This is a genomic window from Streptomyces sp. NPDC059169, assembly GCF_042755225.1.
GTDB lineage: Bacteria > Actinomycetota > Actinomycetes > Streptomycetales > Streptomycetaceae > Streptomyces.
The window spans coordinates 1-230,686 of the sequence record NZ_JBHZCF010000009.1; the positions used below are offsets into that span (position 1 = coordinate 1).

195 protein-coding genes, 4 tRNA genes, 6 pseudogenes, 1 CRISPR repeat array and 1 riboswitch (1 of these 207 cut by a window edge) are annotated in these 230,686 nt (G+C 70.7%); of the genes and pseudogenes, 109 read left to right on the forward strand and 96 right to left on the reverse strand.

Translation table 11 applies throughout. The features are described from left to right. Positions 1–85: 85 nt before the first annotated feature. Both ACFXOM_RS18045 and ACFXOM_RS18050 read right to left on the reverse strand, forming a co-directional pair. Entirely contained in the window at positions 86–346 is a 261-nt protein-coding gene (locus ACFXOM_RS18045) for a DUF2277 domain-containing protein (protein WP_384937059.1), read from the reverse strand. A 131-nt stretch (positions 347–477) separates the two neighbouring features. Beyond that, positions 478–669, reverse strand: coding sequence for a hypothetical protein (locus ACFXOM_RS18050; RefSeq protein WP_384937061.1), 192 nt, complete (start codon positions 667–669; stop codon positions 478–480). Between the two features lie 438 nt (positions 670–1,107). Here ACFXOM_RS18050 and ACFXOM_RS18055 point away from each other — a divergent pair, with 438 nt between their 5' ends. The 10 genes from ACFXOM_RS18055 (at position 1,108) to ACFXOM_RS18100 (ending at position 9,550) form a co-directional block, all read left to right on the forward strand. Further along, positions 1,108–1,308 (forward strand): hypothetical protein, encoded by a 201-nt coding sequence (locus ACFXOM_RS18055; RefSeq protein WP_384937064.1) that lies wholly within the window; start codon positions 1,108–1,110, stop codon positions 1,306–1,308. After that, entirely contained in the window at positions 1,305–1,916 is a 612-nt protein-coding gene (locus ACFXOM_RS18060) for an RNA polymerase sigma factor (RefSeq protein ID WP_384937067.1), read from the forward strand. Before ACFXOM_RS18055 ends, ACFXOM_RS18060 begins: the two co-directional genes overlap by 4 nt. A gap of 7 nt (positions 1,917–1,923) precedes the next feature. Next, positions 1,924–2,634: a hypothetical protein gene (locus ACFXOM_RS18065; RefSeq protein ID WP_384937070.1), complete on the forward strand. Its 711-nt coding sequence runs from the start codon at positions 1,924–1,926 to the stop codon at positions 2,632–2,634. A 174-nt stretch (positions 2,635–2,808) separates the two neighbouring features. Then, complete coding sequence (locus ACFXOM_RS18070) at positions 2,809–3,033, forward strand: hypothetical protein (RefSeq protein WP_384937073.1); 225 nt, start codon at positions 2,809–2,811, stop codon at positions 3,031–3,033. After that, the gene (locus ACFXOM_RS18075) at positions 3,030–3,500 is read left to right on the forward strand and encodes a protein-tyrosine phosphatase family protein (RefSeq protein ID WP_384937076.1); all 471 of its coding nucleotides are present in this window, start codon (positions 3,030–3,032) and stop codon (positions 3,498–3,500) included. Before ACFXOM_RS18070 ends, ACFXOM_RS18075 begins: the two co-directional genes overlap by 4 nt. 1,062 nt (positions 3,501–4,562) lie before the next feature. After that, complete coding sequence (locus ACFXOM_RS18080) at positions 4,563–4,877, forward strand: hypothetical protein (protein WP_384937079.1); 315 nt, start codon at positions 4,563–4,565, stop codon at positions 4,875–4,877. A gap of 626 nt (positions 4,878–5,503) precedes the next feature. Next, positions 5,504–6,244 carry a class I SAM-dependent DNA methyltransferase gene (locus ACFXOM_RS18085; protein WP_385038434.1) on the forward strand — a complete coding sequence of 247 codons (741 nt, stop codon included), beginning with the start codon at positions 5,504–5,506 and terminating at the stop codon, positions 6,242–6,244. 914 nt (positions 6,245–7,158) lie between these two features. Beyond that, entirely contained in the window at positions 7,159–7,605 is a 447-nt protein-coding gene (locus ACFXOM_RS18090; RefSeq protein ID WP_384948978.1) for a hypothetical protein, read from the forward strand. Positions 7,606–8,136: 531 nt separating this feature from the next. Further along, positions 8,137–8,862 (forward strand): dienelactone hydrolase family protein, encoded by a 726-nt coding sequence (locus ACFXOM_RS18095; RefSeq protein ID WP_384937085.1) that lies wholly within the window; start codon positions 8,137–8,139, stop codon positions 8,860–8,862. A 76-nt stretch (positions 8,863–8,938) separates the two neighbouring features. After that, positions 8,939–9,550, forward strand: a complete 612-nt coding sequence (locus ACFXOM_RS18100; RefSeq protein ID WP_384948983.1) for a tyrosine-type recombinase/integrase — start codon at positions 8,939–8,941, stop codon at positions 9,548–9,550. A 216-nt stretch (positions 9,551–9,766) separates the two neighbouring features. Here ACFXOM_RS18100 and ACFXOM_RS18105 read toward each other — a convergent pair whose 3' ends face one another. Continuing rightward, the gene (locus tag ACFXOM_RS18105) at positions 9,767–10,831 is read right to left on the reverse strand and encodes an HNH endonuclease (RefSeq protein WP_385038437.1); all 1,065 of its coding nucleotides are present in this window, start codon (positions 10,829–10,831) and stop codon (positions 9,767–9,769) included. A gap of 548 nt (positions 10,832–11,379) precedes the next feature. Here ACFXOM_RS18105 and ACFXOM_RS18110 point away from each other — a divergent pair. Beyond that, positions 11,380–11,814, forward strand: coding sequence for a hypothetical protein (locus ACFXOM_RS18110; RefSeq protein ID WP_384948988.1), 435 nt, complete (start codon positions 11,380–11,382; stop codon positions 11,812–11,814). A gap of 164 nt (positions 11,815–11,978) precedes the next feature. On the opposite strand, the gene ACFXOM_RS18115 is transcribed toward ACFXOM_RS18110, so the two are convergent. From ACFXOM_RS18115 to ACFXOM_RS18125, 3 genes are all read right to left on the reverse strand, one after another. Beyond that, positions 11,979–13,244 carry an IS701 family transposase gene (locus ACFXOM_RS18115; RefSeq protein ID WP_385038439.1) on the reverse strand — a complete coding sequence of 422 codons (1,266 nt, stop codon included), beginning with the start codon at positions 13,242–13,244 and terminating at the stop codon, positions 11,979–11,981. Positions 13,245–13,424: 180 nt separating this feature from the next. Further along, positions 13,425–14,687, reverse strand: a complete 1,263-nt coding sequence (locus tag ACFXOM_RS18120) for an IS701 family transposase (protein WP_385038442.1) — start codon at positions 14,685–14,687, stop codon at positions 13,425–13,427. A 159-nt stretch (positions 14,688–14,846) separates the two neighbouring features. Further along, on the reverse strand, positions 14,847–15,299 hold the full coding sequence (locus ACFXOM_RS18125; protein ID WP_385038445.1) for an Imm10 family immunity protein: 453 nt from the start codon (positions 15,297–15,299) through the stop codon (positions 14,847–14,849). A gap of 210 nt (positions 15,300–15,509) precedes the next feature. On the opposite strand from ACFXOM_RS18125, the pseudogene ACFXOM_RS18130 reads away from it, so the two are divergent. The 6 genes and pseudogenes from ACFXOM_RS18130 to ACFXOM_RS18155 form a co-directional block, all read left to right on the forward strand. Next, positions 15,510–15,734: pseudogene (locus tag ACFXOM_RS18130) on the forward strand (ATP-binding protein); the annotation flags it as partial. Positions 15,735–15,939: 205 nt separating this feature from the next. Beyond that, complete coding sequence (locus tag ACFXOM_RS18135; RefSeq protein ID WP_384937088.1) at positions 15,940–16,398, forward strand: hypothetical protein; 459 nt, start codon at positions 15,940–15,942, stop codon at positions 16,396–16,398. A gap of 21 nt (positions 16,399–16,419) precedes the next feature. Next, positions 16,420–18,534, forward strand: coding sequence for a hypothetical protein (locus ACFXOM_RS18140; protein ID WP_384937090.1), 2,115 nt, complete (start codon positions 16,420–16,422; stop codon positions 18,532–18,534). After that, the gene (locus ACFXOM_RS18145) at positions 18,531–19,076 is read left to right on the forward strand and encodes a hypothetical protein (RefSeq protein WP_385038447.1); all 546 of its coding nucleotides are present in this window, start codon (positions 18,531–18,533) and stop codon (positions 19,074–19,076) included. The genes ACFXOM_RS18140 and ACFXOM_RS18145 overlap by 4 nt, the downstream gene beginning before the upstream one ends. Positions 19,077–19,395: 319 nt before the next feature. Continuing rightward, positions 19,396–20,646: a multiprotein-bridging factor 1 family protein gene (locus ACFXOM_RS18150; protein ID WP_384937096.1), complete on the forward strand. Its 1,251-nt coding sequence runs from the start codon at positions 19,396–19,398 to the stop codon at positions 20,644–20,646. Between the two features lie 88 nt (positions 20,647–20,734). After that, on the forward strand, positions 20,735–21,115 hold the full coding sequence (locus ACFXOM_RS18155; RefSeq protein ID WP_384948993.1) for a DUF6415 family natural product biosynthesis protein: 381 nt from the start codon (positions 20,735–20,737) through the stop codon (positions 21,113–21,115). A gap of 536 nt (positions 21,116–21,651) precedes the next feature. On the opposite strand, the gene ACFXOM_RS18160 is transcribed toward ACFXOM_RS18155, so the two are convergent. Further along, positions 21,652–21,723 (reverse strand) — tRNA-Val (locus tag ACFXOM_RS18160). A 190-nt stretch (positions 21,724–21,913) separates the two neighbouring features. On the opposite strand from ACFXOM_RS18160, the gene ACFXOM_RS18165 reads away from it, so the two are divergent. From ACFXOM_RS18165 to ACFXOM_RS18180, 4 genes are all read left to right on the forward strand, one after another. Continuing rightward, entirely contained in the window at positions 21,914–22,690 is a 777-nt protein-coding gene (locus tag ACFXOM_RS18165) for a DUF4097 family beta strand repeat-containing protein (protein WP_385038450.1), read from the forward strand. A gap of 71 nt (positions 22,691–22,761) precedes the next feature. After that, positions 22,762–24,147 (forward strand): hypothetical protein, encoded by a 1,386-nt coding sequence (locus ACFXOM_RS18170; RefSeq protein WP_384937422.1) that lies wholly within the window; start codon positions 22,762–22,764, stop codon positions 24,145–24,147. Positions 24,148–24,843: 696 nt separating this feature from the next. Next, entirely contained in the window at positions 24,844–25,380 is a 537-nt protein-coding gene (locus ACFXOM_RS18175) for a DUF4383 domain-containing protein (protein WP_384937425.1), read from the forward strand. Between the two features lie 46 nt (positions 25,381–25,426). Continuing rightward, positions 25,427–25,642, forward strand: a complete 216-nt coding sequence (locus ACFXOM_RS18180) for a zinc ribbon domain-containing protein (protein WP_384937428.1) — start codon at positions 25,427–25,429, stop codon at positions 25,640–25,642. Positions 25,643–25,907: 265 nt separating this feature from the next. On the opposite strand, the gene ACFXOM_RS18185 is transcribed toward ACFXOM_RS18180, so the two are convergent. From ACFXOM_RS18185 to ACFXOM_RS18195, 3 genes are all read right to left on the reverse strand, one after another. Further along, positions 25,908–26,876, reverse strand: coding sequence for an HAD family hydrolase (locus tag ACFXOM_RS18185; RefSeq protein ID WP_385038590.1), 969 nt, complete (start codon positions 26,874–26,876; stop codon positions 25,908–25,910). A gap of 77 nt (positions 26,877–26,953) precedes the next feature. Continuing rightward, positions 26,954–30,130, reverse strand: coding sequence for a phosphoribosyltransferase domain-containing protein (locus ACFXOM_RS18190; RefSeq protein ID WP_385038453.1), 3,177 nt, complete (start codon positions 30,128–30,130; stop codon positions 26,954–26,956). Beyond that, on the reverse strand, positions 30,130–31,293 hold the full coding sequence (locus ACFXOM_RS18195) for an HpcH/HpaI aldolase/citrate lyase family protein (protein WP_384937433.1): 1,164 nt from the start codon (positions 31,291–31,293) through the stop codon (positions 30,130–30,132). The genes ACFXOM_RS18190 and ACFXOM_RS18195 overlap by 1 nt, the downstream gene beginning before the upstream one ends. A 208-nt stretch (positions 31,294–31,501) precedes the next feature. Here ACFXOM_RS18195 and ACFXOM_RS18200 point away from each other — a divergent pair, with 208 nt between their 5' ends. Further along, positions 31,502–32,401: a TerD family protein gene (locus ACFXOM_RS18200; protein WP_384937436.1), complete on the forward strand. Its 900-nt coding sequence runs from the start codon at positions 31,502–31,504 to the stop codon at positions 32,399–32,401. A gap of 60 nt (positions 32,402–32,461) precedes the next feature. On the opposite strand, the gene ACFXOM_RS18205 is transcribed toward ACFXOM_RS18200, so the two are convergent. The 6 genes from ACFXOM_RS18205 to ACFXOM_RS18230 all read right to left on the reverse strand — a co-directional run bounded on the left by ACFXOM_RS18205 (position 32,462) and on the right by ACFXOM_RS18230 (position 37,174). Further along, entirely contained in the window at positions 32,462–33,199 is a 738-nt protein-coding gene (locus ACFXOM_RS18205) for a Tellurium resistance (protein WP_384937439.1), read from the reverse strand. 123 nt (positions 33,200–33,322) lie between these two features. Then, positions 33,323–34,456, reverse strand: a complete 1,134-nt coding sequence (locus tag ACFXOM_RS18210; RefSeq protein ID WP_384937442.1) for a DUF475 domain-containing protein — start codon at positions 34,454–34,456, stop codon at positions 33,323–33,325. A 298-nt stretch (positions 34,457–34,754) separates the two neighbouring features. Next, complete coding sequence (locus tag ACFXOM_RS18215; protein ID WP_384937445.1) at positions 34,755–35,330, reverse strand: TerD family protein; 576 nt, start codon at positions 35,328–35,330, stop codon at positions 34,755–34,757. 91 nt (positions 35,331–35,421) lie between these two features. Continuing rightward, positions 35,422–35,997, reverse strand: a complete 576-nt coding sequence (locus ACFXOM_RS18220; RefSeq protein ID WP_384937448.1) for a TerD family protein — start codon at positions 35,995–35,997, stop codon at positions 35,422–35,424. A 172-nt stretch (positions 35,998–36,169) separates the two neighbouring features. Then, positions 36,170–36,628, reverse strand: a complete 459-nt coding sequence (locus ACFXOM_RS18225; protein ID WP_384937449.1) for a peroxiredoxin — start codon at positions 36,626–36,628, stop codon at positions 36,170–36,172. Between the two features lie 117 nt (positions 36,629–36,745). Continuing rightward, positions 36,746–37,174: a DUF3052 domain-containing protein gene (locus ACFXOM_RS18230; RefSeq protein WP_384937452.1), complete on the reverse strand. Its 429-nt coding sequence runs from the start codon at positions 37,172–37,174 to the stop codon at positions 36,746–36,748. A 340-nt stretch (positions 37,175–37,514) separates the two neighbouring features. On the opposite strand from ACFXOM_RS18230, the gene aceE reads away from it, so the two are divergent. Then, positions 37,515–40,262, forward strand: a complete 2,748-nt coding sequence (aceE, locus tag ACFXOM_RS18235; RefSeq protein ID WP_384937455.1) for a pyruvate dehydrogenase (acetyl-transferring), homodimeric type — start codon at positions 37,515–37,517, stop codon at positions 40,260–40,262. A 74-nt stretch (positions 40,263–40,336) separates the two neighbouring features. After that, complete coding sequence (locus tag ACFXOM_RS18240; RefSeq protein ID WP_384937457.1) at positions 40,337–41,113, forward strand: potassium channel family protein; 777 nt, start codon at positions 40,337–40,339, stop codon at positions 41,111–41,113. Here ACFXOM_RS18240 and ACFXOM_RS18245 read toward each other — a convergent pair. The 3 genes from ACFXOM_RS18245 to ACFXOM_RS18255 form a co-directional block, all read right to left on the reverse strand. Beyond that, positions 41,110–41,358 (reverse strand): small hydrophobic protein, encoded by a 249-nt coding sequence (locus tag ACFXOM_RS18245; protein ID WP_384937460.1) that lies wholly within the window; start codon positions 41,356–41,358, stop codon positions 41,110–41,112. The two genes, ACFXOM_RS18240 and ACFXOM_RS18245, sit on opposite strands and share 4 nt — an antisense overlap. Before the next feature lie 63 nt (positions 41,359–41,421). Further along, positions 41,422–41,826, reverse strand: a complete 405-nt coding sequence (locus ACFXOM_RS18250) for a peptidase inhibitor family I36 protein (protein ID WP_384937463.1) — start codon at positions 41,824–41,826, stop codon at positions 41,422–41,424. Between the two features lie 181 nt (positions 41,827–42,007). Next, positions 42,008–43,612, reverse strand: coding sequence for an MFS transporter (locus ACFXOM_RS18255; protein WP_384937466.1), 1,605 nt, complete (start codon positions 43,610–43,612; stop codon positions 42,008–42,010). A 161-nt stretch (positions 43,613–43,773) separates the two neighbouring features. Between ACFXOM_RS18255 and ACFXOM_RS18260 the strand changes: the two genes are divergently transcribed. From ACFXOM_RS18260 to ACFXOM_RS18280, 5 genes are all read left to right on the forward strand, one after another. Next, positions 43,774–44,463 (forward strand): TetR family transcriptional regulator, encoded by a 690-nt coding sequence (locus tag ACFXOM_RS18260; RefSeq protein WP_385038456.1) that lies wholly within the window; start codon positions 43,774–43,776, stop codon positions 44,461–44,463. A gap of 87 nt (positions 44,464–44,550) precedes the next feature. Continuing rightward, positions 44,551–45,762 carry an alpha/beta hydrolase gene (locus ACFXOM_RS18265; protein ID WP_384946252.1) on the forward strand — a complete coding sequence of 404 codons (1,212 nt, stop codon included), beginning with the start codon at positions 44,551–44,553 and terminating at the stop codon, positions 45,760–45,762. A gap of 86 nt (positions 45,763–45,848) precedes the next feature. Then, positions 45,849–46,715, forward strand: a complete 867-nt coding sequence (locus ACFXOM_RS18270; RefSeq protein ID WP_384937475.1) for a DUF4429 domain-containing protein — start codon at positions 45,849–45,851, stop codon at positions 46,713–46,715. Between the two features lie 143 nt (positions 46,716–46,858). Then, on the forward strand, positions 46,859–48,163 hold the full coding sequence (locus ACFXOM_RS18275; protein ID WP_384937478.1) for a sensor histidine kinase: 1,305 nt from the start codon (positions 46,859–46,861) through the stop codon (positions 48,161–48,163). Then, positions 48,160–48,840: a response regulator gene (locus tag ACFXOM_RS18280; protein WP_384937481.1), complete on the forward strand. Its 681-nt coding sequence runs from the start codon at positions 48,160–48,162 to the stop codon at positions 48,838–48,840. The genes ACFXOM_RS18275 and ACFXOM_RS18280 overlap by 4 nt, the downstream gene beginning before the upstream one ends. Before the next feature lie 86 nt (positions 48,841–48,926). On the opposite strand, the gene ACFXOM_RS18285 is transcribed toward ACFXOM_RS18280, so the two are convergent. Together ACFXOM_RS18285 and ACFXOM_RS18290 are read right to left on the reverse strand one after the other, a co-directional pair. Then, the gene (locus tag ACFXOM_RS18285) at positions 48,927–49,940 is read right to left on the reverse strand and encodes an aldo/keto reductase (RefSeq protein WP_384937483.1); all 1,014 of its coding nucleotides are present in this window, start codon (positions 49,938–49,940) and stop codon (positions 48,927–48,929) included. Positions 49,941–49,945: 5 nt separating this feature from the next. Next, the gene (locus ACFXOM_RS18290; protein ID WP_384937486.1) at positions 49,946–50,398 is read right to left on the reverse strand and encodes a MerR family transcriptional regulator; all 453 of its coding nucleotides are present in this window, start codon (positions 50,396–50,398) and stop codon (positions 49,946–49,948) included. A 206-nt stretch (positions 50,399–50,604) separates the two neighbouring features. On the opposite strand from ACFXOM_RS18290, the gene ACFXOM_RS18295 reads away from it, so the two are divergent. Beyond that, on the forward strand, positions 50,605–51,420 hold the full coding sequence (locus tag ACFXOM_RS18295; RefSeq protein WP_384946275.1) for a serine hydrolase domain-containing protein: 816 nt from the start codon (positions 50,605–50,607) through the stop codon (positions 51,418–51,420). Positions 51,421–51,513: 93 nt separating this feature from the next. Here the strand turns inward: ACFXOM_RS18295 and ACFXOM_RS18300 are convergent, their stop codons facing one another. From ACFXOM_RS18300 to ACFXOM_RS18320, 5 genes are all read right to left on the reverse strand, one after another. Further along, positions 51,514–52,146, reverse strand: coding sequence for a hypothetical protein (locus ACFXOM_RS18300; protein WP_384937491.1), 633 nt, complete (start codon positions 52,144–52,146; stop codon positions 51,514–51,516). Next, complete coding sequence (locus ACFXOM_RS18305) at positions 52,143–53,666, reverse strand: sensor histidine kinase (protein WP_385038458.1); 1,524 nt, start codon at positions 53,664–53,666, stop codon at positions 52,143–52,145. The genes ACFXOM_RS18300 and ACFXOM_RS18305 overlap by 4 nt, the downstream gene beginning before the upstream one ends. Next, on the reverse strand, positions 53,663–54,343 hold the full coding sequence (locus tag ACFXOM_RS18310) for a response regulator (protein ID WP_384937497.1): 681 nt from the start codon (positions 54,341–54,343) through the stop codon (positions 53,663–53,665). The genes ACFXOM_RS18305 and ACFXOM_RS18310 overlap by 4 nt, the downstream gene beginning before the upstream one ends. 20 nt (positions 54,344–54,363) lie before the next feature. After that, positions 54,364–55,929, reverse strand: coding sequence for a murein biosynthesis integral membrane protein MurJ (gene murJ, locus ACFXOM_RS18315; RefSeq protein ID WP_384937525.1), 1,566 nt, complete (start codon positions 55,927–55,929; stop codon positions 54,364–54,366). Between the two features lie 395 nt (positions 55,930–56,324). Beyond that, positions 56,325–57,461: a lipid II:glycine glycyltransferase FemX gene (locus ACFXOM_RS18320; protein WP_384937528.1), complete on the reverse strand. Its 1,137-nt coding sequence runs from the start codon at positions 57,459–57,461 to the stop codon at positions 56,325–56,327. 354 nt (positions 57,462–57,815) lie between these two features. On the opposite strand from ACFXOM_RS18320, the gene ACFXOM_RS18325 reads away from it, so the two are divergent. Further along, positions 57,816–59,003, forward strand: a complete 1,188-nt coding sequence (locus ACFXOM_RS18325) for an Ig-like domain-containing protein (RefSeq protein WP_384937499.1) — start codon at positions 57,816–57,818, stop codon at positions 59,001–59,003. Positions 59,004–59,252: 249 nt separating this feature from the next. Here ACFXOM_RS18325 and ACFXOM_RS18330 read toward each other — a convergent pair whose 3' ends face one another. Next, entirely contained in the window at positions 59,253–59,909 is a 657-nt protein-coding gene (locus tag ACFXOM_RS18330; RefSeq protein ID WP_384937502.1) for a pirin family protein, read from the reverse strand. A gap of 115 nt (positions 59,910–60,024) precedes the next feature. Between ACFXOM_RS18330 and fasR the strand changes: the two genes are divergently transcribed. The 5 genes from fasR to fabF all read left to right on the forward strand — a co-directional run bounded on the left by fasR (position 60,025) and on the right by fabF (position 64,875). Continuing rightward, positions 60,025–61,206: a fatty acid biosynthesis transcriptional regulator FasR gene (fasR, locus tag ACFXOM_RS18335; RefSeq protein WP_384937505.1), complete on the forward strand. Its 1,182-nt coding sequence runs from the start codon at positions 60,025–60,027 to the stop codon at positions 61,204–61,206. 89 nt (positions 61,207–61,295) lie between these two features. Beyond that, positions 61,296–62,210: an ACP S-malonyltransferase gene (locus ACFXOM_RS18340; RefSeq protein WP_384937508.1), complete on the forward strand. Its 915-nt coding sequence runs from the start codon at positions 61,296–61,298 to the stop codon at positions 62,208–62,210. Positions 62,211–62,227: 17 nt separating this feature from the next. After that, on the forward strand, positions 62,228–63,229 hold the full coding sequence (locus tag ACFXOM_RS18345; RefSeq protein WP_384937511.1) for a ketoacyl-ACP synthase III: 1,002 nt from the start codon (positions 62,228–62,230) through the stop codon (positions 63,227–63,229). Between the two features lie 66 nt (positions 63,230–63,295). After that, the gene (locus ACFXOM_RS18350) at positions 63,296–63,544 is read left to right on the forward strand and encodes an acyl carrier protein (protein WP_384235120.1); all 249 of its coding nucleotides are present in this window, start codon (positions 63,296–63,298) and stop codon (positions 63,542–63,544) included. 68 nt (positions 63,545–63,612) lie between these two features. Then, positions 63,613–64,875: a beta-ketoacyl-ACP synthase II gene (gene fabF, locus ACFXOM_RS18355; RefSeq protein WP_384937514.1), complete on the forward strand. Its 1,263-nt coding sequence runs from the start codon at positions 63,613–63,615 to the stop codon at positions 64,873–64,875. A 424-nt stretch (positions 64,876–65,299) separates the two neighbouring features. Here the strand turns inward: fabF and ACFXOM_RS18360 are convergent, their stop codons facing one another. Further along, positions 65,300–65,794 carry a DUF3145 domain-containing protein gene (locus ACFXOM_RS18360; RefSeq protein ID WP_384932108.1) on the reverse strand — a complete coding sequence of 165 codons (495 nt, stop codon included), beginning with the start codon at positions 65,792–65,794 and terminating at the stop codon, positions 65,300–65,302. A gap of 243 nt (positions 65,795–66,037) precedes the next feature. Between ACFXOM_RS18360 and ACFXOM_RS18365 the strand changes: the two genes are divergently transcribed. Next, on the forward strand, positions 66,038–66,967 hold the full coding sequence (locus tag ACFXOM_RS18365; RefSeq protein WP_384932111.1) for a GDSL-type esterase/lipase family protein: 930 nt from the start codon (positions 66,038–66,040) through the stop codon (positions 66,965–66,967). 200 nt (positions 66,968–67,167) lie between these two features. Further along, positions 67,168–68,415, forward strand: a complete 1,248-nt coding sequence (locus ACFXOM_RS18370) for a pyroglutamyl peptidase (protein ID WP_385038461.1) — start codon at positions 67,168–67,170, stop codon at positions 68,413–68,415. A gap of 101 nt (positions 68,416–68,516) precedes the next feature. Here ACFXOM_RS18370 and ACFXOM_RS18375 read toward each other — a convergent pair whose 3' ends face one another. After that, positions 68,517–69,323, reverse strand: a complete 807-nt coding sequence (locus ACFXOM_RS18375) for an EI24 domain-containing protein (protein WP_384932117.1) — start codon at positions 69,321–69,323, stop codon at positions 68,517–68,519. Between the two features lie 184 nt (positions 69,324–69,507). Between ACFXOM_RS18375 and ACFXOM_RS18380 the strand changes: the two genes are divergently transcribed. Then, positions 69,508–72,069, forward strand: a complete 2,562-nt coding sequence (locus tag ACFXOM_RS18380; RefSeq protein ID WP_384946242.1) for a M14 family zinc carboxypeptidase — start codon at positions 69,508–69,510, stop codon at positions 72,067–72,069. Between the two features lie 156 nt (positions 72,070–72,225). Here ACFXOM_RS18380 and ACFXOM_RS18385 read toward each other — a convergent pair whose 3' ends face one another. Then, positions 72,226–72,648, reverse strand: coding sequence for an organic hydroperoxide resistance protein (locus tag ACFXOM_RS18385; RefSeq protein ID WP_384932123.1), 423 nt, complete (start codon positions 72,646–72,648; stop codon positions 72,226–72,228). 61 nt (positions 72,649–72,709) lie between these two features. After that, the gene (locus ACFXOM_RS18390) at positions 72,710–73,729 is read right to left on the reverse strand and encodes an NADP-dependent oxidoreductase (RefSeq protein WP_384932126.1); all 1,020 of its coding nucleotides are present in this window, start codon (positions 73,727–73,729) and stop codon (positions 72,710–72,712) included. A gap of 91 nt (positions 73,730–73,820) precedes the next feature. Between ACFXOM_RS18390 and ACFXOM_RS18395 the strand changes: the two genes are divergently transcribed. Continuing rightward, complete coding sequence (locus ACFXOM_RS18395; RefSeq protein ID WP_384932129.1) at positions 73,821–74,255, forward strand: MarR family winged helix-turn-helix transcriptional regulator; 435 nt, start codon at positions 73,821–73,823, stop codon at positions 74,253–74,255. A gap of 168 nt (positions 74,256–74,423) precedes the next feature. Here ACFXOM_RS18395 and ACFXOM_RS18400 read toward each other — a convergent pair whose 3' ends face one another. Then, positions 74,424–75,146 (reverse strand): hypothetical protein, encoded by a 723-nt coding sequence (locus tag ACFXOM_RS18400; protein ID WP_384932132.1) that lies wholly within the window; start codon positions 75,144–75,146, stop codon positions 74,424–74,426. A gap of 226 nt (positions 75,147–75,372) precedes the next feature. On the opposite strand from ACFXOM_RS18400, the gene ACFXOM_RS18405 reads away from it, so the two are divergent. Further along, entirely contained in the window at positions 75,373–75,921 is a 549-nt protein-coding gene (locus ACFXOM_RS18405) for a hypothetical protein (protein WP_385038464.1), read from the forward strand. Positions 75,922–76,031: 110 nt separating this feature from the next. Next, positions 76,032–77,069 carry a rod shape-determining protein gene (locus ACFXOM_RS18410; protein WP_384932138.1) on the forward strand — a complete coding sequence of 346 codons (1,038 nt, stop codon included), beginning with the start codon at positions 76,032–76,034 and terminating at the stop codon, positions 77,067–77,069. 145 nt (positions 77,070–77,214) lie between these two features. On the opposite strand, the gene ACFXOM_RS18415 is transcribed toward ACFXOM_RS18410, so the two are convergent. Further along, positions 77,215–77,640, reverse strand: a complete 426-nt coding sequence (locus tag ACFXOM_RS18415) for an Lrp/AsnC family transcriptional regulator (RefSeq protein ID WP_384932141.1) — start codon at positions 77,638–77,640, stop codon at positions 77,215–77,217. Positions 77,641–77,710: 70 nt separating this feature from the next. Here ACFXOM_RS18415 and ACFXOM_RS18420 point away from each other — a divergent pair, with 70 nt between their 5' ends. From ACFXOM_RS18420 to ACFXOM_RS18460, 9 genes are all read left to right on the forward strand, one after another. Further along, positions 77,711–78,337: a lysine transporter LysE gene (locus tag ACFXOM_RS18420; protein ID WP_384932144.1), complete on the forward strand. Its 627-nt coding sequence runs from the start codon at positions 77,711–77,713 to the stop codon at positions 78,335–78,337. Between the two features lie 166 nt (positions 78,338–78,503). After that, positions 78,504–79,949: an acyl-CoA synthetase gene (locus ACFXOM_RS18425; RefSeq protein WP_384932146.1), complete on the forward strand. Its 1,446-nt coding sequence runs from the start codon at positions 78,504–78,506 to the stop codon at positions 79,947–79,949. 4 nt (positions 79,950–79,953) lie between these two features. Beyond that, a complete protein-coding gene (locus ACFXOM_RS18430; protein WP_384932149.1) occupies positions 79,954–81,465 on the forward strand; it encodes a carboxyl transferase domain-containing protein in 1,512 nt (503 codons plus the stop codon). Between the two features lie 306 nt (positions 81,466–81,771). Continuing rightward, on the forward strand, positions 81,772–82,023 hold the full coding sequence (locus ACFXOM_RS18435; protein WP_384932152.1) for a DUF6400 family protein: 252 nt from the start codon (positions 81,772–81,774) through the stop codon (positions 82,021–82,023). Continuing rightward, on the forward strand, positions 82,007–82,246 hold the full coding sequence (locus ACFXOM_RS18440; RefSeq protein ID WP_384932154.1) for a hypothetical protein: 240 nt from the start codon (positions 82,007–82,009) through the stop codon (positions 82,244–82,246). The genes ACFXOM_RS18435 and ACFXOM_RS18440 overlap by 17 nt, the downstream gene beginning before the upstream one ends. A 237-nt stretch (positions 82,247–82,483) precedes the next feature. Then, complete coding sequence (locus tag ACFXOM_RS18445) at positions 82,484–82,795, forward strand: low affinity iron permease family protein (RefSeq protein WP_384932607.1); 312 nt, start codon at positions 82,484–82,486, stop codon at positions 82,793–82,795. A gap of 139 nt (positions 82,796–82,934) precedes the next feature. Further along, positions 82,935–83,303 carry a UBP-type zinc finger domain-containing protein gene (locus ACFXOM_RS18450; RefSeq protein WP_384932156.1) on the forward strand — a complete coding sequence of 123 codons (369 nt, stop codon included), beginning with the start codon at positions 82,935–82,937 and terminating at the stop codon, positions 83,301–83,303. 596 nt (positions 83,304–83,899) lie between these two features. Then, positions 83,900–85,180: a S8 family peptidase gene (locus ACFXOM_RS18455; protein WP_384932159.1), complete on the forward strand. Its 1,281-nt coding sequence runs from the start codon at positions 83,900–83,902 to the stop codon at positions 85,178–85,180. Between the two features lie 272 nt (positions 85,181–85,452). Beyond that, positions 85,453–85,686, forward strand: a complete 234-nt coding sequence (locus ACFXOM_RS18460) for a hypothetical protein (protein ID WP_384932162.1) — start codon at positions 85,453–85,455, stop codon at positions 85,684–85,686. A 243-nt stretch (positions 85,687–85,929) separates the two neighbouring features. Here the strand turns inward: ACFXOM_RS18460 and ACFXOM_RS18465 are convergent, their stop codons facing one another. After that, the gene (locus tag ACFXOM_RS18465) at positions 85,930–86,790 is read right to left on the reverse strand and encodes a helix-turn-helix transcriptional regulator (RefSeq protein WP_384932610.1); all 861 of its coding nucleotides are present in this window, start codon (positions 86,788–86,790) and stop codon (positions 85,930–85,932) included. A 381-nt stretch (positions 86,791–87,171) separates the two neighbouring features. On the opposite strand from ACFXOM_RS18465, the gene ACFXOM_RS18470 reads away from it, so the two are divergent. Beyond that, positions 87,172–88,611: an MFS transporter gene (locus ACFXOM_RS18470; protein WP_384932613.1), complete on the forward strand. Its 1,440-nt coding sequence runs from the start codon at positions 87,172–87,174 to the stop codon at positions 88,609–88,611. A 74-nt stretch (positions 88,612–88,685) separates the two neighbouring features. Here the strand turns inward: ACFXOM_RS18470 and ACFXOM_RS18475 are convergent, their stop codons facing one another. Both ACFXOM_RS18475 and ACFXOM_RS18480 read right to left on the reverse strand, forming a co-directional pair. Continuing rightward, positions 88,686–88,895, reverse strand: a complete 210-nt coding sequence (locus ACFXOM_RS18475; protein ID WP_384932165.1) for a three-helix bundle dimerization domain-containing protein — start codon at positions 88,893–88,895, stop codon at positions 88,686–88,688. A 405-nt stretch (positions 88,896–89,300) separates the two neighbouring features. After that, entirely contained in the window at positions 89,301–90,029 is a 729-nt protein-coding gene (locus tag ACFXOM_RS18480) for a hypothetical protein (RefSeq protein WP_385038467.1), read from the reverse strand. Positions 90,030–90,289: 260 nt separating this feature from the next. Here ACFXOM_RS18480 and ACFXOM_RS18485 point away from each other — a divergent pair, with 260 nt between their 5' ends. The 6 genes from ACFXOM_RS18485 (at position 90,290) to ACFXOM_RS18510 (ending at position 95,731) form a co-directional block, all read left to right on the forward strand. Further along, on the forward strand, positions 90,290–91,753 hold the full coding sequence (locus ACFXOM_RS18485; protein ID WP_384932171.1) for a phytoene desaturase family protein: 1,464 nt from the start codon (positions 90,290–90,292) through the stop codon (positions 91,751–91,753). Positions 91,754–92,229: 476 nt separating this feature from the next. After that, positions 92,230–92,574 (forward strand): hypothetical protein, encoded by a 345-nt coding sequence (locus tag ACFXOM_RS18490; RefSeq protein WP_385038470.1) that lies wholly within the window; start codon positions 92,230–92,232, stop codon positions 92,572–92,574. Positions 92,575–92,600: 26 nt separating this feature from the next. Continuing rightward, the gene (locus tag ACFXOM_RS18495; RefSeq protein ID WP_384932177.1) at positions 92,601–93,215 is read left to right on the forward strand and encodes a DUF5819 family protein; all 615 of its coding nucleotides are present in this window, start codon (positions 92,601–92,603) and stop codon (positions 93,213–93,215) included. Further along, on the forward strand, positions 93,212–94,294 hold the full coding sequence (locus tag ACFXOM_RS18500) for a hypothetical protein (RefSeq protein ID WP_384932180.1): 1,083 nt from the start codon (positions 93,212–93,214) through the stop codon (positions 94,292–94,294). Before ACFXOM_RS18495 ends, ACFXOM_RS18500 begins: the two co-directional genes overlap by 4 nt. Positions 94,295–94,322: 28 nt before the next feature. Beyond that, on the forward strand, positions 94,323–94,859 hold the full coding sequence (locus tag ACFXOM_RS18505) for a hypothetical protein (protein WP_384932183.1): 537 nt from the start codon (positions 94,323–94,325) through the stop codon (positions 94,857–94,859). Beyond that, positions 94,856–95,731 carry a serine hydrolase domain-containing protein gene (locus tag ACFXOM_RS18510; protein ID WP_384932185.1) on the forward strand — a complete coding sequence of 292 codons (876 nt, stop codon included), beginning with the start codon at positions 94,856–94,858 and terminating at the stop codon, positions 95,729–95,731. Before ACFXOM_RS18505 ends, ACFXOM_RS18510 begins: the two co-directional genes overlap by 4 nt. A gap of 89 nt (positions 95,732–95,820) precedes the next feature. On the opposite strand, the gene ACFXOM_RS18515 is transcribed toward ACFXOM_RS18510, so the two are convergent. After that, a complete protein-coding gene (locus tag ACFXOM_RS18515) occupies positions 95,821–96,795 on the reverse strand; it encodes a helix-turn-helix transcriptional regulator (protein WP_384932188.1) in 975 nt (324 codons plus the stop codon). Positions 96,796–97,594: 799 nt separating this feature from the next. Between ACFXOM_RS18515 and ACFXOM_RS18520 the strand changes: the two genes are divergently transcribed. Together ACFXOM_RS18520 and metG are read left to right on the forward strand one after the other, a co-directional pair. Then, positions 97,595–98,314, forward strand: coding sequence for an alpha/beta fold hydrolase (locus ACFXOM_RS18520; protein ID WP_384932192.1), 720 nt, complete (start codon positions 97,595–97,597; stop codon positions 98,312–98,314). 219 nt (positions 98,315–98,533) lie between these two features. Further along, on the forward strand, positions 98,534–100,258 hold the full coding sequence (gene metG, locus ACFXOM_RS18525; protein WP_385038473.1) for a methionine--tRNA ligase: 1,725 nt from the start codon (positions 98,534–98,536) through the stop codon (positions 100,256–100,258). A 405-nt stretch (positions 100,259–100,663) separates the two neighbouring features. Here the strand turns inward: metG and ACFXOM_RS18530 are convergent, their stop codons facing one another. The 7 genes from ACFXOM_RS18530 to ACFXOM_RS18560 all read right to left on the reverse strand — a co-directional run bounded on the left by ACFXOM_RS18530 (position 100,664) and on the right by ACFXOM_RS18560 (position 113,635). Beyond that, entirely contained in the window at positions 100,664–101,485 is an 822-nt protein-coding gene (locus ACFXOM_RS18530) for a hypothetical protein (protein ID WP_384932198.1), read from the reverse strand. A gap of 621 nt (positions 101,486–102,106) precedes the next feature. Further along, positions 102,107–103,411 carry a M48 family metalloprotease gene (locus tag ACFXOM_RS18535; RefSeq protein WP_385038476.1) on the reverse strand — a complete coding sequence of 435 codons (1,305 nt, stop codon included), beginning with the start codon at positions 103,409–103,411 and terminating at the stop codon, positions 102,107–102,109. A gap of 697 nt (positions 103,412–104,108) precedes the next feature. Then, on the reverse strand, positions 104,109–105,371 hold the full coding sequence (locus ACFXOM_RS18540; RefSeq protein WP_384932204.1) for a TIGR02679 family protein: 1,263 nt from the start codon (positions 105,369–105,371) through the stop codon (positions 104,109–104,111). Then, complete coding sequence (locus tag ACFXOM_RS18545; RefSeq protein ID WP_385038479.1) at positions 105,368–109,474, reverse strand: TIGR02680 family protein; 4,107 nt, start codon at positions 109,472–109,474, stop codon at positions 105,368–105,370. The genes ACFXOM_RS18540 and ACFXOM_RS18545 overlap by 4 nt, the downstream gene beginning before the upstream one ends. Further along, complete coding sequence (locus tag ACFXOM_RS18550; RefSeq protein WP_385038482.1) at positions 109,471–110,700, reverse strand: TIGR02678 family protein; 1,230 nt, start codon at positions 110,698–110,700, stop codon at positions 109,471–109,473. The genes ACFXOM_RS18545 and ACFXOM_RS18550 overlap by 4 nt, the downstream gene beginning before the upstream one ends. Continuing rightward, positions 110,697–112,307 (reverse strand): TIGR02677 family protein, encoded by a 1,611-nt coding sequence (locus tag ACFXOM_RS18555; protein WP_384932212.1) that lies wholly within the window; start codon positions 112,305–112,307, stop codon positions 110,697–110,699. The genes ACFXOM_RS18550 and ACFXOM_RS18555 overlap by 4 nt, the downstream gene beginning before the upstream one ends. Positions 112,308–112,618: 311 nt before the next feature. After that, complete coding sequence (locus tag ACFXOM_RS18560) at positions 112,619–113,635, reverse strand: amidohydrolase family protein (RefSeq protein WP_384932215.1); 1,017 nt, start codon at positions 113,633–113,635, stop codon at positions 112,619–112,621. 91 nt (positions 113,636–113,726) lie between these two features. Between ACFXOM_RS18560 and ACFXOM_RS18565 the strand changes: the two genes are divergently transcribed. Next, positions 113,727–114,497, forward strand: a complete 771-nt coding sequence (locus ACFXOM_RS18565; RefSeq protein WP_384932218.1) for a TetR/AcrR family transcriptional regulator — start codon at positions 113,727–113,729, stop codon at positions 114,495–114,497. A gap of 428 nt (positions 114,498–114,925) precedes the next feature. Here the strand turns inward: ACFXOM_RS18565 and ACFXOM_RS18570 are convergent, their stop codons facing one another. The 3 genes from ACFXOM_RS18570 to ACFXOM_RS18580 are packed head-to-tail and all read right to left on the reverse strand — an operon-like array spanning position 114,926 to position 116,271. Continuing rightward, positions 114,926–115,135 carry a 4-oxalocrotonate tautomerase family protein gene (locus tag ACFXOM_RS18570; protein WP_384932221.1) on the reverse strand — a complete coding sequence of 70 codons (210 nt, stop codon included), beginning with the start codon at positions 115,133–115,135 and terminating at the stop codon, positions 114,926–114,928. 6 nt (positions 115,136–115,141) lie between these two features. Next, the gene (locus ACFXOM_RS18575; RefSeq protein WP_384932224.1) at positions 115,142–115,534 is read right to left on the reverse strand and encodes a nuclear transport factor 2 family protein; all 393 of its coding nucleotides are present in this window, start codon (positions 115,532–115,534) and stop codon (positions 115,142–115,144) included. Next, on the reverse strand, positions 115,534–116,271 hold the full coding sequence (locus tag ACFXOM_RS18580; protein ID WP_384946207.1) for an SDR family NAD(P)-dependent oxidoreductase: 738 nt from the start codon (positions 116,269–116,271) through the stop codon (positions 115,534–115,536). The genes ACFXOM_RS18575 and ACFXOM_RS18580 overlap by 1 nt, the downstream gene beginning before the upstream one ends. 121 nt (positions 116,272–116,392) lie before the next feature. Here ACFXOM_RS18580 and ACFXOM_RS18585 point away from each other — a divergent pair, with 121 nt between their 5' ends. From ACFXOM_RS18585 to ACFXOM_RS18600, 4 genes are all read left to right on the forward strand, one after another. Beyond that, complete coding sequence (locus ACFXOM_RS18585) at positions 116,393–117,292, forward strand: LysR family transcriptional regulator (protein ID WP_384932229.1); 900 nt, start codon at positions 116,393–116,395, stop codon at positions 117,290–117,292. A gap of 382 nt (positions 117,293–117,674) precedes the next feature. Then, entirely contained in the window at positions 117,675–118,601 is a 927-nt protein-coding gene (locus tag ACFXOM_RS18590; protein WP_384932232.1) for an NADP-dependent oxidoreductase, read from the forward strand. A 27-nt stretch (positions 118,602–118,628) separates the two neighbouring features. Next, positions 118,629–119,567, forward strand: coding sequence for a cupin domain-containing protein (locus tag ACFXOM_RS18595; RefSeq protein WP_384932234.1), 939 nt, complete (start codon positions 118,629–118,631; stop codon positions 119,565–119,567). Positions 119,568–119,912: 345 nt separating this feature from the next. Then, a complete protein-coding gene (locus ACFXOM_RS18600) occupies positions 119,913–120,557 on the forward strand; it encodes a CBS domain-containing protein (protein WP_384932237.1) in 645 nt (214 codons plus the stop codon). A 255-nt stretch (positions 120,558–120,812) separates the two neighbouring features. Here ACFXOM_RS18600 and ACFXOM_RS18605 read toward each other — a convergent pair whose 3' ends face one another. Further along, positions 120,813–121,073 (reverse strand): SHOCT domain-containing protein, encoded by a 261-nt coding sequence (locus ACFXOM_RS18605; RefSeq protein ID WP_384932240.1) that lies wholly within the window; start codon positions 121,071–121,073, stop codon positions 120,813–120,815. Between the two features lie 375 nt (positions 121,074–121,448). Between ACFXOM_RS18605 and ACFXOM_RS18610 the strand changes: the two genes are divergently transcribed. The 3 genes from ACFXOM_RS18610 to ACFXOM_RS18620 all read left to right on the forward strand — a co-directional run bounded on the left by ACFXOM_RS18610 (position 121,449) and on the right by ACFXOM_RS18620 (position 126,918). Further along, positions 121,449–124,082, forward strand: a complete 2,634-nt coding sequence (locus ACFXOM_RS18610) for a heavy metal translocating P-type ATPase (protein WP_385038485.1) — start codon at positions 121,449–121,451, stop codon at positions 124,080–124,082. Between the two features lie 629 nt (positions 124,083–124,711). Then, complete coding sequence (locus ACFXOM_RS18615; protein ID WP_384932244.1) at positions 124,712–125,203, forward strand: hypothetical protein; 492 nt, start codon at positions 124,712–124,714, stop codon at positions 125,201–125,203. A 92-nt stretch (positions 125,204–125,295) separates the two neighbouring features. Continuing rightward, positions 125,296–126,918: a multicopper oxidase family protein gene (locus tag ACFXOM_RS18620; RefSeq protein WP_384932247.1), complete on the forward strand. Its 1,623-nt coding sequence runs from the start codon at positions 125,296–125,298 to the stop codon at positions 126,916–126,918. 383 nt (positions 126,919–127,301) lie between these two features. Here the strand turns inward: ACFXOM_RS18620 and ACFXOM_RS18625 are convergent, their stop codons facing one another. After that, positions 127,302–128,894: a hypothetical protein gene (locus tag ACFXOM_RS18625; RefSeq protein ID WP_384932249.1), complete on the reverse strand. Its 1,593-nt coding sequence runs from the start codon at positions 128,892–128,894 to the stop codon at positions 127,302–127,304. A 531-nt stretch (positions 128,895–129,425) separates the two neighbouring features. Here ACFXOM_RS18625 and ACFXOM_RS18630 point away from each other — a divergent pair. The 9 genes and pseudogenes from ACFXOM_RS18630 to ACFXOM_RS18670 all read left to right on the forward strand — a co-directional run. After that, positions 129,426–129,622 (forward strand): annotated as a pseudogene (locus tag ACFXOM_RS18630) (IS5/IS1182 family transposase); the annotation flags it as partial. A 610-nt stretch (positions 129,623–130,232) separates the two neighbouring features. Further along, positions 130,233–130,433: riboswitch (cyclic di-AMP (ydaO/yuaA leader) on the forward strand. Between the two features lie 160 nt (positions 130,434–130,593). Then, the gene (locus ACFXOM_RS18635) at positions 130,594–130,905 is read left to right on the forward strand and encodes a WhiB family transcriptional regulator (RefSeq protein ID WP_384932615.1); all 312 of its coding nucleotides are present in this window, start codon (positions 130,594–130,596) and stop codon (positions 130,903–130,905) included. A 733-nt stretch (positions 130,906–131,638) separates the two neighbouring features. Further along, entirely contained in the window at positions 131,639–133,975 is a 2,337-nt protein-coding gene (locus ACFXOM_RS18640) for a SpoIIE family protein phosphatase (protein ID WP_385038593.1), read from the forward strand. 195 nt (positions 133,976–134,170) lie between these two features. Beyond that, the gene (locus ACFXOM_RS18645; RefSeq protein ID WP_385038488.1) at positions 134,171–134,737 is read left to right on the forward strand and encodes a molybdopterin dinucleotide binding domain-containing protein; all 567 of its coding nucleotides are present in this window, start codon (positions 134,171–134,173) and stop codon (positions 134,735–134,737) included. Between the two features lie 25 nt (positions 134,738–134,762). Then, positions 134,763–137,582, forward strand: coding sequence for a cation-translocating P-type ATPase (locus tag ACFXOM_RS18650; protein WP_384946188.1), 2,820 nt, complete (start codon positions 134,763–134,765; stop codon positions 137,580–137,582). Beyond that, positions 137,579–138,238, forward strand: coding sequence for a potassium channel family protein (locus tag ACFXOM_RS18655; RefSeq protein ID WP_384946185.1), 660 nt, complete (start codon positions 137,579–137,581; stop codon positions 138,236–138,238). Before ACFXOM_RS18650 ends, ACFXOM_RS18655 begins: the two co-directional genes overlap by 4 nt. Then, the gene (locus tag ACFXOM_RS18660; protein ID WP_384946182.1) at positions 138,235–138,891 is read left to right on the forward strand and encodes a potassium channel family protein; all 657 of its coding nucleotides are present in this window, start codon (positions 138,235–138,237) and stop codon (positions 138,889–138,891) included. The genes ACFXOM_RS18655 and ACFXOM_RS18660 overlap by 4 nt, the downstream gene beginning before the upstream one ends. Positions 138,892–139,293: 402 nt before the next feature. Next, the gene (locus tag ACFXOM_RS18665; RefSeq protein ID WP_384946179.1) at positions 139,294–139,551 is read left to right on the forward strand and encodes an SHOCT domain-containing protein; all 258 of its coding nucleotides are present in this window, start codon (positions 139,294–139,296) and stop codon (positions 139,549–139,551) included. Then, the gene (locus tag ACFXOM_RS18670) at positions 139,548–140,174 is read left to right on the forward strand and encodes a hypothetical protein (protein WP_384932267.1); all 627 of its coding nucleotides are present in this window, start codon (positions 139,548–139,550) and stop codon (positions 140,172–140,174) included. The genes ACFXOM_RS18665 and ACFXOM_RS18670 overlap by 4 nt, the downstream gene beginning before the upstream one ends. Before the next feature lie 93 nt (positions 140,175–140,267). Here ACFXOM_RS18670 and ACFXOM_RS18675 read toward each other — a convergent pair whose 3' ends face one another. After that, positions 140,268–141,137, reverse strand: a complete 870-nt coding sequence (locus ACFXOM_RS18675; protein WP_385038491.1) for a universal stress protein — start codon at positions 141,135–141,137, stop codon at positions 140,268–140,270. Positions 141,138–141,382: 245 nt separating this feature from the next. Between ACFXOM_RS18675 and ACFXOM_RS18680 the strand changes: the two genes are divergently transcribed. Then, positions 141,383–142,039, forward strand: coding sequence for a CBS domain-containing protein (locus tag ACFXOM_RS18680; protein ID WP_384932272.1), 657 nt, complete (start codon positions 141,383–141,385; stop codon positions 142,037–142,039). A 154-nt stretch (positions 142,040–142,193) separates the two neighbouring features. Here the strand turns inward: ACFXOM_RS18680 and ACFXOM_RS18685 are convergent, their stop codons facing one another. Continuing rightward, complete coding sequence (locus tag ACFXOM_RS18685; RefSeq protein WP_384932275.1) at positions 142,194–142,838, reverse strand: hypothetical protein; 645 nt, start codon at positions 142,836–142,838, stop codon at positions 142,194–142,196. A 154-nt stretch (positions 142,839–142,992) separates the two neighbouring features. After that, a pseudogene (locus ACFXOM_RS18690) lies at positions 142,993–143,094 on the reverse strand (universal stress protein); the annotation flags it as partial. A gap of 231 nt (positions 143,095–143,325) precedes the next feature. Here ACFXOM_RS18690 and ACFXOM_RS18695 point away from each other — a divergent pair. Next, complete coding sequence (locus ACFXOM_RS18695; RefSeq protein WP_385038494.1) at positions 143,326–144,201, forward strand: universal stress protein; 876 nt, start codon at positions 143,326–143,328, stop codon at positions 144,199–144,201. A 124-nt stretch (positions 144,202–144,325) separates the two neighbouring features. Next, positions 144,326–145,801, forward strand: a complete 1,476-nt coding sequence (locus ACFXOM_RS18700) for an AAA family ATPase (RefSeq protein ID WP_384946261.1) — start codon at positions 144,326–144,328, stop codon at positions 145,799–145,801. A gap of 119 nt (positions 145,802–145,920) precedes the next feature. Here ACFXOM_RS18700 and ACFXOM_RS18705 read toward each other — a convergent pair whose 3' ends face one another. Further along, positions 145,921–146,112, reverse strand: a complete 192-nt coding sequence (locus ACFXOM_RS18705) for a hypothetical protein (protein WP_384946168.1) — start codon at positions 146,110–146,112, stop codon at positions 145,921–145,923. A gap of 244 nt (positions 146,113–146,356) precedes the next feature. On the opposite strand from ACFXOM_RS18705, the gene ACFXOM_RS18710 reads away from it, so the two are divergent. Beyond that, positions 146,357–146,767 carry an OsmC family protein gene (locus ACFXOM_RS18710; protein WP_385038497.1) on the forward strand — a complete coding sequence of 137 codons (411 nt, stop codon included), beginning with the start codon at positions 146,357–146,359 and terminating at the stop codon, positions 146,765–146,767. Here the strand turns inward: ACFXOM_RS18710 and ACFXOM_RS18715 are convergent. The 5 genes from ACFXOM_RS18715 to ACFXOM_RS18735 all read right to left on the reverse strand — a co-directional run bounded on the left by ACFXOM_RS18715 (position 146,720) and on the right by ACFXOM_RS18735 (position 150,377). Beyond that, entirely contained in the window at positions 146,720–147,097 is a 378-nt protein-coding gene (locus ACFXOM_RS18715; RefSeq protein ID WP_385038500.1) for an IS3 family transposase, read from the reverse strand. The genes ACFXOM_RS18710 and ACFXOM_RS18715 overlap by 48 nt on opposite strands. Before the next feature lie 266 nt (positions 147,098–147,363). Further along, positions 147,364–148,383 (reverse strand): NADPH:quinone reductase, encoded by a 1,020-nt coding sequence (locus tag ACFXOM_RS18720; RefSeq protein WP_385038502.1) that lies wholly within the window; start codon positions 148,381–148,383, stop codon positions 147,364–147,366. A gap of 57 nt (positions 148,384–148,440) precedes the next feature. Further along, positions 148,441–149,334 carry an aldo/keto reductase gene (locus ACFXOM_RS18725; protein ID WP_385038505.1) on the reverse strand — a complete coding sequence of 298 codons (894 nt, stop codon included), beginning with the start codon at positions 149,332–149,334 and terminating at the stop codon, positions 148,441–148,443. Continuing rightward, positions 149,331–149,891, reverse strand: a complete 561-nt coding sequence (locus ACFXOM_RS18730; RefSeq protein ID WP_384932294.1) for a TetR/AcrR family transcriptional regulator — start codon at positions 149,889–149,891, stop codon at positions 149,331–149,333. The genes ACFXOM_RS18725 and ACFXOM_RS18730 overlap by 4 nt, the downstream gene beginning before the upstream one ends. 291 nt (positions 149,892–150,182) lie before the next feature. Continuing rightward, a complete protein-coding gene (locus ACFXOM_RS18735; RefSeq protein WP_385038508.1) occupies positions 150,183–150,377 on the reverse strand; it encodes a hypothetical protein in 195 nt (64 codons plus the stop codon). Between the two features lie 1,032 nt (positions 150,378–151,409). On the opposite strand from ACFXOM_RS18735, the gene ACFXOM_RS18740 reads away from it, so the two are divergent. From ACFXOM_RS18740 to ACFXOM_RS18750, 3 genes are read left to right on the forward strand one after another with little or no spacing between them, the layout of a single operon-like run. Next, a complete protein-coding gene (locus ACFXOM_RS18740; RefSeq protein WP_384932300.1) occupies positions 151,410–151,871 on the forward strand; it encodes a hypothetical protein in 462 nt (153 codons plus the stop codon). A gap of 10 nt (positions 151,872–151,881) precedes the next feature. After that, positions 151,882–154,125: a DUF6571 family protein gene (locus ACFXOM_RS18745; protein WP_384932303.1), complete on the forward strand. Its 2,244-nt coding sequence runs from the start codon at positions 151,882–151,884 to the stop codon at positions 154,123–154,125. 2 nt (positions 154,126–154,127) lie between these two features. After that, positions 154,128–154,715: a hypothetical protein gene (locus tag ACFXOM_RS18750; protein ID WP_385038511.1), complete on the forward strand. Its 588-nt coding sequence runs from the start codon at positions 154,128–154,130 to the stop codon at positions 154,713–154,715. 429 nt (positions 154,716–155,144) lie between these two features. On the opposite strand, the gene ACFXOM_RS18755 is transcribed toward ACFXOM_RS18750, so the two are convergent. The 4 genes from ACFXOM_RS18755 to ACFXOM_RS18770 form a co-directional block, all read right to left on the reverse strand. Next, positions 155,145–155,594, reverse strand: a complete 450-nt coding sequence (locus ACFXOM_RS18755; protein ID WP_384932308.1) for a hypothetical protein — start codon at positions 155,592–155,594, stop codon at positions 155,145–155,147. Further along, positions 155,591–155,854, reverse strand: a complete 264-nt coding sequence (locus tag ACFXOM_RS18760; RefSeq protein ID WP_385038514.1) for a hypothetical protein — start codon at positions 155,852–155,854, stop codon at positions 155,591–155,593. The genes ACFXOM_RS18755 and ACFXOM_RS18760 overlap by 4 nt, the downstream gene beginning before the upstream one ends. Positions 155,855–156,502: 648 nt before the next feature. Further along, entirely contained in the window at positions 156,503–157,279 is a 777-nt protein-coding gene (locus ACFXOM_RS18765; RefSeq protein WP_384932313.1) for a hypothetical protein, read from the reverse strand. 227 nt (positions 157,280–157,506) lie between these two features. Beyond that, a complete protein-coding gene (locus ACFXOM_RS18770; RefSeq protein WP_384932316.1) occupies positions 157,507–157,947 on the reverse strand; it encodes an ALF repeat-containing protein in 441 nt (146 codons plus the stop codon). Positions 157,948–158,367: 420 nt separating this feature from the next. Between ACFXOM_RS18770 and ACFXOM_RS18775 the strand changes: the two genes are divergently transcribed. Further along, positions 158,368–158,625 (forward strand): type II toxin-antitoxin system VapB family antitoxin, encoded by a 258-nt coding sequence (locus tag ACFXOM_RS18775; RefSeq protein WP_356252029.1) that lies wholly within the window; start codon positions 158,368–158,370, stop codon positions 158,623–158,625. After that, positions 158,622–159,035, forward strand: coding sequence for a PIN domain nuclease (locus ACFXOM_RS18780; RefSeq protein WP_384932319.1), 414 nt, complete (start codon positions 158,622–158,624; stop codon positions 159,033–159,035). The genes ACFXOM_RS18775 and ACFXOM_RS18780 overlap by 4 nt, the downstream gene beginning before the upstream one ends. A 904-nt stretch (positions 159,036–159,939) precedes the next feature. On the opposite strand, the pseudogene ACFXOM_RS18785 reads toward ACFXOM_RS18780, so the two are convergent. The 9 genes and pseudogenes from ACFXOM_RS18785 to cas3 form a co-directional block, all read right to left on the reverse strand. Then, positions 159,940–160,674 (reverse strand): annotated as a pseudogene (locus tag ACFXOM_RS18785) (transposase family protein). A gap of 31 nt (positions 160,675–160,705) precedes the next feature. After that, positions 160,706–164,213: direct repeats of the CRISPR family, unit length 29 nt; unit sequence CGGACGATCCCCGCGAGCGCGGGGTCCAC. Positions 164,214–164,231: 18 nt separating this feature from the next. Next, positions 164,232–164,540 (reverse strand): type I-E CRISPR-associated endoribonuclease Cas2e, encoded by a 309-nt coding sequence (gene cas2e / locus ACFXOM_RS18790; protein WP_384946126.1) that lies wholly within the window; start codon positions 164,538–164,540, stop codon positions 164,232–164,234. Beyond that, positions 164,537–165,544, reverse strand: coding sequence for a type I-E CRISPR-associated endonuclease Cas1e (gene cas1e / locus ACFXOM_RS18795; protein WP_385038517.1), 1,008 nt, complete (start codon positions 165,542–165,544; stop codon positions 164,537–164,539). Before cas1e ends, cas2e begins: the two co-directional genes overlap by 4 nt. Positions 165,545–165,550: 6 nt before the next feature. After that, positions 165,551–166,306, reverse strand: a complete 756-nt coding sequence (gene cas6e, locus ACFXOM_RS18800) for a type I-E CRISPR-associated protein Cas6/Cse3/CasE (RefSeq protein WP_385038596.1) — start codon at positions 166,304–166,306, stop codon at positions 165,551–165,553. A 5-nt stretch (positions 166,307–166,311) separates the two neighbouring features. Continuing rightward, complete coding sequence (cas5e, locus tag ACFXOM_RS18805) at positions 166,312–167,109, reverse strand: type I-E CRISPR-associated protein Cas5/CasD (RefSeq protein ID WP_385038520.1); 798 nt, start codon at positions 167,107–167,109, stop codon at positions 166,312–166,314. Then, positions 167,106–168,260 (reverse strand): type I-E CRISPR-associated protein Cas7/Cse4/CasC, encoded by a 1,155-nt coding sequence (gene cas7e / locus ACFXOM_RS18810; RefSeq protein ID WP_385038523.1) that lies wholly within the window; start codon positions 168,258–168,260, stop codon positions 167,106–167,108. The genes cas5e and cas7e overlap by 4 nt, the downstream gene beginning before the upstream one ends. Positions 168,261–168,365: 105 nt before the next feature. Beyond that, complete coding sequence (gene casB / locus ACFXOM_RS18815; protein ID WP_385038526.1) at positions 168,366–168,971, reverse strand: type I-E CRISPR-associated protein Cse2/CasB; 606 nt, start codon at positions 168,969–168,971, stop codon at positions 168,366–168,368. A gap of 125 nt (positions 168,972–169,096) precedes the next feature. Beyond that, positions 169,097–170,803: a type I-E CRISPR-associated protein Cse1/CasA gene (gene casA / locus ACFXOM_RS18820; protein ID WP_385038529.1), complete on the reverse strand. Its 1,707-nt coding sequence runs from the start codon at positions 170,801–170,803 to the stop codon at positions 169,097–169,099. A 272-nt stretch (positions 170,804–171,075) separates the two neighbouring features. Next, positions 171,076–173,853 (reverse strand): CRISPR-associated helicase Cas3', encoded by a 2,778-nt coding sequence (cas3, locus tag ACFXOM_RS18825; RefSeq protein WP_385038532.1) that lies wholly within the window; start codon positions 173,851–173,853, stop codon positions 171,076–171,078. 992 nt (positions 173,854–174,845) lie between these two features. Here cas3 and ACFXOM_RS18830 point away from each other — a divergent pair. Next, positions 174,846–175,447 (forward strand): annotated as a pseudogene (locus ACFXOM_RS18830) (IS5 family transposase); the annotation flags it as partial. A gap of 332 nt (positions 175,448–175,779) precedes the next feature. Here ACFXOM_RS18830 and ACFXOM_RS18835 read toward each other — a convergent pair. From ACFXOM_RS18835 to ACFXOM_RS18845, 3 genes are all read right to left on the reverse strand, one after another. Further along, positions 175,780–175,856, reverse strand: a tRNA-Ile gene (locus tag ACFXOM_RS18835). A 178-nt stretch (positions 175,857–176,034) separates the two neighbouring features. Then, positions 176,035–176,107: transfer RNA gene (locus ACFXOM_RS18840), tRNA-Asn, on the reverse strand. Positions 176,108–176,112: 5 nt separating this feature from the next. Continuing rightward, positions 176,113–176,185: transfer RNA gene (locus tag ACFXOM_RS18845), tRNA-Asn, on the reverse strand. Between the two features lie 238 nt (positions 176,186–176,423). On the opposite strand from ACFXOM_RS18845, the gene ACFXOM_RS18850 reads away from it, so the two are divergent. The 4 genes from ACFXOM_RS18850 to ACFXOM_RS18865 all read left to right on the forward strand — a co-directional run bounded on the left by ACFXOM_RS18850 (position 176,424) and on the right by ACFXOM_RS18865 (position 182,199). After that, positions 176,424–176,723, forward strand: coding sequence for a YtxH domain-containing protein (locus tag ACFXOM_RS18850; protein WP_384932322.1), 300 nt, complete (start codon positions 176,424–176,426; stop codon positions 176,721–176,723). Positions 176,724–176,981: 258 nt separating this feature from the next. Beyond that, positions 176,982–178,421 (forward strand): FGGY-family carbohydrate kinase, encoded by a 1,440-nt coding sequence (locus ACFXOM_RS18855; RefSeq protein ID WP_384932325.1) that lies wholly within the window; start codon positions 176,982–176,984, stop codon positions 178,419–178,421. 119 nt (positions 178,422–178,540) lie between these two features. Beyond that, positions 178,541–180,274 carry an ABC transporter ATP-binding protein gene (locus ACFXOM_RS18860; protein ID WP_384932328.1) on the forward strand — a complete coding sequence of 578 codons (1,734 nt, stop codon included), beginning with the start codon at positions 178,541–178,543 and terminating at the stop codon, positions 180,272–180,274. Continuing rightward, on the forward strand, positions 180,274–182,199 hold the full coding sequence (locus ACFXOM_RS18865) for an ABC transporter ATP-binding protein (RefSeq protein ID WP_384945367.1): 1,926 nt from the start codon (positions 180,274–180,276) through the stop codon (positions 182,197–182,199). Before ACFXOM_RS18860 ends, ACFXOM_RS18865 begins: the two co-directional genes overlap by 1 nt. A gap of 99 nt (positions 182,200–182,298) precedes the next feature. On the opposite strand, the gene ACFXOM_RS18870 is transcribed toward ACFXOM_RS18865, so the two are convergent. The 6 genes from ACFXOM_RS18870 to ACFXOM_RS18895 form a co-directional block, all read right to left on the reverse strand. Further along, positions 182,299–183,672 carry a sigma-70 family RNA polymerase sigma factor gene (locus ACFXOM_RS18870; RefSeq protein ID WP_384932333.1) on the reverse strand — a complete coding sequence of 458 codons (1,374 nt, stop codon included), beginning with the start codon at positions 183,670–183,672 and terminating at the stop codon, positions 182,299–182,301. Between the two features lie 346 nt (positions 183,673–184,018). Continuing rightward, positions 184,019–185,944, reverse strand: a complete 1,926-nt coding sequence (dnaG, locus tag ACFXOM_RS18875; protein WP_384932336.1) for a DNA primase — start codon at positions 185,942–185,944, stop codon at positions 184,019–184,021. A gap of 9 nt (positions 185,945–185,953) precedes the next feature. Continuing rightward, entirely contained in the window at positions 185,954–187,222 is a 1,269-nt protein-coding gene (locus ACFXOM_RS18880; RefSeq protein ID WP_384945361.1) for an NAD(P)/FAD-dependent oxidoreductase, read from the reverse strand. A 180-nt stretch (positions 187,223–187,402) separates the two neighbouring features. Beyond that, positions 187,403–188,707 carry a deoxyguanosinetriphosphate triphosphohydrolase gene (locus ACFXOM_RS18885; protein ID WP_384932341.1) on the reverse strand — a complete coding sequence of 435 codons (1,305 nt, stop codon included), beginning with the start codon at positions 188,705–188,707 and terminating at the stop codon, positions 187,403–187,405. Positions 188,708–188,743: 36 nt separating this feature from the next. After that, positions 188,744–189,724 (reverse strand): sirohydrochlorin chelatase, encoded by a 981-nt coding sequence (locus ACFXOM_RS18890; RefSeq protein ID WP_384932344.1) that lies wholly within the window; start codon positions 189,722–189,724, stop codon positions 188,744–188,746. Positions 189,725–190,522: 798 nt separating this feature from the next. Beyond that, entirely contained in the window at positions 190,523–191,224 is a 702-nt protein-coding gene (locus tag ACFXOM_RS18895) for a hypothetical protein (RefSeq protein ID WP_385038535.1), read from the reverse strand. Between the two features lie 591 nt (positions 191,225–191,815). Between ACFXOM_RS18895 and ACFXOM_RS18900 the strand changes: the two genes are divergently transcribed. Together ACFXOM_RS18900 and ACFXOM_RS18905 are read left to right on the forward strand one after the other, a co-directional pair. Then, on the forward strand, positions 191,816–192,562 hold the full coding sequence (locus tag ACFXOM_RS18900) for a vancomycin high temperature exclusion protein (protein ID WP_384932624.1): 747 nt from the start codon (positions 191,816–191,818) through the stop codon (positions 192,560–192,562). A gap of 247 nt (positions 192,563–192,809) precedes the next feature. Continuing rightward, positions 192,810–195,005 carry a molybdopterin oxidoreductase family protein gene (locus tag ACFXOM_RS18905; protein ID WP_385038538.1) on the forward strand — a complete coding sequence of 732 codons (2,196 nt, stop codon included), beginning with the start codon at positions 192,810–192,812 and terminating at the stop codon, positions 195,003–195,005. A 199-nt stretch (positions 195,006–195,204) separates the two neighbouring features. Here ACFXOM_RS18905 and ACFXOM_RS18910 read toward each other — a convergent pair whose 3' ends face one another. From ACFXOM_RS18910 to ACFXOM_RS18920, 3 genes are all read right to left on the reverse strand, one after another. After that, the gene (locus ACFXOM_RS18910; RefSeq protein WP_384945357.1) at positions 195,205–195,627 is read right to left on the reverse strand and encodes a gamma-glutamylcyclotransferase; all 423 of its coding nucleotides are present in this window, start codon (positions 195,625–195,627) and stop codon (positions 195,205–195,207) included. Continuing rightward, positions 195,624–195,968, reverse strand: a complete 345-nt coding sequence (cutA, locus tag ACFXOM_RS18915; RefSeq protein WP_384932354.1) for a divalent-cation tolerance protein CutA — start codon at positions 195,966–195,968, stop codon at positions 195,624–195,626. The genes ACFXOM_RS18910 and cutA overlap by 4 nt, the downstream gene beginning before the upstream one ends. A 329-nt stretch (positions 195,969–196,297) precedes the next feature. Further along, positions 196,298–196,951, reverse strand: a complete 654-nt coding sequence (locus tag ACFXOM_RS18920) for an NADPH-dependent FMN reductase (RefSeq protein WP_384932627.1) — start codon at positions 196,949–196,951, stop codon at positions 196,298–196,300. A gap of 450 nt (positions 196,952–197,401) precedes the next feature. Here ACFXOM_RS18920 and ACFXOM_RS18925 point away from each other — a divergent pair, with 450 nt between their 5' ends. After that, the gene (locus ACFXOM_RS18925) at positions 197,402–197,965 is read left to right on the forward strand and encodes a hypothetical protein (RefSeq protein ID WP_384932357.1); all 564 of its coding nucleotides are present in this window, start codon (positions 197,402–197,404) and stop codon (positions 197,963–197,965) included. 105 nt (positions 197,966–198,070) lie between these two features. Further along, a complete protein-coding gene (locus ACFXOM_RS18930) occupies positions 198,071–198,691 on the forward strand; it encodes a class F sortase (RefSeq protein ID WP_384945352.1) in 621 nt (206 codons plus the stop codon). Between the two features lie 7 nt (positions 198,692–198,698). Here the strand turns inward: ACFXOM_RS18930 and ACFXOM_RS18935 are convergent, their stop codons facing one another. Beyond that, the gene (locus ACFXOM_RS18935) at positions 198,699–199,478 is read right to left on the reverse strand and encodes a sulfite exporter TauE/SafE family protein (protein WP_385038540.1); all 780 of its coding nucleotides are present in this window, start codon (positions 199,476–199,478) and stop codon (positions 198,699–198,701) included. A 205-nt stretch (positions 199,479–199,683) separates the two neighbouring features. Here ACFXOM_RS18935 and ACFXOM_RS18940 point away from each other — a divergent pair, with 205 nt between their 5' ends. The 4 genes from ACFXOM_RS18940 (at position 199,684) to ACFXOM_RS18955 (ending at position 205,053) form a co-directional block, all read left to right on the forward strand. Then, on the forward strand, positions 199,684–201,081 hold the full coding sequence (locus ACFXOM_RS18940; RefSeq protein WP_385038543.1) for an NAD(P)/FAD-dependent oxidoreductase: 1,398 nt from the start codon (positions 199,684–199,686) through the stop codon (positions 201,079–201,081). 1 nt (position 201,082) lies between these two features. Next, complete coding sequence (nirB, locus tag ACFXOM_RS18945) at positions 201,083–203,617, forward strand: nitrite reductase large subunit NirB (RefSeq protein ID WP_385038546.1); 2,535 nt, start codon at positions 201,083–201,085, stop codon at positions 203,615–203,617. Next, the gene (gene nirD, locus ACFXOM_RS18950) at positions 203,614–203,958 is read left to right on the forward strand and encodes a nitrite reductase small subunit NirD (RefSeq protein WP_384932372.1); all 345 of its coding nucleotides are present in this window, start codon (positions 203,614–203,616) and stop codon (positions 203,956–203,958) included. Before nirB ends, nirD begins: the two co-directional genes overlap by 4 nt. Before the next feature lie 159 nt (positions 203,959–204,117). Then, the gene (locus ACFXOM_RS18955; RefSeq protein WP_384932374.1) at positions 204,118–205,053 is read left to right on the forward strand and encodes an oxidoreductase; all 936 of its coding nucleotides are present in this window, start codon (positions 204,118–204,120) and stop codon (positions 205,051–205,053) included. 159 nt (positions 205,054–205,212) lie between these two features. Here the strand turns inward: ACFXOM_RS18955 and ACFXOM_RS18960 are convergent, their stop codons facing one another. Beyond that, complete coding sequence (locus ACFXOM_RS18960) at positions 205,213–205,731, reverse strand: hypothetical protein (protein WP_384932375.1); 519 nt, start codon at positions 205,729–205,731, stop codon at positions 205,213–205,215. A gap of 270 nt (positions 205,732–206,001) precedes the next feature. Between ACFXOM_RS18960 and ACFXOM_RS18965 the strand changes: the two genes are divergently transcribed. Further along, the gene (locus ACFXOM_RS18965; protein ID WP_385038549.1) at positions 206,002–207,159 is read left to right on the forward strand and encodes an alkaline phosphatase PhoX; all 1,158 of its coding nucleotides are present in this window, start codon (positions 206,002–206,004) and stop codon (positions 207,157–207,159) included. Here the strand turns inward: ACFXOM_RS18965 and ACFXOM_RS18970 are convergent. The 3 genes from ACFXOM_RS18970 to dusB all read right to left on the reverse strand — a co-directional run bounded on the left by ACFXOM_RS18970 (position 207,129) and on the right by dusB (position 213,035). Then, complete coding sequence (locus ACFXOM_RS18970; RefSeq protein WP_384932380.1) at positions 207,129–208,157, reverse strand: ArsR/SmtB family transcription factor; 1,029 nt, start codon at positions 208,155–208,157, stop codon at positions 207,129–207,131. The genes ACFXOM_RS18965 and ACFXOM_RS18970 overlap by 31 nt on opposite strands. Before the next feature lie 550 nt (positions 208,158–208,707). Next, complete coding sequence (gene ppdK / locus ACFXOM_RS18975) at positions 208,708–211,428, reverse strand: pyruvate, phosphate dikinase (RefSeq protein ID WP_384932382.1); 2,721 nt, start codon at positions 211,426–211,428, stop codon at positions 208,708–208,710. A gap of 401 nt (positions 211,429–211,829) precedes the next feature. After that, the gene (gene dusB / locus ACFXOM_RS18980) at positions 211,830–213,035 is read right to left on the reverse strand and encodes a tRNA dihydrouridine synthase DusB (RefSeq protein ID WP_384945340.1); all 1,206 of its coding nucleotides are present in this window, start codon (positions 213,033–213,035) and stop codon (positions 211,830–211,832) included. Between the two features lie 52 nt (positions 213,036–213,087). Between dusB and ACFXOM_RS18985 the strand changes: the two genes are divergently transcribed. Then, a complete protein-coding gene (locus ACFXOM_RS18985) occupies positions 213,088–214,548 on the forward strand; it encodes an MFS transporter (protein WP_384932388.1) in 1,461 nt (486 codons plus the stop codon). Between the two features lie 149 nt (positions 214,549–214,697). Here ACFXOM_RS18985 and ACFXOM_RS18990 read toward each other — a convergent pair whose 3' ends face one another. Continuing rightward, complete coding sequence (locus tag ACFXOM_RS18990) at positions 214,698–214,925, reverse strand: DUF6243 family protein (protein ID WP_384932391.1); 228 nt, start codon at positions 214,923–214,925, stop codon at positions 214,698–214,700. 418 nt (positions 214,926–215,343) lie between these two features. Here ACFXOM_RS18990 and ACFXOM_RS18995 point away from each other — a divergent pair, with 418 nt between their 5' ends. From ACFXOM_RS18995 to ACFXOM_RS19005, 3 genes are all read left to right on the forward strand, one after another. Continuing rightward, positions 215,344–216,342 (forward strand): aldo/keto reductase, encoded by a 999-nt coding sequence (locus tag ACFXOM_RS18995; protein WP_384932393.1) that lies wholly within the window; start codon positions 215,344–215,346, stop codon positions 216,340–216,342. A gap of 38 nt (positions 216,343–216,380) precedes the next feature. Beyond that, complete coding sequence (locus tag ACFXOM_RS19000; RefSeq protein ID WP_384932394.1) at positions 216,381–216,968, forward strand: TetR family transcriptional regulator; 588 nt, start codon at positions 216,381–216,383, stop codon at positions 216,966–216,968. 218 nt (positions 216,969–217,186) lie between these two features. Further along, the gene (locus tag ACFXOM_RS19005) at positions 217,187–218,512 is read left to right on the forward strand and encodes an IS4 family transposase (protein ID WP_385038599.1); all 1,326 of its coding nucleotides are present in this window, start codon (positions 217,187–217,189) and stop codon (positions 218,510–218,512) included. A gap of 36 nt (positions 218,513–218,548) precedes the next feature. On the opposite strand, the gene ACFXOM_RS19010 is transcribed toward ACFXOM_RS19005, so the two are convergent. The 3 genes and pseudogenes from ACFXOM_RS19010 to ACFXOM_RS19020 form a co-directional block, all read right to left on the reverse strand. Further along, positions 218,549–218,770, reverse strand: coding sequence for a hypothetical protein (locus tag ACFXOM_RS19010; protein WP_384932396.1), 222 nt, complete (start codon positions 218,768–218,770; stop codon positions 218,549–218,551). A 175-nt stretch (positions 218,771–218,945) separates the two neighbouring features. After that, a pseudogene (locus tag ACFXOM_RS19015) lies at positions 218,946–219,212 on the reverse strand (response regulator transcription factor); the annotation flags it as partial. A gap of 338 nt (positions 219,213–219,550) precedes the next feature. Next, entirely contained in the window at positions 219,551–220,933 is a 1,383-nt protein-coding gene (locus ACFXOM_RS19020) for a glycine--tRNA ligase (protein ID WP_384932399.1), read from the reverse strand. Between the two features lie 175 nt (positions 220,934–221,108). Here ACFXOM_RS19020 and ACFXOM_RS19025 point away from each other — a divergent pair, with 175 nt between their 5' ends. From ACFXOM_RS19025 to ACFXOM_RS19045, 5 genes are all read left to right on the forward strand, one after another. After that, on the forward strand, positions 221,109–222,083 hold the full coding sequence (locus ACFXOM_RS19025; RefSeq protein ID WP_385038552.1) for a metal ABC transporter substrate-binding protein: 975 nt from the start codon (positions 221,109–221,111) through the stop codon (positions 222,081–222,083). A 59-nt stretch (positions 222,084–222,142) separates the two neighbouring features. After that, positions 222,143–222,916 (forward strand): metal ABC transporter ATP-binding protein, encoded by a 774-nt coding sequence (locus tag ACFXOM_RS19030; RefSeq protein ID WP_384932405.1) that lies wholly within the window; start codon positions 222,143–222,145, stop codon positions 222,914–222,916. Between the two features lie 2 nt (positions 222,917–222,918). Then, positions 222,919–223,812, forward strand: a complete 894-nt coding sequence (locus tag ACFXOM_RS19035; protein WP_385038555.1) for a metal ABC transporter permease — start codon at positions 222,919–222,921, stop codon at positions 223,810–223,812. 76 nt (positions 223,813–223,888) lie between these two features. Continuing rightward, positions 223,889–224,302, forward strand: a complete 414-nt coding sequence (locus ACFXOM_RS19040) for a Fur family transcriptional regulator (protein ID WP_384932412.1) — start codon at positions 223,889–223,891, stop codon at positions 224,300–224,302. Between the two features lie 243 nt (positions 224,303–224,545). Further along, positions 224,546–225,721, forward strand: coding sequence for a PP2C family protein-serine/threonine phosphatase (locus ACFXOM_RS19045; RefSeq protein WP_384932415.1), 1,176 nt, complete (start codon positions 224,546–224,548; stop codon positions 225,719–225,721). Positions 225,722–226,042: 321 nt separating this feature from the next. Here the strand turns inward: ACFXOM_RS19045 and ACFXOM_RS19050 are convergent, their stop codons facing one another. The 4 genes from ACFXOM_RS19050 to ACFXOM_RS19065 all read right to left on the reverse strand — a co-directional run. Next, positions 226,043–226,870 carry an isoprenyl transferase gene (locus tag ACFXOM_RS19050; protein WP_384932418.1) on the reverse strand — a complete coding sequence of 276 codons (828 nt, stop codon included), beginning with the start codon at positions 226,868–226,870 and terminating at the stop codon, positions 226,043–226,045. Between the two features lie 11 nt (positions 226,871–226,881). Next, positions 226,882–227,643: a DNA repair protein RecO gene (gene recO, locus ACFXOM_RS19055; RefSeq protein WP_384932420.1), complete on the reverse strand. Its 762-nt coding sequence runs from the start codon at positions 227,641–227,643 to the stop codon at positions 226,882–226,884. Between the two features lie 457 nt (positions 227,644–228,100). After that, positions 228,101–229,534, reverse strand: a complete 1,434-nt coding sequence (locus tag ACFXOM_RS19060; protein ID WP_384932422.1) for a hypothetical protein — start codon at positions 229,532–229,534, stop codon at positions 228,101–228,103. Positions 229,535–229,705: 171 nt separating this feature from the next. Further along, a protein-coding gene (locus tag ACFXOM_RS19065) for a tetratricopeptide repeat protein (RefSeq protein ID WP_384932425.1) crosses the window boundary here: on the reverse strand, positions 229,706–230,686 show its final stretch. Its footprint extends 1,281 nt past the window's final position; only the last 981 of its 2,262 coding nucleotides appear in the window; its start codon lies beyond the right edge, outside the window — the gene reads right to left on this strand; its stop codon occupies positions 229,706–229,708.

Below are 230,686 nucleotides of genomic sequence, written 5' to 3' on the forward strand. Positions count from 1 at the left end.
AGATCAACGTTCTCTACGCCATCCTGCGCGACCAACGCCCCTACGAGGCCCGGCCACCTCTTCGTCTCGTAGCTTGACAACAGCATTAGGCAGCGTCCGGCGCCGGGACCCGCGTAGCCCTCCGCCCGGCGCCTGCCGCGCCGCGCACCTCCAGCCCGTCGAGGAGCCGTCGGGTGGCGTCCGCTATCTCGTCCACGGCGCGCTCGAACACCTCCCGGTTGTGGGCAGCGGGCGCACGGAACCCGGACACCTTGCGCACGAACTGCAGGGCTGCGGCCCTGATGTCCTCCTCAGTGGCTTCTTCGGGGAGGACGGGCGGTCGGAGGGTCTTGATGCTGCGGCACATGCCTCCAGTGTGAACCACACCACTGACAACCCCCGCGAACCGGCGCCAGGCGGGCGCAGAACCGAACGGGACCGGGCAGGACCGGGCGGGACCCGGTGCCGGACGGGGAGACGCCCCCGGACCTTCGTACGTCAGGCGGCGTCGGCGACGGACCCCGCCCCACCGGACCCGACGGCCGCCGCCCACTCCACCAGCAACTGCTGGTAGCGGGCTTCGTCCCCGGCGGACAGCCGCTTCCCCGACCGCTCCCAGAGCGCACGAATCTCCGCATTCACCACGGCAGCGGACCGCACGGAACCAAGCTCGCGAACGTTGGGGGACATACCCATAAGGCTACGGGGCAGGACCGACATTCGTGACCGGTACGGCGGCTCGGTGACGGATACCACTCCCGCGAATGCCAGGTTCATATGCCGAATATGGCGTCGGTCACACGGGGCGAACCTCCCATCACTGCCCAGAGTTTGCGCAAAGAGTGACGCCACCCGACCCCTCCGGGACGGCTTGCAGGTGACCCGACGTGACTCGCCAGTACGTACGACGCGATGACACTCGGAGATCAAAGATTGCAAACATCTCGAGGGAATTCCTGTAACCGCCTGGTCGCTGTCCGCCAGATATTCATCGTCAGGCGCCTCCACGTTTCGCGGTACGGAACCGCTTTGCTGTCCGCACGAGCAATGAAGCTCCCGGCGCCCGGGCGTGTGTCAACCGCGGGGATCCGAGCGCCGACCGACCGCCGACGATGGGACTGCACCGAAGTGAAGTTCGACGAAGCCGCCCTCGTGCTGGCCTCAGCGGCCGCCGCGAGGGCGTACGCGCCCGATGTCCGGGCGCTCATGCGGCGCCTGCTCGGCGCGGGCGTACGCGTGGGAACCGCCACCCTGATCGACCAGCACCACCCCGCACTTCCGACGGCACTCCCCGATGCCGGCGGGCCCGACGACGGAGGCCGCGCGTGAGCAGCCAGCAGTCCGACGACGGGAACAGGCGCGCGATGCTGGGGCTCGTCAACTCCATGCCACCGCCCTTCCGGGCGTTCCACACCCAGTACCACCGGCCGTACTTCGAATACGCGCGCATCCAACTGGGCGACTGGAAGGCGGCCGACGAACTCGTCCACGGCACGTTCCTCTATCTGGCCTTCAACTGGCAGCACTTCACCCGACAGGGAAACGTCGAGGCCGACGCCTGGGCCCTGCACAAAGAGCGGGTGGCCACCGAACTGACCGTCACGGGACGCCCGTCCGCCGGCCCCGAGACACTGGCGTTCGCCCGAGCGATACGTGCTGCCACGGACGCCGTCATGGGCACCTTCCGCGAACACTTCCGTGCACAGGTCGACGAACTGGAGCACAGCATCGGTCTCTACCGGGCGATGACCCGTCTCCCGGAGCGACAGTTCGACGTGGTCCTCCTGCGCTACGCGTTGGGCTACACCACGAAGCACACGGCAGCGGTCATGGGCATCACCCCGGCCACCGTGCGGACGTTGCGCTGCAACGCGAAACGTCGGCTGGCGGCCGAGCTGTCCCTGGACGTGGAAGTGGACATCGACGATGAGGAGTGACATCCCTATGCCACGCGGCCCCCGCGACGTCGAGGAGGCCCTCGCCAGAGCCCGGGTCTTCGAGGGCGACTACTCGCGCGAACAACTCGAGGCCTCACGCCGACGGTTGGCGCAGGACCTCGCCGACGCGCGCTGGGTGCAGCTCCTCTCCGGCGGCGCGTCCCCGTGGGCGCGCCCCGGCGTGGGGCTCCACGAACAGGCCAGGAACCGCTTGTGGTCGCTCTCCCAGAACGTCATCACCAACCGGGAGGCCGCCGGGTACATCGCCCGCTTCGAGGACGACCGCGATCCCGGCGGAGCACTCGCCTTCGCCTGCCTGCTCGACCTGGCCGACGCGGAGGAAGGCGCCCAGTTCTGGTGGCAGTTCGCAGCCGGCGCGGGCAACGCCACCAGCGCGCTCTGCCTCCACCTGCTGCACCTGCGCCGCGGCGAGATGCGGGATGCGCAGAACTGGGCCGCCCAGATCGCCGCGCTGGAGACGGACGCCCGTGACCAGTTCAGGCCCGTGCCGCACGCAGCCCTCGATCCGGGAGCCGCACGGGGCGGCGTCACGGCGCGCTTCGGGGCGGCGGACGACGACGCCTTCGTGCCGGAGGACGCCGTCCGGGCCACGGTCGACCACCTGGACGCGGACGAACTCGACGGCTTCGGCACCATCCCCCGGCCGAGCGCCGCGCTCGCTGGTCAGGTGAAGGACCTGGTCACGGTGGCGCGTTGAGAAACCCGTGGCACCGGCCAGCCCGGGCCACGGGGCACCGCGATCAACGGGCCACCGGTCGCTCCGGGACGGCGGAGCGCCCGGTAACCCGTCGCCCCACTCAGCAGCGAGGGTCCGGACACGCCGCGGGAGGGGCAAACGGGCCACTGGCGGCCCGGACTACGGGACGCCGCCGTGGACCGACCGCCACCCGGCGGCCGGCTCCGAGCAGTCGGCTGCCGCGGCCCCGCGGGTGGTCGCGGCGACACCGCCCCGTCCTTCCTCGACGACCTCGACGACCTCGACGACGGCCTGCGCGGCGACCCCACGGGACTGGACACCGCCGTCCGTCGCACACCCCGGCAGCCCGCCGAGAACCCGACCTCCCGTACCACCCCCTCGGCTACGTTGGGGGCATGACGCACACCCTCCGCCCGGACGCCCCCTGGCAGCCGGGCGCTCCCGGAGTGCTCCGTCTGCCCTCTGGCCGCCTGGTCCGCGGCCGCGCCCTGCGCCGCCCCCTCCCGTCCGGTCCCACACCCACGTACGCGGTCCATCTGCTGGGCAAACGGCCTCCCGAGGTCCCGTGGGAGTCGCACTGGCTCCGCTGGCACGACTTCCACCTGCCGCATGACCCCGCCCAGGCCCACGAGGTCCTGCGGGAGGCGTGGACGCGTGCGGGCACCGGCCGCGTCGAGGTCGCCTGCGGTGGCGGTCGGGGGCGCACCGGCACGGCACTGGCCTGCCTCGCCGTCCTGGACGGTGTGGCTCCCGACACGGCGGTGTCGTTCGTGCGGAGGCATTACCACCCGCGGGCCGTCGAGGTGCCGTGGCAGAAGCGGTACGTCCGCCGGTTCGACCGCGGGCCCGAGGACCGGGCACCCTGAACGCCCCCGGCGGCACCGGGTGTCCGCCCCGCGGCCCCGTTGCCGCACGACGATCCCCGTGGCCCGGGCGCGCGGCACCGGTCGGCCACGTGCAGCGGTGCTCGCGAACCTTCAGCCGGACGTGACCGAAGTGCCGCGGCCGTACCCACGGGAGGTGAGCCGGTGCGGGAAGTGCACCGGAAGCCGATTCCGGAGAGCGTTGTGGTCGGATCACGTTGCACGTGCGGTTGCGGTACCTCCTCCTTCGAGATCGACACGAGCCGGGGTGGAGACGGCGCCGAACAGTACGGGGACGGTCGAGGCGGTCGCGGCGCGGCCCGTGACCGAGCCCGGGAGCGCCCGGGAGGGATCCTGCTCTTCACCGAGGGCGACGACCTGTCGTGCGGGAGATCTGCTCGTGGAGCGACGACACCGAGGTGACCCTGGCCGCCGCAGGACGCCGACTCCCGCACTCGTGATCCCCGGTGCACCCGGCCTCGGTCCGGAGGCGGTCGGTGGTCGAACGGGGCACCGCACGGACGCCGATCTCCTTCGCGGTGGCGGCTCGCCGGGAAACGGCTCCGACGGTGCTGCGTCCCGTCGCGGTGGCTGAGGAATCGGGCGCGGGCCCGCGCCCGTCGATGCGCTGTACGGGCGGGACGTACCCCGGTTCCGGCGGTCCCTGTCGGTCACCGTGCTGCTGCCGAATCGACGACTTCCCGTCCGCGGAGGGCCCGTGCTGCTGGCGCTTCCCCGCACGTGCCGGACCGGGGTTTGCAGAACGCGCGGCACGAGTGGCGCGGGAGTCGCCGCCGGTTGAGGTGCTCGCGAAGAGGTGGGTGCCCAGGAGGCGCGTTCGGCAAGCTCGTGCGGTACCGGTTCACCCTGACGGACGAGGCGGGCCCCCGGCACATGTGCGCGCGTGACGCCGACACGCCGGATGCCAGTTCCCGACCAAACGATTTTTCCCTACATGAGGTGCCTTTGGTGATGGCTCGGACTTTCCAGAGCATTTCGGATGTCAACATCAACGAGTCCGACCCAGGCAGGCGCATCAGGCACCTGCCGTGAAAGGAGTACGGAATGCGCGTTTCCCGTCTTGCCGCCGCGCTGGGCGTCGCCGCCACCGTCCTGCTGTGCGGAGCCACCGGCGCGAGCGCCGCCACCCTGCCCTCGGTGGTGTCTCACGCCGTGCACGACCGCGGTCACGGCCACAACGACGACCGCGGGGGCCGTTGGGACCACCACCGCGGGAACCACCGGCACGACGGCCGCTGGGGCCACCACCGCCGGGACCACCGGCACGACGGCCGCTGGGGCCACCACCGCCGGGACCACCGGCACGACGGCCGCTGGGGCCACCACCGCTGGGACCGCTGGGGTCACAACCACCGCTGACCTTCTCGGGAGTGCCCTTCCGCCCTGCGGGAGGGCACCCCTCCCGGCGTCTTCCGTGCGCCCTCGGCCACATGACTGAAGAGTCGGGTACTTCCGTGGCTGGTTCCGCTCCGATCCGGCCGCCTCTCACGGCAGTGAGTCCGCCAGCCACTGCACCACCCGCAGCACCAACCATGGGGCCCAGGCCTCCGGTTCAGCACCGGCGGCCTGGGCCTTCGGCGTGCCTCGTGCCGGTGGGCGCGGGCAGTGGCGAAGCCGACATCCGCTGACGAGTCGGCCTGGCCCGCCGCCTCCCCTGCTGGGAGCGCCCGGCGTCATCGGCCCCTTACGACTGGCCCGCACCGCTGCCCGGAGGCGCCCGCCGATCCTTCGAAAGCCCCCGGCCTCCGCCAACACCGCATGAACCACTTCCGGTTGGTCCACACAGCTCGGACGTCGCGGCCGAGCCGTGGGCAGTGCACGCTGCGCCGAGGAGAACGACCGCACGACTGCCGTGAACGCTCGCTCCCCGAGCCGGACGGCGCCCTGAGGGGTCCGTACGTCCCCGCCCCGAACCGTGCAAACGGAGCCGGTGGAAGGCAAAATGCGTCGACGGCACCCCTCCGCACCCGGCACAGTGGTCGCCCATGACGAGCAGTGAGCTGTGGACCCGTGCGACGGCGGACCGCTACGACACCGAGGAGACCGAGATGTCCTCGGCCGCCGTTCTCGGACCGACTCTCGCCTTCCTCACCGAGCTCGCCGGAGACGGCCCGGCACTGGAGTTCGCCATCGGAACCGGACGCGTGGGCGTTCCCCTCCGAGAACGCGGCGTGCCGGTAGTGGGCATCGAACTGTCCGAACACATGGCAGCGGTCCTGCGGCGCAAGATCGACGAGGGCACGCTCCCGGTCGCTATCGGGGACATGGCGACGACCGTCGTCCCCGGCGAATTCACCCTGGTCTACCTCGTGTACAACACCATCACGAACCTGCTCACGCAGGACGAACAGGTCGAGTGCTTCCGCAACGCCGCACGTCATCTGGGGCCCGGCGGCCGGTTCGTCATCGAGGTGGGCGTGCCCCCGCTGCGGTTCCTGCCGCCCGGCCAGGTCGCAGTGCCGTTCGACGTCTCCGAGCAGCATCTCGGCTTCGACACCTTCGACCTGGTCGAGCAGGTTCTCGTCTCGCACCACTTCACCCGCGACGGTGACGACGGCCACTACCGCCGCGGCAACTCCCGGCACCGGTACGCCTGGCCGGCGGAGCTCGACCTGATGGCCAGGCTCGCCGGGCTCGAGCTGGAACGGCGCGTCGCGGACTGGGAAGGGACGCCGTTCACCCAGGATTCCGCGAAGCACATCTCCGTGTGGCGCAAGCCGACCTGAGGCCGGGTGGCTAGCCTCTCGATCTGGCACGCCTCGGGCACGGAAGGGGAGAGCGCGACACGCTCTCCCCCAACGTCGTCGACTTGCTCTCCGCCCCCGGCACGACGTGTGCCGGGCCGAACGGAACGGGGGTGCTACTCCGGCTGCGTCACCGTCAGCGCCCATCGAATCGTCTGCGCCGAAGCGTCGACTGCCACGGAGAAGGAGCCGGGGCGGACTACTCCGGCTTCCATGGTCAGGGAGCCGACCCCGGCAGCCGCGATGGGGCAATCAACCGTAAACGCTGCTACCTCTACCTGCTGCGACTCCATCGTCACCCGTACGCTACCGCCGCCTTCGCATGCCACCGTAAGAACGGTCGGCAGCCCCTGGTGCGCACCACCCGACACGACGCCGCCGTCTCCCGTTCGTTCCTCTACCCACACCAGGCCGTCGGGTCCAGGATGTGGCAGCAGGACATCCCCCTCCGCGGCAGCGGTCCCCGCGCCTGCGACCGCTAACCCGAAAGTTGCCAGCGTTGTCATAGCCAGAGCCACTTTGGTAGGCCTCACTCAAGCTCCCCTGTCGGTCCTTCGTGGAGCCCACAGCATGCTCGACGAGAGGCTCGGGGGCATGAGTACCCGTACTCATGCCCCGGCCGACGAGGACGGCTTGCCGCGCCATGTCGGTGGAATCCCGACGGCCCGCAAGCGCCACCGAGTAGGTCCTGGGGAAGCGGAAGCTCCACCTGCCGGTGCACGCTCCACCCCCATGGCGTTGATGCACCGTCTCTCCACATATGTCGAGCTCACCTTTGCAGCACCGACTCCGAAGTGCCCGACTTGGGTCACGCTTCCTTTCAGCCCGATGCGTCGTTGTCCGTCCGGATCGCTACGATGCTGCGCCGCCACCTCGGCAGCACAGGAAGCACCACGATGGAACCGGAAGAAATCGCTGAACTCCGCACCATGTACGTCTTCACCCCGCCGAGTGAGCAGAGTTGGGGCCTGACATACGAGAGCCTGGCAGCCAAACTGCGTGCGCGGAATCCCGAGGAGTTCATCCGCATCGACGACGGCTCCGACGGACCTGTCAGCGGATCGTCGATGCACTTCGGCATCACCCTGGACGACGAGCAGATGAAGGGCATGGCACTGCTGTCACCCGAGGGCGTGTCTGTCAAGGACTGCACTGTGCACTCGGCGGCCAGGTTTGCCGTCTGGCTCAGGAACAACGTGGTACCGGCCGGCATGACCGTCATGTTCAACACGGAGTGGGGCCTCGAGGCCGAACTTCCGGACACGCCCGTCCCGGATGCCACCCGCCCGCGCATCGCCGCTGCCTTCGCGTCGCACCTAGAGGAGACCGGGGACCTCGACTGAACCTCGCAGATCTGCGAGCCCGCTCGCCAGCACGCCGCCCTATACCCGTTCCTCAGCAGCTCGGCCGCGAACGCCGCCACGTCCTCCGCGGAATTCTCTGTCGGCCGAAACGAATTCAGCCGCCGCATGCAAGCCCTCGAAACGGCCGGCGAGATCGTCGACCCAAGAGCCGCACAGATCGATCGACTCAAAGCCAACGTGGGCGAACTCAAGGCACGGGTCGTCGAACGCAACATGCAAAACCCCGAGTTGACCGAGTTCAAGCAGCGAGCACTCTTTCGCATCGCCGCACAACGTCAGGAGATCGAGCGCCTACGTGCTCGGATCGGAGCAGAAAACAAGGTCACTCCGCTACCGAGGCAACCAGCGCTAGGCACGATCGGCTCCTGCAGTCGACGTCCCACGGACACGGCAGCCGAGAAACATCCGTATCTTCAGCGGTTTCTGGCGCGGCCAGAGGGGCACTCGCGCTGTTCTGCCAGCGGTGAACCTCGGCTCGACCGGGCTCGACGATCACTACTGTCCAGTCTCATGACGACGGTTACAACGCGCACGGTCGAGTACATGGCCGACGGTCTGACGATGATCGGGCACCTCGCACTCCCGGCCGGTATCGACCGCAGGCCCGCGGTGCTGCTTGGACCCGAGGGCCCGGGGCTCAGCGACGTCGAGCGCCGCCGGGCCGATGCCCTCGCCGAATTGGGGTACGTGACGCTGGCCTTCGACCTCCACGGCGGGCGCTATGTGGGCGACCCCGAGGAGATGCTGGCCCGTTGCATGCCGTTGCTCGCCGACCCCGACCGGATGCGGGGCATCGGCCACGCGGCGCTCGACGAGCTGCGCGCCGAACCGCGGATCGACCCCGACCGGATCGCCGCCGTCGGCTACGGCACCGGCGGCGCGATCGCGCTGGAACTCGGGCGCGACGGCGTCAACCTGCGCGCGATCGGGACCGTCAACGGGCTGACCACGGGCCGGCCGGGCGAGGCGGCGCGCATCCGCTGCCCGGTGTGGGCCGGGGTCGGGTCGGAAGACCCGATCATGCCGCCCGCGCAACGGGACGCATTCACAGCCGAGATGCAGGCCGCGGGCGTCGACTGGCGCCTCGTGGTCTACGGCGGAGCCCTGCACGCCTTCCACCATCCGCCGGTCGACCACACCGTACTCCCTGGCGTCGCATACCACCCACGGCATGCGCAGCGAGCCTGGCACGACGTCGTCGACCTGCTCGCCGAGTGCCTGCCCGTGACGGAGTGATCTGGTCAGTCCAAACTCGGGCATCCGCTGACCAGCGCTTACCGGTCAGCAGAAGCTTCGTCTGACCGACCGAAGGATGCGCAACGGATGTTCCTCGAGCCCCGACACCACGAGGGACCGACGAGCAGCCGGCAGCCGGCAGCCGGCCGTGGCCCTCGGGCTGCGCCGTGGGGAGGTTCTGGGGCTGCGCTGGTCGGACATCAACCTGGAGCGACGCACGCTCACCGTGCGGAACCAGACCCAGCGAGTACGGAACAAGCTGTACGCGGACTCCACGAAGAACCGCCGGCCCCGCGTCCTCCCGCTCCCCCTCATGTGCGTGCCGCCGCTGCGCTGGCAGCACCTCCGGCAGGCCGCACAGCGGGACACACCGGGGCAGGGCTGGCAGGACGGTGACTACGTCTTTACGACCCGTACCGGCTACACGGTCGAGCCGATGAACCTCAGCCGCTCGTTCCAGCGCATCACGGAGGCGGCGGGGCTCCCCCGGATCCGGCTGCACGACGCCCGGCACGGGTGCGCCACCCTCCTGTTCGCCGTAGGAGTGCCGGCGCGGGTGGTGATGGAGATCCTGGGGCACTCGCAGATCGCCGTCACGATGAAGGTCCACACTCACGTCTCCGACGAGCGCCGGAGGGAGGCGATGGGGCACATGGACCGGCTGCTCCGTCGGCGCCGTCGCGAGTGAGACTGCCGTCAATCATTACCGTTAAAGGCCCCCGCAGCGAGCCGCTGCCGGGGCCTTTGCACTGGTGGGCGCGGACGGTTTCGAACCGCCGACATCTGCTTTGTAAGTTCGCCCGATGGCGGCTGAGTACCCTGGCGGCCCCGGCGACGGCTGCCGCCCACAGCCCTCCGAGACTGCCTCTGTGCGCCGATGTTGATGTCAGCAATGGATGTCAGATCACGGGTTCAGCATCTGCTCGCCAGCCGCCCTGCGTGGTCGTGCAATGACTTCCGCGGCACGCCTGTCAGCTGCATGCTTTTGCTCGATGGAGTCCCGCAGCTCCGCAGGGGTCGGCCATGGTGCACGCCGGTGGATCATTCGATGGCAGTTGGCACATATGAGGGCGAGATCGCTGAGCTTGGTCCGCCCTTCGCCTGCTTCGTGCAACGGCACGACGTGATGGCACTCAATGTACCCAGCACCGCGGTCACCGTAGACTTCCTCGAAGTCGAACCCGCACGCCTCGCATGCCAGCCGTCCACCACGCTGAATCACGGAAGCAATCTTCTTCTTCCGCAGGCTCTTGTTCCGCTCGCGAGCCTGATGCCGTCGCATCAGCAACCGCCCCTCAGGGGCGCTGTAGTCGTCGTCGAACTCCTCGTCCTCAGTCGGCGCAAGGCTCTGCAGTTCGCCGGCCGCGATGCCCTGCCGGATGAGCCGAGCGACCTCTGTCATCTCGTGAGGCCGGGCAAGAAACTCCATCAGCACCGCAACGTCGAGGGCGCCGCCGTTGGTGGGCTTACCCTGGTACTCCGGATGCCGCGTGGCGATGTCGAACGTCTTGCGCGCCACTCCGTTGGGGTTGCGGAACTTCTCGTTGCGCTCTGCCTCGGCGTGGAGGGGAAGCAACTGGAGCAGGCCTGACAGCTCGACCACCCTGCCATCCTGAGCGTCCAGCCCCTTCCAACCGTTCTCCATCACGAGCTGACAGGCGAGGATGACTTCGTCCCGAGCCCAGTCGGGGTTCTTCACGGTCTTGACCTGGAAACCAGCCCGCTTCAGCCACGCCGCGGCGTGCTCCTTGCCGCCACTGAACTCGTCAGGCTTGAGGACTCGCCCCTGATCCCACAGGTGCGCCACGCCTGCTATGGCCTTGGAGTCGTACTCCCGCCCGTCGTGCGCCATGACGTACGAGCGAGCCTCGCCGAAGCCATACTTCGCCAGGAATGCATCCCGTCCCAACTCGTCGTACTCCGCGATGGCCTTGAGCACGGATCCCCGTGTAATTGCTCCTCTGCGCATGTCGGCAGCGTACGGCCCCCCGCTGACGGTCACTTGCCATCCGGCGCAACCAATGCTGGGCACTGTGCACCCGGTCATGCGCCGGATGCTCTCTTGCGCGGCTCACACCCCAGCCTGCACGGTTTCGTTGAATGCTGCTCGGCACTCAGGTGCCACATGGGGGAAGGGCGGTGCCATGGCAACCGTGACAGGGTGGCCCGAGGGGGCCTTCGGCGACGCAGCAGGCCCGTTGGTCGGCCTGATCCCCGCCAGCTTGGTTCGAGCTCATGCCCGAGCGCGTAGCGGCCACGAGGGAGTACAAACCCAGACGCTCGAGGCATACGGACACGGCTTGTACGCCGCGCAGTATGAGGAACTGGAAGTGGGCCTCGCCTCACTTCCCGCGGCTACGCCTGTGCGCTTACAGGGACGAACGCTCATGGTCCTTGGCGACCACGTGATCTATCCGCTCCGCTACCGCGAAGAAGGACGTCCCCGTCACGGCGGCACGACTGCGCCGCGCCACAGGCTTCCGAGCCGACCTCATACGCCGGCACGGCCCCGAGCCGATGCAACAAGCCTTCGAACTGGGCCTCGACGAGCTGGACGAACAAGAACCCCACCCCGACCTCTTCCTTTTGTCAGAGGACGTCAAGCTCGTGCTCATCGCCTATGCCTGCTCCATGACTCAGGGCGTCATGCGCATCGAGTGGGGCTCCGCCGAACTGCGCCGCGAGGACCGCTACCTCATTTGGCACCGCCCTGGGGTCGTACTGGAGCGGGCGGAACCAGCTTGTCCGCCCATGAACAACCAGACGACGCGGATACGCCGTCCTGGCCCGCTTAAGGCGATGGGCGACGCCGGCCGACGAGAGGGACGGAGCCTGTACGAGGCCAAGGCTTTGAGGTCTGTGCTCATCCTTGTCGGGTCGGTCAGGGGCATGATCCACCTCAATCGCTCCGGCATACTCGCGGATGAACGGTTCGCTGAGGTCCACCTCTGATCGCCTCGGTACGTTGCTGTTGGTGTCGGCCACTGATGTCATCTCGGCCCTAGTAGTGCTTGGTCGGGTTGGTGCGCGGGTGGGTATGTCGCGGCGGCAGGTGGGGCAGGCGCCGGTCCAGGTTGCGAGGAGTGTCTGCGGCTCGCGGACGACCTGGTACAGGCTCAGGCCGGCGCCGTGTCTTTTGGGGCCCGGGTCAGTCGTTGCAGGGTGCAGAAGGCGTGCGCGACGGAGACGAGGGTGACGTGGTGGTGCCAGCCGCCCCAGGTGCGGCCCTCGAAGTGGGCCAGGCCCAGGGCCTGCTTCATCTCCCGGTAGTCGTGCTCGATGCGCCAGCGGAGCTTGGCCAGGCGGACCAGTGTGGTCAGCGGGGTGTCGGAGGGCAGGTCGGACAGCCAGAACTGGATGGGCTCGGCCTCGACGGCGGGCCACTGGGCCAGCAGCCAGCACTCGGGCAGTTCCGGGCCGTCGGCGGCTTGGCGGATCTCGCGTCCGGCGGGCCGGACCCGTAAGGCCACGAAGCGGGAGTACATGCGCTTGACCCCGCGGCGGCCGGTGCCCGGCCGGGATCCCTCCCGCCACTGCACCGGCCGTGCGGCCTTCCTGCCCGCCTCGATGACCAGATCTTTCACTGGCCGGGCAGGGTCGGGGTACTTCGCCACCGGTGGGCGTCCGGTCCCGGAGTACGGCTCGCATACCGGGCCTGCGTCGGCGGGTTGTGCCGACATGGTGGTGGAGATCCCCACCACGTAATTCAGGCCGCGGGCCTGCAGTCCGTGCCGGAAGGCCGCGCAGTCGCCGTATCCGGCGTCCGCGACGGCCAGCGGCACATCGATCCCCCAGGAGCGGGTCTCATCGAGCATGTCCAGGGCCAGCTGCCACTTCTCGACATGACCGACGTCGTCGGGGATGCCGCAGGCAGCGCGACGGGCCACCTTGCCGGGGTCGGCTTTCGGTGAGGTGGGGTCCCAGGTCTGAGGCAGGAACAGCCGCCAGTTGACCGCCGTCGAGGCGTGGTCGGACGCGAGGTGGAGCGAGACGCCGACCTGGCAGTTGGTGACCTTGCCCGCGGTGCCGGTGTACTGCTGCGACACGCACGCCGAGGCCGTCCCGTCCTTCAGGAAGCCGGTGTCGTCGAAGACCACGGCCTTCGGCCTGATCGCCACCTCCATCCGCCAGGCCAGCTGGGCCCGGATATGCGCCGGGTCCCAGGGACTGGTGGTGATGAAATTGGCCAGGGCCTGACGGTTGCCGTCAGCCCCGAGCCGGGCGGCCATCGGCTCGATGGACTTGCGCCGCCCGTCGGTCAGCAATCCCCGCAGGTAGACCTGCCCCCACCGGCGCTGGTCCTTGCGCGCGAACGGCTCGAACACCTCCGCCGCAAACGCCTCCAACTCGCCACGCAACAAACCAATCTCGTCCGGAGTCACACACTCCCAACGTCACACCCAGCCCAAAGGACACGCACCACCACAACCGACCTGACCAAGCACTACTAGTAGTGCTTGGTCAGGTCGGTATCGGTTCTGGCATGTTGCGGTGACAGGTGGGGCAGGCGCCGGTCCAGACCGCGAGGAGTAGCTGCAGTTCGCGGGCGACCTGGTAGAGGCTCAGGCCGGCGCCGTCTCTTTTGGGGACCGGGTGATGCGCTGAAGGGTGCAAAAGGCGTGGGCGACGGAGACGAGGGTGACGTGGTGGTGCCAGCCTCTCCAGGTGCGGCCTTCGAAGTGGGCCAGGCCCAGGGCCTGCTTCATCTCGCGGTAGTCGTGCTCGATGCGCCAGCGTAGTTTCGCGGTGCGCACGAGTGTGGCCAGCGCCGTGTCGGCGGGCAGGTTGGACAGCCAGAACTGGACGGGTTCGGGCTGGTCGGCGGGCCATTCGGCCAGCAGCCAGCAGACGGGCAGTTCCGGGCCGTCGCAGGCTTTGCGGATCTCGCGTCCGGCGGGCCGCACGCGCAGGGCCACGAAGCGGGAGTACATGCGCTTGACGCCGCTGCGGCCGCTGCCCGGGCGGGAGCCTTCCCGCCACTGCACCGGCCGGGCTGTCTGCTTGCCGGCCTCGAGGACCAGCTTCTTCACCGTCCTGGCCGCCTCGGGATAAACCGGCTGGGGCCGAGGGCCGCGACCGCCGTAGGGCGGGGTATGCGGCCGTGCCGATTCCGGGTGGGCGGTGGTCGTGGTGGAGATGCCGACCGCGTAGCCGAGCCCGCGTTCTTCCAGGCCCAGCCGGAAGGCTGCGGTATCGCCGTAACCGCCGTCGGCGACGACGATCGGGACGTCGATGCCCCACGACCTGGTCTCGTCGATCATGTCCAGGGCCAGCTGCCACTTCTCGACGTGTCCGACGTCGGTGGGGATGCCGCACGTGGTGCGGCGGGCCACCTTGCCCGGATCGGCCTTGGACGAGGCGGGATCCCAGCTCTCGGGCAGGAACAGACGCCAGTCGACAGCAGCCGACGCGTCGTCGGAGGCCAGGTGCAGGGACACCCCGGCCTGACAGTTGGTGACCTTGCCCGCGGTGCCGGTGTACTGCCGGGCCACACACGCCGAGGCGTCCCCGTCCTTGAGGAAGCCTGTGTCATCCACGATCAGCGCGGTCGGCTTGACCACCTGCTGCATCCGCCAGGCCAGGCGGGCGCGGACATGCGCCGCGTCCCACGGACTGGTGGTGATGAAGTTCGCCAGGGCCTGCCGGTTGCCGTCCTCGCCCAGGCGGGCGGCCATCGGTTCCACCGACTTGCGCCGCCCGTCCAGCAGCAGGCCCCGCAGATAGACCGTTCCCCACCGGCGTTGATCCGCCCGCGCGAACGGCTCGAACATCTCTGCCGCGAAGTCCTCCAGATCACACCGGACCGCGGCAAGCTCCCCACTCATCACAACAGGTCAACGGAACAAGCGATCAAACGGACACGCCACCGGCGAGTGAACCTGACCAAGCACTACTAGGGGCTTGACAGGAGAGAAGGGGGGATCCGCTTTCCAGTGGATCGCCTTCGGCCTTATGCCCGCGCCAGCGGTGCTCTACGTCACTGTTCACGAGTGGCGAGCATGAGGCCACGCCCCAGTAGTTCTGATCCCGATCACAATCGGGAGCGCGTCCGGCCGGCCGTAAGTGAGGATGCGGGTGAGTGCCTCCATCATGCGCGCTGTGTCTGCGGCCGGTGCACGTAGGACTGCCTCGACCACCGGGTCCTCCAGGAATAGGGCTTCCAGGGAATCGGGGTTGAACGTGACCCGCAGGACGTCCCCTTCCAGCTCGACCGTGCGCACACATCCATACGCGGTGCCCTGGTCGGGGGTGACAACGCAGTACGAGTCGCAGCCGTTGCGAATGTTCTGCGCATCGGGTTCCTCGAAGCCGCACTGGAACTCAAGCGCGAAGCTCTCTCCACCTTCTGACTCGGCAACCCCGGCAGTCAGGGCATAGATGTCTGGCCCCGGCTCGTGCCACCCATAGGCGATGTCCGCAGTAAATCTGTAGGTCACACGTGTGTTCTACCAGGGTCTGCAACGGCCGATACCATGAGGTCGGTGGAGCGGCTTTGGGCGGGAGCTGCCATGGGGCGAGAGATCATGACCCCACCCGCAGCCCTGGCTGCATAACCCCGCTGTCACCCGATCATGCAGCAGTCCCGTCGGCTTCGATCGGCTTCGGGTGACACTGGAGCGTGTGGGCGCGGGACGCCACCGTGATCGGCATGTACGCCCCTTCGCCACGGTGTCCCGCCCGGCCGCGGCTACCGGCTGCACCTCTTCCTGGAGCGCCTCGGCCCGCTTCGCGTCGAGGTCCCCGACAGCGGCGACGGCACCCCCGCCCTCCACACCCCGGACGGCGAATCCGGCCGGGGTCTCCTCCTCGTCGAGGCCCTGGCCGACCACTGGGGCGTCAGCGAACGCAGACCGGGCGAGACCGTCTGGTGAGATTTCGGCTGACAACTCCCGGCGAACGAACGGAATGCGCTGGCCACAGCTGCACATACCGTACGTCTCGCACCGGAGTTGACTGGATGCAGGTGCCTCGTGACAGAGTTGCTGGCGTGAATTGATCAGCTTGTGGCCCATGTGCCGCCGCCACAACCACTGAAATCCACACACACCACCAGAACCGGTCGAACGGGGGAACGGGATGTCCTGGAACGAGTGGGAAGAGCTCAAGGCCGAAGCCGTTCAGCGGAACTCGACGCAGATGCAGCTCAACCGGCTTCCCGACGACCCCGGCACCGGTAAAGGCCCTTCGTCCGCGGACCTGGTGGTGCACGACGACGCGCTGGGCGCGCTCGGCAACCTCGCCTACGACCTGCGGGAACAGTTCCGCGTCGCGGCGGACCACGCCCGGCCGGCCACCTTCAAGGCCTCCGTGGACCTCTTCAACGGTGGCCTGGATCTCGGCGCGGCGCTCACCGAGATGCACGACGCCTGGAACACCCAGCAGCAGGCGCTCAAGGAGGCCTGCGCCCACATCTCCAACCACCTGGACTTCACCAAGGCGCAGCACGCGAAGGACGAGGTGCACATCGCCACCGCCATGCGCGACGCGACGGGCGAACTGATGACCGTGTCACGGCTGAACGACCTGCTGAAGTAGAACGAACGGGGACGGACACTCATGGCTGCGCACACGATGACCGTGGACGAACTGCGGGACCTGCGCCTGGGCACGCTCGACAGCGCCATCACCGACTGGCGGACCATGTCCGGGAAGCTGGAGCGGCTGGCCACCGGCGGCGACGACGGGGCCAGTGCCTCGGACCTGGCGACGAAGGCCAACGCGGCCGACTGGAAGGGCGACAACGCCACGGTGACGCGGAGCTTCGTCACCAAGACCGCCCGGCAGTTCTCGGACGCGGCAGCCGAGGCCAAGAGCGTCCTGGCGATCCTGAGCGGCGCCCACACCGCGTTCACCCAGCACAAGGCGGACCTGCAGACCGCTGTCGACGACCTGGCCAAGCGCAACATCTACGTCAACGGCAAGGGCGGCGTGGTCGCCTCCGTCCCGCCTCCGATGGTCGCGGGCGACGCCGACATCCACGAGCCGACGGACACGGAACTCGAGGTCGCCCAGGCCAGGATCGACAAGATCCTGGGCGAGGCGAGCGAGACCGACCGCATCGCCGCCCGGGCGCTGCGCCAACTCGCGTCGAACAAGTACGACTTCGCCGGCGAGGGCTCCGAAAGCCTGAAGAACGCCGACGCCGAGCAGGGCAGGGCCGACGCCGAGTACTGGCGCCGGGAGATCGCCAAGGGCCACGTCGACGAGTGGAGCCAGGAGAAGCTGGCCCGCTTCAACGAGGTCCTCGAGTACCAGAAGGACAACCCGGCCTTCACCGAGACCCTGGCCGTCGGTCTGGGCGCCGACGGCACCCTGCAGTTCTGGCGCGACCTCGCCGATCCGGGCCAGGGACACACCCCGGACGGCGCCCGCGCCAAGCTCCTCGGCGACGTCCAGGAAAACCTCAGCATGTCCCTGGCCAACGCCTCGCACAGCAACTCGCCGGAGATGGAGGCCTGGAAGAAGGACGTCATCGCGGCTGGCAGCAAGCAGTTCGGCCACGAGGGCATCCTGGTGAAGCCGTACGGCTTCCAGATCATGAGCAACCTCATGGTCAAGGGCAAGTTCGACAGCGACTTCCTCGACGACTACGGCAAGGCGCTGTACGACTTCGAGAAGGGGAAGCACTACGACCCCGCCTCCATCTGGGGCAACCCGCTCATCGCCTCCCAGCTCGACTACACCGCGCAGGACGCGGACGGCGAGCACGGCGGCCCGGGCAGCGACCCGATGGCCGGCTACCTCAAGGCCGTCTCCCACAACCCGGAGTTCGCCACCGAGCTGTTCAACCGCGAGGAGATGGCCGACTACCTCCTCACCGAGCGCGAGTACTACGACGAGGACGACCCGTACGGCAAGGGCGACGGGACCGTCCAGTCCCGCGACGCCCTGGGCAAGGCGATGCTGGCGGCCGGCACCGGCCTGAACCCCGACGAGCCGCACGTCCTGGAGTCCTACGAGCACACCGACGCCCAGCGGGACGCCTTCACCGGCGCGATGAGCCGCCTGGCCGCGCAGCGCGATGACTTCCCGCCCGAGCTGCGGGACGACATGGCGCTGCTCCTCGGCAACTACGGCGAGGACGTGCACATGACGGCGAGCTCGGGCGACCCCAGCGAAGGCCCGCTGAGGTACAAGGAGCTCCTCGAGGTGTCCAAGCAGGTGTCACGGGACCAGAACAGCTACGGCCTGCTCATGGAGGGCGTGAACCAGGCGATCGTCACCGACATCCATGCCGAGCACAAGGGCGATCCCATGGAGGAACTGGTCCGGGCGGGCCAGACCGTCGGATTCATGGAGACGGTGCGAAGCCAGGCGATCGACACCGACAAGGGGGACGCCTCCTGGCCTGCCAAGTGGGGCTATCACGTGATCGGCGGTGCAGCCAACTTCATCCCTGTGGTGGGCGACGCGGTGCAGCGCGGGGTGGACGCCGGTGCCTATGCCTGGCAGCTGGAGGAGCAGAAGCGCATCGACGGCGAGATCTCCGACGCGAAGGGCAATAACTTCGCCCTCCGGCAGACGTATCTGAAGGCGCTTGCCCAGGAGTGGATGGATGCCAATCCCGACCACAAGTGGTCGAACGAAGACGACGAATACCTCGTGCGAAAGGAGTTGGGGGCGGCTGCCTTCGACGGCAACGACACCGCCAACGGGACTGTAGGGGCGTGACGGTAGTGATGAGAAGGATGCATGCTCGCAGGTACCGGTGGGCTGGGCTGTTGCTGGTCTCGCTCCTCGGAGTTTCCAGCTGCGCTGGATCATCTTCGTACGAGATCCCCGAGACGCTGTGCGGTCGGTCGGTTGATGCGGCCTCGCTGAGGCCGCTCCTGCCGGATGGTAAGGAAATCAAGGGGCAGGTGCAGGAAAGTGAAGAAAAGAGCGCGATGTGCGTCGTCGTCATTGACGGGCGCGGTGTTCTCTTCATCGAGGAGTTCCGGGACCAGGGAAAGTTCGACGTGCTCGAACACATGAAGGAAAGCCAACTCTCGAAGAAGCCGGCGAAGTCCTACGTTCCGGGAGATTCCGTCATTGCCGACGGAAATTTCGTCTCCATGAACCCTTGTCCGGCTCGTGGTGACAAGAGCAACTACATCCTCGACGTCTTCCTGGAAGGCGACGCTGCGGACACCAAGAAGCTCCGCAAGGAGCTTGAGACGTTCGCCGCTTCCTACCTCCCGGAGGGCCTCAAGAAGATGGGGTGCGTCACGTAGACCTGATGGTGCCTCGCTCCTGGTGCGGCGGCATGCTGCGGGGATGAGGGAATCGGTGACGGCGACGTCGATGTTGCGGGATGGTGGGAAGACGAGCGGGATGAGTGCGGATTCCGTCTCCGTCCCCGGAGTGGCGTGGGCTTTAGTCGGCAGGGCTGGACCCGCAGCGACGTGAGTACGTGTGAGAGTGCCCCCTGTGTGGCCTTCGGGCCGGGCAGGGGGCACTTTCGTCAAGCTCAGGAGCGTGAACCCGCTCACATGGAAAGGGCCCTGCCCCATACCCTGACAGTGACGAGCTGCAAGGAGAGGGGGCAAGGCCATGCCATCCGATGCTACCCCGGACCCGTACGCCGACCCGATCGCGTTCGGGCAAAGGGCCAAGATTCTTCGGTCCCGGCGCGGCATGACCCGCGACCAGTTCGGCGGACTCATGGGCAAGTCCGCCTCGTGGGTCCGGGCCATCGAGGAGGGCCGCCTGAAGGTGCCGCGACTCGAAATCGTGCTGCGCATGGCCGAGGCACTCCGCGTCCGGGACCTCGCCGACCTCACAGGGGACCAGTCCGTGCACCTTGATCTTTTCACCGGCCCCGGACATCCGCGGCTCGCTGCCGTACAGGCCGCGGTGAACGCCTTTCCGCTGACCGGGCACCGTGAGGCGCCGTCGGCGGAGCATCTGCGGGCGCGCCTGGCTCGGGCATGGTCGGCTCGGCACTCCGCCCCGAATCACCGCGAGGTCATCGGGGCCCTGCTGCCCGATCTCATCCGGGACGCCCAACTGGCCGTGCGTCAGTCCGACACCGCCACGGACCGCCGCACCGCGCAGGCCGCGCTTGCCGAGGTGTATTCCCTGTCGCAGTTCTTCGTGGCCTACCAGCCCGACGCGGCGCTGCTGTGGCGCGTCGCCGAGCGCGGGATGGTCGCCGCGCAGGAGTCCGAGGATCCGCACGCGATCGGCATTGCTGCGTGGCTGATGACGCAGGCGCACCGGGACAGCGGACCTGGACACTTCGATGCCGCCGACGCGGTGAACCTGGAAACCCTGGCCTACCTCGGGCCGCTGCTCGCCGACGCGAGCGACGACGTCCGGGCCATCGCTGGGGCGCTCACCTTCGAAGCCGGGTACACGGCCGCACGCCGCGGCGACACGGGAGCCGCGTGGCGGCATTGGGACACTGCCCGGGCGATGGCTGAGCAGTTGCCCGCGGACTACTACCACCCGGTGACGTCGTTCTCCCGCGCGGTCATGGGCGCCCACGCGGTGACTGTGGCCGTCGAGTTGCACTCCGGCGGCGAGTCCGTGCGACAGGCTGCGCGCGCGGACGCGGCTACCATCCCGTCCCGGCCCCGGCGGGCCCGCCATCGGATCGAGGAGGCCCGCGGCTATCAGTTGGATAGGCAACCGGATGCGGCTCTGGCGACGCTGGCGCAGGCTCACGAGGCCGCCCCCGAGACGATCAAGTACAACGGGTACGCGAAGCGGATCGTGCTGGAGGAGACGCAGGCGAAGAGTCCCGCGCGTCGTCGTCGTGCGTCTGAACTGGCCTTGAGGCTTGGTCTCTTGGCCGCCTGAACAAGGGCGCACAGTTTGTGCGCCTGTTGTCCTCGGTACGCCCCTACGGTCGTTGCTGTCACTGAACGCGACACCTCGGGGGCGATCCGTGTTGAACCGGGATGCTGCACCGAACACCACGGCGGGCCCAGCCCTGGCCGCTGATCCGCTCGACTTCGTCACGATGCGGGTGACCGCCCGCCGTGTACTGGAAATGAGCGAGCCCCGGCCGCAGCTCGACGAACTGACCGTCGCGATGCGCGGGATGGTCCACCTCCTGGTCCCGGAACTCAGCACGCTCGTCGCCAGCCAGCCGCCCGGCGACGGGCCCGCGCGGGTCGCCCAGATCGGCATGGAGGAGGCGTGGCGCCGGTTGACCACGCCTCCCGGGTTCGGGCCGGACGCCGCGTACCGGCAGGCCCAGAAGCTGGCCCGGTCGGTGCTGTCCCTGTGCGACCACGTCGAGAACCTCGCCGGGGCCGAGTCGTGAGCACCGCTACGCAGCCCCCGAAGCCGGCGACCGCTCGGCCGACGCCGGCCACGACCGGGCCGCTTCGCACGGACGTCATCGTCGATGAGCTCACCGACCTCATGTGGCTTCAGGCCACCCGCGCGGAGCGGTTGAAGAGCGCACTTCGGTAACCCTCAGACTCCCGCCCGCCGGACTGCGGCGGACCGTGCGGACGGGGCACACTGCACCACATCCGCTGCTCCGTGCCAGAAGGCCCCCTGAACCCAAGAAGCCGACAATCCCGACGAGGGGCCTTCCTCCCGTGGAGTGGGCCTCCCCGCCACACGTCCGCAGATCACGAGAGGCGCGTCTCAGGCTCGCGTGGGGAGACGGCCTGCCCCTCTCATGCGGGCAACCTTACGTGCCGGAGGGAAACATTCCGTCCCTCGAACGAGTGAGGATTCTGGGCCGACTCGTGGGGATGTGGCATCCATGTGGCATCCGGACGCGAAACGGCCCCCCGTCCGATCGTGAACGAGGGGCCGAAACAGGCTCTCACCTGCTACTTACCACCGTGGGCGCGGACGGTTTCGAACCGCCGACATCTGCTTTGTAAGAGCAGCGCTCTACCCCTGAGCTACGCACCCTGGAATGAGGCAACAGGTTACATGGCCCATGGGTGGGTGCGGCAAACCAGATGTGGGGTGCGGCTGCGGGTGGGCGGGTGAACGGGGGAAAACCCCACCACGCACCGGTGGGGGGCAGGATCGCCAGCCCGGGCCCGCGCTCCTTAGGATCGGGGGACATCGCAGGTCAGAGCTCTGGGGGAATGATCACGTGGATACTCGTCGCACCGCTACGCGCACCCGTACGGCGCTGGGTGTCGCTGCGGCCGTCCTCGCAGCGTCCACGCTCGCCGGGTGCGGTTCCACGGATCTGGACGGTGCGCCCGTCGAGCGGAAGTCGTTCGGGCTGGACAGCAAGACCCTGACCATCGAGGCCGAGAACTCCGACGTCGAGCTGGTCCCCGCCGACGTACGGGACGTCCTGGTGGAGCGACAGTTCGACGGGTGGGTGTTCATGGGGAACGGCCCCGATCCGACGTGGGAGATGCGGGACGGGACCCTGGAGCTCGGAGTGTCGTGCGACGGCTTCTCCGCCCACTGCGAGGCGCGCCACGTGGTCAAGGTGCCGCGCGGAACCGCCGTGACCGTGCTCGGGGACAACGGCAGCGTGCTCGCGACCGGCTTCGACACCTCCTTGACGCTCCAGTCCCACAACGGCGAGGTGACCGTGCGGGAGGCCACCGGCCCCCTGAAGCTGACCAGCCACAACGGTGACGTCGTCGGCGAGCGGATCTCCTCGCGGAAGGTGTCCGCGGACTCGTCCAACGGTGCGGTCCGGCTCGGCTTCGCCCGGGAGCCGGACGCGGTGGACAGTGTGAGCCGCAATGGCGAGATCACCATTGAAGTGCCGGGCTCGCAGGCCTACGACGTGACGGCGTCGTCAGCAAACGGGGACACCTCGGTCGATGTGAAGCAGGACAAGAACAGCCCGCGCCACATCCAGGCCGAGAGCCACAACGGCGAGATCACCGTGCGGAAGGCGAACTAAACGGCCCGTGTGTTCGTCCCTACCAGGTGGAAGAATTGTCTGGCAGGGCGGACACGGCACGGGAGAGGGATGTGACGGCGAGACACGCGCGGGCGCACGCCGGAGCGAAGGCGCATCTGGGTCTCGCGCGAGACGTATTCGCTCTGGTGGTGCTACCGCTGCCACTGCTCGCCGTGGCAGCCGCCGCTCTGCCGGGCGCGTTCGCCGGGGGTGGTACGCGGCGCTGGTTCGGAGGGCGCGGGGAGAGCCAGCGCGCCGACGCGCAGGCCGCGAAGGACGCGGCCGCCGCGGCGTTCTACGAGTTGGACACGGCGCAGCGTGACCTGCGGATCTCGATCGAGACGATCACCGCGGTGGACGGTTCGCCGGAGGCGCGACGGGCGGCTGACGGGTTCGCCGCGCTGGGGCAGCGGATCGACGAGGTGAGCCACGCCTACATCACCGCGGTCGACGCCCACGACCTCGATCGTGACGACCTCGAGCCGGCCGTGGCAGCCCGCGCCCGTGCGGAGCTGACCAAGGCCAAGGACGAGTTGGTCCGGGTCAAGGGCGAGCTCGAGCGGTTCGCGCAGCAGCTCGGGCCACTGCTCGAGAAGGCCGAAACCCAGCTGGCCCAGCTGGCCCCGGCGGTCGAGCGGGCACGTCAGGCGCTCCTTTCTGCGAGCAATGCTCTTGATTCGGTGCGGGGCTCCGGGATGCGAGCGGATGATCTCGCTGCGCGGCTCGCCGCCCTCGCCCCCGAGCTGACCAAGCTCAACGAGGGAGCCGGCCGCCACGGGGTGGCCGAGACACTGCAGCGTGCGGATCGCGTGGTGCGCGACGCCGAGGCCGTACGGACCGAAGCGGAGCGGCTCCCCGAACGCGCTGCCGAGATCGACAAACGACTGGTCTCCCTGCGCACCCGCGCCCAGGCCCTGAACACCCGGGCCGAAGGCGTGGAACCGATCCTCAGCGAGCTGCGCAGGCGCTTCACCGCCGGCTGCTGGCAGGACCTGCAGCCCGTACCCGCCCAGGCCACGGAGAACATCCGCAGAGCCGAGGAGAAGCTCAAGGAGGCCGTGAAGGCGCGCGACGAGCAGCGCTGGGCCGATGCGACCTCCCTGCTCGGCACCGTCCGCGCGCTGTTGAACAGCACGGACGACGGGATCTCGACCGCGGGCGAGCGGCTGCGGAGGCTCGATGCCGTCGCGGAGGACCCGCAGCAGGAGGTCGAGCGCACCCGCTTCTCCATCCGGGACGCGCAGCGCCTGGCCATGGCCGGTCGCACCACCCCTGACCCGCGGCACGCCCGCCCACTGGACGACTCCGTGGCCCGGCTGGAGCGCGCGGTCGAGGGTCTCACCGGGCGTCACCCCGACTACTGGCACTTCCTCACGGAGACCGACGCGGTCCGGGAGGCCGTGACCCGGGTGGTCGAGCAGATCCGCAGCGAGCGCGGCGGCCCCACCCGCGGCTGACCCGGCGAAGGCTCCGCCCCACCCGCGTCCCGGTCGGCACCGACCAGGCCCGATCGGCTCCCTGGTCCGCTCAGACCCCGGACCTAAACCGCTCAGACCCCAGATCCGTTTCGGATCCCAGATCCGTTCGGTTCCCTGAGCCACTCGGGGCCTGAGCCGCTCGCCCCCCTGGACCGCTCGCCCCCTGGACGGCTCGGACCAGCGGTCGGCTGCGAGGCTGCGGGGGGACGCTGGCCGTCCCACCGATGCGTGCGGCCAGCGCGGTCACCCGCCGACGGTCCGGGGCGGCGCGCGCCACGGCCGCGGACGATCGGGGCGGCCCGCCTCGTCGGCCACGGGTGCGGCCAGCGCCACCACGTCGGCCTCCGTTGCGCCCGCACGACCAGGGCCACGAGTGCGGGCGCGGGGCAGACTCCCTTCCGCCACCGCGGACACGAGCCGGCCACAGGGCGATCAGGCACCCGTGGGACCGGCCCCACAGACGCCGGGGTCCCACAGACACGCCGGCCCCACAGACGGGGACTCCGCAGACGGGGACTCCGCAGACGGGGACTCCGCAGACGGCCTGCTCCACAGCGGTGGTCCCGCGCCGGCCGACCCGCGCCGGCCAACGGGGGAGAATTGACCCGGTGGATTTGTCGGTGCCCGCTCCCGGGCGGATGCTGTAGGGAAGCACGCACGCTGAAGGAGGCCGAGATGGCATCCACGCACGCACCGCGCGCAACCGACGAGAAGGGCTTCCGTCTCGACGAACACCTACCCGTTGACCACCGCCTGAGCCAGGTCTACCGCATCGGCGCGGGCATCGTGGGGCTGATTCTGCTCGCCTTCGGCGTCCTCGGCCTGACCGGCAACGTCGGCTTCTTCGACACCGGAAACGCCACGGTCGGCGGGCTCAGCACCAACGGGGCGCTCAGTGTCCTGTCCATCTGCGTCGGAGTGCTGCTCTTCGTGGGCATGGTCATCGGCGGCAACTTCGCCTCGACCCTCAACATGGTGCTCGGCATCCTGTTCATCTTCAGCGGCTTCGTGAACCTCGGTCTGCTGGACTCCGGTGCCAACTTCCTCAACTTCCGCATCCAGAACGTGCTCTTCAGCTTCGTCGTCGGGGTGATGCTGATGTGGTTCGGGATGTACGGGAGGGTGGGCAGTGCGCTCCCCCACGACAATCCGTACTGGAAGGCCCGCCACCCCGACGAGGCGGCGAACGAGGAGCGCGCCCGCCAGGGCTGAGCACGAGCGTCCACCGGAGTCGGCACGGCGCAGCTAATCTGAGCGCATGCCCCGTTACGAGTACCGCTGCCGCACCTGCGACGACACCTTCGAGCTGAGCCGGCCGATGGCCGAATCCTCAGCGCCCGCAACCTGCCCCGCGGGGCACGGCGACACGGTGAAGCTGCTCTCGGCAGTCGCCGTCGGCGGTACGAGCACCGCCCCTGCCGGCAATGGGGGCGGGGGCGGCGGCGGTTGCTGCGGAGGCGGTTGCTGCGGCTGACCGTCGAGGGCACCGGCCGGCTCAAGCCGCGGATCGCAGTGCCGCGACACCGGTCGACGGCCCCTGGAGCCCAGCCGTGGCACCTCATCGGGCCACGGGCCCGGCTGTGGCACCTCATCGGGCCGGGCCTTCCACCCCGTCGCAGTTCACCGCCCCGCCTGCGTCCCGGCCGGCACGCCCCGGGCCGGACGGAGCCGTGGGACCAGACGGAGCCGTGGGACCAGACGGAGCCGTGGGCCGGCCCGGGTGGCAGGCGTCCGTCCCCTCAGTCGGCCGGGGCGAAGGGGTCCTCCGCCGTGCCGTCCGGCGACGCCGCTGACACCCCTGCGGCCTGCGGCCTGGTCGTCGTGGCCACGGGAACGGCCCCGGATGCCGATGCGGACGCGGGCACGGACGCGGGCACAGGTACGGACGCGGACGCGGACGCCGTCGTCATCGACGTCGTCGCCGTGAACCGGCGCAGGATCTCCTCGCCCGCCAGGACCCCCCGTTCGGCGAGCGCGGTGACGTGCTGCGCCGTCCAGCCCTCGTCGGCGAGTTCACCGTGCCCCGGGCGCCAGGCATGGCCGGCCGCCATCAGCAGGTCGGCGTCGAGGAGCGAGTCGCCCGCCGCCAGCACCTGCTCGGCTCCGGTGCGTCGGACGACCTCCCGGAGCGCGGCGCTCTTGGTCAGCGGCTTCGGAACGGCGTAGACCTTCCTGCCCTGCAGGGAAACCGTCCAGCCCTTCGGTCCGGCCCAGGCGGCGAGCTCCTCCGTCCAACCCGCCGGCAGGAGCGATCGCTCGACGACGACGTAGGCGAAGAGGTCCTCGGCGACCCTTTCCTTCAGCAGCCATGCCGGGTCGGCCACCGCAAGCACGTGCGAACGGACCTCGGCGAGCGAGGCGCACTCCCGGGCCAGTCGCGCCGACACCGTCCGCTGCCAGTCGCGGTCGGAGACACCGTCGACCAGCAGGTGCCCGCCGTTCGCGCAGATCGCGAAGCGCGGTGCCGGCCCGGGCAGGTGGATCCGGCGGTACTGCTTGCGGGTCCGTGTCGTCGCGGGGACGAAGAGGGCGGTGCGGCCGAGTGCCGCGAGCATCCCGGCAGCCGCCTCCGTCATGAAGGACAGCGGTTTGCCCTCGTGTACCTCGACGCAGAGCAGCCGGGGTGCCTGGGCGTCGGGCATCTGCAGTTGGAGCGCCGCGGGGGAGTAGATGAGCGTGCGGTCGAGATCGCTGGCGACGAGCGGAATCGTCGAGGTTGCGGACGCCCCGCCGGCCCCGGACTCCTCGGGGCCGTCCGACGCGGCGACGGGAGGGGTGAAGGCACTCACTGCGCGGCCACCGCCTTGCCGTCGACCCCGGTCGCGCCGCGCGTGTACCGGGGGTGGATCAGTCCCACACACGTGTACGGGAGGTCGTCGACCTCCTCCACGGGAACGCCCCGCTGCTCGGCCAGCATGCGTACGTGGTCCAGGTCCGCGCCCGCGCCCCGCTTGGCGAGGATCTTCCACGGGACGCGGCGCAGCAGCACCCTGGTGGTCTCGCCGACCCCTGGCTTGACCAGGTTGACGTCGTGGATCCCGTACTCCTCGCTGATCCGCTCGACCGCCGCCCAGCCCGCCCAGGTGGGCGTCCGGTCGGCGGACAGCAGCTCCTTGAGGTCGGCGTCGACTGCATCGGCGACGTCGTCGAAGCGGGCGGTGACGGTGTCCAGGAAATGGCCGGAGACGTCCGCCGGAGCCAGCTCGCGGTAGTACTTCGCACCGTGGAAGTCGTCGCGCCCGACGAGGTCGGCACGCAGGACCGTGCGGGAAACCAGCCCGGACACCGTCGAGTTGAGGCAGGCCGAGGGGATGAGGAAGTCCTCGCGGGTGCCGTGGGTGCGCACGCAGCCGCCCGGGTCGGCGAGGACCGCGATCTCCGGGTCGAAGCCGTCGAACCGGGCCAGGGCGGCGGCCAGTTCGCGGGTGATGGCGCCCTTGCCCGTCCAGCCGTCGACGAACACGACGTCGGCCGGGTCGTGGTGGGCGGCCAGCCAGCGCAGCGCGTTGGCGTCGATGCCGCGGCCGCGCACGATCGACACGGCGTAGTGCGGCAGGTCCAGGCCGTGGCGGTGCTGCGCCCAACGGCGCATCAGCACACCGACGGGGGTGCCGGCACGGGCCAGTGACACGAGTACGGGGTGCGGTGATCTCTCGGCGAGCACGGTCTCGGTGACGCTTCCGACCGCTCGTGCGATGCGGGTGGCCGACGCGTCCAGTGCCGTGCGGAACAGCTCCTGGTACTGAGCGGTCGGCTGGTACTCGACGGGCAGCGATTCGGCGTAGTGCGCGCCACCGCTCTGTATCGCCTCCTCGCGCTCCTCGGTGGGGGCTTCGAGTTCGACGTCCGAGAGGTCCTGGAGCAGCCAGCCCACCTCCTCGGGCGCGTAGGAGGAGAAATCGGGTCCGCGGAGCGGCTCGGGCAGCATGGAGGCCCTTTCGGCTGCTTCGGTCGGTACGGGTGCGTAGCGCGGTACGGGTGCGTAGCGCGGTACCGGCTCGTAGCTCGGTACCGGCTCGTAGCTGGGGACGGGCTCGTAGCTGGGGACGACGGCGAGGACCACGTGCGGGACGTGCGAGGCGAGCTGGGCCAGCAGCCCGTCCGGGGCGTGCAGCAGGTCGGTGTCGGCGGTGGTGTCGACGACGGCGACGACGGCGTCGAAGCCCCCTCCGGCGACGTTGTAGGCGTAACGCTCGCCCGGGCCGTCGGCGGGATGGTCGTGGGCCGGGAAGACCAACCGGCTGCGTATGGCGTAGCCGGGGTCGTCCAGGGCGAGCACCGGGGACCGGGTCGTCGTCGAGTAGCGGACCTCGGCCACGGCCCCGGTGTCCTCCAGGGCCTGCGCGAGCCGCAGCGGCGCGTACATCAGCTCCTCGAACCCGAGCACGAGGACCCGCTGCGGGCACCGTGCGGGGGTGGCACCGGTCCGCGCCGGGGCGGCGGTGACGCGCGCTCCCTCGCCGCCGGCAGCTCGGGCGGCCGTGCCACGGTCGGCGCCCGGTTCCGCCGGGGCCCCCTCCGGGCGGGGTTCCGTCGGGGTCCGGGGGTCGGGCACGGTGACGCCGAGCGCCCCCGCGAGCCGAGCAGCCATGGAGGGCAGGGCGGCTTCCAGTGCGACGCGGTGCTCCGGGGTGAAGCCGTGCCGTCCACCGTCGGGGACACCCCCGGGCCAGCCGAGGTCCACCCGTACCACAGCGGCGCCACGCGACGCGCCCTCTCTCGGTGCACCGAGGGAGGCCGGTACACCGGGAGAGGCCGGTACACCGGGGGAAGCCGTGTCGCGGGAGTCCACGCCCAGGGCATCCCTTCCGGAGGGATCCTTTCCGGTCGGGGGCGCGCCGGTGGCAACGGGCGTGCCTCCTCCCGGGCAGGCCGCCCCGGCGGCACGGGCACCTACGACGCCGGGTGCGGGCCGGGCGGCCGGAGAGGAGGGGGTGTGCCGGGGGGTCGGCCCGGGAGCGGGGGCCACCGCCGCGAGGGTGCCGGTGTCCTGGGGCAGGTCATCGGGAGCGTGTCTCACGCGACCCGCGACCTCGGGCGCGTCGCCCCCGGCTTCGTGCTCCGCTACCAGGCGGCGCCCCTTCTCCAGCACATCGGCCGGGAGTCGCACCGCGCCCACTGCGGTGGCGACCAGGTCGATCCGCGCGCCGATCTCGCGAGCGAACGCCTCCAACCGGTCGAGGTCGGCCGCCGAACGCATGTCGACCAGGGCCACCACCACGTACCGCTCGCGCGGATAGCGCTCGTGCAGGTCCCGGATGGTGTTCAGCACGGTGTTGCCGGTGGAGAACTCGTCGTCGACCAGCACGAGCGGACCCTCACCCGCCAGTAGTTTCGGGTCTTCCGGCAGCAGCAGGTGCGAGGTGGCGTGCGAGTGGGACTCCTCGAAGCCGCCCGCCTGCGCGACGCCGTCAACCGGACGCCGCGTCGAGTGCAGGTAGTGCACGGGACCCAGCCCGTCGGCGACCGAGTGTCCGAGGCCCGTGGCGGTCTCGGCGTAGCCGAGGACGACGGCACGGGCGGTCTGCTCCTCCCCGAGGAGCTCGCGCACGCGCCGGCCCAGCGCCCGCCCGTGGCCGTACACGACCCCCGGGCTCTGCGGCACGTGCTTGCCGAGGACGTGCGACACCAACAGGTGCGCCCGCTTCGGGTTGCGCCGCAGGGCCAGGCCGAGCAGGTCCTTCAGCCCGTCGTCGCCGACGAGCTCCACTCCCAGCCGCCGAGCGACCCAGCTACCCGACCACACCACCGGTCCGTCGTCCTCCACCGTTCCCGTGCTTCCCGTGCTGTCCGTGCTCTCTGTGCTTCCCGTGCTCTCCGTGATCCGCCTGTGTGCGGTGATCGCCATGACCTCCGTGATCTCAGCGCCCTTGGTGATCGCGCTCCCCACCTTCTCTGCCTTCTCCGCCTTCTCCGCGTTCTCCGCGTTCTCCGCGTTCGCGTTCGCCGGGGTCGCCGCCATCAGCCTGCGAGTCCCGCGGTCAGCAGATCCACGAAGCCGACGTCCTCCCGTGCGACCCCGAACACCTCGGCCCGTTGCAGCGTGCGCTCCGCCCAGGCGCGGTGCGGCTTCACCTCGTTCATCTTGTTCGTGTACGCCGACCGCAGCACCCCGCCCCCTCCCCGCTCCGGGTGCAGGATGTCCTGCGCGTCGCTGAACTCCTCGTGGCTGACCACTGACAGCGCGTGGACGGGCAGGACGTGGGACGGGTGGATGCAGGTCTTGCCGAGCAGTCCGTTCGCGCGGTCCAGTTCGATCTCCCGCAGGAGACCGTCGAGGTCGTGCTCGATCAGCGCCGTACGGAGCTCCTCGGCACGCACTTCGAGGAAGGGGCTGCGACGGAGCTGCGGCTTGAACATGCGCTCCTGCAGTCGGAAGTACTCCCAGACGGGCCCGGTGATCGTGAACCCCGTACCGTCGGCGCGACCGAGCACGTTGACGACGTCCGCGATGACGTGCGCGACGATCTTGACGTCGTAGGCCGTCATGTCGGGCGAACGACGCAACCCGTACGCCGAGCAGAAGTCGGTGACCCCGAGCCGCAGGGCGAGGATCCGGTCCCGGTGCGCACCGACGGACCGGGCGATGCCGGCCAGCGTCTCGTGCCTGCTCTCCAGGTGGAGCAGCTCGGGCGATTCCAGTACGGGCATCGCATAGAGTGCGCGGCCGATCCCGGTCTCCGCAGCGGCGAGGGCGTCGAGAAAGCTGCCCCCGCGCTCCTCGGTGAACTTCGGTAGGACGAATCCGGTCAACAGCCGGATCGAGCTGCCGAGGCGCCGGACGAGGTCCGGGATCTGGCCCGCCTCGCGTACCCGTACGAACAGCAGCGGCACATCGGCGTCGCGCGTGTCGAGCTCGGCGAACTGGCGAACGAGGTTCTCCTCGGCGTCGCGCACCTCCGCGTCGTCGATGGAATCCTCCAGGCAGAGGACCATCGAGACGACGCCCCGGGCGGCCTGCTTGAGCACGTCGTCCGCGAGGCGCGGCCGGGTCGCCGGACTGTACAGCGTGGCCCCGAGCGCAACGGAGAGCATGCCGGCGGGAGAACCCGGACCGAACTCCGCCGGCTCCTGGTGGAACAGCTCCTTGCGGGCAGCGGCCGGGATATGCCCGAAATGACGCATCTAGATCCCCCGTACTGCCTATGCGGCCCTGTCGTCTGGGTGGCCGGTAATAGTACGTAAGGGCGGGTGTCAACAGTTCCCCAGGTGGATGAACTCCCGGTAACGCGTCCGCCCCGGTCCCCGAACCAGGCTGCCCCGGTCCGGCCCCCTGCATGCCCTGGCGCCCCCGCGTTGTGGGCGCACACCGGAGGAAGGCAGGATTGCGGGCATGACCCACGCGATGCTGAAGGGCTCCAACGTCCCGCTCGGAGCGACCGCCGTCCGGGCCGTCCTGCGCTGGACCCCCGGCGCGGGGGTACCGGACGTCGACGCCTCCGCCCTGCTGCTCGGCTCCGACGCACGCGTGCGCTCCGACGAGGACTTCGTCTTCTACAACCAGCCCCGCCACCCTTCCGGACTGGTGCGGCTGCTTCCGAAGCAGCGGACCTCCGAAGGACTCAACGACACGGTCCAGGCCGATGTCGGTTCGCTCGACGCGTCGGTCGAAAGCGTCGTGCTCGCGGCCTCCTCCGACGGCGGGACGTTCGCCGGGGTACCTGACCTCCGGATCATGCTGTTCGACGCGGCCTCCTCGACCGACGACGAGCCCCTGGCCGCGTTCGACGTGCGGGCGGAGACCGGCGAGGAGACCGCGATCATCTGTGGCGAGCTGTACCGGCGCGGTGACGGATGGAAGTTCCGAGCGGTCGGCCAGGGCTACCCGAGCGGGCTGATCGGCCTGGCCACGGCCTTCGGCATCTCCGTGGACGACTCCGACGCATCGGCGGAGCCCGCCGAGCCGCAGACACCCCCGACGACCAGCGCGCCCCAGGCCCAGACCCCGTCTCAGCCGCAGGCCCCGCCGGCGTCCCAGACGCCCACCCAGCCGCGTCCCCAGCCCGGCTACGGCTACCCGCAGCCCGCAACGGCGGCGAACCGTCCGGCCTACGGATACCCGCAGCCGGCACCCCCGACGGCGCAGCCCGGGTACGGCTACCCCCAGCCCGCGGCGGCCCCGGCCGGTGACGCCGCCCAGCCCGCCTACGGCTACCCGCAGCCCGCGGCGGCTCCCGCAGCCGACCCGAGCTTCCAGCTGCCGCCCATGGGTCCCCAGTTCATCCGGCACTAGCGGCCCGCCCGCAGCGGCCCGTTCCCGAGCGGTGCCGGCCGTGCAGTCGTGCCGGAGCGCTCAGGCCTTGGTCTTGTAGCCGCGGCCCCACTGCAGCCCCCAGCCGTACAGCCGGTCCAGTTCGGCCTGGAAGCCGTACACGAACTTCACCTCGCGGCGTACGACCAGCTCGCCCTTGACGTTCTCGAGCATGAACACCGCGCACGAGCGGGCCTGCGGCGCGCGCTCGTCCAACTCGATCTCCACCCGCGGCCCGTTGCTCGGGTAGAGCGTCACCTTCGCGTGCGTCCGGTCGAAGGCCGGCGTCTGGTCGTAGATGTACACGAAGAACAGCAGCCGCTTGATCGACTCGTGGTGGTCGAGGTTGACGAAGAGCGTCTCCCCGGACGGGGCACCGAAGCGGTCGTCGCCGCTGAGCCGGACGAAGGGGGGCTCGTTCAGGCTGCCGAAGAAGCCGCCCAGCGGCTGCACGACGCCCTTGCTCCCGTCCGTCATCTCGTAGAGGCAGCCGAGGTCGAGGTCCACGTTGACGACGCCCTGCGTGTGCGCCTGGACGACATCGGGCTGGAAGAGCTTGAAGGGATGCCGCAGCAGCCTGCCGCTCTGCTTCGACCGGCCCTCGATGTCGGACGTCCGCATCCGCCAGGACAGGTTGACCCGTAGGTTCCCCGTGGCGGCGCTCTGCTTGCTGAGCGACACCTGGGCGTGCCTGCGGGTGAGTTGGATGGAGTTGGTGGAGGCACTGCCCGAGTCGAACTGTGCTGCCCTGCCGCGCCACAAACCGTCCCAGAAGCCCATGTCCCACCCCTGACTGCGCCGACCGTTCCCCCGGCCGGTCCCGGATACACAGCGGGGCGGCCCGGAGGCCGTGTTCGTGCCTCCTGGCCGCCCCGCTGAGAGCGTTCCTCAAACCGCGCGCCGTCACACGTCCTGCGTCGCGGGCTCCTTCTCCTCCTGGGTGTCCGCCACTTCGAGCGTCTTGTTCCGGCGCACGGAGGAGAGGAAGGACCAGGCGATCAGGACGACACCGACGAGGCCGGTGATGATCTCGCTGATCTGGTGCTCGATGGTGACGAGCAGGATCACGGCGAGCGCGCCGATCGCGTAGTGGGCGCCGTGCTCCAGGTAGACGTAGTCGTCGAGGGTGCCCTGGCGGACCAGGTAGACCGTCAGCGACCGCACGTACATCGCTCCGATGCCGAGACCGAGCGCCATCCAGAAGATGTGGTTGGTGATGGCGAAGGCGCCGATGACGCCGTCGAAGGAGAACGACGCGTCCAGCACCTCGAGGTAGAGGAACAGGAAGAACGCCGCCTTGCCGGCCAGGCCGACCGCCGAGATCTGCTTGCCCTCGGCCTTGGCCTTCTCCTCCTCCTCGTGCTCGCGCTCCTCCTCTTCCTCCAGCTTGTCCTCGAAGTACCCGGAGAGGCCGCCGACGACCAGGTACGTGATCAAGCCGGCGATGCCCGCGAGGAGCACGGTGGCGGACTTGTCCACGTACCCGGTGCTGGTGTGGGCGTGGGTGGCGAAGGTCATCGCCGTGACCAGCAGGACGATCAACGCGATGCAGACCGACAGCATGTCGACCTTGCCCAGCTTGGCCAGCGGACGCTCCAGCCAGGCGAGCCACTTGATCTCCCGCTCCTCGAAGATGAAGTCGAGGAAGATCATCAGCAGGAACATCCCGCCGAAGGCGGCGATGGCGGGGTGGGCGTCGGTGACGAGCGCCTCGTACTTCTCCGGCGAGTCGAGCGCGAGCTCGACGGCCTCGATCGGCCCGACCTTGGCGCTGATGGCCACGATGGCGACGGGGAAGACCAGCCGCATGCCGAACACCGCGATCAAGACGCCGACCGTGAGGAAGATCTTCTGCCAGAAGGCGTTCATCTTCTTCAGGATTCCGGCGTTGACGACCGCGTTGTCGAACGACAGCGAGATCTCGAGGACCGAAAGGATCAGTACGATCCCGAACGCCTCCCACCCCCACTGCCAGGCGGCGAATGCAAGGCCGAGCGCCGTTACGGCAAACGACCAGCCGAAAGTTCTCAGGACCACTGCCTACCCCATCGGTTGTACGGGTCTCCCGTTTGCACGGGCCGCCCCCGCGCCGCACGCGGCTTTACGAAACGTTGACCCCGAGTGTAGATCTGGCGGCTCCCGGGCGGCCCCTCGCCCCCGGGATGCCCGAAAACCGCAGATCCGAGCGGGGAACCCCCGTCGCACCCGCACTCCCTCGACGGCGACGGGAAGGGGCGATGCGTCCGTACGCCTCGGCGGGACCACCCGGCCTGCGACCACCGGAGCCGCTCCCGCTCCGTGCACGGACCGTTACCGCGCCGGGGTCCACGACCCGCTACGAGACGTTGACCCCGAAGTCCAGGGCGATGCCCCGCAGGCCCGACGCATACCCCTGACCGACCGCCCGGAACTTCCACTCGCCCCCGTAGCGGTAGAGCTCACCGAAGATCATCGCCGTCTCGGTGGAGGCGTCCTCGCTCAGGTCGTACCGAGCGAGCTCTTGCCCGTCCGCCTGGTTGACGACGCGGATGAACGCATTGCTGACCTGGCCGAACGCCTGACCTCTGGAGTCCGCCTCATGGATGGAGACAGGAAAGATGATCTTGTCGCAGTGAACGGGGACCTTGGCGAGGTCCACGATGAGCGACTCGTCGTCCCCGTCGCCCTCACCGGTGAGGTTGTCGCCCGTGTGCTGGACCGAACCGTCCGGGCTGGTCAGGTTGTTGTAGAAGACGAACCACTCGTCGCCGAGCACCCGGCCCGCCTGGCAAAGCAGCGCACTGGCGTCGAGGTCGAAGGGTGCTCCGGTGGTGGAGCGTGCGTCCCAGCCGAGCCCGACGAGGACCTGGGTGAGGTTCGGTGCGGCCTTGGAGAGGGAGACGTTGCCTCCCTTGGCGAGCGTGACGCCCATGACGGTGAGTCCTCCCCTGGATGTACGGAATGACAGGTGCGTCCGGCGCCGCACGGATGGTGTGCGGCGCCGGACGACGGGCGGTGCCGGCTCAGACGTTGACGCCGAAGTCCTGCGCGATGCCGCGCAGGCCGGACGCGTAACCCTGGCCGATGGCGCGGAACTTCCACTCCGCGCCGTTGCGGTACAGCTCGCCGAAGACCATGGCGGTCTCGGTCGAAGCGTCCTCGCTCAGGTCGTACCGGGCGAGCTCCTCGCCGTTGGCCTGGTTCACGACGCGGATGAACGCGTTGCGTACCTGGCCGAAGGACTGCTGGCGGGTCTCGGCGTCGTAGATCGAGACGGGGAAAACGATCTTCTCGACGTCGACGGGAACGGTGGACAGGTTCACCTTGATCTGCTCGTCGTCGCCCTCGCCCTCACCGGTGAGGTTGTCACCGGTGTGCTCGACGGAGCCGTCGGGGCTCTTCAGGTTGTTGAAGAAGACGAAGTTCCCGTCACTGGCGACCTTGCCCTCGGCGTTGGTCAGCAGGGCGCTGGCGTCGAGGTCGAAGTCGGTACCGGTGGTGGTACGGACGTCCCAACCCAGACCCACGGTGACCGCGGTCAGGTTGGGGGCGGCCTTGGTCAGCGAGACGTTGCCGCCCTTGCTGAGGCTGACTCCCACGAGTCCTCCCATGTGGTTGCAGGGGCAGCGCCCCCATCGTGCGTTGGCATCGGATCAACGAGTGGATCCTAGTGACCGGTTCCCGGGCGAAACAGCCCTTTCGACACCCGCCCGGGTCCGTGGCGCGGCTCCCGCCGGAACGGACTCCCCCGCAGGAGCGCCGCGCGGCGCGTCACAGGGTGTCGAGGGCCTTCACGTAGTCGTTCAGGTCGCGGGCGTCGGGCAGCCCGTTGACGATCGTCCAGCGCACCACGCCCTCCTTGTCGATGATGAACGTGCCGCGCACCGCGCAGCCCTTCTCCTCGTCGAAGACGCCGTACGCGCGCGAGGTCTCGCCGTGCGGCCAGAAGTCCGACAGCAGCGGGTACTCCAGGCCCTCCTGCTCGGCGAAGACCCGCAGAGTGTGGATGGAGTCGCAGGAGACCGCGAGCAGCTGGACGTCGTCGTTGACGAACGTCGGCAGCTCGTCGCGGAGCGCGCAGAGCTCGCCGGTGCAGACCCCGGTGAAGGCGAAGGGGTAGAAGAGCAGGACGACGTTCTTCTCCCCGCGGAACTCGGCGAGGGTCACCGTCCGTCCGTGGTTGTCCTTGAGCTCGAAGTCCGGGGCCTTGGTGCCGACCTCGATCGCCATGGCGTGTGCATCCCTTCGCTAGCCGCTCGGCCGCAGGCCGATCTGGTGGCGCCCAGCCTACGCACAGGGCCCCCGCCGACGGTCATCGGCGGGGGCCCTGGATCGCGCTCGGGTCGTTCAGCGCTTGGCCTTGGGCGTGACCAGCCTGCTGCCGGTCCAGTCCTTGCCCGCGTTGATGCTCTTCGTCTGCGAGAGGCCCGCCGTCTGGGAGGCCTCGTTGATGTCGCTGGGTTCGACGTAGCCGTCACGGCCGGTCTTCGGCGTCATCAGCCACACCGTGCCGCCGTCATCGATCAGACCGATGGCGTCCACCAGAGCGTCCGTAAGGTCGCCGTCCTCGTCGCGGAACCACAGCAGGACGACGTCCGCCACGTCGTCGTAGTCCTCGTCGACGAGTTCCTGGCCGATCACAGCCTCAATGCCCTCACGGAGCTCGTGCTCGACATCATCGTCGTAGCCGATCTCCTGGACCACCTGTCCGGGCTCGAACCCCAGCCTCGCTGCCGGGTTGGTCCGCTCCTCCGCGTGGTCCGCGGTCGCGCTCACGGCTTGCCTCCTGATCTTGTTACGGAAAATGCTTCAGCCGCGCGCGTACGCGAGGCATTGGCCGTAGTCCACACGGGCGGGACGGATCGCGCAAGTACCCGGCCGTTGAGACCGCCGAAACGGTGACGTTTACGGCCGTCTCGCCGCAACTCCAGACATCGGCTCCGTCCGCCCGGGCGAGTTGCCATTCGGCCCTTCGCCACCTTTGTACGCTTCCGCACCCTCGGTTCGCCAATCGGGACAGCTTGGTTACCGATGAGTAGAGATGACGTTTTGCTCCCCGGGGGTACACGATGGGGAACGGCGTTAACAACACACCACCGACCAGCGAAGGAACAGCGTGGCTTCCGGATCCGATCGCAACCCGATCATCATTGGCGGCCTGCCGAGCCAGGTCCCGGATTTCGATCCGGAGGAGACCCAGGAGTGGCTCGACTCCCTCGACGCCGCCGTCGACGAGCGGGGCCGGGAGCGGGCCCGCTACCTCATGCTGCGCCTGATCGAGCGCGCGCGGGAGAAGCGCGTGGCCGTGCCCGAGATGCGCAGCACGGACTACGTGAACACGATCGCGACCAAGGACGAGCCGTTCTTCCCCGGCAACGAGGAGATCGAACGCAAGATCCTGAACGCGACCCGCTGGAACGCGGCGGTGATGGTGTCCCGGGCGCAGCGCCCGGGCATCGGAGTGGGCGGCCACATCGCCACCTTCGCCTCCTCCGCCTCGCTCTACGACGTGGGCTTCAACCACTTCTTCCGGGGCAAGGACGAGGGTGACGGCGGCGACCAGATCTTCTTCCAGGGCCACGCCTCACCGGGCATCTACGCGCGCGCCTTCCTCCTGGACCGGCTGAACGAGGCACAGCTCGACGCCTTCCGGCAGGAGAAGTCGAAGTACCCCAACGGGCTGTCCTCGTACCCCCACCCCCGGCTGATGCCGGACTTCTGGGAGTTCCCGACCGTGTCGATGGGCCTCGGCCCGCTCGGCGCGATCTACCAGGCACGGATGAACCGCTACATGGAGGCGCGCGGGATCGCGGACACCTCCAAGTCCCACGTGTGGGCCTTCCTCGGCGACGGCGAGATGGACGAGCCCGAGTCCCTGGGGCAGCTCTCCATCGCCGCCCGCGAGGGCCTGGACAACCTGACCTTCGTCGTCAACTGCAACCTGCAGCGCCTCGACGGTCCGGTCCGCGGCAACGGGAAGATCATCCAGGAGCTGGAGTCGATCTTCCGCGGCGCCGGATGGAACGTGATCAAGCTGATCTGGGACCGCACCTGGGACCCGCTGCTGGCCCAGGACCGCGACGGCCTCCTCGTCAACAAGCTGAACACCACTCCCGACGGCCAGTTCCAGACCTACGCGACGGAGACGGGCGACTACATCCGCCGGCACTTCTTCGGCGACGACCAGCGGCTGCGCGCGATGGTCGAGAACATGACCGACGCCCAGATCCTGCACCTCGGCCGCGGTGGCCACGACCACAAGAAGATCTTCGCGGCCTATTCGGCGGCCCGCGCCCACAAGGGCCAGCCGACCGTGATCCTCGCCCAGACCGTCAAGGGCTGGACGCTCGGCCCGAACTTCGAGGGCCGCAACGCGACCCACCAGATGAAGAAGCTGACGGTCGACGATCTCAAGGGCTTCCGCGACCGGCTGCACCTGCCGATCACCGACGCCCAGCTGGAAGGCGGCCTGCCGCCGTACTACCACCCGGGCCGCGACTCGGAGGAGATCCAGTACATGCACGACCGCAGGCACAGCCTGGGCGGGTACGTCCCGACCCGGGTCGTGCGGTCGCAACCACTGGCTCTGCCGGAGGACAAGACGTACGCGGCCGTGAAGAAGGGCTCCGGTCAGCAGTCGATCGCCACCACCATGGCGTTTGTGCGGCTACTGAAGGACCTCATGCGGGACAAGGAGATCGGCAAGCGGTTCGTGCTGATCGCGCCGGACGAGTACCGCACCTTCGGCATGGATTCCTTCTTCCCGAGCGCGAAGATCTACAACCCGCTCGGTCAACAGTACGAGGCCGTGGACCGTGAGCTGCTGCTCGCCTACAAGGAGTCGCCGACCGGGCAGATGCTGCACGACGGCATCTCCGAGGCGGGCTGCACGGCGTCGCTGATCGCCGCGGGCTCCGCGTACGCCACGCACGGCGAACCGTTGATCCCGGTCTACGTCTTCTACTCGATGTTCGGTTTCCAGCGGACCGGCGACCAGTTCTGGCAGATGGCCGACCAGCTGGCGCGCGGATTCGTCCTGGGTGCGACCGCGGGTCGTACGACCCTGACCGGTGAGGGTCTGCAGCACGCGGACGGCCACTCCCAGCTGCTGGCGTCCACCAACCCGGCGTGCGTCGCCTACGACCCGGCCTTCGGCTTCGAGATCGCCCACATCGTCCAGGACGGTCTGCGCCGGATGTACGGTTCCGACGCCGAGCACCCGCACGGCGAGGACGTCTTCTACTACCTGACCGTCTACAACGAGCCGATCCAGCACCCCAGCGAGCCGACGGACGTGGACGTCGAGGGCATCCTCAAGGGCGTCCACCGCTTCAAGGCCGGCGAGTCGGGCGAGATCCCGGCACAGATCCTGGCCTCCGGCGTCGCCGTGCCCTGGGCGGTGGAGGCCCAGCGGATCCTCGCCGAGGAGTGGAACGTCCGCGCCGACGTCTGGTCGGCGACCTCCTGGAACGAGCTGCGGCGCGAGGCGGTGGAGGTGGAGCAGCACAACCTGCTCCACCCCGAGGAGGAGCAGCGCGTCCCGTACGTGACGCAGAAGCTCAGCGGCGTCGAAGGGCCGTTCGTTGCCGTCTCCGACTGGATGCGCTCGGTGCCGGACCAGATCTCCCGCTGGGTGCCGGGGCGCTACACCTCGCTGGGTGCGGACGGCTTCGGCTTCGCCGACACGCGCGGCGCGGCCCGCAGGTACTTCCACATCGACGCCCAGTCGATCGTGCTGGCGGTGCTCACCGAACTCGCCGCGGAGGGCAAGGCCGACCGCTCGGTGCTGAAGCAGGCGGTGGACCGCTACCAGCTGCTCGACGTGGCGGCGGCCGACCCGGGCGCGGCGGGAGGCGACGCGTAGCCGTACGGGACTGAAGCGTGGGCGTGGGGGCTCGGGTGGAAGACGGGCCCCCACGCCCCCTTACGATGCGCCCCATGAAGGAACGAACGGCACAGGTGCGCTGGGAGGCGCACAGCCAGGGACCGTTGCTGGTGCTCGCCGTGGCGTTCGGTGTCGCGTACGCCGTGCCGATCGTGGCTCCGGACGCCGAGAGCTGGGTCCACGAGGTCTGCACGATCGTGGAGTGGGTGGTGTGGGCGGCGTTCGCCTGCGACTACCTGGTCCGCCTCACACTGGCGCCGGCCAAGGTGCCGTTCGTCCGCGGGCACCTGCTCGACCTGCTGGCGGTGCTGCTACCGCTGGTGCAGCCGCTGCGGTTGCTCCGGGTCGTCTCCACGCTGCTGCTCGTGGGACGGCGAGCGAGGATGGCCAAGCAGATCACTCTCACCACGTACGTGGCGGGGGCGGTCGCGGGGCTGATGATGTTCGGCTCGCTGGCGGTGCTGCACGTGGAACGGGATGCGCCGCACGGCAACATCAAGACCCTCGGGGACGCCGTCTGGTGGTCGTTCACCACGATGACGACCGTCGGCTACGGCGACCTCGCACCGACGACCGGCCTCGGCCGGGTGCTCGCGGTCGGGCTGATGCTGTCCGGCATCGCCCTGCTCGGTGTGGTGACCGCGAACATCGCGGCGTGGTTCATCTCCCGCTTCGAACGCGACAACGCGGAGGAACGCCACCAGACGGAGCTGTTGGAAGCGCTGACCGCTGAGGTCAGGGAGCTGCGCGCGGAGGTGGCACGGCTGTCGGGGCCGACAACCGTGCCCGGCAGGCCGCGGGTTCCCGAGGATGCATCCGGGAACCCCTAGAGACCGTTGCCCAGCCCGGCGGCACCGGCGAGCCAGACGGCGGCCAGCACGGTGTCGATCGTCCCGAGGACGACGGCGACCACGGCGGGGATGCCGTCGCTGCGCCAGCGTCGACCCATCGCCGGCCAGCCGCAGACGACCGCAGCCGGGTCGAGGACGATCCCCAACTCGAAGAATCCGGCAATCGCGCAGACGAGCCCGATGATGCCGAGCGTCGCGCTGTCCGGCCCGCTCCGCGACCACATCCGGCCGTTTGAACGGGGGGTTCTGCGCGTGGAATCCGTTCATGTGACCCGGGTACCCCAGCCTCAGTTCTCCCAGACCTTGAAGGCCCGTACCCGGTAGGGCGATTGGGGCACCCAGGTGCCGCCGCCCGGATAGGTCTCGAATTCGGCGGTCTCCGCGCACTCGGCCGACTGGTAGGTGGTGACGGGCCGTCCGGTCCGGTTGGCGACGGCCTGCGCGGTGGTCCCCGCCGGGAGGGGGACGCAGGACTCGATGTCGAGGCCGGTCAGGTCGTGCACCTGCCGGGGGCCCTTGAAGTCCGGTCGGGACCAGAGGCACAGCTCGCCCGCTGCGCAGGGGCCGAGGTGCGGCCGCGACCCGGCCGGGGCGGCGGGCGGCGGGAAGGAGCCCGCCGGCTCCGCGGAGGCGGTGGGCGCGGCCAGGGCCGTGGTCAGGGCCAGGGCTGCGGTGAGGACGGTCGTGCGCATCTGTGTCGACCCCCGTGTCGGTGCGGTGCTTCGCTCCTTCGCACCCTGACCGGGTGGGGCGGTCGGACGGAAGGGGCACCGGCGCAGTCCACCCGGACGGGTGACGCCCCGACCGGTCCCGGACGGTCGGAGCGTCACCCGTCACCCGTCTCCGGATGGGCGTCCGGGGAGGGCGCAGCCGTCAGATGTGGGCCGCGCCCGTACCCGCCTCGGCGTTCTCACCGCGCTTGGTGAACAGCGCGACGCCGGCCGCCAGCACGGCGACGATGCCCGCGACGCTGAACGCCAGGCTCATCCCCGACATGAACGTGTCGTGCGCGACGTCCGCGATCTTCGTCGCGAACGGCTCGGGCGTGTGCGGGGGAACCGGTGCGATACCGACGGCGACCGCTTCCTCCGCCTTGGCGAGCTGACCGGGGTTGAGCGGCGGGAGACCCGCGTCCGTCCAGTTCCCGGCGAGCTCCGAGCCGACCCTGGACGACATGACCGCGCCCAGTACGGCCGTGCCGAGGCTGCCGCCGACCTGCATGGCGGCCTGCTGCAGACCGCCTGCGACGCCGGACAGTTCCAGCGGCGCGTTGCCCACGATGACCTCGGTGGCTCCGACCATGACCGGCGCGAGGCCGAGACCGAGGAGGGCGAACCACAGCGACATCGGCAGGGTCCCCGTGTCCGTCGTAAGGGTGGTCATGCCGAACATGGCCACGGTGGTGCACACCATGCCACCGACGAGCGGGATCCGGGGGCCGAACCTGGTGATGAGCGCCCCGGCGAGCGGAGAGGAGACGATCATCATCGCGGTGAGCGGCAGCAGGTGCAGTCCGCTGTCGACGGCGCTCATGCCGTGCACGTTCTGCAGGTAGAAGGTGACGAAGAACAGGCCGCCCATGAAGGCGAAGGCCATGAGCACCATGAGGACGGTGCCGGCCGACAGCGGGACGGAGCGGAACAGCCGCAGTGGGATGAGCGGCTCCCCGGCCCTGGTCTCCCAGATGGCGAACACCACGAAGAGGAGCACCGCACCGGCCAGCCAGCCGAGGGTGCTCCACGAGCCCCAGCCCCACTCGCCCGCCTTGATCAGCGGCCAGACGAGGGCGAACATCCCACCGGACAGCAGCAGGATGCCGGGGAGGTCGAAGGAGCGCGGCGCCTTCTCGGCCCGGTGGTCCCTGAGGATGACCATTCCGAGGAGCAGTGCCAGGGCACCGACCGGCACGTTGATGAAGAAGACGGACTGCCAGCTGACTTTCTCGACGAGCACCCCGCCGAGGATCGGGCCGCCCGCCGTGGAGGCGCCGATGACCATGCCCCAGATCCCGATCGCCATGTTCAGCTGCTCGGCGGGGAAGGTGGCGCGCAGCAGCCCCAGCGCCGCAGGCATCAGCAGGGCGCCGAAGAGTCCCTGGAGCACCCGGAACCCGATCACGAGGGCGATCGAGTCGGAGAGGCCGATGGCGCCGGAAGCGACGGCGAATCCGGTGACACCGATGAGGAAGGTCTGGCGGTGGCCGAAGCGGTCGCCGAGCTTGCCGGCCGTGACCAGTGCGACGGCGAGGGCCAGGAGGTAGCCGTTGGTGATCCACTGGACGTCGGCGAGCGTGGCGCCGAGGTCCTTCTGGATGGCCGGATTGGCGATCGCGACGATCGTGCCGTCCAGCGCGACCATCATCACGCCGATGGCCACGGAGATCAGCGTCAGCCAGGGGTGGCCGCGGAGCCCCTTGGACGGCGCCGGGAGCGGGGGGCGGTCCGCCGGTGCCTCGTCGACAGTGGTCTGACTCGTCATGCCGTCGAGGCTAGTGTCAGTTACTGACACTTGACAAAGCATTTCATGAGTCGGTGACTGTCACCTAGCTCACAGGTACGCTGAGCTGCGAAGAGCGAAATCCGGACAGCTCCGGACAGCGGTCGTCGAGACCGCGGAAGACGTCGGGGAGAAGGCGGCAGGTGACGGCAACCGGACTGCGCGAGCTGAAGAAGCGGCGCACCCGCGACGCCCTGGTGCGCGCCGCGCTGGAGCTCTTCACCACCCAGGGGTACGACGACACCACCGTCGACGAGATCGCGGACTCGGTGGAGGTGTCCCAGCGCACCTTCTTCCGGTACTTCGCCAACAAGGAAGAGGCGGCCTTCGCCGTCCAGGACGTGGTGGAGTCGCACTTCGTGGCGGCACTGCGCGAACGACCGCCGGAGGAGGGGCCGTTCACGGCGATGCGGGCGGCAGTCCGCTCCGCCTGGGACTCCATCGGCGAGGCGATCGAGGCAATCGTCCCGCTCGAACTCCACATGCGCACCCTCCGGATGATCGAATCGACCCCTGCACTGCTCGCCGTCCATCTGCGCCGCTCCGCCGAGCTGGACGAGGAGGTCGCCCGCCTGATCGCCGAACGCGAGGACCTGGACGTGGACATGGACCCCCGGCCCCGGGTCGCCGTCGCCGCGTTCGCCGGCGTGATGCGGGTCACGGGTCGACTGTGGGGGCAGGGCGAGGATCCGAGCGTGGAAGCCATCCGCGAGCTGACGGAGAGCTACCTCGATCGTCTCGGGCCCGCGCTCGCCACCGATTGGCGTGTGCACGGCGCCTGTTCACAGCCTTCGGGCACGGCGGAGCGTGCGCCCAGCGCGCACGTAGAGTAGCCGCGCGCCCCAGTGGCACCGCCGGACGCGTGATCTCTCTCACGGTCGTCGTTGCCGCGCTTCGACCGCCTCTACGCTGTCCCCTCAGTGACTGCTTTCGACTCCTCCCCCACTCTGAACGTCTCGCGCGCCCTCATCGCCCTTGCCGTGGTGTTCGTGCTGCTCGCGACCACGGGCTGGACGGCCGTCCGGCCCCAGCACCGTCCCGACGAGCCGAGGAACGCGGCTCTCGCCGCGTGGGAGAAGGGCAGGACGGGGCCGCTGGCGCTGCCCAACGCCGACGCGCCGCCCGGAGTGCTGGCCGGATTCTTCGCCTCCATCAGCGCCAAGCGGGCAACCGCACTGGCCGACCGCTACCCGCTCGTGGTGGGCAACCTGAACGGAGCTCCGGTCACGCTGCGCTACCGGGCCAACCGGGTCGCGCTCGCCCAGGCGCGCCGGGTCGAACAGTGGCGGATGCACGACGCCAGGCTGTCGCCGGACGGCCGCAGGGAGGCCGCCCGGCGGATGCACCGCTTCGAGTCGCTGCTCTCCCCGGGCCGGCAGATCTTCGCCTTCGACCCGTCGGGCAGGGGCCGGGTCGCCGAGGTCTTCGGTGATCTCGACCGGGCCCAGCGGGTCTCGGTGGTCGTCCCGGGCGTCGACACCGACCTGCTGACGTTCGAGCGCACCCAGCGGAGGTTCTCGGCGCCGGTGGGGATGGCGCAGTCGTTGTACGCCGCCCAGCGGACGGCCGCCCCCTGGACCCGCACGGCGGTCATCGCCTGGGCCGACTACACCTCCCCTTCCGGGCTGGGCCTGGACGCTTCCACCGGCCGGCTCGCCACGAGCGGTGCGGCCCGTCTCGTGGCCATGACCGGCGCACTGCCCGGAGCGGCACGGGTGTCGCTGTTCTGCCACAGCTACGGCTCCGTGGTGTGTGGCGTCGCTGCCCCCGAACTGCCGCAGCGGGTGGGCGACATGGCGGTCGCGGGCAGCCCCGGCATGCGCGTCAAGAGCGCGGCGCAGCTGCGGACGACGGCCCGGGTGTGGGCGATGCGCGACAGCGACGACTGGATCCAGGACGTGCCCTACCTCGAGGTCGGCGGGCTCGGACACGGTGCCGACCCGGTGACCCCCGAGTTCGGTGCGCGGGTCCTGTCCGCCGCGGGCGCGGTGGGCCACACCGGCTATTTCGAGCCAGGCACCGAGAGTCTGAGCAACTTCGCCGAGATAGGCGTCGGTTCGTACCGCACCGTGACGTGTGCGGCGGGGAACAGTGCGTGCCGTACCGGAATCTCCGGTACGGAAGAGGTCTGACGCGCGTAGAGCCCCGTGACGGAGTGCATGGGTCCGGTCGGTTGACGGGGGCGACGATCAGCCGCCCGCCGCCTACGATGAGGCGCATGGGTGATGTGCTGGCCGGAATTCATGCCACCTGGGAGTTCGAACCGGACGCCGTACTCATCCGCTTCACACGGGGGAACCGCGGAACACCGAAGCTGTTCCAAGCGCTGCGCGAACGGCGCGTCCCCCACGAAGCGCTGGAGTCGGTGGCCCTCTCCCCGGGCAAGCGCGGCACGGTGGTGCTGCACGCGGTACCCAGACCGGGCGCCGATCCGCTGATGGACGCTGCCGCGGGACAGCTCAAGGCGGGCTGCGACCCGTACCGCCTGGTGCTGCCCGCGAAGCACGAGACGCTCGCCGAGCAGTACGCGGACGAGCTCCGCGCCGTGATCCCCGGGCCCGCTCCCGAACCCTGCGCGACGTACCTGGTGTCCGCGGTCGAGGCTCCGCTCCAGTTCAAGGCGTACGACGGGAAGGCGGTCTTCGACGGGGACAGGGTCTCGTTCCGCTGGTCGTGGAGCGGGGCGTCCACCGCCAAGTGGAAGGCGGGCGACCGCAGTTTCCCGGTGTCGGAACTGAGCGGCGTCGAATGGCGGTCACCGGAGGCCTCCGACGGCTACCTGCGCCTGGTCATGCGCGACGGGGCCTCCCCGGCCGCCGACCGGCCCGCGCGGGCCGACCAGGACCCTGCCGCGGTGGTGTTCGGCCTGGGCTACGGTCCGGTCCACGAATCCCTCCCGTTCGCCGCCGCGGTCCTGGATGCCGTACGCGGCGCGGCACCCGCGCAGCCGGTGCTGGCGACGGCCGGCCGCGACCCCGCGGCCGTGGCGGATCGGATCAGGCACCTGGGCGAGCTGCACGGGGCGGGGCTGGTCACGGACGCGGAGTTCGCCGCGAAGAAGGCGGAGCTCCTGGCGGAGCTGTAGGAGTCGGACGGGTGCGGCGGCCCGACCGGGCAGTTCCCCTTCCGCTCCGGTGCCGGGGTGGGGGTCATACCGAGGTATGACCCCCACCCCGGCACCGCGGTATGACGCCCGTGCGGGAGCAGCCGCCTACGCTTGACCTGGCCATGTCCCAGACGCCGCCCTCCGCTCCTCCCTCCGATGCCGGCCCCCCGGCCGTCGCCCGCTACGTCCTCGAGTCCCTGCGCGGCCTCGCCCATCCCGCGCACGCACCGACCGCGCTGCTCGCCGGCTCCGCCCGACGGTGGCGTCGCCTCCTTCCCCACCTGGTCGTGCTCGCGCTCACCGCCAGTCTGCTGCCGTCGACCATCCACGTCCTCTCCCACGACTACGGCGTGAACGCCGGTCTCGCCGGGGCCGTTGCCACGGGATCCGCGGCCCCGCTGATGCTCATCGCGCACCGCCCGCTCCAAGCCTGGTGGATCGTCTTCGCGGTCGACGTCGTCTGCGCGGTGAACCTGGCGGGGCTCCCCGAGCGCGCCCACACCTCCTGGCCGTGGCCGCCACCGCTCATCGTCGGGTACCTCTTCCTGATGCTGGCGCTCGCCCTGCGGGAACCCCGGCGCACGTTGGTGACGGTCTGGCTGCTGACGGGTGCCGTCGGCTTCCTCCTGAGTTCGACCTCAGGACGCGGCAACCAGAACAGCACCCTGCTGTTCGTCCTCAGTGGCGTCGTGCTCCTCATCGGCGGTGCCGTGCGCGAGCGCGGCGACGCCCAGCGGCGCCTCACCGAGCAGCGGACCATCAGCGAGGCCGAACGCGCCCAGCGCACCTTGCTGCAGGAACGGGCGCGGATCGCCCGCGAACTCCACGACGTGGTGGCACACCACATGTCGGTGATCACCGTGCAGGCCGACTCCGCGCCGTACCGGATCGACGGGCTGCCGCCGGCCGCACAGGAGGAGTTCGCGACGATCGCCTCCGGTGCGCGGGAGTCGTTGGCGGAGATGCGGCGACTGCTCGCGGTGCTGCGCAGCGACGGCTCGGAGGGGGAGCGGACGCCGCAGCCCGGGCTCGACCGGGTGCAGCAGCTGGTGGAGGCGACCGTCCGGGCCGGGGTGCCGGTCGAACTGTCCCTCCCTGCCGGGCTGGGCGAAGTGCCTCAGGCGGTGGACCTCTCTGCGTACCGCATCGTGCAGGAAGCCCTGGCGAACGTGGTGCGGCACGCACCCGGCGCGGCGACCCGGGTGTCGGTCACGGCGGACCGGGAGCACCTGACGGTCCTGGTGGTCAACGGCCCGGCGGCAGAACGGGTTTCACCGCTGGAGGCCGCGGGGACCGGCCACGGCCTGGTCGGCATGCGGGAGCGCGTACGGTTGACCGGCGGCACCCTCGACACCGGTCCGCTGCCGGACGGTGGCTTCCGGATCGCCGCACGCATGCCCCTGACCACCGGGAAGGACCCGAGTTGACCATCCGCGTGATCATCGTCGACGACCAGGCCATGGTGCGCGCGGGATTCGCCGCGCTGCTGGCCGCACAGGCGGACATCGACGTCGTCGGAGAGGCACCGGACGGCCGGCAGGGCGTCGACGTGGCCCGCTCCACGCGCCCGGACGTGGCGCTGATGGACGTGCGGATGCCGGAGATGGACGGATTGGCCGCGGCGCGACAGATCCTCCAGCCACCACCGGGCGTGGTCCACGTCCCGAAGGTGCTGATGCTGACCACCTTCGACGTGGACGACTACGTGTACGAGGCACTGCGGGCGGGCGCCTCCGGCTTCCTGCTGAAGGACGCCCCGCCCGCCGACCTGATCTCCGCGGTCCGGGTGGTCGCCGCGGGCGAGGCGCTGCTCGCGCCCTCGGTGACCCGCCGCCTGATAGCCGACTTCGCCACCCAGCGCCCGGCCCTCCGCAAGGACCGCGCGGCGCTCCGCGTGAACGGCCTGACCCCCCGCGAGACCGAGGTGCTGGAGCTGATCGCCCGTGGGCTGTCCAACCAGGAGATCGCCGCCCATCTGGTCCTCGCCGAACAGACGGTCAAGACCCACATCGGCCGGGTGCTGTCCAAGCTCGGTCTGCGAGACCGTGCCCAGGCGGTGATCTTCGCGTACGAGTCGGGCCTGGTCACCCCGGGCGACCGTTAGCGCGGCGGCAGGGTCCCCGCGGCCGGTATCACGGCCTTCGCGTTCGACCTGCGTGTGCGTGCCCGTTCGGCCGGAACGGTCCCGAGCTACTCCCTCGCTGCCGACGTCGACGACATGTCGGGGTACCGGTCGCCGAGTACGCGCCCGGCGATCGGCTCCAGCAGGGCCAGCTCCTCGGCGCTCAGCGCGATGCGGGTCGCGCCCACGTTCTCCTCCAGACGGTTGCGCCTGCGCGTCCCGGGAATCGGCACCACCGTCAGGTCGTGCACCCGGGCCTGCTGCTGCACCCAGGCCAGCGCTACCTGGGCGGGCGTCGCCCCGTGCGCCGCTGCGACCTTCTTCACCGGCTCCAGCAGGGCCGCGTTGGCCTGCGCATTGGCCCCGGTGAAACGGGGCATGTAGCCGCGGAAGTCGCCCGCGGACAGCTCCTTGCCGGCGTCCGCGAACGCACCGGTCAGGAAGCCCCGCCCGAGCGGCGAGTACGGCACCATGGCCACACCGAGCTCGGCCGCCGCGCCCACCGCGCTCTTCTCCACGTCGCGGCTGAACAGCGACCACTCGGACTGCAGCGCGGCGATCGGGTGCACGGCATGAGCCTCGCGCAGCTCCGCACCCGTGACCTCGCTCAGCCCGAGGTGCCTGACCTTGCCCGCCGCGACCAGCTCCGCCATCGCTCCCACGGACTCGGCGAGCGGGACCGAGGGGTCGCGCCGGTGCATGTAGTAGAGGTCGATCACGTCGACGCCGAGGCGGCGGAGGCTGCTCTCGACCGCCTCGCGGACGTACGCAGGATCGTTGCGTATGCCCCGGAAGTGCGGATCGTCCGACCGCACGATCGAGAACTTGGTGGCGAGGGTGATCTCGTCGCGATGCGCGGTCACGAACGGCCGCAGGAACTCCTCGTTGGCACCGCGGCCGTACACGTCCGCGGTGTCGAAGAGCGTGACGCCCGCCTCCAGCGCCGCGTCCAGGGTGTCGCGTGCGGCGGACTCGTCGGTGTCGCCGTAGAACTCGCTCATGCCCATGCAGCCGAGTCCCTGCACCCCGACCTCCGGACCGTCCGTGCCGAGCCGTACCTTTTCGATCTTGTTTCCGGTCATCGGTGTCAAGCCCTCTCCGGCGCCCGCTGGGCGTCCGCGTAGATGCCGATCTTGTAGTCGAGGACGGTGAGCGCTGTCCGGAGCTCCGTGATCCGGGCGCGCACGTCGGACCGCGTCGCCTCCAGCAGCTCGCGCCGCTGCTCGAAGGTGTGGTCGCCCTCGCGCACCAGCTCGGCGTAGCGGACCATGTCCGCGACCGGCATTCCGGTCAGCCGCAGCTTCGCGACGAATCCCAGCCAGTCGAGGTCGCGGTTGCGAAAGCGCCGCTGGCCGGCGTGCGAACGGTCGATGTGCGGCATGAGGCCGATCCGCTCGTACCAGCGCAGCGTGTGCGCGCTGAGGCCGGTCCAGGCGACGACCTCGCTGATCGTGTAGTGGTCCTGCCCCTCGGGCCGCGGGTGGGCGGGGGGCTCGGAGCAGACGTCGGTCGTTGCGGATGTGGTCTCCAGCACCGTCATGACCTCCACGCTAGAACGTTGGAGTGCACTCCAGGCAAGCATGATCCGGAGGCGGCGCGGGAGCACGCAAGGGGAGCGGCGTCCGCACGGGTCAATCTGCAGGTCTCCCAGGAAGGCGCGTCGTGTGCGCCTCGCTCGGCTTGGTCCCCAACCCCCGATCCGGACGCGCGGCTCACCCCGTGAAGTCGTACTTTAAGGTCGTACGCATGCAGAGCCTCGCGTTGACCGAGAACTGGCCCGTCCCGACCGCGGCCGCCGCCGTCGTCCGCGCGGACGGCACCCTCGCCGGTGCGTACGGCCCGACCGCGCACCGCTTCCCGCTGGCCTCGGTCACCAAGCCGCTGGCCGCCTACGCGGTGCTCGTCGCCTACGAGGAGGGCGCCGTCGAGCTGGACGAGCCGGCCGGGCCCGCGGGTTCCACGGTCCGCCACCTGCTGGCGCACACCAGCGGGCTCGCCTTCGACGAGCACCGGGTGACGGCGCCGCCCGGGACCCGCAGGCTGTACTCGAACGCGGGCTTCGAGGTCCTCGGCGACCACATCGCCAAGGCGACGGACATCCCGTTCGCCGAGTACCTGCGGCAGGCCGTGCTGGAGCCGCTCGGCATGTCGTCCACGGTCCTCGAAGGCTCGCCCGCCAAGGACGCCGTGTCGACCGTCGACGACCTGGTCAGGTTCGCGGCGGAGGTGCAGGCACCACGGCTGCTCGACCCCAGGACCGTCCTCGAGGCCATGTCCGTCGTGCACCCCGGGCTGACCGGGATCCTGCCGGGCTACGGGCACCAGCGGCCCAACGACTGGGGTCTGGGCTTCGAGATCCGCGACGCCAAGTCGCCGCACTGGACGGGAGCGACGTCCTCGCCGCGCACCTTCGGACACTTCGGCCAGTCCGGCACCTTCCTGTGGATCGACCCGGACGCGCAGGCCGCCTGCGTGGCGCTGACCGACCGCGCCTTCGGGCCGTGGGCGATCGAGGCGTGGCCGCCGTTCACCGACGCGGTACTGGCGGAGCTGCGTGGCTAGGGGCGTGTTGCGAAAGTAGCTCCGTCCGCCCGCAGGCCAGGAGGGACTTTCGCGACACGCCCTGGACCGGGCGGGCGCCGACGGGCCGGTGGATCAGCCGCCTGCGGCCGAGCCGGAAGGCACCGGGCCCGGGAGCCCCCTGGTGCCGTCGCCCGCGGCCGCGACGTCGGCGTCGCACCGTGCGGGCCCCACCTGCCGGTCCGTACCCCGCACGCGCACGAAGGTGCGGCCCTCGGGGTCCTCGTTGTACGCGGCGGTGCAGATCACCTGCCGCAGCCCGGTGTCGTCCAACGCGCTGACCGGGACGGGCACGACGACCTCGATCCCGTCCTCGCCCTCCGCCCGGGGCAGCAGCACCTCCACACGGCCCCCGGGCGCCAACGGCGGGAGTCCGCTGACGAGTCCGGACAGCTTGTCCTTCCCGACCGGGCCGGCGAACAGCGCCGCGATCGTCTTGGCCGTCGTCACCGGGGGCTTCGAGGTGCTCCCCGTGCCGGCTGCGGAGTCGGCTTTCTGACCCGACCGGATTTCGTCCACCGGCCGGGCCACCGGCACCAGTGCACCGTCGGGGGATCGGAAGAAGAGCAGCATCCTGCCCTCCCGGGCGGGGAAGACGTCGACCTTCGCCGGGCCGCCCGCCTCGATGACGTCGGTCTCCTGGATGCCGCAGCCGGCGAGGCCGAGTACGGCGACCAGCACGGCCGTGCCGCGCCGGCGGTGCCTCACTCCGTCTCCTCCCCCGTGCGCAGCGGAATCTCCACGGTGAAGACCGCGCCGACGCCCGCCGGGCCGTTCGCCGCGCGGACGGTGCCGCCGTGCAGCCGCACGTTCTCCTGGGTGATCGCCAGTCCGAGTCCGCTTCCCGCGGAGCGGGTACGGGCCGCGTCGGCCTTGTAGAAGCGGTCGAAGATGTGCGGGAGGGCGTCGGGCAGGATCCCGGGACCGCTGTCGGCGACCTCGACGACCAGCAGGGGCCGTCCGCCCGTCGCGCCGTCGGTGTGCTCCTTCGCGTCGACCCGGGTGTGCAGCCGCACGGTGACGGGCGAGGCACCGTGTCGCAGGGCGTTGCCGACGAGGTTGGCGATCACCAGGTCGAAGCGGCGCGGATCGAGGCGGACCCGGATGCCCTCGGGCAGGTCCGTGCGGATCCGGTCGTCGGCCCAGTGTCGGTTCTGCAGGGTCTTGCGGATGGCTACTGCGGCGTCCACCTCATCGGTGTTGAGTTCGGCCGCGCGGGCGTCGAAGCGGGAGATCTCCATCAAGTCCTCGACGAGCACGGCGAGTTTGCCCGTCTCGGCGCTGATCAGCCGCACGGCACGAGCAGTGTCGGCGTCCAGGTGGTCGGCGTCTTCGTCGAGCACCTCGGTGACGGCGAGCATGCCGGCGAGCGGCGTGCGCAGTTCGTGCGAGACGTCGGAGGCGAAGCGGCGGGCGCGTGCCTCGGCCTGCCGCAGTTCGTGCACCGAGCGTTCGAGCTCTCCCGCCGACTCGTTGAACGTACTCGCCAGATCGGCGAGTTCGTCGCTACCCCTGACCCGGATGCGGGTGTCGAGGCGCCCCCGCCCCATGCTGTGGGCGGCTTGCCGCAGCTCGCGCACCGGGCGCAGCACGCTGCGCGCGGCGATCAGCGCGGGCACCAGGGCGATGCCGAGTCCGGGCAGCGCGCCGTCCCGTGCTGCTGTCACCAGGGCCTCGACGTTGGTCTGTTCCTCGCTCATGCGCATGACGGCGTACAGCACGAGACCCGTGGACAAGGTGCCGCCCGGGCCGACCTTGAAGACCGTGGGCATGCCCATGGTCAGGTACGGCACGCCGTTCTTGACGACCCGTTGGAAGCTCCCGCGGGGATTGCCCTTGGCGGCACGGCGCAGCTCGGGGGTGATCACGGTGGACGTGGGGCTGGTTCCCGACGACATCCTGAGGGAGCCGTACTCCGCGAAGACCACCCAGGGGTGCGGCTTGCCCTTGCGGGCGATGTCGCGGAGCAGCCACTGCCAGTCCGACGGGCCCACGGGGAGGGCAATCCCCAACTGCTGGATGTGGTCGCGGAACGAGGAGACCGCCGTGTCCTGGGCGGTCTCCAACACGGCGTTGCGCGCCTCCCGGTAGGTCAGGGCGGCGGTGGTTCCGGCGCTGACCGCGGCGACCAGCAGGAACGCGAGGACGAGCCGGGTACGCAGTCCGAAGGCGGCGATGCGGCGCGCTCGCCGCCCGCGGCCGGAGTCGGGCCGGGAGGCGGAGCTCACAGCGGCCCGAAGCGGTAGCCGAAGCCCCGCAGGGTCTGTATGTAGCGGGGACGCCCCGCCTCGTCCTCGATCTTGTTGCGCAGGCGGCGTACGCAGGCGTCCACCAGCCGCGCGTCCGCGTGGTAGCTGTGCTCCCACACGTGCTCCAGCAACTGCTGCCTGCTGAAAACCTGTTCGGGGGCCGCGGAGAGGTGCAGCAGCAGTCTCAGCTCGGAAGGCGCGAGGGCGAGGGGCCGACCGGACTTCGCGACGGCGAGTCCCACCCGGTCGATGGAGAGTTCACCGTGGTGCTCCACGGCCTGCCGCCCCCCGGAGTCCTCCATCCGGCGCAACACGGCACGGATCCGAGCCTCGATCACCTCGGTGCGTGCCGGTTTGACGATGTAGTCGTCGGCGCCGGCCTCCAGGCCGACCACGACGTCGAAGTCGTCGCCCCGGGCGGTGAGCATGATGATCGGCAGTTGGCTGCTCTCCCGGATCCGGCGGCAGACCTGTACGCCGTTCATCCCGGGCAGCATCAGGTCGAGGAGCACCAGGTCGGGGCGGAACTCGCCGAGCGCGGCGAGGCCCGCCTCCCCCGTGGCCGCCGACCGTACCTCGTGGCCGCGGCGGCGCAGCCCGAGTTCGACTCCTTCCCGTACCGAGGGGTCGTCTTCGACGAGGAGCACGCGTGGCATCGGTGGATTCCCTGGTGGAGTCAGCGCCGGGCGAGTCGCTTGCGGGCGCCCGCGAGGAGGGTGTGGAGTTCGTGGAGCCGCAGGGGCCGGGCGAGCAGCGCGAAGGCGGCGGCGATCACCAGCGCGCCGGCCGCGAGGGAAGCGACCGCGCCCAGCGGCGCGCACTGCCGGGCCGCGAGGTGCCCGAGCACCCCGGCCGGGACTGCGGCGACCAGCAGCCGGGCGTGGGCGGCGAGGGCGGGTGAGCGCCACGGCCGCGGGGCGGACAGCCTGCGGCTCAGCACGTACCCCGTCAGTGCCCAGCCCGTGCACAGCGCCAGCCCGTACGCGGCGGCCATGCCGGTCACCGCCCAGCGGGCGGGCAGCAGCACGTAGGCCACGACCGACAGGCCCGCGTTGAGGCCGGCGATCACCAGGTTCAGCAGGAAGGGGGTGCGGGTGTCGGAGAGCGCGTAGAAGGCGCGGGAGAGGACGTACTGCCCGGAGAAGGCGATCAGGCCGGGTGCGAAGGCCATCAGGGTGCCCGACATGACGCCGATGTCACCTTCGTCGGTCTGCCCGTACTGGAAGGCGGCGGCCATCACCGGTCGTGCGAGCGCGAACAGCACGCACGCGGCGGGGACGACGACGGCCGCGCTGCTGCGCAGGGCGTAGGAGACGTCGCGCCGCACGCTCCCGGTGTCCCCGTCCACCGCTGCCCGGCTCATCCGCGGCATCAGCGCGGTGACCAGGGAGACGGTCACGATGCCGTGGGGCACGGCCCACACCTGGTAGGCGTTGTTGTACGCGCTGAACCCGGCGCCGCCGTCGATGCCTGCGGCAGCTGCCGCGCTGCCCGCGGCCGTGGCCAGCCGCGTGGTGGTCCAGTAGGCGAGCTGATTGGTGAGCACCAGCAGCACCAGCCACCCGGCCGACCGCAGCGGCCTGGTCAGACCGCTGCCCCGCCAGTCGAGGCGCGGGCGCCAGCGGAAGCGGGCCGCACGCAGCACGGGCACGAGGGCGAGCGCCTGGACGGCTATCCCGGCCGTGGTGCCCCAACCGAGCAGGGCGGTCTCCGCCGGGGTGAGGGTTCCCCCGTCACTCGTCGCCAGGAAGAGGCCGAAGACGGCGATGACCACGACGTTGTTGAGGACCGGCGTCCACATCATGGCGCCGAACCGGCCGCGCGCGTTCAGCACTTGCCCGAGCAGGGTGAACAACCCGAGGAAGAAGATCTGCGGCAGGCAGTAGCGGGCGAAGGCGACGGTCATGGCGGCCTGCCCGCCGGTGTAGTCCGTGTAGCTGCCGATGATCGCGGGCGCCGCCCACACCGCGGCCCCGGTGATCGCGAGCAGGGCGACCACGCAGACGGTGAGCAACCGGTCGGTGTAGGCGGCGCCGCCGTCCTCGTGCTCCTTGGCCGCCTTGACCAGTTCGGGGACGAAGACGGCGTTCAGCGCGCCACCGAGGAGCAGGGTATAGACGATCGTGGGGAGGGAGTTGCCGACCGCGTAGCCGTCGGCCGTCAGTCCGACGCCGAGCGCCGCGGCGACCACCGCGGACCGGACGAACCCGGTGGCGCGGGAGACGACGGACCCGGCCGCCATGACGGCACCGCTGCGCAGCGCCGAGCCGTCCTCCGCATCCGGGTGGTGCGCCGGGGCCGGGTCGCCGGTCGGCGAACCGCCGTGCCGTGCAGCGTCGTTGACGGTCCCGCCGGAGACCGCGGCACCCGAAGGTGCGGCGATCCGGGCCGTACCACCGGGCAGTTCCTCGCCGGGCCGGACGCCCGGGGAGCTCGCGGCACCGGGGCTGCGGTCGCCCCCCGGCCGGGTGCCTGCCCCTCGTGCGGTTTCGGCCCGCTGGACGCTCCGGTCCACGGGCGCACCGTCGGACCGTGCCGCACGGTCGTCGCCGCTTCCGTCCCGCGCCCCCGGCAGGGACCCGCGCGCCCGCGCGGTGGTGTCGGTCGGTCGCCTCCCGTCCTGACCGGCCGTGGCGCTCACCGGCGCGCCAAGTAGGCCTGGAAGGCTCGGTGAAGCGCGTGGTTGGCGGTCCCGCCCAAAGGTTTCTCCCACTCCCCCAGCGTCTCGACGACCTGGCCTCCGGTGCCGAGCTTCCAGCGCAGCAGCCCGTACGCGCGTTCGTCGGGGTCAAGTGTGGAGGGTACCCCGCGCATGTCGTAGACGTGGGCCCCCCGTGCCCGGGCGTGCAGGAGCATCTGCCACTGGAGGGCGTTGGACGGCCGGACCTCGCGGCGGTGGTCCGCCGAGGCACCGGTCTGGTACCACACCCGGTTGCCCACCGTGATCATCGTGTGGGCGGCGAGCACCTCGCCGCGGTGGCGCGCGAGGTACAACTCCATCCGCCCCGGCTCCTCGGCGTTGAGGGCCGCGTACTGGCGCTCGTAGTACGCGAGCGAACGGCCCAGCCGGAAGCCGTCGCGCTCCTCGGTGATCCTCAGGAGGCGGTAGAACTCAGGGAGGTCCGCGGCGCTGCCGACCACCACCTCGACACCCTCCCTCCGGGCGCGGCGGACGTTGCGCCGCCACTCCTGGTTGAGCCCGGCCCACAGGTCCTCCGTGGTCCGCCCGGAGAGCGGCACGTGGAAGACGTGACGGGGCTGCGCGTCCCCGTCGTCCCCGGACCCGTCGCCACCGCACCGCTGCCAGCCCCGTGCGCGCAGCCGTTCGCCGACCGCGGTGCCCAGCGGGTCCACCTCACTGGCGAGGACGTCACCCAGGCTCCGGCCGCTGCCCGTCTGCGACTTGAGGCGGGACGCCTGCCAACGGCGGTAGGCCGGCGAAGGACCGATGCGCACGGCGAAGGCCCCGGCCTCCCGCAGGTACCGCAGCAGCGGGGTGAGCCAACGGTCGATCTCCGGGTCGGCCCAGTCGACGACGGGTCCCTCGGGAAGATAGGCGAAGTGCTTGCGGGTGCCCGGCAACTGACGCAGCAGCACCAGGGCCACCCCCGACAGGTCCCCGTTCTGCGGCTGGGCGCCCCAGCCGAGCAACAGGGCCCGCCAGCCCTCCTTGACCTGGGCCCAGGACGGGCACTGGAGGAACCCGGCACCGAGCTGTGCGCCCGCGCGGGAAGCCAGGAACGTGCGGTAGGTGTCCGGGGAGACGGGTTCCAGCCGGAGGCCCCCGCCGCGGGCGTTCCGTACCCGGTCCGCTCGTGTGCGATCCGCCGGTTCGTGGTGGCCCCGGCCCCGGTCCTCGTGGCGGCGGTCATCCCGGCCGCCGCCGGCATCCGTGACGAGCAGCGCTGACACAGTGTGAACCTCTCTGTGGGGAACGCCGAGATGTTCACAGCCGCGCGTGACCGCCCCGCGCGGCGAATGTGACCGGACCATGACCGTTTCTCACCAGTCGCCGTCACACTGCCACCACCTCGTTCACCTGCTCTTCTCCCGTCCTAGAGTCACCTTCGACCCGTCGGCGCGCCCGCCCCGCGCCAGAGCCGCCTTCTTCCACAACGGAGGTCCCCCGTGAACCCCATACGTGTGCGCGTCGCCACGGCAGCGGTGCTGCTGCTCGCGCCGCTCACCGCCTGCTCGTCCGGCAACGCTCCCTCCCGGGCCGACGCCAAGGGCGGTGGTGCGGCGGCGGACGCGTCCGTGTCCGTCTCCGTCACCCCGAACGGCCGCGGTGCCGGAGCCGGCGAGCCGGTCAAGGTGACGGCGAAGGGCGGCAGTCTGGCCTCGGTCGGCGTCACCGACGGCAAGGGCAGGGCGCTCACGGGCAAGCTGTCGGCCGGCGGAACCGTCTGGACGTCGGACCGCAAGGCCGCTCCCGGCACGACGTACACCGTGACGGCATCGACCCGCTCCCCGGGCGGCACGGCGGGCACCAGCAGGTCCTCCTTCACGACCGCCGAGGCCGAGCGGGTCAACAAGGTGGACTGGCGGCCGGGGAACGCCACCACCGTCGGCGTCGCACAGCCCGTCTCGCTCGTCTTCGACCGCCCGGTGACGAACAAGGCAGAGGTGGAGCGGCAGTTGAAGGTCACCGCCTCGGACGGCACGGAGGGCTCCTGGGGCTGGCTGAAGGACTGGTCGGGCAAGGACCGCGTGGACTGGCGGCCGAAGGACTACTGGAAGTCGGGTACGAAGGTCACGCTCGACGCCCAGCTGAACGGCACGGACTCCGGCGGGGACGGCGGTTGGTTCGTCCGCGACTACCGGACCTCCTTCACCGTCGGGGCCCGTCAGATCGTCAAGGTCGACCTCGACAGCCACCGGCTGACGCTGGAGCGTGACGGCAAGGTGGTGCGGAAGATCCCGGTCTCCGGCGGAACGCCCGGCGGTGACAAGCGTTCCTGGCACGGAACGGCCGTCCTGATGGCCAAGGAGGGCACGATCAACATGAACTCCGAGACCGTGGGGCTGGGCGACGCCTACGACAAGATGGTCGACTACTCGATGCGGCTGACCTGGTCCGGGATGTACGCACACGCCGCTCCGTGGAACGCCCGGTACTTCGGCAACGCCAACCGGAGTTCGGGCTGCATCGGGATGGGCGACGAGGACGCCGCGTGGTTCTACGCCCAGGTCCGGCCCGGTGACCCGTTCGAGATCAAGGGGGCGGAGACCAAGGGCGTGGTGGCACCGGGCAACGGGTTCGGCGCGTGGAACGTGTCGTGGACGGACTGGCAGGGGCGGAGCGCCCTGCGCTGACGTCCGGCACACCGACGCGACCGTGGGGCGCCGGACGCAGCGGCGGTGCGGGCTGGCACCGGCGCCCGGAGGGGTCTCGCACACCACACCGGGCCTCGCCGCGGCGGTCGCCGCGCACGCCGGACGTCCTCCACGGCGGTCGCCGCGTTCGTGCCCGAAGGGCGCACCGGGCCCGGCCCACGAACGGTCCGGTCCGTGCGGGACCGCCGTCCACCGCAGCGGACGCGGCGAGCCCGGCGCACGCACCGCTCAGCCGGTCATCTCCCACATCAGGACCTCGGCGTCCCCGGCGGCGACGAGCTCCAGCCCCTCGGCGTCCGTGATCCGCGCCGCGTCCCCGGGGCCCAGGTCGTCGCCGGCGAGCCGCAGCACACCGCGCACGACGTGCACGTACACGGAGGAGGCGTCCGGGACGGCCGTCCGCGCGTCCGCCACCAAACGCCGCACGTGCAGCAGCGCCCCCGCGGCCGGCAGTGCGTAGGGCGTGGAGTCGGCGATGCCGCGCACGACCTCGTACGAGGGCTCGCCGCCCGGATCCCGGGGGGCGAGCCACATCTGCACGAACACCAGGGGGGCGTCCCCGTCGTTGCGCTCGGCGTGCCGCACCCCGCCCGCAGCGCTGAGCCGCTGCACGTCCCCGGGCCGCACCACAGTGGCGCGCCCCGTGGAGTCCCGGTGGGTCAGCTCGCCCTCCACCACCCAGGTCACGATCTCGGTGTGGCTGTGCGGATGCTCGTCGAAACCGGCCCCGGGGGCGAGCCGCTCCTCGTTGCAGGCGAGGACCGCCCCGAAGCGGAGGTTGTCCGGGTCGTAGAACCCACCGAAGGACAGGGCGTGCCAGGACTCGATGCCGGCGGCGGCGTCACCACCGCGGTAGCGCTCTTCGGCGCGCCGAACGGAAATCACCCCCCTACCGTAGGGGGCGCACCCCCTCGTGTGCCGGTACGGGGGCACCGCGGGCCACCCGCCCGCCCGGACCCGCCACTCCGCTCGGCCGTCCCGATAAGGCACTCTTGTCCCCGTGCCTGAACCCGCGAACGCCGCCCATCCGCATTCCGCGACACTCAAGCGCCTGGAGCAGTCCTCCGGGCGGCTCGCCGCGAACGCCATCGCCCGCATGGACGAGACGCTGCCGTGGTACCGGGCGATGCCACCGGAGAACCGGTCCTGGATCGGTCTGGTCGCCCAGGCCGGCATCGCCGCGTTCACGGAGTGGTTCCGGCATCCCGAGACCCCGCAGGCGATCTCGACCGACGTCTTCGGCACGGCTCCGCGCGAGCTGACCCGCGCGATCACCCTGCGCCAGACCGTGGAGATGGTGCGGACCACCATCGAGGTCATGGAGGCGGCGATCGAGGAGGTCGCCGCGCCGGGGGACGAATCGGTGCTGCGCGAGGCACTGCTCGTCTACGCCCGGGAGATCGCCTTCGCGACGGCCCAGGTGTACGCGCAGGCCGCCGAGGCGCGCGGCGCCTGGGACGCCCGGCTCGAATCGCTCGTGGTGAACGCGGTGCTGTCCGGCGAAGCGGACGAGGGTGCGGTGAGCCGCGCCGCGGCACTCGGCTGGAACTCGCCCGAGCACGTCTGTGTGGTGCTGGGGACGGCGCCGGACGGGGACAGCGAGCTGACGGTGGAGGCGATCCGACGCGCCGCCCGGCACGCGAAGCTGCAGGTGCTGACCGGTGTGCTCGGCGACCGGCTCGTCGTCATCGCGGGCGGCAGCGACAGCCCGCTGCACGTGGCCAAATCCCTGATCGGCCCGTACGCGGCCGGGCCGGTGGTCGCCGGTCCCGTGGTGCCCGACCTACTGGCGGCGACGAAGTCCGCGCAGGCCGCGGCGGCCGGGCTGAAGGCCTGCTCCGCCTGGCAGGACGCGCCGCGGCCGGTGCTGGCCGACGATCTGCTGCCGGAGCGCGCCATCGCGGGCGATCCTTCCGCGCGCGAGCAGCTGGTGGAGGAGATCTACAGACCGCTGGAGGAAGCCGGCTCCGCGCTGCTCGAGACCCTGAGTGTCTACCTGGAGCAGGCGAGCAGCCTGGAGGGCGCGGCCCGGATGCTTTTCGTCCACCCCAACACCGTCCGCTACCGGCTCCGACGTGTGACGGACGTCACCGGATGGTCACCGTCAGATGTCCGCTCCGCGTTCACTCTCCGGATCGCACTCATCCTCGGGCGTCTGGTAGAGGGCGATCAACAACCCTAGGATTTTGTTGGACACCGACAATTCCCCTGACGGTTCTTGGTCCCTGTCCCCACGGGCGGCCGGGACCATCCACAAGAGAGAGTGTGAGGGTGCTCGTACTCGTCGCTCCCGGCCAAGGCGCTCAGACGCCCGGCTTCCTGACCCCCTGGCTCGAACTCCCCGGCGCCTCCGACCGCGTTGCGGCCTGGTCCGACGCCATCGGGCTCGATCTCGCCCACTACGGGACGAAGGCCGATGCGGACGAGATCCGCGACACGGCCGTGGCACAGCCGCTGCTCGTCGCCGCCGGTCTGCTGTCCGCGTCCGCGCTCGGCGACGCCTCGGCGAGCGCGGTGGCCGGCCACAGCGTCGGTGAGATCACCGCCGCCGCCTTCGCCGGCATCCTCGACGACGTCGCCGCGCTGCGCCTGGTCCGCACACGCGGCCTGGCCATGGCCGAGGCCGCGGCCGTCACGAAGACCGGCATGTCCGCACTGCTCGGCGGCGACCCCGAGGTGAGCGTGGCGCACCTGGAGAAGCTCGGCCTGACGCCCGCGAACGTCAACGGCGCGGGCCAGATCGTGGCCGCCGGAACCATGGAGCAGCTCGCCGCGCTGGAGGCCGACAAGCCCGAGGGCGTCCGCAAGGTCGTGGCGCTCAAGGTGGCGGGAGCGTTCCACACGCACCACATGGCACCCGCCGTGGCGAAGCTGGAGGAGGCTGCCGGGGCGCTCACGCCCGCGGACCCGAAGGTGCGCTACGTCTCCAACAAGGACGGTCTCATCGTCACCGACGGAGCCGAGGTGGTCTCCCGGCTGGTCGGTCAGGTCGCCAATCCGGTCCGCTGGGACCTGTGCATGGAGACTTTCAAGGAGCTCGGTGCCACCGCCCTCGTCGAGGTGTGCCCGGGCGGTACCCTCACCGGTCTCGCCAAGCGCGCCCTGCCGGGTGTCGCGACGCTGGCGCTGAAGACACCCGACGACCTCGACGCGGCCCGCACGCTGATCGCCGAGCATTCAGCCTGACAAGGAGCCGTGACAGCATGTCGAAGATCAAGCCCAGCCAGGGCGCCCCGTACGCACGGATCATGGGGGTCGGCGGCTACCGCCCCACTCGGATCGTGCCGAACGAGGTGATCCTCGAAACGATCGACTCGTCCGACGAGTGGATCCGCTCCCGGTCCGGCATCGCCACCCGCCACTGGGCCTCCGACGACGAGACGGTGACCGCGATGTCGGTCGAGGCTGCGGGCAAGGCCATCGCCGACGCCGGGCTGAGCCCGGAGCAGATCGGCGGTGTGATCGTCTCCACCGTGTCGCACTTCAAGCAGACCCCTGCGGTCGCCACCGAGATCGCCGACAAGGTCGGTGCGGTCAAGCCGGCCGCTTTCGACATCTCCGCGGGCTGTGCGGGCTTCGGCTACGGACTCACCCTGGCCAAGGGCATGGTGGTCGAGGGCTCGGCGGAGTACGTGCTGGTCATCGGGGTCGAGCGGCTCAGTGACCTGACCGACCTGGAGGACCGTGCCACGGCCTTCCTGTTCGGTGACGGCGCCGGTGCCGTCGTCGTCGGCCCCGCCAAGGAGCCGGCGATCGGCCCGACCGTCTGGGGCTCCGAGGGCGACAAGTCGGAGACCATCAAGCAGACCGTGCCGTGGACGGACTACCGCGACGGCGCCGTCGAGCGGTTCCCGGCCATCACGCAGGAGGGCCAGGCGGTGTTCCGCTGGGCCGTCTTCGAGATGGCGAAGGTCGCCCAGCAGGCGCTGGACGCGGCCGGGATCACCGCTGACGACCTGGACGTCTTCATCCCGCACCAGGCGAACATGCGGATCATCGATTCGATGGTGAAGACACTGAAGCTGCCGGACCACGTCACGGTCGCCCGTGACGTGGAGACCACCGGCAACACCTCGGCCGCCTCGATTCCGCTCGCGATGGAGCGACTCTTGGCGACCGGTCAGGCGAAGAGCGGCGACACCGCGCTCGTCATCGGCTTCGGGGCGGGGCTCGTCTACGCCGCCACGGTCGTTACCCTCCCCTAGGCAAGTATCCGGATCTTTCCGGGCAACGCCCAGATCAACCTCTGCTACATACCGAAGGAGCGCCACATGGCCGCCACTCAGGAAGAGATCGTCGCCGGTCTCGCCGAGATCGTGAACGAGATCGCCGGCATCCCGGCGGAGGACGTCCAGCTGGACAAGTCCTTCACCGACGACCTGGACGTCGACTCGCTGTCGATGGTCGAGGTCGTCGTCGCCGCCGAGGAGCGCTTCGACGTCAAGATCCCGGACGAGGACGTCAAGAACCTCAAGACCGTCGGTGACGCTGCCGACTACATCCTGAAGCACCAGGACTGATCAGGTACGCCACCCAGCGGTGGCGCCGCTGATTCACGAACCCTCATACACGTGGAGAAAGAATTCCTGTGAACTCGACCAATCGCACTGTGGTCGTCACCGGTATCGGCGCAACCACACCGCTGGGTGGCGACTCCGCATCGACCTGGGAAGGTCTGATGGCGGGACGCTCCGGGGTGAAGTCCCTCGAGGGCGAACGCTTTGCCGACCTGCCCGTCCGCATCGCCGCCCCGGCGGCCGTGGACCCGGGCGACGTCCTGCCGCGTCCGCTGGCCCGCAAGCTGGACCGATCGGCCCAGTTCGCGCTGATCGCCGCGCGCGAGGCCTGGGCGGACGCCGGCTTCACCGCACCCGCGGGCGAGGACGACACGATCCGGCCCGAGCGGCTGGGTACGGTCATCGCCTCCGGCATCGGCGGTGTGACCACGCTGCTCGACCAGTACGACGTGCTGAAGGAGAAGGGCGTCCGCCGCGTCTCCCCGCACACCGTGCCGATGCTGATGCCCAACGGCCCCTCCGCCAACGTCGGTCTGGAGGTGAACGCCCAGGCGGGCGTGCACACCCCGGTCTCCGCGTGCGCGTCGGGCGCCGAAGCCATCGGCTACGCCGTCGAGATGATCCGCACCGGCCGCGCCGACGTCGTGGTCGCGGGCGGCACCGAGGCGGCCATCCACCCGCTGCCGGTCGCGGCGTTCGCCAACATGATGGCGATGTCCAAGAACAACGACGAGCCCGAGAAGGCCTCGCGCCCCTACGACACGGCGCGTGACGGCTTCGTCCTCGGCGAGGGCGCCGGGGTCGTCGTCCTGGAATCCGCCGAGCACGCCGCAGCGCGGGGTGCTCGCGTGTACTGCGAGGTGTTGGGGCAGGGTCTGTCCGCGGACAGCCACCACATCGCGCAGCCCGAGCCGACGGGCCGCGGCATCGCGGCCGCGCTGCAGAACCTGCTCGACGCGACGGACCTCAAGCCGTCGGAGGTCGTCCACCTCAACGCCCACGCGACGTCCACCCCACAGGGAGACGCGGCCGAGATCAAGGCCCTGCGCAAGGTGCTCGGCGACGACCTCGACCACGTCGCGGTCTCCGCGACCAAGTCGATGACGGGTCACCTGCTGGGCGGCGCCGGCGGCATCGAGACCGTCGCCACGGTCCTCGCCCTGCACCACCGGACGGCCCCGCCGACGATCAACGTCGACGAGCTCGACGCCGACATCGAGGCCGACATCGTCCGCGGCGAGCCGCGCGCACTGCCCGAGGGCACCATCGCGGCGATCAACAACTCGTTCGGCTTCGGCGGCCACAACGTGGTCCTGGCCTTCCGCACGGTCTGACGTCCGCACCTGGCCTCCGCCCGGGCGAACACGACGGCGGGGTCCGACTCCCGGGGGAGTCGGACCCCGCCGTCGTGTCGTCAGCGCAGCACCCGGGCCACGGGAGCGCCCGCACCGGTGCGGCGACGGGCGCGCCGGTGCGGCGAGCAGCTCGGCACCCTGCCGCCGGGCGGCACCCCTTCGCCTCGGGTACGGCACCGGCGTCCCCACGAACGTCATCGGGCGGGCGGCCGCCCGGGCACCGGGCGCCGCTCACGCACCTGCCGGAACAGCAGATCGCCGCTGCGGGGCCGTTCCCGGCGGAAACCGCTCGTGGAGCGTGGACGACAGGAGCGGTGCACCGGGGAGCGGCAGCCCGCACACGCAACAGCCCCGGCCGACGTAGGAACCGGGCGGGGCTGAGAGGGACGGCAGCGCAGGGGGCTCAGACGACCTGGTGGAGCCAGCGGACCGGGGCGCCCTCGCCGGCGTACCGGAACGGCTCCAGTTCGTCGTCCCAGGGCTTGCCCAGGAGCTTGCAGATCTCCGCTTCGAGGTCGGTCTCCCCCTGGGCGGAACGGGCGACAGCGGCACGGAGCCGGTCCTCGGGAATGAGGATGTCTCCGTGGATGCCGGTGACGGCGTGGTAGATGCCGAGTTCGGGTGTGGCGCTGTAGCGCTCGCCCTCGGCGGTGGCGCACGGTTCGGCAGTGACCTCGAAGCGGAGCATCTGCCAGCCGCGCAGGGCGGACGCGAGCTTGGAGGCCGTACCCGGCTCCCCTTGCCACGAGAACTCCGCCCTCCAGGTGCCGGGTGACGCGGGCTGTCGGATCCAGTCCAACTGGACGCGTACGCCCAGTACGCCCGCCACCGCCCATTCGACGTGCGGGCACAGCGCGCGAGGGCTTGAGTGAACGTACAGAACACCGCGTGTCGTCACCGGGACCTCCACTGTGGGACGAGGTTCGCCTTCCCCAGCGGCCCAGTAAACAGCATCGGGAGTGAAACTCCACAAAACGGACACCGTGTGACGTGATGTAATTTACCGGAGCCAGGGGGCCGGGTGCCTCTGGTTCGACGGGGAAAAGCTACCGTGCGGCGGCGGCTCAGGTCTGTCGTACCGCCCGTCCCGGGCCCGTACGCACCGAGCTTTCACCCGCCAGGACGTCAACGGGGAGGGCAGATGCGTGAAATCGGAGGTGGCCTGCGCCCGGGGAGTCGCCCGCGCGCGTCCGTCGCCGTTCTGACGGCTGCGGCACTGGTCGCCGTGGCCGGGGTGGCGGGGTGTGAGGAGCCCGCCCCCGCCACGCGGAGCGGTCCGTCCGGCAAGCCGCCGCGCCCGTCCTCCTCCCCGACGCCCCTCTGGGACCGCAGCCCGGCCTCGCTGGCCGCCGTCGGCGACTCGATCACCCGCGGCTACGACGCCTGCGCGGTGTTCGCGGACTGCCCCGAGGCGTCCTGGGCGACCGGCACCGACACGGCCGTCCGCAGCGTCGCGCTACGGCTGCTCGGCGCGGCGGGGGCCACCCGACGCGCGTGGAACCACGCCAGGTCCGGGGCACGCATGTCCGAACTTCCCGCTCAGATGACGGCTGCCGCGGCACGCAGGCCCGAGTTGGTGACGGTGATGGTCGGGGCCAACGACGCCTGCCGCGACTCCCCCGCACGGATGACGCCGGTGGCGGACTTCAGGAGGTCCTTCACCGAGGCGATGCGCTCACTGCGCAGCACCGCGCCCAAGGCGCAGGTCTACGTGTCGAGCGTGCCGGACCTGAAGCGGCTGTGGGCGACCGGCCGCACTGACCCCCTGGGTCGGGAGATCTGGAAGTTCGGCATCTGCGCCTCCATGCTGAAGGACGCGGATGACGTGGGCCCGGCGGCGCAGGCGCGGCGCGCCGAGGTCTACGAGCGGGTGGTGGCGTACAACGCGGTCCTCGAGGACGTCTGCACGAAGGACCTGCTGTGCCGGTACGACGGCGGGGACGTCTTCGCCTTCGGATTCACCGGCGGGCAGTTGAGCCGCTGGGACTGGTTCCATCCGAACAGGAACGGCCAGGAGCAGCTGGCGGAGATCGCCTACCGCAACATCACGGCGCCCGAGCCGCGCCGCTGACCCTCCGGCCCGGTACGTCGGCGCCCGACGCCCCGGCGGTCCAGCCCGACGCCGGGAGGGTCCGCGGCCGCGGGCACCCTGTGGAGGAACCGAACCCGCCCGCGGAGCGCCCGAGTCGCCTTGAGTCCGTCTGGTCACACCTCAACTCCTTCTCGATACTGGCCACTTCGGCCTCGACAGTCTCGCGAAGGGAACACGGCGTGCGACGGACACCGGGACTCCTACTCGTCTCCGCGGTGCTGGGCACCGCACTCGGCACGGCTCCGGCCCACAGCGCGGGCGCGGAACAGGCGGCACGGGCGGCGACGGTCGAGGAGCAGCGGCTCGACCGAGCGGTCCCGCAGGAGATCCTGCGACGCAGCGGATTCGACTCCGTGGCACGGGAGTTCGCCCACTCCCTGCGGACGGCCGACTCGTACGCCGAAGCCGAACGCACCGTCACGAGCCACGGTTCGCGGCTGTGGCACCGGGCGGTCGACAGGGCGCAGGGCAGGGGCCCGGTGACCGGCGACCTGAGTCGGGACGACGACCGGCCGCTGTACTGGGCGCGGCTGGGCATGACCCGGGAACTACGCGGGTGGCGGCCCGGGTTCGAGGTGTCGGACGCCGTGCGGTCCCGACTGCTCGACCGGCTGGAGCAGACCTCGCGCGGCCAGGACACGATGGCCTTCCCCCGAGGCGGGCGCTTCAAGCGCATCGTGCTGACCGGCTTCGATCCCTTCACCCTCGACCGCGACATACGGATCAGCAACCCGAGCGGGGCGACGGCGCTCGCCCTCGACGGCACCTGGATACGCACGGCGGACGGCCGCCCGGCCCGGATCGAGGCGGCGGTCTTCCCGGTGCGCTGGTCCGACTTCGCGGCCGGAACCGTCGAACGGGCCCTGGGCCGCGTCCTGCCGCGGGCGGACCTGTTCACCACGGTGAGCCAGGGGCGGGTGGGCAGGTTCGACGTGGAGCGCACCAACGGCGCCTGGCGCGGCGGTTTCCCGGACAACGAGAACCTCTCGCGCACCGGGACCGTTCCCGTCGACGACCCGGCCGCCCAGCCGCAGTGGACGGTGACGACCCTCCCGTACGCATCCATCACGACCGCGGACACGGGTCGCTTCCCGGTGTACGACAACACCGCGGTCACCGAGATACCGGCGGGCGGCACCGACCCCGTGACCCGGCCCGACGGTCCCACGCCCGGTTCCTCGGCGCGGGCCGGGGGCGGCGGGAACTACCTCTCGAACGAGATCGCCTACCGCGCCACGCTGCTGCGCGACCGCCTCGGCCGGCACGACTCGCTGCCGGGTGGCCATGTGCACACGCCGGTGCTGCAGTTCGGCGCGGGCAACACGGACCCGGCGACCGGCACGGTCACCGACCCCGAGTTCGTGAGCAATCGGCTGGACGTCATCGCTCAGGTCCGATCCATCGTGTCGGTGGCGGCGGGCGGCTGACGGGCGGCGGCAACCGCGGCGCGGCCGACCCGACCCCGAGCGGTCGCGCCGCGCACGACAGTGGGCCGGAGCGGTCGAGAACGCACCTGTCGCGGACGCGCCTAGGGCGCGATGCGGTCCTTGTCGAAGGTGAGCGGAGCCGGGGCGCCGGGTGCGGACTCCGGCTCGCGCCGTTGTTCCGTGAGGTCCCGTACCAGCAGCGTCGCGCCCGCCACGGCACCCGGCATCAGGAAGACCGCGACGAACGGCACGACGAACGCCAGGGCGAGCGGAACTCCGAAGCCGAGCACCAGTGTCCGGCGGCTGCGCAGCAGCGCGAGGCGCTCCGTCAACTCGGTGCCGCGCCGCTGCAGCGCCACGGCGGTGAGTTCCTCGGCGAGGAAGAAGCCGGAGACGCAGAACCCGATCGCCGGGACCACGGTCTGCCCGACCACGGGGACGAACCCGAGCGCGAAGAGCAGCACGCCGTACAGGGCGACCCTCACGAGCACGCGCAGGCTGTCCCGTGCGGAGATCCACAGCTCGCGCCAGAGCGGCAATCCGGACCGGGGGACGTCGCCGCCTTCCACACGGTCGACTTCCTCGGAGAGCGACTCGTAGAAGGGCTGCCCGATCAGCAGGGTCACGGCCGTGAAGGTGATGACGGCAAGGAACAGGCCGAAGGCGAAGACCAGCGCGGTCAGGAAACCCCGGAACAACCCGAGCCACGGGGATGACCAGTCGTCGGCGAACGGTGTGGCCCAGCCCACCAGATCGTCGGCACCGTAGCCGAGTCCGACGAGGGCGCCTGCGTACACCGCAAGGGCGATCAGTCCGGGCAGCAGCCCGATCCCCAACCACCGGCCGTGCCGGCCGACCCACTGCTGGCCCTTCACCACATAGCCGAAGCCAACCCCGAGATCACGCATGCGCCTCAGCCTATACGGGCACCACCAGCAGCAGTCATGACCATGAAGACCGACGGTACGGGGCAACGTTCCGGACACCTGCGGCGACCGCGGCCGCGCGCCCCTCAAGTCCCTCTTGTTGCCGGTGGGATGAGCCGGTAGACCCTGCGTACCGAACGCTTCCGACGCCCGGAGGTCCGTAACGATGGGTTTACCCCGATCCGTCCTGGTCGCCACGGCGTGCAGCGCCGCGGCCGCTCTGGCCGGTGCATTGTCCCTCACTCCCGTGCACGCCGACCCGGGCCGCGATCACGACGGTCCGCACCCGGTGCGCGAGGGCGGCGGCCGCGGCACCGCCCTGGACGGCACACCGATCACGGACGCCGCACTGCGGGCGTTGGAACGCGCCGCACCGGGGCTGCCCAGCGGCGTCGGCTATCCGCGCAGGACAACGCTCACGCCCCCGCCGACCGATCCTGCCGACACATCGATCAAGCTGGGCCTCACGCCGTACCACGCACTCGCCCCACGCCTGAACGCCTTGCAGCGGACCGGCGACCGGGTCAGCGTCGAGGTGGCCGGACGCTCGGCCGGCGGCCACGAGCTCTACCTCGTGACCGTCACCGCACCGGAGACCGCCAAACAGGCCCGGGAGCAGGAGCGGATGCGGGAACTCATCGAGAACAGGCCGGCGGCGGCCGCGCGGGACGGGCACCTCGAGGCCGCCTACAAGACCCCGGTGTTCATCAACAACAACATCCACGGCAACGAGTGGGAGGGCACCGACGCCGCCCTGGCGCTCATCGAGGAGCTCGCGAAGGCGAAGGACGCGCCAACCGCGGACCTGCTCGCCCGGCACCGCGTCCTGATCAACGTCACCGCCAACCCGGACGGCCGCATCGCCGGCACCCGGGAGAACGCCAACGGCTTCGACCTCAACCGCGACGCGATCACCGCCTCACAACCGGAAACCCGCCTCCTGCGGAGCATCGCCGTCGACCGCCAGCCCGCCGTGATGCTGGACCTCCACGGCTACGTCAACGGCACACTCATCGAACCGACGACTCCTCCACACGGCGAGAACTACGAGTACGACCTCTTCCTCACGCATGCGTACGCCAACGCCCTCGGTATGGAGAAGGCGGTCAACGCCCTCGGCTACACACCGCGGAAGGACGGTGTCCGGCCTGCCGTCATCCCCTTCCGCGACCAGAAGGAGGGCTGGGACGACTGGCCACCGGTCTTCACCCCGCAGTACGCGCCGTTCCACGGCGCCGTCGCCGCGCACACCGTCGAGGTCCCGCTCGCCGTGAACAACGACGCGTACGAGTCGCTCCCCGTCGCCGAACTGCGCCGTCGCTCGGCGGTCAACACCCGCGTGGCGGGGGCCGCCATGCGCGCCGCCCTCCACTACACGTACGCCCACCGCAGCTCCGTGCTCGCCGCCCAGATCGAGATGTTCCGGCGCGGCGCGGCGGGCGAGGCGCAGCGGACGGTGTCGGAGAAGACCGTGCCGGGGGTGCCCGGCATCGGCCCGGAGGACGTCTACACGACGGCCTTCCCACGGGCATACGTGATCCCCTCGGGGAAGCAGCAGCGCAGCGCAGTCGCCGCGGCCCGGTTGGTGGACCACCTTCTCGCCAACGACGTGCGAGTGGACCGGGCCCGGACCGCCTTCCGACTGGCGGGACGCGGCTATCCGGCGGGCTCGTACGTCATCGACATGCACCAGCCCAAGCGGGGCCTCGCCAACGTGCTCCTCGCCGACGGCCGGGACATCAGCGCGAAGGTGTCGGCGATGTACGACATCTCCGGCTGGAGCCTCGGGCTGTTGTGGGGCGCCCGTGTGGAGAAGGTCGCCCGGGGCCCGTTGGCGTACGACGGCCGTCCGGTGCGCGGCGCGGCACCCACGGGCCGGGTGGCGCCGCACGGTGACCTGGAGCTGCGTCTGGACGATCCCCGGGAGTTCGCCGCCCTGAACGTGCTGCTGGCGCGGGGCGTCGCCGTGCGGAGGGGGGCGGCCGGCGGCTCGGCGGTCGTCCCCGGCTCGGCACGCGCCGAGGCCCGTGCACTGGCGGACCGTTACGGGGTGGTGTTCCGTGCCACCGCGGAGCGGGGCGGGGCCACGGTGAAGCGCACCAGGGTCGCCGCGGCGGTGGGTGCCGGAGAGCTCTTCGCCCTGCGGGAGATGGGCTTCGACGTGGTGCCGGTGTCGACGGAGTCGCTCAATGCGGGCTTCGACTGGTCACGGGTGGACGCGCTGTTCGTGTCGGCGGGCCTGGACGTCGGGAAGCTGACGCCTGCTGCACGCAACGGGCTGGATCGGTTCCTCGGCCGGCGCGTGACCGCAGTCGTCGCGTCAGGGAAGGCGGGAGCGGCGTTCAACTCCTCGACCGGGCTGCTCGGGGTGCGCGCCGTGGCGGGCAGCGAGGACGGCAACGGCGTGGTCCGGGTGGTCGATACGGGCGGACGGATCACCGCGGGTGCCCCCGCGCACACCTTCGTCTACGCCCCTCTGTGGTTCACGGGCCTCGGCGCCGGCACGCGGGTGGAGCAGCGCTACGGGTCCGGGGACCCGGTGGTCGCGGGCCACTGGCGGGCCGGCGCGAACGGCAGCGGCGGCCCCCAGGACGCGGCGGGGAAGGCGGCCGTCGTCAGCGGCGCGTCGGTGCACGGCACCCCGGTGGTGCTGTTCGGTACGGAACCGCTCTTCCGGGACCACCCGAAGGGTTCGTTCGCCCAGGTCGGACGGGCCCTGCTGGGCTGAGCCCGGCCGGTCCATCCCTGGCGCGCCGGTCCCGGACCCCGCCGGGCAACCAACGGGGCTCCGCTGCTCCCGGCCGGGGAGCAGCGGAGCCGGCTCGGGGCCGCGCCCCGGCGGGGTGCGGCCCCGAGCCGTGCCGGCCGCGGGCGTCGCAGCGGCTCAGACGGCGAGTTCCACCGTGATGTTGCCGCGGGTGGCCTTGGAGTACGGACACACCTGGTGCGCCTTGTGCAGCAGGTCCCGCGCGGTCGCGGCGTCGACGTTCGGGATGACCGCCGCGATCTTCACGATGAGCCCGAAGCCGTCGTCGTTCCTGCCGATGCCGACCTCGGCAGTGACCGTCGCACCGGAGACGTCGACCTTCTCCTGGCGGGCGACCACACCCAGTGCGCCCTGGAAGCAGGCGCTGTAACCGGCCGCGAAGAGCTGCTCCGGGTTGGTCCCGGCGCCGGAGCCGCCCATCTCCGCAGGCGGGTTGACGACGACGTCGAGCCGCCCGTCGCTGGTCGATACGCGGCCGTCGCGGCCGTTCCTGGCGGTGGCGACCGCGGTGTAGAGGACGTCGGACTGCTGGATGGACATGAAGGAGTTCCTCACTCGTTCGCCGCGGCTCGCGCCCACGACCGCGGCGGCTGCGACGAGCCTACCGGTCGAGCGAGACGATCATCTTTCCGGTGTTCTCGCCGCGGAGCATCCCCAGGAAGGCGTCGGCACCGTTCTCGATGCCCTCGACCACGGTCTCCTGGAACTTCAGCTCGCCGGAGCGGAGCCAGCCGGCGACTTCCTGGACGAACTGCGGCTGCAGTGCCGCGTGGTCGCTGACGAGGATGCCCTGCAGCCGCAGCCGCTTGCCGATCACCATCACGAGGTTGCGCGGAGCGGGGGTCGGCTCGGTCGTGTTGTACTGGGCGATCATTCCGCAGAGGGTGGCGCGGCCGTGCAGGTTGAACGAGGAGATCGCGGCCTCCAGGTGCTCGCCGCCCACGTTGTCGAAGTAGACGTCGATCCCGTCGGGCGCGGCCGCCTTGAGCTGCTCGGCGACGGGGCCGTTCTTGTAGTTGAACGCGGCGTCGAAGCCGTACTCCTCGACGAGGAGCTTGACCTTCTCGTCGGAGCCGGCCGAGCCGATCACCCGCGACGCGCCCTTCAGCTTCGCCATCTGGCCGACCTGATTGCCGACGGCACCGGCCGCGCCGGAGACGAACACCGCGTCGCCCTCCTTGAAGGAGGCGACCTCGAAGAGACCCGCGTAGGCGGTGAGGCCGGGCATGCCGAGCACGCCCAGGTAGGCGGAGAGCGGAGCCGCGGCGGCGTCGACCTTGGTGGCGTGCTGAGCGGGCAGGTCGGCGTACTCGCGCCAGCCGAGACCGTGCAGCACGTGGTCGCCCACGGCGAAACCCTCGGCGTTGGAGGCGATGACCTCACCGACGGCACCGCCGTCCATGGGCTGGTCGAGCTGGAAGGGCGGGACGTACGACTTCACGTCGTTCATCCGGCCGCGCATGTAGGGGTCGACCGAGAAGTGCAGGTTGCGGACGAGGATCCGGCCCTCGCCCGGTTCGGCCACCGGGGCCTCGCGCAGGGCGAAGTCCTCCGGCTTGGGCCAGCCGTGCGGGCGGGCGACGAGGTGCCATTCACGGCCGGACGTGGGAAGAGCGGACATGGTTGCAGTGCCTCCTAGAAAGCTTCATGTTCTGAAACAACCATGCTCCTGAATATTTCATGTTGTCAAGTATCCGGGTATGCTGAACATCATGGCCACCAACCCCGCAGACCCGTTGACCCTCGAGGTCGTCGACCTCATCGGCACCATCGTGGCGCGCTATCACGACGAGTACGAGGAGGCCGCGAGCCGCCACGCACTGACCGGCGCGCAGGCCCGGGTGCTGGGACTGCTGTCGTTGGAGCCGACCCCGATGCGGCGGATAGCGCAGAAGCTGAAGTGCGAGCCGTCGAACGTCACCGGGATCGTGGACCGGCTGGAGGCTCGCGGGCTGGTGGAGCGACGGCCCGATCCGGCGGACCGAAGGGTGAAGATCGCGGCCGCGACGGACAACGGACGCGCGACCGCACGACTACTGCGGGAGTCGCTCCACTTCGCGCGCGAACCGCTGGCCGAGCTCTCGGACGAGGAGCGTACGGTGCTGCGCGACCTGCTCAGACGGATGCTGGGCGAACCGGCCGCGTAGACCGGTGCGACCAGGGACGGGCGACGGCCGCACGGGAGAGGCCGGGAACCGGGAACGTCGGGGGGACAGGACGGAGGGCCGGGGCAGACCTGGGCGGAGCCCGCGGACGTCGCCCCTACCGGGGCCCGCCCGGCGCACGTGCCCCGGGGCCCTTGTCCGCCCGGGGCCTCACGTGCACCAGAAGAGGAACCAGGTGCAGGTCTCGGTCGGCGAAGGGGTCGCCTTGGGCGACGGCGGGCCGACGGGCAGCGAGGGCCGCGGGCTCGTCGACGGCCCGGAAGGCTCGCTCGTCACCGTCGGAGAATCGTTACTGCTCGGCTCGGAACCAGCCGGCGCGGACGCGGACCGCTCGGCTCGCGACGGCGCCACGGCGGTACCGGGCCGCACGCCGTCCCCGCCCTCTCCCGCACCGGGGGAACCGGGGGTCCGGCGTTCGACGGGGGCCGACGATGTGGCGGGCGCCTCACTGACCGCGCTCGGCCCGGGTGGCGGCTCCGCGCTGTTGGTCGGGTCCGGGACGTCGTCGACCGCGATCGACTCCTGCTCACGGACCTCGACCGCCGCGCCGTCGTCACCCTTCGACTCCGTCGCCAGCTTCGCCAGGCTCAGCGCACCCGCGGCGAGCACCAGCCCGACGGTCCCGAGCAGCACCCTCCGACCCCGCTTCCGTCGCGCCCTGCGGCCCGCGGGAGCCTTGCGGCGGGCCGGCGCCTGGGCGCGGCGGCGCCCGGCGGGCGGCCGGTCGTCACCGTACGCACCGCCCAGCTCGATGACGACGTCGTCGGCAGCGGCGACGGGACCCCGGTGTCGGATCTCGTCCGCAGGGGTACCGCACCCGGCGCACGCCAGAGCCCCGTTCAGGTGTCGACGGCAGAGGTGGCAGTAATCCATGGCGCCCGCAGCGTATGCAGCCGACGAACGACGAGGACGGCAGGGACTGTGAGGATCCTGTGTGGATACGCCACGGCTCCGGCACGTCGCCTTGGGCAACGGACCCCCCTTCACCGTTTCCTCGATCGGAACGGGGCGTGTTCCCGGGCGGGAGGAGCCGACCAGGAGGAGCCCGCCAGGGAGCCGGACGGGCGGCACCGCGCCGTGCCGCGGGCAGGATGGAGCCATGGACTCCTTCGGGCCGCAGGCATTCCAGCTCGTCCTGCTCCGCCGCATGGCCGATCACCAGCCGGACCTCGTCGAAGACGCCCGCCGGGAACTGGGCGCGTCCCTCACCGACATGAGTGAGGCGAACCGCCGCTGGCAAGCCATGGTGCGGTCACCGCGTGCCCGCGGGGCCCTCTCCCGCTACCGCTCCGTGCTCGGTGAGCCCTCGTCCACCACCCGCCGGCGCATCGGCGACCTGGAGTGCGACGCCCTGCAGTGGCCCGTGCCCCTCTGGCCCGATCTGCGGTTCGACGTGCTGGCAGGTCCGGATGGCGCGGTGTGGAACGAGTGGCTCGTGCGCGCTCCGGGCGCGGCGGCCCCCGTGCTGCGCACTGAGGACGACCTGCGCCCCTGGTCCTGCACCGTCGACGAGGTGGCCGACGCCTTCGCGCCGGCGCGGCCGATGGAGGGCACGGCGCCCACGCGGTGGCGACTCGCCTTCACCCTGCCCGGCGGCAAGCCGTGCGTCGCGGAGTTCACCTGGGGGTTGCTGCAGCGGCTGATGTGACGTCAGGTGTCCGTCCTTCCCCTACCCCCGACCGGCTCAGCTCAGCGCGCGGCCCGCCGTGGGCGAGCCGACGATGGCGAAGGAGATGACCGCTCCCGGGAGGATCTGCCGTGTCCGTCAGTCTTGAGCAGTTGCGCCGTTGCCACGTCGCCGTCGACCTGGGCGCCGCGAGGACGCGCGTCTTCGTCAAGGGGGCCGGACTCGTCGTCGACGAACCGAGCGTCGCCGCGGTCAACACCCGCAACGGCGCGCTCATCGCCGTGGGCGAGTTCGCCGAGAAGATGACGGGCCGCACCCCGGACTACATCAAGGTCATGCGTCCCGTGTCCGGCGGCAGCGTCGTCGACATCGACATGGCCCAGCGCATGCTGCGCCAGCTTCTCGGGGAGAGGCTACGCCGCCAGTTGCGCCGCAAGCCACGGCTGCGGGCCGCCGCGTCCACCCCTCATGACGCGGACCCGCTCGCCCAACGCGCCACGGTGGAGACGCTGGTCGGGCTCGGTGCGCGGCGCGTCGAGCTGGTCGACACGCTGATCGCGGCAGCCGTCGGCTGCGGGCTCCCGGTGGAGCAGCCGACCGCCACCATGGTCATGGTGTGCGGCGCTGCCACCACCCAGATCGCCGTCCTCTCCCTCGGCTCGATCGTCACCGCCGTACGGATCCCGATCGGCGGCGAGGCCATCGACCACGCGGTGATCCAGCACCTGCGCCACCAGCACGAACTGATGCTGCCCAGCCAGTCCGTACGGCCCCTGCAGCTCGCGCTCAGCGGGAACGGCCTCACCCTCCAGGGGCCGGCTTCCACCGAGATCCACGGCCGGGACGTGGCCACCGGGCTGGCCCGTTCCGTCAGGGTCGACACCGCTGCCGTGCGCGATGCCATCCACACCCCGCTGACCGCCGTGCTCGACGGCATCGGGAGGATCCTTCGGGACTGCCCGCCCGATCTGGTCGCGGACCTCGCCGATCGCGGCATCATGATGGTCGGCGGCAGCGCGCGGCTGCCCGGCCTGGACCAGATGCTCCGCGACGCCACGGGGATGCCGGTGCACATCGCCGACCAACCCGACGTCTGCGCGGTGCTGGGACTCGGGGCGATGCTGGAGGGCCGCATCCAGGGCATGTTCCTCGAGCCCCTGCCGGACTGAGGGCACCCACGCCCACCGGGGCGTCTCCGGTTGCGGCACCACGGTCACGGGCCCCACCCGTCGCACCCGGCCGGGGAGCACAGCCGTCCGGCGCCGGCGGGGACGGCGTGCCCGGGCCCGGACGCGGGAACGGTCGGCACAGGAGCTAACGGGCCGACCGGAGGGCGATGCGGGTGCTCGACTGGGCGACGCCCGCGTCGCGCTTGAGGCGGCGCAGCAGGGCGTCGAGCTCGGCGGGGTCGGCCGCGCGGGCCCGGACGAGGTAGTCGTACGCCCCCGTCACGTGCACGACCTCGGTGATGCCGGGGAGTTTCAGCACCACCGCCTCGAACTCCTCGTTGGTGGTGTCCAGGCGCAGCGTGATGTCGATGAAGACGACGAGCCCTTCACGGCGCCCCGCCGCCGGGTCGACGAGCGTGGTGAACCCGCGGATCACACCGTCGCGCCGCATTCTGCGCACCCTGTCGGCCGCCGCGTTCGCGCTCAGTCCGACGCGTACGCCCAGATCGCGGTAGGAGATCCGCGCATCCTCCCGCAGCACACCGAGGATGTCACTGTCGATGCGGTCCATACCGCGATTGTCGCAGTCAGCACCGGAATGCAGCCGCGTGGGCGACGACCGGCATCCGATCGTGTGCGCCATGAGCGAGATGTGGACGACAGCAGTGGCCGGCGCCGCCGCGGGCCTCGGCGTGGCGGTGCCCATGGGGGCGATGGGGGTCCTGCTGGTCCAGGAGGGGATGCGGGACCGCCGGCGGGCGGTCGCCGCGGCGACGGCCGTGGCGGTGGTCGACCTGGTGTACGCGGCGGTGGCCACGGCCCTCGGTCCGCTGGTGGCTGCGGCCCTGTCGGGCATCGAGGCTTGGGTCCGGCTGGTCGCGGCGACGGTCCTCACGGCGATCGCGGCACGCGGCCTGTGGGCGTCGCGGCGGCCTGCGGAGAACGCGGTGACGACCGGCGCCGAGGGGAGCCGCGGGATCGCTCGGACGTTCGTCCGGTTCACGGCACTCACGCTCGTCAACCCGACGACCGCGCTCTACTTCGCCGCCCTGACGACCGCTCAGGGTGCGGCACTCCGCGGTGGTGCCGCGGGAACGGTGTTCGTGACCGGTGTCTTCGCCGCATCGCTCGCGTGGCAGCAGCTCCTGGTCGCGGCGAGCGGATTCACCGGGGCCAGGATCGGCGGAGCCGCCCGCGCCTGGACGTTCCGCCTGGGGTACGGGCTGGTCGCCGTGTACGCGGTGAAGGTGGCCCTGCCGCTGCCGTGAGTCCCCCACCTCGTCCACCTCGTCCACCTCGTCCACCTCGTCCACCTCGTCCGAAGGGAACGCCGCCCGTGAGGTTACTCACGAGTAGGCACTCTGTGGGGAGAATGAAAGGGGCTGCGGGCAGGATGGAGACCGCCGTGCGGACGCCACGTGAGGAGACTGACGAGTGAGTGCCCTTTTCCCCGCCCTTGTCCACGGATCGGCGCGGCCCGCTCTGCGTTTCGGCGAACGGGCCCTGACCTACGGCCAACTGGCGTCCGCGGCCGGGGCGCTGGCCGTGCGGCTCTCCGGCGCCGGACGCGTCGCCGTGTGGGCGACCCCGAGCCTGGAGACGGCGGTCGGCGTGGTCGCCGCACTGCTCGCCGGCGTCCCGGCCGTACCGCTCAACCCGCGCACCGGCGAGCGGGAACTGCGGCACATCGTCGGGGACAGCACACCGGCACTGGTGCTCGCGGCCCCGGGCGTCGAGCTGCCCCGGGTCCTCGACGGCTTGGCGCGCATCGACGTCCCCGTCGCCGCCCCCGACCAGACCACGCCCCTCCCCGGCGAGCCGGATCCGAGCTCCCCCGCACTGGTCGTCTACACCTCGGGGACGACCGGTCCGCCGAAGGGCGCCGTCGTTCCCCGCCGAGCCGTCGCGACGACCCTGGACGCCCTGGCCGATGCGTGGGACTGGACCGCTGACGACGTGCTCGTCCACGCCCTTCCGTTGTTCCACGTGCACGGGCTGGTCCTGGGGACCCTCGGACCGTTGCGACGCGGCGGCTCGGTACGGCACGTCGGGAAGTTCTCCACCGAGGGCGTGGCGCAGGAGCTCGGGGCGGGCGGAACGATGCTGTTCGGGGTGCCGACGATGTACCACCGACTGGCCGAAGTCCTCGACGACGACGCGGAGTTGCGCAAGGCACTGACCGGCGCGCGCCTCCTGGTGTCCGGCTCGGCGGCACTGCCGGTGCACGACCACGAGCGCATCTTCGCGGCGACCGGGCGACGGGTGGTCGAACGGTACGGCATGACGGAGACGCTCATGAACACCAGCGTGCGGGTGGACGGGGAACCGCGCGCCGGTTCGGTGGGCGTGCCGTTGCCCGGTGTGGAGCTGCGCCTGGTCGAGGAGGACGGCACCGAGATCGACGCGTACGACGGGGAGACCGTCGGCGAGATCCAGGTACGCGGCCCCCACCTCTTCACGGAGTACCTGAACCGGCCGGACGCCACGGCGGCGGCCTTCGACGGGAGCTGGTTCCGCACCGGCGACATGGCCGTCCGGGACCCCGACGGATACGTCCGGATCGTGGGGCGCAAGGCAACGGACCTGATCAAGAGTGGTGGTTACAAGATCGGCGCGGGTGAGATCGAGAACGCGTTGCTGGAGCACCCCGGGGTGCGCGAGGCGGCGGTCACCGGCGAACCGGACGACGACCTCGGCGAGCGGATCGTGGCCTGGGTGGTTCCGACGGACCCGGCGCGACCGCCGGCAGCGCCGGAGCTGGCCGATCACGTGGCCGGACAGCTCGCCCCGCACAAACGACCGCGGACGGTCCGCTTCCTCCAGGCGCTGCCCCGCAACGACATGGGCAAGATCATGAAGCGGGCGCTGCCGCATGACTGAGCGGATGACGGCACGCGAAGCGATAGCCCTGCTCACGGACCGGTTCGACGAGACGGATCCGGTGAACCGGATACCCCGCCCCGTGCCGCCCGCGCCCCGGGCCGCCCCCGCGGACGCGCCGGACCGCGCAGGAGCCCTCGGGCCGGGGCCCGCGGAGAGCGCCGCGACCTCGGACGGCCCCGCGACCTCGGACGATGCTGGGGCCACGGGCACGCCCGCGTCGACGGCCGTCGGGCCGACCGCCCCGGTGGCCACCGGCGACGGACCTCTCGGCTGGGCCGGCTACGCCTCCGCGCGTGCCCGGGCGACGGCACGTACCGGGGAGGACGAGTCCGTCGTCTGGGGCACCGCGGAGATCGGCGGCAACCCGACCGTGCTCGTCTCCTTCGAGTTCGGCTTCCTCGGCGGCTCGTTGGGGATGCGCAGCGGCGACCGGCTCGAAGCGGCCTTCGCCCACGCCCGTCAGCACCGTCTGCCGGTCGTGTCGCTGATCGCGACCGGCGGCAGCCGGATGCAGGAGGGCGTGGTCGCCCTCACCCAGCTCCAGCGGGTGGCCCGGGCCTCGGCGCTCACGCGCGCGGCCGGGCTCCCCCAGCTCGCCGTGCTCCGCGACCCGACGACCGGTGGCGGCTGGGCGACCCTCGGCGCGGGAGCGGACGTCGTCCTCGCCCTCCCGTCGGCCCAGGTCGGCTTCGCGGGCTCCCGGGTCCGACCGCCGGACGCCGACCCCGCGGCGTACACGGCCGAGGGCCAACTGGCGGCGGGCCAGATCGACGCGGTCGTCCGTGCGGGGGACCTGCGGTCCACCGTGTCGCTGTGGCTGACGCTCCTGACCGGCGGCGGGGACGGCGGTACGGCGGTGCCGCCGCCCGGTGCGCTCGGGACCCCGGCGGGCGCGGCCACCGGGTGGGAGGCCGTGCAGCGGGCACGGGCGTCGGACCGACCCCGGGCCGGGGCGTACCTCGACGCGTACTTCGAGCGGCGCCTGGACGTCCGAGGTGATCGGTGCGGTGGCACGGACCCTGGCGTGACCTGCGGCTTCGGCCTGCGGAACGGCCGGTCCGTCGCCTTTGCCGCGCAGGGCGGGACGGCGACCCGGCCCGCCGGGTACCGGACGGCCGCTCGGCTCGTTCGACTCGCGGACCGGCTCGGGATCCCCGTGCTCACGCTCGTGGACACCCCGGGTGCCGCCAATGACGCGGAGGCGGAGCGGGACGGCGCCGGTGCGGCGATCGCCGAGGCGTTCGCGGCGATGGCGGCCGCCCGGGTCCCGGTCACCACCCTGGTGGTGGGCGAGGGCGGCTCCGGAGGCGCCCTCGCCCTGGCCGCCCCGGGCAACACCTGGGTCACGCCGGACAGCTACTTCTCCGTCATAGCCCCGGAGCTCGCCGCCTCGATCCTCAAACGCGGACCGGCTCGGGCAGCGGCCACCGCGGACGAGCTGCGCCTGCGCCCGACGGACCTGGTGGAGCTCGGGATCGTGCGGGGAATCGTGCCGTCCGTGCACGGTGCGTGACCCACATCCAGCAGTACCCGCGTCTCCCTCGGCGCGGGAAGAGTGCCACGCCGGGCGGGCGGGGTACCCCCACGGTCCGGGGAGCGGGACGAAGCGGCCATGAGGTGCGTCACAGCGCCACGCACCGGACGTCCCGCGCGCAAGGACAGGAACACCCCGTTCCGCTTGGTTCTGCGGGTGGTTCGCCCGCACTGCGTGCACGACCGGCGGCCGGGCTGTGACGGAGGCCCCCTGCATCGGCGCTTCACGCGGCAGCGGGCCTCTGGTAGACGTGGCAGACCCGACAGCCCCACCGGAGTCTTCGCCATGGACCAGGACCGCGCACCCGACCTCATACCCTTCACGATCGACCTGACCTTCGAAGAGGCCCGGCGGCGGGCCGAGGTCGTGGCCGCGATCGGTCCGGACTGGGACCCGGTGGCCGCCCTGGAAGCAGAGGACGCCGCGTACGCACTGCTCTACTCCGACCTCGACGCCGACCAGCAGCGGACGTACGACGTGCTCGTGGCCGCCGGCGTTCTTCCGGGAGGGGGCACGGGTCGTGCGACTGCCCATTGACCCGCAGGCGGACATCGCGCGGCGCGCCTGGGTCCGCTGCCCCGGCTGCGACGACGCCCGAGGCTGCACGGCCTGCGCCGCCCAACGCAACTGCCGCGACCACTGGCGCTACCTGATCTCCAACAAGGGCGCCCGGGTCCATCTCCAGTGCCCCAGCTGCACGCACATGTGGTCGGTCGACACCCGGCGCCACGGCTCCTCCCGGCCCGACGGCCCCTGCTAGACAGCCGGCGTCCCGAGCCGCCCGCTCCTGCCGGCGGCCCCCGTCCGGAGGCCGGGGCGGATCGTGCAGCATCCGCGGTCCGCTCGGCGTCGGCTCACGGGCCGGCGCAGGACCCTCTCCACGGTGCCGGCCGCCGGCTCTTCGGAGCCTCGTGGAGGTGCCGAACGGCTGGCGGGGTAGCCGGGACGTACGACGATTCAACACCCCGCCGATCGAGCGGGGCCGGGCGCGGCCCCGCTGGCCGAGGCAGCTTCCCGACTCAGCAGCTCCCCGTCCTTCTTCGTGTTCTGCCTGTGCCTCGTCGTCGCCGTGTTCGCCGTGCACATCGTCGAGGTGGGCGTGAGGTGGCAGCTGTTCGCGGGGGACTGCATGACGGCCGTGACCCTGCTCCTCCTCGCGCTGCTCAAGAATTCGGAGCTCCGCGCCGAGCGTGCGGTCCAGCGCAAGCTCGACGCCATCGCCGCGGCGATGCCGGAGGCGCAGGAAGGGCCGCCGGGGAAGGCATACGACGACCTGCGGTCCGCGATCCGGCCGGAGGATGAGATCTGAGCACGCCCGCAGGCCCCGGCCCGACGGCCGGGGCGCAGGCTCACGGTTACGATGCTGGGAAAGCGGGCGGCGAGCCGCTCCCGTCCTGGACGGGCCCGCGAGCCCCCGCCCGGGCAGCCGCAACGGGGAGGCGTCTCCCATGGCACACGACGCACACGACCGGGTCCCGGGCATCGACCCTACCGCGACTCCGAGCGGAACGGGCTGTATGGAGTGCCTGGCCGGTGAGGGACCGGGCTGGTGGCTGCACCTGCGCCGCTGCGCCGCCTGCGGGCACATCGGATGCTGCGACTCCTCGCCCTCCCGGCACGCCACGCAACACGCGCGTGAGGCTGGGCACCCGTTCCTGACCAGCTTCGAGCCCGAAGAGGACTGGTTCTGGAACGTCGAGACGGAGCAGTACTACGAGGGTCCCCCGCTGTCCCCGCCCACGGCACACCCCGCGTCGCAGACGACTCCCGGACCGCGGGAAAGGGTTCCGGCGGACTGGCAACAGCGGTTGCGCTGAGACTGCGCCCGCGCTTCTGCACCGGGCGACGCCCCGCCCCCTCTCGAACACCGACGGCTGTGCCGTCCGTCTCCTGCTCCCCGTCCGGACCGCCACGGTGCCGCTCCGGTGCTGTTCCCGTGTGCCCGCCCCGCGGGATCCCGACCGACGTGCACGACCGACGCGCCGACGTCCGGGACCGTCACCTGGCAGGACGGGCCTGAAGGGGTGCAGCGGGCCGCTTCCCGAGGAGAGCGCGGCGAACCCGTCCGGCACCGACACCACCGGACGGCGGACCAGCCGGTAGCGGTCGGCCCGCTCCCGGGTGGTACCCCGCGTGCCCGGTGTCCCCGGCGAACGGCACGGGACCTGTCCGAAGCGCTGCGACGCCGGCCGGGAGACGTCCGCGTTCCGCCACCAAGGCGAAACGTCACACCATGGCGGGGACACCGCCACATGGTTGACAGGGCCTCAGGGAATTCGCGGACCGCCGGATGTCGGCCCGGCGCACCGCCCCAAACCTGCTAGCTGTGGGCGCTTAAGCGGACCGGATGGACCGGAAATCTTCGACCGGAGCAACGGTTCGCTCTCCTCGAATCCCTGAAGAAAGGTGCGGGATGCCCAAGATCTTCGGTGCCGCCCTACTCGCGCTCGCCCTGGCGGCCGGTTCACCGACCCCCGCAGTGGCCACGGCACCTACGCAGTCCGACCAGATCCCCGGCCGGTACATCGTGACCCTCAAGGATGCTGCTGCGCCGAGGAGCGCGAAGGCAGCCGCGGACGCTGCCGTCGACGCGGACGCTGCCGTCGACGCGGCGGTCGAGAAGGCGTCCTCCTTGGGCGCCATGGTGCGCCACGTCTACCGACACGCACTGCACGGCTATTCGGCGTCCATGACCCGAGGTGCGGCCGCCGCACTCGCCGAGGACCCGGACGTCGCATCGGTCCAGCCCGAGCGCTGGGTTCGAGCCGCCGCCCAGTCGACCCCGACCGGTGTGGACCGGGCCGAGGCCGACCTCAGCCCGACCGCCGGCATCGACGGCAAGGACCGTCGGGTCAACGCCGACGTCGCCGTCATCGACACCGGCGTCGACCTGCGGCACCCGGACCTCAACGTGTTCGCCCAGGGCGGCAAGAACTGCTGGTTCCCCCAGTTGTCCCCGCAGGACATGCACGGGCACGGCACGCACGTCGCCGGGATCATCGGTGCACTGGACAACGACAGGGGGGTGGTCGGCATGGCACCCGGCGCCCGGATCTGGCCGGTCCAGGTGCTCAGCCCCCTCGGATGGGGTTCCACCGCCGACGTCGTGTGCGGCATCGACTACGTCACCGAGCACGCCGACCAGATCGACGTCGCCAACATGAGCCTGGGCGGCGACGGCGCCGACGACGGCAATTGCGGCAACACCGACGGCGACGCCATGCACCAGGCCATCTGCGCTTCGGTCGCCGCGGGCGTCACGTACGTGGTCGCGGCGGCCAACGACCACGCCGACGCGAAGGACACGGCTCCCGCCTCCTACGACGAGGTGATCACCGTCAGCGCACTCGCGGACTTCGACGGCAAGCCCGGCGGCCTCGCCCGGCCCACCTGCCGCAACGACCAGGACGACACCTTCGCGGACTTCTCCAACTACGGTGCCGACGTCGACCTGATCGCCCCGGGCGTGTGCATCCGCTCCACCTACTTCGGCGGCAGGTACGCCACCCTGTCCGGTACGTCCATGGCCTCGCCCCACGTCGCGGGCGGCGCGGCCCTCTACCGGGCCACCCACCCGACGGCCACACCGGCACAGGTCAAGGCGGCACTGATCGCCGCCGGGAGCTCCGACTGGAACGCCGCCGGGGACGGTGACGCCACCAAGGAACCGCTCCTCAAGGTCAGTACGTTCTGACCGAAGACGCTCTGCCCGAGGGCGATCAGCCCGTCGTAGCACGGCACGGCCCCCGGGGTGCGGATGCTCGCGTCCGCACCCCGGGGGCCGTTCCCCCACCGCTCGGGCCCACTCGCACCGCCCGGCACCGGCCCGACCCCGACCACCGGAACCGTCCGCCGCTGCCCGGCGACGTCGCGCTCGCTCTCTCTTTGACAGCACACCAGGAGGGGAGGAGGGTGGAAAGTGCCTGAAAATCAGGTTCCCCGAAGAATGCTCGGAGGTGCATGGGAATGCGCCGCAGGATCGTTGCCGCACTCTCGGCAGGGGTCGCAGGGCTCGCACTCGGTGTGCTGCCGGCCACCAGCGCGTTCGCCGCGAGCGACACCAGGACCGACTACCGCTGCTCGGACTGGAGAGACGGTCGCAACTGCGATCGGGGCTACTACAACAGCTACTACAACAACTTCAACAGGTTCGACAGGAACTTCAACGACGTCGTGATCATCCTGGTCGCCGTACGGTAGCCGCGGCCGTGGCACATCGCACTCGCAGGGCCGCAACCCTCCTGACACACGGGCACGTTGGCGCACCGTTATCCGAACGGCGGGGTTGTGCAGAGGCATTGGATGGCCATGGGTCATGCAGACCGGACCGTGGGGCCACCGCACCGGGCTCCGCGGTCCCGGTGTGTCCGGGGCGCCCGTTGGTCCGTCCGGGACGTTGGACGGGCCAACGGCGCCCCGCCCACGGATGCCGCCCCGCCGTTTTCAGGACGGATCGAGCGCCAGCTCGTGGAGCCGCTCCAAACGAAGCCGGGTCTCCTCATCGGCCGGGGCGTACGTGACCATGCGCGGACCGTTGTCCGGGCCGAGCCAGAGATCGGTGTGGTCGACCGTGAGGACTCCGACGTAGGCGTTGCGGATCTGCTTGCGCTTGCTGCGCGAGACCACCACCTCATGCCTGTCCCACTCCTCGCAGAACTCGGGCGAGACGGCCTGCAGCCGCTTGAGCAGCACCTTCCACGCCGGTTCCGCGAGGTGTTCGGCCATGGCGGCACGGAACTTGCCCGCCATGATCCGTGAGGTCTCCTCCCAGGCGACCACCGACGAACGCCACTCCTCGTTCGTGTAGATGAGGAGCATGCAGTTGCGGTCCTCCTCCGGGATCCCGTCCAAGTCGCACAACAACCGTCCGTAGGTGCGGTTGTAGGCGAGGATGTCGTACCGGCTGTTCTGGATGCACGCGGGGATCGGCTCCAACTGCTCCAGTACCAGGCGCAGGGCGGGGGTGACGGAGGGGCACGGGGTGCGGGGGGCCGGATCCGCCGCACCGGCCAGATTGAACAGATGGGCCCGCTCGCTGGTGTCGAGCAGCAGGGTGCGGGCGAGCGCGTCGAGGACCTGGACCGAGACCTGGATGTCCCTGGCCTGTTCCAACCAGGTGTACCAGGTGACGCCCACCGCTGAGAGCTGCGCGACCTCCTCGCGGCGCAGCCCCGGCGTACGCCTACGGCGGCCGCGCTCCAGCCCGACCCGCTCGGGGCTGATCCGCTCGCGGCGGCTCCGCAGGAACGCGGCGAGTTCGTGCCGCCGAATCTCGGCCTCCGCCAGGGGCCGGACACCCCGGATTCCGGCAGGCCGCCCCGCGGTTCCAGCAGGCGTCCCATCAGGTCCGCCGTCCCCGGAAAGCCCGGCCACCCCCGGAGGGCCGGAGCTCCCGGCGGTCTCCGTCGCCCCGATAGCCCCGGCGTCTTCGCCGGCACCGGCGGCCTCCGCCACGTTCGTCGGCCCGCCGCCCTCGTCCGGCCCGGATCGCGCCGCGGGCGCCCCGACCGCCTGCGCGGTCGGTCGCTTGCGCGCGGACGCCGCCCGCCCCTCCGTCCCCGCGTGCTGCACCGTGGTAGCCATGACTCCAGCCTGCCGGACCCGTCGAACCTATTGCCAGGTACTTCTTGTACCAGGATAAGAAGACTCTGGTACCAGTCTCAACCGAGGAGAAGGCTGGTGTCCGTGAACGAAACCGGAACTCTCACCACTGACCGCACAGCCGGTACCCGGACGACGGACACCCCCGGACTCGACCGGATCGGCCTGTTCACCGTGCTGCTCGGCGCAGCACTTCCCCTGATCGACTTCTTCATCGTCAACGTGGCCCTGCCGACGATCAGCCGGGACCTCGCCGCCCAGGAAGCCGTCCTCGAACTCGTCGTCGCCGGCTACGGCGTCTCGTACGCGGTGCTCCTGGTGCTCGGCGGTCGCCTCGGCGACATGCTCGGCCGCCGCAGGCTCTTCCTCGGCGGTATGGCTGCCTTCGGCGTCACCTCGCTGGCTTGCGGCCTCGCTCCCGACGCCTGGTCCCTGGTGGCGGCGCGCGTGGCCCAGGGCGCCGCCGCCGCGATGATGCTCCCGCAGGTCCTCGCCACCATCCAGGCGGCCACCGCCGGCCCGCGGAGGGCCCGCGCGATGGGACTGTACGGCGCGACGGCCGGGCTCTCCATGATCGCCGGGCAGATCCTCGGCGGGCTGCTGGTGACCTGGAACGTCGCCGGAACCGGCTGGCGTTCGGTGTTCCTCGTGAACGTCCCCGTCGTGCTGGTCGGTCTGCTCCTCGCCACGCGGTCGGTGCCCGAGACCCGTTCCCAGCGCCCCGAGCCCGTCGACGTACCGGGCACACTGCTCCTCGCCACCGCGCTCCTCGCGTTGCTCGTCCCGCTGACCGAGGGGCGGGCCGCGGGCTGGCCGTTGTGGACCTGGCTCATGCTCGCCGCCTTCCCGTTCGCGGCGTACGCGTTCTACCGGGTGGAGCTGGGAGCCGACCGGAGGGGGCGCACCCCGCTGGTGCCGCCGAGCCTGTTCCGGTTGCTGTCGCTGCGCCGCGGACTCGTCATGGTCGTACCGTTCTCGATCGGGTTCAGCGGCTTCATGTTCGTCATTGCGGTGGCTCTCCAGCAGGGTGCGCGGCTCGACCCCGTGCCGGCCGGTCTCGCACTGGTGCCGATGGCTGCCGTCTTCTTCGCGACCTCGCTCGCGGGCCCACGGCTCGTCGCCCGCTACGGCACGCGCGTGGTGACCGCCGGTGGGCTGGCGCAAGGCACAGGCGTGGCCCTCATCGCGCTCACCACCTGGCGCGACTGGCCCGACCTCGGTGTGGTGTCCCTGATGCCCGGCGTCGCGGTGGCCGGACTCGGCCAGGCGCTCCAGCTCCCCGTCCTCTTCCGGATCATCCTTTCCGAGGTGCCGCCGGCCCGTGCCGGCGTGGGCAGCGGCGTCATGATCACCACCCAGCAATCGGCGCTCGCCCTCGGCGTCGCCACGCTCGGAACGCTGTTCCTGGGCCTGGTCCCCGGGTTGGGCATGCGGAACGCCCTGGTGACGACGTTGCTGGTGCAACTCGCGGGGATCGCCCTCACGGTCGGGCTCAGCCTGCGGCTGCCCCGGACGATCGGCTAGCGGCCGGCGCGGCAGCGCGGAACTCCGCAGCGGCGGGAGCGGTCGTGGGCCCGGCCCCGGCTGCGGGGTCGCCGTCAGGGATGCAGGTGCTCGGCGGCGAGGAGGTCCTTCGCCCGGCGTTCCATCAGGACGGGCAAATAGGAGCGGACCCGCGCGTAGCGGAGTTCGTCGTAAGCGGTCTGCACGGACTCCCGTATCTGCCGGGACGTCACGCCCGGCACCGACTTGGCCAGCCGCTCGGAGACGTCCCTGATCGTGAGCGCATCATCGGGTTCCACCGTCATGCCTGCCCTTCCGGTCCGCCCCCGTCCCCGTCGAGTCTGGCCCCGACTCGATCCCCGAGAAAGTCGATCTCCCGCCAACCCGAGCCGCCGCCGTCTCCATGGACGGGCGGATTCCGTACCCTCCGCGCGGTAGGTGCGCACCCGCGCGGTGGACGACGCACCGGCGCCGACGCCGGCCCGGGCGCGACCGGCACGGGCACGCGCCGACCGCGGTGCCGGTAGGCACGGTGCGGGATTCACCCGCCCTGCGTCCGTCCGGGGGACGGGGATTCCCTGGCGATGCGGCCGCGTACTGCCGGTGCCGCGGTACTGGCGGCGGACAGGTTCGGGGGTGGTTCGAGGACCAGGTCTGCGACGAACCCGGGCGGGTCCCCGGCGGCTCGAGGGCGCAGCCGGGCCCGGGCCTCAGTGTCCGTTGAGTTGGCCGATGTCGACACTGCTTCCGGACGCCGGTGCCGCGGCGCGTACCGGAGCGTCCCAGTCGGTGAAGGTCGTCGTGACGGTGGAACTACCCCTCTGTACGACACTGACCGCGTGCGGCCTGCCTCCGTCGACCACACGGATCTGCACCCTGCCGCCCCTTCCGGTGACCGTCTCCGCACGCGTCCGGTCCACCACAACGGGCGCACCCGCGGTGAAGGGACCGGCTCCGACCTCCTCGGCGAGCGTCGTGTGAAGGCCCTTCAGGTCACACAACGCCGCCATTCCGCCGGGCTGTTCGTCCTCCGCTCCGCCGTGCAGGAAGCGATCGCGGTACGGCTCCGGGACCGCGCCACGCACGGTGCCCGCACGGCCGCTCCCGGGGGCGCCGAAGTGGGTCTGCCAAAACCTCTCGTCGGGTTTGATCCACCACTCCTCGGCCACCTTGATGACCTGTACGGTGCCGTCCGCCGTCGTGATCCGTCCGGCGCACTTTCCCGCGCGGTCCACGTCCAGGTCTACGCTCATGGCCTCCGGGCCGTCCTGGTGCAGCCGAAGATGGACGGAGGAGGCGGTGCGGACGCTGTCCAGGGCCTTGGCAGCGGTCTCGTCCGGCGGCGCGGCCGGGGTACCGGCGCAGCCCGTGACAGCCAACAGCACCGCCGTGCTCAGCGCGGCGGGCCACCGGTACCTGCGTGCGTCGTTGAGTGCCATGTCTCGATCCCGTTCGTGCGTGCGCGGCGCACCGGCTCCGGAACCGGCCCGGTGCGATCCGGTCCGGGCGTCGGGCCGGATCGGGCAGCGCCATCTTGTTCCACGGCTGTGACCTGCGGCAACGCCCCCAGCAGAATGGCACGATGCTGCATGGGCGCGTCCGGATGCTGACGCCGGCGGTGCCGGGGCGGGTGATCGGTGCCTGGCAGGGTGGGGCGCGGAAGGACGCCCTCGGGCGCCGGAGTCGAAGGAGGCGGACGATGAGCGAGCCGGACGTGGCGATCGTCGGCACCGGACCCAACGGACTGGCCGCGGCAGTGACCATGGCCCGGGCAGGGTTGCGGGTCGCCCTGTACGAGCAGGCCGAAGACATCGGTGGCGGCCTGCGCAGCACCGCGCTCTTCGACGACGCCGTCGTCCACGACCTCTGCTCGGCGGTGCACCCCATGGCTGCCGCGTCGCCCTTCTTCCGTGCGTTCGACCTCGCCGCCCGCGGGGTGGAACTCCTGCACCCGGAGGCCGCTTACGCCCACCCCCTCGCGGACGGCCGGGCTGCGGTGGCCTACCGTGATCTGGCAGCGACCTGCGCCGGACTGGGCCGGGACGGAGTCCGGTGGCGGCGCTTGATGCAACCGCTGCTCGACCACAGCGAGGCCGTGGTCGACTTGGTGCTGTCCGCGCAGCGCACCCCGCCGCACGATCTCGGTGCCGCACTGCTGTTCGCCCGGCAGGCCCTCGTGCACGGTTCGCCCCTGGCGAGGAGCCGGTTCCACACGGATGCGGCGCGCGCCCTGCTGACCGGCGTGGCGGCACACGCCGTGGGGCGGCTGCCGAGTCCGGCATCGGGCGCGGTCGCGCTTCTCCTCGGCCATCTCGCCCACGGGTCCGGCTGGCCCGTGCCACGCGGTGGCAGCATCCGCATCGCCCAGGCGCTGACCGAGGACATCCGCTCACACGGCGGGACCTTCCACACCGGGCGCCGCATCGACGACCTGCGCGAACTCGGTTCGCCCAAGGCGGTGTTCCTGGACGTCGGGGCGAAGGAGTTCATGCGCATCGCGGGACAGCGACTGCCGGCCGGATACGCCCGCGCGCTCGCCGCGTTCCGCTACGGCCCCGGCGCGGCCAAGGCCGACTTCCTGGTCAGCGAACCGATTCCCTGGACCAACCGTGAGGTCGGCAAGGCCGGCACCGTGCACCTGGGCGGCACCCAGAGGCAGATCTGGCTCGCTGAGACGAACACCGCCCGGGGACGGATGTGCACGGAGCCCTTCGTCCTCGTGGTCGACCCCGCCGCGGCCGACCCCGGCCGTGCCCGGCCGGGCCGCCGCCCGGTGTGGGCGTACGCGCACGTACCCAACGGCGACTCCCGCGATCCCGTGGCGCTGGTCCGTTCGCGCATCGAACAGTACGCGCCGGGATTCGGGGACACCGTCATCGCCTCCCGCGGCATCAGCGCCCGTGAATTCGAGACGTACAACCCCAACTACGTGGGCGGTGACATCGGTTCGGGTGCCATGACGCTGCGTCAGAGCGTGCTGCGCCCCACGCCCCGCCTCGATCCGTACACCACGCCACTGCGGGGTGTGTACCTCTGCTCAGCCGCAACCCCGCCGGGCCCCGGTGTGCACGGGATGTCGGGACTGCTGGCCGCCCGATCTGCGCTGCGTCGTGAGTTCGGTGTCCGAACGCAGCCGTGCCTGGCGCCCACCGCGCAGCAGTAGGGAGTTCGTCGGCACTAGCCTGCCCTCCCGTTTCCGGCTCCCACCGAGCCGTTTGTCGTGCCCGGTCCACCACCGGACCGAGCCCCGCCCCGTGCCGCCGTTCCCGCGCATGGGACGGGGCTCTTCGCTTTCCCCGGTTCCCCGAGGTGACAGGAAGCTGTTGTGGGTGTTCCACATGCTGTCGCGGGAACATCGGAATCCTGCCCCTGTTCCCCGACTAGTATTTTTTTCGTCGGTACATGAACCGTCGATTCCCGCACCGAACCACGTACGGGAGGGATTTCCACCGAGCTCGTCCAGTGACTTCGGTGGAAATCCTCAGCGACTACGTTCGCGTGCTTGTCCCTCTGTTCACACAGGGAGACCCGGGCGAATATCGATATGAACCCGGGCCGTGCCTCTTCCCAAAGGGGACGCGGCCGGGCATCGACTGCTCAACCCGTGCCGGCACCGGAAACACACCAAGGGGAGAGAAGATGAAGAAGGTCATCGCGGCGACCGGGCTCATGCTGGGCGGCGTCGCCATGGTCCTGACTACGCAGGGTGCGGCACAGGCCGCTCCGGCCCAGCCGGTCGCGCAGCAGGCCGCCGTCAAGGCGGACGGCCAGCCGGCGCCGGCCGCGATCGGCGGTCTGGTGCGCGCCGCCACCAAGGTGGGCAAGGCTGCTGAGCGCGGCTACGTCCACGCCAAGGCTGCTGCCGGCACCAAGGCACTGCGCCAGGCCGTCGGCAACATGACCAAGATCTCGAGCATGGGTTCCGCCCCGAGCGGCAAGACCGCCGACAGCGGCGCCGGCGCCGAATCGATCTTCGACAAGTGACGCGTCACCTCGTAGCCAGGAGGGCAGTGCTGCTTTTCGGCACTGCCCTCCTGGGCGTCTACTTCTTCCTGGCTGCCTTTTCCCAGGCCCCCCTGAGTCCGGCGAAACTGCGGTACTCCGACACGGTCAACGAAGTCCTCAGCCCCTATCTCTCGCAGGACTGGCAACTCTTCGCCCCCGACCCCCTCGCGGACGACCGTGGAATTCTCGCCCAGGCGTCCTGTGCCGACGGCCGGTCCACCGGCTTCTACGACGTGACCAACCCCTATATCAAGCGCACGCAGAACGATCGATTCTTCCCCTCCAGGATGTCCCGGCTCGTTTCCACGGGACTGCAGTCGCTCCAGAATTCCGACCCGGTGCTGAACCGCGTGCGCCAGCAGGAACTGGAGCAGAAGAAGCCCGTACTGCCGCCGCTCCCCTATGAAGAACGTTCGCGCGAGGACACGATTCGCCTCCTGTCGCGCTACTCGCTCACGCAGATGCCCGATGTCTGCGACGGGCAGCCGAAGCGCATCCAGGTGCGGGTCTACATCCACGAGCTGCGGCCCTGGTCGAAACGCAACGACCCCGCAGCCAAGGCGAAGGAACCGGTGCACACCGAGGATCTGGGCTGGCGAGAGGTGAGTGATCTGCGGTGAAGAAGCTCTGGGCGTCGCTGGACCGGCTGAGCGCGTCCCCGGTCGCCGTCACCGGAGTGTGCGGCACACGCGCACTGCTGGGGTTCGTCGGCTTCATGTTCTACGCGAGTCAGTACGGCGACCGCGGCTACCTGTTCGGACCGGACGGGGTGTACCCCTGGCAGAGCTTCACCGAAGGGCTGCGCGACAACGGGACGTTCAGCCTGCTGTCCCTGAGCACCTCGGGCGGCTGGTTCGAGATGGTCTTCCACCTCGGCATGCTCGCCGCGCTCGCGGTCACCCTCGGGCTGGGGGGCCGGCTCGTGCTCGCCGCGCACTGGGTGCTGCTGTGGTCGGTGTTCCAGCGTCAGCCACTGATCCTGGACGGTGGGGACAACCTCGCCTACCTGGTGCTTCCGATGCTCCTGCTGACCAACTGCTACGACCGGTTCGCCCTGTCGTTCGGGGTGGTGCGCCGGTGGGTCGCGCGGATGCCGGGCACACTGCGTGCGGTCGCCCCCGCGCTGCACAACCTGGGAGTGGCCGCCATCGGTGCCCAGATCTGCCTGGTGTACATCGTCAGTGGCCTGTACAAGGTGCAGGGGCGGATGTGGCAGGACGGAACGGCACTCTTCTACGTGCTGCGCATCCCGGAGTTCGAGTGGCCCGGGATCTCCCGGCTGTTGTACGAGAACGACCTGCTGGTCGTCGGCGGCACCTACGCCGCCACGCTGTTCATGGTGTACTTCCCGCTCGGGGTGCTGGTCCCGCGGCTGCGGCCGTGGGCGGCGGTGGGGTCGATCGGCCTGCACGTGTCCATCGCGCTGCTCATGGGGCTGACGAGCTTCGCGCTGACCATGGTGGCCTGCGACCTGGTCTTCCTCAGCCGCGGCCTCGATGACGGAGTGCGGGTGGCGCGCCGGGCCTGGAACCGGTTGCGCGCCCTCATGGACGCCCAACGAGCGCGGCGTGAAAGCCCCGTTGGGGCGGTCGGGACCCCTGGTTCGGCAGGTATCGTGGCGAGTGAGGGCGACATCGAGAGGACAGGTTCGATCAGTGTCAGTGAACAGGCCGACCCTTCCCCCATCCGGACAGCCTGAGCGTCCGCGTCCGGACGGCCACGGGGCCATGGTCGGGCTCTTCTGGATCGATGACGACGGCTGCTGGCTGGGGGCACCGGCCGACGAGTTCGGGACGGGCATGCTGCTGACGGACCACGGCGTCGCGACGGTGGGTTCCCTCGGGGCCTCGCCGCAGTCAGGATCGTCCGCCGAGGAAGCCGGCCGGTGTGACCGTGCATGGAGCTGGCAAGAGGTGGACCGCGTGACCGTGCTGGGGGTGCCCTCCGGACCGGCGCTGCGGCGCAGCCTGAGCACCGCCGTCAGTGTGGCGGCCACGATGCTGGGCTTCGGCGGCCCGGAGGCGGCTCCTCGGATGACGGTGTCCCTGCGGCAGGACGGCCAGGAGTGCGCATGTGAGGTCTCCTCCGCCTCTCCCGCCTACACCGAACGCGAAGTGCGGCTCTCCCACGCCGTGTTGGACCGCATCACCGCGGGGGACCTACTCCCCTCCGACCTCGTCCACTGGTGGGGCAGTGCGGACCACCCCGACACTCCCAAGCCTGCCGCCCGCGAAGCGCTGCTTGAGCAGTGGGCAGCCGGGTGAGCCTGTTCACCCGCCGTCCCGTACCCCAGTGCGTGCTCCGCAGGGGGCACGCACCACGGGCGGAGCACGGCCACGACGCTGCGCGGTTCGTCGAGATGGGCTCGCTGACGAAGGTGCTCACGGGCACCGCGTTGGTACGCATGGCCCGGGTCGGGCTCGTGGCGATCGACGACCCGGTGCGGCGGTGGTTGCCCGAAGCCCCCGAAACCGGCATCACCCTGAACCACTTGATGGAACACACGTCGGGGTTGCCGCGGCTGCCCCCCGGGCGGTACGGGCCCCGGAAAGATCCTTACGCGGACTTCACCCCGGACCGGTTGCGGAGCATCGTCCGCCGGCTCGACGCGATCGCCGAACGTCCCGCCGGAAAGCAGCAGCAGTACTCCAACTTCGGTTACGCGGTGCTCGGGGCGGCACTCGAGAAGGCGGCCGGGCAGCCGTACGCGGAGCTGGTGAGCGAGCACGTGCTGCATCCCCTGGGGGTGGCCGCCGAGGTGGTGCAGTCGCCGCCCGCCGGCGCCCGGCTGTGCGCCCGGGGGCGTTTCGGCGGTGAGCGGTCGGCCTGGACCGCGAGCGGTGCGATCCTGCCCGCGGGCGGTATGTGGGCCACGCCCCGTGCGCTGGCCGAACTGGTCACGGGCCTGCTGGTGGACCGCAAGCTGGGCGACCCGGCCGCCGCCTGGCAGACCGCCGACCGGCTCCGGTGGCACAACGGCGCCACGCGCGACGCCTCGGTGTTCGCCGGGGCGTTCGACGACACCGGCGACTGGGTGGTGGTGCACCGTCTGGGCGGGAAGCCGGCGACGACGGACCACCTCGGCATCGACCTGCTGGCCCGAGGACGCCGGGGGCAGGACGGGGTACAGGATTAGCGGCACCCGTGGCGCCGAGGTTCGTGGTGGGTCCGCCCCGGCGGGCGGATCGCACGGGCCGGCCGGGCATGGCCCGGCCGGCCCCGGGCTCAAATCCAGCCCCGTTCGCGTGCGATCAGTGCGGCGTGCGCCCGGTTGGAGGCGCCGAGGGCGCTCAGCAGATCCGCTATGTGGCGCCGGTAGGTCCGCACCGACACCCCCAACGTGCGCGCCCCGGACTCGTCCTTGGTGACCTGGCACATCAGGGCCAGCACGCGCCGCTCGATCTCGCTCGGGCCGCTCGTCGCCGCGGACCGGTCGTCGTCGGGCAGCTTTTCGGCAGCCTCCCAGATGCTCTCCAGCAGGGAGCGGACCGGAGTGACCAGAGCGCTGTCCTGCATGACCAGGGCACCCCGTGACGCGTCACCGGCCGGCACCAGCACCACACCGCTGTCGTAAACCAGTACGCGGTCCCCGAAGCCCTCGGCAACGCGGACCTCGGCACCCTGTCGAGCCAGATCGCGCAGATACACCAGTGTCTGGGGATCGCGCAGCACTGCCTTGGGCACCACGCTGCGGATGCGCACCCCACGGCGAAGCAGCCGGCGGTCGAGGGGAGCGGCGTGGGCGATGTTCTCCAAGGTGAGCGCGGTGCACGGTTCCACCGAAAGGATCTCCCGGCGGCAGAAGAACGCGAGGTCGTCCATCCGGTCACGCACGTCCGCCGCGTCCCACAGCCGTTCTACGCCCTGGAGGCACCTGGCCGGCCCCAACGGATCTGCCCGGTCGGCGCGCAGCTCGCCGACCAGGCGGCGGGAGTGCGTGATGCCCTGGAACTCCTGATGGAGCTCCTGGAGCCGTAGGTCCGCCAGGCGGTCGATGGCGGATTCCGGCTCGAGCGCGTACAGCGCGCCCTCCTCGCTCTCCTTCAGGATCCCCAGCGCGCACAGACGCGCCACTGCCCTTTCCACTTGGGTGCTGGGAATGTCCAGGCAGAGGCCGTCAGTGATGTCGCGAATTCCAGGATGGCGTAGCAGGTGTTGATAGACCTCACTCTCGTTCTCGGAGAGCCCGAGGACGGACATGTCAACTTTGAACAATGTTCCCCCATGTCGACACGAAAGTCTGCCGCACTCCCGATGGTCGGGCGGGTGTTCGGCAGCACGGATCTGACGGCGCGGTCGACGACATTCATTCCGGTGTGAGTAGCGCATCGGAATACAGCCGCAAAAGCGTCTGGGCGCTACTGAAAGAGCCCCCTCGACGGGGGCCGAGCTCCGGGCGTCACGGAGGACGAACCTGTTCGACGACGGACGCCGCGCAGGTGACCCGGCAGGGAGGGATCACGTACCCCCTGATTCACGACGAAGACGTCGGATACCCAAGCGGCAGAATCCCCCTGTACACACAAAACCCCCGCGAATTATTGTGATCTCTTTGTGGAGCGTGCGGAGAAAGTGTGAAGTCGAGTCGATTCACACTTCCCGGTCACCCCTGCGGTCGCGCCCTCACGTACGGAATGGAATCCTCGAGTTGCACCGGCGGCTAAATAGTATCCGCCTCTTCACAGGCCAACAAACGCTCACCAAGTGACGATGATCACGGAATGCCCGGTGTCGGTCCCATCGGGCGACGAAGCCTTCAGAACCGTCAGTCGCGTTGTGCGGAAGGCCATTTGCGGACGGCCCCCGGCATGACCTCGCGGGCGGGAACGGCTCTTCGGGTCCTCTCGCCGTGCTCGGGCGCACGTAGCCCTCGGGCCGGCACGAGTGGCCCTTTCGGCCGTACGGACCTATGAGGGGACGTCCTCGCAGGAAAAGCCGGACGCCCTGGCTATCCTCGGGCAGCAGACCCTGATCCACGGCGACTTCGCGGCGGCCGGTGATGGCTACATACGTTCTGGTCCACGGGGCCATGCACGGCGGATGGTGCTGGCGGCACGTCCGTGACCTGCTGACGGAGCAGGGCCACCGGGTGTTCACACCGAGCCTCACCGGGCAGGCCGAGCACAAGCGCCGACTGACCCCCGAGGTCGGGGTGGACACCCACGTCGACGACCTGACGGACCTCCTCTGGTACGAGGACCTCACCGACGTCCACCTGGTCCTGCACAGCTACGCCGGCATCCTGGCGGGACCGGTCGCGGAACGGGCCGCCGGGAGGCTGGCGACGGTGGTCTTCCTCGGGGGCTTCGTGGTGCGACCGGGCGAATGCCTCCTGGACGTCGAACCGCCCGAGGCGGCGCAGCGCTACCGCGAGCAGGTCGAGCGGGATGGCAGCGGCTGGTACCTGCCCGCCGACGCGTCCTTCCTCGCCCGATGGGGCGTCCACGACGAGGGGTTGCGCTCATGGGCCGGCCCACGGCTCACCGACTTCCCGTTCCGCTGCCAGACCGACCCCGTGCACTTCGACCCGGCTCGCCTCGACGCACTGCGCAAGGTCTACGTGCGCCACACGGATCCGCTGCTGCCCAGCCTTGACCGGTCCCTGGACGCAGCGGTCTCAGGGGGGTGGGACATCCGCACCGTCGCGTCCGGTCACGACATGATGCTGGAGGCGCCGCACGCGACGGCACTCCTCCTCCGGGGACTCGTCCCGTCCTGAGCGGCACCGGAAAACCGCGAGTACCGACGGGCCCCCGTTCGCTACGCTGCGACAGCCGCGGCCCGGTCCTTCCGTCACCGTGCACGACGCGGCCCACCCGTCGCGGTCGCCGCGCACGGCACGGCCTCGCGACCCGGGTGAACACCGCCGCGGCAGTCCGACCTCGTGCCTCGCGCGGCAGCACCGCGGGCGCCGTACCGACGAACGGAGCATCCGGGGATGGCCCGACACCTGATCACCAGCGCGCTTCCCTACATCAACGGGATCAAGCACCTGGGCAACATGGTCGGGTCGATGCTCCCGGCGGACGTGTACTCCCGGTACCTCCGCCAGCGCGGTCACGACGTGCTCTACATCTGCGCCACCGACGAGCACGGCACCCCGGCCGAGCTGGCCGCCAAGGAAGCCGGGCTCTCCGTCGCCGAGTTCTGCGCGCAGGCGCATGACGCGCAGAAGGCCGTGTACGACGGCTTCGAGCTGTCCTTCGACTACTTCGGGCGTAGTTCCTCGCGGCAGAACGTGGAGATCACCCAGCACTTCGCGCTCAAGCTCGCCGAGAACGGCTTCATCGAGGAGCGTGCCGTCCGCCAGGTGTACTCACCGGTCGACGGCCGTTTCCTCCCGGACCGTTATGTGGAGGGCACCTGTCCGCACTGCGGTCACGACAAGGCCCGCGGTGACCAGTGCGAGAACTGCACCCGGGTGCTCGACCCGACCGACCTGATCGATCCGCGCTCCGCGATCAGCGGCTCCACGGAGATCGAGGTCCGCGAGACCAAGCATCTCTTCCTGCTGCAGTCCACGCTGCAGCCCGAGGTCGAGGCGTGGATCGACGCGGTCGGTGGCGAGTGGCCCCACCTGTCGTCGGCGATCGCCCGCAAGTGGCTGACCGAGGGCCTGCAAGACCGCGCGATCACGCGCGATCTGGACTGGGGTGTTCCGGTCCCCGCCGACACCTGGCCGGAGCTCGCGGCCGAGGGCAAGGTCTTCTACGTCTGGTTCGACGCCCCGATCGAGTACATCGGTGCGACGAAGGAGTGGGCGGACGCGGCCGCGGACGGCGAGAGGCGCGACTGGAAGTCGTGGTGGTACGGGGCCGACGACACCGTCCGATACACCCAGTTCATGGGGAAGGACAACGTCCCGTTCCACACGGTGATGTTCCCGGCCACCGAGCTCGGGGTGCGTGAGCCGTGGAAGAAGGTCGACGTCGTCAAGGGCTTCAACTGGCTGACGTATTACGGCGGCAAGTTCTCCACGTCCCAGAAGCGCGGTGTGTTCACGGGCCCGGCCCTGGAGATCCTGCCCGCCGACTACTGGCGCTATTTCCTGATCGCCAACGCCCCCGAGTCCGACGACTCCTCGTTCACCTGGGAGCACTTCACCGCCACGGTCAACAAGGACCTGGCCGACACCCTCGGCAACTTCGTCAACCGGGTCCTGTCCTTCTCCCGTAAGCGCTTCGGTGATGCCGTCCCGCCGGGTGGTACCCCCGGAGCGGCGGAGGAGAGGCTCGGCGTGGAGGTCTCTCACCTGCTGGCGGAGTACGAGGACCAGCTGGAGGCCCTCCAGTTCCGCAAGGCCGCGTCCGCTCTGCGCGCCCTGTGGTCGGCGGGCAACGCCTATCTGGAGGAGAAGGCCCCCTGGCTGGAGGTCAGGACCGACGCGGATGCCGCGGCACTGACCCTGCGCACCGCGTTGAACCTGATCCACGTGTACGGGGTGGTCTCCGAGCCGTTCATCCCGACGGCGTCCGCCGTGATGCGCGGCGCCTTCTCGTTGGAGGGGGACACGGCGACATGGGTGACCGCCGGCCGGGCGGAGCTCCTCGACGGCGTGCCCGCCGGTACGGCGTTCACCGTCCCTGCCGTGCTGTTCACGAAGGTCACGGAGGAGGACCTGGAGTCCTACCGCGCACGCTTCGGGGGCGCGGAAGACCACTGAGCGCGTCCCGTCGGGGTCGGGCAGGTCCGCCGCCCGGCACCGGACGAGCGCCGTTGCGGCCCTGGTGCGGTGCTGCGTACCCACGCCGCGCCTCGTCCGCTCGTCCCGACCAGGTCGCCGGCCGGACGGGAACACCAGACAGCACACGCATCGGCGAACCGCGCGCCGTTCCGCGAAGAGTTGTGTACGCCACGTTTCCGTCCAGGTTTGAACGCCCTTGTTCCACGGCCCGTTGACCCCGGTAACCGGTGACCCGTGCAAGTCGGGTCAGTGAGCGAGGTTCGCACATGCCACGGATGCTTCCGACAGACACCGAGCACGGTCCCCTGGCGGCAGACCGCCGCCGGGGGCGGCCTGCCGACCACGGTCCCCGCCCGCGTCCCACCCGCTGAGCGGCCCCATGGACTACTGCTCTCCTTGCCGGCGTCCCCTCAACGGGGCCGTGACGTGCCCCGAGTGCGGGGCGTACGACACCCAGATGGCCCCGGGCGTCCCGGCCACCGAGGCAACGTCGGCGGTCGGCACGACGGCTCCGGGGCCACCGTCGCCGGCGCCTTCGTTCGGCACGGCGGCCCATGAGCCCGTGTCGTCGGTGGTCTCGGCGCCGCACCCGCAGCCACCGCCGTCGCCGGCGGCCACGGCGGTGCCGGAAGTCCGCCTCGGTGACGGGCCGGTCCACGAACCCGCCGGCGTCTCCCTGGCCGCATCCCCTCCGACGGAGGTCTCCTCGGCCCGGCACGGCGCGCCGCGCCTGAAGAAGTACGGGGGCCGGACTCTGGCTGCGGCCGCCTTCGCCGTGCTCGGTGGCCTGGGCACCGCGGCACTGCTGCCCCAGAAGTCCATCGGCCTCCCGCAGGCTGCACCGACCCCGGAGCGGGCGACCCCCGACGAACCGGGGCACCGGACCACCACTCCCCCGAGTGCGTCGCCATCACCGGGACGTCCCGACACCCACCCGGGGAGGAGCAGCGTCCGGGATCCCGGCGGCGTGACGCCCCGGGCTCCCCGTTCACCGGCCACCGCCGGTGGAGCGCCGTCCTCCGCGAGTCCTTCGGCGGACGCGAGCACACCGCCCCCGACGGCGGCCGCGTCGTCCGGACCGACGGTCGCCCCATCCACGGGCCGCCCCAGCCCGTCGGTCTCGCCGACGGCGCTCCCCTCCGAGACCCCCACCGCCAGCGTCAGCGTCTCGCCGACGACGGGCCCCACACCGAGCACGACGGACACGCCGGTGCTCGGGCCGGCAAGAGGGCGGCCCGTCCGCTGAGCCTCTGTGGCGCCACGCGCTGCGCGCCGGCACATGACACGCCATCGGTCAACGACGGTGCACGGCCCCCAACCACGTTCCGTTGCACGCCTGTTGGCTGCATGCGACCTCCGGCGAGGCCCCAACGGGCGGCATGCGCGCCGACCCACGCCCGCCGAGCGACCGCCCCGGCCGCCGGAGGCCGCCGGCCCTCCGGCTCCCGCTGCGCACGGCTACAGCTCACGGGACACGCCCCATCCCGGAGGGACACCGCCCGCGAGGCGAGCGACACGGACGCGAAGACGACGGCTACGGGGGCCCCGGCAGACCGTGAACCCGATCGATTCCTGCCTGCTCACCGAGGTGCCACGGCCTCAGGTCCGTGATCAACCCGCGGGTAGGACCACCGGGGACGAGCTGCGGGAACAGCAGTTCGCCGCGCTCGTCGCCACGTACGGTCCGCACACCGATCCGGCGACGCCGATCTCCCGGGCAGCGGCGGGACGGTCCCCTTTCGGCTGGCGGCGAGGCTCAGCCCAACAGTGCCGGTGTGCGCCTCGGTCGGGAGGACGGTCATGAACGGACCTTCCGATCGGGAGCCGTCACGCTCCCGTCGCGGCGAACCTCTCGAGTTCGCGGATCCGCTGGTGAACCGGAGGGTGCGAGGCCATGAGGCGGTGGACGAGCTTCCCCTTGGCATGGTCGGAGTCGGCGCCCGCCGCCTGCCACTCGCTGAACACGGCGTGCAGAGCCGGGCCGTAGCCGAGTTGTGCGGCCATCCGGTCGGCGCGTAGCTCGGACGCACGTCCCGCCCACGCCAGGAGGTACGGCGTCACCAGCGCCACCAGGATCGGTGGGAAGGACAGTGCCACCGCTGCGACGAAGGCCACGAAGACCAGACCCACGAGGCAGCCGAGGAGCGGGAGTACCTGCGCGACGACCCCGACGATGCGGAGCACCGTCTTGGCGATGACCACGGCGCCCCTGCCCGGCAGGGCGTACCAGAGTCCGAGCAGACCGGCCCAGGCGTGTCCGCCGAGGTGGTGGCCGAGCTCGTGGGCCAGGACCGCCGTCAGCTTCTCCTTCGGGAGGTTCGCCAGAGCCCAGCGGGTGACACCCACCATGTGGCCGGCGGCGGCGAAGGCGTTGAGGTCCTCGGAGTCCTCGATCCACAGGTCGTACGTCCCCGCCGGGATCCCGGCACTGTGCGTCACGCGGTCCCACAGCGGACGGAGGGCGGCGAGCTCGGCGCCGGTGGGCTCACGCCACTTGAGCACGGACTTCGCGTAGAGCCGCTCCGCGGGACGGTAGAAGACGAGTGCGCCGGACGCCAGCCACGCCAGGATGAATACCGTGCCGATGCCCGTCGGCATCAGCTCGGAGAGCAGCCAGACCACCAGGAGGCTGCCGAGGAAGCTCGGCACCATCAGCAGCAGCGTGGTGACCGCCGTCGTGTCTGCCTTCCGGCCCACCTGCCGGGGGGCAGCATGACGGCCGGGAGCGGTCGGGGCGCCGGGCACCTGCTCGGCCACTGGGGGGTACGTCGGCGGCTGGCTCAAGGGCGCCGGCGGAACACCGCTGCCGAGGAGGTCCGGCTGCGGCGGCAGCGGGGGCGACTGCTGACCGGGGTGCTGCTGGGGCACGAATCCCGGCTGAGGCGCGAACGCAGGCTGCTGCGGGGGGACGGTGGGCTGTTGACCGTACGCCGGAGGCTGCTGCACGGATGCCCCCGGCTGCTGCGGGGTGAAGGAAGGAGGGGGCGGATTGACCCCGGGGTACTGCTGACCATAGCCGGGGTTCCCGGGAGCCACCTGCGGGGGCACACCCGGCTGCTGACCGTACCCGTACGCCACCTCCGGGAACACACCCGGCTGCTGACCGTACCCGTACGCCACCTCCGGAGACACACCCGGCTGCTGACCATAGCCGGGGTTCCCGGGAGCCACCTGCGGGGGCACACCCGGCTGCTGCGGCGGGAAGGGGGGCGGAGGCGCAGCCGGGGTACCCCCGGGGGGCTGCCCGTAGGCATCGGACTGTGTCGGCGGGGACGTCGGCGGGGATGGGTGTGGCTGTGCCTGCCCGCCGTTCGACGCATACGGATCGGTCGGGTGATTCACCAAGGTTCCCTTTCAGGGCCGCGGCGTCGCCGTCGGTGCGACCGGCCGCAGGTACGGGGGTCTCAGACGCACTACGCATGCAGAGGAAGGAAACAGGGGCCACATCCCCCCGTGTCCGCCCCGGCATCTGCAGCGCGTCCGGCCTGTGCAGCTCCCCTCATGGTTGTGCAACACAAACACCGTCGTCCACTTGTTCCGGAGGACGCATGCGCTTCAACACGGCTGTCTGTAAGCTCTTCTGATTGGGCATCAATACATTCCATCGATGGCCACGGACGGCCGGCACCCGAACGTTGATCGGGCCGCTTGCTCCGAGCCCGGCCGGCACAACGGCATCCCGTCCGGACATCCCCGTTCCGGCCCGACACCGGCGGTCCTCGCTTCCCTCCTCACGATCTCCCGTGCGATGTGACGTACGGGGCGGTGCGGTCCCTCGGGCTCCAACCGATCGGGAAGCACCACCCGGCCACGGTGTCGTCGCCCCCGTTCACCGGCCGAGGTCGGCCAACAGGTCGTCGAGTACCGTCTCCTCCTCGATGCGCACGCCGAGTTCGATGAGGGCCTCGGACAGGTCCGGGTCCCACCCTGCGGTGGTCGGCGAGCCGGCCAGGGGCGGGGCCAGGGGGACGGAGGCGGCCGCGGCGCGGTAGTCCGCGGCCGTGTAGCGCCAGGGGTGCCAGGGGACGCGGCGCAGCAGGCCGGAGGCGATGCGCAATCCACCCCAGTCGAAGTCGCCGTGGTAGCGCAGCGTGCTTCCGAGGGTGTGCAGGTGGCGCAGCAGGGTGAGGGCAGCGGCGGAGGGCTGGCCCTGAAGACACACCAGGGGCGGGCAGGCGTCGCCCAAGGTGTCGGCGGCGGTGGCCAGGACGGCCGGGTTCTCGCACACGTGGACGACGGCGGGTGCGGTGCGCGGCGGGTGCCGGGTGAGCTGGCGCAGCGTGAGGACGGCTGGTTCACCCGCGTCCGCCGCCCAGTCCGGAGCGGAGGTGCCGCGCAGGCCCGAGGCGAGGACGGTTGAGGACAGCGCGTCCTTGAGGAGCCCGGCCGCGGCCCACGCCTCGCGGCGCCACTCCGCGCCGCTGCCGTCCGGGAAGCCGGTCAGGGCACGGGCCCCGGACAGGACGAGGGTGGCGAGAGGGGTGCCGTCGTCGAGGGCGTGGGAGTCGCCGAAAGCGTAGGCCGAGAAGGCGGGCAGGGACACGGCGGACTCGGTCGGAAGCCTCCGCAGAGCCTCGGCCGTGTCGCACAGCAGGCTCTTCGCCGCCTGGGGGGTGCGGGCGAGCCGGCGCACGAGCCCGTCCGCGCGCAACCGGTCGGCCCAGTGGGCCAGTTCGGGCCTGTGGGTGCGGATGAACTCGTCGAGCGGAGCGTACGCGTCCCGCCAGGCACGCTCCTCCCGCTCGCGTACGTCGGCGAGCCGGGCGACGGGTCCTGTGAGGGCGGTGACGGCGGCGCCCAGGCCGTCGGGGCTGACGCCGGAGCGGCGCAGGACGGCGTCCACGGCATCGAGACGGACGTTCAGCGCCCGTCCGGCACCCGGCGCGCGGCCCAGCAGCCGTTCCGCGGCTGCCCGCTGCGCGGCGGTGGGAGCGGTCAGGGCCACCGGTCCGGTGAGGGGTTCGTCCCGCGCCATGCGGCGGCGTACGCGGTCGACCAACCAGGCGAGGTCGGGCTCGCCGAGCAGCCGGGCCAGGCGGTCGCGGTCGACGGTTGCGGCGGGTTGCCGGTGGGTGTCGGCGTACTCGCTCATGTCCACAGGGCACCCTGGGTTTCGACCGCCGCCGGCATGGCCGGCGGGCCGGACTGTGGGGGAACGGCCGCCGTCAGGTGGTCCGGTTCACTGCTCCTGACCCGTGCGGCGCCGTCCCACTCCCAACGGGTCACCAGGACCGCCGGGATCTCGTCGACGCGGGAGAGCTGCGCGATGGCGATGCCGGGGACCTGTGGGTAGCAGGCCCACTCGCGTTCGGACGTCATCACCACGTCCAGGTCGAAGGCGTGCAGCAAGCCGAGGCACTTGGCGCGGGAGTCGTCGTCGACCCCGGCGAACGCCTCGTCCAGGGTGACCAGCCGCGGGGCGTGCGGGGCGGCCGTGGCGTAGTGGGAAGAGGCCGCGGCGAACAACGGCACGCTCACGGCGAGGACCCGCTCGCCGCCGGAGGCCGGCCCGGTGGCGGGAACCCACTTGCCGTGCTGGTGACGTTCGATGCCGAACTCGTGCCAGGCGCGGTAGTCGAGGGCCGCGGTGAGCAACTCCAGCCAGCTGCCCGCGGTGTCGTCAGCCTGCCGACGGGCGATCTCGGCCTGCAGGAACTCCCCGACCGCTGCGCGGTCCTCGGCCGTCCAGGCGTCGGCGGATTGGCGCAGCCGGTCGCGGGCCTGCGCGAGACCGGCCGGCGCCTTGCGCGAGGGGCGCCAGACGAGCCGTAGTCTCATGCCGGTGGAGGTGGGCCGCTCCCGCAGTTCGGCGTTCATGGCCTGTACTTGGCGCTCGGCGGCCCCGATCAGCTCCTGGAGGGTGCCGGCGACCTCGGTGAGCAGGTGGGTTTCGAGGATCTCCCGCTCATGCGCGGACAGGATGCGGGTCAGCTCGGCGACTTCCGCGGCGAGGGCCTCGGCGAGGTCGGGTACGGCCCGGGTACGGCCCCGGTAGGCGATCTCAACGACCATGCCGTGCTCGGTCATCCGGGCCGATGCGCTGTGGCCGCCTCGGGAGAGCGCGTCCTGGAGTTTCTTGTACTCCTCGCTGAGCCGCTTCTGCACGCGCTCCCAGGCGCCGTCGGAGTCGTCGGCGCCGGACAGGTCGCTCTCGATCGCGCGGGCGAGGGCGACGGCGGGGGTGACGGCCCAGGCTCCGGTGTCCGCGGGCGGTACGGCCGTCTCGGGCAGGGCAACGGCCAACAGTCCAGTGGCCGTGAAGCGCTGGAGTGCGGCGATGGCCTCGGCACGGGTCGCGGTGGCCTCGCGGACGTCCACGTCCAGGCGCTCGATGTGCCCGAGCGCCAGATGGGCGCGCCGGTCGGCGGCCGTGTGCTCCTCACGGGCCCGACGCTCCCCGCGGTCGCACGCGGCGAGCGCGTCGGCGGTGTCGGCGAGGCGCCGATCCAGCTCGGCCACGGCGGCGCCGACGGTGGACCGCAGGGTGGCGTGGCGTTCGTCGGCGGCTGCCGCGCGTCGAGCCGCCGCTTCGGCACGCATCGCCAGTTCCGCCGCCCGCTCCCCGCTCCGTCCGGCTTCCGCGTGCTCGTCGGCCCGGGCGCGTTCGGCGTCGGCGCGCTCGCGCAGCACGGGCCACAGGCCGGCCAGGACGGCGGTGTGATCGGCCAGGGCCTGGCGGACGAGGGCCAGCTCCGCCCGGCCCGCGGGCAGGTTCACCGCGGCAGCGGTGTCGGCGAGTTCGGTGGCGGCCCCGGCCTCCTTCCGGGACACCTCGGCGAGTTCGGCGGCGCGTTCTCCACAGCGGGCCCGGGCCCGGTGAGCCGCGTCCGAGGCCGCGGCGGCGAGGGCGTGCGCGTGGCGCAGGCCGGCGTCGTCGGGGATGCCGGCCAGTTCGGCGTCCAGGGTGCTGCGTTGCTCGGCGACCGCGGCGTGTTCGGCGTCGAGGCGAGCCATGTCCTCGATGTAGGAGGCCCGTTCGCCGTGCAGGGCGGCGATCCGGGACCGGCGGGTCTCCTCACGGGCGCCCTCACCCACGTACTCGGCGGTCGGCTTCGACCAACTGCCGGTCAGCGCACCGACGCGGAAGCGACCGTCGACGCTCACCCAGGTGTCGCCGCCGGAGCCGAGGCCCACACTGGCGAGAAGACGGACGACGGCCTGCTCGCCCACCGCCGCCTGGGGGGCGCCGCGGCCAGCGGCCGGGCAGAGCACGTCGGCGAGCGTGCTGCCGGTCAGTGGGCCGGCGGGCGACAGCAGGACCTCGTGCCCGTCCGCGCGCAGGGCCGTGCCGTCCGGGCACACCCATGCGTCCAGGAGGCCGGACGCCTCCAACGCGGCTTCCAGGCCGGCCCTTTCACCCGGCGCGACGTGGTCGTGGAAGTCGACGAGCCGCCACAGCGGCGCGCCCGGCATCTGCTCGCGTAGGCCGGGGGTACGGGTGTGGGGCGCCGCCGGCCTGCGTTGACCGCCCGCCTCCAGCTCGACCAGCTCCCGCTCGACCTCGGTCCGCCGGGCCTCAAGGCCGGCCAGTTCCTGCCCGAAGGCGGCTGCCCGGTCGGCGAGTTGTGCAGCTCGCGCGCGATGAGCCCGACCGGCTTCCTCCCGTGCGGGGTAAGGGCCTTGGCAGTGGGTCGCCCAGTCCTGGAGGGCGTCGAGCAGCCCGGTGGGATCGGGAACGGCGAGTTCCTCGCAGGCGTCCAGGTGGGCCCGCACGCGGGCGACGAGGTCCGTTCCCGTCTCCTCGGCGGCTTCCTCCGCCTCTGCCTGTCGCTGTGCGGTGTGGCCGGCCTCGGCCTCGGCCTCGTCCAACCGGCGCGCGGCGGCGCGCCGCTCGGCGGCGGCCCGGTCGGCGCGGTCGGCCAGCTCCTCCACGTGCTCGATGGTGCGACGCCTACGGGCCACCGACTCCGCTGCGGCACTGCGGAGTTCGGCCTCCGGAGCGCCCTCGGTCCGGGGACCACCGTCGAGGCGCGCCGCCGCTGCCGTGTCCCCGGCACGGGTGGCCGTGTCCCGGGCACGCCCCTCGGCTGCGGCGAGGCGCCGCTCGGACGAGGCAAGGCGCCCGAGGGCCCGGTTGTGCACCTGGACCGCGTCCTGGCGGTCGGCCTCGGCGCGCTCCAGCTCCTCGGCGGTGCGGCGCGCCTCGGTCGCCGCCTGCTCCAGCTCCCGGGCACTGCGCATCTCGGGGCCCTCGCGCAGCGCGGCCTGCTGCGCCTTCAGCCGTGTGGCGGTCTCCTCCAGCTCCGCGATCCGCCCGGCCGCAGCCTCCCGGTCCGTTTCCGCCTGTTCCCGCTCGGCCCGGGCCTGGGTCAGGTCGCGGTGCAGCTGCTCGTAGCGGGCGTGTTCGCTGCGCGGCAACCGGGCGCGGCGGCGGGCGGCGACGCGTGCGTAGCGCCGGTAGTGGCCCAGGAAGGCGGTGGCGGCCCGCTCGGCCTCGCTCGCCGCCCGCAGTTCTTCCTTCTCCTCGTCGAGCGAGCGGAACGCGTCGGCCACGTCGGCGATCACGGCGTGGTCCATCGGCGGCAGCGCCTCGGTCAGCGCGCGGGACAGGGCGGCCTCGTTGGGCCGTTTCGACAGTTGCGGCTGGCGCAGCTGGATGAGCAGGTCGACCAGGGCCGCGTAGCGTCGCTCACCGAGGCCGAACAGCGCCTCGTCGACCGCGCGGCGGTACGTCTTGGCCGTGTCGTACACCATGCCGTGCCCGGCGACCGCCTCCGCGAGACGGTCCCGCGACAGGGCGGTCCCGGTCGCGTCGAGGAGGCTCAGGTCCTGACCGATGCGCTGGTCGGTCACCGCGTACCAGTGTCGGGCGATGCCGCGGCCCGCCACCGCCTTGAGCCCGCAGGCGAGGGTACGGAAGTGGGCGCGCCCGGTGCTCTCCTCGACGTGGCCGAATTCGATCCAGGTGTAGCCGAGCCGTTCGGGGTGCGGGTGGTCCCCGCCGAGCAGCAGGTTCCACTCCATGCGCTTGCCGGGATCGGCGTCCGGCTCAACCCGGCGCGGTGACAGGTCGCCGTCCAGCAGGAACGGGAGCGTGAGGGCGAGCACCTTGGACTTGCCGGTGCCGTTGTTGCCGCGCAGCAACAGGCGACCGTCGCGGAACCAGAACTCCTCGGTGTCGTAGTAGAAGAGGTCGACCAGGCCGATGCGCAGCGGCCGCCACCGGCCGGGCACGGGGTGGGGCAGGGCCGTCACGGTTGCTGTGCCTTTCGCTGGGAGGTGCGGACCGCGGTTTCCACGACGACGGGCCCGCCGACCGCGTACCGGGCGAGCGCGGGTAGTGCGGTCACGCCGCCGGGCGTGCGTCGCACGAGGGCGAGCGCGGTCAGTTTGGCCAGGGCCTGTTCGACCAGTTCCCCCTCCGTACCTGGCTGCTTGGCGCTCTTGGACCAGAACGCACCGTGGACGGCGACCAGTTCCCTTACGCGGTGCTCCAGTTCGCCCCGGCCGACCTCGCCGCCCGCGGCGGCGAGGTGCTCGGCGAGCAGCAGGGTGACGTGGCCGCGGGTGCCCTGTTCGGGCATGCGCACGTCGGTGAGGTCGTCATGGGGGTCGACCATCGCGATGCCCTCGGCCCGCACTTCGGGCACCAGGCCGGTCAGTTCGCCGACGCGTGCGGTGAGGAAGGCGCGCTGGCGGGTGAGGTAGACCAGCTCCTCGTCGGTCAGCTCGTCGTAGTACAACACCGGGTCGTCGAGGAGTCGGCGGGTGAGCTTCTGGCGGATCGCGCGGAAGCGCAGCTCGTCGCTGTCCAGTGCGCTCTCCGCGGTGAGTGCGTCCAGCCGCTCCTCGAAGCCGTCCGCGACGATCAGCGACGGGCCGTGGCGGGCGGCCAGCAGCCCGGCCAGGACGCGGCGCTCCACGTCGTACAGCACGTCTCCCGCCCCGCTGACGTAGGCGTCCTCGTCCCCGGCTACCCGGCGCAGTACCCCGTACCGCAGCAGAAGACGTACGACGGCGGCGAGGTCCAGGCGCTCCTCCCGCCGTTCCAGGGTGAACTCGACTCCGGAGGCGATGAGTTGCGGATCGGTGGCGTCCAGCACCACCTGTTCGGCAAGGCGGCCGAGCGCGATCTGGGCCTCCCCGCGTTCCAGCGCGGCCAACGCCAGGCACAGCAGCACGTAGCGGCGGCGGGTGAACGGCATGCCGGCGCGGGACGCCTCGCGCGCCGGGTGGGTGGTGTCGGCCGGGGCGCCGGGTGTCTTGCGCAACCGGGCGGACTCCGCATCCACCCGCAGGGACCATCCGGTGTTGCGGTCGAACCACTCGCGCAGCTCGGCTGCGTACCGGCGCACCAGGCGGTAGGCGTCGGCGCTCGGGCCGCGGGCGAGCAGCAGGGGCTCCTTCAGCAGGGCACGGGCGGCCTTGTGGAACTCGGCGGTGCGCCGACTGTCCAGCACCTCGCCCAGGGATGTGGTCATCGCGCCTCCCGCTCGGGGGTGCCCTGCGTGAGGTCGGTCATCTCCACCGTGTGATCGGGCCCCCGGAACACTCCGCCCGGCGTGCGAACCTCGGCCGTCGTCCCGTCGTCGAGGGCGGTGAGGCGGATTTCCATCGTGCCGTCGTTACTGGTCGCCACCGTCGTGGTGGTGCCGGGCCGCCAGGTGGCCAGGGCGTCGCCGAGCAGCCGGAGGAACAGGCCGAAGGCGACCGGGTCCAGCTCGCCCAGTGCGGACAGGCGGGTGCTGCCGTCCGTCGCCACCCGGGCGCGGGCGGCCGCGATCTCCTCGGCCTGTTTCGCGGCGAGCTCGGCCAACAGCCGCCGCTGCTCCGACCGGTCCTGCACCCTGCGGGGCTTGCCGCGCCGCTCATAGCTCCCGGTACGCCGCAACTGCGGGCTGATCCGCAGCGGTTGGGCCTCGGCCCAGCGGGTGGAGGGGGCCACCGGGCGCACCGTGCGTTCGGCGAGGGTGTCGGCGTCGACCGTGAGGTGACGGGCGGGGTAGAGGCCGAAGGCGGCGCGCCAGAGCCGGTGCCGGGCCTCGTCGTCAGGGGCTTCGGCGAACCAGCGGGCCAGGGTGCGGAAGTCCGCGGACCGGTCCGAACGACCCGCCCGCCGCTCATTCAACTGTCTGACAACCGAGAGGAGTTGGGGAATCGCCCCGAGTGCGCGTCCACGCAGCAGGCGGGCCTGGGACTCACGGCCGTCCGCCGACACGAACCAGGCGGCCAGCCCGGCCCAGCGCCCCGCCCACCGCTCGTACGCCTGCACCCCGGCCGTATCGGCCTCGTCCGGAGCGGCATCGGCGGCCTCCCGCGCGGCTGCCAGCCGCAGCAGCACGCCCACCCGGCCCTGATCCTCCAGCTCCCCGATGAGCAGGGCGATCCGTCCACCGAGAGTGATCAGGTCCTGGATGAACCGTTCCAGGTACTGGATCAGTCGGTCCTTGTACGCGAGGAAGACCTCCACCTCGACGCCGTGCAGATCGATGGTGCGTTGCAGCGACCCCATGAACGCCCGCGCGTTCTCGGCCAGCGCCTCGAACCGGCTGGTCAGCGCGGACAGCGCCAGGTGGGCCTTGGCCGCGTCCGGTTCCTCTTCCACGGCGAGCACGAGCAGCGCCCGCAGGTGCGTGACGATGTCGTGCAGCGCCACTGCCTGGAGTGCTCCACGCCGCCCCAGTGCCTCGTCGTACACGGACAGCGCCTGCTCGGTGGCCTCGCCGGCCTGGGTGAGCTGGTAGATGAAGCGTCTGCGGTAGAAGTCCTCGACCGCGGTGACCCGGGAGGTGTCCGGATCCGCTCGGAGATTTCCCCAGCCGACGAGGCTGTGCAGCGCCTTGGCGGCCCCCTCCGGGCCGACGCGGCGGTGCTCCGGCGGAAGTGCGGCGTGCACGTCCTCGGGCCGCAGATGAACCGCGAACCGCTCCTTGGCCGCCAGGAACACGCGCATCACCTGGCGGTAGAGGGCGGCGTTGGGTGCCGCGAGGTGGGCGAAGGGGGCGTACGAGATCTCCGTGGAGGGCTCCGCGGAGGCGGCGGCCTCGGCGGGGCCGACGCGGTCCGGTTCTGCAGGGCGTGACGTCATCGCCCCGACATTCTTCCCTATGGGGCCGCTACGGCGGCAATCCCGGTCGCATCCTTGGGAGTCAGCGCGCGTAGGCGTGCCGAACAAGCCACGCGCGACCTGGATAGACGGGGACCGTGAACCCTCCGGACGGAGACGGCTTGGAGCGTGGTCGTCTACGGCACCAGGGAACCGCCGGCCGACCACGCCTCCGAGCTGCCGACCCGTTGGTCCGTCACGACCGCGCAGGAGCAGGACGCGGAAGTCCCGGGCGAACCGTCAACCCGGCGGCCCCAGCCGGGCGGCGAGCCGGCTGCCGTACCGCCGGACGCTCAGCGGGCCGTGAGGCGTTCCCAGTTGCGGTGCGCGATGTCGGCCTTCTGCTCGTCGGTGAAGGGGGCATCCTCCAGGAAGGACCGGGCGACGCCGGCACTGGTGTCCACGAAGGGGAATCCGGCAGGGCGGAACCCGTAGGTGAAGGGGTAGTCGGTCGAGTACAGCATCCGTTCGGTTCCCACTACTTCGGCCGTCCAGCGGAGGTAGCGGGGACTGACGGTGCCGCTACCGGCGACCCAGAAATTCCGCGTGAAGTAGTCGGCGAGCGGGCGGGCCAGGCCGCCGGCGTCGGCGAAGAACCCGGTGTGGTCGAGGTAGAAGAGCACGACCTCGCCCCAGTGGCCGGCGATCACCTGGAGGTCGGGGAACCGGTCGAACACGCCGGAGAAGATCATCCGCAGGTACTGCACACCCAGGTCGTAGTACCAGCCGATCGCAGGCCCCGCCAGGGCGGTCCCGATGGGGCCGATGTTCGAGTAGTAGGCGTCCACCACCGCCTGCACGGGCATCTGAGGGTGGAAGTGGAGGGGGACCCGCAGTCGCTCCGCCGCGGCGTACAACTCGTCGTACCCGGGGTCGTCGGCGAGTTTGGATCCGGTGCGCCCGTAGAGCATGGCGCCGGGGAAGCCCAGCTCGGTGACGGCCCGCTCCAACTCCGCGGCCGCGGCCGCGGGCCACTGCGTCGGAATCGCCGCGAACGCCTGGAACCGGTCGGGATTGCCGGCCACGATCTCCGCGAGCTGGTCGTTGGTGTCGCGGGCCACGGCGACCGCGTCCGAGTCGGGCAGATTCTGCACCCCCGGCGCCGAGATCGACAGCACCGCCACGTCTATTCCCTGGTCGTCCATGTGCGCGAGCCGCGTCTCCGCGGTGTCGCGCAGCCGCCGGGCGACGGGGCTGTCGCCGAACCCCAGGTTCGGAAGCTCCGGCGCCCCGGCCCGCGACCACGCATCCATGATCACGGGCACCGCGACGTGCTCTTCCAGTGCAACGATCCGCAGTCGGTCGGACATACAACACCCCTCAAAGTTCGATACCAATGGAAACATCAACACCGTACCATTGATATTAACGATGGAATCGACATTGCGGTATCATCGATACATGCCGTCACACGCAAAGAGCGGGAGCAGCGCCACCGACGCTGCGACCGTCGACCGCCAACAGACCCGGCAGCGGGTCGTCGAGGCCGCCATCGACCTGCTGAACCGCGGGGGCCGCGAGGCAGTCACCACCCGCGCCGTCGCCGAAGCAGCGGGACTGCAGCCACCGGCCCTCTACCGACTGTTCGGCGACAAGGACGGACTGCTCGACGCGGTGGCCGAGCACGGCTTCACCGCGTTCCTCGCCACCAAGCACATCGACCCCGACCCGCGGGACCTCATCGAGGACCTGAGAGACGGCTGGGACGTCGCGGTCGAATTCGGCCTCGCCAATCCCGCGCTGTACACGCTGATGTACAGCGAACCCGCGAGGGCGACCTCGCCCGCCTTCAAGGCCGGCCTGGAGATCCTCATGAGCCGTGTCCGGCGCCTGGCCGCCGGCGGCTGGCTCCGCGTCGACGAGGAGCTCGCAGCCCAGGTCATCCACGCCACGGGCCGCGGGGCGGTGCTCACCTGGCTGTCCCTGCCCGAGGCCCAGCGCAACCCGGCTCTCCTGACCGTCATGCGCGAATCCATGGTCACCGCCGTCACCCACGAGAAACCCGTCGTGCAGGACGCGGGCCCGGCAGGTGCCGCCCGCGCGTTGCACGCCGCACTGCCCGAACAGACCACCCTCAGCAGCGCGGAGCAGCACCTCCTGAAGGAGTGGCTGAACCGCCTTGCCACCGGTGATCGAGTACGCCCGACACGCGCCGGCGATGAGGCCCCGTAAGGCGAGCCCAGCCTGCCACGCAGGGAAGCGCCGGGCCGCCGGAACGCCGATCGGGGGCACACCTGGGGCGGCGTCCTCCCACCGTGGCGGCGGGGGTGTCACTGGGTTCGCTGATCGTGCAGTCGGAGGCGCGCGGCCGTGACCGGCGGCCGGGTCGAGGAACTCTGTTCGGGAAACTGCCGAGTTGGCCGGGCATCCGTGACCAACGAAGCACCGACCGGCCTGCCCGAGCAGACGAACGATCCCACGGTGCCGTCACCGGCACGTCGCACGCCACCAGGCCGAGTGGCTCCCGTGCTCACCGCGCCACACGGCCTTCGTCGTCGCTCCCCCACAAACCACCCGGGCGGTCGCGACCGGTCCCGACCGGTCGCGACGCCGACCGGACGGGACCCACCGAGCAGCCACTCCCGCCGCTTCCGGCGCCCTCAACTCCCCGGCTGCCGCCTGCGGTAGTCCGCGGCCGGCAGCCCGCCGATGCCCCAGTCCTCCAGCTCGACCTCGTCGATGACCACGAACGTCGTGGCCGGGCTCTTGTCGAGCACCCTCACCAGCAGATCGGTCACGCCCGCGATGATCTCGGCCTTCTGCCCGGCAGTGGCACCCTCTCGCGTGATCCTCACGTTCACGTACGGCATGGCAACTCAGTCCTCCCCCTCGACCGTTTCGAAGTGGAAGACCTTCGAGACGATCTGCCACCGCCCCTCGGCCCGCACCAGCGTCAGGAAGTCCCAGTAACGCTTCCCTCCCATCGAGCTCTCCACCCGCGCCAGCGCCGTCACCGGCCCGGCGAATTCGACCGACACGATGCGGTCACGACGCGCCTCACCCCGTTCGACCGGTGGTTCGCGGCGGCTGACCACCCGGAAGTACTCGTCCATGGTCAGCCGCAGAAGCTCGCCCTCGCCCCCGCCCTCTGTCCCGGTGACGTAGACGCCACCGGGGTGGAAGACGCGACCGAGCACGTCCGTGTCCCCGTGGTGGAGGCCGTCGAACAACAGCCCGAGCACGTTCTCCACGTCTCGCCGGGCACTCATCAGGAGCGCCCCGTCACATGACCGCCGTCCACGCGCAGGGCGTGTCCGGTGACGAACCCGGCGCCCGCGAGGTACACGACCGCGTCCGCGACCTCGGAGGTGTCGCCCACACGGTTCAGCAGCGCGAGCCCGCCGAAGGCGTCCACGTCCACGCCTTCGTGCAGCGGGGTCCGGATCACCCCGGGCGCCACCAGATTGACGCGGATCCCGTCCGCCGCGAGTTCGGCGGCAAGGCTCGTGGTGAGCGTGTGCACCCCGCCCTTGCTGGTCACCGGGGCCGACGCGGGGAAGCCGGCGATGGCGTGGTCGACCAAGACCGTGCCGATGTTGACGATGCTTCCGCCGCGCCCCTGCTCCCGCATCCGGCGCACCACGGCTTGGGTGGTCAGGTAGGTCCCCTTGAGGTTGCCCGTCAGGTACCCGTCCAGTTCTTCCTCCGTCACATCGGTGAACGGCTTCGGGGCGAAGGTGCCCGCGTTGTTCACGAGGACGTCCACGCCCCCGAACCGCTCCACGGCAGCCCGTACCAGTCCCTCACCCGTCGCCGCGTCCCCGATGCTGCCCGCTACCCGTGCGACCCGATCGCCGTGTCCGAGCTGCGCGGCGGCCTTCTCGAGGCGACCCTCGTCCCGGCCGTTGATCACGACACTGGCACCCTGGGCCAGCAAGGCCCGGGCGATCCCCAGCCCGATTCCGCTCGATGCCCCGGTGACCACCGCGGTGGTGTTCGTCAACACGCCAACCACTCCTGATTCGCTGTCATCCATAGTCGCTGTCGTTCATCCCGACACGTCGAACCTAGAAGCGGCAGATCGATAACACCACGTCGAAATTTGAAGCCTGCAATAATCCACAGTTATGACTGTGGATCTGCGCGATCTCGAACTTCTCGCCGCGACGGCGGACGCCGGCTCGCTCACCGCAGCGGCGGAACGCCTCTACGTCAGCCAGCCGGCACTCAGTCAGCGCCTCACCCGCCTCGAGGACCGGCTCGGCATGCCGCTCTTCGACCGCACGGGCCGCAGGCTCGTCCCGAACGCCGCAGGTCGACGCATGCTGGTGGCGGCCCATCAGGTCCTGGACGAGCTGCGTTCGGCGACCCGAGACCTCCAGGAGATGCGTGACGGCCGCGACCGCCGGGTGCGCTTCACCGCGCAGTGCAGCACCACCTTCCAGTGGCTGCCGCCGGTCATCCGCGCCTTCCGCGAGCGGCACCCGGAGGCCGAGGTCCGGATCGAATCCGTCCCCGACGACGCTCCGGTCCCCGCGCTGCTCGCCGACCGTGTGGACGTCGCTCTGGTCACCAAGCCGGACCGGGAGATGGACCGGATCAGCCTGACCCGCCTCTTCGACGACGAGATGGTGGCAGTGGTCCCGTCGGACCACCCTTGGGCCGCACGCCCCCACCTCACGGCGAAGGACTTCACGGACGCCCACCTGATCCTCTACGACGCCTACGACCAGGCCAGGATCCCCTCGATCCCGCTGCCCCTGCCACCGCAGGCCCGGCCTGCCCGCATCACCACCATGCCCGTGATCACGGACCTGGTCATCGAGATGGTCGCCGGCGGACAGGGGGCGACGATCCTCCCCAACTGGGTCGCCGCGCCCTACACGAACTCCCACGGCCTCGCACTGATCCAGATCGGCGCCACCCCCATGGCCCGCACCTGGTACCTGGGCACCCGCCAAGGTCCCCGCACACCCCACCTGCAGGCGTTCGTCCACGAGCTGACCACCCATCTGACGCGCTCGTAGCCGAGCCTCCGTCTCCGCCACGACCGGTCCGCCCGCTCGCCGACGTCCCGGGGCGCGCACCGCGGCGGTTCCCCGCAGCGGGACGGCTGAGCGTTCCGGCTCCGACGCGGGAACGCAGACGGCCGGCACGGGGGCTTGGCCCGCTCCCGCCCCTCGCAGTCCGGCGGTTTCGCCCGCGGAAGGTCGCCCCCGCCGAACGTCGAGGGGTGGCTTCCTCAACGGGGGCACATGGCCAGGGCAACCGGTCGACGAGACGCTGGGACATCCTTCGGAGACAGAGGGATATTCACCGGCTCGTTCGATCTCCCTAGGGTCGAATACATCGAGAAGCGGCCGGTCACCCCCGCCGCGATCACCAGTCGAGCCCCCAGGAGAACCCACCATGCGCGCAGTCATCCAGGACACCTTCGGCGGACCCGAAGTCCTGAGGACCGTCGACACCGACCGCCCCACCCCCCTCGGCGCCGAAGTGCTGATTCGCGTCCACGCCAGTGGCGTCAACCCGGTGGACGCAGCCGTCCGCTCGGGGGCACTCCCGCTCCTCGGCCAACCGCCCTTCGGTGTCGGGTGGGACATCTCCGGTGTCGTCGAGGAAGTGGGACCGGGCGCACGCTTCAAGCCCGGTGACGAGGTCTACGGCATGCCGTTCTTCCCCCGCGCCGCGACCGGATACGCGGAGTACGTCGCCGCACCCTCCCGCCAGGTCGCCCGCAAGCCGGCCGGCCTCGACCACGTCCACGCCGCCGCCCTGCCCCTCGCCGGTCTGACGGCATGGCAGGGCCTGGTCGACGCCGCTCGGGTGGACACCGGGCAGCGGGTGCTGATCCACCGCGCTGCCGGCGGTGTCGGCCACCTCGCCGTACAGATCGCCAAGGCCCGGGGCGCCCACGTGATCGCCCTCGCGAGCGAGCCCAGGCACGACTTCGTACGCGCCCTCGGTGCCGACGAGGTTCTCGACTACCGCACCACCGACTACGTCGAGGCGGTATCGGAGGTGGACGTCGTCTTCGACTCCAACTCCCAGGGCACCCGATCCCTCGACGTCCTGCGCCCCGGCGGCACCCTCGTCAGCATCATGGAGCACTGGAACCAGGAGCTCGCCGCCCGGATCGAGGCCGCGGGGCGCCGCTTCGCCGGCGTCTCCGTCGAGCCCGACTACGCGTCCCTGGAGGCCATCGCCGCCCTCGTCGCCTCCGGTAGCCTCCGGCCGCACGTCACCGAGACGTTCCCCCTCGCTGACGCCGCCAAGGCCCATGAACTGGTCGAATCGGGTCGCGTCCAGGGCAAGGTCGTCCTGACCATAGGCTGAGGCCCGACGGATCCGGAGGGGCGGGGAATGGTGGACGTACTGACGGAGGCCCTGGGCTCGATGAGGACCGGAGTCCCCACCTCCGTGCGTACCGAGGGCCGCGCCCCCTGGGGCCTGCGGTTGCCCTCGGTCGCCGGCGCCGGGTTCCACGTCGTCCTGCACGGGACGTGCTGGCTGATCCCCCTGGACGACGCGCCCCACCTGGGGCGTCTCGCCCTCGGCCCCGGCGACGTGGTCTTCCTGCGCGACGGCCGGGGGCACATCCTCGCCGACCACCCCTCCACTCCTGCCGAGGAGGAGAACCCCGACCGGTTCCGGCCCGACGGCCCCATCGGTACCGTCACCCTCGGCGGCGACGGCCCCCGCACCAGCCTCCTGTGCGGCAACTACCACCTCGACCAAGGCCGCCCCCACCCGCTGATGCACCAACTCCCCGAGGTCATCCACCTCTCCACCGGGCACGGCCGCCACCCCGAACTCAGCGCGGCGGTCGGACTCCTCGCCACCGAACTGGAGAACCCCCGCATCGGCTCGACCGGCATCGTCCCCGCGCTGATCGACTCGCTGCTCCTGTACATCCTGCGCGCCTGGCTCGAAGCCCAGCCCGCGGCCACGGCCACGGGCTGGGCGGCGGCCCTCAGGGACCGCGCCGTCGCCCCGGCCCTCGCCGCCATCCACGATGACCCCGCCGCTCGGTGGACCGTCGACGCCCTGGCGGCACGCGCAGGGCTGTCCCGTGCCGCCTTCGCCCGCCGCTTCACCACGCTGGTCGGCGAACCGCCCATGGCCTACCTCACGAGATGGCGCATGACCACTGCCGCCCAGCTCCTGCGCGAATCAGAAGCGCCGCTCACCACCGTGGCCGCGCGCACCGGATACGGCTCCGAATACGCTCTGGCGAAGGCCTTCAAACGCGAGTACGGCCAGGCCCCGGGCGGCTACCGCCGCCAGGCCCGCGCGGCGTAGGCCACCCGCACCAGCGCTCAGGCACCCCCGCCACCCGGGGCACCCAACGCGCCCCCTCGCACGGGAACACGCAGCAGCAAGACGTCGCCACGGCCCCGAGGACGCTCCGGACCACCGACGTGGTCCCACCCGGTGTCGGGCACGACCGCACCCTGGCACGTGGGACCGCCGGCCCTCCCCGCAAGGCTGAACATCACTGGTCACCGGAACGGCACAGTGCTGTCATGGGTAGGGAGGAAGACGGCCTGGACGAGCACGGCAGGACCGCGGAGGCCGGAGCGCCACATCGTCCGGTCGGCTGTCCCTCCGCGGCTGCCCCGTCGCACAGCGGAGGAGGACGATGCCATGCTGCACCGCCGCACGGTCGGTGACGTGATGACCGAGGAGGTCGTCACCCTTCGCCCCAACACACCGATCCAGGAGGTCGCAGGCCTGCTGGACGCGAACGACATCGTCGCGGTCCCGGTCGTCGACGACGACGGCGCCCCCATCGGCGTCGTGTCCGCGTCCGACGTGCTGCGGCACGAAGCCGGCATGCCCGATCCGCAGGGGCAGCACGGGAACGACGAGCGCGCCTGGGGCAAGGCACGGGCCCGGACCGCGGGCGCGCTCATGAGCAGCCCCGTCTTCACCGCCCGCGCCGATTGGACGATCCCCCGGGCCGCGCGGGAACTCCGCAGGCGACGCATCAAGCAACTGCCAGTGGTCGGCGACGACGGGCTCCTCACCGGCATCGTCAGCCGCAGCGACCTGCTCGACGCCTTCATCCGCTCCGACGTCGAGGTCCGCAGCGAGGTCGAGCAGGACGTCCTGGGACGCATCCTCGGCCTGGACGAAGGCACCGTCGCGGTCGAGGTTCACGACGGGGTCGTCACCCTGCGCGGCAACGTTCCGGAACCGCGCCTCGTGGCAGTGGTCGTGGGACTCTGCCAGGGCGTCGACGGCGTCGTAGCCGTGGACGCCCACCTCGAGGACCAGCTGGACCCCTGACCTGTGAGACCTGTGCCCTGTGATCTGTGCTCTGTGACCTGTGCACACCTCAGCCACGGGCAAGCGTGGCAGCGAATGCCGGAAGCGTGGGACAGGTGTTGCTGTCGGCCGCCGCCCGGGGCCAGTTGCTCGTGCCGGGCCGTCGGGTTCGGCGCTCCCCCGTCGGTGCCCGCTCGATGAGCACCTCGGTGGCGCCCTTGCCGCGGGTGCGAGGGGTTCGGCGCAGTGGAGGAATCCAGCGGCCCTGCAGCCAGGTCACCGCTGCCTCGGACGGTGAGCGGCCAGCCGCTGCCGCGCCTCGGTGTAGGCGTCCGCATCGATCTCACCGGAGGCGAAGCGGCGGTCGAGGATCTCTTCCGGAGTTTCCTTCTGCGGCCACCTCTGCTCGGGGCCGTTCCCGTGGCCGGTCGGGTGGTGGGTGAAGCGTACGACCGCCCACACGACGAAACCGATCAGGACGATCCACAGAAGCGGCATGAAGGCCATCCAGGCCCAGCCACCGTCCCAGTACATCATTTCTCCCCACCTCCGGAGAGCTCGAATTTCGGGGAGACCCAGATCTCCACACTGCTCCGGCCCCGCGCACGGCACAAGTGGACGCGTGGTCACGTGGTGTGGTGTCCATGTTCTTGACGGAACCGGGTGCACGCCTGGGGACCGCCTGCGGGTCCCCTAGCAGGACGTCCCCGCCACTCACCTGCTTCGGCCTGCTCACGCGACCGGGTGCGGAAGCGCATCCGGTGGCTTCTTGCCTTCCCTTCGCTCGTCCCGCCGCAGCGCATGGCGCTCTGGTTCCGGGCGGTCCCGGAACAGGGGGCCATAGCGCCCTTACCAGGTAGGGGCGGCCTGGCGCAGGCTGGAGAGTGAACCGGCCAGGGAGGCGAGCAGTCCATGGGTGCCCTCGATGTCGTCGTCGTTGTGGTCTCGGCCGTGCTGATCGGCGCGCTGGGCTGGTACTTCTTCGGCCCGCGCCGGGTCGGTGCCGCCCGGCTGGAAGGCGGGGTGCAGCGGGTGGAGGTGACGGTGCGGGGCGGCTACAGCCCCGACCTGATCAAAGTCCGCCAAGGCATTCCGGTGGAACTGGTCTTCGACCGGCAGGAGGCCGGCGAGTGCACCTCGCGGGTGGTCTTCCCCGATCTGAAGGTCGGCGCCGGCCTGCCCGCCCACAGCCGCACCACCGTACGGCTGAATCCCGACCGTCCGGGCTCGTTCGGGTTCGCCTGCGGCATGAACATGATCCACGGCACGCTGCTGGTCGAACCCGCGGACGACTCGGCACCGCCTGCACCGGACGGTGCCGGCGTCACAGCTGCACCGCCTTCTCCCCCTGGTGCCACTGGCGGGCCGTCGGTGGGTGAGGAGCGCACGGCCGCCGAATCGGAGGCCGCGGACACCGCCGAGCGACGGACGGAGATCAAGGACCTCACCCGCAGAGTGGTAGTGGGCGTGGTGCTCACCGCCCCGGTGCTGTTCGCGGTGATGGCGCACGAGCTCTTCGGCGCGGACTGGGTGCCCGGCTGGATGCTGAACGACTGGCTGCAACTGGCCTTGATCACGCCGGTGATGTTCTACACCGGGTGGCCGATCCATGTGACGGGCTGGTTGACCCTGCGCCACCGGGCCGCCGACATGAACTCCCTGATCACCCTCGGCACCAGCGCTGCCTACGGCTACAGCCTGCTGGTCACCCTCGCCCCCGGCCTGCTGCCCGAGGACGTGCGGGAGGTCTACTTCGAAGCCGTCGGTGTCATCCTCACCCTGATCCTGCTGGGGCGGCTGCTGGAGGCCCGTGCGAAGGCCGGCACCGGCGAGGCCATCCGAGCCCTGCTGGGCCTGCAGGCCCGCACCGCACGCGTCGTACGGGGCGGCACCGAGAAGGAGGTCCCCGTCGAGGACGTCGTGCTCGGCGACGAGATCGTCATCCGACCGGGGGAGAAGATCCCCGTCGACGCCGAGGTTCTCTCCGGGGCCTCCGCAGTGGATGAGTCGATGGTCACCGGCGAACCCATGCCCGTCACCAAGCACACCGGGGACACGGTCATCGGCGCCACCGTCAACGGCACCGGCTCCCTGCGGGTGAGGGCGGCCAAGGTCGGCGCCGACACGATGCTGGCCCAAATCATCCGCCTCGTACAGCAGGCCCAGGCTTCCAAGGCTCCCATCCAGCGACTGGCCGACGCCGTCTCGGCGTACTTCGTGCCCGCCGTCATCGCCATCGCCATCGCCACCTTCGCCCTCTGGTTCACCGTCGGGCCTGCTCCGGCGCTGACCCTCGCGCTGGTCTCCGCAGTCGCGGTGCTGATCATTGCCTGTCCGTGCGCGCTGGGCCTCGCCACTCCGCTGTCGGTGATGGTCGGCACGGGCAAGGGAGCCCAGGCCGGCATCCTGATCCGCTCCGCCGAGGCATTGGAGACCGCGCACAAGCTGGACACCGTCGTACTGGACAAGACCGGCACCGTCACCGCGGGCAAGCCCGTACTGACCGATGTCCACCCCGTCGCCGGATTCGACGAAGCGCGGCTGCTGCGGCTGGTGGCGGGAGCCGAGGCCGACAGCGAGCACCCGCTCGCGCAGGCCATCGTCACCGGCGTCCGTGACCGCAGCCTCCACCCGCCCACGGCGACGGGCTTCGACTCGGTGACCGGCAAGGGCGTCCAGGCCACTGTCGACGGGCACGCGGTCCTGGTCGGCACCGCCCGGCTACTGGCCGACGTCGGTATCGACACCTCCGCACTGGACTCCGTCGCGGCCGACCTGTCGGCCGAGGGCAGGACTCCCGTCCTCGCTGCGGTGGACGGACGGCCCGCCGGCGTGCTCGCCGTGGCGGACACCGTCAAGGACGACTCCGCCGCCGCCATCGCCGCCCTGCAAGGCCTGGGTGTCGACGTCATCATGCTGACCGGTGACAACGCCCGCACCGCCGCGGCGATCGCCGCCCAGGTGGGCGTGGGCAGGGTGCTGGCCGAGGTGCTGCCCGAACACAAGGCCGACGAGATCCGTCGTCTGCAGGGTGAGGGCCGCACGGTCGGCATGGTCGGCGACGGCATCAATGACGCCCCAGCCCTGGCCGCCGCCGATGTCGGCCTCGCCATCGGCACCGGCACCGACGTGGCCATCGAGGCCGCCGACATCACCCTGATCTCCGGCTCGCTGGCCGGGGTCGTCACCGCGATCCGTCTGTCCCGGGCCACGATGCGCAACATCCGGCAGAACCTGTTCTTCGCCCTGGTCTACAACGCCGTCGGCGTCCCCCTCGCCGCCGGCGCCCTCTACCCCCTGTGGGGCATCCGCCTCAGCCCCGTCATCGCCGCCGCGGCCATGGCCCTGTCGTCCCTGTCAGTGGTCACCAACGCCTCCCGGCTGCGCCGCTGGCACGCCCAGCCGCTGCAAGACGCCCGGCCCGCCCACGTCCAGCCGCGCGTCGAGTCCGCCGGCCGGACCTCGGCGGGCGACACGGCAACGACGGCAGGCCACGCACGCCACCATCCCTCCTCCCAGGGCGACAGCGAGAGCACGGGTCACTGACTCGGTGTGCGGCATGCAGGTGGACGAGGCGACCGCCGCCGAGCGCAGGCAGACCGAGCACGGCGCCTCCTCCTCCTTCTCCTTCTGTTCTGCGCACCGTTGTTCCGCGCGCTGCGCCGCCACCTTCGACGGCGCCCCCGCCGCTGCACCGCCCCCGCGACCGGCGGCACCCGCGGGGGAGGCGATCTCCGGTGACCACTACCGCCTGCGCCCGGGCACATCCGGTCACTCGGCTGTGCCGACCAGGGGGCCGACCACCTGGCCCGGCCGCACGGGATCGAAGCCCGGATCCGCGGAATCCCCCGCGTGGTCATCGACGACCGCTGTTGCGTCGACGTCCTCACCAGACCGGCGCCGCCGGCCGCGCCCCCAACCTCACAGGGCAATTCACCCAGACGTCGCCCTCGGTCTGCTGGACGACCATGTACGCGGCTGCGTCACCGACGCCGCCCGCACCGGCCCGGGCCGACGAGCGGTACGTCGAGCTCGATGACGCTCTGCGCCGCAGGCTCTGTCGGGCAACCACCGCGGCGTGGGCCCCACCCACCGCGGCCCCAGACGCACTCCTACCCCTCCCGGGTATATTGGTAGCGATCATCTCGCCTCACCTCACTCACGAACGGAAGCACATGACGACAGCCGACCACCGGCCGGGCGGTGCTTGCGCCGCCGCGCTGAGGTGGACACGGACTGCCGTCATCGCGCTGGTGGCAACGCTCGCGGTTCTTGTCCACCACGAAACGGCCGCCGCCGTCACCCATGCGTCGCCCTCCGGGAGCCCCGGGGCCTCCGGGGCCTCCGGGGCCTCCGGGACGAGCAGCATGGCGGGCATCCACCACGCGGCCACGGCGGCGACGTCCGTCAGCACGGGTGGCCGCACCCTGCCGCCCGGCGTCATCGCCCCGACCGCAGCCCACGACGATGACGGGGCGTGCTCAGGCGCAGCAATGCAGCACTGCGCGGCTGCCGGCGTCGACAGCCTGAAGCCCACGCCTCCCTGCCGGCTTTCCACCGGCTGCGTTCCGGCCCTCCCCACCGGGGCGGCCGGAGGCCAGGCCGCCCCGGGAACCACAGGCCGGGCACCGCCCGATCTCTCCGTCCTCTCTCGATTGCTGCTGTAGGCCGCGACCGCGGCTGCGTGCGCTCGCGCGTGCGCTCAGCCGTGCCCTAACGCGACCGAGCAGAAGCACATCGAGAAGAAGGACCACACCCTGTGAACCACATGAACCGCCGTTCCGTCCTGCTCGCCGGGCTGGGCATCGCGGGCGCGGGCGCGCTCGCCGCCTGCAGCAATGCCGCCGGCGCGCCCGCCCTGGTCAGCCCCTCCGGGGCGGCTGTCGCCGCCGCCGACAAGAAGCGCACCAGGAGTGGCAGGACCCGCGAGCTCAACCTGACCGCAACGCAGGCCGTGGTCGACCTCGGCGCCGGCATCACGACCAGGACCTGGGCCTTCAGCGGCCAGGTGCCGGGCAAGGAGGTGCGCATCTCGGCCGGTGACACGCTGGCCGCCACGCTGTCCAACCAACTGCCGAACCAAGCCACGACCTCCGTCCACTGGCACGGCATTGCCCTGCGCAGTGACATGGACGGCGTACCGCCGGTCACCCAGGCGGCTGTCCGGGCAGGACGGAACTTCACCTACCGGTTCACCGCGGACGCGCCCGGCACGTACTTCTTCCACCCGCACGTGGGTGCCCAGCTCGACCGGGGCCTGTACGCGCCGCTGATCGTGGAAGATCCGAAAGAGCCGCTGTCGTACGACGAGGAGTGGGTGGTGGTCCTCGACGACTGGCTCGACGGCGTCACCGGCACCCCGGACGACGTCTTCGCCGAGCTGGAGCAGGGCATGGGCTCCATGCACGGGGGCGACACACCCGGCAGCTCATCCGGCCATGACATGGGAGACATGGGCGGCATGGACATGAGCAGCAGCATGAACGGGAACAGTTCTCCCACCGCCTCGCCCTCCGGCACGGACATGGGCACAGGCATGGGCATGCAGTTCATGCTGATGGGTGCCGAAAGCCGGCTGCTCGGGGGCGACGCCGGCGACGTGAAGTACCCCTACCACCTGGTCAACGGGCGTGTTCCGACCGATCCGGTGGTCTTTCGCACCAAGCCCGGCAAGCGCATCCGGCTGCGCCTGATCAACGCCGGCGGCGACACTGCTTATCGCGTGTCCCTCGGCGGCCATGAGCTCACGGTCACGCACACCGACGGCTTCCCCGTCCGACACCAGCAGGCCGACGGCGTGCTGATCGGCATGGGCGAACGCTACGACGTCCTCGTCACCCTGGGCGATGGCGTCTTCCCCCTCGTCGCACTCGCGGAGGGCAAGAACGCCTCCGGTATGGCGCTGGTCCGCACGGGCTCGGGCAGCACGCCGAAGCCGACGACGCGTCCGAAGGAACTGGACGGCATGATCATGACTGCATCACGGCTGCGCGCGGCGGACGACGTCCGGATGCCGGCGAAGAAGACCGACCAGGTCCACCGCATCGAGCTGACCGGCAGCATGATGACCTACAACTGGGGCATCAACGGCAAGCGGTTCGACATGAACCAGCCGACCGCCCACCCGATCACGGTCGAGGAAGGCCAGCGCGTCCGGCTCGACTTCGTCAACACCACCACCATGTGGCACCCGATGCACCTGCACGGCCACACCTACCAGCTCGGCACCAGCGGACCGCGCAAGGACACCACCATCGTCCTGCCGAAGAAGACGGTGTCGGTCTTCTTCGACGCGGACAACCCGGGACAGTGGATGCTGCACTGCCACAACGCGTATCACGGCGAGGCAGGGATGATGGCGCTCGTGGCCTACGAGGGCTGAGCTAGGGCGTGTTGCGAAAGTCCCTCCTGGCCCGCGACGCCTGACATGCACGCTCGCTGCGTTGTCGGAGTCATCCAAGTACGGCCAGTACGAGGATGATCCTCCGCCTTGCGCGCACGCACCAGACGCCGCAGGCCCCGCCCTGCGGGTGGACGGAGCTACTTTCGCAACCCGCCCTAGTGCCGCCCGCGGGCCGGGCGCCCCCTCCAGGGAGCGCCCGGCCCGCGCGGACGGACCGTCCCGACACCGTCCCACGCGGACGGCCCCGAGCAGCGAAGGGGCGTGGCCGGTTCCCGCAGCGAACGCGCGTACGGCCCCGTCCACCGCGCCGTGCGCCGCACACCACCCGTGAGCAGCACCCGAGCGCGGCAGCGGGAGGCGCCTCAGCCGCCGTGGTGATTCTTCCGGGACGGCTTCACCGTCGTGGAGGAGGCGGGTGTCTGGGCACTCGGTGTGGCGGAGGCGGCGGGGGTGTCGCTCCCGCCGGCCGACGGATTCGGCGACGCGGACGGGGAGGTGCTCTCCGTGGGTTCGGCGGGCTGCGGCGTCTGGCCGAGTGGCGTCAGTACCGCATCGGTGACCAGCCCGTCACCGCTCGTCGTCAGGGTGACGGGGTTGGAAACATTGAGGAGCGTGTCGCAGCCCAGGTCGGTGAACGTCCCCTCGGCGCGTGCGGCGAGGAAGGCGAACAAGTTCGGCGCCGTTCCCGGGTCCGGCGACGGCGCCTGCTCGAAGATCGCCTTGGCCGTGAAGACTCGCCGGATGCCGGCCGGGTCGTCGAAGAGGGTCCTGCAGTAGGCAGCCCCGTCGCCATCGCCGTCGGCACCGATCGGGGCCATGTTGACTCCCGCGCGGTACGCATTGGTCTTCTCTGCGCTTGCGCGGCCGTCGACAAGGGTCATCGGGTCGTTCTGCGGGATCAGCGCGATCGGTTCTTGCTGGTTGGCCGCGGCGGACAGTTCGTCCAAGGCCAGCGCGGACGTGGCCTGGTTGTCGCTGGACTGGTTGGGCGCGGTGAACGGCTTGCAGCCCAGGGCCGGGTCCATGAACGCGGTCAGCAGAAGATTGTCGCTGCCGTTGGCCAGGTCGGTGGGGACGTTGACCTTCGCCGACCTGTCCCTTCCGTCGTGGCGGTGGTGGCGGTCGCCGTGGTTGTCCAGTCGCTTGGCCTTCGCCATGGCCTTCCTGCTGGCGGCGTTGTTCTGGGCGATCCGGCCGCGGGCGTCGACGAGGTAGTGGGTGACCACGTTGTCGCTCCCGTCCTGGTCCACGACGGAGAAGTCCCTCGTGGTCGGGCAGGGCAGGCCGTCCTTGGCGGTCCCCAGTGCCGGAATCGTGAGCTTCTTGTTGGCTGTCTGCTCGTTGGCGGCCTTGAAGAAGGCGGGCGCGTTGCAGTAGGCGAACTGACCGAAGATGGACCCCGGCACACCGTTGACACACTTGCCCTGGCCCAGGCTGTCGGAGCGGTCGCCGGCCCGCAGCGTCAGATTGGCGTTGTTGAAACCGAACCATATTCCGACCGTGGAGCCCGCCGGCACCGAGGGCAGGACGGGGCGCGCTGCCGGCCTCGCCCCCTTGTCGACCACCAGCGGGTTGTAGATGGTCAGTTTGCCGTCCTGGGTGAGGATCGCGGCTTCCACGAACGCCGCCTGATCCGGATTCGCCTCATGGCACGGTCCCTGCGTCGGATCCGTCGCGACGAGTTCGTAGGGCGTGGCCAGGCCTTTGGCGGTGAGCGGCTGCGGAGGGACCACCAGCGTGCAGTTCGCGTTGGGTTCGCCTACGAGTGTCGGTTGTGCGGAGGCCCGCGGGGTGCCCCGCCGGTGGTGGCTGCCCGCCGCGAACACTGATCCTGCGACGACCGCGAGGATCACCGGCCCGCCGACCAGCGCGACCGACAGCTTCGATCGCTTCCAGCGTCTGGCGTGTTCCCGCCGCAACGTGCGCGAGCCCTGTGTCAATTTCTTCCGGGGCACTGTTTTGCTCCTTGCCTTGCCTGCCATTTCCCCCGTGAGACAACCCACAACTGCACCAGAACGCGGCGCTCGTCGCACTGCCCACTAGCGCAGTGAGCAACGGGACCGATCGCGCGTCCGGCGCGACGGATCCATTCGCCAAACATGCCGGATCACGTGGCGCACGACGGTAACAGCGAGACCTTCTGGCATGCACGGCGAATTGCCGAATCGGTGGACCGCCAGGAGCAGTTGGGCCCGGGATCTGAGGTAATCCTGCGGATCCTTCCGCCATGCCGGAAACCAGCAAGAGTGTTCCGGCTCAGTGGACTTGCAGAACCGCAAGGGCGAACCTCTTTCATCCTGTTCCCCAGGAGTGAAATTGCCTGTTCAGCAGGGATGGTGGCGAGGCAGGGACGTCGTCGTTTGCGTGGTGATTCCACGCAACACGCGGTCGACCGGAGGGGCCCTATCGGCTCCGCATCCCGCCATGTTCGACGTTCCGCGGACCCTCGTGCCCGCAGACCCTCGTGCCCGCGGACCGGGGTCCGCCAGGGCGCCGGCGCCACCTTCCGCGCGCCCCGCCACCAGATCCAGCGCGGCCACTACCGACAATCCAACCGCGACCACGCCCGCCTCCGAGCACCCGACGAACGCGCCTTCGCCCAGGTGAAGACCTGGCGACCACTCCAACGAGCACATGCTCCAGCCTCCGCATCAGCCTGCCCGTCCAAGCCGTCCTCACCTAGCTGACCTGCGACTGTCGAGGAAGAAGCTCGGCGGAACCTCGATGGGATTCCATGGGAATCTGCCGCAATGTCCGGCGCGCCGCCAGAGCGTCGACTCAGACTCGTGCCCCCCTCGGGACTGCGGTGCTGAACGCACAGGCACCGCCGACCGTATCCATGGTCATGGATGCAGGGGTCCACGATCGCCGGAGGTCGCGCATGGTCCATGTCACCTGCTGTGCAGGCAGGAGTTCGCAAGCGGGTTGGGCGACAACACCACCATGCCGAGCGGTACCGGCGGTCCGCGGCGCTCCAATGGGCGGCGCCCGGAGCCGAATCGGCGACTCCCCAGCTCAACGGGCCCATCTGGACAGTCGCCACGTAAAACCGATGCGCCAAGCAGAACACCGTTGTGACGCTTGTCTCTCCAAAGGGCGGCACGTTCCCATGGAGCGCCGGCAGACACCTCTTGGCCAGCGAGAACGCCTATCCGTCAGGCACCACTTGCGATTGATGTACACCATCGGGGGTTTGAAGTGTTCGCAGAAGTGTGCTTCGTTTTCTTGGCACGCTGCAGCGAGCCCCGCCGGACCGGAAAGCCGAGTCCTGCCGCCGACCGACGGGAACAATAGACGCGAAAGCGCCGCGGGCAGGAGCGGGGGACCCAAGGTCTTTCGCCGGAACCGAAGACCGTACGCAGTGCAAGAACCACATTGCGACACGCTCGACGGTCCGGCTCGGGGTAAAGCCGAAAGGCCGTGCGCCACGGCCCGGCCGGACAACTCACGTCCGAACCCGACAGCTAACCTCGTAGGCGCCGGTGAGGACGTCACATCATGACCAAGCACCTTCCCCATTCCAAGGAACCTGCACTTCGGTCGATTTCCCCGACCCGGCAGCGGGTCGGCGGCCGAGCATCGGGCCCGGCATCGGCATCGGCTGCGAAAGACTTGACCTTCAACCACGGTTCGAAGGGCAACGAAAACGACAACCTGGCGGGGACGGACAGCTACTGGGGCGGGCGGGCGGCGTGCCTGGCCACCGATCCGGACGAGTTGTTCGTGAGGGGTGCCGCGCAGAACAGCAGCAAGATCGTCTGCACTGACTGTGCCGTGCGTACGGAATGCCTTGCGCACGCTCTCGACCAGCGCATCGAGCACGGGGTTTGGGGTGGTATGACCGAGCGTCAGCGCCGTGCCCTGCTACGCCGCCGACCGAGCGTGACCTCTTGGCGGCGCCTGTTGGAGGCGGCCCGTCTGGAACACCAACGGCAGACCGAAGCGCAGCCCTGCGGCCAGGTCTGACCCCACCAGCGCCTACGCACGACCGACCTCGGACTGTGAAGCGCCTCCCGGCACGCGGTGAGCGGGCACCAGGCCCGCACCCCTTCACAGCCCGTGCCGGTCGAGGATGCTCATCAGCGAGGTCCGTCACGTCGTTGCTGTCGCCGAGCGGCTGGCCGACCAGCCGCTCGGCCAGCCGCTCCGGATCGGTGCGCGCGACTCGTACGCTTCCAGATGGGCGTCGGCCACAGCGGCGACGGTCTGCCCCCACCACACCGTCGGAGCCGTCGATCTCCTCGTAGGCCTCTCCCAGCACCCGGATCGCCCCTCGGCCAGCCCGACCGCCTGCGCGCCCCGACCGTCGGCGGTCAGGTCGCGCCACACGCCCGCCGCCTCGGCCACCTGCTGTGCATACGCGGGGGCATCGGCGTACTCGACGTACCCGTACCGGGCACATCAGTACGGAGCCACATGGCCGTTGCCGCGGGCCGGACGCCTGCCAGGAGATGACGACCGGCGGATGACGACACCAGCGGAGGTCGTACGACCTGCGCACGCCGCGCCTCGGCACGCACACACCGCGATCAGCACGGTCATCGGGTGCAGTCGGCCCCGACGGCGCGTTAGCGCGCGACGACGGGCAGGTGCAGGCTGGAAGTGCTGCTCCGCGCCCAACGGCAGAGCCGTGAGCAGCAACGAAGGGAGCCACCTGCGGATAGCGAGGCCGGATCGTGCGGCGGAGGTGATCGGGCCCATGGTGCAGCGGGACCACTTGTTGATCGTGGACGCGAACGGGGCGGTGGCGGAGTGGAGCAAGGACGCCGAACGTCTTCTCGGGCATACCGCTGCAGACGCGGTGGGGCGACCTGCCACGATCTTGGTCGGAGGACCACCTCACGCCGGGGAGTCCGTGAGGTGCGGACGACGTGGTGCTCAGGTGTCCGGCGGGTCCGCAGGACTGGACCTGCGCGTGGAGCCGGTGCTACGCGCGGACGGATCGGTGGCCTGGGGCGTCTGGGCAGCCCGTCGGCGCGACGCAGAAGCCGACGAGGTGGGGCCCGCGATCCTGGACGCTCTGTTCACCCAGTCACCGGTGGGTCTCATGGTCGTGGACGCGGACCTGCGCGTCCTGCGCGTCAACACCGCCTCCGAAGGCATGCGCGGCGCTCCTGTCGAGCAGCTGCTCGGCCGGCCGGTCACCGAGGCCTTCGACATGGCCGACCCCGACGGAGTGAAGGCGATGGTCCGCGCAGTGCTCGACAACGGTGTACCGGTCCTCGACCGGCTCGTACGCGGCCGCCCACCGGCCGGTTCCGGCCCCGAGCACGTCTACTCGGTCTCCGTCTTCCGCCTGCAGGACGCCAGCAGCCGTGTGCTGGGAGCCGCGGCCTCTCTGGTGGATGTCACCGAACGTGAACGAGGGCGGGCACGCGCAGCCGTGCGCAACGCCGCGCGCCAGGGCATCGGCGGCTCCCTGGACGTGATCACGACCTGCCGTGAACTCGTGGACGTAGCGGTACCGGGCTTTGCGGACACCGCAGTGGTCGACATCCTGGACACCGTGGTGCGCGGGGAGGAGCCACCACTGGGGCCGCTCTTCGGCAATGAACCGATGCGGCGCACCGCCTTCAAGACCGGAACCGGACAGCCACAGGCATACCCGGTGGGAGGCACCAGCAGGTTCCCCTTCCCGACTCCTTACACGCAGAGTCTGGGTGACCTCGAACCTCGACTACTGAGTGTGGACGAGACCACCCCGTGGCTGGCCGCCGACCCGGGGCGCGCGCAGTTGATGCGCATCGGCGGGGTGCACTGCATGATCGTGGCTCCGCTCGTCCTGCGCGGCGCCGTGCTTGGGATGACCTGCTTCTACCGGTCGGTCCGGCCCGAGCCCTTCGCCCCCGACGACCTGATTCTGGCCCTTGAACTTGCCGCACGCACCGCCGTGTGTGTGGACAATGCCCGTCGGTACACACGAGAGCACACCATCGCGCTCACGCTGCAGCGCCATCTCCTGCCTCAGGGCCCCAGTTCCCAGACGGCCGCCGAGGTCGCTCATTTCCACCTGCCCGCCGAGGCGGGCGGAGGCTGGTTCGACGCCATACCGCTCTCCAGCGCCAGGGTGGGCCTCGTGGTTGGCGACGTAGCCGGGCACGGCATCCACACCGCCACCACCATGGGCCAGCTGCGCACCGCCATCCATGCGCTGGCCGCGCTCGACCTGTACCCGGACGACCTGCTCGCCCGCCTCAACGACACCGTGATCCGCCTGGCACGGGAAAGGTCGGCTCTGCCGCCCGCGGATCCGTTGCGCGACGAACCCGTGAAGGCCACCTGCGTGTACGCGGCCTACGACCCGCTCACCGGTGACTGCGCTATCGCCCGAGCCGGATACCCAGCCCCCGTGCTCGCCCGTCCGGACGGTACCACCGAGATCCCCGACGTCCCCGCCGGCCCTTCCCTGGGCGACGAGGAGGCACCCTTCGCCGCCACGCAGTTCCGGCTCCTCCCCGGCACCATCCTCGCGCTGTACACCGACGGCTTCCTCGCGGCTTCTCGTGCCGCCGCGGAAACAGCCCTGGGGCGCCTCCGCCGTGTGCTGTCCCGTCATGACCGCCAGTTGAACGACCTGCGCGACGATGCCGTCTACGCCCTCCAGCCCGCCCCGCCGGTGGGTGACGACGCCATCCTGCTCCTGGCCCGCGCCCGGGTTCTCAGCAAGGACCAGGTCGCCACGTGGATCATTCCTCCCCATCCGGAGGCCGTCGCCACGGCCCGTGCCCGCGCGGTACGGCAACTCGCCGACTGGAACCTGAACGGGGATTCCCTCCCTACCGAGATCATCGTCAGTGAACTGGTCACGAACGCCGTCCGCCACGGCGCACCACCAGTACAGCTACGTCTCATCAAGGATCGGAGCCTCACCTGCGAGGTCTCGGACACCAGCCCCGCCGCCCCCCACCTCCGTCACGCCCGCACGGTCGACGAAGGGGGCCGCGGCCTCTACATCGTTGCCCAACTCGCCCATCACTGGGGTACCCGGTACACCGAGCACGGCAAGACCATCTGGACCGAGCAGACTCTCTCATGACGCCGGTGCGCTGAGCGTACGGACGCTGGGGGCGGTCACCGCGGCGACCGACGTCCTGCTCCTGGGCCGCTCGCCCTTGACGCGGGCGTGAGCCCGGCGAAAGCCCCATGCCCTGCTTGCTGACCACCAAGGGATCCGCTGCCGCACAGCCGATGTCGGGATGCGGACGAGTCCGTCTGCCTCGACGATGAAGTCATGGCTCTCGTGGTTTCTGGTGCCTGTTTCGATGCGTTTCGGGCCCTGGCCGATCGGCGTGGGCGGCCAGGAGAGCAGCTGCTCAAGGCCCTGGCCTCAGCCAGGGCGGGGACTGTGGACAACCCCGAGTTCCGGGCTCCGGCTGTCGCTGCCGGTATCGGCCTGCCTGCTGCCGCCTCGCTCGGACTGGCACGCTACGACGCGGACCTCGCCACCCCGCTCGGCCGCCGTCCCGTCCGGGTCCGCGCGGCGACGGCGTACTTCTCCGCCCCGGGCGGACGGCATCTCACCGACGTGGAGCGCGAGCTGGGCGGCACAGGTGCCACGGTTTCACCGGACGGCGAGACCTCAGTGCAAGCCCTGCGCTGCCTCGGGTACCGGCACACGGGCCGACACGGCCGAGCCCGGCTCACCGCCCGGATCAGCGAACAGACAGCCCCCGGCCGGGTCTTCTGCTCCTTCCACTTCCCCACGAACGGGGTGAACCGCCTCACCTCCGGCCACGCGGACACCGTCACGTGCTGCCCCGAGTACAACGTCACGGCCGTGCGGGTGGCGACACCGTGACCCCGTCATGCCAAGGTGTCCGACCATGGGTACCGGAACTTCCGTACTGACACCGGGCGGTGACCGGAGCCACGGCCGGCAACCGCCCGCCGGGGAGGACGGTACCGCCGTCCAGACCCTCGCCACCCGGGATGTCTTCCCGGCACTGGCCACCTCGCCACAGGGACTGCCGTCGACGGACGCAGCGTCGCGACGCGACCGGTTCGGGCCCAACGAGCTGCCGCCCGCAGAGCGGAGGGGGCTGTGGCGAGACCTCGCCGGACAGTTCACGGACCTCTTCGCCGTTGTCCTGCTCGTCGCGTCGGCCATCACGTTCCTGGCGTACGGGCTTCAGGAGCCCCGTGACCCGGGCACTCTGCAACTGGCCATGGCCATTCTGGGCGTTGTGGTGCTGAATGCTGCGATCGGATTCGCGCAGGAGTACTCGGCCGAGCGGACGGCGGAGTCGCTGCAGGCGATGGTGCCGCACACATGTCGGGTGCTGCGCGACGGGGAGCGACAGGAGCTGCCCGCACGTGATCTCGTGCCCGGAGACGTCGTCGTTCTGGAGGCGGGGGACGCGGTGTCGGCGGACTGCCGGCTCGTCGAGGCACACGAGGTGTCGGTGAACAACGCGGCACTGACGGGAGAGAGCGACGCTGTCGGACGAACCGGTGAACCGGTGGCCGCCGGTCCGGTACTTCAGGCACGTAACTGCGTCTTCATGGGCACCGATGTCGTGGCGGGTTCCGCGAAGGCGGTCGTGTTCGCCACGGGCCCTGCGACCGAGTTCGGGCGCATCTTCCGGCTCACGGCTGCGGCGCCGCGGCAGAAGACCCCGCTACAGCGCCAGGTCGCCTCGATGGCCCGCCGGGTGGCGGGCACGGCGCTGGCGATCGGTGCGGCCCTGTTCGCAGTGCGCGTTCCCACGGGCCAGCCGTTCGTCGAGACCTTCGTCTTCGCCCTCGGGGTGATGGTCGCACTCGTCCCCGAGGGACTGCCCGCGACGCTGTCCGTGTCGCTGGCGATCGGCGTACGGCGCATGGCCAGGCGGCACGCGCTGGTCAAGCAGCTGCTTGCGGTCGAGGCCCTTGGCTCCACGACCGTCGTGTGCACGGACAAGACCGGGACACTGACCCAGGCGGAGATGACCGTCGTCCAGCTATGGGCCGGGGGCGCGTCACACGCCGTGTCCGGTGTGGGGTACGCACCCACCGGCGAAGTTGCCGATCCGCTCCCGGTGCGCGAACTGCTCCGGGCTGCGGGGCTGTGCTGCAACGCCCGGCTCGTCCGTCCCACCGACCGGAAGGGCTGGCGGGTGCTCGGCGACACCACCGAGGGTGCACTGCTCGTCGCCGCGGCGAAGGCCGACCTGGATCTCGCCGCCGAGGGAGCTGCCGCGCCACGGGTGACCGAGTACCCCTTCGACTCGGCCCGCAAGCTGATGAGCACCGTGCACAAGACTTCCGACGGGTACAGCGCCTACGCCAAGGGCGCACCCCAGGAGCTCCTCGCCCGCTGCACCGCGATCGACTGGAGAGGCGAACGACAACCGCTGACCGATGAACTGCGCGCTGAGGTGACCGCCGCCAACGACCAGCTGGCCTCCCAAGGGCTGCGCGTACTGGCGGCGGCGTCGCGGCCCGTGGCCGAACCTCGCCCCACCCGGGACGAGGTCGAAACGGGGCTCACGTTTCTGGGCCTCGTCGGCATGCTCGACCCACCGCGGCCGGACGTCAGCGACGCCGTCGAAGCCTGCCGGCGGGCCGGGATCCGCATTGTCATGGTTACCGGCGACCATCCGCTGACCGCGGAGGCCGTCGCCCGCCGGGTAGGGATCGTGCGCCGGCCCGCGCCCACAGTCGTGACCGGCAGCCGGCTGGACGCGCTCGACGACGACGGCCTTGACGCGCTTCTTGCCGACTCGGGCGAGCTGTTGCTGTGCCGGGTCAGCCCCGAACACAAGATGCGGGTGGTCACCGCCCTGCAGCGGCGCGGTGAAGTCGTCGCGGTCACCGGAGACGGCGCCAACGACGCCCCTGCCCTCAAGCACGCGGACATCGGCGTGGCGATGGGTGCTTCCGGCACCGATGTGGCCCGGGAAGCCGCGGTCATGGTGCTGCTCGACGACTCGTTCGCCTCCATCGCGGCGGCGGTCCGGCTCGGCCGGTCGGTCTACCAGAACGTCCGCAAGTTCCTCGTCTACGTCTTCAGCAGCAACATCGGCGAGCTCGTGCCGATCGTGGCCGCGACCTTCGCGGGGTTCCCGCTGGTGCCGATCACCGCGGTGCAGATCCTCGCGATCGACCTCGGCTCCGACGTCCTGCCGGCGCTCGCGCTCGGTGCCGAGCCGCCGGAGCCGGACGTCATGGACCGCCCGCCGCGCTCCCGGCAGGAACGGCTTTTCTCCACCGCCGTGATGGGACGCATCCTCTTCCTGGGCGGCATCCAGGCGCTCGGCGTGACCGCGGTGTTCTTCTGGCACATCCATGCCTCCGGAATCCCGTATGCCGACTTCACCGAGGACTCTCCCGTCTACCGGGAGGCGCTCACCATGGTCCAGGCCGGGATCGTCCTCAGCCAGTTCTTCGTCGCCCTGGCGGTGCGCACCGATCGGCAGAGCGTGTTCCGGATCGGGCTGCTGTCCAACCCATGGCTGGTGGCTGCCGGCGGCATCGGCATCGCCCTGATGGCCGCGATCAGCTATGCGCCCCCGTTGCAAGCCCTGTTCAACACCGCGCCGCTGGACGCCATCGACTGGGCGGTCCTCGCGACTCTCGGCGCGCTGCTGCTGGCCGCCGAGGAAAGCCGCAAATGGTGGCTGCGGCGCCACCAACCGCATGGCCCGAAGGGAGAGGAGCAATGAGGGTGATCATCGCGGGCTGCGGGCGGGTCGGGTCCACGCTCGCCGTCCAGCTGGCCGCCGAAGGCCACGACGTACGTCTCATCGACCGCGCGTCCAGGACCCGCAGACTGCTGCCCACCGGCTTCCCGGGGCAGTTCCACGAAGGCAACGGTTACAGCCGGACCGTCCTCGAAGGGGCCGGAATCGAGCACGCCGACGCATTCGTCGCGGTCACCTCAGGGGACAACAGCAACATCGTCGGCGCCCGGACCGCCAAGGAGACCTACCGGGTCCCCATCGTCCTCGCCCGCATCTACGACCCCCGTCGCGCCGACATCTACCGCGAGCTGGGCATCCCCACCATCGCCAGCGTCCGCTGGAGCGTGCATCAGATCCACCAGATGCTGCTGCACCGCCACCTCACCCCGGAGCTCACCTTCGGCAACGGCGAAACCCTGCTCGTCCGCTCCCGGCTCCCCGCCTACGTCACCGGCCGACGGCTGACCGAGTTCGACGTCGACGGGGAGATCCGCGTCGTCGAGGTCACCCGCGGGGGCCGCTCACTCGTGCCCGCGCACAGCACCCCCTCCGAGCCCGGCGACCTGGTCACCTTCGCCGTCGCCGCCACCGCCCTCGGCCGCCTGCGCGGCTTCCTGGACAAGGAGCTCGGGACATGAAGGCCCTCATCGCCGGTGCCGGCCGCCTGGGCACCCAGATCGCCCAGGTCCTCGCCGCCGCCCGCAACGACGTCACCCTCGTCGACATCGACGACGGCCGCATCGCCGAACTCGCAGGCCACCTGGCCGTTCGCCTCGTAGAAGGGGACGCCTGCGAACCCGCACTCCTGGAACACGCCGGCGCCCACACCACGGACCTCGTCATCGCCGCCACCGGCAATGACGAGGACAACCTCGTGATCAGCCTTCTCGCCAAACGGCAGTTCGCTGTCCCCCGCGTCGCCGCGCGCGTGAACGACGTGGAGAACACGTGGCTCTTCGACCAGCGCTGGGGCGTCGACACCGCAGTTCCCGCCGCCATGCCTCTCATCTCCCTCATCGAGGAAGCCACCGGCGCCACCGACACCGTCGCTCTCATGCGCCTGAGCAAAGCGGGCGTCGACGTGATCGAAACGGCCATCACGCCGCAGTCCCGTGCCGCAGGCCGCACACTCGCCGAGATCACGCTCCCCGCAGGCAGCGTCATCGCCACCGTGATCCGCGAAGGCCAACCCACCGTCCCCTCCCCGCAGGTGCGGCTCCAGCCCGGCGACGAGCTCCTCGTCGTCTCCCATGCCGCCACTGAGCAGGAGATCCACGCCGCCTTCCAGTGACTGCCCTGGGCCCTCGGGCCTTTGTCACCGGCAGCCCGGTCACACCGCCCACCGTCACGGGAACGCGCTTTCGTGCGCGCTCTGTTCGAGGGCGAGGCCGACGCCGGCCGGCACCCTCTCCAGCCGTGGGACGAAGTGGTGCGCAACAACGAAGTGGTGCGCAACATACGAACCCTCTGGCGCGTACGAGGTCCCCTCCCCGACGATCCGGGCCGCACCCGCGCGGCGGACCTGGGTTTCTCGTATCCCGTACGCATTCCGGCGAAGTGGAGGCGACCGGTCAGGGACCGAGCAGCCGCCGGGGTGGACCAGGGCCCGAACGGCCCGGGAGCACGGCCGATGGGCCCTGGCGCCCCTCCCGGTACGCGTGGAGAGTGGGAGAGTCCAAGGAGGTGAGCCACGGTGATGTACTGGAACGGTGGCTGGGCCTGGATGGCCTTCATGCCCCTGTTGTGGATCGCGTTGATCGGTCTCGTGGTGTGGGCGGTCGTGCGCCTGACACAGCACTCGTCCGGTCGCCACGCCACGGAACCCCGGTGGACAGCGAAGGAAACTCCGGAGGAAGTCCTCGATCGCCGCTTCGCTTCCGGCGAGATCGATGCGGATGCGTACTCCGAGGCACGCAAACACCTCGCCGCCCATCGACAGGTGCCCCCGTGACCAGGCGGCGTGACCGCTGGCTGCCACTGACCGTGCTGGTCGCGGCGCTGGCCGTGCTGGTCGCCTCGATCGTGTGGGTCGCCGGTAGTGACATCGGGCGGCCCGGCCCGACGGCGATGACGGGCGCAGTCCCTGGCCACGGACCGGTGCGCAACCTGGACGACGCCGAGCGGGCAGCCGGACGCTTCGCCGACCGATGGGATCTGCGCGTCGGGGAAGTCATGGAGTTCAGCAACGGCTACTACGCCGAACTCCGCACGCCCGGCGGAAAGGGTGCCACCGAGGTTCTCATCGATCCGGACAACGGCGTCGTGCAGTTGGAGTTCGGCCCGGCCATGATGTGGAACACCGCCTACGGGATGATGCCCGCCCGCGACCGGACCGGCGCCACGACGGTCGAGCCCCGCCAGGCGGTGCGGATCGCCGACCGGTGGCTGCGGGAGCACCGTCCCGACCTGCACGCGGCTTCCCCCGAAGCGTTCCCCGGCTACTACACCCTGCACACCCTGCGGGGCGACGACATCGTCGGCATGCTGTCGGTCAACGCCCGTACCGGCGCAGTGTGGGACCACACCTGGCACGGACGTTTCATCCAGATGCAAGAACACCCGGAGCCCCGGTAACGCGCAACTCCCCAAACTCCCCGGGATAGGAAACCAGACCTCACCGCCGCTTCCCTCACGAGTTGTGCAGGAGCGCGGGCCCACGCGCCGGAGTCAGGCTCGCTGCGGGATGACGGCGACCGGGCAGTGGGAGTGATGCAGCAGTGTGTGGGCGACCCTGCCGAGTTGCAGACCGAAGTGACCGTGCCGCCTCATAGCGCCGACGACGACCAGGTCGGCATCGGCCGATGCGTCCACGAGGACCTTGTGGGCGGGGCCTTCGACCGGATGGCGGTGTGCATCAACCTGGGGGTGGTCTACATCGCGCAGCGCGTCGGTGAGAACGGTCGAGGCCCTTTCCTCATGGACCCGCTTGGCATCGTCCACGACGAGGGGTTGGTCCGCGTGCTCATGGGCCGGGCTGCGCCAGGCCCGCACAGCGTGCAGGGCAGAGCCTCGCACCTCGGCCTCACGGAAGGCGAAACGTACGGCGCCCGAGCCCTCGGTCGAGTCGCCGACACCGACCACCACCCGCCCGAAAGTTCCCCGCCGGTTCCGCTCCGAGCCACGGACGACGACGACCGGGCACACGGCACGGGCGGCTACCGTGAGGCCGACCGATCCCAGCAGCATTCCGGCCAGTTCGCCACGGCCACGGGAACCCGTGACCAGGGCGAAAGCCTCGTGTCCCACCCGCAGCAGCACGGACACGGCATCGTCGGGCAGTACTTCGCCCGACACCTTCACCTCTGGATTGTGCAGCCGGGCGCGTTCCGCGCTGGACGCGATGATGTTCTCCGCCATGACCTCTTCGGCGGGACGATCGGTGCCAAGGGACGGGCGGCTGCCCTCGTAACGCTCCCACAGAGAGGCGTGAACCATGTGCAGAGGCAGCCCGTGGCGGGCCGCTTCGTCGACCGCCCAGTCGAGCGCCTGCAGGCTGGACTCCGATCCGTCGACACCCACGACCAGCGGGAGCACCATGTTCCCCACCGCCTTCCTCTCCGGCCTCTGCGAGCGCCCCTGTGAATACGGTCGCACCCCCCGGGTCCCACCGCGACACGCAGGACCGGCTCTCGGACACGTTCGGACGGCCTTCGGCCGGGTTGCACCGGGCCGGTTTGCGGCGATGGTGGAGTCATACGGTTCAGCCCGCCTTCGTGCCCTTCCAGGGCCGGCCCGACGACCGCCGCACGCCGACCACACGCTGACACGAGAGGAGGTGTGAGGTGCCCGAGACCCCGCACATCGTGAGCGACGTGATGACCCTGACGGTGGTGGCCGTCGGGCGTGACGCGCCCTTCAAGGAAATCGTCCGGACCATGGACCAGTGGAAGGTCAGCGCCCTACCGGTCCTGGAGGGCGAGGGGCGCGTCATCGGTGTCGTCTCCGAGGCCGACCTGCTGCCCAAGGAGGAGTTCCACGAGGGGGCCACGAGCCTCTTCGAGCAGCAGCGGCCGGCCGACGTCGCCAAGGCTGCAGCAGGGACCGCCAGTGAGCTGATGAGTACCCCTGCGGTCACGGTGCACCCCGACGCCACCCTGGCACAGGCAGCGCGGATCATGGCTGTGAAGCACGTGAAGCGGCTCCCCGTGGTCGATGACGAGGGCATGCTGCAGGGCGTCGTCAGCCGAGCTGATCTGCTGAAGGTGTTCCTACGCTCGGACGAGGAGATCGAGGAGGAGGTCCGCCGTACGGTGATCGCCTACCTCTTCCCCGCGTTCAGCCACGCCATCCACGTGAACGTCCACGAGGGGGTCGTCACTCTCCGCGGCCAGATCCGCGACACCTCGCTCGTGTCCGTTGCGACGCGCCTCATCGGCGCGGTGGAGGGAGTGGTCGGCGTCGAGTCCCGTCTCACCGGCGAGTCCACGACTCCGGAGTGACACGTACGGCGAAGTCCGGGGCGCAGGGGTCCCGGCCCTGCCAGAGCCAGGGTTCGACCCCTGCGCCCCGGCCCCGGCTCGTCCGTGCCCGTCGGAGAGGACTCACCGGTCTCCCGGCGTCGTAGTCCTCGGCTCCAGATCGGCCTGCTGCCCGTCACAGACGAAAGCGCCCGGACCAGCGGGGCTCCACCAGCTCCCACTCAGCGTCCCACTGGGCGTACCGTCTGCGGTCCAGCATCAGGCGCATGCCCGCCCCTGCCGCGAAGAGGCCGGAGGCCACGGCGACCGCCGTCATGCCACCCACAAACCAGCCGGTGGCCGTCGCGTTCTGCACGGTCATCGGCGGACTGCTGACGGTTCCATCCCGGTCCACCCAGATCCGAACGGTGGCATCCTCCGGCGTACCAGACGTCAGGAGGGCGGTTCCGGTCCGCTCCTTGCCGTTCTTGTCGGTCCAGCGGACCTGCGTCCATTGCTTCGTGCCCTCGGCGTTGCCCCGTGCTTCCTCGATATTCGACGTCTTTCGGGCGGCTTCCTCGGCATTCGACGTCACTCGGGCGGTGACCTCCTGCCGCTGCGCCGACTGGACCTGCACGGTGTGCATCGAGGACTCGTATGCCGCAAGCCCCGCGCTGAGGGAGGCCACCGGCAGTCCGAAGGCCAGTACGAGCATCAGGCAACGGAAGAACCAGGATTCGATCCTGTCGGATGTACGCCTCAGCGGGTTCGCTCGCCTGGACGGCTCCTCCTGGTGCGGCGGCTGCGGACTGGATGCGTACGGCGAACCTTGTGCACTCATGGTCTGGCCTCCAGCAAGTGGCTGGTGCGTTCGCCCATCACCATCGAACGGCAACAGACCTCGATCACAGGGGCCGAAGGTCCCTGTGATCGGTCTTCCGGCCCCCAGGGGCCGGCCACCGACGTGGTCCGTCCCCCGGCAGGGGCAGTCGTGTCTGCGGAACGACCGCGATCGGGCACGGTGCGTGCCGCAGCACCGCGTGGTTGGTCAGGCCCGGTTACCGGCCGAGGCGTCCACGCCGCCGGTGGGCACCGACGCCGACCACCAGGGGAATCGCCACTGCTCCTGCCTCCTCCACGTGCCGGACTCCACACCGTTCGGAGCTCGGCCACGCCGGGGTCCACATGCGCCCCAGGAGGCTTTGGGGTACTCCTCGAATGAGAAGGGACCGTACGCGCCATGCCGGGACAGTCTGGACAGACCGGCCAGTCCGGACATGGACGACTCACACGTTGTTCCAGCTTCGTACGAGAGGGAGGCAGCCGCCATGGAGCCGGTCATCACCGTCGGTCTCGACGGCTCACCCGAGAGCCTTGCCGCCGCCCACTGGGCCGCCGATGAAGCCGAGCGGAGGGGGCTCACCCTGCGTCTGCTGCACGCGTGGCCCCTGCTGGCGCCGGAACCGACCCGCATCCCCTCGGAGATCGACCAGAACTACTGGGCGAAGCGGGTCGTGCACAACGCTCGAGCGGAGCTCCAGGCACGCCACCCGGGCCTCACCGTCGTCGGAAACCTGGTCGCCGATGACGCCCAGGACGCACTGCTGCGAGCGGCCTCGGAGTCCGAGATGATCGTCCTCGGTTCACGGGGGCTGAGACCAGTCGAGAGCTACTTCCTGGGCGACATCAGCATGCCCGTGGTGGGTCGGGCCGAGCGGCCCGTCGTCCTGGTACGTACCGAAGCACACGAGGGAGGACCACCGCCCGCACCAGATGCGTCAGGTGCCGTTGTGGTGGCACTGAAACTCCACGGACCATGCGACGACCTGCTCGAATTCGCCTTCACCACGGCTACGGCACGGGGCGTGCCTCTTCGTGCCGTCCACGGCCGAACCGTGCCGCTCCACGCCTACACCCCCTGGGGCACGGACCACGACGTCACCGATGAGGTCAGACGGGATGCGCAGAAGAGCCTGGACCGGGCTCTGCGCCCCTGGCGAGAGAAGTTTCCGGGCGTGGAGGTGGTCGACCGCCTCCGTCTCGAAAGCCCGGCCAAGGCCGTCGTGCAGGCTGCCGAACGCGCTGGCCTGCTCCTGGTCGGGCGACGCGAGCACCGTCCCCCCTTGGCGCCGCGCCTGGGCCCCGTGGCCGAGGCCGCCATCCATCACGCGCCGTGCCCTGTCGCCGTCGTCCCCCATGGCTGAGCCGAACCCCCGCAGGGAGCCGACGACGCAGTCGGACGCGTCCGTGCTCCGGACCGTCACCGGCACCGTCACCGGCACCGGCACCGGCACCGGCACCGACGCTCCACCGCTTCCCCGCGCCGAGGTGCGCGAGACTCACACGTCGATCGTCTTCTTCGTCGGTGACCGTGCCTACAAGCTCAAGAAGCCGCTCGATCTGGAGTTCCTGGACTACACCACCGTGGCGGCCCGGCGGGCCGCATGCGAGCGGGAGGTCGCTCTCAACCGCCGCTTCGCCCCCGACGTCTATCTGGGCGTAGCGGAAGTCCACAGCCCGGACTCGGAGGCACCCGAACCGCTCGTCGTCATGCGCCGCATGCCGGCGGACCGCCGCCTCTCCCTGCTGGTACGGGAAGGAGCCGCCGTTGACGACGTGCTCAGGGCCGTCGCCCGACAGCTCGCCACCCGACACGCGGACGCCACCCGAAACCGAGAGGTGGACCAACACGGCACCCGGGACGCGCTGTTGGCACGCTGGACAGCGAGCTTCGCACAGGTCCGCGAGCTGGCCGTCGACGGCCCCGTGCTCGACGGCGTGGCAGACGTCGAGCGGCTGGTGCGCCGCTATCTCGCCGGCCGCAAGCAGCTGTTCGACACGCGCATCGAGCAGGGCCGAGTGGTGGACGGCCACGGCGATCTGCTCGCCGAGGACATCTTCTGCCTCGACGACGGCCCCCGTCTCCTGGACTGCCTCGAGTTCGACGACAAGCTGCGCTACGTCGACGGCCTCGACGACGCCGCCTTCCTCACCATGGACCTGGAACAGCTCGGAGTCCCGGACGCCGCGGCCTTCTTCCTCGCCCAGTACAGCAAGTACTGCGGTGACCCCGCACCACCGTCCCTGTGGCACCACTACGTCGCCTACCGCGCCTTCGTCCGCGCCAAGGTCTCGCTGATCCAGGCGAGTCAGGGCGCACCCGGTGCGAAGGCAGCGTCACGGCGACTGGTCGCGACGGCGCTGCGTCACCTGCGTTCCTCCGCGGTCGGTCTGACGCTCGTCGGCGGCCTGCCGGGCAGCGGGAAGTCCACGCTCTCGGGCGCGTTGGCCGATCGGTTGGGCGTCACACTGCTCAGCAGCGACCGTCTCCGCAAGGAGCTGGCGGGAGTTCCGGCGGAGGAGTCCGCAGCCGCTGGCTACGGCGAAGGCTTGTACACGCCCGAGTGGACCGCGAAGACCTATGCGGCCCTCCTTGGCCGCGCGTCCACGCTGCTGTCCGCAGGGGAGTCCGTCGTCCTGGACGCGACCTGGTCCACAGCGGGACAGCGCGAAGCCGCCCGGCACATGGCCGAACACACCAGCGCCGATCTGGTGGCCCTGCACTGTGAGGTTCCGGGCGACGTGTCGGCGTCTCGCCTGAGCAGCCGCCCACCCGGCCCGTCCGACGCCGACCTCGATGTGGCCACCGCGATGGCGGCTGCAGAGCCGGCATGGCCCGAAGCCGTCACCATCGACACCAGCGGCACCCTGGAATCCGCGGTAGAGCAGGCGCTGGCGGCCGTACGCCCGTGGGCCACCGGACAGGCCCCCGTCTTCCGCCGCCCCTATGGGGAGCCGGACTGAGGAGAGTCGTCCCGATGCCAGTGGCCCGCCGACGAAGACGCGGTCCTGCTCGCCGACATCCTTCCCACCGCCCGTGAGGTCGGGGTACGCAAACGGACGCGTGGGCCCAGGAGACACCCTCACCGTTGTGGACGCAGGTCCCGTTCGGCCAGGCGTCGGCTCACCCCGAAGAAGCGCAGCCGCAGATTGTCGGGCGACATCTCCTCGTACAGGCGCAGGATCTCGTCCCGGTCGTCCGGCCCTGCCCGCCGTATCCGCACGGTCGACCCGTCGGTGAGCAGTGCGTGCGCCTGCGGCTCGATATCCGTCATGGCACGTGTCTCCTCGTAACCGATGCTGTCACCGACGTCCGGATCGGGCACTACGCGTCCGAGCGCCACCCGGGGCAGCGACGAGGGCCCGACGGTCCGGGGAGGGACACGCTGCATGGCCGTGCGGGGTGTGGCGAGCCAGACTCGATGGCAGAGGCACGACCGCCATCGGCCCCGCCAGGCCGTGAACGCGCCCGGCGGTCGGCGTGCCGAAGCGACCCCGCTGTGACGATGGGAAGGCCTGATGAGCAACACGGGAAAGATCGACGTCACGTTCGACGGCGGTGAGTCGTACCGGATCGGCGTCCGCGGGCACGAGCTGCTCGTCGATCAGCCGACCGAGACGGGAGGGGACGACCGCGGCCCCACCCCGGTCGAGCTGTTCGTCGCCTCGCTCGCGTCGTGCATCGCCTACTACGCCGGCCGCTATCTCGAGCGGCACGACCTCCCCCGGGACGGTCTGCAGGTCACGGCGGAGTTCGCCATGGCGGACGACCGTCCGGCTCGGGTCAGCGGGGTGCGGATACGGGTGGTCGCCCCCGGCTCCTTGACCGACACCCGACGGGAGGCGCTGCGGGCAGTGGTGCACCACTGCACTGTCCACAACTCACTCTCGCGGCCGCCCGAGGTGTCGATTGACGTGGTCCCGGCTTGATCGTCCACGGTCGGCGATCAGCCCTAGGGCATGTTCCGGGGCCGGCCTCGCCTTCGCGGCCGGCCGGGTCGACGAGCGGCGCTTGCGCCGTGTGACGCCGCGTACGTCGCGCTCGCGCATCACGCGGGCGATGCGCTTGCGGTTCACCCGCCGCCGCAGGAGTCGCAGTTCAGCGTGACTGCGCGGGACACCGTAGGTGTGGCGGGAGGCGGTGTGCAGCACCGTGATCTCGTGCCCGAGCGCGTCGTCGTCGGCCTCCCGGGCGGCGGGCGGCCTCGCCGTCACACCACGCGGAGCGAGGACGAGCGGGCAACCTTCAGGCCCCGGCACAGCAGAACGACCGGGCAGTTCGCCTTCTCCGCGTGGATGAACCGGTACAGCTCGCTCACCGGTCGTGCCCCTTCCTCTGGAACCTCGGGTCCCCGTCAGGTGTCCACGATCAAGCACGATCAAGGGGAAGTTTCGAGACCGTGGTGACCGCGCGGGCCGGACACGAGTCGGCGTGATGGCGCCCGTACCACCCTGTCGCGGTCCACCTGGCCGCCCCGGCCGGCCTCCGGCACGGACGCGGCGTCCGCCCGGTAGCCGACTGGACGTCATGATGCGACGTCCACCAGTACCTTGCCGACCGCGCCGCTCTCCACCGCTCGGTGCGCGTCGGCGGTACGGTCGAGGGGAAAGCGGATCAGCGGCAGGCCGTGCTCCTCGCCGACCGGCAGTGCACCGCCGCGGACGGCGGCGGCGACGTCCTCGACGGCCGCGGCGCGTGCCTCTGGACCGGCCGTGAACAGCACGAGGAACTGAAAGCGCGTGTTGAGCACCATGTTCTGCAGCACGTCCAGTTCGACCGGCTTGCCACCGTCGTTGGCGTAGGTCGCGATCGTGCCGCGCGTCCGCAGCACGTCCAGGTCCAGTGCGAGGTTGGCACCGAGCGCCACCTCGGCGACGATGTCGACGCCGTCCGGGACGATCTTGCGAATCTCGGCGCCCGGGTCGCCCTCGCGATAGTTGATCACGTGGTGGGCCCCGGCGGCGGTGGCCAGCCGCGCCTTCTCCGGGCCGCTGACCGTGCTGATCACGGTGGCACCGGCCCATCGGGCGAGCTGGATCACTGCGTGCCCTACCGCCCCGGCCCCGCCTGCGGCGAGCACCACCCTGCCGTCAAGCGCCCCGGGCTGCAGGCGGCGCGGCCCGCCCTCGGCGACGGTGAGTGCTCGGTGAGCCGTGAGCGCGGGGACGCCGAGTGAGGCGCCGGCGTCGAACCCGGTCTGGTCGGGCAGCGGCACGGCCAGATCGGCGGGCACGACGGTGAACTCGGCTGCGGTGCCGGTAGGCCGCCCGGCGGCGGCCATGAACAGCCAGACCCGCTGACCGACCCTGCCCTGATCGATCCCCTCACCGACGGCGTCGATCGTGCCGGCGCCGTCGAGGTGCGGGGTGACCTCGGAGAAGTGCTTGGGGTGGCCGACACCGGAGCGGGCCTGCCAGTCGGTCGGGTTGACCCCGGACACGGCGACCCGGACGCGAACCTCGCCGGGGCCGGGGGCGGGCAGGTCACGGTCGACGAGCTGAAGAACGTCGGGGGCGCCGTTGTCGCGGTAAATGATGGCCTTCATGATCCGTCCTCGGGGGTCCTTGCAGGTGTGGTCGCGGCCCGGTCGTGCGGGTTCCGGTCAGCCGATGGGGATCTCGTTGGAGCGGGACTCGATGGCATCGAGGGTGGCGAGGGTCGCGGCGTCGAAGGTGATCTCGCCGACCGCCATGTTGGCCTCCAGGTGGGCGGAGTCTGCGGTGCCAGGGATGAGCAGCACGTTCGGGGCACGGTGCAGCAGCCAGGCGAGGCCGACCTGGGAGGGCGTGACGCCCAGGGACACGGCCACGGCGTGCACGGCCGGCTCGTCGACCGCTTTGGGCAGGCCCGGGAAGGCACCGCCGAGCGGGAAGAACGGCACCCAGGCGATGCCCTCGGCCTCGCACAGCTGCAGCATGTCCTCGTCGTCGCGGGAGACGAGACTGTACGCGTTCTGCACGCAGACGATGTCGGCCGGCAGGGCGCGGCGCAGGCCGTCGAGGGTGACGCTGCTCAGGCCGATCGCGCCGATCTTGCCCTCGTCGCGCAGGGCGGTCATCACCGCGAGCTGGTCGTCGAGGTCGACGACCTGGTCGCCGTCGGCACGCAGCCCGGGGCCGGTGTCCAGGCGGCGGAGGTTGACGACCGCGAGCCGGTCGACGCGCAGGCTGCGCAGGTTGTCCTCGACGCTGGCGCGCAGTTGCTCGGGCCGCTGTGCCAGGCGCAGCGGCAGGCGCCCGCCGGGGTCGGGGTCAGCACCGACTTTCGTGACGACCAGGACGTCGTCCTCGGGGCGCAGTGCCTCGCGGATCACGTCGTTGGCGAACCCGAAGCCGTAGAACTCGGCGGTGTCCACGTGGTTGACGCCCAGCTCGACCGCGCGGCGCACCAGCGGGACGGCGTCGGCGCGGCGGTCGCGCAGGCGCTCGAGCTGCAAGGCGCCGTAGCCGATCCGGACAACGGTGTTGGCGGCCAACGAAGCGGTCGCGGTGGTCATGACGCTGTCTCCTCGGTCGGTGATCGCAAAGCGGTGTACAGCAGTTCGGCCTGGTAGAGCGCCATGACCCGGTGGGCGATCGGAGTGGCACGATCCCGGGCCTCGGCCGGTTCGTGGTGCTCGACCTTGACCAGCCACGCCATGACGCAGTCGTGCAGCATCGCGCGCATCCGGTCAGTCATGTCGACGACGATGTCGCGGATGGCCGGGTCGGTGGTCGCCTCACCCCAGGTCTGCACGCCGACCCGGGCCTCGGCCGGGTCGATCGCGGCGATCAGGCGGGAGAGCAGGTCGTCGGGGCCGGGCGGGGCGTCGGCCGCCGTGTACTCGCCGAGGACGTCGGCCCGTCTGGCAAGCACCTCGCGGGCGGCGGCCCGGACCAGGTCGGCCTTGTTGCGGTAGTGCGCGTAGATCGAGCCGGCCGAGAGGCCGGACTCGGCGGTGATGTCGGCGATCGAAGTCCGCTCCAGGCCGTTGCGGCCGAAGCAGCGTACGGCGGCCTCGGCGATCTGGGTACGCCGGAGTTCCTTGCGCGCGTCGGTGAGTCGCGGCACCACACCCCCACAAAAAGAATAGGCGTTCGGCTTGTAGATGCCCGACCCTAACAGAACAACCGTTCTTTTTGCGGTGCGGTGGATGACGTACGAACCGGCCCGGTCATGACGGCCCCGACCTGTTCGCGATGGGTTCGTCAGGCGGAAGGCAGCCAGTCGGTGCGCGTGGGCCCCGTCGTCGCCCCTCCGGATCCCGTTCCGCGACGGCGGAGATCCGCTCCACCGGAGTGGTCGAACCGGGAGTCACCGGTGGTGGCTCCGAGCCCGACCGCTGTTCAGCGACATGGCCGGCGGCTACTTGCCCTCGCCGTCGCCCGTCTCGTCGTCACCGTGCGGGTCGCACAGCTGCCGCAGGCCGAGCCCCCGGCGACCGTGACGGTGTACCAGTCGGGCTGCGAGGAGCCCGTCGGTTGCCGGGAAGCCGTCGGCGGCCAGCCGCTTGACGGCCGCCTCGATGCAGAGGCATTGAAGCACCACGGCGTTGAGCACCAGACCGAACGCACCGAGCGGCGCTTCGCCCCCGCCAGAACCAGGCCCTCGATGTCCGGGCGGAAACTGCTCCAGCTCACCGGACGGCGGCTCCGTGGTGAACCGCCCGCAGCGAGCCTCCCGCTCAGGAAAGATGCACTCGACGAGTTCACCACGGCACGCAGGGCCCGCCGACCAGGCACATCAGGGAGGTGCGGAACACCGCGTCTGCCGCTGTCGACGCCTCTCACTGCCTCCCGCCGGCAGGCTCGACAGGGCGGGCCCGAGGCAGCCCCTTCCGATTCCCCGCGTCCCATCAGCGTCCCCACCGCCGACCTCACCCGCCGGTCGGACCCTCCGCGCCAGCCCGGGAGAGCGCCCGCACAAGGCATAACCGCAGGTCAACGAAGCACCCAACGGGGTCTCACCGCGTCGCCGTTGAACTCACGAGCAGCGGATTCAGTCCGTTCAGGCGAAGTTCTGAATCCGCACGCCCGCTGAGACGTTTCTGCACATCAGGGACCTGCATGGTGGGGCGGGTGGGACTCGAACCCATAAGAGTGACGCCTCTCACCTGCGACGATGCCAAAATTACGGACATAGTCACCCGTTTCCATCCGGCTGGATCCTCCTCGGTCCCTCTCGGATGGCGATCGGTTAGGCGTTCGCCACACCACCCGTTCTCCGTCGCGTACGCGCCCTGCTTCCGAGGCGCACGGCGAGACTGCCACCTCGCAGCGCTATCGGATCGCCTCCGTAAAGCGTTCGCCAAGGTGTCCCTCTTGGCCGTAAGAAGTGACGCTCCGTAGTGAGGTGCGCCTTTGTCGGCGTCCGGCGGCCGGTCCAACCGAGGGCGACTCGTGGACGAATGCGACGATTCCGACGGACTCCCTCGAAGCTCATCCGAACCACAGCGGGTTGTGGTGACCGTTTCCTCGATGGAGCTTCGATGCATCCACAGGATGCCGAAGACCCTTTGCTTGGCGAATCGTTTGATCACGCCGGTATCGTGGCGCACCAGACGGCTATCTATGAGTACACGGGGTGTGGATCATGTCGTTCGAAGAGGAGTGGGGCGAGCTGAAGGCGGCCGCCGCGATGAGGCTGAACTCGGCCGGCGACAGTGGCGGTTCAGGGGCGGCGAAGGGCTCGGCCGACTACGTGGTCTCGGACGACGAGTTGGGGGACATCGGCCACGCAGCGTTCGGCCTGTTCAACGGCCTCGAGTCGACCGGTAAGCACGCGAAGGTGGCAAGTGAGACCGCTGGTACGAGCCTCAAGGGCGACGGGTTCGATACCGGCGCAGCGTTCACGGAAGTGATCGGGACATGGGAGACGCAGGTGAAGACCCTCCTTCAGGCGTGCGCCCATATCTCCAACCACCTCGACTACACGAAGGCCTCGAAGAAGGCCGACGACGAGTGGATCGAGACACAGCTGCGCATCGTCGGTCCCGTCGCCCCAGAAGCGGACGGGGCCGTTCCCGCCTCGCAGATCAGCAAGTACTTCCAGTAAGAAGCCGGCCATGCCCACCTTCGAACAGCTCCTCACTGCCAGACTCGGCCCGCTCGACACGGCGGTGACCCAGTGGACCGAGATGATCGGCAAGCTGACCTCACCGCTCCAGACCGACGCATCGGCCATGAAGACCAAGGCCGACAAGTCCAGCTGGAAGGGCGAGAACGCCACCGTCACCAAAGAGTTCGTCACCAAGACCGCCAAGGAATTCGGTGACGCCATCACCGAGGCCGAGTCCGTACGCGACCTCCTCAAGGACGCCCACACCCTCTTCAAGACAGCCCAGGACGACCTCAGGCACACATACGAGAATCCCCCTCCGGGTATCATCATCTACCCCGACGGCGTCCTCAGCCATCGAATACACCCTGACCGCCGGGCCAAGGACAGCACCGAACCCCTGGCCACCGAGGCACAGTTCGAACAGCTGCGCGGCAAGATCAACGGCATCCTGAAACGCGCCAACGAAGCCGACGAGCTCTGCGCCTGGGGCCTACGCACCCTGATCAAGCACCACCCCAACGACTTCGGAAGCACCGACCTCAGCGGTGTCGCCGACGCCAAGAGGATGCGCGCCGAGGAGCAGCAGCAGGCGGAGAACGGCCGCGAGGCCGCCAAGCTCTACGCCCGCTGGGAACACCTCGACGACGACGAGCGCGAGCGGCTCCTCACACTCGCCGAGGAAGGCAAGGACTCACCGGCCTTCGCCGAGCAGCTGATGACGAAACTCAGCTACCAGGGCCGCGAGCAGCAAGACGCCGTTCTGCTGCTCGCCAGCAGCCTGGAGTCGGGCGGCCGCGACGGCCAGCTCTCCAGCACCGACGCCCGCCTCTACAAAGCATTGTCCGGCTCCCTTGCCACCGCCACCGGACCCGACTCCTCGATCGGCTCCCCCGGTGGTGTCACCTCGGCCTGGACCGACAAGCTCATCACCACAGCCCGAGACGGCAACGGCCTGCCCACGCGCCACCCCGGCGCCATCGGGGGCGGCGCCGCGACCCTGAAGGACCTCACGGACCTGATGGCCGCCGACGTCGGCGACAAGGCGTACGACCCGAACGACAAGAACGCCTCCCCGTACGACAAGGACAAGGGCGACCCGGTCTACAGCGAGGCCTTCCTCACCGAGGTCGGCGACACCATCCGTGAGTGGGAGACGGACAACGACGACGCCTACGACGGCGTCATGAAGAACTGGCAGGGCACACAGGAAGACCCGATGAAGGGTCTGATGAACGCGATGAGCCGCAACCCCTCCGCGGCCACCGGCTACTTCGACCCGAACACCACGGACAACCTCAAGTACTTCCTCGAGGACCGTGACTGGCCGGGCGGCGCTGTCGAGGACGAGATGCCCGACGAGCTGAAGCAGACCTCGGCCCGCACCGAGTTCGGCGCCGCTCTGGAGGCTGCCGCCACCGGCCGCGAGCCGGGCAGCCCGCTGCACGCCGTCCCCACCCACCACGACGGCGCGGAGACCGCGGTCTTCGAGCGGATCCTCAAGGAATACAGCGGCGAGGACGCGCCGAAGAACCAGAGCTCCGTGCCCCTGCCCATGCGCACGAGCATGGGCAACATGATCGGTGACTACGCCTCGGACGTGCACCAGATCCTCGGCAAGAACATGGACGGGCCGACCGACTTCAACAACCTCACGATCGAGCGGGGCGACCTCACCCGTCTCATGCGCGGCGTCGCCGAGGACCCCAAGGCGTTCGGTGTCATGCACCACTCGCAGAGTGTGGTGATCGCCGAGGGACTGAACGGCTTCCCGCCGGACTCGTACCGCAAGGAGGATCCCGAGATGCGCGCCTGGGTCAAGCAGTCGGCGTCGGTGCTCGGCCACCTCGACGGCGTGCGCGGCGACGTCATCTACGACCTCGGCCAGGCAGAGAAGGACACCAACGCCTGGAACCAGAGGATGAACTACCACGCCATCGGCGCACCCCTGACGGCCATCCCCATCGTAGGCGACGCGCTCCAGCGCACGGTCGACGCCGGCACGGCCGGGTACATGAACGAGCTCAACGCCACGGTCGACGAGGAAACTCGTAAGAACATGGTCAACCACTTCGAGAACGGCGAGAACCAGATGAACGCCATGATGCGGAAGATGGCGACCGAGAAGGGCCTCACGAAGGAGGAGCTGGACGCGAGCCCGGGCGAGTACGAGGACGGTCTCCAGACGACTGCCGAGAACTGGTACCAGCAGGGCATCGAGGACGCCCAGAAGAAGATGGGACAGCCGTAGACATGGACAGGAAGTGGCTGCCGCTGACCATCGTGCTCGGCGCCGCCGGGGTGGTCGTCGTGACGGCGAGCTTCTGGCCTGACGGGGAGAAGCCGCCGCTGCCGCAGACGCTGTGTCATGGGGCGCTCAGCCGGCAGACGGCGGAACTGATCGACGACGGCAAAGGGGGCGAGGTCAGCGCGGAGGAGTGGGAGAGAAAGGGCAAGAGCACCGATCACGCGGTGTTCAAGGGGTGCCAGGTGCTGCGCGCCAACGCGGACAGCGACCACCCCCGAGGGGTCTACACCCTGATCATCGAAGACAACCGGAACGACCCTCACTACAAGCCCAAGAACTCTGTCCCACTCGGCCCCGGCGTCACCGGCTGGGCGCTTCCCGACAAGGCCGAGGCCAACCTGCCCGCCGACTGTGCCGCCCGCATGGGCTCGACGGCGCCGAACATCACGGTGGCGCTCATTGCGCCCTCGAAAAAGGGGGAAGAAGAGGAGAAGGACCTCGTCGACCGGGACGACCCCGCGATCCGCAACAATGCGGCCGTGGTGCGGGAGGCCGCCACCAAGCTCGCCAAGAAGTACGGCTGCGCCGCCTGACCGTGGCCCGACCGGTCCGCCCGCCTGCCGCCGCACCTCGCCGCCGCGGCAGGTAGGCCAGGCTCGCGGACGACACATACCGTTGACCCGATCGTCGGCGCCTGTACTGCCCCTCACGCCACCCGGAAGGCAGCGCCACCTGAAGGCCGGCGGCGACAACGGCACCGGCCCTGCCCCAGAGGGGGTGGACGGCAGTTCGAGCACGTGTCTCTTTATCGGAGCCACTGCTCCACCTCACCCAGGAGTCCTGGTCGAGGCTGGGGGGGTGTGCCCGGTAGGTGGGTGTGCCGTGGGCGCGGAAGCGGATACCAGGCAGAATCCGATTGTGACGCCGGCTCCAAGCACGGGCGATCGGCGCGGCGCCCGGAGCGCGTCCCTCCACTCTCCGCCGCAGCCGAAGCGGGCGGGCCCCGGCGCCAGCGTCTGTGATCAGATCCTTTCCACCCGGATGCGATGGCCCGCCAGGAACTTGCCCATGTCGTCGGCATCCGAGGTGAAGACGGTGACCTCGAAGCCGCGCTTCGCAGTCTTGACGGCTACGGCAGCCAGGACTGCGTCGATGGCGTCGTACTTGTGCCCATGCAGCCCAGCGGTCTTCAGCATGCCGCGGGCCAGGGAGATCACCTGATCATCAGTGTGCTCCACATCGATTCGGGACAACGCCCAGTCCCACAGCCCTTGGCGCGCACCCAGCTGAGGGTTCCACGCCTCCAGCGTGGTGAGCGCGCTGGTGACGACAGCGATGTCCAGGCGTGGAGCCGCCTTCACCAAGGCCGTCATCTGACGGTCGCCCTGGACCGTCTTCGACAGCGCTTGGGAGTCGAGGACGAAGGCGCGCCGACGCGCAGAGGGAACACCGGCGCGCTTCGAACGGCTCACGCTGCGGCGCCGGGTGAGCGGTGCTCGTCATGCCAGTCGTTGATGGCCGCGATGCGCTCCAGTGCCGCTCGCTCCTCCTCGGCCGATACAGGACCGAACTCTGTCTCCAGGCGGTCCGTCAACTCCCGGAGCCGGTCCATGGCATCCTGATGCGCCGCGGCTGCCGCGATGTAGGCAGACACCCCCCGGGCATCAACCCGCCCCTTGATCGATTCGACCAGCTCATCCGGCACCGTGATCGTAATCTTCCGAGTCGCCATACTCGGAGTATGCCACGCGGCCCCAGCTATACGCGTGGCGTAACACCAGCCGCGCACGACCCCTTCCTCCCGCCGAAACGGGGGCGCCCCATCGCCTTCCACGGCGGCCGTGGGACCACTGTTAACCCTCCCACGACCGCGAGACCAGAAAAGCCCAGGTCGCAGCCGTTCAAGGACCGCCCTGGATACGCGAACACTCACGTTCGCCACACCGCCGTGAGGCGACCGCCACACGCGAAAAGCCCCCGAAAAGCGCGTTTCCCCAGGTCAGAACGATTCTGCCGGGGGATGCTCGGTGGGGCGGGTGGGACTCGAACCCACGGCCGACGGATTATGAGTCCTTTGAGGATCTTGGCGGTCCTTGCGTCTTTACGCCGATCCATGGCGTTCTTGCAGGTTAGACACGCTGTTCAGCAACGGGATCAGCTGATCTTCGTCGGTCTGTTCCTGTCCTTGTGTCCTCAACGCGTCCTCACACGGCCATATAAGGGAGGTCTTCTTCCCCGTGGGGGGCCTGCGGCCGGCGGTCCGCGCCCATGCGACGAGCCGGTTCTCGCGAGCCGACCGGAGCCGAATGCGGGCGGCAGATTCCGGGAGCCGCACAGGTGGGAACCGTGCGCAGCGGGCAGAGCGCAGGGGCGGGCCCGATCAGTTGGCCGACGTGTTCCGGGTCATCTCGGCTGCCTCGGTGATGGCGCGTTGTCTGAGATCGCCGAACAGCTGCATCGTGACGGCGGCCAGGACGTCGTCGCCGCCAACAGTCCGCCCGTCCCCGCGGCGGGTGGACAGGGCGCGGAGGGGGTCCTTGAGCAGCGGGGCCGGGGCCGGCTCGCCCGGCACCCCCAGACTGACCGTCCCGAACCGCTTGACCCCACCCTCGCGGACGACCTTGGCCGCGTCCCCGGCCAGGGCCGTCAGGAACACGCTCGCGATTCCGTCCAGGTCGCGGACCATCGCCGGGACCGCCCTCACCCCCCGGCTCCCCAGCAGCCTTCTCACCCCGGCCTCGAACCGGTGGGCGCCGGCCACACCACTCGGTGTACGCGCCCCGCGGCGCTCACGAAGAGACACGAGCGCACCATCGGCATTGCGCACCTCGCCCATCAGGCCGTGGAAGGTCGGGCTGTGCAGGTACCACGCCGATCCCACCTCCACCTCGACGTTCCGGTCGATCGCCGAGATGAGGTCCTTGGGAATCAGCCTCGTCCTGGCCTCCTCGGCCGCCGCGCTCCTCGCGCCGTCGATGATCTCCGTCAGCACGGTCCGCGTCACCGACGCGGCGGCCCACGCGGCCGGCCGGGAGACGTGCAACGAGGTCACGCCCCTGAACACCGCTTTGACGAGCTGAGGCTTGAACGGCAGGTCGGTCACGACGGAAGCGGTCTGCGGACCTCTCCGCTCAGTGCGTAGGAGTTGCGTGGTCATCGAAGAATGCGCTTTCTGCTGTCGGAGGTGTCAGTGGCCCATGCCGCACCGGGCGGCGAGACCACAGAGCTCTGCGGAGGGCGCCGAGCCGGCACAGGGCCTGTCGGGCGGGGCCGTCGGCATACGGAGGTGCAGGCGGCCCCGCCCGGATTCTCGGCGTTCCGGCGACCGGGCTGCGGCGGGGGGGTGCCACCCGGGCGACGCGCTGTGGTGCGGCGCCGTGCCGGTCAGGCGACCTGGTGCCTGCCGACTTCCAGGAAGTGGCGCAGTGCTTCGGGTGTGTTGTCGTCGAGGGCGGCGTTGGCTGCCGCGCGCAGGGCCGGGCTGATGGACGGGTCGGCGAGGATGCGGGCGATGGCGACGCGGTCGTCCTCGGCCTGGGCGATCCGGTAGCCGGTCTCCAGCCAGGCGCGCATCGCCTCGGGGTCGTTGGCGTCCAGGAGGGCGTTGGCTTCTCGCGTCACACGCCGGCCGCTGTCCGGGTCGGCGAGGATCCGGGCTATGGCCACCCTCAGGTGGTCGGCGTCCGGCTCGTCCGCGGACGAGGACACCGCGGGCACCGTCACCGCGGTCGGTGCCGCCGTGGCGGCGAAGGACGGGGTGGCGAGCAGGAGAGCCGGGGCGAGGATGCCCGCGGCAATGCCGGGCGCTACGCGATGCAGTCGCAAGGGGAACGCTCCTCTTCGTTTGCTTCGGAGGTGAGTTGAGGACGCCTCATGGCGTTCACTTCGGTGATGCTGCCACCCGGGTCTGACAGTGGCCCTTGCCCCCTTGCGGTTGCAGGGCACCGTCGCCGCGGACGTGGTCGGTGTTTCATGGCGGCGCGACTTCGAGGAGGGCGGCCTTGAGCGCGGCTCATGGCTGTCGGGGCATGATCGGGGCGAGACGATGCCTGGGGGCGGTCGCGGTGTGGTCCGAGCGTCGTCCTGATTGTCCGCGCTCGGGGTCGGGCCCGGCACCGAGCAGTCCTGGGTGCCGCTGCTCATGTTCGTCCGCTGGGCGATCGTGTTCGCCGCGATCTGGTCCCGCTCTATACAAAAGATCTTGTATCTTGGTATACTCTGGTTGATATACACAGGAGGGCACCCATGAGTCGCACTGTGATCGACCTCGATGACGAGGCCTTGGAAGAAGCGGCCAAGGAACTCGGCACCACCACCAAGCGCGAGACCATCAACACCGCGCTGCGGGAAGTCACGGCCCGTTACAGGCGTCTGCGCGCGCTCGACGAAGCCCGCGAGCTGGTGACCGACGGCGCGCTGGACATGGACCTTCTCCTGGACAAGAGCAAGTACCGGCCCACGAGCACAGCCGACGCCGCCTCCGACACCGGAGCGCATGAGTGACCGTCGCCGATTACCTCATCGACACCTCCGCGCTCGCCCGCGTCCTGCTTCGCCAGAACACGGCCGACTGGGATGACAGAATCGGCGCCGGCCTCGTCGCGATCTGCGACATCACCGAACTCGAGGTCCTTTACTCAGCCCGTTCGGCCGCAGACCGTACGCGCGTGAAGGCGGCGCTCGGCGCCCACTACGCCTGGTGCCCCATGCCGGACGGCGTCTACCGCCGCTCCCGCGTCGTCCAGGAACAGCTGACCGCCAAGGGTGAGCACCGCAGCGCGGGCCCCGTCGACCTCCTGGTGGCTGCCACCGCCGAGGAAACGGGGCTCACACTGCTCCACTGCGACCGCGACTTCGACACCATCGCCCGCACCACGGGACAGCCGGTCCGCACGATCGACCTCAGGCAGTAGAGCCTCCACAGCCGCACAGTCGGCGATGAGGAACGGGGGTGGCCCGTGGCAACGGCCTGTCGAGGACTCAGCCGAAGCCCGAGCGCCCGAGCCACGGGAATGATCGGCCAACCAGGGAACTCACCCGCGGCCCGTACCGTTCGTCAACCTTGCTCGTGGCCGCTTGCTCTCGGTCCCGGGTAGCCGAGGACGGGCACTTCGGATGGGTGCCAGGCAGCCATGACACTGGGCCCGCACCGGCACGCTGCCTTGAGATGACCTCGAAGGCAGACTCCGCGGTACCTGCGTCCTCACAGCGTCCTCAATTGAAGCCTCCGGCTCCTCGCTGAGGCCGCTCTTGGGCTCCCCCCACCACGCTCCGGCGCATTCACCCAGGTCAGCGCAATGCCGGCCGCCACGCGCCGCCCCCCGCCGAACTCGCGAGCAGCGGATTCGATCCGATAAGCCCGAGTTGACGTTCCGACACCCCAGGAGGGACGTTTCCGCAGGTCAGAAGCCTGCGCAGTGGGGCGGGCGGGACTCGAACCCACGGCCGACGGATTATGAGTCCTTTGAGGATCTTGGCGACCCTTGCCCGTCCACGCTCGTTCTTGACGTTTACGCAGGTCAGAAGGGATTTCGCATGTCGGCGCCCCTTCGTCTTTGTCAGTCTGTTCCTGTCCTTGCGTCCCGACTACGTCCCGACACCTCCCCGATTGGACGACTTCACCGGCCTGACGGGGACGTAGCGCCAGCTCGGCGAGGTGACTCGAACCCTGCCGCAGCGGATTTCCTTTCCAGCGCGCAGAGGCTCCGCCCCTGAACCGGGGCGGAGCCTCTGTGGCCGTTGTCGCAGGCCAGACGTGCCTCGTCTGCCTATCCAGCCGTCTACGCCTTGAGAAATTCGGCCTGAGCGGGACATTCATCACCGCGCGGCGAGGCGAACACGGGCGCTCTCAGGGTTCAGGCCTATTCGAAGATCAGTCAGGCTGCCACTCCGAACGAGTCTTCGACTGCCTCCATAGGCGGAAGTACCGGCCGGAGTTGCCGAAACACCAGCGCGCGTCTCGGCGCCGCCAAGCTTGTCACTCCTGGGATCGCCTGACGAGGCTTCATGATCGCGATTGATCAGACCATCCCCCGCGGACGCGGAGTCCACTGGACCAGCTCGCCACGGCGGCTCGCACGGACCTTCGAGGTTCGTCAAGACGAGCAGAGCGCGTAGGAGTTGGGGAGCCCGGGCAGAGTCGATGCGGAGCTTGGTGAGGATCCGCCAGTTCTTGAGGTGGGCGAAGCCGTGCTCGACCGGTGCCCGTCCCACGGCGAGAACGCGGTTGGCTTCCTTCTGGCCTGGGGCGAGCTTGTGGGTTCAGCTGGCGGTGTAGCCGGTGACGATCACGCGGTCGAAAATGTCGTTGTCCAGACCCCGGAAGCCGAGGTCGGCGGGGCGCAGGTGAGCCAGGATGTGGTCGTGGTGGGCGGCGGTGTTGTCGTGGGTGCCGCCCGGCCGGGCGGCGGATATCCAGATCAGGCGGCCCTTCTCGTCGGTCAGGGCGAGGAAGTACAGGCCATGGCTGCGCTGCTTGCCGGGGTAGTTCCGCCGGTCGGCCTTCCCGGTACGGCGCTGGGTGCGGATACGGGTGCCGTCGATCAGGACCACCTCGACGGCGCGTCGGCCGGGGCGGGGGCTGCGGACGATCCCCGCGAGCGCGGGGTCCACTCCTGAATCGCCATCCACCCGTCCTCGTTGAACGGGCGATCCCCGCGAGCACGGGGTCCACTTGCACTGCACTGGGGTCATGGCCCAATGCCAAGGACGATCCCCGCGAGCGCGGGGTCCACGGCTATGGCGAGGAGGGCCTGGTCGAGGCTGGCGGACGATCCCCGCGAGCGCGGGGTCCACAGCGGCGCGGACTGCTGGAGCTGGTCCAGCTCCGGACGATCCCCGCGAGCGCGGGGTCCACGGCCGAATCGTGCCCAGCATGGCGTGTATGCCTCGGACGGTCCCCGCGAGCGCGGGGTCCACGTTCTTCTCGCTGCTGACGGTCCTCTTCGGCGCGGACGATCCCCGCGAGCGCGGGGTCCACTTGCCGTGCCGTGGCGGCATGGTGATGAGGACCGGACGATCCCCGCGAGCGCGGGGTCCACATGCCGACGGGGGTGCCCGCCAGGTGCCGGACCGGACGATCCCCGCGAGCGCGGGGTCCACATGACCAGCCCCGGGATGCCCTGGGCGTGGGCCGGACGATCCCCGCGAGCGCGGGGTCCACTCGAGCGGAATACCTCACCCCAACTCCCGGCCCGGACGATCCCCGCGAGCGCGGGGTCCACCGACTGCATCGTGATCCTGTCCGCAGATCCCAAGGACGATCCCCGCGAGCGCGGGGTCCACGTCCCGCAGTTCCCGCAGGGCCACGGTCGCCTCGGACGATCCCCGCGAGCGCGGGGTCCACTACGCCTCGCCCGTCGACAAGGAGTCGTGGCGCGGACGATCCCCGCGAGCGCGGGGTCCACCTGCCGCAGCCGCGAGTGATCAAGCGCCTGCCCGGACGATCCCCGCGAGCGCGGGGTCCACCCCTCGGACCGGGCGTGGTCCGGGCGGCCCCGCGGACGATCCCCGCGAGCGCGGGGTCCACCCCTCGGACCGGGCGTGGTCCGGGCGGCCCCGCGGACGATCCCCGCGAGCGCGGGGTCCACGTCGACTACTACAAGGGTGTCCCGCCCGAGCGCGGACGATCCCCGCGAGCGCGGGGTCCACCAGCTCGTCGGGGATGTCCACAGTCGGTGCCCCGGACGATCCCCGCGAGCGCGGGGTCCACACCTTCGTGGGGTCGCACCGGGTGCCCTCGTCCGGACGATCCCCGCGAGCGCGGGGTCCACGATCAGCAGGGAGCTCATGCCGCCGCGGCCCTCGGACGATCCCCGCGAGCGCGGGGTCCACGTCCCGGGCGACCGGTCGTACTGCTCGACCAGCGGACGATCCCCGCGAGCGCGGGGTCCACTCCGGCGTATCGCAACAAGACGCCTCCATATCAGGACGATCCCCGCGAGCGCGGGGTCCACGACGACACACCGGGTGGCCGCGTGGAAGTGATCGGACGATCCCCGCGAGCGCGGGGTCCACGAAATGCCGGAGAGTATTCAACCGACGTACGTTGGACGATCCCCGCGAGCGCGGGGTCCACTGCTCGCGACGCTCCTCGCCGAGGGGCAACTCCGGACGATCCCCGCGAGCGCGGGGTCCACTCACCCCCGCCGCATGACGAAGCCGCCCCACCCGGACGATCCCCGCGAGCGCGGGGTCCACGGCTAAGAAGCGAGACACGGGTGCCGGCGACCCGGACGATCCCCGCGAGCGCGGGGTCCACGCCCACCGCACCCTGCGGACACGGCCGGTGTTGGGACGATCCCCGCGAGCGCGGGGTCCACTCGACCTCCTCGGCGGCGTCTTCCCGGTGCTTCGGACGATCCCCGCGAGCGCGGGGTCCACGACAAACCCCTGCTCAAGGGCTCGTTTGAACACGGACGATCCCCGCGAGCGCGGGGTCCACCGGGTCTCGAAGGCGATCTTGACGCGCTCCGGCGGACGATCCCCGCGAGCGCGGGGTCCACTTGCGCTTGAACTCCGTCAGCGCCGTGGAGGCGGGACGATCCCCGCGAGCGCGGGGTCCACGTCGGGAACGTCCAGCCGTTCGCCGTCTCCATCGGACGATCCCCGCGAGCGCGGGGTCCACTGGTCGAACGACCAATTTGACGGCTCCCTCACAGGACGATCCCCGCGAGCGCGGGGTCCACCTGGCGGGGCAGTTTCATGGCGCGATCAATTCCGGACGATCCCCGCGAGCGCGGGGTCCACACGCGTGCTGCGTTTCAAATGATGCTGGATCACGGACGATCCCCGCGAGCGCGGGGTCCACCTTGCGCAGCTCCTCCAGTAGGGCACGCTGCGCGGACGATCCCCGCGAGCGCGGGGTCCACGTAGTTCTGTGTCTCTTTGTAGGGCGGAACTCCGGACGATCCCCGCGAGCGCGGGGTCCACGGAGCTTGTCGAGACGAGACGGTTCGGACACATGGGACGATCCCCGCGAGCGCGGGGTCCACGGTCTTTTCCTGCCTCCCACGCGGCTGACTGGAGGACGATCCCCGCGAGCGCGGGGTCCACACCACCGTGGCCAAGCTGGTGTCGCTGAACGGGGGACGATCCCCGCGAGCGCGGGGTCCACGACGTCGTTTCACCCCCCGTTTCACCGGCCGGAGGACGATCCCCGCGAGCGCGGGGTCCACCTGCACAGCGGGGTGCACGAGGGAAGAGGGACCGGACGATCCCCGCGAGCGCGGGGTCCACCACGTCCCTCCTGAGCGTCGGCGAGCTCGCGACGGACGATCCCCGCGAGCGCGGGGTCCACGGCAAGCCAGTGACGCACGCCTCACGCAGCACGGGACGATCCCCGCGAGCGCGGGGTCCACCAGGGCAGGAACGGGCCCAGGAACAGGGGTTTCGGACGATCCCCGCGAGCGCGGGGTCCACGTACCGACGGATGCGTCAAGGATCGCCTCCGCCGGACGATCCCCGCGAGCGCGGGGTCCACGTGGCGGTGGCACTGGAGGCGTTCTGGACCCACGGACGATCCCCGCGAGCGCGGGGTCCACCGGCCCACCCGGTCGATGTCATCCCACCAGGCCGGACGATCCCCGCGAGCGCGGGGTCCACGCGGACATCGGATGACCGCAGAACCTCGCTCACGGACGATCCCCGCGAGCGCGGGGTCCACCCCTGCGGGGCCTGTCACGACGACGTACACACCGGACGATCCCCGCGAGCGCGGGGTCCACGGCGGTCCGGGACTGGTCGGTCTCGTAGAAGCAGGACGATCCCCGCGAGCGCGGGGTCCACCCTCGGTCCACCAGGATCCGGGGGCCGTTCGCAGGACGATCCCCGCGAGCGCGGGGTCCACACCTTGTTCGGTTCGACCCTCGGCGTGCCCAGCGGACGATCCCCGCGAGCGCGGGGTCCACGACATCCCTCGGTCGGTGGCGGTCGGTGATCTCGGACGATCCCCGCGAGCGCGGGGTCCACGTTCGGGACCCCGCTGATCAACGCGCGTATGTCGGACGATCCCCGCGAGCGCGGGGTCCACCACTGTGCCGCGGTGCGGACCACACCCCCCTCCGGACGATCCCCGCGAGCGCGGGGTCCACACTCTCTGAGCTGGGGCTTTATCGACCCAGGTAGCTGTTTTCGTTTAGTTGTTTTCGGGGGCGGGCGGAGAGGATCAGCCCGTCGAAGTCGACGGGCTGCCAACGGTCGCGGCCTGCGGTGCGGACAGCCCAACCCTGTTCGTTGGCGGCAGGTTCGATGAGGATGGCTTGGCCGTCGCCGATTCTGGTGGCTAGGAGTTCCCAGAGGCGGTCTCGGATGCGGCGACTGGGGTTGCCAACGAATACGCCGGCGCTGGCCTCGACCATCCAGCGCGTCAGGTGTCCGCGGAGGCCTTCTGGGGCTGCGATGAGGATGATGACGGTCATGGTGTCAGCTCGGCCTCGTTGATTTCGGGTCCGATGACCGCGATGTGGCTGTCGGTCATTCCATATGCCGAAAGATCCGCGTGGCTGCCGTAGTTGGTACTGCCTGCGACGGCGCCGAGGTGTTCGTCCCACAGCAGGTTCGCTTCGACGTCTTCGAGGTCCGTTCCTTCGGGGGTGAGGAGGTTCTTGACGTCGGTGACGATGCGGGCGAGGAGTTTGTCGCGGGCGATGAGGTCGCGGAGGCCGAGTCGCGCGTCGCGTTCTTCTGTAAGGCCTTGCGCGGCGAGGTCGAAGGCAAGCGGGATGGTGTATTCGGCCTTGTAGAGGTCGGCGATGTCCAGAACGAAGGACGTGGCTTTGCCGGTGTGGACGAAGCCGAGTCCCGGGCTGGCGCCGAGACCGATGATGACGGCGTGGCAGATGCCGTAGAGGGCAGCGTTGGCCGCCGATAGCAGGCGGTTGAGATCATCGCCTGCCGCGAAGGCGTCGCCGGCCTTGTAGACGCGGCCGTTCCAGGTGACGCCGGTTCGTGCTGCCTGAACGCGGTAGAACTTGCGGATGCGGGTGCCTTCGCGGCCGCGGAGTTGTTGCATGGTAAGGGTGGAAACGTCCTCACCAGGGAAGCGCATGCCGTACATGGTGCGGGCGACGGCGAGGCGTTCCTTGGGGCGGGTGACGAGCCAGGCCTGGCGGTGAAGGAGGCCGGCGCCCCGGCTGGGGCCGAGGCCGGCCGCGTACATGCGGACGCCTTGTTCGCCCACCCAGCACACGGTGGTACCGGAGTCGGCGAGCAACCGGATGGCCCCGTGGGTGACGCGTGTGCCGGGGCCGAGGAGCATGACGGCCACCATGGCCGCGGGAACCCGGACCGTTTGCCGCTTGTTGATGATGACGATGGCGTTCTCGTCACGGTCCAGGTGGCTCCGCTCCACGTAGACGCTGGAGACGCGGTCGACGAGGCGGTGCAGGTCCTGAGGATCGGCCTTCCACCAGATGTCGGGCACGGGTGGTCATTCCCTTTCGGCGAGCGGGGCGAGGGTGAGGAGTCCGCATCCGTAGGCCTTGGAGGGGCCGATGCCGGCCAGGAGGTGTTTGGTAAGCAGGGCGGGGTCCGTGATGCGCAGGCGCCCTTCGAAAGTCACGGAGTTCATGACGACCTGGGCTTCCTTCGTAGTAGCTGGCCCTTTGCCGAAGGAACGGCGTTGGCGGGTGGTGATGCGGATGTCGCGTGGGGGCTCGTCGTCGGCGTTGTGGGTTCCTTCCAGATGGGGGGCGGTGGGGACGTCGAAGCCCCACCGCGCGGTGCGAGTGAGGAACCAGTCGAGCTGGGCGGCGGCGGTGCGGTGGCCCAGGCGAAAGCCGCGCCGTCGGCCGCCGGCGTCGATGCGTGTCTGTTGACGCGCGGTGGGTTTGTCGGGGCGGTTGGTGTTCTGGACAGGGTTGGCGGTGAGGCGAAAGGCGAAGCTGCGGCCCGGTGCCAGCTGATGCAGGAGCGGGGCGTAGTCGCGTACGGCGTAGTGCTCGCCGTCGGCGCCGGGCCATCCCGCCTCTTCGACGAGGTGGGTCCAGTCCGGCTTGTCGGTCGTGAGGACGAACAGGTGGGGGCGGTGGGGGTTGTCCGTATCGAGCCGCCACAGGGTGCGTGCCTCTTCGGGCAGGCCGGGGAGGCCACCTTGGACGGCAGAGTGCATGGCACGCGGGCTGGCGAGGAGTTTGCGACTTTCGGAGCGTAGGGGGTTGATGCGAATACGGGAGAGGTAGGGCATGTCGGTCACCAACCCAGGAGGGCGAAGGGGTCGTGGCCGCCGGTGTTCCGTGGGCGGGCGGGGTCGGGTGTGAGGCCGGTGGGGGCTTGGAGGTAGGTGTGCCGAGTGCGTCGGGTCGTGAAGGTCCGGCCCCTGGGAGCGAAGGACAGTGGGACGTCGTCGCGGACTTCGTCTCCTGCCGGGTCGTCGAAGGTGGCGGGCAGGTCGATGTGGGCTGCGTCGCCGTTCTCGCGCCCCCACCGCTTGCGCACAGCGGGGGCGGCCTGCCAGAGCTCCGCACGCAGCACGTCCTCGAGCGATCCGGTGCGCTGCCCCAGGGACAGGGGCTGTGCGGGTACGCAGGAGCGGCGGCCCAGGGCAAGAGGGAAGGCGGGGTGGCGTACAGCGTGTTCAAGGGTGGCGATGAGGCCTTCGGGGCCTTCCACCGCCGCGAGGAAGATGGCGTCCTGGAGGTAGAACCGCTGGGTGATGTGTGTGTGCTTGGCGGGTGAGGTCGGCTTCTGCTGGCCCTTTGCGGTCACCGCGGCGGAGAGAAGCGGCTGGCCTCGGTAGTCGCTCACGGTGTGGTAATCGCGCAGGATGCTGCCGGGCTGGTCGATGCGGATGCCCAGTCCAAGCCCGGCAAGGTCGTCCAGGGGCGCGTAGCGCGAGCGGCCCGCGGCTGCGGCGAGGAGACCGACGACTCCGGATTTTGTGGGTTCGGGTCGGGTTTCACGCCGGTTGAAGGCGCTGCGGTCCCCCCATGACTGAATCGGGCCCGCAAGCCGGAGCAGGAGGACGGAGTTTTGGTCGGGGGCGGTCACGCCTGGTCCCCCAGGCCTGTGGTGATGCGGGCGCGCAGGGTGGTGCGCAGTTCGGCGAAGGTGACGGGTTCACCGAAGGCTTGGGCAAGAGTTTCGGCGGTGTCTTTGGTTCGGGGTTCGCGCGTGGTGAAGGTGTGGCTGGCCGCGCAGTAGAGCGGGGTGTCGCCCCATACGTGTGTGGCGGTGATGTGTTCCTCGGCGAGTCGGCGGGCGGAGTTCGCCTGGATGCCGGCTTCCGCTGGGACGGGCTCCTCAAAGGCGGAGACCAGGTTGACCGGCTGGTCGGTTCGTACGACGACCGCCACGAGGCTGGGCCGGGTGCGGTGAGCGAAGGAGTTCTGGTAGCCGGTGGGTGCGGACAGGGCGAAGCTGTCGACGAACCGGTCGAGGGCGTCGAGGGCGGCTTCGGTGTCACCGCCGAGATTGTCGGTCAGCTGGGCGAACCCGACGGTGGCGTAGCGGTAGAGGGTGGCGGAGTTGAAGCCGATGGTGCCGATCATTCCGGCACCGGTCTCGTCCTTCTCGTTCTGGTCGTCGACGGATGTGAAGTAGTCGAATTCGAGCTGCGTCTCGTGGGTGGAGAGCGCGTGGGCGACCTGTACGGCGGCATCGACGTTGAGCTTGGGGATGTCGGCGACCATCCGGCCGAACAGGGCGACGCCCACGGGGTGCCCGGTCGTGAAGGTCTCTGCGACAGGCAGTTCCTTGACTGCCTCGGCCAGGGCCTTTTCCTCCAGGGCTGCCAGGTCGGCGGCGCGGTCATTCACCAAAGCGGCGACCGCGTCGAGTTGGGCGTTGCCGTAGAAGAGGAGGTACGCGGTGTCCCCGGCTTTCTTGCCCTGACTCAGACCGAGCTGGCCGAGCAGGGCGGCGGCGATGCGTCCGGCGTTGTCGCGATCCAGGCCGGTGTTGCCCGAGATCCGGGTGACGAGTTCATTGGTGATGCGCTTGGTCCGGGTGGCGCGCTCGGGCTTACGGGTCTGGGCGTCGAAGTGCCGGCGGGATGCCCGCTTCCACGCCTGGGAGGAGACGCGGGAGCGACGGACTCCACCGTAGACGGCTTCCTTGGGGTTTCCCTGGTCGTCCCGGTTGAGGTTGGCGGGCGGGACGGTCTGGACGACGTGCACGTCGATGTAGAGGCGCTGGGTCATCGGTTGGCTCCGGGTCGTATGAGTGAGCAGTGCGCGGCCGACCTGCGGCCGGCACGCGCGAACGGATGGAGGGCGTCTGCAGGCGGACACCGGGCTTGCTGTCTGTCAGCGGCTGGATTGCGGAGGTGCCGTCTTCTGGGTCCAGGCGTAGTAGTCCAGGCCCCATCGGCGCCGTACTCGGTTGCGGGACTCGGGCCGGTTCCAGTGGAGGATGTCGGAGGCCAGCCGGTTGTAGTCGAGGGGCTGCTTGATGTCCCTGAGTTGAGTGACCAGGCCGCGCAGCCGGAGCTGGAGCGCCGGCGTCGATGTCGCGGAGAACGTCTGCTGGAAACGGGCGTCGACTGCCGCCTCGCTGGTGCGGTCGTGGCGCCGGAGCTCGAGCACGGCCCGCCCGAGGCCAACTCCGTCACGGTGCATCGGCCGGTCCTGGCTCTGCTGGTGCAGTCCGTAGAGAGCGAGCGCCATGTGTTCGGCCTCCTGCGCGGCCGAGACCTCCCCACGGCGCGCGGCGAAGTCGTCGACCGGACAGGTGTAGAACGGGAACATCTCCAGCACGGTTCCGGCGGGACGGCCCAGCCCCGCGCGCAGTACTGCTAGGTCCTCCCCGGGCGGGCGTTTCTCCGCGGCAGTGCCGGTCTTACGGCGCCAGGTGCCGTCCGCGGCGATGTAGCGGTGCCAGATTCTCTGCTGCGTATGGTCTTCTTCGGTCATGACCGTGTCCAGACGTGATGAGGGATTCTGTGTCACGAGGGCATGCGGGGTTGCCGTGGCCGGATTTGCTCCGGCCGGAGCATGGCGGGCTCACGACGCCTCGAAAGGGCCCCGTGGCGTGTCGCCTACTCGCCGTCGGGATTGGCGCTGTTGCTCCGAAGGGCGTCGGCCCGGTGGAGGATCTCCGCTCGACGCCTGAGGAAGGAGGCTTCGGCCAGCGGAACGCGATGCGTACGTTCCGGCTTTCCCTCTCCCTGGGAGGTGCTTCTGCCGGCGAACGCTCCGACGGGCACCGCCTGCAGGAGGCGGTCAGCGATCTCCCCGCTCCGGCGCCAGGCGAGTTGTTCCCATGCGCGCTGGCCCACTTCGATGCGCTCCAGGTCCTCCACCCCTCTGATTCCCGTCAACAACCGTCGCACCAGCGGATCCAGGGTGTGCAGGACGAGTTCGCCGGGGCGCTGCCCCTTGTCCCAGGGGATCGGTTCGGCGCCGAGCGCACGCCGAAGATCAGCTGATAGGTGATTGACCGCTGTGGCCAGGTGTTCTGCTTGTTCGGCTACTTCGAGGAGGGCGGAACGGACGTCACTATCGGCACCGAGCGCGGCGAGCGGCAGAGGCAGCGCGTCGAACATCACGTCGTCGATGACGGCCGACTGGCTGCCGTATGCGACGCCGAAGAGTTCCACACGCAGCGGATAGGCCTCGCCTAGCTCAGGCACGAGACCCCCGGCCTGGTCCAGGACCTTGCTCCTGGCGAACCCGCTCGTCTTCTCCCCGGCCTCTCGGGACTGCCGCTCGGGCGCCAGGAGCGCGTCGAGCCCACGCCATGCGGCCTTCCCCGGCTGGAGGCGCAATGGACGGCGCGGCAACGTGGTGCGGTCTTTGTCCTTCACCGAGTTCCGGCCGCCGGTCGGCTCCACGCGCCACATGGTGTGCGGCTCGGTCTCGGGCGTGTGCGGCATCCGGTCCCCCGCGGCGACCAGGACCCGGGTCACCCGCAGGCCTTCTTCGGTCGCTTCCGGAAGGAGCCGGATGCGCCGGGACTGCCAGGTCCACAGGTCCAGGAGCCCCTCGGGTGCTCGCGTCCGCCACTGGGGGGTGCTGGCCGGACGTGGGCCAGCGGGATCTCGCCTCTTCCACTGCGGCAGGTCGGTCGACGTCGGTGGTGCTCCGACCGGGATGTTCAGCAGCAGTGTCTCGAAGAGCGTTCTGCCGGCCAGCAGGGTGACGCCCATCTGCCCGAGGGGCCCGGTGTGGTTTCCCGTGGTCTTTCCTGCCTTCGCCTGCGAGTCGCCCATGGCGCCGGTTTTGATCCCTGCGGTGTCCCAGCACTGCGTATGCAGCAGCCAGTGCGCTGCCTGTGCCGGTGTCAGCGGGAAGGTGTGGCGCTCCGTACGCGAAGCGAACAGAGGTACGTTGTTGCCGGTAGCGGCGGTCGCGACGATCAGCCCGGCATTCTTCGTCGCGCCCTTCGTGGTGGACAGCCCGGCGACTTGGCCGAAGGGCTGCACCGGATCGAAGAGGTCGAACAATCCTCGGTGCGCGTCCAGATATTCCTGGAGCTTGAGACGCTGCTCCTGCGACCACTGCCCGGTGGAGTACCAGTTCATCCACTCGCGCTCATCCGCCGGGCGGCCCAGGGCAGCGACGATAAGTGGGAGCAGGACCTGCCGGAACACAGCCGGCTTCTGTGTGGGGATCTCCACCACCAGGTCGCCGAACTTGTGTGCCTCCAGCAGCGCCGTGCGCAAGGAGCGTTCCTGTGCCGGTTCTCCCGTGGCTGGCGGTAAGAGCAGCCAGGGATCGTCCGTCAGTGAGAAGCCATGAGTCATCAGCACTCCTTGATGGAATCTCTTATGTTTGAAGCTAGCAGTGGCGTCGGGACACCGGTGTGCTTTCTCCACAACCAGCTGAGAGGATTCGGGAGTTGACCCCGCCTGCGCACCGTGAGGTCCGCACTGTGGGGATGGTCCCCTCTTCTGTTTGCATCACAGATCGGGGTTCACGTCGTCCCCGCGCCAGTCGGGGTACCGAGCCGCCGGGCTCCGGCCCGGCGGCTCACTACGCCCACGGGACAACTGCCGACGCCATCGGCCCCGAGCCTCTACACCTGCCGGAGCCCGAACTCTTCGTCGTACGACACGGTGAAGTCGCCTACGCGGGCTGTGCGCGAGGCGTCCAGCACCAGAGCACGGCTCCGTCGCAACCACGGATGCCCGTGCCAGCCGGGCAAAGGTCCTAGATCCAGAGCCGGTTGTGAGAGCTTGGAGGGCAGCCGCACCATCGAGCCCAGTACCTCGTCCAGCACCTCCGGTGCCACATCTCCGTTGACGCTCAAGGCACGCCCCGTCAATGTCCGGAAGACCGCGTCGCCCTCATCGCGAACCACAAGAACGACCTCTACGGATTCGTCACCGTCACGCACCGCCGCTCGCAGCGAGTCCTCATCGCCGCCCGCGGTGGATCCGCCGTAGTGCAGACCAGCCAGTGTCCGGCGCTCGTGCTCACCATGCGGAGTCAGCAGGAACTGTCGCGCCACTTCGGCGCGGGTACGGTCCCGGTCGTTCTGCTCCCGGCTGGCAGCCTCGCCGGCCTCCTGCCATGCTTCGGGCAGCAGCGACGTATCCGTCCCGTACACGCTCTCCACCAGCCCGGGCACGTCTCCGGGAACCGACCACCCCTTGCCCGCACCGGGCAGTACGGCAGCGGTCCGCAATAGCAGATGGCGCCCGTAGATCATCTCGCTGGCGAACACGAAGGCCGGCTCACGGCCCTCACACTGCTGGAAACCGGTGACGAACGCCTTCGGCGTGCGCAGCGGTCCCGGGCGCCACGTGCCTTCGTGCCGGTGCAGCCTTCCAATGCGTTGTAGCAGGAGGTCGACGGGAGCCAGATCCGTGACCAGTATGTCGGCATCGACGTCAAAGGACTGCTCGGCAAGCTGAGTCGCCACCAGGATCAGCCGTCCGCCCGGGGGCCGCGGCGCCCGCGGACCCAGCAGACGCAGGCTCTCCTCCGTCAGGTCGGCACGCCGGGCAACCGTGAAACGAGCGTGCAGCAGCCGTACTTCGACGTCACCGAACCGCCCGCGCAGTTCCTCGTAGATACTCTGCGCCCGCGCAACGGAGTTGCGGATGACAAGCGCGGTCCCTCCGTCAGCGAGTTCATCCGCCAGCAGATCACCCACTCCGGTATCCGCCTCAACCTGCAGCCGCTCTCGTTCTGCACGCGTGGATCGTGCTCTGGGCATCGTCTCCGGTATCACGCGCACCGCCACGGGGAGGTCCTCGCGCCAGCTCTCCGTCGCGTCCATATGGAACTGCGCCTCCCCCGAGACGGGCAACCACGCGGCCGTGACACTCGGGTAGCCCTGCGGAGCCGGAACGTCCGCCTGGAACTCCTCCCGTGACGCCGCACCGGCGAGGTACGCCTCGAACAGCGCCTGCCGCTGAGCGGGGGCAAGAGTCGCGGAGAGAATGATCACGGGCACGTTCGCCTGACCTAGCCAACGCAGCGCCTCCGCCAGGAACTGGCTCATGTACACGTCACACGCATGGACTTCGTCCAACACCACGACCTTGCCCGCAAGCCCCGCCATCCGCAGCATCACATGCCGCGTACGGGTGGCCGCGTACAGGAGCTGATCGACGGTGCCCACGACGAACGGGGCCAGAAGCCCGCGCTTCGGCCCGAGGAACCACTCTGCGGGGGCCTTCCGCTCCTGCTCGCCGCACACTTCGTGCTCGACGCCGTAGGGGTCGTCGCCCATCCCGAACTCGTCGACTCCTTGAAACACCTCGTCCGCGGACACTCCCGCCTTCTCCAGCAGAGCTTTCCACTCGCGGTTGAAGGCCCTCTTGCCGTGCAGCAGTACCGCCCGGGACGGGAGGTCCGGGTCGATCGCCTCCAGCCACCGCCGAGTGCGAGTGAACATGGGATCGCTGGTCGCCTGGGTCGGCATCCCCACAAAGACACCGTCCGCCCCGAACCTGGCCGCCAGTACTTCCGCTGCCGCCTGACCAGCCTCCGTCTTGCCCTCCCCCATGGGAGCCTCGATCACCATCAGCCCCGGACCGCCCATGCTGCGCGCAGCATCGACAACCATGGCTTGCGACGGCCGCGGCGCGTATCCGAACCGGTCCTGGAACCCCTCGGGCACCGGAGCGTTCAGGGCCCCCCAGCCTCGCTGGAGTCCCAGTGCCGTCCACGCCGACGCCGCCCGTTCACGGGAAGCTTCCAGGCTCACCTGCCGCAGATCATCCATACCCCGGAAGAAGCGTTCGTCACTCGCAATCCAGTCCGCCATGACCACCAGACCGCTGAGCTGCAACTGCAGCGCCCTCGACGGGACCACCACAGGCTGCAACTCGACGAGACCTCCGACTCCCAGCTCCCGGGTGAACACATCCAGCACCGCATGCTGAACCTGACGCCAGAGCCCCCTCCCCCTCAACTGCCCCTTGGCTGTCCTGGGCTCCCGAACGTCCCCCAGCGACGGAAAGGCACCATGATGCCCCGCCACCAAAGGCCACACCCAGTCCACCTGCTCCGGGACCCACCCAGCCGAGGTCAACAACTCACGCGCCATCAACCCACCGGCCCAGTCGTGACGCCAGCGCCTCTGGCTCTTCACCCCCGCCACAGCAGCCGACTCGACCCAGGTCAGCCCCGACCGTCGCACCGCCTCCGCACCCTCGGACCACAGACGCTGATGGACCGGCGTCGCCTTCCCACAGTCATGGACCCCGCACAACCAGGCGAACAACCGCCGCCCGCGCCCCGGCCCACCGGCGATCGCATCCAGGGCCGACCGTGTCGAACGAGCAAGGAAGCCGTCCCACAGCAACTCGGCGACCGCGGCAGTGTCCAGGAGGTGTGCCATCAGAAGGTTCGTGGTGCCCGCGGCCCGTTCCCGCGACTTTCCCCACAACACTTCCAGGGCCCGCACGACAGAAGGCTCATACCGCTCATGCTGCTGATGTAAGTCCACCTGGCCTCCACGAACTCGTCCGAAGACCACCAGAGAATAGGGGCCACCACCGACAACACATCTTGACCTGCGAAAACCGAAGCCCATCCCCGGATACCGCAAATCGCAGGAGGTCGACACCAACACCGGTGTGAACCTTCAGGCCGCAGGGTCGACTGCCTGGTGTTGTGCAGCAGGGCGGCGAGGACCGGGTTCATGGAACCCCCGACTCCATCGAGGAGGCCGCCGAGATTGACGCCTATCGCGAGGCCGTAGTTCTGCCGTACGACACACAGGGTGTGGCGGCTGTGTTCGACGAAGGCGGCGACCTGGCGGGGACCTTTGCCAGCGAGAGCGGCGTCGGCAGTCTCCAAGGCGACGTGGGAAAAGCGCCCACGGCGATGCCGACGGCCAGTTGCAGCGGACCGTCGCAAGGGGCGGCGCTGCGGCTCCGGGAAGGAATCCGGCGTGCGCTTGCTCGCGCACGCGGCCCCGGCCCCGGCCCCGGCCCCGGGAAAGCAGTGCCCTGGCGAACCGACGGCCAGGCCGTCTGCGGATACACAGAGGTCGGCGCCGTTCACACAGGTGTCGGGCCGTTTCAGTACGGGTCGTTTTCCGGTGCGCTTCGATTCGACCGTGGCGGCATCTCAGCTGTCCCGGTGTCCCCCGACGATGGCGTCCCGCCGAGTGGTGTAGCCGATCAAGCCGGCGGAATCCGCAGGTCGCGGCCCGAATCGCCCTCGCCGGCGGCCCTGTTGGGGCTCGCCGAGCCGGGACCAGCGGTGATCGCACGACGGACCGGTGATCGGCTACACCACGACGGGGGACACGACCCCCCGACGATCCCAGGCGTCCACAACCGCGAACGTGTCGCACTGTTTCAACGCGCGTTCTCCTCTGGATGCCGGCGGCTGCGGGACTGGAACGACGCGGGTGTGTGGCAGCGTCTGCACGAGTCGCTGCTGGCCGAGCTGCACGCCGCTGGCGCGCTGGACTGGTCCAGGGCGGTGATCGACGGCTCCCATGTCCGGGCCATGAAGGGCGGCCCAAAACCGGACCGAGCCCGGTCGACCGTGCCCGAGCAGGCTCCAAGCATCATCTGATCACCGAAGCGCACGGCATCCCGCTGGCAGCGTCACTGACCGGCGGAAACCGCAACGACGTCACCCAGCTCATGCCCCTGATCGAGGCCATCCCGCCCGTGCGTGGCCGCCGCGGGCGTCCCCGCCGACGCCCCGATCGCCTCTACGCAGACCGCGGCTACGACCACGACAAGTACCGCAAGCAGGTCCGCGCCGTCGGGATCACCCCGGTCATCGCCCGCCGAGGCACCGAACACGGATCAGGGCTGGGCATCCACCGGTGGGTCGTCGAGCAGAGCTTCGCGCTGCTGCACTGGTTCCGCCGCTTACGCATCCGCTGGGAGATCCGCGACGACATCCACGAAGCCTTCCTCAGCCTGGCCTGCAGCATCATCTGCTGGCGACGGCTGAAGGCACTCTGTTAGGAGTTCTAAGCCAGGCCTACCGTGACGGTCCCAAGCGTCCGACACCACAACGGCTCCCCCGACGACGCTGTAACCGGAACGACGCTGGCTCCTCGAGTCCTCCCATTCCCCGTGTCCCCACAGCGTCCCCAATTCCGAGCTCGCCCGTCGGATAAGCGGCCTGCTGAGGATCGCGCGTGCCTCGTGGCTCGACGCATTCACGCAGGTCAGCGGACCGCCAACCGCCGCCCATGGAGCCGCAGTCGAACTCACGAGCAGCGGATTCAGTCCGTTCAGGCGAAGTCCTGAATCCGCACGCCCGCTGAGACGTTTCTGCACATCAGGGACCTGCATGGTGGGGCGGGTGGGACTCGAACCCACGGCCGACGGATTATGAGTCCGCTGCTCTAACCGGCTGAGCTACCGCCCCTAACGGCGCGTCGCGCACATCTGTGCGCGCCGTCTGCCGCAGCATAGCCGCTCATACGATCTCCTGCTTCGGATGGTCGGCATCGCCGTGACCTTGAGGACCGCTACGCCGTCCTACGGGTTCCACGAAGCAGCGATCACATGAAAAAGGACCCCGAAGGGTCCTCTTCCGCCAGCTGCTCCCCCGACTGGACTCGAACCAGTAACCCTCCGGTTAACAGCCGAATGCTCTGCCAATTGAGCTACAGGGGATCGCGCTCCCCCGACTGGACTCGAACCAGTAACCTGCCGGTTAACAGCCGGCTGCTCTGCCAATTGAGCTACAGGGGATTGCTGCGTGTGCACCGAACGTACCTACCCCGGGCGTTCCGGGGGGCGCTCGCTCGCTGCGACACATACATTAGCGCAAGCAGGGGGGTGCTCCGCCAATCGGTTCCCCGGCGACCTCGCGGCAGCTCCGGCTGGTCCTCCCGGGTGATCACGGGGTCGGACGGGTAGGCGGGCAGCACAGCCTCACGGTCCGTATCGACACCGGCGTCCGCGACGACGCCGGCGAAGGGTGGCAGCCATGCGCTACCGGCTCACGTTCATCGCCGGACTGGCCCTGGGATACGTGCTCGGCACCCGCGCCGGGCGCGAGCGTTACGAGCAGCTGAAGAAGTCCGCCCGCGAGTTCGCGCAGAACCCCGCCGTGCGCAACGCCGCCGAGAGCGCCGCACAGACCGGCCGGGAGGTGGCCGGCAAGGCGTACCACGCCGTGAGCGACAAGGTCGGTGATCGGATGCCCGAGTCGGTCGCCCAGCGGGTCCGGTCGCTCCGGGTGCGCAGTCAGGGCGCCGAGGACGACTGGGGGACGAGCAATACCTAGCTCGGCACCCCGGAGGATGTGGTACGCGCCTCGCGCCTGACCGTCCCTTGCCCGGTCTCGGCCGTCGTTGTCCGGTCCTGGCGGTCCTCGCTCGGTGCAACCCCGAACGGCCGGCGCGTACCACCAGGGGCGGACCCGGTCGCGGAGGAGCACGCCACCGCAGATCCGCCCCTCCCGCGGCGCAAGCGGCGGCTCCCTGCGCCCGCGTGAGCCGGTCCGGGCGTGCCCCGGGCGCCGAGTGCGGCAGAATCTGGAGGCATGGGGATAGTCGCCGGGCTGGACAGTTCGTCCGCCTTCACTCGCATCGTCGTCTGTGACACGGACACGGGCGCCGTACTGCGCCAGGGGTACGCGCCGCATCCCGTCGAGCCGAAGACCACCGACGTCGACCCGCAGGCGTGGCTGCTGTCGCTGGGTGAGGCGGCGGCCGGTGGGCTGCTGGAAGGCGTGCAGGCCATCGGCGTGTCCGCGCAGCAGCACGGACTGGTCCCGCTCGACGCGACGGGCGTACCGGTCCGGCCGGCGCTGGTCGGAAACGACAAGCGCGCGCAGGTGGCGGCGGCCGATCTGATCGAGAACTTCGGCGGCAGGCAGGCCTGGGCCGAGGCCGTGGGCTCCGTGCCGCAGTCCGGTCTGCCGGTGGCGAAGCTGCGCTGGCTGGCGCGGACCGAGCCCGACGCCGCACAGCGCACCGCCGTCGTGATGCAGCCCCACGACTGGTTGGTATGGCAACTGCTCGGCAGGCCCGTCCGCAGGACGACCGACCGGGGTGCGGCGTCCGCCACCGGCTACTGGTCGGCGGGCACCGGCGCCTACCGGCCCGATCTGGTGGAGCTGGCCCTCGGCCACCAAGCCGCGCTGCCGGAGGTGCTGGGTCCGTCCGACACCGCAGGCACGACGCCCGAGGGGCTACTGATCTCCGCGGGGACCGGCGAGACGATGGCCGCGGCGCTGGGCCTCGGTCTCGGGGTCGGCGACGTCGTCGTGTCGCTGGGGGCGTCGGGGTCCGTGATGGCCGTGCACCACGAGGCACTGACCGACCCGTCCGGGATGATCACGTCGTTCGCCGACGCGACGGGCATGCACCTGCCCGTCGTCCACACGCTCAACGCCGTACGCGTGTTGCGCGGCGCCGCCGAGATGCTCGGAGCCGGGGACCTCGCGGAGCTGTCCGCGCTCGCCATGAAGTCCACGCCGGGGTCCTCCGGCCTGGTCCTGCTTCCCTACCTGGAGGGTGAGCGCACCCCGCACCTGCCGCACACCGCGGGGACGCTGAGCGGACTGCGCCGCGAGTCGATGAAGCCCGAGCACCTGGCACGGGCCGCTTTCGAGGGCATGCTGTGCTCGCTCGCCGACGCGCTCGAGGTGCTGCGCGGGCGGGGGGTGGAGGTGCACCGCGTGTTCCTGCTGGGCCAGGCCGCGGAACTGCCCGCCGTGCAGGCCGCGGCGCCTGCGATCTTCGGCGCGCAGGTCGTCGTACCGCAGCCCGCCGACTACGCCGCGCTGGGCGCCGCCCGACAGGCGGCCTGGGCACTCGGCGTCGCCCAGGGCACGCTCGCCCCGCACACCCCTCCGGCCTGGCAGGGGGCTGCCGCTCAGATCTTCGAGCCGGGAGAGGAACTGGCGATCGGACGGGCGGTACGGCAGCAGTACTCCGCGACGCGCGACCAGGTCCATCCGGGGGCGTTCGGCCGTTGATTGTGGAGGTCACTCGTTCTTGACCCGGGCTTGAGTTAATCCGTTGGGCACGGGGCGGCTGAGTGGCACAGTATGGGGGCCGACCTCACGACTGATGCCGATCTGAGAGACAGCCGCGCGTGCTCATACGACTTCTGCGGACCTTCCTGCGCCCGTACCGAAAACCGATCGCGTGCCTGGTAGTGCTGCAACTGCTGCAGACCAGTGCCACGCTCTATCTGCCCACCCTGAACGCGGACATCATCGACAACGGTGTCGTCAAGGGGGACACCGGATACATCCTGGCGTTCGGCGCGTTGATGATCGGCGTCAGCGTGGTCCAGGTGGCGTGCAACATCGGGGCCGTGTACTTCGGTGCCCGCACCGCCTCCGCGCTCGGCAGGGACCTCCGTGCGGCGGTGTTCGAGCGGGTCCAGTCGTTCTCGGCCCGCGAGGTGGGGCAGTTCGGCGCGCCGTCGCTCATCACGCGGACCACCAACGACGTCCAGCAGGTCCAGATGCTGGTGTTGATGTCGTTCACGCTGATGGTGTCGGCGCCCATCATGTGCATCGGCGGCATCGCGATGGCGCTCTCCCTCGACGTGCCGCTGTCGGCCGTCCTGCTGGCCGTCGTACCGGTGCTGGGCGTGGCCGTGTCGCTGATCGTGGCGAGGATGCGGCCGTTGTTCCGGACCATGCAGGAGCGGCTCGACACGGTGAACCGGGTGCTGCGCGAGCAGATCACCGGCAACCGGGTCATCCGGGCGTTCGTCAAGGACACCTACGAACAGGAGCGGTTCCGCGGCGCGAACACCGAGCTGACGGACGTGTCCATGTCGACCGGTCGGCTCATGGCCCTCATGTTCCCGACCGTCATGACGGTGGTGAACCTCTCGGGCATCGCCGTCGTCTGGTTCGGCGCCCACCGGATCGACAGCGGTGCCATGCAGATCGGCGCGCTCACCGCGTTCCTCGCCTATCTGATGCAGATCGTCATGGCCGTCATGATGGCCACGTTCATGTTCATGATGGTGCCGCGGGCCGAGGTCTGCGCCGAGCGCATCGACGAAGTGCTGGGTACCGAGTCCAGCGTCGTGCCGCCGCTCTCCCCCGTGCGTGAGCTGGAACGCAGCGGGCACCTCGAAGTGCGGGGGGCGGACTTCCGGTACCCCGGTGCCGAGGAGCCGGTGCTGCGCGACGTGGAGTTGGTCGCCCGGCCCGGTGAGACGACGGCGATCATCGGGTCGACCGGCAGCGGCAAGTCGACGCTCCTGGGACTCGTGCCGCGGCTGTTCGACGTCACCGGAGGCGAGGTCCTCGTCGACGGAGTGGACGTGCGGGAGCTGGATCCGGTCGTGATGGCCCGCACCGTCGGGCTCGTCCCGCAGAAGCCCTACCTGTTCTCCGGCACGGTGGCGACGAACCTGCGGTACGGCAATCCGGACGCGACCGACGAGGAGCTCTGGCAGGCCCTCGAGGTGGCGCAGGCCGCCGACTTCGTACGGGCACTCGACGGCGGTCTGGACGCTTCCGTCGCCCAGGGCGGCACCAATGTCTCCGGTGGCCAGCGGCAGCGGCTCGCGATCGCGAGGACGCTGGTGCAGCGGCCCGAGATCTATCTCTTCGACGACTCGTTCTCGGCGCTGGACTACGCGACGGACGCCGCGCTGCGCGGGGCCCTGGCCCGGGAAACGGCGGAGTCGACGGTCGTGATCGTCGCCCAGCGGGTGTCGACCATCCGTGACGCCGACCGGATCGTGGTCCTCGACGAAGGCCGCGTGGTCGGTACCGGCAGGCACCACGAGCTGATGGAGAGCAACGAGACGTACCGGGAGATCGTGCTCTCCCAGCTGACCGAGGCGGAGGCTGCCTGATGGCCGGTCCTGGCGGACGCATGATGATGGGCAGTTCAGGCGAGCGGTCCATGGACTTCAAGGGGTCGGGCAAGCGACTGCTGCGCCAGCTCGCGCCGGAGAAGGGCACCCTGTGGGCGATGCTCGCGGCGGGCGTACTGAGCGTGGCGTTCGCCGCGGTCGGGCCGAAGATCCTGGGTCGGGCGACCGACCTGGTCTTCGCCGGCGTCGTCGGCCGTGAGATGCCGGACGACATCACCAAGGAACAGGCGATCGAGGGCCTGCGGAAGCGGGGTGAGGGAGGCCTGGCCGACATGTTGTCCGGCGTGGACTTCACTCCCGGCCACGGCATCGACTTCACCGCGGTGGGGAACGTGCTGCTGGTGGCGCTCGCCGTCTACGTGGGTTCCGGGCTGCTGATGCTGGTGTCGACGCGGATGTCGATCCGGGTGATCAACCGCTCCGTGTTCCGGATGCGTGAAGAGGTCCAGGCCAAGCTGTCGCGGCTGCCGCTGTCGTACTTCGACAAGGCCAAGCGCGGCGAGGTGCTCAGCCGGGCGACGAACGACCTCGACAACATCTCGCAGACCATGCAGCAGTCGCTGGGCCAGCTCGTCAACTCGGTGCTGACGATCATCGGTGTGCTGCTGATGATGTTCTGGATCTCGCCGCTGTTGGCGCTGGTCGCACTGGTGACCGTGCCCCTGTCGGTGGTCGTCGCGGCGAAGGTCGGCAAACGCTCGCAGCCGCAGTTCGTGCAGCAGTGGCGGTCCACCGGCCAACTGAACGCCCATGTCGAGGAGATGTACACCGGCCATGCGCTGGTGAAGGTCTTCGGCCGGCAGGAGGAGTCCGCGCAGCAGTTCGCCGAGCAGAACGAGGCCCTGTACGAAGCCGGTTTCCGGGCGCAGTTCAACAGCGGGATCATGCAGCCGCTGATGTTCTTCGTCTCCAACCTGAACTACGTGCTGGTGGCCGTCGTCGGCGGTCTGCGGGTGGCGTCCGGCAACCTGTCCATCGGTGACGTGCAGGCGTTCATCCAGTACTCGCGGCAGTTCTCGATGCCGCTGACGCAGGTCGCGTCGATGGCGAACCTGGTGCAGTCGGGCGTCGCCTCCGCCGAGCGGATATTCGAGCTGCTGGACGCGGAGGAGCAGGAGCCGGACCCGGTGGACGGCCCCCGCCCGGAGGAGCTGAGCGGTGCGGTCGCCCTGGAGGGCGTGTCCTTCCGCTACGAGCCGGACAAGCCGCTCATCGAGGATCTGTCACTGTCGGTCGAGCCCGGTCACACGGTCGCGATCGTCGGCCCGACGGGCGCCGGGAAGACCACCCTGGTGAACCTCCTCATGCGGTTCTACGAGGTCACCGGCGGCCGGATCACCCTCGACGGCGTCGACGTCGCCTCCATGTCCCGTGACGACCTGCGGGCGGGGATCGGCATGGTGCTGCAGGACACCTGGCTGTTCGGCGGCACGATCGCGGAGAACATCGCCTACGGCACGTCGCGCAAGGTGACGCGGGAGGAGATCGAGGAGGCTGCGCGAGCCGCCCACGCGGACCGCTTCATCCGAACCCTGCCCGACGGGTACGACACCGTCCTCGACGACGAGGGGACCGGTGTCAGCGCCGGCGAGAAACAGCTGATCACCATTGCCCGCGCCTTCCTGTCGGACCCGGTCATCCTCGTGCTCGACGAGGCGACGAGCTCGGTCGACACGCGGACCGAGGTGCTCATCCAGAAGGCGATGTCACGACTCGCGCACGGGCGCACGAGCTTCGTGATCGCGCACCGGCTCTCCACGATCAGGGACGCCGACGTCATCCTGGTGATGGAGAACGGCTCGATCGTCGAACAAGGCACGCACGAAGAACTGTTGCTGGCAGGCGGTGCGTACGCACGCCTGTACACCGCGCAGTTCGCCCAGGCGGTCGCCGAGGTGGACTGAGCACGGGCCTGACGGGTTGCGGCGACGACGGAGTACGGCGGGCGGACGGCCCGGGCCACGAGGTCCGGGCCGTCCGCCCGTTCCGGTTCGGTCCCGGTCTCAGTCCAGGTAGCCGCGCAGTTGGTCGGCGAAGGCGTGGTCCCGCAGCTTGTTCAGGGTCTTGGACTCGATCTGCCGGATGCGCTCGCGCGTCACGCCGAAGATCCGTCCGATCTCCTCCAGGGTGCGGGGCCGTCCGTCGTCCAGCCCGTACCGCAGCTGGACGACCTTGCGCTCCCGCTCCCCGAGCGTGGAGAGCACGGCTTCCAGGTGCTCGCGCAGCAGGAGGAACGCCGCCGACTCGACGGGGGACGCGGCGTCACCGTCCTCGATGAGGTCGCCGAGCGCGACGTCGTCCTCCTCCCCCACGGGTGCGTGCAGGGACACCGGTTCCTGGGCGAGGCGCAGGACCTCGCTGACGCGTTCGGGGGCCAGGTCGAGCTGGCCGGCCACCTCATCGGCGGTCGGTTCGTAGCCGCGCTCCTGGAGCAGGCGGCGCTGGACGCGGACGACGCGGTTGATGAGTTCGACGACGTGGACGGGGACGCGTATGGTCCGCGCCTGGTCGGCGAGTGCACGGGACATGGCCTGGCGTATCCACCAGGTCGCGTACGTGGAGAACTTGTAGCCGCGTGCGTAGTCGAACTTCTCCACCGCGCGGATCAGACCGAGGTTCCCCTCCTGGACGAGGTCGAGCATGGTCAGCCCACGGCCGACGTAGCGCTTGGCGACCGAGACGACGAGGCGGAGGTTCGCCTCGATCAACCGGCGCTTGGCCACTCGCCCCATGACGACGAGCCTGTCGAGATCGAGGGCGAGTTGGGAATCGAGGTCCGGCGTGCGCCTCAGTTTCTCCTCGGCGAACAGTCCGGCCTCGACACGGCGCGCGAGCTCGACCTCCTCGACCGCGGTCAGCAGCGGGATGCGGCCGATCTCCCTGAGGTACTGGCGGAAGAGGTCGGACGAGGGCCCGCTGCCGCCGTCGGCACGCGCCGGCGCGCCGACGGCTCCGGACCTCTCCGGACGGCCCGGCGGGTCCGGGGTCCCGGACGCCTCCGGAGGATCCGTCGGCTCAGGTGTCCCGGCCGCTTCGGGGCCCCCGAACGGCTCGGCGGCCTCCCGCGCCACGGGGGCCCCTGGCCGACGGGGCGTTGCGCCCGGCGTGCCCTCCGCCCCGGGACCAGGAGGGTCCGACGCCTCGGGATGGTGCGCCGCCCGGCTCTGCACGGGTACGGACGCGACCGGATCGGCTTCTGTCAGGGTCTGGGTCTGCACGGGGGCGACCTCCAGGGTGGGCGCTGCCGGTTCGGGGGCAGGCGGCAGCGGGACGGGGGCGGCGGCCGGGCCGCTGTCCGTCCCGTACACGATGAGCGGATCCGCGGTGGTGAAGGGCCCACCCGCTGTGGACCGGCCGCGCTCCGAGGACTCAGGCACCGCACCCCAGTGTGGGGTACGACACATCGCTGCCACGAGGGGCGTGCGGTGACTTTTTGAGTCCGGTGCGTGACCGTGCGGTTACCGGACCGTGGGACGGGAGGCATGGGGTCCGGCCACTCCTCCCGGGCCGCCGTGGGCGGCGTCACGGGCAGGGCGCTTCCGGTGACGTACGGCCGCCGCATGCTCCGAGCAGCGCTCCCCGGGCTCGCGCCGAGTCCCGTCGACCGGGTGGCGGCGCTCTGCGGCGGGGCTTTCTCCCGGCCGGGTCCGCCCCGGGCGGAGGTCCGGCAGACCGGTCGGCCGACCGCGGAGCGCCGTCCGGGAGCAAGCCGGACCGGCTTCCTCAGAGGGCGTCCGCACCCCGGTTGCGCAGCGACTGGGCGTACTGCTGGAGCACCCACAGCTCGTTCTGCACCGCAGCGAGGTGATCGGCTTCGGCGTGTGCGCCGAGCCGGGCCAGCGTGCCCTGGACCTCGCGGATACGGCGGTCCACCGCACGCAGACGCACGGAGACGAGCTGCATGCCCGCGTAGGTCTCGTCGACCGTCCTCGCGTGGACGGCCTCGACCGCGAGCTCGGTGATCATCGCGCGGACCGTGTCGTCCGGGGCGGCCTCCCGGACCCGCGCCACGTAGCCCGGCGCGTCGGGGATGCCCTGTTCGGCGCCGCCCGCCTCGGCGACGGCCTCGCGGACCGCGGCGTACGGCGGAGCCGTGAACTCGTCCGCGCCGTATGCGTCGAACGCCGGTGAGACCAGCTCGGGATGCTGGAGGGCGAGCTTCAGCAGCTCCCGCTCGGTGCGGTGCGCAGGGCTGCGCAGGTTGAGCGCAGGACCGCTGGGCGCGGCGGGTCGCTGAGTGTCGTACGGGGACGGCGCGCGGCGCGCGGGCCCCGGACCGTGGCCGCCCTGCCCCGGTCCGCCCGGGGCACCACCGCGGTCGCGTGCCCAGCGAGCGAGCTGGGCGACGCGCTTGACCACGAACTGGGTGTCGAGGATGCCGAGCAGTCCGGCGAGTTGGACGGCGACCTCGTGCTGTGACGCGCTGTTCTTGATCCGGGCGACGATCGGCGCGGCCTCGTCGAGCGCTGCGGCGCGGCCTACCGGGGTCTCCAGGTCGTAGTTCCTGACGATCTGGCGGATCGCGAACTCGAAGAGCTGGTTGCGCGGCTCCGCCAGCTCGCGCACCGCTTCGTCGCCCTTGGCGAGCCGCAGCTCACACGGGTCCATGCCGTCGGGGGCGATCGCGATGAACGTCTCGGCGGCGAACTTCTGGTCGTCCTCGAAGGCACGCAGCGCCGCCTTCTGCCCGGCCGCGTCCCCGTCGAAGGTGAAGATCACCCTCGCGCTGCCGTTGTCCATCAGCAACCGGCGGAGGATCTTGATGTGCTCGCCGCCGAACGCGGTTCCACAGGTCGCGATCGCCGTCGGCACCCCGGCGAGGTGGCAGGCCATCACGTCGGTGTAGCCCTCGACGACCACCGCGCGGCTGGACTTGGCGATCTCCTTCTTCGCCAGGTCGATGCCGTACAGCACCTGGGACTTCTTGTAGATCGCCGTTTCCGGGGTGTTCAGGTACTTCGGGCCGGTGTCGTCGTCGCGGAGCTTGCGCGCGCCGAAGCCGACGACGTCGCCGGAGATGTCACGGATCGGCCACATCAGTCGGCCGCGGAAGCGGTCTATGGGCCCCCGGCGCCCTTCCTGGGACAGGCCCGACAGCACCAGCTCCTTGTCGGAGAAGCCCTTGCCTCGCAGGAAGCGGGTGAGGTGGTCCCAGCCCGCGGGGCTGTACCCCACGCCGAAGTGCTGCGCCGCCGCCTGGTCGAAGCCGCGCTCGGCGAGGAACTTCCGGCCGATCTCGGCCTCGGCACCGTCGAGCTGCTCCGCGTAGAACCGTGCCGCCACCTGATGGGCCTCGACCAGACGGATGCGTTCGCCGCGCTGGTGACTGGGGTTGTACCCGCCCTCCTCGTACCGCAGCGTGATGCCGGCCTTGGCGGCGAGCCGCTCGACCGCCTCGGAGAACGACAGGTGGTCGATCTTCATCACGAAGGTGAGGGTGTCCCCGCCCTCCTGGCAGCCGAAGCAGTGGAACAGCCCCTTGCTCGGACTGACCTGGAAGGAGGGGGACTTCTCGTCGTGGAAGGGGCAGAGTCCCTTGAGGTTTCCCCCGCCCGCGTTGCGCAGCTGGAGGTACTCGGACACGACGGAGTCGATCGGGACCGCGTCCCGGACCGCCTTCACGTCGTCATCGTTGATCCTGCCTGCCACGCGTAAATCTTAAGGTGCCGGGGTGACAGCACCGAGCGGCGTCGCGGGGTTCGCCAGGGCGTCGGTGTCCACGGGCGCACCGGAGCGGATGAGGCCCTGGATGTCGTCCGTGACGTCCCACACGTTCACGTTCATCCCCGCCAGCACCTTGCGGTCCTTGAGCCAGAAGGCGATGAACTCGCGCTTGCCGGCGTCCCCGCGGAGCACGACCTGGTCGTACGAGCCCGGCGGTGCCCAGCCCGAGTACTCCATGCCGAGGTCGTACTGGTCGGAGAAGAAGTAGGGGACCCGGTCGTACGAGACCTGGTGACCGAGCATGGCGCGCGCCGCGGCGGGCCCGCCGTTGAGCGCGTTCGCCCAGTGCTCGACACGCAGCCGCAGGTCGAGCAGCGGGTGGTGCATGGCGGCGACGTCGCCGGCCGCGTAGATCTCGGGGTCGGACGTCCGCAGCGAGGCGTCGACGGCGACGCCGCCGCCGTGCCCGCGGTCGAGGAGGGCGAGGCCCGCGGCTTCGGCGAGGCCGGTGCGCGGGGCGGCGCCGATCGCGGCGAGCACGCTGTGGACGGGGTGCTCCTCGCCGTCGTCGGTGCGGGCGGCGAGGACCACGCCGTCCTGCCCGGTGATCTCCGTGAGACGGGCGCCGAAGTGGAACCGCACGCCGTGCTCGCGGTGGAGATCGGCGAAGATCTGGCCGAGCTCGGGGCCGATCGCCTGGTGGAGCGGCGTGGGTGCGGACTCGACGATCGTGACCTCTGCGCCGTAGCCGCGGGCGGCGGCGGCCACCTCCAGGCCGATCCAGCCGGCGCCGGCGATCAGCAGGTGGCCGTTGTCGCGCCCGAGGGCGGCGAGAACTTGCCGCAGCCGGTCCGCGTGCCCGAGCCGGCGCAGGTGGTGGACCCCGGCCAGCTCGGTTCCGGGGATGTCGAGGCGCCGCGGTTCCGCTCCTGTGGCCAGCAGAAGCTTGTCGTAGTGGACGGTGGTGCCGTCCCCGAGCCGCACGGACCGGCCCTCGCGGTCGATCGAGGTGACCGGCTGCCCGAGGTGCAGCTCGATGTCCGCCCGCGCGTACCAGGCGGGCTCGTGGACGAAGACGCTGTCGCGCTCTTCCTTGCCGGACAGGTAGCCCTTGGAGAGCGGGGGGCGTTCGTACGGGTGGTCGCGTTCGTCTCCGATGAGGATCACGCGGCCCGTGAACCCTTCGGCGCGGAGGGTTTCCGCGGCCTTGGCCCCGGCGAGCCCTCCGCCCACGATGACGAATGTCCGATGCGCGTCGACCACTTGTTGCCTCCCTGATGACTGCCGGGAGTCCGGGGTTCGTACCCCGGACAACACAGAACGCTACGCCGCCTGAGTGCGAGCCTCCCGCACGCAGCGTGATGGGGGAAGAGGGACACCGCGGCGGGCGTGTCGGTTCCGGCCGTTCCGGGCGGTCCGCCGGGAGGGCGGCCCGACCGGCGATCACGGTCGGCGCGGGGCCAGACGGGCGTGCAGGGTGCGGGCCGAGGCGTCCGTGAGCGAGGCGATCTGATCGACGATCACGCGCTTGCGGGCCCGTTCGTCCCGTGCGCTGTCGAACATCGCCCGGAACTGTGGGTCCAGTCCCTCGGGCGCCCGGCCGACCAGGGCTTCCGCCAGCTCGGCGACGACCACGCGCTGGTCCGCGCGCAGCGCCTCCTGCTCGGCGCGCTGCATCACGTAGCGGTCGGCGACGGCCTTGAGGACCGCGCACTCGAGGCGGGTCTCGTCCGGGACGACCAGCTCGGCGGCGTACCGGGTGAGCCGGCCGGAGCCGTAGGCCTCCCGCGTGGCCCCCTCGGCAGCCAGGCAGAACCGGCCGATGAGCTGGCTGGTGGCGTCCTTGAGCCGGGCCTGGGCGACCGCAGAACCGTCGTAGCCGTGCGGCCACCACTCCTGGGTGACGAGCCGGTCGAGGGCGTCGGCGAGCTCCTGCGGCGTGGTGTCCTCGGAAACGTAGCGGCCGATGGCCACCGTCCAGATCTCCGCCCGCTCGGCCTCGGAGAGCAGGGCGTTGGGATCGATGTGGCCCGCGTGCAGCCCGTCCTCGACGTCGTGGACCGAGTACGCCACGTCGTCCGACCAGTCCATGACCTGTGCCTCGAAGCACTTGCGGTGGGCGGGGGCGCCCTCGCGTGCCCAGGCGAAGACCGGCAGGTCGTCCTCGTACACCCCGAACTTCGGCGAGGTGGGGTCGGTGGGGTGACCGCCGCGCGCCCACGGGTACTTGGTCGCCGCGTCGAGCGCCGCCCGGGTCAGGTTGAGACCGACGCTGACCATCTCACCGGTCCCCGGGGAGCGGGCGAAACGCTTGGGCTCGATCCGGGTGAGCAGCCTCAGCGACTGTGCGTTGCCCTCGAAGCCGCCGCAGTCCTTGGCGACGTCGTTGAGTGCCTGCTCGCCGTTGTGCCCGAACGGCGGGTGCCCCAGGTCGTGGGCGAGGCACGCGGCTTCCACCAGATCGGGGTCGCAGCCGAGCGCCGCACCCAGCTCGCGGCCTACCTGGGCGCATTCCAGGGAGTGCGTCAGCCGGGTGCGGGGGCTGGGGTCCCAGGCGGCGCTCCGCGAACCCGGCGTCACCACCTGGGTCTTCCCCGCGAGCCTGCGCAGCGCCGCGGAGTGCAGCACGCGGGCGCGGTCGCGCTGGAAGGCCGTGCGGCCCGGGCGCTTGTCCGGCTCGACGGCCCATCGCGCGACGGCAGCGTCGTCGTAGCCGGAGGTGTGTGCGGTGCCAGTGGTGCCTTCCATGCACCCGACGGTAACGGCAGCGGCCGACAGTGCGAATCAGGCAGTGACCAGTTGGCGCTGGTCGGACACCGGCGGGTGCCCGGCCAGCGCCTCGTCGTAACGTTGCAGGACCAGCCGCCCGAGCGCCGGATGTGCACCGAGCGGCGCAGCGGCGATCCACGGTGCTGCGGCGGCGCCGGCCGCGGCGAACCGCCCGGGCGCGGTGAAGTAGGACGCGACGGCGATCCGGTGCCGGCCCCGCGCTGCCAGGGCGCGCACCGCGTCGGGGACGGTGGGCGACAGCGCGGAGGCGTAGGCGGGGACCACGGGCACACCGCCGAGGCGTTCGCTGAGCAGTTCCGCGGTGCGGCGGGTGTCGGCGGCCGACTCGGGGTCCCGCGAGCCGGCCGCCGCGAGCACCACGGCGGTGGTGGGGCTCGTGCCGTCCCCGGTCCGCCAACCGGCTTCGTGGAGGCGTGCGCTGAGGGCCTCCACCAGCAGCGGGTGCGGGCCGAGGGGCGGGGCGAACCGGGCACGCAGCAGTGGTGCTCCGGCGGCCGCGGCGGGAACGTCGTGCTTGACGTGGTGGCCGCGGCCGAGCAACAGCGGCACGAGGACGGCGTCGCGGTCGCCGAGGCCGGCGAGGGTCGCTGGCAGCAGCGGTTCGTTGAGCTCGATGTGCCCGAGCCGGACGTCGAGGCGGGGCCGTAGTTCCCGCACCCGGTCGAGCAGCCGGGAGACGGTGTGCAGGGCCCGGGGGTCGCGGCTGCCGTGGGCGACGGCCACGAGGGCGGGGGCCCGGACGACCGTGGGTGCCGCGGTGCGGCGGGCCGGCTGGGCGGACCGGTGGGCGGCCGGGCCGGCGCTGCCGGGTCGTTCGGTGGTGGGAGGGGTCATGGGTCTGCGCACTCCGTTGAGCTGGACGTGGCTGAGCTGCGCCCCGAGCTGCGCGGTGATGCGGGTGAGCAGCTGCGCGGTGCTGTCGAGGGGCAGCGTGTTCGGGGCCAGGGACTCGCGAGGGTGTGCCGACTCCGTCATGGACCGATCCTGGCGGGTGCACGTTGCCGGGCCGTTGCGCGGCGGTGACGGGTGTTTTCCGGTGCCTCACGGGGCCGTCGGGGGCGTTGTCAGACCGGTCACCTACGGTGATCGTGCTGAAGGGAACCGGGATCGGCTGCGCGACCGGATGGCCGGAGGGGGTCAGCCATGGGCTGGATCGAGACGGGGAGCGGCGGCTGTGCCGTCACGCTGGACGGTGGGTGCGTACGGTTCCGGAATGCCGCCGTGCACACGGTGCATCAGCTGCCGGCGAAGCTGTGCCCCGGTGCGGAAGCGGTCCGGCTGCGGCAGCTCGCCGAATGGCTGGAACGGTACGGTCGGGAGTGTCGGGAACAGGTCGCCCCTTGGCCGGTGCGGTCACTGCGCGTGCCCGTCGGCCTGCCGACCCGGGTGAGTGGGAGGGGCGCCGCGTGCCAGGCGGCGCTGCGCGGCCTGGTGGTCGCGGCGCACGGCTCGGTCGGCGTGTCGCGTGCGGGGTTCCTGCGGGACGGCGACTCCGAGCGGGGCTCGGTTCGGTCGGCCTCGACGGCGCCTCCCGGGGAGATCGTCATCGTGCCGGAGGCCACCGGGACGCACGGAGTCGGCCGACCGCCCGTCGGGGTGGGCGGCCCTCCCGCGGCTCAGGCGGCGGTACGCCCTGAGACGCAGTTGGGAGCCGGGCGGGCCCTCGCGGCACCCCCGCAGCGCACCGTCCGGGCAGCACTTCTCCGCACGGGGCAAGGCCGTGGCGACGGCGCAGGCGGGTCCGTCCCGCGTGCTGTTCGATGTGCGCTGGTGTCAGTCCGCCGACCAGACCGTGAGCGGTGCGCCGGGGATGAACCCCTGCCGGGTAGCGGCGTCCAGGTCCTCGCCGTGTTCGTAGCCGACGACCGGCACGCCGGGCCAGAAGTGGGCGACGGCGGCGAGGCAGCCCGCCCAGGCGCGTTCGAGGTCCCCGTCGGACCCGAAGACGTGGGAAACGCCGACGACGGCGCTGCTCCGGCTCACCACGGCCCCGGCGACCGTACGAGTGCCACCGTCCGTGGTCCCCGCCAGGAGCGTCGTGGTCCGGTCGGCGAGGAGTTCCGGGCGGAAGAGCCCCACCAGGTCCTCGTCGCCGTCCGACCACGCGGCCTCCCACGCGGCCAGGCCGGGCTCCGTCCTGAGGGGGCGCCAGACGACGTTGTCGGGGGCGACGGGCGCCACGAGCGAGGCGGGGCGGTGGATCCATCGGGCCTCGAAGAGCACCTCGAATCCGTCTGCCGCGAGGTCGAGCCGCCCGAAGCTGTCCTTGACCGAACAGCCGGGCGCCTCCCGGTCGATCTCGCTCAGCACGTCGTGGGCCGTGGCGTCCGGGGCGAGGGTCACGGCGTCCGGGTAGAGCGGAGGGGTCCGCCGCTCGCTGGTCCAGGCCCGTTCTTGGAAGGCCGTCGGGATGCCGTGCGCGCGGCACATCGCGTGGCACCATTCGGCGTTGTTGCGGGCAGACTGGCTGATCATGAATCGATCCTGCCGCAACTGCCGTCAGGGTTCCATGCCGTGGACGGGTCCGTGCCGCGGCCGGGAACGACGCTCCTCGTCGTGTCGGCCCCGCCGTTCGGCCCTATGTCCTTCGGCCTCGCACCGATCCGATCACGTGAATCATCCACCCGCCCTTCCGGTAAAAAACCACCCGAAAAGGTGACGTCACAGCGTCAACGTGCATCCTCTGAACGGTCGGCGGAACACGGCGGCCGCATCGTCGCCGACCCGGCTCCCGACCCACCCCCGACGCCCCTGTCCGCCGTGCCCCCTGCTGCCCCGGTCCCCTGTTCGCCGTCCGCTGGGCGACACGCAGCCGGGGACCGGCGCACCCGTGCCGCTGCCTTCCCGTGCACGCCATCTCCCGCGCCCGCTTCTCCCCCGCCCGCGCGTGCGCCGATCCGCTCGCGGCACACACGGCTCCCGCACGCGTCCCTCACGGTCGGGTGCGGCGACCGACGCCGCAGGTGCCGCGGCCGCAGCACGTCCTGCAGTACTCCTGATCACATCCGGCGCGCCGCGTGAACCGTCCTGCCCGTGGCGGCGTCGAAACTGGTGAACCGCAGGACCATGGAGGGATCGTTGGTGAGGATCAGGCTGCGTGGCCCGCTGCCGAGGACGTTCACGCTGCTGCCCACGACCCGACGCGGGCGACGGCGCGCCGCACAGACCGTGATGCTCGGGTGCGTCCTGGCCCTGACTCCGGCGACCTGGACGCACGCGGTGGCGGACGGTCGGCTCCGCACGACCGCCGACGCGCCCGCACACGACGTCGCCGTGGTCTTCGGTGCGGGCCTGTGGAACGGCCGCCCCACCCCCTACCTGGCGCACCGCCTCGACGCGGCCGCCGAGCTGTACCGGACGGGGAAGGTCAAGGTCGTCCTCGTGACCGGGGACAACAGCCGGGCCGAATACGACGAGCCGGACGCGATGCGCGCCTATCTCATACGGCGGGGAGTGCCCGACGCGCGGATCGTGAGCGACTACGCGGGATTCGACACCTGGGACTCCTGCGTGCGCGCGAAGCAGATCTTCGGCGTGGACCGGGCGGTACTGGTGACGCAGGGCTTCCACATCCGGCGGGCCGTCGCGCTGTGCAACGAGGCCGGGGTCGACTCGTACGGCATCGGCGTCGACGAACCTCACGACGCGACCTGGTACTACGGCGGCACGCGGGAGCTCTTCGCGGCGGGCAAGGCGGCACTGGACGCGGTGTTCGAACCCGAGCCGCGGTTCCTCGGCCCCCGGGAGAAGGGCGTCACCGAAGCGCTGGCCTCGGCTGTCACCGGCCCCGGGGATCCGGCCACCGCTCACTGAGCCAGGACGCCGTCGCGGCGCCGGGGGCGGACCGTTCAGACCGCGCGCTCCCACCGGAACATGGCCCGCCACCCGCATCCCGGCGGACCTCCCGGCCGCGTCCGACCATCACCCGCCCTCTTGCCCGCCCGGCGGGCAGCGGTACGCGGGCAACTCACCACACCCGGCCCGCCGGGCGGAGGGGGGCGTACCGGCGCCGTAATGCGATGCGCCCGCGCCCGTAACACGGACGACGCACCCTGGGTCCATGCCCCCAGCACCTGACGCTCCGCGATCCCCGCTCATCGCGACCCACTGCCCCTACTGCTCGCTGCAGTGCGGGATGAACCTGCGTGCCCGGGGGACGCAATCCACGGACCCGGCGGAGGTCGTCGAAGTCGTCGAGCGTCCGGACTTCCCCGTGAACCGGGGTGCGCTGTGCGGCAAGGGCCGCACGGCACCCGCAGTACTCTCCTCCCGGGTGCGGCTGACCGGGCCCCTGGTCCGACGCCCCGCCACAGGCAGGCTCGAACCGGCCACCTGGGAGGAGGCCCTGCGTCTGACGGCGGAAGGGCTGCGGCGGACCCGGGCGGTGCACGGGGCGGATGCCGTCGGCGTGTTCGGCGGCGGCGGCCTGACGAACGAGAAGGCGTACGCACTGGGGAAGTTCGCCCGGATCGTCCTTGGCACCTCGCAGATCGACTACAACGGGCGCTTCTGCATGTCGTCGGCGGCAGCCGCGCACCAGCGGGCGTTCGGCCTCGACCGGGGGCTTCCGTTCCCCCTGGAGGACGTTCCGCGTACCGGATGCGTCCTGCTCGTCGGCTCCAACCTCGCCGAGACGATGCCGCCGGCACTGCGCTACCTCACGGAGCTGAGGGAGAACGGCGGCAAGCTGATCGTCGTCGATCCGCGCCGGACGAGGACGGCGGAACAGGCGGACCTGCACCTGGCCCCGCGGCCCGGCACCGATCTCGCGCTCGCCCTCGGGCTGCTTCACCTGGTGGTGGCGCAGGGCCGTACCGACGAGGCCTTCGTCCGGGAGCGCACGACCGGTTGGGAGGAGGCCAGGGCGTCCGCCATGGCGCACTGGCCCGAACTGGTCGAGCGGATCACCGGCGTGGGGGTGCCGCAACTGCGCGCGGCCGTGGACATGTTCTGCGGGGCCCCCACGGGGATGGTCCTCACTGCGCGCGGACCCGAACAGCAGTCGAAGGGCACGGACACCGTCGGCGCCTGGATCAACCTCGTCCTCGCGACGGGGAAAGCGGGCCGCCCGTTGTCCGGGTACGGCTGTCTGACCGGGCAGGGCAACGGCCAGGGCGGTCGCGAGCACGGCCAGAAGGCCGACCAACTGCCCGGCTACCGGAGGCTGGACGATCCGGCCGCGCGGACCCACGTGGGCCGGGTGTGGGGTGTCGACCCCGACACGCTCCCCGGGCCCGGGCGCAGTGCGTACGAGCTGCTCGACGCCCTCGGCCGGGACGTGAAGGCGCTGCTGCTGATGGGGTCGAATCCCGTGGTCTCCGCTCCCCGGGCCGCCCACGTGGAGGCACGGTTGGGGGACCTCGACTTCCTGGCCGTCGCCGACGTGGTGCTCTCGGAAACGGCGGAGCTCGCGGACGTCGTGTTCCCCGTGACCCAGTGGGCAGAGGAGACGGGAACCACGACGAACCTGGAGGGCCGGGTGCTGCTCCGGCGGCGCGCGCTCGCACCTCCCACGGGGGTGCGGAGCGATCTGGAGGTGCTGCACGGGCTGGCCGGATTGCTGGGGCACGGGAAGGGGTTCCCGACGGACCCGGAGGAAGTCTTCGAAGAGCTGCGCCGGGCCTCGGCGGGAGGACCCGCGGACTACTCGGGCATCAGCTACCGGCGCTTGGAGGAAGAGGACGGCGTCTTCTGGCCGTGTCCCGAACCCGCGGGCGGCACCGGGACGGACGGCTCCGCGGGCGGCACCGCGGCGGACGGCTCCGCGCCCGGTGCGGTGAGCGAGGCGCATCCCGGGACCCCGCGGCTGTTCCTGGAACGGTTCGCGACGCCGGACGGCCGGGCGAGGTTCGTGCCCGTGGTGCACCGGGAGGCGGCGGAGGAGACCGACGCCGAGTACCCCGTCGTGCTGACGACGGGGAGGGTCGTGGCGCAGTACCAGTCGGGGGCGCAGACCCGGCGCGTTGCGGAGCTGAACGCCGCGGCACCAGGGCCGTTCGTCGAGCTGCACCCCCGGCTCGCCGCCCGGTTGGGAGTGGCCGAGGGGCAACCGGTGGCCGTCGTGTCCCGCCGGGGACGCGCCGTGGCACCGGCCCGGGTGACGGACGCGATCCGGCCGGACACGGTGTTCATGCCGTTCCACTGGGCGGGCGGGGGGAGGGCCAACACCCTCACCAATCCGGCACTCGACCCGACGTCCCGAATGCCGGAGTTCAAGGTCTGCGCGGTCCGGCTGGAGCCGTTGCCCGCGGGCTGACGGCACCGCCCGATGCGGGCCCGGCGGCACGGCGAACCCCGCAGTGCGGGACACCCGAGGGGGCGGGAAGCGGTGGCGGCTCCGGACGGGTGTGGTCACCGCCCCCGCCGCGTGCCGGGCCCGTAGGTGCGCTTCGAGGAGTCGACCGCATGTCCCCCGTTTCCCGGTCGTGCTCCCCCGGTCCCCGTCCGGGCCGCGGTCAGCCGACCGCCGACCAGTCCCCGCCCGGGATGGACGTCCCGTGCGCACGGAGCCGTCCGGCCACCGGCCCGGCGGCCACGTACACCCAGGCCGCGGCGGTGCCCCCGACCGTGTGCACCGAACGCTCGACCCGCTCGTACACGTTCCGGGGGTCGCCGGGCCCGAAGTACTCCTCCAGGTGGTCCAGCACTCCGAGCAATTCGCCGTAGTGGCCCGGTGCCGCCGTGACCAGCTCTCCCAGGACCTCCCCCGCTCCCGCTGCCTCCACGGCGAACGGATAGCCCGGCCCCTGGTACAGGACGGCGCCGCTGAGCCGCGCCGGTTCCTCCGACTCGGTACGACCGCGCAGGAAGAGGTCGTGGTTGTGCTCCCCGGGACGGAGGGTGCCGTACACGAAGAACGGCAGGCGCGCGCCCGTCACGGTGCGGCCTCGGTCGTCTCCGTCACGATCCACGCCAGGTAGGCGGAGCTCCCCCGGACCACCGGCGTCGCGATGACCTCCGGGGTGTCGTAGTCGTGCCGGGCCCGTAGGTGCGCTTCGAGGGCGTCGTAGCGGGCCGGGGTGGTCTTGAAGAGGACCTGCCACTCCTCCCCGGACTCGACGGCACCCTGCCACCGGTAGACGGAGGTGACAGGAGCCGAGATCTGGGCGCAGGCGGCCAGCCGCGCCTCCACCGCACCGCGCGCCAGTTCCTCGGCCTTGGCGGCGCTGCCGGTGGTGGTCAGGACGGTCAGGGCCTGGGGCGCGGAAACCGTGCTCACGGGCACTCCTCCCTACGGACGCGGCTGGGACACGGGCCCCCAACCTAGGCCACCGCCGCGCCCGGGCAGCAGCCGGCCCGTCGGGGCGCCTCCGTCCGAGGCACGCCGACGGAACGGTTCCCTGACTGGTCGGCTCCCTGACCGGTCGGCTCCGGTACGGGGCGGCTCGACCGGCACGCGCGGCTTCAGCAGCGGGGATCCGGAAGGTGCGCAGGCTCCGCCCCCGTCCTCTCCGCGCGCCCCGACCGAGCACGACTCCCTCGATGCGGCCGACCGCCCCCGCCCCCACTACCCGTCCGCGGGCGGGGCAGCACTGCGCGGCGGCGCCGTCAGCCGGCGTAGGGGCGGACCCTCCTGGCGTCCCGCAGCACGCTGCCCCACCAGGCCAGCTGGTCGAGCAGTGTCTTCGCAGCGGCATCGGCGCCTGAGGGGGCCGTGTGCCGCCCCTCGGCGTCGAAGTGGTCCGCGGCATTGTGGAAGGAGATGCCGTCGCGGACGGTGACGGCGTGCAACTCGGCGAAGACCTGGCGCAGTTGTTCCACCGCCCGCAGTCCGCCGGAGATCCCGCCGTAGGAGACGAACCCGACGGGCTTGGCCCGCCATTCGGTGTAGTGCCAGTCGACGAGGGCCTTGAGGGCGGCGGGGAAGGAGTGGTTGTACTCGGGTGTGACGACGACGAAGGCGTCCGCGGCGGCGAGTCTGGGCGAGACTCCGGAGAGCTCGGCCGCGATCCGATCGTCCGGGGTGGGGGAGGGCGCGCTGGGCAGATCGATGTCGGCGAGGTCGACGACGTCGACGGTGAAGTCGTCTCGTCCGGCGAGCCGGGACAGGAACCAGTCGGCGATGACGGGTCCGAAGCGACCCTCGCGGTTGCTGCCGATGACGACGGCCAGCCTGAGGGGCGCGTCAGGGGCGCCGGAGGACGGCGCGGTGCCGACGGGTGCAGTGCCGACGGATGTGCGGGCAGATGTGGTGATGTCCATGCCGAGGAGGCTCATACATCAACCTTGGTTGAGGTCAAGCGGCACCCGTCGCGGACACCGGGGCTCCGCCGGCCAGAAGGCGATCCCGCACGCCCCCGGGGCCGCCGCCCGCGCTGTTGCCATGCCACCGCACGCGCCATGCCACCGCACGTCGCCACAACGCGAAGGAGAAGGCATACCAGGCGGAACCCCGGGAGGGGAACCGCCACGCCGTCCACCGACACGCCGCTCACCCTTTCGGCGTGGTGCGCTCCAAGAAGCTCCAGACACCCCCACATACCCCTCTTGACCTGCGACGATTCTGGAGCGCCAGAGGACACGCCGGACACCGGGAGAGAATCTGACCCTCCATCAGCGTGCGTCGACGGCGTGATGGCCCTTACCTCGAAGTGACGGCACCACCGCCGCGTCCCCCACGGCCGCGGCGCAGTTCACCGCCCCGGAGGACCCATGCGCACCACCGCACGCACGCTGACCGGACCGGCCCTCGCGGTCGCCTGGTCCGGCGCACTGGGCGTGCTGGGCACTCCGGCCGCGCACGCGGCGGACGCCACGCCGTTGGACATCAGACCGGCAGCCGCGGCCCCCGGTACGGCCGTCTCCGTCAGCACCTCCGCGTGCGGGAGGGACGGTCACGGAACCGGCGACGCCGAGTCCCTGGGCGCGGGCGACTTCACAGTGTCACCCGGCAAGGACCAGCAGGTCGCGGCGGGGAGGTTCACGGTGCCGAAGGGCGCCCAGCCCGGGAACTACGGCATCACCGTGCTCTGCGACGACGGCAAGGAGGCTGACGGGGACCTACTGGTGCAGGCCGCGCACGGTCAGCCGAGCGGTCAGCTCACGACCTCCACCGGCCGGGCGAAGACGCCGAGCGGCCACGTCGAGACGGGAGTCGGCGGCAGCGTCGGCCCCGACACCACCCAGATCGCGGCGGGGGTGGCCCTGCTGGCCGCCACCGCCGTCGGCGGGACCCGGACCCTGCGCCGTCGGGCGAGCGGCGCGCAGGGTAGTTGACGGGGAGAGGAGTCGTCCGACCTCCACCGTCCCACGGACCGCCGCCCTGTCCCCGTCATGCGGATTTCCGCATGACGGGGACGGGGGCAATCACGGGAGGAGACCATGAAGGCCAAGGGCAGTCTGATGGTGGCCGCCGCCGTCGCCGGCGTCTGGCTCGTCCACAGCGGTGCACAGGTCGCGCTTCCTCCCTCGCCCTCCGCCGCCCAGGCCCTCGGGCCCGGTGAGCACGCACTCACCGCCGCCGATCCGCTCCCGCCGTCCGCACCGGTCCGCTTCCGGATCCCGCGGATCGGCGTCGACGCCCCGGTGAGGGGACTGGGACTGACCCGTGACGACAGCCTCGAGGCGCCGCCCGCCACGGACGGCGGCATCACCGGTTGGTACCGGGACGGGACTCCCCCGGGCGCCCTGGGCACCGCGCTCGTTGCCGGTCACGTCGACACCGCACGCGGTCCCGCCGTCTTCTACGACCTGGGCACGCTGCACAAGGGCAACCGGATCGAGGTCCTCCGCGAGGACGGACGCACGGCGCTGTTCACCGTCGATGCGGTCGAGGTGTACGACAACGCGCACTTCCCCGACCGCAAGGTGTACGCAGACACCGGACGGGCCGAACTGCGGGTGATCACCTGCGGCGGCCGGTACGACAGCCGGACCGGCTACCGGGGCAACGTGGTCGCGTACGCCCACCTCACCGGGGTGCGGGAGGCGAAGACGGCGTGACCGTCCGTCACCCGGACCACTGGTCGAACGCGAGCTTCGCGACGAGGGACAGCACCACGACGAGCAGCACGCCGCGGACGAACTCCGCACCCCTGGTCAGCGCCATCCGCGCCCCGATCATGCCGCCCGCCAGGTTGAACAGCGCCATCACGGCGGCCAGCTGCCACAACACGCTGCCCTGGTAGGCGAACATCGCGAGCGCGCCGGCATTGGTGCAGACATTGACGATCTTCGCCGTGGCGGAGGCCGCGACCAGGTCGAGGTGGAGCACGGCGGTGAGGGCCAGCACCAGGAAGGTCCCCGTGCCCGGGCCGAACAGTCCGTCGTAGAAGCCGATCCCGCCACCGACCAGGACGATGGCGGCGATGATCCGCGGCCTGGTGACCGGGCCCCGGTCGCGCGTGGTGCCGAAGGACGGCCGGAGCATGACGAACGCCGCGACGCCGAGCAGCACCACCATGATCACGGGCCGGAGCACCGCGCTGCTGATGCCCGCCGCGAAGAAGGCACCGGCCATGGATCCGGCGAGGGCCGTCAACCCGATCCGCACGGCCGTCCCCACCTGCACGGGGGCCTTGCGGACATAGGTGATCGCCGCGCCCGAAGTGCCGACGATCGCCACGGCCTTGTTGGTGCCGAGCACGTGCGCGGCGGGCACGTGCGGCATCCCGAGCAGCAGTGCGGGGAGGAGCAGCAGCCCGCCGCCGCCGACGACCGCGTCGATCCAGCCGGCGGCCTCGGCGGCGAGACAGAGGAACAGCAGGGTGGTGAGCGATATGTCGGGCACGGCCGTGACCTTACGGAGCAGATAGATGCTGCGTCCATCGTTCTTCCCGGAGTTGAGCTACGTCTGAGGTTGCCGCTGCGCACGGAGGGAGGGCCGAGGGTCGCCGCGCCCCTCACAAACGGCCGCGCAGGGTGCTGAGGTCGGCGTTCCCCACGGGTAACAACCGGGATGCCGTCGGGTAACACCCGCACCGCAGGCTGACTGCATGGTTTCGAGGATCGTGGTGATCGGCGCCGGGATGGCAGGGGCGAGGCTGGCACGGCAGCTGGCACCGTCCGCGACGACCCGGCCGTTCGCCGTGACAGTGCTCGGCGAGGAGCCGCACGCCCCGTACAACCGGGTGCTGCTCGCCGAGGTCCTGGCCGGGCGGTACGGCCCCGACGTCATCGCCCTGCCGCCGGTGCCGGGAGGTCCGGGCACGGTGCGTCGCGGCGTGCGGGCCGAACGGATCGACCGGGGGACGCGCACGGTCCACTGCGCGGACGGCTCGGCCGTGCCGTACGACCGGCTGGTGCTGGCGACCGGGTCGAACCCGGTGCTCCCGCCGCTGCGCGGCATCGCGGGGCGGCTGCCGGACGGGGTGCACCCGTTCCGCACCCTCGACGACTGCCTGGCCCTGGCGGCCGCCGTCCGGGCGGGCACCCGGGCGGTGGTCGTCGGCGGCGGGCTGCTCGGCGTCTCGGCGGCGCGGGCGCTCGCCGAGCGGGGTGCGGACGTGGTGGTGACCCACCAGGGTCCGGACCTGATGGACCGCCATCTCGACCCGGCCGCGGGCGCACTGGTCCGCCGCCACCTGGAGGAGCTGGGCGTGGAGGTGCACACGGAGTGCCGTGCCCGCGGGCTGCGGCACGTCGGCGGAAGGGTCACCGGTGTCGAGCTGGCTGACGGATTCGTGCTCGGGGCCGAATGCGTCGTCCTGGCCTGCGGGGTCCGACCCCGTACGAGCCTGGCGGCCGATGCGGGCCTGCGGGTCCGTCAGGGAATCGTCGTGGACGACGAACTGCGGACGTCGGACCCGTACGTCCACGCCATCGGGGACTGCGCCGAGCACGCGGGCACGGTCTACGGGCTGGCGACCCCGGCCCTGGAGCAGGCGGACGTCCTGGCGTCCCTGCTGGCCACGGACGCCGCGGCCGGCGGAGCGGGGGCCCCTGCGGTCATCCCCGCAGCCGGTGCGGTGACCGCAGCCGACGCCCGGCCCCAGCCCGCCACCAGCACCGGCGGGGGGATCACCGCCGCACCGGCGGAGGACTCCCTCCACGGAACACCGGCCCACCCCTCGCCCCCCTCCCCCGCCGGCCCCGCGCGTGCCCGCTACACCGGCACCCGCGCCCTCACCCGACTCACCCTCGGGGGCACCGGCAGCTTCGACGTCGCAGCTTTCGGCGAGCCCTCCCCCCAGCCCGGTGACGACGTCGTGCAGCTCGCCGACGCCACCCGCGGCGCATACCGGAAGGTCATCGTCCGGAACGATCGGCTCGTCGGCGGGGTACTCCTCGGCGACCTCGCCACCGTCGGCGACCTCGCCAGGACCTGGGAGGGCGACGAAGCCCTGCCGCCCACACCCCTGCTCCACCTGCTCACCCACGATGGAGGCTCCTGAGATGGCCACAGCGGACAGCCCGTCCACCCCCACGATCGTGCTCGTCGGCCACGGGATGGTCGGCCAGCGCTTCCTGGAGGCCCTCGTGGAGCGCGGCGTCACCGAGCGAGCTCGGGTCGTCGTCCTGTGCGAGGAGCCCCGCCCGGCCTACGACCGGGTCCAGCTCACCTCGTACTTCTCCGGCCGCACCCCCGACGAGCTGTCGATGGTCGAGGACGGCTTCATGACCCGGCACGGCATCGAGCTCTACCTCGACGACCCTGCCGAGCACGTCGACCGCACCACCCGCACCGTCACCGCACGCAGCGGGCGGAGCTTCCGCTACGACACCCTCGTCCTGGCCACCGGCTCCTACCCGTTCGTGCCGCCCGTGCCGGGCAAGGACGCCCGTGGCTGCTTCGTCTACCGGACCATCGAGGACCTCCTCGCCATCGAGGAGTACGCCAAGACCTCCCGCACCGGCGTCGTCGTCGGCGGCGGGCTGCTCGGCCTGGAGGCGGCCGGTGCGCTCAAAGGCCTCGGCCTGGACACCCACATCGTGGAGTTCGCGCCCCGACTGATGCCCGTCCAGATCGACGAAGGCGGTGGCGCGGCCCTGCTGCGCACCATCGAGGGCATGGGGCTCCACGTGCACACGGGCGTCGGCACCCAGGAGGTCGTCGCCGGCGACTGCGGCGTCACGGGCATGAACCTCTCGGACGGCTCGACGCTCGCCACCGACCTGGTCGTCTTCTCGGCGGGCGTCCGCCCCCGCGACCGACTCGCCCGCGACATGGGCCTGGACGTCGGCGAGCGCGGCGGCATCGTCGTCGACGAGCAGTGCCGAACGTCCGACCCGGCCGTGTACGCGATCGGCGAGTGCGCGCTCGCGTCCGACGGCCGGGTGTACGGGCTGGTGGCGCCGGGCTACGAGATGGCGAAGTCCGTCGCGGACGTCCTCGACGGCGACGAGGGCCGTTTCACCGGCGCCGACCTGTCGACGAAGCTGAAGCTCCTCGGCGTGGACGTGGCGTCGTTCGGCGACGCGCACGGAACCGCCGAGGGCTGCCTCGACGTCGTGTACGCGGACTCGCGCGCCGGCGTGTACAAGAAGCTGGTCGTCAGCGCGGACGGCACGCTGCTGGGCGGTGTCCTGGTCGGTGACGCCGAGTCGTACGGGATGCTGCGCCCACTCACCGGCAGCGTGCCGCCCGTCCCGCCCGAGCAGTTGGTGCTGCCCGCGGGTGCCGGTGCACCCGTCGCCCTCGGTCCGTCCGCGCTGCCCGACGACGCAGTGGTCTGTTCCTGCCACAACGTCACCAAGGGGGAGATCTGCGCCCACGGCTCGCTGCCCGAGGTGAAGAGGTGCACCAAGGCCGGTACGGGCTGCGGCAGTTGTGTGAAGGTCATCGGTCAACTGCTGCCGCAGGCCACGGACCAGGGACTCTGCGGCTGCTTCTCCTACACCCGCAGCGAGCTGTACGAGATCGTCCGGACCCTGCGGCTGACCTCGTACGCACAGCTGCTCGACTCGCACGGCCGGGAAGGGGCGAGGCGCGGCGACGGCTGCGAGATCTGCAAGCCCGCCGTGGGCTCGATCCTCGCGAGCCTCGGCAACGGGTACATCCTCGACGGCGAGCAGGGGTCGCTGCAGGACACCAACGACCACTTCCTCGCCAACCTGCAGCGCAACGGCTCCTACTCCATCGTTCCGCGCATCCCCGGCGGTGAGATCACCCCCGACAAGCTCATCGTGATCGGAGAGGTGGCCCGCGACTTCGGGCTCTACACGAAGATCACCGGCGGTCAGCGGATCGACATGTTCGGGGCCCGGGTGGACCAGCTGCCGGCGATCTGGACCCGCCTCGTCGATGCGGGCTTCGAATCGGGGCACGCGTACGGGAAGGCGCTGCGGACGGTCAAGTCCTGCGTGGGGCAGACCTGGTGCCGGTACGGCGTGCAGGACAGCGTGCGCATGGCCATCGACCTGGAGCTGCGCTACCGCGGACTGCGCGCCCCGCACAAGCTCAAGTCCGCGGTGTCCGGCTGCGCACGGGAATGCGCGGAGGCCCAGTCCAAGGACTTCGGCGTGATCGCCACGGCCAACGGATGGAACCTCTACGTCGGCGGGAACGGCGGCGCCACGCCACGCCACGCCGACCTGCTCGCCCAGGACCTCTCGGACGCCGAACTCGTACGACTGATCGACCGGTTCCTGATGTTCTACATCCGCACCGCAGACCGGCTGGAACGCACCTCCACGTGGCTGGAACGCCTCGACGGCGGGCTGGACCACCTGCGGGACGTCGTCGTGCACGACTCGCTCGGACTGTGCGACGAGCTGGAGGCAATGATGGCCGAGCACGTCGCGGGCTACCGGGACGAGTGGGCCGAGACGCTGGACGACCCGGAACGGCTGCGCCGCTTTGTGTCGTTCGTGAACGCACCCGGCGCACCGGACCCTTCGGTGAAGTTCGTCCCCGAGCGGGACCAGATCAAGCCGGACCTGGCGGTCCTCGTCACGCTGGAGACCCCGGAAGGGAGCCTCACCCGATGAAGCTGCAACTGAACGCCCACGGCGGTTGGCTCACAGTGTGCGACCGTGCGGCGCTGACGCCCGGTCGGGGGGTGGCGGCGCTGCTCCCCGACGGAACGCAGGCGGCGCTGTTCCTGGACCGCTCGGGCCGTGCGTACGCGATCGGCAACCGTGACCCGTTCACGGGAGCACAAGTGCTGTCCCGCGGCCTGGTGGGTTCGTCGTCCGGGCGGGCGTTCGTCGCCTCTCCCCTGCTGAAGCAGCGCTTCGACCTGGAGACCGGGCACTGCCTGGACGACGCGGAGAAGTCCGTACCGGTGTTCGAGGTGCGTGCCTGGGCCGGCGACGACGCTTCCCCGTGACCGGGACGCGCCTGGGACCGCCCGGGCGCCGGTGCACCGCTCCGGTCTGCTCCCCACCCACCGGTGGGCGCCTTCCCCCGTTCCACCGCGCAGCCGCCCGAAGGGTGGCCGTACGCTGGCCCCACGGGTCCGGCCTGCGGGAACAGCGAAGGAGCACCGATGGCGAAGGCGAGCAGCTGGGGCGCGCGGGACATCCCCGACCAGAGCGGGCGCACCGCGGTGGTCACCGGCGCGAACAGCGGTATCGGGCTCGTCACGGCCCGGGAGCTGGCCCGCCGCGGCGCCCGCGTGGTCCTCGCCTGCCGCAGCGAGGCCCGGGGCAAGACCGCCCAGGCACTGATCGAGCGGCAGGTCCCGGGCGCCGAAGTGGAGTTCCGTCCGCTCGACCTGGCCGACCTCGCCTCCGTACGGCAGTTCGCCCAGGCTTACGAGCCGCGACGGCTCGACCTGCTCATCAACAACGCCGGCGTGATGGCCTTGCCGTACGGCAGGACCGCCGACGGTTTCGAGACCCAGTTCGGAGTAAACCACCTGGGCCACTTCGCGCTCACCGGACTGCTGCTCCCCCGCCTGCTGGACACTCCCGGCGCCCGGGTGGTGACCGTCTCCAGCGGGCTGCACATGCTGGCCAACATCGACATGGGTGACCTGAACAGCGAGCACCGCTACCGCCGCTGGATCGCCTACGGGCGCTCCAAGACGGCGAACCTGCTGTTCGTGCACGAGCTGGCGCGGCGGCTGCGCGCCACCGGTTCGGACGTCGTCGCGGCCGCGGCGCACCCCGGTTACGCCGCGACGAACCTGCAGACGGCGGGCGCACGGATGGAAGGCCGGAAGGCGGCCGAACGGATCGCGGACCTCGCCAACCGGATCGTCGCGCAACCCGCCGAGAGCGGCGCGTTGCCGTCGCTGTACGCGGCGACGGCACCCGGTGTGCGGCCCGACTCCTTCACCGGACCGAGGCTCCAGGGCTGGCGGGGCGCTCCGACTGCGTCCTGGCGGGCGCGCTGGACCCTCAACGACGTGGCCGGCGAGCGGCTGTGGGTGGCGTCCGAGCAGCTCACCGGAGTGACGTACACAGCCCTGAAGGGCTGACGCCGGGTGGTGACCGGCCCTGCTGCCGTGCCCCGGCACCCGCCGGAGCACGCCCGGCACCCCGCGTGTGCACGGGCCCGCCCGGCGCCGACGGGAACCGTCGACCACGCACCGCGGTGCCCGGGCGGACCACGCGCGGCCCCGGGGCAGGCGGACGCCTCACTCGACACCCGACGCCCTGAAGACCGCCTCCGCCCCGTCCCGCTCGATCAGCCGCGCGATCGAGCGCAGCACGTCCGCCCCGGTGCGGAGCAGCCCGCTCGCCTCCGCCGAACGGGCGCCGCGGTCGACGGCGTGCCACAGCACGGGATTCGCGAGCAGGACGGCCGGGTCGAGCTCCACACGGTTGCCGAGCGCGTCCCGCAGCACGATCCGCTTCGTGACGGGACCGTCCCGGTGGATCACCTGCACCAGCAGATCGGTACAGACCCGGTGTTCGAGGAAGAGGCCCCGGACGGCGAGCCAGTCACGGCCGGCCGTCACCCGGGGCGGGTGCAGCACCGCGTACAGCGCGACGGCGAGCACGCACCACACGGCCGAACGCAGCGGTCGGAGCGTGCCGTTGCCCAGGTCCACCAGATGCAGCAGGGCCAGCAGACCACCGGCGCACAGCAGCGCGGTCCGCAGGTCGGCGGTCCGGCTGCGGTCCTCCGCGCCGGGTGTCCAGTCGCCTTCCACGGCCGCCGACGCTAGGCCGGTACTGCAAAGCACACCAGGGTGCGAACGCGCCAGACAGCCGGTCGTCCCATTCTGCCCGCTCCCGCAGCCCTACGGAATCGAACGTTTCGGAAGCATCGGGTGACCGCTGCCCCACGCACCGCGGGGCATGCCGACGCGTCCGCTTCACCGTACGTTGCCGCCACGTCAACTCCGCACTCCTAGGGTCCGTTGGCGCACCACCCGCCGCCGGTCCCGGCGGCGGCACGTCACGACCCCGATGGAGTGACAGTGGAACGACGCAGCTTCCTGCGCGGTGCCGTCATCGGCGGTACGGCCGCCGCGTTCGGCGGCACGCTGATGCACGGCGCGGCCTACGCGGCCCCGGCCCAGCCGGGCCCCGGCCCCTACGGGGCACTCGGCGCGGCGGACGCCAACGGCATCCAGCTGCCCGGCGGCTTCACCAGCAGGGTGATCGCCCGCTCCGGACGGACGGTGTCCGGCACCTCGTACGCCTGGCACCCCGCCCCGGACGGCGGCGCGTGCTTCACGGACGGTTCCGGCTGGATCTACGTGTCCAACTCGGAAGTCAACCCGGGCGGCGGGGCGAGCGCCGTGCGGTTCGACTCCTCCGGCACCATCACGGGCGCCTACCGCATCCTGTCGGGCACCCGGCAGAACTGCGCCGGCGGCGCCACCCCGTGGCACACCTGGCTGTCGTGCGAGGAGGTCAGCCGCGGCTACGTCTACGAGACCGACCCCTGGGGCGGCACGGCCACGCGTCGCGCCGCCATGGGCCGGTTCAAGCACGAGGCGGCCGCCGCCGACCCCGTCCGCCGCGCGGTCTACCTGACCGAGGACGAGACCAACGGCTGCTTCTACCGCTTCATCCCCACGACCTGGGGCAACCTGTCCTCCGGCACCCTCCAGGTGCTGGTCGCGGGCAGTGGCACCACCGGCAGCTTCGCCTGGGCCGACGTGCCCGACCCGGACGGCTCGCCGACGGCCACCCGCAGCCAGGTGTCCGGCGCGAAGAAGTTCAACGGCGGCGAAGGATGCCACTACGCCAGCGACACGGTCTGGTTCACCACCAAGGGCGACAACCGGGTCTGGCAGCTCAACCTGGCCAGCAGCACCTACGAACTGACCTACGACGACTCGCTCGTGGCCGGCGGAGGCGCGCCGCTGACCGGCGTGGACAACGTGACCGGCTCCTCGTCCGGCGATCTGTTCGTCGCCGAGGACGGCGGCAACATGGAGATCTGCATCATCACTCCGGACGACGTCGTCGCACCGTTCCTGCGGATCACCGGGCAGTCCGGCTCGGAGATCACCGGTCCGGCCTTCTCCCCCGACGGGCGGCGGTTGTACTTCTCCAGTCAGCGCGGCACCACGGGGAGCTCCTCGGGCGGCATCACCTACGAGGTGACGGGACCGTTCCGAGCGTAGGGCACGCCGGGAGCCACCGGGTCCCGCTGGGCTCCGCCGCGCAACAGGGCGGAGCCCAGCGGGGTCATCGTGTGCAGCACCGCATTGCCGTTGCGCAGGGTGACGACCAGCCCCGCCTCGCGGAGCACACACGCGTGCTGGCTGGCCGACGCCAGCGACACCCCCGCCCGGCGGGCCAGTTCGCTCGTCGTACAGCCGTTGCCGATGGACTGCAGCACGGCGGAGCGGGTGTGCCCCACGAGCCGGCCCAGTGACAGCCCGTCCCGCTCGGACGGCGACGGCCCCGCGGTGTGGGTCACGGGGTACACGAGGGCGGGCGGGAGGGCGGGGTCTCGACGGACCACCGGGGCGCCCCGGCAGAAGTACGAGGGCTGGAGCAACAGCCCGCGACCCTCCAGGTGCACCTCGCGGTCGACCGGGTAGTCGGCCTCGAGGACGGGGGCGTTCCAGCGGAGCATCGGCGGTAGCGTCGCCAGCAGCTCGTCCGTGCCACCGTCGAGCAGGGCCCGGCCGCGCACTGCGCGGTCGGCCTCGACGGCCGCCTGGATCTGCGGCCAGTACGGCTCGACGGCGGCACGGTGATAGCTGCGCAGCGCCCCGACGAGACGGTCCATCGGCTCGGCCGCACCCTCGCCGAGGCCGGCGAGACGGCCCGGCAGACCCGTCTGGGGGCGCTCGGCCGCGAGCAGGAGTAGCTCGGCCCGCAGCCGCCGCGGCGTGGTCGCACGCACCGCGTCGAGGCCTTCCTCGAGGCCGTCGAGGCCCTCCGGCGGAGTGAGGAAGTCCGGGAAATAGCCGCGCGGTGGAACCAGCGCCGCCAGCAGCCGGGTTTCCCCGTTCAGCCGGGCTCGCGCTTCCGTCCGCCATTCACCGAAGACGGTGGCTCCACGCCGGTCCCGTAAGCGATGAAAACTCAGAATCGTCTCCCACAAAACGTCCGGCCTGGCAGCCATCCGCAGCCGCGCCAGGTCTTCGCCGGTGAAGTGGATTCGCAGCACGGAACCCCCACTGTTGCATCCGCAATCGCCCCCCGCCACTGAGTATGCACTCAATCACAGCACGTTACCACGGTGTTTCGGCCACAGTTGAAACGCATCGCGGAGGAGCCCCGTGAACCGAAAAGCTGTACGACGTCGGGCACGAAACCTTCGGGTACCGAGGGGCGAGGTAAAGACCGTGGGGGGCTTTCCACGCCTGGCGGCGGTCGGCGGAGGTTGCGGCTCCGTGTCCGGCATTGGGAATGGGGCGCGGCCAGCGGGTGGGGATCCGCCGGCCGCGCCCCGCCGTTCTTTGCTCAACGAATGGCGAAAATCAAGCTGGCGTTAATCGTCCGTCATTCAAAGAGCTCTCAACAAGCACACCAAAGGGGGCGGGCACCTCCGCACAAGGTGCCCGCCCCCTTCTCCTTTCGTGCGCCGGAGCCGCCGGCGGGTCGGTGAGGGTGGATGAGCCGCCGGCGGCCCCGGAGTCACGGGCCGCGCGTCCCGCAGGACGCACGACCCCGCTCGCACGGTCGGCGGCCGGCCGCCGAGGGACGGCCGCCGACGGTCAGCGGCTGTCGCTGCCGGAGGGCTGAGCCGCGGCGCGGCCCGCCTCCAGACGCGCCACCGGGATCCGGAACGGCGAGCAGGACACGTAGTCCAGGCCCACCTCGTGGAAGAAGTGCACCGACTCGGGGTCGCCGCCGTGCTCACCGCAGACGCCCAACTTCAGGTCCGGGCGGGCGGCCCGGCCGGCCGCGACGGCGTTGCGCACGAGGGAGCCGACACCGTCCTTGTCGATGGTCTCGAACGGGGACACCCCGAAGATGCCCTTCTCCAGGTACGCCGTGAAGAAGCTGGCCTCGACGTCGTCGCGGCTGAAGCCCCACACGGTCTGGGTGAGGTCGTTCGTACCGAACGAGAAGAACTCGGCGGCCTCGGCGATCTGACCGGCGGTCAGTGCCGCCCGCGGCAACTCGATCATCGTGCCGAGCGCCAACTTCAGCGCGATACCGGTCTTCGCCTCGACCTCGGCGATGACCTGCTCGGCCTCCTCACGGACGATCTCCAGCTCCTGGACGGTGCCCACGAGCGGAATCATGATCTCGGCACGCGGATCGCCCTTGGCGTTCTTCCGCTCGGCCGCCGCCTCGGCGATCGCCCGTACCTGCATCGTGAAGAGACCGGGGATCACCAGGCCGAGACGGACACCACGCAGACCCAGCATCGGGTTCTGCTCGTGCAGCCGGTGCACGGCCTGCAGCAGGCGCAGGTCGTTCTCGTTGGCGTCCTTCCGGGCCTCGGCGAGCGCGACGCGCACCGACAGCTCGGTGATGTCCGGCAGGAACTCGTGCAGCGGCGGGTCGAGCAGCCGCACGGTCACGGGCAGCCCGTCCATGGCCTCGAACAGCTCGACGAAGTCCTTCTTCTGCAGGGGCAGAAGCTCCTTCAAGGCCTCCTCGCGCTCCTCGTCGGTGTCGGCGAGGATCAGCTTCTCGACCATCTCACGGCGCTCGCCGAGGAACATGTGCTCCGTGCGGCACAGGCCGATGCCCTGCGCACCGAAGCGACGGGCGCGCAGCGCGTCCTCGGCGTTGTCGGCGTTGGCACGCACCCGCAGCCTGCGCACCCGGTCCGCGTACGCCATGATCCGGTGCACGGCCTGGACCAGCTCGTCGGCGTCGTCGGCACCTGCGTGCATCCGGCCCTCGAAGTACTCGACCACCGGGGACGGCACGACCGGGACCTCACCGAGGTACACCTTGCCCGTGGAACCGTCGATGGAGACCACGTCGCCCTCCTCGACGACCGTGCCGTTCACGGTCATGCGGCGGCGCTTGGTGTCGACCTCGAGCTCCTCGGCTCCACAGACACAGGTCTTGCCCATGCCGCGGGCGACCACGGCCGCGTGGGAGGTCTTGCCACCGCGGGACGTCAGGATTCCCTCTGCGGCGATCATGCCGTCGAGGTCGTCCGGGTTGGTCTCACGGCGGATCAGGATGACCTTCTCGCCGGAGCGCGACCACTTCACGGCCGTGTAGGAGTCGAAGACGGCCTTGCCGACCGCGGCGCCCGGGGAGGCGGCGATGCCGCGGCCCAGCTTCTGGACCTTCCCGCCGTTGGCCGCCTCTTCGTCGAAGCGGGGGAACATCAGCTGCGCCAGCTGCGCACCGGTCACCCGCTGGAGCGCCTCGGCCTCGTCGATGAGGCCCTGGTCCACGAGTTGGGTGGCGATGCGGAAGGCGGCACCGGCCGTGCGCTTGCCGACACGCGTCTGCAGCATCCACAGCTGGCCGCGCTCGATGGTGAACTCGATGTCGCACAGGTCCTTGTAGTGCGTTTCGAGCGTCTCCATGATCTGCATCAGCTGGTCGTACGACTTCTTGTCGATCTTCTCCAGATCGGCGAGCGGCACGGTGTTGCGGATACCGGCGACGACGTCCTCGCCCTGGGCGTTCTGCAGGTAGTCGCCGTAGACGCCCTGGTGACCCGAGGCCGGGTCACGGGTGAAGGCGACACCGGTGCCGGAGTCCGGGCCCAGGTTGCCGAAGACCATCGAGCAGACGTTGACGGCGGTGCCGAGGTCGTGCGGGATACGCTCCTGACGCCGGTAGAGCTTGGCCCGGTCACCGTTCCAGGAGTCGAACACGGCCTTGATGGCCAGGTCCATCTGCTCCCGCGGGTCCTGCGGGAATTCGCGGCCCGTCTCGGACTTGACGACCTTCTTGAAGTGCTTGACCAGCTTCTTCAGGTCGGAGGCGTCGAGGTCGGTGTCGACCGTGACCTTCTTGGCGGCCTTGGCCTCGTCCAGGGCGTCTTCGAAGAGCTCGCCGTCCACACCGAGGACGGTCTTGCCGAACATCTGGATGAGCCGGCGGTAGGAGTCCCAGGCGAAGCGGTCGTCGCCGGCCTGCTTGGCGAGGCCCTCGACGGACCTGTCGGAGAGCCCGATGTTGAGGACGGTGTCCATCATGCCGGGCATCGAGAACTTGGCACCCGAGCGGACGGACACGAGCAGCGGGTCGTCGGCCTGTCCGAGCTTCTTGCCCATCGTCTGCTCGAGTGCATCGAGGTGTGCGCTCACCTCGTCACGGAGTGCCGCGGGCTCCTCACCGCTGTCGAGGTAGACCTTGCAGGCTTCGGTCGTGATCGTGAAGCCCGGAGGGACGGGCAGACCGAGATTGGTCATCTCGGCGAGGTTCGCGCCCTTGCCACCGAGGAGGTCCTTGAGGTCCTTGTTGCCCTCGGTGAAGTCGTAGACGAACTTCTGATCTTTGTTTTCCGACACGGGTCTCGACTCCTCGAGGACTCGGTGGCTGCCCTGACGGCGAGGAACATACCCAGATCGAAGGTGTCTGGGTACGTCCACTTGTCTGTCATTCGGTCTTAACCACTCGTCCGCCACCAGATCGCAGGCGACCAGAGGGAGAGTCACCCCATCGCTGCCTCTTCACCCCTCGAAGGACACTTGACCCAACACAGGGGATACGCGCTCACATGAGCGGCCCTCACGGCATATGAGTTCAACTTATGAAGACAGAAAGGGTGGCACTGAGTGCCACCCTTTCTAGAGGTGCAACAACCTTCTTCGCGCTCATTTGAGCGCAACCCTTATCAAGGGTGGCGAGAATCACGCCGCCGGCAGCGCCCGGATCCCAGCATCCGGACCCTCCCGCGAACGGCCCCCGGTCAGCCGCCGGAGGTATCCAGCTCCGCATCCTCACTCACACCTGCACAGTCGTACGGATCCTTCAGCCAGCCGTCCGGAAGGACCACACGGTTGTTCCCGGAGGTACGACCACGCGGACCGTCCGCCCCCGCGGGCCACGGCTGGTCCAGGTCCAGTTCGCTCAACTGAGCGGCGAGCTCGCCCAGCGACGAGGTCACCGCGAGCTTCTTGCGCATCTCGGAACCGACCGCGAAACCCTTCAGGTACCAGGCCACGTGCTTTCGGAAGTCGATCACCCCGCGCGACTCGTCGCCGATCCACTCCCCCAGCAGCCGGGCGTGCCGCACCATCGCCTCCGCGACCGTACGCAGCGACGGCCGCGCATAACCGCCCGCGCCCTCGAAGGCCGCCACCAGATCACCGAACAGCCACGGACGCCCGAGACAGCCGCGGCCGACGACCACGCCGTCGCAACCCGTCTCGCGCATCATCCGCAGCGCGTCGTCCGCCGACCAGATGTCACCGTTGCCGAGCACCGGGATCTCCGGCACGTGCTCCTTGAGACGGGCGATGGCGCCCCAGTCGGCCGTGCCGCCGTAGTGCTGCGCGGCCGTACGCCCGTGGAGGGCGATCGCGGACACCCCCTCCTCCACGGCGATCCGGCCCGCATCGAGATAAGTGATGTGGTCGTCGTCGATGCCCTTGCGCATCTTCATGGTGACCGGCAGGTGTCCGGCGTTGCCGACGGCCTCGTTCAGGATCGCCCGCAGAAGGTTCCGCTTGTACGGAAGCGCCGAGCCGCCGCCCTTACGGGTCACCTTGGGCACCGGGCAACCGAAGTTCAGGTCGATGTGGTCGGCCAGGTCCTCGTCCACGATCATCCGTACGGCCTTTCCGACGGTGACCGGGTCCACCCCGTACAACTGGATCGAGCGCGGTGTCTCGGTCTCGTCGAAATGGATGAGCTGCATCGTCTTCTCGTTGCGCTCGACCAGGGCCCGCGTCGTGATCATCTCGCTGACGAAGAGCCCCTTGCCGCCGGAGAACTCCCGACAGAGGGTGCGGAACGGCGCGTTCGTGATGCCGGCCATGGGAGCGAGCACCACGGGCGGCTGCACGGTGTGGGGGCCGATCGCGAGCGGCGAGAACGAGGACGCCACGGAGGCGGACTCCACGGGGACGGCTTCCACAGGAGTGGACGACGTGGACGGGGCGAGCGAAGTCATTCGCCCATTGTCGCTCACCGATGGATTCATTAGTTAGGCGTACTATGCATGTATGCCCGTCCCCGAGCGCCAAGCCGACCCGGACCGCCGCCGGCGACTCATGGTCCTGGCGGTCTGCTGCATGAGCCTGCTGATCGTCAGCCTCGACGCCACCGTCCTCAACGTGGCACTCCCCTCCATGCGCAAGGAGCTCCACACCACGGTCGCGGGCATGCAGTGGACCATCGACGCCTACACCCTCGTCCTCGCCTCACTGCTCATCCTCGCCGGGTCCACCGCGGACCGGATCGGTCGCCGCAAGGTCTTCACCACCGGCCTGGTGCTCTTCACCCTCGGCTCGGTGCTGTGCTCCCTCGCCCCCGGACTCGGCTGGCTCGTCACCTTCCGGATGATCCAGGCCGTCGGCGGCTCCATGCTCAACCCGGCCGCCATGTCCATCATCACCAACACCTTCACCGATCCGCGTGAACGCGCCCGCGCCATCGGCGTCTGGGGCGGCGTCGTCGGCATCTCGATGGCAGCGGGACCCATCATCGGCGGCCTCCTCGTCGACTCCGTCGGCTGGCGCTCCATCTTCTGGATCAACCTGCCCGTCGGCCTCGCCGCGCTGCTTCTCACCTGGCACTACGTGCCGGAATCCCGCGCCCCCAAGGCACGCCGCCCCGACCCGGTGGGCCAAGCCCTCGTCATCGCCCTGCTCGGATCGGTCACCTACGCCATCATCGAAGCCCCCGGCGACGGCCCGTCCGTCGCCGCTCCCCTCGCCGCGGTCGCCGTCCTCGCACTCGTCGGACTGTTGCTCTACGAGCCCAGGCGCGAAGAACCCCTCATCGAGCTGCGCTTCTTCCGCTCGGTGCCATTCGCCGGGGCCACTGTCATAGCGGTCAGCGCCTTCGCCGCACTCAGCGGCTTCCTCTTCCTCAACACCCTGTACCTACAGGACGTCCGCGGGATGTCCGCCCTCGACGCCGGGCTCCACATGCTGCCCATGGCCGCACTGACCTTCGTCTGCGCCCCGCTGTCGGGCCGCATGGTGGGCAGCCGCGGGTCGCGCCTGCCGCTCGTCGTCGCAGGAGTCTGCATGGCCGGCTGCGGAGTGCTCTTCGCCGCCTTCGAGGCCGAGACCAGCACGGCACTCCTGTTCACCGGCTACGTCCTCTTCGGAGTCGGCTTCGGCATGGTCAACGCCCCCATCACCAACACCGCGGTCTCCGGCATGCCCCGGGCTCAGGCGGGGGTGGCCTCCGCCGTCGCCTCCACCAGCCGCCAGACCGGCGCCACCCTCGGCGTCGCCGTCATCGGATCGGTGCTGGCCGCGGGCACCGGCGCGGTGCACACGACGGGCTTCGTCGAGGCGAGCCGCCCTGCCTGGTGGATCATCACGGGTTGCGCGCTGGCCGTCCTCGCCGTGGGCCTCGCGACCACGGGGCAGTGGGCACGGGAGACGGCGCGGCGGACCGCGGCGCAACTGGAGGCGGACGACGCGCGTCAGCCGGTGGACAGCACGTCCTGAGCCCGGGGTGTCGCAGCTCACGCGAGGGCCGACTGTTCGGACTACGACTCGTACGAGGCCCGACCGTCCGCAGTGCGGGACGCCGGCGGGAACGATCGTGGGGCCGGTCCGCCCCGAAGCGACCCGGCCCCACCTGATACGAGAAGACGTCAGTCCTCCGCAGCCCGGCCGCCCTCGGCCGAGCCCCGGGCCGCCGGTTGCGGCCCGAACTGTTCGCCCTGCGCACGCTCGCGCATCTTGCGCAGCAGTTCCTGTTTCTGGTCGACGGACGTCTGGCGGTCGGCGCTGCGCGCCTGACCGTTGCCGCGCTGGTCGGCGCGGGACACCTTCCTGCGTTGCCCGCCGACGCCGAGGAGGTTGTTACGGCCCTTGCCCACGAGGTTTCTCCCATCGCGGTGAGAAGTGATCGGGATGTCGGTACACGGGGCGGCACGCGCCGCCGCGCTCTCACTCGTACGTCTCGTAGACCTGGAAGAAGGGGGACATGTGGCGACGGTAGCGGGCGCGGTCCCGGACGGGCACCTGGTTTTCCGCGGGCGCACCCCAGGACATGGCGGGCAGCACAGAAGAAGGGCCGGCTCCCCTGCTGGCGCCACAACCATCCGAACAAATGACAAAGATTGAAATCTGTCATCCGTCGTGACATGTTTGTCATGCGTGATCCTGTCGATTCGAACTCCGAGGAGCTCCGTCATGGCGACCACCGACTCCCCCACACCTCACCCCCGCGCCGACCAGGCCTCTCCTTCCTCTCGCGCTGCCTCCTCTCGGGCCACCCATCCCTCCTCTCTCCCCATGCGCCCACTCGGCACGACGGGGCCGCAGGTGTCCGCCATCGGCCTCGGCTGCATGGGGATGTCCGCGCTTTACGGCGAAGCCGACCGGTTCGAGTCCGTCGCCACGATCCACGCCGCGCTCGACGCCGGAGTCACCCTGCTCGACACCGGTGACTTCTACGGCATGGGTCACAACGAGCTCCTGATCAACGAGGCCCTGCGCACAGCTCCCGGCGCTCTCCGCGACAAGGCCCTCACGAGCGTGAAGTTCGGTGCGCAGCGTGACCCGCAGGGCAATTGGCTGGGAATCGACGGACGTCCCGCCTCGGTCAAGACCTTCGCGGCCTACACGCTCCAGCGCCTCGGCGCCGACCACATCGACGTCTACCGCATCGCCCGGATCGACCCGCAGGTGCCGATCGAGGAGACGGTCGGCGCTATCGCCGAGCTCATCGAGGCGGGCCACGTCCGCCACGTGGGCCTCTCCGAGGTCGGGGCCGAGAGCCTGCGGCGCGCGGCCTCGGTCGCCCCGGTCGCCGATCTGCAGATCGAGTACTCGCTGATCTCCCGAGGCATCGAGGACGAGATCCTCCCGACTGCGCGTGAGCTGGGCATCGGCATCACCGCGTACGGCGTGCTGTCCCGGGGCTTGATCAGTGGGCACTTCTCCGGCGACCGAAAGCTGGCGCCGGGTGACTTCCGCAGCATGAGCCCGCGCTTCCAGGGTGACAACCTGCGGCGCAACCTCGATCTGGTCGAGCAATTGCGCAAGATCGCCGCAGCGAAGGGCGTCTCCGTCGCGCAGGTCGCGATCGCTTGGGTGTTGTCGCGTGGCGATGACATCGTTCCGCTGGTCGGCGCCCGCCGTCGGGACCGTCTTGAGGAGGCACTCGGCGCGCTCGACGTCACCTTCGACGCGGCCGAGTTGGAGGCCGTGGAGAAGGCGGTTCCGCGCGATTCGGCTGCGGGCGAGCGCTATCCGGAGTCGCAGATGGCGCATCTCGACAGCGAGCACTGACGCCTGTGGGAGTGGACCGGACGGGTAACGTCATCGTCATGGCACCCACCGAGCCCCTGACGTCCGAGCGCATCCTGGAAGCCACCGAAGAGGTGCTGCGCCGCTACGGCCCGGCGAAGGCCACGGTGGTCGACGTGGCGCGTGCGCTCGGCGTGAGTCACGGAAGCGTTTACCGGCACTTTCGTACGAAGGCGGCGTTGCGGGAGGCCGTGACAGCTCGCTGGCTGGGCCGTACGGAGGCGTTGCTGTCGGAGATCACGGAGGCGTCGGGGCGGTCGGCCGACGAGAAGTTGCGGGCGTGGCTCGCGGCGCTCTTCGAGGCGAAGCGTCACAAGGCGGGGGACGATCCGGAACTGTTCGCCACCTACGGGGTGTTGATCACGGAGAACAGCGGGGTGGTCGACGATCACTTGGTGGTGATGGTCAGCCAGCTGACGCGGATCATCGAAGCGGGCGTGGAGGCGGGCGAGTTCGTGGCTGCGGAGCCGGTCTCGGCGGCGCAGGCGGTGTTCGACGCGACGGCCCGCTACCACGATCCGGTGTACGCGCCGGAGTGGTTGCGGCCGACGATCGATGACGAGTTCCGTGCGGTGTGCGAGCTGTTGCTGCGGGGGCTGCGTGCCTGATCGCCGTGGGGGTGGGGGCGCCGAGCGTGCGGGGCCGTGCTAGTTCCAAGGCCGTGAAGTTAACGGGTCTCGTGGGGTTGTCCAGGGGCCTGTAGGTGTGGGTTTGGCCGGACATGAGGAGCGGAGCCCCGGTAGAACTGGCAGTCGACCAAGACAGCCGTTCACAAGGACCGGAGGCTCCGCTGTCCGGACAGTCTGCCATCACCCGTGCCGTCACGGTGGCGGGAGGCCGGTTTGCGCCCGGTCATCTCGGTGAGCTCACCCAGCTTGTGCCCTTCGAGATGGTCGATGCGGCGCTGAGCGCGACCAGGGCCGTGCAGTCGCGGCTGCGGGATCTGCCCTCCCGGGTCGTGATCTACCTGGTCCTGGCCGCGTGCCTGTTCCCGGAGGTGGGATACCCCGGAGTGTGGCGCAAACTCACCGGGGCGCTCGTCGGCCTACCGCTGGCCGCGCCCACGGCGAGCGCGCTGGCCCAGGCCCGCCGACGCGTCGGCGGCAAGCCACTGCGGTGGCTTTTCGACCTGCTGCGCGGCCCTGCCGCAACCCCGCGCGGACCCCAGACCCACTGGTGCGGGCTGCTGATGGTCGCGCTCGACGACACCACCATGACCGTGCCCGACACTCCCGCTGTCCTGACCAGGTACACCAAACAGGCGGGCAACCACGGCGGGACCGGATACCCGCAGATCCGCCTACTCGCCCTGGTCGCCTGCGGCACCCGCACCCTCATCGACGCGGTCTTCGGCCCCACCACCTCGGGCGAGACCACCTACGCCCCGCGTCTGCTGTCCAGCCTGAGGCCGGGGATGATCCTGCTGGCCGACCGCAACTTCGCTGCCCGGAAACTGATAGCCGGTATCGCGGCCACCGGAAGCGAGGTCCTGGTCCGGCTCAAGAACGGCCGCCGGATGCCGGTCCTGGCCCGCTACGGGGACGGCTCCTACCTCTCCACGCTCGGCCCGGTACGGGTCCGCGTCGTCGACTGCGAGATCACCGTCACCACCACCGCCGGGAAGCACACCGGCCTCTACCGGCTGGCCACCACCCTGCTCGACCACCACCGCCACCCCGCAGCCGAACTCGCCACCCTGTATCACCAGCGCTGGGAGATCGAAACCGCCTACCTGGAACTGAAGTCGACCATCCTTGGCGGTCGCGTCCTGCGGGCACGTACCCCCGAAGGCGTCGAGCAGGAGATCTACGCGCTGCTGGTGGTCTACCAACTGCTGCGGACGGCCATGGCGGATGCCACCAGCACCCGGCCCGGCACCGATCCGGACCGGGCCGGCTTCACCATCGCCTGGCAGACCGCCCGCGACCAGATCATCCTGGCCGCGGGCGTCATCGCCGACACGGACATCGACCTGGCCGGCGCCATCGGCCGACATGTCCTGGCCGCACTGCTGCCCGCACGACGACTACGGGTCAGCCCCCGCATCGTCAAACGCGCCATCTCCAAGTACCAGGCCCGAGGCCCCCGCATCGACCGCACCAGCTACAAAGCCACCACCAGCATCGAAATCCTCGCGGCCGCCAGCCCTTGACGACACAGCCCAGCCACAAACTTCACGGCCTTGGTGCTAGTTCCGGGAGGTGTTGCCGGCTGCCGGGTCGATCGTCGCCTGGTGCGCTTGTGCGAGGTGTTCCTCTGCCTTGAGCCAGGGCAGGAATTGGGCACCCTTGCTCCAGCCGCAGGTTGCGCAGGTGAGGGCGCGTTGTATTCCGGACTTCTTGACGTGCACGACGTGGGCGCGGCCGTGCTGATCCCATCTGCTGACTTTGCTGGTCGATATGGACGGCATCGCTCCTCCTGGTGGCGAGTGCGCCCAGTGTGCAGCAGCCGTACGCGGGACACCACCTCGTCGCGCTGTTGTCCGGTGCGTTGCCTGCCGGGTGCCGGACCGCTTCCTTCTGCCGGTGGCCCTCCGGCCGCCTGCGGCAACTCGGTCGCCACGCCCGCTCGGTCGCGCTCCCCCGTCAAGCGCCGCCTTCCAGGTAGCGCAGTACGGCGAGCACTCTGCGGTGGTCGGCTTGGGCCCGAGGCAGGTCGAGTTTGGTGAGGATGCTGTTGATGTGTTTGGCGACCGCGCTTTCGCTGACGACGAGGCCAGCCGCGATGCCGGAGTTGGACCGTCCTTCGGCCATCAGGGCCAGGACGTCGCGTTCGCGTTCCGTGAGCCGTTCGAGCGGGTCGTTCTGCCTGCGGACGAGGAGCTGTGCGACGACCTGGAGGTCGAGGGCAGTGGTGGCGGCGGTTCCTGCGGCGAGCAGGGTGAGGACGAGCAGTTCGAGGATTCCGAGGCAGGGTGCGACGAGGCAGTGGTAGCGGAACTGTCGTGCTGCCGCGCTGAATCGGAGTCGGGGGATTTCGGTGCCGCAGAGTTCGTTGGGGGCCTGGTGGGCGCGGTGGTGCTGGCGTTGTGTGTGGAGTTGCGGGGGACGGGGCGGGGGGCGGATTCGTTGGGCGGGTCGACGGGGAGGCGTGCGGGACGCGCGGAGGCCGGCCGGGTTGCTGGCCGGCCGGCCTCTGACGGGGTGGTGCGTGTGTCGGTTCCCGACGGGTGGGCGTGCGGCTGCTGGGGTTAGCAGCCGATGAGGCGAGTGGCGAGGTATGCCTGGATCTGGTCCAGGGAGACCCGCTCCTGCTTCATGGTGTCGCGTTCGCGCACGGTGACCGCGTTGTCGTCGAGGGTGTCGAAGTCGACGGTGACGCAGTACGGGGTACCGATCTCGTCCTGGCGGCGGTAGCGGCGGCCGATGGCACCGGCGTCGTCGAACTCGATGTTCCAGTTCTGCCGGAGGTCGGCGGCCAGGCCCTTGGCCTTCGGGGAGAGCTGCGGGTTCCGTGACAGCGGCAGGACGGCGACCTTGACCGGGGCGAGGCGGTGGTCGAGGCGCAGTACGGTGCGCTTCTCCATGACGCCCTTGGCGTTGGGGGCCTCGTCCTCGTTGTAGCCGTCGAGGAGGAAGGCGAGCATGGTGCGGCCGACGCCGGCGGCGGGCTCGATGACGTACGGCGTCCAGCGCTCGCCGGCTTCCTGGTCGAAGTACGACAGGTCGGTGCCGGAGGCCTTGGAGTGCGCGCCGAGGTCGTAGTCGGTGCGGTTGGCGACGCCCTCGAGCTCGCCCCATTCGCTGCCGCCGAACTGGAAGCGGTACTCGATGTCGGCGGTGCGCTTGGAGTAGTGGGAGAGCTTCTCCTGGGGGTGCTCGTACCAGCGCATGTTCTCCTCGCGGAGACCGAGGCCCGTGTACCAGTTCCAGCGCTGTTCCATCCAGTACTCGTGCCACTTCTCGTCTTCGCCGGGCTTGACGAAGAACTCCATCTCCATCTGCTCGAACTCGCGGGTGCGGAAGATGAAGTTGCCCGGGGTGATCTCGTTGCGGAACGACTTGCCGACCTGGGCGATGCCGAAGGGCGGCTTGCGGCGCGAGGTCTGCTGGACCTGGGCGAAGTTGGTGAAGATGCCCTGGGCGGTCTCGGGGCGCAGGTAGGCGATGGAGCCGGAGTCCTGGGTGGGGCCGAGGTGGGTGGAGAGCAGGCCGGAGAACTGCTTGGGCTCGGTGAACTGGCCCTTGTTGCCGCAGTTGGGGCAGTTGATGTCGGCCAGGCCGTTCGCGGGGGCGTGGCCGTGCTTCTCCTCGTAGGCCTCTTCGAGGTGGTCGGCGCGGAAGCGCTTGTGGCAGGAGGTGCACTCGGTGAGGGGGTCGGTGAAGGTGGCGACGTGGCCGGAGGCTTCCCAGACCTCGGTCGCCAGGATCACGGATGAGTCGATACCGACGACGTCCTCGCGCGCGGTGACCATGTAGCGCCACCACTGGCGCTTGATGTTCTCCTTGAGCTCGACACCCAGCGGCCCGTAGTCCCAGGCGGCACGCTGTCCGCCGTAGATCTCGCTGCACGGGTAGACAAAGCCACGGCGCTTGCTCAGGTTGACGATCGTGTCGATCTTGTCGGCGGCCACGGTGCTCTCTTCATTACGACGACGAAGTGCGAATGGTTCAGGTTACCGGCGCCCGCACCCCCTGCATCAAATCGGTTCTCTCCTCGTACTGGCCGATCCGTGCGGGGGTATCGGGTCGGTCACGAACCGTTGATTCAATTGACAATCGTTTCCACTCTTGTTGAAAATGACTGTCATGAACGTACGACGTCTCATACCCGCCACCGCCGTCGCCGGAGCCTCGGCGCTCGTCCTCGTGTCGCTGTCCGCCTGCTCGGGGGCGTCCAGTGCCGCCGACGGCAAGGAGAGCGGGAAATTGGACGTGGTGGCGTCGTTCTATCCCCTGCAGTATCTCGCGGAGCAGATAGGTGGTGACCACGTCGCGGTCACCACGCTCACCAAGCCCGGCGTCGAGCCGCACGACCTGGAACTGAAGCCCAGGCAAGCGTCGCAGCTCCGCCGGGCTGATTTCGTGCTCTACCTCAGGGGCGTCCAGCCGGCCGTCGACGAGGCGATCAAGCAGTCCGGTGTGGAGCACACCGTGGACGCCGCGAAGCTCACCACTCTTGAGGCCCACGGCACCTCGGCCGGGCACATCGACGGACACGACCACGGCCACGACGCCGGGGAGCACGCGGAGCAGGAAGGCGCCGCCGACCCGCACGTCTGGCTGGACCCGGTGAAGTACGCCGAGGTCGCCAAGGGCGTCGGTACGTCGCTGGCCGCGGCCGATCCGGCCCATGCCGCGGATTACCGGAAGAACACCGACGCGCTGGTCGCCAAGCTCAACGGTCTGGACGCGACGTTCCAGCAGGGCCTGAAGAACACGGCCACCAGGACCTTCATCACCACCCACGCCGCCTTCGGCTATCTGGCCGAGCGGTACGGACTGGAACAGGAGGGCATAGCGGGCGTCGACCCCGAGTCGGAGCCGAGCCCCGCCCGGATCAAGGAATTGCAGACCGTCGCCGCGAAGGACGGGGTCACCACGGTGTTCTTCGAGACGCTCGCCAGCGGCAAGACGGCACAGACCCTCGCGAAGGACGCCGGTTTGAAGACGGACGTGCTCGACCCGATCGAGGGGATCACCGAACGTTCCCGGGGCCGTGACTACCTCGCGGTCATGGAGTCCAACCTCGCCGCGCTGCAGAAGGCGCTGGGGGCGAAGTGACCCGTCCGCCGGACGCACCGCAACCATCAGCCCCCTCAGCAGGATCGGAGGCACAGGTCATGGAGGAGCAGGCCGTGGAAGCCGTCATCGCCGTGCGCGGGGCCCGGGCCACGCTCGGTTCCCGCCCGGTGCTACGCGGCGTCGACCTCACCGTACGCCGGGGGGAGGTCGTGGCGCTGCTCGGGGCCAACGGCTCGGGCAAGTCGACGGCCGTGCGGTCCGTGATCGGCCAGGTGCCGCTCACGGACGGCACGGTGTCGTTGTTCGGTACGGAGCTGCGCCGGTTCGGTGCGTGGTGGCGCGTGGGGTACGTGCCGCAGCGCACGACGGCGACCAGCGGGGTCCCGGCGACGGTCCGCGAGGTCGTGGCATCGGGCCGGCTGTCGCGCGCGAAGCTGAGGTGGCCGTCCCGCCGGGACCGTAGCGCCGTGGAACGGGCGATCGACATGGTGGGGCTATCGGACCGGGCGAAGGACGCGGTGGGCGCGTTGTCGGGCGGCCAGCACCAGCGTGTCCTGATCGCCCGTGCCCTGGCCGCCGAGCCGGAGCTGCTGATCATGGACGAGCCGATGGCGGGGGTGGACCTCGCCAGCCAGGAGGTTCTGGCCGGCACACTGCGCGAGCAGGTCGCGGCGGGGACGACCGTCCTGCTCGTCCTGCACGAACTGGGCCCGCTGGAGCCGCTGATCGACCGCGCCGTGGTGCTGCGCGACGGTTGCGTCGTCCATGACGGACCGCCGCCGAAGGCGGTCGGCCAACACGCGCTACCGGGCCACGACCACGTACATCCGCACGCGGCCGACGAGCCGCTCCGCACGGGACTGCTGACCTGATCATGGAATTCCTCCAGGACCCCTTCATGCAGCGGGCGCTGCTCGCTGCCGTGCTGGTCGGCGTCACCGCGCCCGCCGTCGGTATCCACCTGGTGCAACGCCGGCAGGCGCTGATGGGCGACGGCATCGGGCACGTCGCCATGACCGGCGTCGGTCTCGGTTTCCTGCTGTCGTCGAACCCGGTGTGGATGGCGACGGCGGTGGCGGTCGTCGGTTCGGTCGCGATGGAGCTGATCCGGGCGTACGGGCGCACGCGTGGCGACATCGCGTTGGCGATGCTCTTCTACGGCGGCATGGCTGGCGGTGTGATGCTGATGAACCTCAGCGACACCGGGTCGAACGCCAACCTGGCCTCCTACCTGTTCGGTTCGCTGTCGACGGTCTCCGAGGAGGACATCACCACGATCTGCCTGCTGGCGGGCTTCGTGCTGCTGGTGACGGTGGGGCTGCGGCGCCAGCTGTTCGCGATCAGCCAGGACGAGGAGTTCGCTCGGGTCACCGGCCTCCCGGTGCGGGCGCTGAACCTGCTGGTGGCGGTGACGGCAGCGGTGACGGTGACGGTCGCGATGCGGGTGGTCGGCCTGCTGCTGGTCAGTGCGCTGATGGTGGTGCCGGTGGCGGCGGCGCAGCAGATCACGCGGTCGTTCGCGGTGACGTTCGTCCTGGCCGTGGCGATCGGGGTCGGGGTGACCGGTTCGGGCACGGTCGCCTCCTACTACCAGGACGTGCCGCCCGGCGCGACGATCGTGCTTCTGGCGATCGTCGTGTTCGTGGCGTTGACCCTGCTCGCGGCACCGCTGGCGCGGCGCAGGGCGAGGGTGCAGGTCGATACCGCGGCGGAGTGCGATCTGGCCGTTCCTGGCTCGCGGCGCTCCGGCGAGGACGTCACGGTCTGAGCGAGTGAGGCAAGGGTCCGGGAGGAGCCTGGCAGAATGGCCCGACGAGGAGCGGGCGGATACAGAGGAGGCACCTGTGGCGACGGCTGGACCCCCCGTGCGCGGCCGGTCGACCCGGCAGCGGGCCGCGGTGGCGGCGGCGCTCGACGAGGTGGACGAATTCCGCAGTGCGCAGGAGCTGCACGACATGCTCAAGCACCGTGGCGATTCGGTCGGCCTGACGACGGTCTACCGGACGCTGCAGTCCCTCGCCGAGGCCGGTGAGGTGGACGTGCTGCGCACGAGCGAGGGCGAGGCGGTGTACCGGCGCTGTGCGTCCGGGGAGCACCACCACCACCTCGTGTGCCGGGTGTGCGGCAAGGCGGTCGAGGTGGAGGGCCCCGCGGTGGAGCAGTGGGCGGAGGCCATTGCTTCCCAGCACGGGTATGTGAACGTGGCCCACACGGTGGAGGTATTCGGTACGTGCGCGGAGTGCGCGGCGGCCGAGTAGCCCCTGGCGGTCGGCGGCCTGCTGCCCGACGGGGCCGCGGGAGTACCCGTACGCAGAGGTGTCGGCGGCGCCCCGTCCGTGAGGAGAGCGGGCGGGGCGCCGTGCTGCACCTGTCGGGGCGGTACCGGTCGGTGCAGTGGCGTGGGCCGTAGACCGGGTGGGGTGCCGTTCGGGTCCGGCCCGCTGCCGGTGACGGGCGGGGCATGAGTGGAACGTTGCGCCGCCAGGAGGCAGCCTGTACCCATGCGGTCGCTCTCCCGTTCTCCTCGATCAGGAACGGGCGCTCACAGCGGGGTCCTGTTCACACTCGCGCAGTGCGTCCCCTTCGCGATCGCCCTCCTCGTGGTGGTCATCGAGCTCACTCCCCTGCACTTCCTGTACACGGGGCCCCTGCTCACGGCGACGCCCGCGCTGGCCGCGGTGACGATGGGCCCGAAGGGCACCCTCTCGGCCGTGGCCGTCGCCGTGGCCGTCAGCGTGACCACCGCGACCTACAACGACGCGTGGGGCAGTCAGCAGGTCTACAGCAATCTCCTCGCCCTGTTGCTGGTGTCCGTGGCCAGTGTCACGACGAGCAGTGCCGTGCGGGCGCGCCGGGAGAGCGAGCTCAACCAGGTCCGTCGGATCGCCGAGGCGGCGCAGGGGGTCCTCCTGCGCCCCGTGCCCCCACGGCTGGGCCCGGTGCGGGCGGCCAGCATGTACCTCGCGGCCGAGACAGGGGCGCAGATCGGGGGTGACCTGTACGAAGCAGTGCAGACCCGGTACGGGGTCCGGCTCATCGTCGGGGACGTCCGCGGCAAGGGCCTGCCCGCGGTGCGCGCCGCCGCGGCGGTCCTCGGGGCGTTCCGGGAGGCCGTGCACTACCAGGACGACCTGGTGGAGGTGATGAACCACTGTGCGGCCGCGTTGCAGCGGGAGCGGAGCACGCCGGGGGTCGATCCGGACGCCCGCATGGAGGGGTTCGTCACCGCGCTGGTGGCCCAGGTGCCGGACGAGCAGGTGGTCGAGGTCGTCAATCGTGGCCACCCTGCGCCGCTGGTGCTGCACGGTGGTAGGGCCCGGGCCCTGACGTCGTCGTCCCCGCTGCCGCCGCTCGGTCTGGAGGACTTCATCGTCGGGCCTCCCGGCACGGTGGAGAGCTACCCCTTCCCGCCCGGTGACCTTCTGCTGCTGCACACCGACGGGGTGATCGAGGCCCGCAACCGCGACAACGACTTCTTCGCCCTGCCGGAGGCGATGGAGCAGGTTCGGGCCGCGTCTCCGCAGGAGTTCCTGGAGGAGTTGCACCAGGGGCTGATCCGGCACACGGGGGACTCCCTCGCCGACGACGTGGCGATGGTCCTCGCGGAGCGGGTGGACGACGAGGTTGCGGAGGGGTCCGGCGCGCCGTCCGCCGCGGCGGACGGCGGACGGCGCTGAGCTCGCCTGCGCATCGCGGTGGAGCGGGGCCGTGCCGCGCCCAGGCTCCGGCCGGTCGTCCGCGGGTCGCCGCGGCGAGAGGACGGCTTCCGGGGCACGGCTGTGCGTGTTGGTCGCCGTACGACCCGGGAGGGACCGGCCGGAACGGGTCGGGCGCGTCGGGCGGTCCGCGCGCTGCGTCGTCGCGTGGTCAGCGGGGTTGTGGTGCGGCGGGCCGGGTGGGCGCCAGGACGGGGTGGCGCCCAACACCGGTTCAGCCGCCGGCCTGGCCCGGGGCGCCCGTCTCGCCGCCGTGGGCTGGTGCCTCGCGGCGTCCCACGGCTACTTCTTCTCCAGTGCGGTCAGTTCCTCGTTGGGGATCGCGCCGCCGAACCGCCGGTCACGGGAGGCGTATTCGAGGCAGGCCCGCCACAGGTCACGGCGGTCGAAGTCGGGCCACAGCACGTCCTGGAACACCATCTCGGCGTAACTGCTCTGCCAAATCAGGTAGTTGGAGGTGCGCTGTTCACCACTCGGACGCAGGAAGAGGTCCACGTCCGGCATGTCCGGGTAGTAGAGGTACTTCTGGAAGGTCTTCTCGTTCACCTTGGACGGGTCCAGCTTCCCCGCTGCCACGTCCTCGGCGATCTTCCGTGCGGCGTCGGCCACTTCGGCCCGGCCGCCGTAGTTGACGCAGAAGTACAGCGTCATGGCGTCGTTGCCCTCGGTCTGCTCCTGCGCGATCTGGAGCTCCTGGACGACGGACTTCCACATCTTGGGCATGCGACCGACCCAGCGGATGCGGATGCCGAGCTCGTCCATCTCGTCGCGGCGGCGACGGATCACGTCCCGGTTGAAGTTCATCAGGAAACGCACCTCTTCCGGGGAGCGCTTCCAGTTCTCCGTGGAGAACGCGTAGAGGGAGAGGTTCTTGACACCCATCTCCAGGCAGCCCTTGAGCACGTCGAGGACGACGCCCTCGCCGACCTTGTGGCCCTCGGTGCGCGGTAGGCCCCGCTCCTTGGCCCAGCGGCCGTTGCCGTCCATGACGCAGGCGACGTGGTTCGGCACGAGTTCGGCCGGGATCTTGGGCGGGCGCGCCCCGGACGGGTGCGGCTCGGGGACCTTGTACTCGCGGCGGGAACGTCCCAGGATTCCGCGTCGTGCCATGGGGGTCACACTCACTTCTTCTCGACGAACTTCTCTACGTACCGCAGCGAGCGCAGACCGCGCTCCAGGTGCCAGTGCAGGTAGGCGGACGTCAGCCCGCCCGCTTCCCTGACGTGGCGGGCCTCGCAGGCGTCCGCCGTGTCCCAGTCGCCGGTCAGCAGGGCGCTGAGCAGTCCGATGGCCTCTGCAGAGGGTACGACGCTGCCGGGCACGCGGCAGTCGGCGCATATGACTCCGCCCGATGCGACGGAGAAGAAGCGGTTGGGCCCGTGCAGCCCACACTTCGCGCAGTCGTCGAAGCTCGGCGCGTAGCCGTTGACGGCGAGCGAGCGAAGCAGGAACGCGTCGAGAATGAGGTTCGGCGCGTGCTCGCCCCGGGAGAGCGAGCGCAGCCCGCCGACGAGCAGCAGGTACTGCTGGACCGCCGGCTCGCCCTCGTGGTCGGTGAACCGTTCCGCCGTCTCGAGCATGGCGGTGCCCGCTGTGTAGCGGGCGTAGTCCGTGACGATGCCGCCACCGTAGGGAGCGATCGTCTCGCTCTGTGTGCACAGCGGCAGCCCGCGGCCCACGAGGTCGCTACCGCGCGCGAAGAACTGTACGTCGACATGGGAGAACGGTTCGAGGCGGGCCCCGAACTTCGACTTGGTCCTGCGGACACCGCGGGCCACGGCCCGGACACGGCCGTGGCCTCGGGTGAGGATCGTGATGATGCGGTCCGCTTCACCCAGCTTCTGGGTGCGCAGCACGATGCCGTCGTCGCGGAACAGGGTCATGGGGCCATTGTTCCGCACCGGGAGGGCGGCGGACCGCCGCGGGTGCGGGCTCCTCGATCGGCTACAGCCGATGGCGCGCCCGGCCGGTGGGGGAGGTGGTCCCCGATGCCACCCGCGTGCGGATCGAGACAGCCGGTGGCCACCTCCGGTTCACGGTCTGCCGGTGCACCGACGTAGTCGGCCTTCCGAGGGTTCAGTCGAGCCAGGCGAGTCCTCTTCATCCTCCCCGGATGCCCGGACCGTCGTAAAGGTAGGAGGGACTTCCAGCTCTGCAAGACCTACAAGAACGTCTGGCGAAACGTAGAGTCGGCGGGGTCGTCGAGCAGCGCGAGGAGATCATCATGTGCCTTCCCGCCATGTTGCCAGCGGGGTACGACACTCAGAGCCGGGGCGGACGTCAGGGCGGCCCCGGGGGAAACCCCCGGCCGGCGCACGTCCGGCCGGCCGGGGGCGGGCATCAGGCGGCGAGTTGGGCCTTGCCGCTCGCCAAGGTCCATTCCCGGTGCAGGGTGCCCAGCGGGATGCGCTTCTGCAACAGTGGCGTGCCGAAGACGGACAGCTGGACCTGGAGGTTCCCGCTCAGGTCGAATCCGCCGAAGGCCGCGAAGGAACCCGCGACGCTGGCCTTGCCGTCCGAGGATGCCGTGGCCACGGCTTCACCCTCGCCACGGAGGTAGGGGGCGAAGTCGGCGGTGAGGCCGACCATGCCGTACAGACCGACGGACGCCTCGGCGCCGAGGGCTGCCTTGGCTCGGCCCGCAGCGGTGACGGTCGCCGTCACCGGGGTGCCCTTGACCTCGGAGGTGCTGACCGGCGTCCAGCCCTTGAACGGCGCGTAGCTGCCGCCGACGCGGAAATCGCCCTTGACGCTCTGCTGGACGTCGAGCGTGATGCGGCCGTCGGCGTCGATCTGCAGGTAGCAGGTCAGGTCCAGGTTGACGACGACGGGCACGGGGCCGACCTGGATCACCGGGTCGGCGTGCAGTTTGGCGAACGGGATGCGCTGCGTGGCCTTCGCGGAGGCGCGGCCCTTGAGCGCCCACTGGGCGGACCAGTCACCGGTCATGCCGAGGAAGGCCCCGCCCGGACCGGGCTTGCCCGCCTGGCCGTGGGCGCTCCCGTTGTAGGAGAACTCCACCTGCGGCGCCAGCTGCACGTAACCGGAGACGCTGGCGGCTGCGGACGCAGGAGCGTCCTCGGGGGTAGCGAGGGCCGCACCGACGTCGAGGCGCAGGCTACCGAGGGGCAGCTGTGCGCCGCTGGGGCCGAAGCGGACGCCCCCTGGCTTGGCCCACGAGAGCTTCACGCCCTTGACCAGTGGCTCGACGTCGAAGGTCGACGGGTCGACGGGGACGTCGCCGTCGGCCTTGTCGTCGGCGAGGAGCGCGCTGAGCGTGGCGGGCTTGGTGGTGACTTCGGTGCCCTGCTCGGTGGTGCGGACGACACCGGTCACCTCGGCGAGCAGACCTCGCGGTGCCCCCGGCACGGGGGCGCTGGCGAAGACGTCGCCGGTCTTGACGGGGGGTTCGGCGGAGGGACTGGACGACGGGGTGCCGGACGGGCCGGTGGTGGGCTTCGGCGCGGGCTTGTGGGGGGTGGATATGACGGCACGCTGGGTGCGCTTGTCGTAGGCGGCGACCTTGAGGGGGCTCTTCTTGGCGGTGCCGCCCTTGCTGGCCGGTCGGGCGACGGCCGTGGGCGTGGGTTTGCCCGCCGGTGCCGCTTCGACGTTGAGCTGTTCGGTTCCGCTGTCCACGGCCTCCGTGGTGGCGGTGGAAGTCGCTGCGGCTGCAGGGCGGTTGGCGGTGTCCGGGGTGGCGGAGCATCCGCTCGCCGCGAGGGCGAGCGTTGTCAGCGCGGGGACCAGGAGTCTCCTGGAGAGATTACGCACGGGGGCGTCCTCCGGCGGTGCAAAAGTGAGGGGGGTGGCTACTGTTACCCATGGGTAAGAGTGTTCGGAATCATGCCATGCCCCACACCGGGCCGTCACCTCCCTCCGGCCCCTAACAACACCTACTTCAGGGCGAATTGGGACGCGATCCCCGTCACAATGACAGCGTTATCATGCAGCGCCGAGCTTGCGCCGCACCTCTGTTTGCCGGGCGGAGTCCCCTAACTCGCCGTAGACCGCGACCGCGTGACGGTACCGGACGTTCGCGCCCGGTTCGTCCCCCTGGGCGAGGAGGCTGTCACCGATGGACTCCGCTGCCGCGGCGACGCCCTTGCCGTGCCCCACGCCCTCGAACACCGCGAGTGCGGCGCGGTGGTGGTCGGCGGCCGCGGTGAACATCCCGCGCCGTTCCTCCAGACGACCGAGCTCGCGCAGCGTCCACCCCTCCCCCACCGGCCGCCCGTGGCGCCGGTACGCGGCGAGGGCGGCCCTCAGGTGGCGCTCGGCCGGCGTGAGGTTTCCCGCCTGGACGTGGGCTGTGCCGAGACTGCGCTGGGCGTCGGCGGCGTAGGAGGGGTTGCCGGGCCGGTGAACGAGGGTGGCGACGGCTGGTTCCAGGCAGTCGATGGCTTCGTCGGGGCGGCGGCGGTCCAGGTGGAGGGCGCCGAGGCTGCTCAGCACCTCCGCCTCCCCCATGGGCGTGCCGAGTTCGCGGTAGCAGTCCAGGGCGGCCCGGAACTCCCGGAGCGCCTGTTCGTGGCGCCCGGCCCGGCGCAGCGCGTCCCCGAGGAGCCTGCGGGTCTTGATCTGCTCGCTGCGGGTTCCGGTGCGCTGCTGGACGGCGACGGACATCCGCAGGTGGTCCACCGCTCGGTCGTACCGTCCCTCGTGCAGGTACCCGGCGCCGAGACCACGGAGCGCGTACGCGGCCCAACGGTCCTCGCCGGACCGGCGCGCGGCGTCGAGAACCGTCGCCCACATGGCGATGCGCGGGAGCTGGCTGGGCTGGTCCCACAGCCAGCGGTCGGCGGCCAGCGCGAGTTCGCAGCCCGGACGGTGCAGTCCTTCGCGCGCCGCGGCACGGACCAGGAGGGAGACGGTGGCCTGCTCGTGACCGCCCCACGCGTGGCTGCCGTGCTGTGTGGCGTCCGC

Coding starts and splice junctions, on each gene's coding strand:
- ACFXOM_RS18200 (WP_384937436.1), top strand. CDS start 31,502: ATGACCCACGCGATGCTGAAGGGCTCCAACGTCCCGCTCGGAGCGACC.
- ACFXOM_RS18505 (WP_384932183.1), top strand. CDS start 94,323: ATGGTCGGGCTCTTCTGGATCGATGACGACGGCTGCTGGCTGGGGGCA.
- ACFXOM_RS18750 (WP_385038511.1), top strand. CDS start 154,128: ATGGACAGGAAGTGGCTGCCGCTGACCATCGTGCTCGGCGCCGCCGGG.
- ACFXOM_RS18295 (WP_384946275.1), top strand. CDS start 50,605: ATGCAGAGCCTCGCGTTGACCGAGAACTGGCCCGTCCCGACCGCGGCC.
- ACFXOM_RS18415 (WP_384932141.1), bottom strand. CDS start 77,640: ATGGACCGCATCGACAGTGACATCCTCGGTGTGCTGCGGGAGGATGCG.
- ACFXOM_RS18595 (WP_384932234.1), top strand. CDS start 118,629: ATGGTGGACGTACTGACGGAGGCCCTGGGCTCGATGAGGACCGGAGTC.
- ACFXOM_RS18605 (WP_384932240.1), bottom strand. CDS start 121,073: ATGATGTACTGGGACGGTGGCTGGGCCTGGATGGCCTTCATGCCGCTT.
- ACFXOM_RS18135 (WP_384937088.1), top strand. CDS start 15,940: ATGTCCTGGAACGAGTGGGAAGAGCTCAAGGCCGAAGCCGTTCAGCGG.
- ACFXOM_RS18345 (WP_384937511.1), top strand. CDS start 62,228: ATGTCGAAGATCAAGCCCAGCCAGGGCGCCCCGTACGCACGGATCATG.
- ACFXOM_RS18710 (WP_385038497.1), top strand. CDS start 146,357: ATGAGCAACACGGGAAAGATCGACGTCACGTTCGACGGCGGTGAGTCG.
- ACFXOM_RS19045 (WP_384932415.1), top strand. CDS start 224,546: ATGCGGTCGCTCTCCCGTTCTCCTCGATCAGGAACGGGCGCTCACAGC.
- ACFXOM_RS19025 (WP_385038552.1), top strand. CDS start 221,109: ATGAACGTACGACGTCTCATACCCGCCACCGCCGTCGCCGGAGCCTCG.
- ACFXOM_RS18045 (WP_384937059.1), bottom strand. CDS start 346: ATGTGCCGCAGCATCAAGACCCTCCGACCGCCCGTCCTCCCCGAAGAA.
- ACFXOM_RS18245 (WP_384937460.1), bottom strand. CDS start 41,358: ATGTGGTCGCGGAGCGGGCCGGACAGCGCGACGCTCGGCATCATCGGG.
- ACFXOM_RS18120 (WP_385038442.1), bottom strand. CDS start 14,687: ATGAGTGGGGAGCTTGCCGCGGTCCGGTGTGATCTGGAGGACTTCGCG.
- ACFXOM_RS18100 (WP_384948983.1), top strand. CDS start 8,939: ATGCGCAACGGATGTTCCTCGAGCCCCGACACCACGAGGGACCGACGA.
- ACFXOM_RS18490 (WP_385038470.1), top strand. CDS start 92,230: ATGAAGAAGGTCATCGCGGCGACCGGGCTCATGCTGGGCGGCGTCGCC.
- ACFXOM_RS18925 (WP_384932357.1), top strand. CDS start 197,402: ATGCGCACCACCGCACGCACGCTGACCGGACCGGCCCTCGCGGTCGCC.
- ACFXOM_RS18400 (WP_384932132.1), bottom strand. CDS start 75,146: ATGGATTACTGCCACCTCTGCCGTCGACACCTGAACGGGGCTCTGGCG.
- ACFXOM_RS18270 (WP_384937475.1), top strand. CDS start 45,849: ATGGGTGATGTGCTGGCCGGAATTCATGCCACCTGGGAGTTCGAACCG.
- ACFXOM_RS18140 (WP_384937090.1), top strand. CDS start 16,420: ATGGCTGCGCACACGATGACCGTGGACGAACTGCGGGACCTGCGCCTG.
- ACFXOM_RS18255 (WP_384937466.1), bottom strand. CDS start 43,612: ATGACGAGTCAGACCACTGTCGACGAGGCACCGGCGGACCGCCCCCCG.
- ACFXOM_RS18775 (WP_356252029.1), top strand. CDS start 158,368: ATGAGTCGCACTGTGATCGACCTCGATGACGAGGCCTTGGAAGAAGCG.
- ACFXOM_RS18900 (WP_384932624.1), top strand. CDS start 191,816: ATGGAGGGATCGTTGGTGAGGATCAGGCTGCGTGGCCCGCTGCCGAGG.
- ACFXOM_RS18890 (WP_384932344.1), bottom strand. CDS start 189,724: ATGACGGAGTCGGCACACCCTCGCGAGTCCCTGGCCCCGAACACGCTG.
- ACFXOM_RS18180 (WP_384937428.1), top strand. CDS start 25,427: ATGCCCCGTTACGAGTACCGCTGCCGCACCTGCGACGACACCTTCGAG.
- ACFXOM_RS18105 (WP_385038437.1), bottom strand. CDS start 10,831: ATGCGCAGAGGAGCAATTACACGGGGATCCGTGCTCAAGGCCATCGCG.
- dusB (WP_384945340.1), bottom strand. CDS start 213,035: ATGACTTCGCTCGCCCCGTCCACGTCGTCCACTCCTGTGGAAGCCGTC.
- ACFXOM_RS18475 (WP_384932165.1), bottom strand. CDS start 88,895: ATGACGGTGGAACCCGATGATGCGCTCACGATCAGGGACGTCTCCGAG.
- ACFXOM_RS18150 (WP_384937096.1), top strand. CDS start 19,396: ATGCCATCCGATGCTACCCCGGACCCGTACGCCGACCCGATCGCGTTC.
- ACFXOM_RS19000 (WP_384932394.1), top strand. CDS start 216,381: ATGGCACCCACCGAGCCCCTGACGTCCGAGCGCATCCTGGAAGCCACC.
- ACFXOM_RS18600 (WP_384932237.1), top strand. CDS start 119,913: ATGCTGCACCGCCGCACGGTCGGTGACGTGATGACCGAGGAGGTCGTC.
- ACFXOM_RS18275 (WP_384937478.1), top strand. CDS start 46,859: ATGTCCCAGACGCCGCCCTCCGCTCCTCCCTCCGATGCCGGCCCCCCG.
- ACFXOM_RS18590 (WP_384932232.1), top strand. CDS start 117,675: ATGCGCGCAGTCATCCAGGACACCTTCGGCGGACCCGAAGTCCTGAGG.
- ACFXOM_RS18865 (WP_384945367.1), top strand. CDS start 180,274: ATGGCCGGTCCTGGCGGACGCATGATGATGGGCAGTTCAGGCGAGCGG.
- ACFXOM_RS18250 (WP_384937463.1), bottom strand. CDS start 41,826: ATGCGCACGACCGTCCTCACCGCAGCCCTGGCCCTGACCACGGCCCTG.
- ACFXOM_RS18455 (WP_384932159.1), top strand. CDS start 83,900: ATGCCCAAGATCTTCGGTGCCGCCCTACTCGCGCTCGCCCTGGCGGCC.
- ACFXOM_RS18930 (WP_384945352.1), top strand. CDS start 198,071: ATGAAGGCCAAGGGCAGTCTGATGGTGGCCGCCGCCGTCGCCGGCGTC.
- ACFXOM_RS18110 (WP_384948988.1), top strand. CDS start 11,380: ATGCAACAAGCCTTCGAACTGGGCCTCGACGAGCTGGACGAACAAGAA.
- ACFXOM_RS18920 (WP_384932627.1), bottom strand. CDS start 196,951: ATGGACATCACCACATCTGCCCGCACATCCGTCGGCACTGCACCCGTC.
- ACFXOM_RS18090 (WP_384948978.1), top strand. CDS start 7,159: ATGGAACCGGAAGAAATCGCTGAACTCCGCACCATGTACGTCTTCACC.
- ACFXOM_RS18095 (WP_384937085.1), top strand. CDS start 8,137: ATGACGACGGTTACAACGCGCACGGTCGAGTACATGGCCGACGGTCTG.
- ACFXOM_RS18050 (WP_384937061.1), bottom strand. CDS start 669: ATGTCCCCCAACGTTCGCGAGCTTGGTTCCGTGCGGTCCGCTGCCGTG.
- cas7e (WP_385038523.1), bottom strand. CDS start 168,260: ATGACCCAGCGCCTCTACATCGACGTGCACGTCGTCCAGACCGTCCCG.
- ACFXOM_RS18855 (WP_384932325.1), top strand. CDS start 176,982: ATGGGGATAGTCGCCGGGCTGGACAGTTCGTCCGCCTTCACTCGCATC.
- ACFXOM_RS18905 (WP_385038538.1), top strand. CDS start 192,810: ATGCCCCCAGCACCTGACGCTCCGCGATCCCCGCTCATCGCGACCCAC.
- ACFXOM_RS18290 (WP_384937486.1), bottom strand. CDS start 50,398: ATGACGGTGCTGGAGACCACATCCGCAACGACCGACGTCTGCTCCGAG.
- ACFXOM_RS18985 (WP_384932388.1), top strand. CDS start 213,088: ATGCCCGTCCCCGAGCGCCAAGCCGACCCGGACCGCCGCCGGCGACTC.
- cas6e (WP_385038596.1), bottom strand. CDS start 166,306: ATGCCCTACCTCTCCCGTATTCGCATCAACCCCCTACGCTCCGAAAGT.
- ACFXOM_RS18615 (WP_384932244.1), top strand. CDS start 124,712: ATGACGACAGCCGACCACCGGCCGGGCGGTGCTTGCGCCGCCGCGCTG.
- ACFXOM_RS18480 (WP_385038467.1), bottom strand. CDS start 90,029: ATGGCACTCAACGACGCACGCAGGTACCGGTGGCCCGCCGCGCTGAGC.
- ACFXOM_RS18725 (WP_385038505.1), bottom strand. CDS start 149,334: ATGACCACCGCGACCGCTTCGTTGGCCGCCAACACCGTTGTCCGGATC.
- ACFXOM_RS18645 (WP_385038488.1), top strand. CDS start 134,171: ATGGCTCTCGTGGTTTCTGGTGCCTGTTTCGATGCGTTTCGGGCCCTG.
- ACFXOM_RS18460 (WP_384932162.1), top strand. CDS start 85,453: ATGCGCCGCAGGATCGTTGCCGCACTCTCGGCAGGGGTCGCAGGGCTC.
- ACFXOM_RS18420 (WP_384932144.1), top strand. CDS start 77,711: ATGAGCGAGATGTGGACGACAGCAGTGGCCGGCGCCGCCGCGGGCCTC.
- ACFXOM_RS18760 (WP_385038514.1), bottom strand. CDS start 155,854: ATGGCGACTCGGAAGATTACGATCACGGTGCCGGATGAGCTGGTCGAA.
- ACFXOM_RS18705 (WP_384946168.1), bottom strand. CDS start 146,112: ATGACGGATATCGAGCCGCAGGCGCACGCACTGCTCACCGACGGGTCG.
- ACFXOM_RS18450 (WP_384932156.1), top strand. CDS start 82,935: ATGGCACACGACGCACACGACCGGGTCCCGGGCATCGACCCTACCGCG.
- ACFXOM_RS18740 (WP_384932300.1), top strand. CDS start 151,410: ATGTCGTTCGAAGAGGAGTGGGGCGAGCTGAAGGCGGCCGCCGCGATG.
- ACFXOM_RS18485 (WP_384932171.1), top strand. CDS start 90,290: ATGAGCGAGCCGGACGTGGCGATCGTCGGCACCGGACCCAACGGACTG.
- ACFXOM_RS18075 (WP_384937076.1), top strand. CDS start 3,030: ATGACGCACACCCTCCGCCCGGACGCCCCCTGGCAGCCGGGCGCTCCC.
- ACFXOM_RS18765 (WP_384932313.1), bottom strand. CDS start 157,279: ATGACCACGCAACTCCTACGCACTGAGCGGAGAGGTCCGCAGACCGCT.
- ACFXOM_RS18940 (WP_385038543.1), top strand. CDS start 199,684: ATGGTTTCGAGGATCGTGGTGATCGGCGCCGGGATGGCAGGGGCGAGG.
- ACFXOM_RS18610 (WP_385038485.1), top strand. CDS start 121,449: ATGGGTGCCCTCGATGTCGTCGTCGTTGTGGTCTCGGCCGTGCTGATC.
- ACFXOM_RS18560 (WP_384932215.1), bottom strand. CDS start 113,635: ATGTCCGACCGACTGCGGATCGTTGCACTGGAAGAGCACGTCGCGGTG.
- ACFXOM_RS18085 (WP_385038434.1), top strand. CDS start 5,504: ATGACGAGCAGTGAGCTGTGGACCCGTGCGACGGCGGACCGCTACGAC.
- ACFXOM_RS18520 (WP_384932192.1), top strand. CDS start 97,595: ATGGCTACATACGTTCTGGTCCACGGGGCCATGCACGGCGGATGGTGC.
- ACFXOM_RS18570 (WP_384932221.1), bottom strand. CDS start 115,135: ATGCCGTACGTGAACGTGAGGATCACGCGAGAGGGTGCCACTGCCGGG.
- ACFXOM_RS18660 (WP_384946182.1), top strand. CDS start 138,235: ATGAAGGCCCTCATCGCCGGTGCCGGCCGCCTGGGCACCCAGATCGCC.
- ACFXOM_RS18285 (WP_384937483.1), bottom strand. CDS start 49,940: ATGACCGGAAACAAGATCGAAAAGGTACGGCTCGGCACGGACGGTCCG.
- recO (WP_384932420.1), bottom strand. CDS start 227,643: ATGACCCTGTTCCGCGACGACGGCATCGTGCTGCGCACCCAGAAGCTG.
- cas2e (WP_384946126.1), bottom strand. CDS start 164,540: ATGACCGTCATCATCCTCATCGCAGCCCCAGAAGGCCTCCGCGGACAC.
- casB (WP_385038526.1), bottom strand. CDS start 168,971: ATGACCGAAGAAGACCATACGCAGCAGAGAATCTGGCACCGCTACATC.
- ACFXOM_RS18435 (WP_384932152.1), top strand. CDS start 81,772: ATGGACCAGGACCGCGCACCCGACCTCATACCCTTCACGATCGACCTG.
- ACFXOM_RS18745 (WP_384932303.1), top strand. CDS start 151,882: ATGCCCACCTTCGAACAGCTCCTCACTGCCAGACTCGGCCCGCTCGAC.
- ACFXOM_RS18380 (WP_384946242.1), top strand. CDS start 69,508: ATGGGTTTACCCCGATCCGTCCTGGTCGCCACGGCGTGCAGCGCCGCG.
- ACFXOM_RS18385 (WP_384932123.1), bottom strand. CDS start 72,648: ATGTCCATCCAGCAGTCCGACGTCCTCTACACCGCGGTCGCCACCGCC.
- ACFXOM_RS18895 (WP_385038535.1), bottom strand. CDS start 191,224: ATGATCAGCCAGTCTGCCCGCAACAACGCCGAATGGTGCCACGCGATG.
- ACFXOM_RS19050 (WP_384932418.1), bottom strand. CDS start 226,870: ATGGCACGACGCGGAATCCTGGGACGTTCCCGCCGCGAGTACAAGGTC.
- ACFXOM_RS18225 (WP_384937449.1), bottom strand. CDS start 36,628: ATGGCGATCGAGGTCGGCACCAAGGCCCCGGACTTCGAGCTCAAGGAC.
- ACFXOM_RS18565 (WP_384932218.1), top strand. CDS start 113,727: ATGCCGTCACACGCAAAGAGCGGGAGCAGCGCCACCGACGCTGCGACC.
- ACFXOM_RS18850 (WP_384932322.1), top strand. CDS start 176,424: ATGCGCTACCGGCTCACGTTCATCGCCGGACTGGCCCTGGGATACGTG.
- ACFXOM_RS18995 (WP_384932393.1), top strand. CDS start 215,344: ATGCGCCCACTCGGCACGACGGGGCCGCAGGTGTCCGCCATCGGCCTC.
- metG (WP_385038473.1), top strand. CDS start 98,534: ATGGCCCGACACCTGATCACCAGCGCGCTTCCCTACATCAACGGGATC.
- casA (WP_385038529.1), bottom strand. CDS start 170,803: ATGACTCATGGCTTCTCACTGACGGACGATCCCTGGCTGCTCTTACCG.
- ACFXOM_RS18065 (WP_384937070.1), top strand. CDS start 1,924: ATGCCACGCGGCCCCCGCGACGTCGAGGAGGCCCTCGCCAGAGCCCGG.
- ACFXOM_RS18650 (WP_384946188.1), top strand. CDS start 134,763: ATGGGTACCGGAACTTCCGTACTGACACCGGGCGGTGACCGGAGCCAC.
- ACFXOM_RS18695 (WP_385038494.1), top strand. CDS start 143,326: ATGGAGCCGGTCATCACCGTCGGTCTCGACGGCTCACCCGAGAGCCTT.
- ACFXOM_RS18195 (WP_384937433.1), bottom strand. CDS start 31,293: ATGCGTCATTTCGGGCATATCCCGGCCGCTGCCCGCAAGGAGCTGTTC.
- nirB (WP_385038546.1), top strand. CDS start 201,083: ATGGCCACAGCGGACAGCCCGTCCACCCCCACGATCGTGCTCGTCGGC.
- ACFXOM_RS19030 (WP_384932405.1), top strand. CDS start 222,143: ATGGAGGAGCAGGCCGTGGAAGCCGTCATCGCCGTGCGCGGGGCCCGG.
- ACFXOM_RS18955 (WP_384932374.1), top strand. CDS start 204,118: ATGGCGAAGGCGAGCAGCTGGGGCGCGCGGGACATCCCCGACCAGAGC.
- ACFXOM_RS19010 (WP_384932396.1), bottom strand. CDS start 218,770: ATGCCGTCCATATCGACCAGCAAAGTCAGCAGATGGGATCAGCACGGC.
- ACFXOM_RS18365 (WP_384932111.1), top strand. CDS start 66,038: ATGCGTGAAATCGGAGGTGGCCTGCGCCCGGGGAGTCGCCCGCGCGCG.
- ACFXOM_RS18375 (WP_384932117.1), bottom strand. CDS start 69,323: ATGCGTGATCTCGGGGTTGGCTTCGGCTATGTGGTGAAGGGCCAGCAG.
- ACFXOM_RS18550 (WP_385038482.1), bottom strand. CDS start 110,700: ATGACCACATCCCTGGGCGAGGTGCTGGACAGTCGGCGCACCGCCGAG.
- ACFXOM_RS18215 (WP_384937445.1), bottom strand. CDS start 35,330: ATGGGCGTCACGCTCGCCAAGGGAGGCAACGTCTCCCTCTCCAAGGCC.
- ACFXOM_RS18395 (WP_384932129.1), top strand. CDS start 73,821: ATGGCCACCAACCCCGCAGACCCGTTGACCCTCGAGGTCGTCGACCTC.
- ACFXOM_RS18390 (WP_384932126.1), bottom strand. CDS start 73,729: ATGTCCGCTCTTCCCACGTCCGGCCGTGAATGGCACCTCGTCGCCCGC.
- ACFXOM_RS18540 (WP_384932204.1), bottom strand. CDS start 105,371: ATGAGCGAGTACGCCGACACCCACCGGCAACCCGCCGCAACCGTCGAC.
- ACFXOM_RS18720 (WP_385038502.1), bottom strand. CDS start 148,383: ATGAAGGCCATCATTTACCGCGACAACGGCGCCCCCGACGTTCTTCAG.
- ACFXOM_RS18685 (WP_384932275.1), bottom strand. CDS start 142,838: ATGAGTGCACAAGGTTCGCCGTACGCATCCAGTCCGCAGCCGCCGCAC.
- ACFXOM_RS18575 (WP_384932224.1), bottom strand. CDS start 115,534: ATGAGTGCCCGGCGAGACGTGGAGAACGTGCTCGGGCTGTTGTTCGAC.
- nirD (WP_384932372.1), top strand. CDS start 203,614: ATGAAGCTGCAACTGAACGCCCACGGCGGTTGGCTCACAGTGTGCGAC.
- ACFXOM_RS18205 (WP_384937439.1), bottom strand. CDS start 33,199: ATGGGCTTCTGGGACGGTTTGTGGCGCGGCAGGGCAGCACAGTTCGAC.
- cas3 (WP_385038532.1), bottom strand. CDS start 173,853: ATGGCACACCTCCTGGACACTGCCGCGGTCGCCGAGTTGCTGTGGGAC.
- ACFXOM_RS18350 (WP_384235120.1), top strand. CDS start 63,296: ATGGCCGCCACTCAGGAAGAGATCGTCGCCGGTCTCGCCGAGATCGTG.
- ACFXOM_RS18515 (WP_384932188.1), bottom strand. CDS start 96,795: ATGTCCGTCCTCGGGCTCTCCGAGAACGAGAGTGAGGTCTATCAACAC.
- ACFXOM_RS19035 (WP_385038555.1), top strand. CDS start 222,919: ATGGAATTCCTCCAGGACCCCTTCATGCAGCGGGCGCTGCTCGCTGCC.
- ACFXOM_RS18585 (WP_384932229.1), top strand. CDS start 116,393: ATGACTGTGGATCTGCGCGATCTCGAACTTCTCGCCGCGACGGCGGAC.
- murJ (WP_384937525.1), bottom strand. CDS start 55,929: ATGGCGGCCGGGTCCGTCGTCTCCCGCGCCACCGGGTTCGTCCGGTCC.
- ACFXOM_RS18430 (WP_384932149.1), top strand. CDS start 79,954: ATGACGGCACGCGAAGCGATAGCCCTGCTCACGGACCGGTTCGACGAG.
- ACFXOM_RS18640 (WP_385038593.1), top strand. CDS start 131,639: ATGGTGCAGCGGGACCACTTGTTGATCGTGGACGCGAACGGGGCGGTG.
- ACFXOM_RS18175 (WP_384937425.1), top strand. CDS start 24,844: ATGGCATCCACGCACGCACCGCGCGCAACCGACGAGAAGGGCTTCCGT.
- ACFXOM_RS18655 (WP_384946185.1), top strand. CDS start 137,579: ATGAGGGTGATCATCGCGGGCTGCGGGCGGGTCGGGTCCACGCTCGCC.
- ACFXOM_RS18555 (WP_384932212.1), bottom strand. CDS start 112,307: ATGACGTCACGCCCTGCAGAACCGGACCGCGTCGGCCCCGCCGAGGCC.
- ACFXOM_RS18675 (WP_385038491.1), bottom strand. CDS start 141,137: ATGGTGCTCCCGCTGGTCGTGGGTGTCGACGGATCGGAGTCCAGCCTG.
- ACFXOM_RS18310 (WP_384937497.1), bottom strand. CDS start 54,343: ATGCCACGCGTGCTCCTCGTCGAAGACGACCCCTCGGTACGGGAAGGA.
- ACFXOM_RS18405 (WP_385038464.1), top strand. CDS start 75,373: ATGGACTCCTTCGGGCCGCAGGCATTCCAGCTCGTCCTGCTCCGCCGC.
- ACFXOM_RS18240 (WP_384937457.1), top strand. CDS start 40,337: ATGAAGGAACGAACGGCACAGGTGCGCTGGGAGGCGCACAGCCAGGGA.
- ACFXOM_RS18190 (WP_385038453.1), bottom strand. CDS start 30,130: ATGGCGGCGACCCCGGCGAACGCGAACGCGGAGAACGCGGAGAACGCG.
- ACFXOM_RS18080 (WP_384937079.1), top strand. CDS start 4,563: ATGCGCGTTTCCCGTCTTGCCGCCGCGCTGGGCGTCGCCGCCACCGTC.
- ACFXOM_RS18885 (WP_384932341.1), bottom strand. CDS start 188,707: ATGGAAGGCACCACTGGCACCGCACACACCTCCGGCTACGACGACGCT.